This window comes from Blastococcus capsensis, from assembly GCF_030165005.1.
In the GTDB taxonomy this organism is placed as follows: Bacteria; Actinomycetota; Actinomycetes; order Mycobacteriales; family Geodermatophilaceae; genus Blastococcus; species Blastococcus capsensis.
In genome coordinates this window covers 1-199,237 of record NZ_JASNNW010000011.1, presented here as the reverse complement: position 1 = coordinate 199,237, position 199,237 = coordinate 1, and the positions used below count along the sequence as shown (strand labels likewise).

Below are 199,237 nucleotides of genomic sequence, written 5' to 3'. Positions count from 1 at the left end.
TGGAGTCCCACTTCCACTGGCACGGCGACGCCTTCACCGATGGCCAGGTCATCGACACGATCACCCCCAAGACCGGCCGCGCCAAGGGCGGGAAGGTCGGGGAGAACGACACCGCCCGCCGCGCCGAACCTGTCTGGGACCCGGTCCAGCACGACCGGTCGTGGCGGGCGGTGTGGGCATACTCGGCCAGGCGCGCAGCCCGGGACCGCAAGACCCTCGCCCTGCAGGAGGCCCGGGCACGGGAGGTCGTCGCCGGCGAACGCGCGGCCCGCACGCCGCGGTTCGTCAAGACCAGCAACGGCGCCCGATCCCTGGATGAGAAGGCGCTGGCCAGGGCGCAGAGCCTGGTCGGGCTGAAGGGCTACGTCACCAACATCCCCGCCAACCTCATGCCCGCGACCGAGGTGATCGGCAGCTACCACGACCTGTGGCGGGTCGAGCAGTCCTTCCGGATGAGCAAGACCGATCTGCGGGCCAGACCGATGTTCCACCACACCCGCGACGCCATCGAGGCCCACCTCACCGTCGTGTTCACCGCCCTGGCCGTGGCCCGTGAGGTCCAGAACCGCACCGGCCTGGCGATCGGCAACGTGATCCGCCAGCTGCGGCCGCTGCGCTCGGCCACGGTCGCGATCAACGGCGCCACCCAGACGTTCCACCCCGCCGTTCCCGCAGCTCAGCGAGCCATCCTCGATGCGCTACCGCAGGCCGAATTCATGCACTAAGCAAATGATCAAAGTCGGGCGACGTCCGCTTGGACCGTAGCGCTTCGTCTCGGCGTGACTGACTCTCCGATCCGTGCGTCCGTACGATCGACGGCGTGATCGACCTCCGGCTCGTGCGTGAGAACCCCGACGTCGTCCGTGCCAGCCAGCGGGCCCGGGGAGCCGACGAGTCCGTGGTCGACGCGCTGCTCGCCGCCGACGTCGCCCGTCGCGAGGCGGTCAAGCGGGCCGACGACCTGCGCGCAGAGCAGAAGAGTGCGTCGCAGGCGGTGAAGAAGGCCACGCCGGAGGAGCGCCCCGCCGTCCTGGCGCGGGCCAAGGCGCTGGCCGCCGAGGTCCGGGAGGCCGAGGAGGCGCAACGCGCTGCCGACGCCGCCCTGCGCGCGGTGCACACCCGCATCCCGAACGTCGTGGCCAACGAGGTGCCGCCCGGCGGTGAGGACGACGCGGTCCCCATCCGCACGGTCGGCGAAGTGCCCGCCTACGACTTCCCGGTGCGCGACCACATCGAGATCGGCGAGGCCCTCGGCGCCATCGACATGGAGCGCGGCGCCAAGGTGTCGGGCTCGCGCTTCTACTTCCTCACCGGCCCGGGGGCGCTGCTGGAGTTCGCGCTCGCCCAGCTGGCCATCAGCCGTGCCGTCGCCGCCGGGTTCACCCCGGTCATCGCCCCCGCCCTGGTGCGCCCGGAGGCCATGGAGGGCACCGGCTTCCTCGGCGAGCACGACGAGGAGGTCTACCGGATCGAGCGCGACGACCTCTATCTCGTCGGCACCTCCGAGGTCGCGCTGGCCGGCATGCACTCCGGTGAGGTGCTCGACCTGTCGGCCGGGCCCAAGCGCTACGCCGGCTGGTCCTCCTGCTTCCGCCGCGAGGCCGGCTCCTACGGCAAGGACACCCGCGGCATCATCCGCGTGCACTGGTTCGACAAGGTCGAGATGTTCAGCTTCGCCCGGCCGGAGGACACCGCCGCCGAGCACCTGCGCCTGCTGGCCTGGGAGGAGGAGTTCCTCTCCGCCCTCGAGCTGCCCTACCGCGTCGTCGACATCGCCGCCGGCGACCTCGGCACGAGCGCGACCCGCAAGTACGACATCGAGGCCTGGTTCCCCACCCAGGGCACCTACCGCGAGCTGACCTCGACGTCGGACTGCACCACGTTCCAGGCCCGCCGGCTGAACATCCGCTACCGGGACGACGACGGGAAGACCCAGATCGCGGCCACGCTCAACGGCACGCTCTGCGCCATCGCCCGCACCATCGCCTGCCTGCTCGAGGTGCACCAGCGGGCTGACGGCTCGGTGCACGTGCCGGTGGCCCTGCGCCCGTGGCTGGGCGGCGTGGAGTCGCTGACGCCCGGCATGACACTGGCGGCGCCCGTGCCGCCGCCCAGCGCATGAGCCCGACTCCGCGCCCCGGTCCGCTCCTCGCTCGCAGAGCTCGCTGCGATGCTCCCGCAGCTGTCGTCGGGCGTTCCGCATGAGCGCACACCCGCCGGAGGCCCTGCAGGCCTACGGCGTCCTCCCGGGCGCCGACCAGGTGGTCGAGCTCGGGGACCTGGGCACCTGGCGGCCGAAGCTGGTGGCCACCGACCTCGACGGCACACTGCTGGACGCCGCCGGCGAGGTGAGCCCGCGCACCCGGGCGGCGCTGGACACCTGCTGGGACGCCGGCATCCCGGTGGTGGGCGTGACCGGCCGCGGCCCCCGGCTGCTGGACAGCGTGCGTGCCGCCCTCGACGGGCGCGGCATCGCGGTGCTCGCGCAGGGTGGTTTCGTCGTCGACCTGGAACGGGACGAGGTCCTGCGCACCGTCGCCCTGCCGCGCGCGCAGGCGGCCGCGGTCATCGAGCGGATCGAGGCGGTGACCGGGGAGCTGATCCTCGCGGTGGAGGACGCCGCCGAGCAGGGCGAGGTGCACGCCCGGCTGCGCGTGCAGCACGGCTTCGACTGGCCCTACCCGGAGGGGGCGCAGCTGCTGTCCCGGGCGGAGGTGCTGCCGGCCGAGGCCGTGCTCAAGGTCTTCCTCCGCTCGCCGGGCATCGACCAGGACGAGCTCCTCGCCCTGGCGCGCTCTGTCGTCGACCCGGGCGACGCCGAGCTGACCCACGCCGGCCTCGGCTTCATCGAGGTGCTCCCGCCCGGGATCACCAAGGCGACCGGGCTGGCGATCGCGCTGGAGCGCTACGGCGTCGACCTCGGCGACGTGCTGGTGTTCGGTGACATGCCGAACGACCTGCCGATGCTCACCGCCGTCGCCGAGGCGGGCGGCCGGGCGATCGCGGTGGCCAACGCCCACCCGGCCGTGCGGGCCGTCGTGCACGGGACGACCAGCGGCCACCGGGCCGACGGCGTCGCCCGCTACCTGGAAGCCGTGCTCGATGTCTGACCGGATGCACGATGTCTGACTGGCGGCCCCGGCTGATCGCCAGCGACATGGACGGCACCTTGCTGCGCCACGACGAGTCGGTGAGCGCCGCGACGGTCGCCGAGCTGGCGCGGTGGCGGGCCGACGGCGTCCCGCTGGTGCTGGCGACCGGCCGGCCGCCGCGCTGGATGCACGGTGTCCGGGAGGTGCTGCGCTACGGCACCGCGGTCTGCTGCAACGGTGCGGTGCTGCTGGACCTGGAGCCGATGGAGATCCTCGACGAGGCACCGTTGGAGCCCGACGCGCTGCAGGCGATCACCGCGGAGCTACGCGCCCACCACGCCACGATGTGGTTCGCCGTCGAGTACGGGTGGGAGTTCCGGCACGAGCCGATCTACCGGCCGCGGTGGGACGTGGACGCGCCCGGCGTGGCGGTGGCGACGCTGGACGAGATGACCGCCGCCCCGGCGGCGAAGTTGCTGGCCCGCCACGAGTCCATGACCCGCGACGCGTTCGTGCAGCTGGTCGAGGAGGTCGTCGGCGTCCGCGGCACCGTCACGAACTCCTCGACCGACGCGCTGGCCGAGATCTCCGCCCCCGGCATCACCAAGGCCACCGGGCTGGCGAAGGTGGCCGCCGGCCACGGCGTCGGTCCGGAGGACGTCGTGGTCTTCGGCGACATGCCCAACGACATCGCCGCCTTCGAGTGGGTGCGCGACGGCGGCGGCCGCGCCGTGGCGATGGCGCACGCGCACCCCGACCTGCTGGCCGTCGCCACCGACGTCACCGGCGGCAACGACGATGACGGCGTCGCCACGTTCCTGGCGTCGCTCTAGTCACACCTGACGTAGGCCGGTTCCTGGCCAGCTGAAGATCGGCGCAGCACTGTCGTAACCCCTCCACCCGCCGCTTCCGCGTCTGAGCCCCTCAGCCGGGATCAGATCAGCTGATCCCAGCTGGGTGCGCGTCAGAGGTACTGGCCGCCGCCCGGCCGGAAGTCCGGCTGCGCCGGCGCCTGGCCGCCGGGGAGAGCCTTGCGGCGCACCTCCTCCAGCTGGGCCCGAGCCGCCATCTGCTGGGCGAAGATCGCGGTCTGGATGCCGTGGAAGACGCCCTCGAGCCAGCCGACCAGCTGAGCCTGGGCGATCCGCAGCTCGGCGTCGGACGGGGTTTCCCCCTCGCTGAACGGCAGGCTGATCCGCTCCAGCTCCTCGCGCAGCTCCGGCGCCAGCCCGTCCTCCAGCTCCCGGATCGACGCGGCGTGGATGTCGCGGAGCCGGTTGCGGCTGGCCTCGTCGAGGGGCGCGGCTCGTACCTCCTCGAGCAGCTGCTTGATCATCGTGCCGATCCGCATGACCTTGGCGGGCTGCTCGACCATCTCGCCGACGCCGGGCTGGTCACCCCCGTCGTCGCCCTGTGGCATCGGCAGGGTGCCGACCGGATGCCCGTCGGGCCCGACCACCACGACCTGCTGGGAACGTTCGCTGCCGTTCTGCGGTGCCGTCATGCCTCCATCCTGCCCGGTGGCGGGGACAGCCGGCCGGACGGCCTGGAGGGAGCCTGCGGAACACCGGGACGGCGCGTCGCGGGCGGCGGCCAGGAACTAGGGTGCGGCGCATGTCATCGGGGGCGGCACGGCTGGACGTCGCCCGGGTGCGAGGCCTCTTCCCGGCCCTCGCCGACGGCTACGTGCACGCCGACGGGCCGGCCGGATCCCTGGTGCCCGAGAACGTCGCGCACGCGGTCGGGTCCGCGATGCGCATGCCGGTGGCCAACCGGGGCGGGGTCTTCCCGGCCTCCGGGCGGGCGGAGGCGCTCGTCTCCGTAGCGCGCGCCGCCGTGGCCGACCTGGTCGGCGGCCGGCCCGGCGGGGTGGTGCTCGGCGCCAACATGACCACGCTGACCTACGGCCTGGCCCGGGCGCTGGCGCGGACCTGGCGGGCGGGCGACGAGATCGTGCTCAGCCGCCTGGACCACGACGCCAACGTGCGGCCGTGGCTGCAGGTGGCCGACGCCGTCGGCGTGCAGGTGCGCTGGGCGGAGGTGGACATCGAGACCGGCGAGCTGCCCGCCTGGCAGTACGCCGAGCTGCTGGACCGCCGCACCCGGCTGGTGGCGGTCACCGCCGCCAGCAACGCGCTCGGCACCCGCCCCGACGTCGCCGGCATCGCCGCGCAGGCCCGGGCGGTGGGGGCGCTGGTCTACGTGGACGCCGTCCACGCCGCTCCGCACGTGTTCCTCGACAAGGTGTCGCTCGGGGCGGACTTCGTCGCCGTCTCCGCCTACAAGTGGGGCGGGCCGCACGTCGGCGCCGTCGTGGCCGATCCCGACCTGCTGGAGCACCTGCGGCCGGACAAGCTGCTGCCCTCGTCGGACCGGGTGCCCGAACGGTTCGAGACCGGCACCCCGCCGTTCGAGCTGTTCGCGGGGGTGAGCGCCGCCGTCGACCACCTGGCCGGCCTGTGCGCTGAGGCGGTCGGCACCCGGCGGGACCGGCTGCGGGCGTCCATGGCCGCCGTCGCGCGCCACGAAGGCGACCTGTTCGAGTGGCTGGACCAGGCGCTGCGCACGATGCGGCACGTGCAGGTGCTCGGTGAGCCCGAGCGCTGCACCCCGACCCTGTCGTTCACGGTGGCCGGCATGCGCCCCCGCCAGGTGGCCGCAGAGCTGGCCCGGGCCGGGATCTGCGCCTGGGACGGTGACTTCTACGCCCGCGAGCTGTTCGACGCCCTCGGCGTCAACGAGACCGGGGGAGCGGTGCGGCTGGGGCTCATGCACTACAACACGGCCGACGAGGTGGGCCGGATCATCGACGCCGTGGCGGGGCTGCGGCCCCGCTGACTCACTCGCCGGGCAGCAGCAGCACCTTCCCGATGTGCTCGCTGGCCGCGACGACGCGGTGCGCCTCGGCAGCCTGCGACATCGGCAGCCGCCGGTCGACGATCGGCCGGACCACGCCGCGCTCGACATCGGGCCACACGTCGTGGCGCACCGCGGCGACGATCTCGGCCTTGCCCCCCGGGCCGCGGACCGGCCGGGAGCGCAGCGCGGTGGCGTGCACCGAGCCGCGCTTGCGCAGCAGCGCGTTGATGTCCAGCTCCGCCTTGCTGCCGCCCTGCATGCCGATGATCACCAGCCGGCCGCCGTCGGCCAGGGCGTCGACGTTGCGGGACAGGTACTTGGCGCCCATGTTGTCCAGGACGACGTCGGCGCCGCGGCCGTCGGTCGCCTCCCGCACCCGCTCGACGAAGTCCTCGTCGCGGTAGTTGATCGCCACCTCCGCGCCGAGCTCCCGGCAGACGGCGAGCTTGGCGGCGCTGCCCGCGGTGGTGAACACCCGTGCCCCGGCACGGGCGGCCAGCTGGATGGCCATGGTGCCGATGCCGCTGGAGCCGCCGTGCACCAGGAAGTTGTCGCCGCGCTCCAACCCGGCGAGCAGGAAGGCGTTGGACCAGACGGTGCAGGCGACCTCGGGCAGCGCGGCGGCGGTGGCCAGCTCGACGCCGGCCGGCCGGGGGAGCAGCTGCTCGGCGGGGACGGCGACCCGCTCGGCGTAGCCACCGCCGGCCAGGAGCGCGCACACCTCGTCGCCTCTCGCCCACTCCGTCACGCCGTCGCCGACCTCGCTGACGATCCCGCTGCACTCCAGGCCGAGGATCTCGCTGGTACCCCTCGGCGGTGCGTAGAAGCCCTGCCGCTGGAGCAGGTCGGCCCGGTTCACCGCCGTGGCGACGACGTCGACGACCACCTCGCCCGGACCGCACACCGGGTCGGCCACCTCCGTCCACTGCAGCACTTCAGGGCCACCGGGTTCGCTGATCGTCACCGCGAGCATGGCCCGACCCTATGGGAGCCCGCGGGAGCGTGGGCTGCTCGCCGCGAATCGCCGAGCGCGGGTCTCTTCGACACCGGGGACCCGCATCCGATGCCTATTGGCGTGCCCCTGCCCCTGCCCCTGCCCCTGCCCCTGCCCCCGACGCGCGACGGCGCCGCATCCCCGGAGGGATACGGCGCCGCCGGCAGGGGATCGCTCAGGCGCGGGCCTTGAGGTCCTTGCGCAGGATCTTGCCGGCCGCCGACTTCGGCACCTGGTCGATGAACTCGACGAAGCGGATCTTCTTGTGCGGCGCCACCTTCTCGGCCATGTAGGCCATGACGGCGTCCGTGGTGATCACCGAGCCGGGGGCGCGGACGACGAAGGCCTTGGGCAGCTCCTCGCCGCTCTCCTTGTCCGGCACGCCGATGACGGCGGCGTCGGCGATCTCCGGGTGGTTGATGAGCACGGCTTCCAGCTCGGCCGGAGCCACCTGGTAGCCCTTGTACTTGATCAGCTCCTTGACCCGGTCGACGACGGTGTAGCAACCGTTCTCGTCGACGACCGCGACGTCGCCGGTGTGCAGCCAGCCCTCGCTGTCGACCGTCCCGGCCGTGGCATCGGGGTTGTTCAGGTACCCCTTCATCACCTGCGGGCCGCGCACCCACAGCTCGCCGCGCTCGCCCTCGGCGGCGTCCTCACCGGTGGCGGGGTCGATCAGCCGGCACTCGGTGTTGGGGATCGCGTAGCCGACCGAGCCCTTGGGCACCTCGGTGGTGACGCCCGGGGGCTCGGCGCCCGGGTCGGGGGTGGTGTGCGAGACGGGGGAGAGCTCCGTCATGCCGTAGCCCTGGCCCACCGTGACGCCGGTGTCGGCGCCCTTGCGCAGCCGGTCCTGGGCGGCCAGTGCGAGCTGCTCGTCGAGCGGGGCGGCGCCGGAGAGGATCGCGGTGAGCGAGGACAGGTCGTACTGGTCGACCATCGGGTGCTTGGCCATGGCCAGCAGGATGGGCGGCGCCACGAACGCGCGGGTGATCTTGTGGTCCTGGATCGTGCGGAGGAAGTCCTCCAGGTCGAACCGCGGCAGGGTGACGACGGCGCCGCCCCACGCCAGGCCCTGGTTCATCAGCACGGTGAGGCCGTAGATGTGGAAGAACGGCAGGACGGCGATGATCCGCTCGTCCTCGCCCAGCTGGATCAGCGGCCGGCACTGGGCCACGTTGGCCACCAGGTTGCGGTGGGTGAGCATGACGCCCTTGGGCAGGCCCGTGGTGCCGCTGGAGTAGGGCAGCGTGACGAGGTCGTTGGCCGGGTCGATGTCGACCTGCACCGACGGGGCGTCGGCGCCCAGGAGGTCGAAGAGGTTGGCGTGCCCCTCGGCGCCGTCGAGCACGATGATCTCGTCGAGCGGGGACTTCTCCGCGGCCGCGGTGGCGCGATCCAGGAACAGCGAGATCGTGATGAGGATCTTGGCGCCGGAGTCCTTCAGCTGGAAGGCGATCTCGTCGGGCGTGTAGAGCGAGTTGATCGGGCTCATCACGCAACCGGCCGCGGCGATGCCGTGGAACACCACCGGGAACCAGGGGGTGTTCGGGCAGAAGACGGCGACGACGTCGCCCTTGCGCAGGCCGCGGGCGTGCAGGTTGGCGGCGACCCGGTCGACGTACGCGGCCAGCTGACCGTGGGTGATCACGTCACCCTTGAGGCCGTCGATGAGCGCCGGTGCGTCGGGCCGGTCCCGGCCGGCCGCGAGGACGAACTCGGGGACGGAGACGTCCGGGATCTCGACGTCGGGAAAACGGCTGGCCAGCGCCACGGTGGTTCCTCCTCGCACGGTGTTGTGGCGCCAGTCTCACACCTGCGGTGCCCCCGCTCACAAGGGGGTTGCCGAGGGGTTCGCCCGATCAGCGCGGCCAGAGCACCGACTGCGTGCAGCGGAACAGCGCGATCGTCTTCCCCGTCGCGGCGTTGCTCACCACGGCGTCCCACACCTGCGTCGTCCGTCCGGCGTGCACGTTCGTGGCCACCGCCTGGATCCGCCCCTCCCGCGCGGTGCCGAGGTGGTTGCTCTTCAGCTCGATCGTGGTGAAGCCCGTCGAGCCCTCGGGCAGCAGCGCCCGCGTGGGCAGGCCGCAGCTGGTGTCGGCCAGCGTGACCACGGTGCCGGCGTGCAGGTAGCCGTTGGGCGCCAGCAGCTCGGGCCGGATGTCCAGGTGCGCGGTCAGCCGCCCGGGCTCGTGGCTGTCGACGACGATGCCGAGCAGCCCCGGCAGCGTGCCGGGGAGCAGGGTGTTGAGCTCGTCGGCGTTCAGGTACCCGGTGGCGGACATGGGTGCGAACCTAGCGAGCGGTGTGCCGGGCCCCGGCGCGGGACCGTCGGTGGTCCTGCGCCGGCCCGCCGGCCTCACCGTGGGGTTGCCGACCTCACGCTCCAGCACGAGGACGGCGATCCTCCGGTGAGGTCGGTCGCACCGGTTACGCCCTCCGAGGTCGAGTGCTCGCGTCAGGCCAGGCCGCGGACCGTGCGCACCGGCGGGCGGGCGCCCTGGAGCGAGGCGACCATGTCCAGCGTCTGCCGGGTGGGCGCGACGTCGTGGGCGCGGAACACCCGCGCGCCCAGCCAGGCGCTGACCGCCGTCGCGGCCAGCGTGCCGGTGAGGCGCTCGTCGAGGGCGACGTCGAGGGTCTCGCCGACGAAGTCCTTGTTCGACAGCGCCACCAGCACCGGCCAGCCGGTGTCCACCAGCTCGCCCAGCCGGCGGGTGGCCTCCAGCGAGTGCCGGGTGTTCTTGCCGAAGTCGTGCCCGGGGTCGACGAGGATGCGCTCCCGCTCCACCCCGGCGGCGACGGCGGTCTCGGCCAGCGTCGTCGTCCGCGAGACGATGTCGGCGACGACGTCGTCGTAGGTGACCCGGTGCGGGCGGGTGCGCGGCGGCAGCCCGCCGGCGTGCGTGCACACGAGGCCGGCGCCGGCTTCGGCGGCCACGACCGCCAGCTGCGGGTCCACCCCGCCCCAGGCGTCGTTCACGATGTCCGCACCGGCAGCCAGCGCCTCGCGGGCCACCGCGGCCCGCCAGGTGTCGATCGAGATCGGCAGCGTGGGGTGCGCGGCGCGGATCGCCGCCACCAGGTCGACGGTGCGGCGCACCTCCTCGGCGGGGGTGACCTCCTCGCCGGGCGCGGCCTTCACGCCGCCGACGTCCACCATGTCGGCCCCCTCGGCGACCACGCGGTCCACCCGCTCGACGGCGGCGGCCAGCTCGTAGGTGGCGCCGCGGTCGTAGAACGAGTCGGGGGTGCGGTTGACGATCGCCATGACCACGAACCGCCCGTCGGGCACGTCGAGGGCTCCCAGTCGCAGCAACCCGCTCCCCGTCCGATGGTGGTGTGTGGTGGAGTCAGCCAAGCAGACCGTGCACGAGGAGGCAGAGCAGATGGCGCAGACGACGGCCGACGGCATCGAAGGGGTCCAGGGCCTGGTCGGGCAGCACCTGGGCCACAGCGACTGGGTGACGATCACCCAGGAGCAGGTGGACCAGTTCGCCGAGGCGACCGGTGACCACCAGTGGATCCACGTCGACCCGGAGCGGGCGAAGAAGGAGAGCCCCTTCGGCGGGCCGATCGCGCACGGCTACCTGACCCTGTCGCTGCTGCCCTCGCTGATGCCGCAGATCGTGGAGATCACCGGCTTCCGCATGGGCGTCAACTACGGCACGGAGAAGGTGCGCTTCCCCTCCCCGGTGCCGGTGGGCGCGCGGGTGCGGGTCGGGGCCACGCTCGAGGCGGCGACGCCGTTCGAGGGCGGCGTCCAGATGAACCTCGCCGTCACCGTGGAGACCGAGGGCGGCAGCAAGCCGGCGATGGTCGCGACCGTCGTCTACCGCCGCTACCTGTAGCCCGCGGCCCCCAGGCATAGGAGGCTTTGCCTACGGATGTGACCCCGGAACCGTAGGTAAAGCCTCCTTTGCCGGGTCGGGATCAGGTGACGATGGCCTGGTTGACCAGCTGGCGCAGGTAGTTGCGGATCGGCAGGGTGCTCGAGGGCAGCAGCTGGGTGTAGAAGCTGACGGTGACGTCCTCGACCGGGTCGACGTAGAAGGCCGTGGACGCCGCCCCGCCCCAGCTGTAGTCGCCGACGCTGGAGACGACGCCGTAGCGCGCCGGGTCCAGCACCATGGAGAAGCCAAGCCCGAAGCCCACTCCGCGCAGCGGCGTCTCGGCGAACAGCGGCCGGCCGAAGGTCTCCAGGTCCTGGCCGCCGGGGATGTGGTTGCTGACCATGTGCGCGAGCGTGCGCGGGCCGAGCAGCCGGCCACCGTCGTAGGAGCCCCCGCGGCGCAGCACCTCGATGAACCGCAGGTAGTCGCCCGCGGTGGAGACCAGCCCGCCGCCGCCGGAGAGGAACGCGGGCTTGCGGTGCGCCGCCTGCCCCATGGCGTCGAGCGGCGCGAAGCCGGTCGCGGCGCCGCCGGGCTGCCCGGGGACGGCGGAGTAGAGGCGGGCCAGGGAGTCGACGTCGTCGCCGTCCCGCAGGCCGAACGAGGTGTCCCGCATGCCGAGCGGGGTGAATATCCGCTGCTCGAAGAACTCGTCCAGCGGCCGGCCTGACACCACCTCGACCAGGCGGCCCAGCACGTCGGTGGAGACGCCGTAGTTCCACTCGCTGCCCGGCTGGAAGACCAGCGGCACCGACGCCCACTGGCGGCACACCTCGGCCGAGTCCGCACCCGGGGGCGTGCCCCACTCGTGGCCCATCGCGCGGTACATGGCGTCGACGGGGTGCGCGTGGTGGAAGCCGTAGGTGAGCCCCGACATGTGGGTGAGCAGGTGCCACACGCGGATCGGCTCGACCTGCGGGCTGGTGACCGGCTTCATCGCCGACCCGGCCACGTACACCCGGGTCTCGGCGAACTCCGGCAGCCAGCGCGCGATCGGGTCGGTGAGCTGGAAAGCCCCCTCCTCGTACAGCATCATCGCCGCGACCGAGGTGATCGGCTTGGTCATCGAGAAGATCCGCCAGCGGGTGTCCTCCTCGACGGGGAGGCCCTCCTCGACGTTCCGGAAGCCGGAGCGGCCGACGTGCACGACCCTCCCGCGCCGGGCGACCGTGACCAGGAAGCCGGGCAGCTGGCCGTCGTCGACGTAGCGGTTCAGCCGGCCGTCGATGCGTGCCAACCTGGCCGGGTCCATCCCCACTTCGGCCGGGTCCGTCCGCACCTGCAGATCACTGCTCACGCCCACCTCCGGGTCCTGGACGCCGCCCGCCGCCGGGCGACGTCTCGACCGGCATCCTGACTCACGCCGTTGTGAGGCGGGACACACGGGGTCGGGACGTCCGCCCGGCGGCGGACACCGGTTCCCGGAGAGGATCAGACGGGGACGGAGCTCGCGGCCTTCTTGAGGTTCGATCCGGCGGTCACCTTGACGGCGTTGGCCGCCGGGATGTCGATCGACTCCCCGGTCTGCGGGTTGCGGCCGGTGCGGGCGGACCGCTGGGTGCGCTCGACGGTGATCAGGCCCGGGACGGCGACCTTCTCGCCGCGGGTGATGGCGTCGACGAGCTCGTCCTGCAGGCCGGCGAGGACCGAGTCGACGGTCGAGGCCGGGACGTCGGCGCGCTTGGCGATGGCGGAGACCAGTTCGGCCTTGTTCATGGTGCAACCTTTCCGTAGGCGGTGGTGGGTGCCGTGTGCTCGGCACGCAGCCGGGCTCCTCACCCTGGACGCGCGGGGCGCCGGCGGGGTTCCCCGAGATCCGCGCGGGTGGCGCGGCCCACGGGGCGCCCGGTCTCGCGGAAGTCCGGGCCGGGGGGCACGGTGCCATGCCGGCCCGCCGTCCCGCCAGCGGGGGGCCTCCGGAGGCCCCGCAGGAGAACCCTCGGCCACACCCGCACCAGCGCGCGACTCCTGACCCCTGGCCCTCCTGCAGGGTCCCGTCGCGAGCGTGCGAGCGACGGGGGGCAGGAGGGTCCTTCAACTAGCGTGGGTCCATGCCGACGCTGCCAGGGACCGATCTGACCGTGAGCCCGCTCTGCCTGGGCGGCAACGTCTTCGGCTGGACGGCCGACCAGGCGACGTCCTACGCCGTGCTCGACCGCTACCTGGACGCCACCCCCAGCACGGTCCAGCCGTTCGTCGACACCGCCGGGTCCTACGGCGACGGCGAGTCCGAGCGGATCCTCGGCGCCTGGCTGGCCGACCGGGGTGCCCGCGACCGGGTCGTCGTCGCCACCAAGGCCTCGCGCATGCAGAAGGAGCACCCGCTGGCGGCCGGGGAGATCCGGGCGGCGGTGGAGCGGTCGCTGCGCAACCTGCAGACCGACGTGATCGACGTCTACTACGCCCACTACGACGACGAGACGACGTCGCTGGAGGAGACCGTGCGCGCGTTCGACGAGCTCGTGCAGGCCGGCAAGGTGCGGTACGTGGCCGCGTCGAACTACTCCGCGGCGCGGCTGACCGAGGCGCTGGACACCGCCGAGCGGGCGGGAACGGCGCGGTACGCCGCCCTGCAGACCCACTACAACCTCGTGGAGCGGCCGGTCTTCGAGGACGAGTTGCGCGGCGTCGCCCTCGACCGCGGGCTGGGCGTGCTGCCGTACTACGGGCTGGCCAAGGGCTTCCTCACCGGCAAGTACCGGCCGGGGCAGCAGATCGACTCGGTGCGCGCGGAGAAGGCGTCGGCCTACCTGGGGGAGCGCGGCGACCGGGTGCTTGCGGCCCTGGCCGAGGTGGCCGACGGGTACGGCGTGCCGATGCCGGCGGTGGCGCTGCGCTGGCTGGCCGACCAGCCGGCCGTCGTCGCCCCCATCGCCAGCGGGCGCACGGTCGAGCAGCTCGCCGACCTGCTGCCGATGCAGGACCTCGTGCTCGGCGACGACGAGCGGCGGCGGCTCACCGACGCGTCGGCCTGACAGCCCCTCCGGGTCGCCCACGAGGCAACCCGGGGGAGGCGCTGCTCAGACGGTGTGGATGTGCGCGCGCACCGCCGCGGCCAGCTCGGGGGTCACCTCGTCGATGCCGTGCGCGGTGGCGCCGTGCGGCACCGCCTGGGCGAAGATGCCGTCCTCGTCAGCGGCGGTGAACGCTGCGTCGCAGCCGGGGATCACGTCGCCGCAGGTGAAGCGCTTCATGGGGGTTCTCCTCGGGGAGGGGTGCCGGCGTCCGGTCGGCCGCCGGGGTCTGGGGATCAGCGAGCGCTGCGGGCGGCCGTCGCGAGGTCCTCGATCCGCAGCAGCCCCAGCACGTAGCCGGCCGGGTCGGTGCAGACGACGGGATCGAAACGGTGGGCGGGCGGCCGGGTGAGCGCCCGCTGGAGGGCCTCGCCGACATCGGTGGACGGGTGCACCCGCAGCGACACCGGCGCGGTGTGGATCTCCCCGGTCCGGGGATCGGCGAGCAGCAGCGCCGCCGGCTCGCCCTGCGGCCCGACCAGGACGGCCGGGGGGACGCCGGGGGCCTCCTCGCCCAGCACGCACTGCCGGACCGGCCGCAGCAGGCTGGCCACGCTCTCGGTCAGCCGGGCACGGGCGATCTGGGCGCGGACCAGGCGGGCGACCTCGGGGTCCAGCGGCCGGAACTCCGGCGTCGGCCGGCCCAGCAGCCAGCCCTGGGCCAGCGGGGCGCCGAGACGGGCGAAGGCGGCCAGCTCGCCGGGGGTCTCGATGCCCTCGGCGAGCAGCCAGGCGTCGATCCGGCCGGCGAACTCGCCGATCATCTCGGCCAGCGCCATGCGCACGGGGTCGCCGTCGACGTCGGCGACCAGCGCCCGGTCGAGCTTGACCAGCTGCGGCCGGACGGCGGCCAGCTGCTGCAGCCCGGAGTAGCCGCTGCCGGCGTCGTCGAGGGCGATCAGCGCGCCACGTGCCCGCAGGGCGTCGGTCTGCCGGCGCAGGACGGCCAGGTCGTCGACGGGGGTGTGCTCGGTGAGCTCGACGACGACGCGGCGCAGATCGTCCCGGCTGGCCAGCGCCTCCTGGACGACGACGGCGCCCAGCAGGTGCGGGCTGACGTTGACGGTCAGGAAGGTGTTGGGCGGCAGGCTGTCGACGGCGGCCAGCGCCTTGTGGATGGCCAGCGCCTCCAGTTCGGCGGCGACGCCGGCCTCGGCGGCCGCGGCGAACCAGACGTCCGGCCCGGCCGCGCCGGGGAACCGGGCGAGCGCCTCGTAGCCGGCGATCGTGGCGGCGGCGAGGTCGACGATGGGCTGGAAGACCAGCGTGAGGTCGTCGGAGTCGGCGAGCAGCGGCCGGCAATCCGGGAGGCGGACCGTGCGCGTGCCGAACATGGGATGGGCATCGGCCGGTGCGCGCCGTTCCTTGACCGGGCGTGCGGGGGCTCACCCCGCAGGGGGACGCGCCCGGACCCGCGCCGCCGGCATGCCGGTCCCGGTCGGCTCCGCGCTCGTGCCAGCATGTGCTGTCAGGAGCACCCGGCCGGGTGCGGCGAGACCGGGCGGAGGGCTGTGTGGCCGGCGCTCCCTCCACCGTCTCCCCGGGCCTGCCGGGGGGCGATCAGCTGACCGATCCGCTGCGGGTCGCCGCGGCCCGGCGGCTGCTGCTGGAGGTGCCCGGGCCGGCCGCCTTCGACCGGCTCTCCGCGCTCGCTGCGCGGCTGCTGGGCGTCGGTCACGTGAAGGTCACCCTGTTCACCGACCACGACGTCGTCGTCGGCGGTCACGGGCTGCCGGCCGGCGTGGTGGGCGGGCCGGCCCTGCTGACCGGCGCCCTCTCGGCGATCACCGTGCGGCAGGGTTCGTCGCTGCGCATCTGCTCGGCAGCCGAGGACGAGCGGGTCGCCGACCTGCCGGCCGTGACCTCCGGGCAGGTGCGGTCCTACCTCGGGGCGCCGTTGCAGGCCGCCTCCGGCCAGGTGGTCGGCGCCCTGGCGGTCTACGACACCGGTCCCCGCGAGTGGTCCGACGACGCCGAGCAGCTCCTGGAGCAGCTCGCGGCCTCCGTCGTCGCCGAGCTCGAGCTCTCCGCCGCGCAGTCCGCCGTCGGCACCTCCCGCGCATGGCTGGAGGTGGCCCTGGAGGCCAGCTCGGTCGGCATCTGGGAGCGCGACCTGCGCACCGGGACCATCCACTGGGACGAGCGGTGCGCGGCCCTGTTCGGCGTGGACTCCGCGGTCGATCACGAGTCGCTGGACCGGGTGCTGACCCAGCACGTGCACCCGGAGGACCACGCCGCCGTGGACGAGGCGATGCGGGTCGCGATCGAGGAGCGGGGCCACTACACCGTCGAGTTCCGGGTGCGCCGCGAGGACGGCGTCGCCCGCTGGGTGCTCGCCCGCGGCCGCGTGGTGGCCGACGCCTCCGGTGCACCGGCGCGCGTGCTCGGCACCGTCCTCGACGTCACCGAGGCACGGGGCCAGGCCCAGCGCCGGCTCACCGCGGTGGAGCGGGCCGCTGCCATCGCAGAGGTCGCCGCGGAGCTCGCCAACGCCGCCCGCCTCGAGGACCTCGCCGACGTCGTGCTGCGCGGCGCCCACGTGCTGGGGGCCCAGACGGGTGCGCTGGCGATCTTCGACGCACCGGGCGGTCCGCTGCGCCTGCACATGGCCGGGAACCTGGCGGCCACCGTCCGTGAGCACCACCCTGGGATCGGTGTGGCCGACGGTGTCGTCCTGCCGATGGACGACGCGCTGCCGGCCCAGTACGCCGCCCGGCGCGGCCGCCGCCTGATGCTCAGCGATCCCGCCGAGACGATCGCCCGGTTCCCCGCGATGGCGCCGGTCGTCGACCTGGTCGGGCTGCGGGCCGTGGCGGCGATGCCGCTGCGGGTGGAGGGCCGGGTCCTCGGCACGTTCCTCGCGGTCTGGACCGTCGACCACGAGTTCCTCGGTGACGACGTCGAGGTGCTCGAGGCCCTGGCCGCGCAGATCGCGCTGAGCGTCTCGCGGCTGCAGGCCGACGCCGAGCGTGCCGCCGCGGTGGCGGCCATGGCCCAGGCCAACGAGCGGCTCCGGCTGCTCGCCGAGGCAGGCCGGGTGCTGTCGGGAACGCTGGACATCAACCAGCAGATCGGGCAGCTGGCCGCACTCGTCGTTCCGGAGCTCGCCGACTGGTGCTGGATCGTGGTCACCGACGAGCAGGGCCGGCTGCACGACGTCGCCAGCGGTCATCGTGACCGCGCGCGGCGGCCGGAGGTCGAGGACTTCGTCCGCGCGATGGTCGCCACGATGAGCGAGGAGTCCGCCGCGCGGCAGGTCACCGCCTCCGGCCGCCCGGTGGTGCTGCCGGTCATCGAGTGGGAGCACGTGGTCCGGGCGCTGCCCGACCCGGCCGCTCGTGAGCGGTTCGCCCGGCTGGGGGCGGGCTCCGGGGTGGTGGTCCCGCTGGTGGCCCGCGGCCAGGTGCTCGGGGCGCTGGGCCTGATCACCCGGGAGGAGCGCGGCCCGCTGGGCGACGGCGAGGTGGACACCGCCGTGGAGATCGGCCGGCGGGCCGGCCTCGCCCTGCACCAGGCCCGGCTCTACGGGCAGCAGCGCGAGCTGGCCGACGCACTGCAGCGCAGCATGCTCACCGAGCCGCCGCAGCCCGAGCACTGCGAGATCGTCGTCCGGTACGTCCCGGCGGCCGAGGGCGCCGAGATCGGCGGCGACTGGTACGACGCCTTCCTGCAGCGGGGTGGGACCACGGTGCTGGCCATCGGCGACGTCGTCGGGCACGACACCCGCGCGGCCGCGGCGATGGGCCAGGTGCGCGGCCTGCTGCGCGGGATCAGCTACTCCAGCGGCGGCTCGCCTGCGGAGGTGCTCAGCGAGCTCGATCGCGCCGTCCAGGGGCTGGCGCTGGACACGATGGCCACCGCGCTGGTCGCCCACCTCGAGCCCGAGCCCGGCGACGAGGCCGGCCGCCTGCGGCTGCGCTGGGCCAACGCGGGCCATCCGCCGCCGGCGCTGCTGGCCTCGGACGGAACGGTGGTCCTGCTCGACGGCAAGCAGGCCGATCTGCTGCTCGGGGTGGCGCCGGAGACCGACCGCGAGGACCACGCGGCCGTCCTCGCGCCCGGAGCCACGGTGCTGCTCTACACCGACGGGCTGGTCGAGCGGCGCGACCGGGACATCGACGCCGGCACCCAGCAGCTGCTCGAGGTGCTCGGCGAGTGCGCGGGGCTGCCGCTGGGCGAGCTGTGCGACCGGGTGCTCGAGCGGATGTTCCTGCCCGACGCGGAGGACGACGTCGCCGTCCTCGCCGTCCGCCTGCGCCCGGAGGAATGACGCCGGGCGGACGAGTCGCCCCCGCGACCACCTCCCGTGCCAGCGGCGCTCCCGCCCGCCGGAGGACCGATCTCTCCGCACCGGCCGGACTCGGCCCGCGGGAGCGGCCGGAGTCCGACTGCGCGCGGCAGATCCGTGCCACCGGCCGGCAGGTGGTTCCCGGCACCGTCTGACTCTGAGTGCGTGGGCATTCAGAGTCGGACTGTCCGTGGAACACCTCTGCGTCACTGGCCGGGCGGCACGTCCAGGTCGGTCGCGGTGGCTCCGGGACCTCCCACCCACCCGACCGCACCCTGCTCCCGGCGCAGCTCGGCGTCGCGGGCGGCCATGGCCTCCTGCCGGCCGGGCTCCTCCTCGAGGATCGCCGCGGCCTTCCATCCCGCCGGGATGGCGAAGGCGTCGACCAGCGTGGTCATGTGCGGGCGCAGCTGCTTGAGAAGGGCGTTCACGGTGGCGGTCAGCGTCTTGGCGCGTGCGGGGGTGAGCTGCCCGTGCTCGAGGAACCAGGCCTTGTCGGCCTCGATGGTGGACAGCGCGTAGAGGTCGCAGACGGCGTCCAGCAGCGTCCTCGCGGCCGGGTCGGTGGTGCGGTCGACGCCGTCGACGAACGCCTCGAGGACGATCCGGTCGATGTGCGTCTGCGCCGTCTTGAGCACGTGGTCCTGGACGTCGTTGAACATGTCGAAGGGGGCCATGGGACGGGTGGGATGTGACTCCGTGGTCGAGTTCCTCCGCAGCCGCCGGATCGCCCCCTCCAGCGTGTGCTTCTCTCGGAACTCGAGCATCTTCAGCTGCCAGCCGCGGTCGAGCATCGGCGCGTCCTCCAGCCCGGGCACGGCGTCGACGAGGCGGGCGATCAGCGCGCGGGCCGCCGTCCGCTCCAGGACCGTCTCGCGCACCATGTCGGCGACGAAGCCGATCCGGCCCCAGCCGTCGAGCGAGCCGAAGGTGTCGCGGTAGCCGGTGAGCAGCCCCTTCGCCACCAGCTGGAGCAGGACGGTGTTGTCGCCCTCGAAGGTGGTGAAGACGTCGGTGTCGGCCTTGAGGTGCGGCAGCCGGTTCTCCTGCAGGTAGCCGGCCCCGCCGCAGGCCTCGCGGCACATCTGGATGGTCTGCGTCGCATGCCACGTCTGGGCGACCTTCAGCCCGGCGGCGCGGGACTCGAGCTCCCGCTGGGCCTGCTCGTCGATCTCCTGGCCGTGCTCGTGGACCGCCGTCTGGACGTCGTGCATCGTGCTGACCAGCTCACCCTGCGCGAAGTTCAGCGCGTAGGTCTTCGCCAGCGCGGGGAGGAGCTTGCGCTGGTGCACGAGGTAGTCGTTGATGACGATCTCGCGGTCCTCGCCCGGGGCCGCGAACTGGCGGCGGGCGTTGCCGTAGCGCACGGCGATGTCCAGGGCCAGCTTCGTGGCCGACGCGGCCGAGCCCCCGACGCTGACCCGGCCGCGCACGAGCGTGCCCAGCATGGTGAAGAAGCGGCGGGTCTCGTTCTCGATCGACGACGTGTAGGTGCCGTCGGCGGCGACCTGCCCGTAGCGGTCGAGCAGCATGTCGCGCGGCACGCTGACATGGTCGAAGGTCAGCCGGCCGTTGTCGACGCCCAGCAGCCCGGCCTTCGGGCCGTCGTCGCCGATGGTGACGCCGGGCATCGGGTTGCCCTCTTCGTCCCGGATCGGCACCAGCCAGGCGTGCACGCCGTGGTTCTCACCCCGGGCGATCAGCTGGGCGAAGACGACGGCCATGCGCCCGTCCCGGGCCGCGTTGCCGATGTAGTCCTTGCGTGCGGCCTCGTGCGGGGTGTGCAGGTCGAACGTCTGCGTGGCCGGGTCGTAGGTGCAGGTGGTGCGCAGCTGCTGGACGTCGGAGCCGTGCCCGGTCTCGGTCATGGCGAAGCAGCCGGGCAGGTCGAAGCTCATGATCTCGCGCAGGTAGGTCTCGTGGTGCCGGCGCGTGCCCAGCAGCTGGACGGCGCCACCGAACAGCCCCCACTGGACGCCGGCCTTGACCATGAGCGAGAGGTCGGTGAAGGCGAGCATCTCGATGGAGATCACCGAGCCGCCGGAGTCGGCCTCGCCGCCGAACTCCTTGGGGAATCCGAGGATCACCCGGCCGGACTCGGCGAGCGTGCGGGCCATCCGGGTGACCCGCTCGCGGGCCTCGGCCATCGACTCGCCGTAGACCGGGAGCATCTCCGGGTGGTGCAGGTTCTCCCGGGCGTCGCGGCGCACGTGTGCCCAGCGGCCGTCGAGCACCTCCTGGAGGTGGGCCGGGTCGACCGTGGGGTGCAGGGTGCTCGTCACAGGTCCTCCTTGCGGGTTCCGGTGGTCGCGACGCCGGAGAGTCCGGCCCAGGCCAGTTCGGTGAGGTGCGCCGCGAGCTCACGGCGAGCCATGGGGCGGCCGGCGCGCAGCCACCAGTCGGCGGCGGCGCGGACCAGACCGACGACGCCGTGGCCCCAGGGGGCGGCGGCCGCGGGATCACGCCCGGCGCCGGTGAGGGCGGCGGCCAGCAGCGCGGCCGCCTGGTCGCCGACGAGGTCGGCCAGCCCGGTGACCGGGTCGGCGTCGGCCGGCCGGTCACCGCCGGGGGCGGAGACGACGAACCGGTACAGCTCCGGATCGGCCTCGAGGAAGGCGAGGTAGGCCTCGATCGCGGCGCCGAGCATGGCGCGGGGCTCGGCGGTGCTCGCCATCGCCGCGCGCAGCGTGGGCAGCAGCTGCTCGGATACCCGCGCGCAGACGGCGACGTGCAGGTCGGCGCGGTCGGCGAAGTGCCGGTAGACGACGGTCTTGCTGGTGCCGGCCTCGGCCGCGATCTCCTCCATGCCGACGCCCGCGCCGTGCTTGGCCACCGCGGTGAGCGTCGCCTGGACGAGTTGTTCCCGCCGTTCGCGACGGTGCTCGTCCCATCTCGAGTCGCGCCGGTCCCGGCGGTGCGACACCTTCTTCTCCTGCGCGCGGCGCTCAGCCTGCGACGTCTCTCGCACCGCCTCGGCCTTCACGTAACCGACAGTACCTGATACCGTGCGTACCGGCCCGCCCACTCGAATCCCGGAGGTCTCCATGGCGCAGAGCCAGCAGCCCACGACCCGCAAGGCGGCGATCGTCGGCGGGAACCGGATCCCGTTCGCGCGGTCCAACACGGCGTACGCCCAGGCGTCCAACCAGGACATGCTCACCGCGACCCTCGACGGGCTGGTCGCCCGCTTCGGCCTGCAGGGGGAGTCGGTGGGCGAGGTCGTCGCCGGCGCCGTCCTGAAGCACGCCCGCGACTTCAACCTCACCCGCGAGGCGGTGCTCGGCTCGAAGCTGTCGGCCACCACGCCGGCCTACGACGTCCAGCAGGCCTGCGGCACGGGGCTGGAGGCGGCGATCCTCGTCGCCAACAAGATCGCCCTCGGGCAGATCGAGTCGGGCATCGCCGGCGGTGTGGACACCACGTCCGATGCCCCGCTCGCCGTCAGCGACGACCTGCGCCGCGTGCTGATCTCGCTGAACAACGCCAGGACGTGGCAGGACCGGCTCAAGGTCCTCGGCCGGATCCGCCCCGGCATGATCGCGCCGGAGATCCCGCGCAACGCCGAGCCCCGCACCGGCCTGGCGATGGGTGACCACGCGGCGATCACCGCCGAGGAGTGGGAGATCGGCCGGGAGGAGCAGGACGAGCTCGCCGCCCGCTCGCACCAGCTCATGGCCGCCGCCTACGACCGTGGCTTCTTCGACGACCTGGTGACGCCGTTCCTCGGCCTGGCCCGGGACAACAACCTGCGCCCGGATTCGTCGGTGGAGAAACTCGCGAAGCTCAGGCCGGTCTTCGGCACGGGCGAGGGCGCCACGATGACGGCGGGCAACTCGACGCCGCTCACCGACGGCGCGTCGGCGGTCCTGCTGGCGTCGGACGAGTGGGCCGACGCCAAGGGGCTGCCGGTGCTCGCCCACCTGGTCGACGCGCAGACCGCCGCCGTCGACTACGTGCACGGCGGCGAGGGCCTGCTCATGGCGCCGGTGTACGCCGTCCCGGTGCTGCTGGTCCGCAACGGGCTCGCGCTGCAGGACTTCGACTTCTACGAGATCCACGAGGCGTTCGCCTCCACGGTGCTCGCCACGACGAAGGCCTGGGAGGACCCGGGCTACTGCAAGGAGAAGCTCGGCCTCGACGCGCCGCTGGGCTCGATCGACCGCGCGAAGCTCAACGTCAACGGCTCCTCGCTGGCGGCCGGGCACCCGTTCGCCGCGACCGGCGGCCGGATCGTCGCGCAGCTGGCGAAGACGCTGCACGAGGCGGGCCCGGGCAAGCGCGGCCTGATCTCGATCTGCGCGGCCGGCGGCCAGGGCGTCGTCGCCATCCTCGAGTCCTGACCCGCACACCGCCGGTCGTGCTGAGCCGCGGCACCGGATGGGGAGCCGCGCCACGGCGCGGCTCCCCATCCGGCCGGGCGGCTCGACCTCGGCGGCGTGCACCCCGACCACTTTCCTGGAGGTTCTCCCGTGAGCGACTGGTACACCACCTTCGCCAATTCCGGCTTCGGCACCACGATCACCAGGCAGCTGGGACTGCCGCGCCCGGCGGTGCTGCGCCGCTACGAGCCCGGTCAGCCGCTGCTGCCGGGTCCGGCGGTCGTCGGCTCGGCCGGTGAGGGCCGGCTCCGGAACACGGTCACCGCCGTCCTGCGGGACGCCGGGGTGACCGTGCAGTCCCCGGTGACGGCCGACGGCGGCACCGACGGCGAGAAGCTCGCCGCCGTCATCCTCGACGCGACCGGGCTCACCGGCCCGGGCGACCTCGCCGGCGCGCACGGCTTCCTGGCCCCGGCGATCAAGCGACTGCGCCCGTCGGGCCGGGTGCTGATCCTGGCCGAGCCGCCCTCGGACGCCGGCTCCCCGGCGCAGGCCGCGGCCCGGCAGGCGGTGGACGGACTGGTCCGCTCCGTCGCGAAGGAGCTGCTGGACGGGTCGACGGCGAACGCCGTCTACGTCCCCGAAGGGGCCGAGGACTCGCTGGCCGGCCCGCTGCGGTTCTTCCTCTCGGGCCGCTCGGCGTACGTCGACGGGCAGCTGCTCACGCTCTCGCCGGCCGACGTCCCGACCCGTGAGGACGACGAGAAGCCGCTGGCCGGCAAGGTCGCAGTCGTCACCGGTGCCGCTCGCGGGATCGGTGCCTCGATCGCGCAGGTCATGGCGCGGGACGGCGCGCACGTCGTCGCCGTCGACATCCCGGCGGCCGGCGACCTGCTGGCGGAGGTGGCCAACGGCATCGGCGGGACGGCGTTCCAGCTCGACATCACCGCAGACGACGCCCCGCAGCGGCTGGTCGAGCACCTGCGGGAGCGGCGCGCCGCGGACGGACGACAGGGCGTGGACGTCGTCGTGCACAACGCCGGGATCACGCGCGACAAGCTGCTGGTCAACATGGACGCCGTCCGCTGGAACTCGGTGATGGCGGTGAACCTGCAGGCGCAGCTGGACATCACCCAGGCCCTGCTGGACGCCGATGTGCTGGAGGACGACGCCCGCATCGTCTGCGTCTCCTCGCAGTCGGGCATCGCCGGCAACCGGGGGCAGACCAACTACGCGGCGAGCAAGGCCGGCGTCATCGGCATGGTGCGCGCCTGGGCACCGCGGTTCGCCGAGCGCGGCGCCACGATCAACGCCGTCGCGCCGGGGTTCATCGTCACCGAGATGACGGCGAGGATGCCGGTGGGCACCCGCGAGATCGGCTCGCGGATCAACTCGCTGCAGCAGGGCGGGCTGCCGGTCGACGTCGCCGAGACGATCGCCTGGCTGTCGCAGCCGGGCAGCGCCGGGGTCAACGGCCAGACCGTGCGGGTCTGCGGCCAGTCGATGCTGGGGGCCTGAGGTGGCTCCCACGGAGCTGGAGCGGCCGCCGAGCATGGCGGCGTTGTTCGCCCGGGCCGCGCTCACGGCGCGCGGCCGGGGCGGCGACCTGCCCGACACGCACCTGGCCCGCACCGGCGTGACCGTGGACGGCGGGAACCTGGCCGGCTACGCCCGCATCTGCGGGTTCCCCCTCACCGACTCGCTGCCGCCCACCTATCCGCACCTGCTGACCTTCCCCCTGCAGATGGCGCTGATGGGCGACCGCTCGTTCCCGTTGGCCCTGCCCGGCCTGGTGCACGTGCGGAACCGGATCGACGTCGTCCGCCCCATCGGCGCCACCGAGAGCCTCGACCTCGAGGTGTGGGCCGAGCGGTTCGCCACGCACCGCAGCGGGGCGACCGTCGACCTCTGCGCGTCGGTCTCCGCCGGCGGCGCGGAGGTCTGGCGCGCCCGCTCGACGTACCTGGCACGGGGCGCCACGGCGCCCGAGGGCGCGCCGGAGTCCGACGTCACGGTGGCGGTCGGCGACCTGGGGCGGGCGGCGGCCGTCTGGCGGGTCCCCGACGACGCCGGCTGGCGCTACGCCACGGTCTCCGGCGACGTGAACCCGATCCACCTCTCGGGGCTGACGGCGAAGGCGTTCGGCTTCAAACGGGCGATCGCGCACGGCATGTGGGTGAAGGCCCGGGTCCTGGCGGCGCTGGTCAACCGGCTCCCGGAGGCCTTCACCGTCGACGTCGGCTTCCGCAAGCCGCTGTTCCTGCCGTCGACGGTCACCCTCGCCACGGCGCAGGCCGGCGGCGGCTGGGACGTCGCCGTCCGCAACGCCAGGAGCGGCACCGAGCACGTCGTGGGGACGGTCCGCGCCCGAGGACGCGGTTCCCCGAGTTGATCATCGGCGGGTGGTCGTCCGGCACGCCGTCAGTGTCAGCCACCCGCCGATGATCAACAGGGCAGGGGCTCAGCGGTTGCGGCCCAGCTGGTCGTGGCTGGTCACCCAGTCGCCGGCCAGGATCGCCGAGGTGAGCGAGATGTCGCCGGCGAGCACGACGCCGGCGCAGATCTCGGCGAACTTCCGCACCTTGTCCTTGCCGTAGCAGCCGAGCATCTCCAGGCACTCCCGCTGCGTCGGCAGCCCGGTGCCCCCGCCGTAGGTGGCGACGATGAGCGAGGTCAGCGTCGTCGACCAGTAGTAGTCGCCGTTCTCCAGCAGCTGGGTGTAGGTGACGCCGGAGTGCGACTCGGCGACGTTGGCGGCGTCCTGCCCGGTGGCGATGAACATCGCGGTCAGCCCGTTGGCCGCGTGCGCGCCGTTGTAGGCCGCGCCGGACATGAACGCTCCGGCCATGCCGACCTGCCGGTACTCGAACAGCTGCCGGGTGTCGACGCCGGTGACCCGCTTCAGCACCTCGTTCGGGATCGTCACCTCGGCGACGACGCGCTTGCCGCGGGTCATCAGCATGTTGATCTGCGAGTGCTTCTTGTCGGTGTCGATCGCACCGGAGAGCACGTAACGCGGGTGGTCGGGGTGGTCCTCGCGGATCCACTCGCAGGCGGCCAGCGTCGCCTTGCCGGTCATGTTCTGGCCGGCGGCGTCCCCGGTCGTGTAGTTGACCCGCAGGTAGCGCAGCGGGCCGATCTGGTGCTGGCCGATGTAGGTGAGCTTCCCCGAGCGGGTGGTCGACTCCGCCGCCGCCCGGATGCCGTCGAGGTTCTCGTCCACCCAGCGGCCGAACTCCCGGGCCTCCAGCGCGTTGTCGAACATGAAGGCGGGCGCCCGCTGCATGTGGTCGTCGACGACCGTGGTCCGCACGCCGCCGCACTCGCCGATCAGCCGCATGCCGCGGTTGTAGCTGGCCACCAGCGTGCCCTCGGTCGTGGCCAGCGGCACGAGGAAGTCGCCGTGGGCGTGCTCGCCGCGCACCGTCAGCGGCCCGGCCACGCCGATGGGCACCTGGGCGACGCCGGTGAAGTTCTCGACGTTCCCCGGCAGGGCGGCGGGGTCGATGGAGTAGCGGCCGACGTGCTCGAGCCCCGCGCCGGTCTGCTCGGCGACGAAGGCCTGCCGCTTGTGCGCCATCTCGTCCGTGTAGTCGTGCTCCCGGTCGCGGGGGATGCGGGCACGGTGCGAGGAGTGGGCGTCGGTCATGGGGACCTCTCCGGGACGGCGGTGTGGTGGGCTCCAGTGTGAGCTGAGTCACCCGGCGTCGCTCGTTCGCCGACGGATCTCGAACCGGCAACGATCACGCCGGTTCGGGTCGCCAACCTGCGAGGACGGGAGCAAGGTCGGGGTGGACGACCTGCCCCGACCCCGGAGGTTCCCGTGCGCCCGACCCGACTCCTGTCCCTCGCCGCCGTCGGAGCGCTGGGCCTCACCGCGTGCAGCGGAGGTGGGGAGAGCGTCGACACCGGTGGTGGCGGTGGCGGCGGCGACGACGTGCTGGTGGCGGCGGTCAGCGCCCAGCCCGACCAGTTCGACCCGCACGTCACCAGTGCCTATCCCAGTTTCCAGGTGCTCGAGAACGTCTACGACACCCTGGTCGTCCCGAACCCCGACGACCTGACGATGGAGCCGAGCCTGGCCACCGACTGGGAGATCAGCGAGGACGGGCTCACCTGGACGTTCAACCTGCGCGAGGGCGTCACCTTCCACGACGGCACGGAGTTCGACGCCGCCGATGTCGTCTACTCCTTCAACCGGATCATCGACGAGGAGCTGCAGAACGCCTACCGGTTCGAGAACGTCGAGTCGGTCGAGGCGGTCGATCCGCAGACGGTGCAGATCACGCTCTCCCAGCCCACCCCGAACCTGCCTGCGCTGATCGGTGGCTTCAAGGGCACCGCGATCATCCCCGAAGGCGCCGCGGAGGAGTACGACCTCACCACCGAGGCCGTGGGCACCGGGCCGTTCACGCTGGAGAGCTCCGACGCCAGCAGCACCGAGCTGGCCGCCTACGAGGACTACTGGGGTGGTGCGCCGGAGCTCGGCGGCGTCGAGTTCCGCTACATCACCGAGCCGGCCGCGGCGCTCACCGCGCTGGAGAACGGCGAGGTGCAGTGGACCGACAACGTGCCGCCCCAGCAGATCGAAGCCCTGCAGGGCAACGAGGACGTCCAGTTGGAGAGCATCCCGAGCGTCGACTACTGGTACATGTCGATGAACTTCGCCCGCCCGCCGTTCGACAACCCGCTGGTCCGCCAGGCGATCGCGACGGCGATCGACCGGGAGGCGGTCACCGAGGCGGCCCGCTTCGGTGCGGCCCAGGCCAACCAGACGGCCATCCCCGAGGGCAACTTCTTCGCGTCGGACTATGCGCCGTTCGAGGCCGACGCCGAAGCGGCCCGGCAGCTGCTGGAGGAGTCCGGCGTCGAGCTCCCCATCGACATGGGGCTGATGGTCACCGACGAGTTCCCCGAGACGGTGACCGCAGCCCAGGTGATCGCCAGCCAGCTCGAGCCGATCGGGATCGACGTCGACGTCCAGACGGTGGACTTCGCGACCTGGCTGGACCGGCAGGCGCAGGGTGACTTCGACGCCTTCATGCTCGGCTGGCTGGGAAACCTGGATCCGTTCGACTACTACCACTCCCAGCACATCACCGGCGGGGTGAACAACTACCAGGGCTACAGCAACCCGGAGGTCGACCAGCTTCTGCAGGCGGCCTCCAGCGAGACCGACCCCGACACCCGCAAGGACCTCTACGACCAGGCGATCGAGATGATCGTGGACGACGTCTCGTACCTGTACCTCTACAACCCGAACGTCGTGCAGGCCTGGGCGCCCGGGCTCAGCGGCTACACGATCCGGCCGGACCGGGCGATCAACTTCGAGGACGTGGAGCTGCCCTGACCGGTTACCTGGTCCGGCGGGTCGGCCAGTCGCTGGTCGTCCTCGCCGGGGTGAGCGTCATCGTGTTCGGCCTGGTGCACCTCGTACCGGGCGATCCGGTGCGGCTCGCCCTGGGCACGCGGTTCTCCCAGGAGACCTACGACGCCCTCCGCGAGCGGTCGGGGCTCGACCAGCCGCTGGTCGAGCAGTTCTTCACCTGGTTCGGCCGGGCCCTGACCGGAGACCTGGGGGTCAGCTTCCGCAGCGGGGAGACCGTGACCTCGCAGATCGCCGAACGGCTGCCGGCCACCCTGACCCTGGCGTTCGCCTCGATCCTGGTGGCGCTGCTGATCGCGATCCCGCTCGGGACGGTCTCCGCGCTGAGGCCGCGCTCGCTGGTCGACCGGGTGGCCACGGTGATCAGCCAGTTCGGCATCTCGGTGCCCGACTTCTGGATGGGCATCGTGCTCATCCTGGTCTTCGCCGGGACGCTGGGCTGGTTGCCCTCCGGCGGGTACGTGCCGATCAGCGAGGACCCCGGCGCGTGGCTCCAGCGGCTGCTCATGCCGGCGCTGGTCACCGGTGTGGTGTCCGGTTCGGTGATCACCCGGTTCGTGCGCTCCAGCATGCTGGAGGCGCTGGGCTCGGACCACGTCCGGACGGCACAGGCGAAGGGGCTGGGCACCCGGCAGGTGTTCACCTGGCACGTGCTGCGCAACGCGCTGCTGCCGCTGGTCACCGTGACCGGTGTGCAGCTGGCCTACCTGCTGTCCGGCGTCGTCGTCGTGGAGATCGTCTTCTCCTGGCCGGGCCTCGGGCAGCTGGCGCTCCAGGCGGTGGAGGCCCGCGACTACCCGGTCCTGCAGGGGGCGATCCTGCTGTTCGCGGTGGTGTTCCTGGTGATCAATCTGATCGTCGACCTGCTCTACACCGCCATCGACCCGCGGATCAGGCGATGACATCCAGCCGAGTCCTGCTGCCATGAGCATCCAGCCGACACCCGGGCCCCCGCCCTACCAGGAGCCGGACGACGCACGCCGACCGGAGACGCCGGAGGAGCCTCCCGGCGGATCGCCGCAGCGGGAGACGCAGTCCGGGCCGCCGTCGCTGCGCCCGGCCCGCCCCCGGTGGCGGGAGACGCTCAGCCTGCTGGCGCACAACCCGACGGCGGCGATCGCCTCGCTGGTGCTGCTGTTCATCGTGATCGTGGCGGTCTTCGACGACACGTTCGCCTCCGAGGGCGCCAACGACATCTCGGTGGACGAGCGGCTGCAGTCGCCCAGCTGGGCGCACCCCTTCGGCACCGACGACCTCGGCCGCGACATCCTCAGCCGGGTCATCCTCGGCGCCTCGGTGTCGCTCAAGGTCGGCTTCTTCGCCGTCGGCTTCGCGCTGGTCGCCGGCACCTTGATCGGCCTGCTCGCCGGCTACTACGGCAAGTGGGTGGACGACGTCCTCATGCGGTTCATGGACATGCTGTTCGCCTTCCCCGCGGTGCTGCTGGCGATCGCCGTGCTGGCGGTGCGCGGACCGGGGTCGGGCAACACCGCGCTGGCGATCGGCATCGTCTACACGCCGATCTTCGCCCGGGTCACCCGCGCCAGCGTGCTCGGCGTGCGCGAGGAGGTGTACGTGCGGGCGTCCCGGTCGGTGGGGGCCTCGGACTGGCGGCTCCTGACCCGGCACATCCTCCCGAACGCCGCGCCGCCGATCATCGTGCAGACCTCCATCAGCCTGGCCTTCGCGGTGCTCGCCGAGGCGGCGCTGTCGTTCCTCGGCCTCGGCACCCAGCCACCGAACCCGTCGTGGGGGCTGATGCTGGCCGAGGGGCGCGGCTACATCGAGCTGGCCTGGTGGCTGGCCTTCTTCCCCGGGATGGCGATCTTCCTGACCGTGCTCTGCTTCAACCTGCTCGGCGACGGGTTGCGGGACGCGCTGGACCCGCGGCAGCGGACGCTGATGGCCGGGGGCGGGAAGTGACAGCGAGCGGACAGGGGCGTGAGCATCGCAGCGAGGAACGAGCGAGGAGCGGAGCGCCCCGCGGGAGCGAGCCGGTGAATCAGCCGGTGCTGGCGGTCGAGGACCTGCGGGTGCGGCTGCGCACCCCGCGCGGGCCGGCCGACGTCGTCAACGGGCTGAGCTACACCGTGGGCGCGGGGGAGACCGTCGCCGTCGTCGGGGAGTCCGGCAGCGGCAAGAGCGTGTCGGTGCTCGCGCTGCTGGGCCTGCTGCCGGCGCGCGTCGCGACCGTCACCGGGACGGCGCGGCTGCAGGGCGAGGACCTGCTGGCCATGTCGCCCGACCGGCTGCGGGAAGTGCGCGGCCCGGGCGCCGGCATGGTCTTCCAGGACCCGATGACCTCGCTGAACCCGGTGCTCACCATTGGCCGGCAGCTGGTCGAGGGCATCCGCGCGCACGGCGACGTCTCCAAGCCCGCCGCCCGCGCCCGGGCGGCCGACCTGCTGCGCGAGGTGGGGCTGCCCGATCCCGACCGCGCCCTGGACCGCTATCCGCACGAGCTCTCAGGCGGCATGCGCCAGCGGGTCGTCATCGCGATCGCGCTGTCGAACTCGCCGTCGCTGCTCATCGCCGACGAGGCCACCACGGCGCTGGACGTGACGGTGCAGGCGCAGATCATCGACCTGGTCGAGAAGCTTCAGGACGAGCACGGCACCGGCGTCATCTGGATCACCCACGACCTCGGGGTGGTCGCCGGGATCGCCGACCGGGTGCTGGTCATGTACGGCGGCCGGTGCGTGGAGGACGGCACCGTCGACGACGTCCTGGAGCGGCCGGCGCACCCGTACACCCGCGGCCTGCTCGGCTCGTTGCCCGACCTCGCCGCGCCGGTGGGGCCCGACGGCGAGGTGCCCGAGCTCACCGCGGTGCCCGGGCTGCCGCCGCCGCCCACCGACCTGCCGCCGGGGTGCGTGTTCTGGCCGCGCTGCCCGGTGCGCTCGGACCCGCGCTGCGAGGACGAGCAGCCGCCGCTGGCGATCGTCTCCCGGGCCGCGGCTGGCGCCGGTGCGACCGCGTCCGGCACGACCGTGTCTGGCGCGACCCCGTCCGGCGCGCACGAGGGCGACCGCGCCCACCTGCCGCACCGGGCGGCGACCTGGTGCGCCGAGGGGACCTCCGGTACCGGGAGCCCGGCCGTGGCGGGGACCTCCGGTACGGGAAGTCCCTCGGGAGGCGCGCGATGACCGACGACGTCCTGGTCTCCGCGCGTGGGCTCGAGGTGCACTTCCCCGTCGGTGGCGGAGGGCTGCGCGGCAGGGCCGGCGGCCTGCTGCGGGCGGTCGACGGCGTGGACCTCGACATCCTGCGCGGGGAGACCCTCGGCCTGGTGGGGGAATCCGGCTGCGGGAAGTCCACGCTGGGCAACGCGCTGCTGCGGCTGGTCCCGCCCACCGGCGGCACGGTGACCTTCGACGGCACCGACGTCACCTCGCTGGACCGCCGTGGCCTCAAGGAGATGCGCCGCCGGGCCGGGATGGTGTTCCAGGACCCGTTCGCCTCGCTCGACCCGCGGCGCACCGTGGCGCAGACGGTCAGCGAGCCCCTGGAGGTGCACGGGCTGCGGTCGGGCAAGCGGGAGCGGGCGGGCCGGGTGGGCGAGCTGCTGGAGCTGGTGGGGCTGGACCCCGCGGTGGCCGGCCGCTATCCGCACGAGTTCTCCGGCGGGCAGCGGCAGCGGGTCGGCCTCGCCCGTGCGCTCGCGGGGGAGCCGGACCTCCTGGTCTGCGACGAGGCGATCGCCTCTCTCGACGTCAGCGTCCAGGCCCAGGTGCTCAACCTCTTGCGCCGGCTGCAGCGGCAGCTCGGGCTCACGCTGCTGTTCATCTCGCACGACCTGTCCGCCGTCCGGCACATCTCCGACCGGATCGCGGTCATGTACCTGGGCCGGGTGGTGGAGATCGGGCCCGCCGCGGCCGTGGGGAGCGATCCGCAGATGCCCTACACGCAGGCGCTGCTCTCGGCGGTGCCTGTGCCGCACCCGGCACAGGAGCGGGCCCGCCGGCGGATCGTGCTCACCGGCGACGTTCCCTCGCCGTCGGCGGTGCCCAGCGGCTGCCGGTTCCGCACCCGCTGCCCGTACGTGTTCGAGCCGTGCGACGACGTCGACCCGGCGCTCCAGCCGGCCGGGGCGCCCGGCCAGCTGGCGGCGTGCCACCTGCACGGCGTCGTCGGCACCCCGGTGACGAAGACCCCGGAGGGCGTCACCGCCGAGCCTTCCTCCCGTTGATCATCGGCAGATGGCTGGTCGCCACGCCGGCGGCGGCTGCCACCTGCCGATGATCAACCCAGGGTCGGGGCGGCTCAGACCGCGTCGCCCACCAGCCGGGGGCGGGCGGCGGCCAACCCGACGGCGAGCTGCGCGGTGACGACTCCCAGCAGCAGCACGAGACCGGCCGCCCAGCCGCCGGTGGCCTCGTGCAGCAGGCCGAGGGCGAGCGGTCCGCTCGCGGCCAGCAGGTACCCCAGGCTCTGCGCGGACGCCGACAGCCGGCCGGTCTGGCCGACGTCCCGGGTGCGCTGCAGGATCAGCGCCATGGCCAGCGGGAACGCCGTGCCGGTGCCGATCCCGTAGAGCAGCGCCCACAGCAGCGGAGCGACCGCGGGGGCGAGGAGCAGCCCGAGCAGTCCGGCGAGGACCGGCAGGCAGCCGGCGAGCACCCAGCCGCCCTGGCCGGGCCGGCGGGCGGCGAGCGGCGGGACCAGGAGGGACGCCGGGAGGCCCAGCGCGACCGCCAGCGCCAGGATGCCGCCCGCGGCGACGGGGGAGATCCCGGCCTCGGCCTCCAGGATGTCGGCCAGCCAGGTCAGCATCGAGTAGAAGGTCAGCGACTGGAACCCGAAGAACAGGGTGACGGCGAGCGCCACGCGGTCGCGCAGCACGGCCGTGCGGGCACCCTGCGGTGCGGCCGCCGGCCGCGGTACGTCGCGCCGCGCGCGGGTGAGCGCCGCCATGGCGACGAGCGCCGCGAGCACCAGCGCGCCCCAGAGCGCCAGGCCGGTGAGCGCGCTGCCGGCGGCATCGGCCAGCGGCTGGGCGAGGCCGGCACCGATGCTGGCCGAGGCCGCCATCGAGGCGACGATCATGCCGAGGACGAGCGCGCTCCGGTTGCCGTACTCCGCGCGGGCGGCCGCGGGCAGGAGCACGTTGCCGACGGCGATGCCGCCGGTGAGCACCACGGTGCCGACGTAGAGCCCGGGAGCGCCGGCCAGGCGCAGGGCCACGCCGACGGCGATGGCGATGACGCCGAGGAGCACCGCACGGTGCAGACCGAAGCGGGTCGCCAGCGCCGGCGCGAACGGGGAGACCAGCCCGAAGCACACCAGCGGCAGGGCGGTGACGACGGCGAGCGCGCCGGTGGAGAGCGACAGCTCCTCGCCGAGCTCCCCGAGCAGCGGGCCGACGGCGGCGAACGGGGCGCGCAGGCACAGCGCCACGAGCACGAGTGCGACGGCCGGGAGCGCCAGTACCCACCCTGAGCGACGGGTGCCCGGAACCTGGTGCGCCTCGGTGCCCGGTGCCATGGCTCCATGCTGGCCCTCCGCCTCCCGCTCGCCGGCATCGGGTGCGGCGACGTCCGGGACGACGCCCCTCGCGCCCGGCGCCCGGCGACGCACTAGCCTCGACGACGCCAGGAGGGCTCGCCTAGTGGCCGATGGCGGCGGTCTTGAAAACCGCTATGGGGTCAAACCCATCGTGGGTTCGAATCCCACGCCCTCCGCGTCGACCGATCCCTGCGCCACGTAACCGCCGCCGCCATCGTCGTCGTCAGGGTCGCCGCATCCGGCGAGCAGCCAGCTCAGCACCGCCAACAGGCCGACCAGCGTGGCGCGGAGACGGGCGGGACGGCGTCCGGTGGTGCCGGGGGTCGACGGTTGCAGTGTCATGAGTTCCTCATTCCTCGAGGTTCCGTCAGGCCGGCGGACGCTGGCGGCTCCACCGCGAGTGTGGTGGATGGCGTCGCCCCCGGCAGGGTGAGCGAGCCGGTCGACGCGATGGTCCGCAGGTGCGTGCCCAGGAGACGTACCCGGGGCCGGTCGGGCATAGGAAGCTATGCATACGGATCCTGCTCCGAAACCGCATGCATAGCTTCCTATGCCTGGAGGGCACTCCTGGGCCCGTGGCGCCTCGGCGGAGGGCAGCCCCGCGACATGCCGGGCGGGCGTGCCGCCCCGGCGTGACCGGCACGCGGGAACCCCGTTTCCGCAGGTGGGCGCGGTGCATGTCGACAAGGCGGCGCGCCGGAGTGCGGGTCACCGCCCGCCCGCCGGGCCTGGGACAACGATCCGGTGACGGGCGGTCAGCGGCGGGTCCGGAACTGCCGAGGAGGAGTCCGGAGGCCCCTAGCGTCTGCCCTGTCCGCGGCACTTCCCAGCCGCGGCAGTACGTGCTGAGGAGTGGCCCCGTGGTCGTGGGTTCGATGCTGGTGTGGCCGGTCGTGACGCTGGTGGGCTTCCTCTCGTGCATCGCCGTGGTGGTCGCGCTCGGGGCCACGTCGACGGCTCGGTACGAGTTCGCCCGCAACGCCGCGCAGCAGCCGCGGCCGGTGGTCGCCCCGCGGGCGGACAACCACCCCGCGGGCCGCCGCGCCGCCACCCGGCCCGGTGCCGCCGCCGCCGACGGGCAGGGGCAGGGGCAGGCGATCGCGGTCGCCGTCCGTCCCGCTCCCGCGCCGCAGGCCCCGACCGGCCCGGCCTGGTGGCTCGTCGACGACGCGGCGCAGGTGCTGGCCGGACCGTTCGACGACCAGGTCGACGCGGAGTGGGCCGCCCTCGCCGGCGAGCTGGCAGCCATCGCCGTCCACGGCGTCCGGCGCGCTGATGCGACGATCGCGCCCCGGCCCTCCCCGGTGGACCGGTCCTGGCTGGCCGAGCTCGGCGATCAGCTGGACCGGCTGCCCGAGGACTGGGACGCGCTGCTCAGCGACACCGACCCGCTGACCACCCTGGTGGTCGAGGTGGCCGCGGCGCTGGTCGAGGCGGGGCTGCCGCTGCACGACGCAGCCGGCGGGCGCCCGGCCGGCGGGGTGTGCCTGGTGCCCGACGTCGCATCCGGGGGCGTCCTGGTCGGCTGGCGCACGCACGACCGGATGAGCGTGCAGGGTGTGCGGGGCACGGCGGCCGACGCCGCGGTGCAGCAGCTGATGAACGACGCGGTCGCCTGCACGCTGGCCCAGCTGGGCTTCGTCGTCCAGACGTTCGGGGAGGTGGGCTGTTCCCTGGTGACGGCGCTGCGCTGAGTTCCGCACGGATCTCCGCCGGACTGGCCGACAGCACCTGCAGCTACCGGCCGCTCGTGCCGACGGGCGGGCCGGGTCGAGGCCGCGGTCGGCTGACCGCAGGCCTCCGGGTCAGCGCAGGGATCGCGCGGCCGCGGCGAGGGTGGTCACGCCCAGCCGCCCGTCGGCGAGACCGAGCGCGACGACGTCGTCGAACACCCGCTGCTCGGCCGCGGCGGCGCGGAAGACGGCGTCCATGAGCACCGGCCAGCGACTGAGCCGCGAGGCGACGGACGAGTGCCCGAGGTGCCGGCCCAGACGGTGGCCCAGCGCCCGCCGGTAGCCTGCGCCGGCGTCCGCGCCGGAGGCGGCCGCCGCTCCGGCCAGGGCGCCGGAGAGGACGGCGTAGAAGATGCCCTCGCCGGTGAGCGGGTTGATCAGCGCGGCGGCGTCGCCGGCGAGCAGCACCCGCCCGTCGGGCTGGCGCGGCCGGCCGGTGCTCAGCGGCAGCCGGTGGGCCTTCAGCCCGTCGGGCTCGACCCCGGGCAGCAGGCGGTGCAGGCCGTCGACGAGGCCGGCCCGGGTGGCGCCGCCGGAGACCAGCTCGCCGTACCCCACGTTGGCCCGTCCGTCGCCGAGGGGGAAGGACCAGGCGTAGGCCGGCCAGCGCTGCTCGGTGGTGGTGATGACCTGGACGCCGCGCTGCCCGGGCGGCTCCGGTGCGTAGCCGCGCAGGGCGATCGCCAGCTGGGAGGGGAGGTTGGGCCGGACGCCGACGGCGCGACGGACCACCGATTCGGCGCCGTCGGCCCCGATGAGGACGTCGGCAGTGAGCGCCCGGTCCAGCTGCACGTGCCCGTCCCGCACCTGCACGTCGCGCACCTGCCACCGGCGCAGCACCGCGCCGGCCTCCTGGGCCGCCGCGATGAGCCGGGCGTCGAGGACCGCGCGGGGGACCACGTACGAGGGGCGGGCGGTGGCGCGCTCCACCGTCGTCCCGCCGGGCGAGCGCAGCCGCAGCCGGGGCACGGCCGGGTAGCCCTCGGTGACCGCCGCCGGGGGGATGCCCAGCCCGGCGAGGACGTCGAGGGCCTCGGCGGCGATGCCGTCGCCGCACACCTTGTCCCGGGGGAAGTCGGCCCGGTCCAGGACCAGGACGCGCGCGGAGGGACGGCTGCGGCGGGCCGCCAGCGCGGCGGCGGCACCGGCCGGGCCTCCGCCGACGACCACCACGTCCCAGTGCTCCACGGACCCGACGCTAGGCAGCGCCGTCCCCGGGCGCGCGCCGGAGCCCCTCCGCGGCCGGTCCTGCGCCGGGCCTTCCGCACCGGATGTCCGGCCGCGGGGGGACTTCCCGTACCGGACGTCCCCCCTGCCGGTCAGGGGGCGGGGGGTGCGGTCCACTTCCGCGGCGGGTGCTCGTAGGTCTCGACGAACCGCAGCAGCGCCCCGGCGTCGCCGACCGCGCCGAGGGCATCCAGCCGCCGGGCGTCGAGGTAGCCGTCGTCGACCATCCGCCGCAGCTGGGCCAGCAGCGGCTGCCAGAAGCCGTCGACGTCGAGCAGTGCCGCGGGCTTGGCGTGCAACCCGAGCATTCCCCAGGTCCAGGCCTCGAACAGCTCCTCGAGGGTGCCGGCGGCGCCGGGCAGGGCGACGAAGGCGTCGGCCAGCTCGGCCATCCGGGCCTTGCGCTCGTGCATCGAGCCGACGACGTCCAGGCGCGGCAGCCCCCGGTGGGCCACCTCGTCGTCGACGAGATGCTGCGGCATGACGCCGATGACCTCGCCGCCTGCGGCCAGCGCGGCGTCGGCGACGGTGCCCATCATCCCGACGTGCCCGCCGCCGTAGACGATGCCGACGCCGGCCTCCGCCAGCGCGGTGGCGAAGGCCGTGGCCGCCGCGGTGTGCGACGCGGGGCCGGCGTGGGACCCGGTGAAGACGGCGATCCGCACCAGAGGAGGCTATGCCGGGCACCGGCGCAGGCCGCACTCGGCCCCGTCCGGAGGCTCGCCGCGAGCCTGCGAGAGGTCGAGCGGCCGCGTCCAGGGCACCGCCGCGAGCCTGCGAGCGGTGGGGAGGACGGGGCCCTTCAGGGGGTCCTTCTGGGGGTCCTTTCTCAGCCGCCGTAGTAGCGGTAGACCGGCTCGGCGATGCAGACCGGCTTGTCACCGCCCTCGCGCTCGACGACGCAGGAGAAGGTCAGCTGCTTGCCGCCGGCGACGTCCTCGACCTTCGCCAGCGTGGCGGTCAGCCGCACCCGCGAGCCGACCGGCACGGGGGAGGGGAAGCGGACCTTGTTCAGGCCGTAGTTCACGCCCATGACCGTGTCGGACACGGTGATCACCTGGCCGAGCAGCGGCACCAGCAGCGACAGGGTGAGGTAGCCGTGGGCGATGGGGCCGCCGAACGGGCTCTCCTTCGTCGCCCGCTCCACGTCGATGTGGATCCACTGGTGGTCGCCGGTGGCGTCGGCGAAGAGGTTCACGTGCTCCTGGGTGACCTCGTACCAGTCGCTGGTGCCCATCTCGGTGCCGGTCAGGCCGCTCAGCTCGGCCATGGTCGTCGTGGTGCTCATCGCGGTCCTCCGGAAGCGGTCGGCGCCGGGCTTCGGTCCGGCGCGGGTGTCCCCGTCGAACCTAGTGCTCTGAGTGCACGTGCACTCAGAGCCCGAGCTCCGGCAGGACACCTACGGTCGCGGCCGGATGCCGGCAGCGGGTTGACTGGCTGCGTGCTGAGCTCGACCGACGGCTGGACCACGTGCGCCCAGGGGCACCGGCACTGGGGCCGGGCCGGCGCCGCCGGCCTGCTGATCCACCGCGACGGCCCCGGCGGGGCCGAGGTGCTGCTGCAGCACCGCGCGCTGTGGTCGCACCACGGCGGGACCTGGGGCACCCCGGGCGGCGCCCTGCACGCCGGCGAGTCACCGGCCACCGGAGCGCTGCGGGAGGTGGGGGAGGAGCTCGGCCTGCAGCCCGGCGACGTCGTGCTCGGGGTCTCCTCGGTCGACGACCACGGCGGGTGGGCGTACACGACGGTCCTGGCCCGCCCGGCGCACCCGTTCGAGGCGGCGGAGCTGCGGCTGGACGGCGAGAGCGACGGGGTGGCGTGGGTGCCGCTCGTCTCCCTGCACGAGGTGCCGCTGCATCCCGGGCTCGCCGCCTCGCTGGACCGGCTCCGGCCACTCCTGGACGGCGCCGGCGAGTAGATTGCGCGGGAGTGGGCAGTCCCGGCCCCACGTCCCCGATCGGCCGCGCCCCATCGGGGACAACCTCCGCACGACGAAGGAGCCGGCCCTGTCCCGCCCCCGCCACCGCTCGTCCCAGACCGCGCGCCGCGGCGCATCGTCCTCCGGCGCAGGCCGCCACGAGCGCCGGTCCGGCCGCGCCGGGCTGCTGCTGGCCCTGGCGCTCGCCTGTGCCGGCGTGCTCATCGCCGTGCCGCTGGTGCTCCTCGTCGGCTGGGGCTCCGGCAGCGACAGCTCGTCGTCCTCGCGCGACGCCGAGGGCGTGTTCACCGGTGGAGGGAACGACGGCAGCACCGGTGGCGGCAGCGTCGGTGGCACGGGCACCGGAGGCGGTGGTTCCGACGGCGGGGCCGATCCCGGCGCCACGACGGGTACGGCCCGGACTCCTGCGATCGCGGGGACGCTGGTGAACCCTGCGGGCAACACGTCCGGCGCCGCCGGTGGTGGCGCCGCGACCGGCGGCTCGACGGGCGGGACCGGCGCATCGGCGAGCGGAACCGGCGGTTCGGCGGCCGCCGGCGCGGGATCCCCGGCCACCGGCGGATCGACCGGTGGCTGGGCGGGCGGCGCGACCGGGGCCACCAACGGCGGCCGGGCACCGGCTGCGGCGCTCGACGGCGGGACGGCCGCCGGGGCCCCGGCACCCCAGCCGGCACAGCGGCCGCAGCCTGCTCCCCAGCCGGCCCAGCAGCCCGCTCCGGCGCCGCAGCCCGCGCCCCAGCAGCCCGCCCCGGTGCCGCAGCCGGCTCCTCAGCAGCCACCCGCGCAGCAGCCGCCCCCGCCCCCGCCGCCGTCCCCCGAGCCCGAACCGGAGACCGACGCCGACGGCATCCCCTGCCCGTGCCAGGTGGTGAACGGCGTCCTGGTCAGTCTCTCCAGGCAGACCGACGACGTCACCGGTGACCTGCTCGGCTGAGGACGGCGCCGCCGTCATCGTCATCCCAGCCTCCTGGTCGCGACCCCCAGCGGTGCCGCACGGGGGCGGCGACCACGGGCCTGGGGTCGCGGTCGGGCCCCGTCTCGCTAGGTTCGACGCATGAGCGCCCGCGACGACGTCTCCGAGATCTTCGACAGCTCCGCCTGGCGGCAGGTCGAGGGATTCGACTTCGCCGACATCACCTACCACCGGGCCGTCGACGCCGGTGTCGTCCGGATCGCCTTCGACCGGCCGGAGGTGCGCAACGCCTTCCGGCCGCAGACGGTCGACGAGCTGATCTCCGCGCTCGAGCACGCGCGGCTGTCCACCGACGTCGGCTGCGTGATCCTCACCGGCAACGGCCCGAGCCCGAAGGACGGCGGCTGGGCGTTCTGCTCCGGCGGCGACCAGCGGGTGCGCGGGAAGTACGGCTACGAGCACGACAAGGGTCGCTCGAGCGGCCGGCTGCACATCCTCGAGGCGCAGCGGCTGATCCGGTTCATGCCGAAGGTGGTCATCTGCGTCGTCCCCGGGTGGGCGGCCGGCGGCGGGCACAGCCTGCACGTCGTCGCCGACCTGACCCTGGCCAGTGCCGAGCACGCCCGGTTCAAGCAGACCGACGCCGACGTCGGCAGCTTCGACGGCGGCTTCGGCTCGGCCTACCTGGCCCGCCAGGTCGGGCAGAAGTTCGCCCGCGAGATCTTCTTCCTCGGCGACGAGTACACCGCGGCCGACGCCCACGCGATGGGCATGGTCAACCGCGTCGTCCCCCATGCCGAACTGGAGCGCACGGCGCTGGAGTGGGGGACGAAGATCGTGGCCAAGAGCCCCACGGCGCAGCGGATGCTCAAGTACTCGTTCAACCTCATCGACGACGGGCTGGTCGGCCAGCAGCTGTTCGCCGGCGAGACCACCCGGCTGGCCTACATGGCCGAGGAGGCCGTCGAGGGCCGGGACGCGTTCCTGGAGAAGCGCGATCCCGACTTCGCCCGGTTCCCCTGGCACGTCTGAGGGACCTTCGGTACAGAAGGTCCCAACCCGAGAAGGAGGACACTGTGATCGTCGAGGTGGTGACGGGCGCCGACGAGCGTCCGGAGGCGCGGGTGGTCGACGTCGACGACCTGGGGCGGCTGCACCTGGCCCTGGGCGTGGTCACCGACGAGGAGGCCGCCGAGGCGCTGGAGCGCTCGGGGCTCGGCCGGCTGCAGGACGCGCAGACGGCGTTCCTCGACGTGGCGGCCCTGCGGGCCGCCGCCGAGCCGCGCGCCGGAGGAGCCGGCTGGTCGGGGCAGTGGGACCGGATGATCACCGCGGCCCGCGGCAAGGGGTGGCTCTCCGAGGACGGCGCAAGCCTCCAGGTGCACGTGGAGAGCGCCGCCGGCGCCTGAGGGCGAGCTTCCCGGCGCACGGCTGTGACCTGCGGGAAGTCGGCGCCCCCCCCGAAAACAACGAGATCATTGTGGTCCTCCCGCCGAGACGCCAGGATGACCCCGTGCATACGACCAGCCGTGACGGAACGGCGTCATGACGGGCGCTCCTGGACGGCCGCTGAGCGCGGAACTGTCCGAACAGTTGCTCGCCGTCTCCGTCGACATCCTGGCCGACGAGGGGTGGGGGAGGCTCAACAGCGACCGCATCGCGGCCCGCGCCCGGGCCGGCAAGGCGGGCATCTACCGCCGGTGGCCGACCATGGCGGCGCTCGCCCGCGCGGCCGTGAGCCGGTTCGAGCTGGTGGTGCTGCCCGACGACGGCGGCTCGGTGCGGGAAGACGTGCTCGGTCTGCTGAACGCGCGGTGGACGCAGCCGTTGAGCCGTGAGGAGCGGGCTGTGGCCAGCCTCGTGGGTGCCGCGCGGCACGACGAGGAGCTGCACGCCGGGCTCGACGAGGCCCTGGTGCAGCCGCTGGCGGCCGCCGTCGAGAAGATCTGCGCCCGCGCCGACGAGCGGGGAGAACCGGTCCGTCACGAACGGGCGCTGCTGCTGACCTCGGTCCTGGAGGCGTTCTGGTGGCAGCGCTACCGGATGGCCGAGCCGTTCACCGCCGACCAGGTCGAGGTGGTCGTCGACGAGGTGCTGATGCCGTTGGTGCGCCCGCTGGACGAGCGCGTTCCCGCCTGAGCATCCTCGGCGGTCAGCACGCACGGCACTGCGCCTGAGGGGGTCGGTGTCGGGGGCGGGTTGGGGAGTGCGCCGAGTGGGCAGCCCCGGCGGATGAGTGAGCTCCGCATCGCCGTTCTCGACGTCGACGGCACCCTGGTCGACACGAACTACCAGCACGCGCTGGCCTGGTACCGGGCGCTCCGGTCGCTGGGGGAGACCTACCCGGTGTGGCGGATCCACCGGCTGATCGGGATGGGCGGCGACCGGCTGCCGGCCGCGCTGGGTGGCGACGACGTCGAGGCGCGGATCGGCGACGACGCCCGCGAACGGTGGACGGCGGAGTTCGACCGGCTGATCGACGAGGTGGCGCCGCTGCCGGGTGCCCGCGAGCTGATCGAGGGCCTGCGCGAGCGCGGCCACCGGGTGGTGCTGGCCAGCTCGGGCAAGGCCAAGCACGTCGACCACTTCCTCGACCTGCTCGGCGTCCGGGACCTGGCGGAGGCGTGGACGACCAACGACGACGTCGAGTCGAGCAAGCCCGCCCCCGACCTGCTCCAGGTGGCCCTGGAGAAGCTCGGCGAGCCGGCGGACGCGCCGAGCGTCCTGATCGGCGACTCGGTCTTCGACGTCGAGGCGGGGAAGAGGGCCGGGATGCCGACGATCGTGGTGCGTTCCGGCGGCTTCGGGGACGACGAGCTGCGCGAGGCCGGGGCCCTGGACGTCTTCGACACGCCCGGCGACCTCGCCGCGGCGCTGGACCGGCTCGACCTCGCCTGAGCTGCTGATCGCCGGAGGGTCTTCCCGCACGGTCTGCCTCTGAGTGCACCCGCACTCAGAGGCAGAGCGTGCGGCGGAAGGCCCGACGAGGCGGTGGTGGGGCGGCGACGGTGGCGGACCGGTGGATGAGGACCGTCAGGAGGCGCTGGTGGAGCGGTCGCGGCGGCGCAGCGCCTCGTCGGGGCGGTCGGTGATGACCGCGTCGACGCCGAGGGAGAGCAGGAAGTCGATGTCGGCGGGGCGGTTCGCCGTCCACACGTGCACCTCCTTGCCGGCGGCGTGCGCCTGGGCGACGTAGCCGGGGTCGGCGCGTACCAGCGACACCCCGGGGCCGACCGCGTCCATCGACCCGGACAGCAGGTCGGTGCGCAGCGGGCGCAGCCGCTTGCCGATCAGCTGCACCGTCGGCACGCCCGGCGCCAGCGCGGTCACCCGGCGCACCGCCAGCTGGGAGAAGCTCATCACCCGGAACGCCGGCTTCCCGCCCCACTCGGCCGGCCGGTCGCCCTGCAGCACCCCGAACCGGCGCAGCGTCCGCAGGACCTCTGCCTCCACGCGGAACGCGTGCCGGGTGGGGTGCTTGGTCTCGATGGCCAGCCGCACGGTGCCGGGCGTGGCGGTCACGTACTCGAGCAGCCGGTCGAGGGTGAGCACGAGGCCGTTCTCGACGTCGGGCTCGTCGGTGACGGCGATGATCTCGTCGTCCTTCCACCGGTCGAACCGGCTCCGGCGGGCGCCGAACCGGAACTGCTCGAGCTCGGCCAGGTGCAGCGCGGAGACGACGCCGCGGCCGTTGGAGGTGCGCTGGATCCTCCGGTCGTGGACGCAGACGAGCACGCCGTCGCGGGTCATCCGGACGTCGCACTCGACGGCGTCGGCGCCGAGCACGGCCGCGTTCCGGAAGGCGGCCAGCGTGTGCTCCGGCGCCTCCGCGGTGGCCCCGCGGTGGGCGACGATCTCGGGGGCGCTCACCTGCGCGAGGGGGACAGGACGGGAAGACCTACCGGCACGCGGCGATCCTGCCCTCCCGCGGTGGAGCCTGCGACCGTGGGGGTGGCCTCAGCCGGCCAGCCGGGCGCGGTACTCCGGAACGGTGGCCATGGGCGGCCGCTCGTCGACGGCGACGGTGCTGGTGCGGGGCACGAAACCGGCGCCGTCGTGCCGGAACTGGGTGAGCAGCCCGCTGGGGTCCGGCGCGGACGCGGCCCGGGCCAGCACGGTGGCGACCACCTGCCCGGCCATCTCGCCGAGCGCCTCGACGTCCTGCGAGGTGTGCCGCCGCTCGCCGAGGTCCACCTGGGCCAGCGAGGCCAGCCCGCCTCGCCGCAGCAGGTCGACCAGCAGACCCACCTCCACGCCGTAGGAGGAGACGAACGGCACCTGCTCCAGGGCGCTGCGGCGGCCGGCGTACTCGCCGCCGAGGGGCTGGACGAACCCGGCGAGCTCCGGCCACAGCGCGTTGAGCAGCGGGCGGGCGGTCAGCTCGGTCACCCGTCCCCCGCCGGTGGGCACGACCGCATCCCCGACCTGGAGCGGCCGGGTGTAGCAGCCCTTCACGTAGTCGACCTGCGGGTCGGTGAGCAGCGGGCCGAGCAGCCCGGGCACGTAGTGGGCGACATCGCCCAGCAGGTCGGCGTCGAGGAAGACGACGAGGTCGCCGGTCGTGGCGGCCAGCGACTTCCACAGCGCCTCGCCCTTGCCGCGGCGGGTGCCGTGGGCGGGCAGCACGTCGGTGGTGGCGACGACGGAGGCCCCGGCGGCGCGGGCGACGGCGGCGGTGGCGTCGGTGCTGTCGGAGTCGACGACGAGGAGCTCGTCGACCAGCGGCGTCCGGCGCACCCACTGCTCGCGCAGGTCGGCGACCAGCCGGCCCACCGTCGCCTCCTCGTTGCGGGCGGGCAGGACGACGCTGATCCGGTGGCCCCCGCGGCGCTTGGCGTGCAGCAGGGCCGCGACGTCGATCCGGTCGAGCGAGGTCGCGGTGGTGGTGCGGTCGGCGAACCAGGCGCGGGCGTCGGGTCTCACCTCCCCACTGTCGACCAGGCCGGCTGTGGGCACCAGGGCGGGTCCGGGCTGTTCACCTCCGCGTCATGGGAACTCTCCGTGCAGAACGTCCCCAGGAGGGGGCGGCGGTTCGTGCACGAACCGCCGGGAGGGCAGCGTCAGACGAGTGGCGCGCCGGAGCGGGCCCACGTCGGCCGAGTCGCGGCGCGCCCGGGCAGCCCCCACGATGACCGGCATGACCACTGGGCAGTTGCCCCGACGAGTTCCCGCCCCGCGGCCGACGGCCGATCAGCGGCGGCGGGTGGCGCTGCTGCTGGAGACCGCCGATGTCCTGGCCGAGCGGGCCCGGCGCACCGACGACAGGGTCCAGGCGCAGGTGCTGCTGCGCCGCTCGGCGCAGCGCCGGGCGCAGGCGGCCACCCTCGCGACCGGCCGCCCCGCGCCCGCGCCGGACTCCCGCCGGCAGGTCGCCCCGGGGTAGGCGGGTGGCGGCGCGGCACCGGCCTGCCCAGGCCACCGGGCGCCGGGCACCCTTGCGGTTCTTTTGCGGATCGCTGGGCGGAACCGTGCGGTCGGTCGCGCAGGCTCCTCCCTGCCGCCCGGTGGATCGGCCACCCGGTCAGCAGCAGGGGGACTGCACCGTGATCAGCCGTATCAGCACCGCCGTCGCCGAACGCGGCACCGCCGCGAAGCTCGTGGGCACCCTGGGTGTCCTCGCCGCGGCGGCCACCGTCGCCGGGCTGGGCACCTACGGCGACTTCACCACCACCGAGCCCGTGGACGCCCGGGTGGACGCCGGCGGGCTGTCCATCGAACTGGACGTGACGGCCGGGGGGACGACCGTGCCCTTCTCCAGCGCGTCGATGCTGCCCGGCGACGCCGAGCGCGTGCCCCTGGACCTGGCGAACGACGGCGAGGCCCCGCTGTCCTCGGTGACGTTCTCGTCCGTGGCCGCGACCCTCGCGCCCGGCGGCGTCGACCACCTGCCGGCCACCATCTCGTTCCCCGGGACCGCGGACGAGGACCTGGTCGGCCAGGCCAGCCGGATCGCCTTCACCTTCGCCGCCACGCAGCGGGACGGCGTCGCCCGCTGAGGCGGGCGCGGTAGGCGGCGGGTACCGGGCCCACGGGGGGCCCGGTCCCCGCCGCGCCGGCTCTTCCGATGGAGGACGATGGTCCGTCGCGGACGACGACCGGCACGACATGTGGGGTCCGCCCCGTGGTCTCCTGCGGGATGCGGCTGCGCTGGCTGGAGCGAGGGAAGCCGATCGTGTGTCCCGGCATCGGCCGAACACGCTTGGGCACCTCGGTTCACACGCGCCCCTTCTGACACGGCCGGCTCAATCCCCTCACGGAGTGGAGTCCGACCGTTACAGTTTTTCCATGCGTGGATTGCGGCTCGAGCGTCCACCGGGGTGGGGAACCTTGGCCCTGGTTCTCCTCGTCCTCGGCAACGCGGCGTTGTTCACGTTCCTGGGCACCCGCTCAGCGCCGGCCGACACGTACGAGAGCAGAACGGAGACCGCGGGAGCCGAGTACCCGCTCGCGCAGGAGCCGGTGCCGGCCGTTCCGACCACGGATGCGCCGGCCGACGAGCCCCCCGTGCTGGCTGTCTACGGCGACGGGTACGCCGCCGGCAACGAGATGGGCGGCCAGGGCGCCACCGGCTGGCCCGCGCTCGTCGCCGAGCAGGCGGGGACCGCGCTGTCGCTCAACGCCGTTCCGCAGGCCGGCTACGCCTCGATCGGCGTCACCGGGCAGGATTACCCGGCGCTCCTCGCCGCGAGCCCTGCGCCGGACGCCGACGTCATCATCCTCTTCGGCAGTCGCAACGACGCCGATGAGGACCTGCCCCAGGTGGAGCAGCAGGCCGCCACGGCTCTGGCGGCGGCGAAGCAGAATTCTCCCGAAGCCACCCTCGTCGTGATCGGGCCCGTCTGGGACGACGGCAACCCGCCTGCCAGTGCGCTCGCCGTCCGCGACGTGGTTCAGGCCGCGGCGCAGGAGGTCGGCGCCGTCTTCGTGGACCCGCTGACCGACGGCTGGTTCAGCCAGGGAACCGGCCTCATCGCAACCGACGGCATCTCCCCGACGGACGCCGGGCACGCCCACCTGGCCGAGTTGATCGCTCCGGTGGTCACCGCCGCCCTGCGGTAGGCACTCGTCCTTCGTGGGCTACGGGACCGCCGCGCGACGTGGCTCGTGGCTCCGGGTGTTCGCCGCTGCTCGAAGTCCCACGCCGGCCCGACGTCCCGCCGGCCCGACGTCCCGCTGGCCCGCTGGCCCGCCGGGCCGGCGGTCTCCTGGCTAGAACCCGACGGCCTGCGGCAGGACGCGCGGTGGGACGGGCGGCAGGTTCTTCGCCGTCCCGACGAAGGTGTCGGACAGGCTGGTGACCGGCGACTTCCGCGCCGCCGGGACGTCGCACAACGCCTCCAGCAGCGGGACGAGCGCGCCGAGGATCTGCTCCCCGACCTGCTGGTGAACGGCTGAGCTCTGTCCGATCGGATCGGCGACGTCGTCGTCGTGTTCCGCGCTGCGCCGGGTCGCCCGCTGCGCGCCCAGGGCGGCCACCAGGGTCCGCGCCCGCTCGTCGAGGGAGCCGATCGGGGGCAGGCCGCGGAGGTCGGCCCCGGTCAGCAGGTCCGCGGCCTCGCGCAGGGTGTAGGTCCGGAACATCGCGCGCGGCGCGAGCTTGAGGGCGGCGCGCCGGTGGCGCCGGGTCATGGTCAGCGTGAGATCGGCCGCGTCGATGAGCTCGCCGGTGAGCTGCTGGGCCTGGAACCCCGCCGGATCACCACCGAGACCGGACAGCGCGAGGGCCGACGAGGGCTCCATGCCGCTGCCGACGACCGCGTGCGTACCGGCGCTGGCCGTACCCACAGCAGCGGCCGAGGCGCCGAGAGCCTCATCCAGGAAGGTGCGGGTCAGCCGCTCTCCCATGGGTGAGCGGCAGATGTTCCCGGTGCAGACGAAGAGGATGCGCACGCCCCGGATCCAACCTGCCCGAAGCGGTGACACCAGCACTCCGGCGGAGGAAGGGCCGCCGTGTCGGTGCGACAGCGACTCCCCTGCCACATTCGTAACACGCTGTCCCACCGTGCACACGAATAGCGAGATATCGACATCCGGACAGTTATGTTCCAACGGTCAACCGGTTCGACGTCTCACATGAGCGGACTCGCCGTTGGCCGGACTGGAGAGCGGGGGGTCCGTGGACCTGAAGGATGTCGCACAGGCCCTGCGAGCGGGATGGTGGCTGGTCGTGGCCGCCGTCCTCGTGGGAGTGGCTACCGGTGGTGCGCTGACCTGGTCGGCGACGCCGATGTACGCGTCCACCACAAAGCTGTTCGTGTCCACGTCGACCACGACGGACACCTCCTCGGCCTACCAGGGGAACCTGTTCTCCCAGCAGCGGGTGGCCTCGTACGCCGAGTTGCTCAGCGGCGTCCAGCTGGCCGCCCGGGTCATCGAGGAACTACAGCTCGACATGACGCCGGACGAGCTGGCCGCCAAGGTGTCGGCCACCGCGGTTCCGGAGACCGTCATCCTGACCGTCACGGTCACCGATACCTCGGCGCTGCGGGCGCAGGACATCGCGGCCTCGCTGGGCCGGCAGTTCGCCGCCCAGGTGACCGAGCTCGAGACGCCGGCCGGCAGCGACGCCTCCACGGTGAAGGTCGCCACCGTCCAGCCGGCCGCGCTCGACGAGACGCCGGTCAGCCCGGACGCGGTCCGCAACGTCGCCCTCGGCGCGGTGCTGGGGATCCTTGCGGGCCTTGGGCTGGCGTTGCTGCGCAGCCGCATGGACGACACCGTGAAGACCAGTGAGGACGTCACCTGCCTGACGGGCGTCGGTCTCATCGGGACCGTCCTGGAGGACCCGCGGGTCGCCGAGGACCACGTGGTCACCGACCAGAACCAGCACTCGATCGCGGCCGAGGCCTACCGGTCGATCCGGACGAACCTGCAGTTCCTCAACGTCGACAACCCGCCGCGGGTCATCGTCATCTCCAGCGCGACCCCCGGCGAGGGCAAGTCCACGCTCGCGATCAACCTGGCCACGGTGCTGGCCCAGTCCGGCAGCCGGGTCATGCTCGTCGAGGCCGACCTGCGCCGCCCCCGCGTCACGCGGTACATGGGCCTGATCAGCGGAGCGGGGCTCACCAACGTGCTCGGCGGCACGGCGATGCTGCACGAGGTCGCGCAACCGTGGGGCGACGGGCGGCTCAGCGTGCTGGCGGCCGGCCCCATGCCGCCGAACCCCAGTGAGATGCTCGGCTCCCGGCACATGAAGATGCTGCTCGACGACCTGTGCGAGCGCTACGACTACGTCCTCATCGACGCCCCGCCGCTGCTGGCGGTCACCGACGCTGCCGTGCTGACCGCCCTCTCCGACGGCTGCCTCCTGACCTCCCGGTACGGCAAGACCCGGCAGGAGGAGCTGGCGGAGGCAGCCTCATCCCTCGAGCGGATCGACGCGACCCTGCTCGGCGTCGTCCTCAACCGGGTGCCGCAGTCGGCGGGCGCCGCGCGGGGCTACGGCTACGCCTACAGCTACGAGGCCGACCCCGACCGGGACACCACCGGGGTCGTCCGTTCCATGACCAGTGCCCGGTCGGAGCGTGGCCGACGTCGTCAGCCGGTCGATGACACCGGTCCCGTGGCCGCCGTGCGGTCCCGTCGCTGAGCCGGCCAGAGCCTCCCATGACGACGAAGGGACGTGCCGATCGGGACGACCTGGCCGCGGTCCCGCAGGGCATCCAGGCAGCATCCGCCGGCGGGAGCGGGGCGGTGCACCGACGTGCGACGTGGCGCTGGCGGTTGCGGCGCTGGGGCCTGCTGACGGTCGACGTCCTGCTCATCGCCGGGGGCCTCGTCCTGGCCAGCATCGCCCGATATGACGGCGACGTCACCCGGATCGACCTTTCCGGGCTGGTGTGGGCGGCAGGCATCGCCGTATCGGTCTATCCGCTGGTTTCGGCCGCACTCCGGCTGCATCAGGGACGGCATCCGGTCGGCAGTGCCGACGAGCTCACGGCGATGGGCCTGGCCGTCACCGCAGCACTCGTCACCGTCGTCGTGGCCGACGTCACCGCCGGCGCGCCGAGCATGGTGCCCCGATCGGTGCCGCTGATCGCCGCCCCCATGGCCTTCGTCTTCATGCTGGCCATCCGGCTCACCGTGCGACGCCTTCGGGAGCTGTCGGTGCGCCCGCAGCAGGGCCGGCGCACGCTGGTGTTCGGCGCCGGGGACGCGGGTCACCAACTGGTCCGCTCCATGCTGGGCCGGCCGGACAGCCCGTTCCTCCCCGTGGCTCTGCTGGACGACGACCCGAAGAAGCGGTACGCCCAGATCGGCAAGGTCCGCATGCTCGGTGGTCGCCGGGACATCGCGGACGTCGCCCGGGCGACGAGGGCGGAGATCCTCGTCATCGCCCTGCCGTCGGCCGAGTCGGCGCTCGTCCGGGAGCTCTCCCGTCTGGCCATCGCCGCGGGTCTGTCCGTCAAGGTTCTTCCTGGGCTGGCGGATCTCGCGGGGAACGGCGTCGGGATCCGCGACGTCCGGGACATCGACATCGCCGACCTGCTGGGCCGGCGTCAGATCGACACCAACGTCGACGCGATCGCGGGTTACCTGACCGGCAAGCGGGTGCTGGTCACGGGCGCGGGTGGGTCCATCGGATCGGAGCTGTGCCGGCAGATCTCCAAGTACGAACCGGCCGAGCTGATCATGCTGGACCGTGACGAGTCGGCGCTGCACGCCGTCCAGCTCGGTATCCACGGCGAGGCCCGTCTCGACCTGCCCGATGTCGTGCTGGCGGACATCCGCGATTCGGAGACGCTGCTGACGATCTTCGAGGCTCGCCGGCCCGAGGTGGTCTTCCACGCCGCCGCGCTCAAGCACGTCACGATGCTCGAGCAGTACCCGGACGAGGGCTGGAAGACCAACGTGCTCGGCACGCGGAACGTCCTCGAGGCGGCGACCGCGGTGGGGGTCGGCCACTTCATCAACGTCTCCACGGACAAGGCCGCGGATCCGGTGAACGTGCTCGGCCGGACCAAGCGCACGGCCGAGCAGCTCACCGCCACCTATGCGCAGCGCAACGCCGGCGCCTTCCTCTCCGTCCGGTTCGGCAACGTGCTCGGGAGCCGTGGATCGGTGCTGACGACCTTCGCCGCCCAGATCGCCCGGGGCGGGCCGCTCACGGTGACCGATCCGGAGGTGACCCGCTTCTTCATGACGATCCCCGAGGCGGTCCAGCTGGTCATCCAGGCCGGCGCGATCGGCCGCGACGGCGAAGCGCTCGTCCTCGACATGGGAGAGCCGGTCCGCATCGTCGAGGTGGCCCGCCAGCTCGTCGCGCTCTCCGGGCAGGACGTCGAGATCGTCTTCACCGGCCTGCGGTCGGGCGAGAAGCTGCACGAGGAGCTCTTCGGCGTCGGCGAGCAGGCGTCCCGGGACGCGCACCCGCTGATCAGCCATGTCCCCGTCGCGCCTCTCGACGAGTGGGCGCTCCATCGACTCGGCCGCCGGGGCAGCGACATCTGGTCGGTCTCGACGACGCGGGAGAGCACTGAGTGGCTCGGCCAGGCGGTCGCCCGGTGACCGCCACCTCGTCGGGCACCCTTGAGCGGATCCTCCTGTCCCCACCGGACGTGGGGGACCGGGAGGAGCAACTGGTCGTCGAGGCGCTCCGATCCGGCTGGATCGCTCCCCTCGGTCCCATGGTGGACGCCTTCGAGGAGGGCGTGGCGGCACGGTGCGGGCGCACCCACGCGGTGGCGTTGTCCTCGGGAACCGCGGCGTTGCACCTGGGCCTGCTCGAGCTCGGTGCCGGCCCGGGGACCGTGGTCATCGTGCCCACGATGACCTTCGCGGCCACCGCGAACGCTGTCGTGTACACCGGCGCGGAGCCGGTCTTCGTCGACTGCGAGGGTACGACCGGCAACCTGGACCCCGGACTGCTGGAGCGCTGTCTGGGCCGCCTGCGAGCCGAAGGCGTGACGGTGGCGGCGGTGGTTCCCGTGGATCTCCTCGGCCGCTGCGCCGACTACACCAGCCTGCTGGCGATCTGCGAACGGTTCGAGGTCCCTGTGCTCGCTGATGCGGCGGAGTCGGTCGGCTCGTGGCATGCGGAGCGTCCGGCGGGATCGTTCGGCCGGATGGCGGCCCTCTCGTTCAACGGCAACAAGATCATGACGACGAGCGGTGGCGGGATGCTACTGACCGACAGCGCCGTCCAGGCCGACCGGATCCGGTACCTCAGCAGCCAGGCGCGGCAGCCAGCGGAGCACTACGAGCACACCGAGGTGGGCTACAACTACCGGTTGAGCAACCTCCTGGCGGCCGTGGGGCTGGGGCAGCTGGAGCGGCTGGACTCGATGATCGGCCGCAGGCGGGCCGTGCGGGAACGCTACGTCGAGTGCTTCGCCGGGCTGCCGGGCGTCCGGGTCTTCCAGCGGGATGGGGACGAGGCCGACAACTGCTGGTTGACGTCGGTGCTCGTCGACGAGGCCCGCGCCGGCTGGTCGGCCGGCGAGCTCAGGCGCGCGCTCGCGGAGGCGGACATCGAGTCGCGCCCCTTGTGGAAGCCCATGCACCTGCAGCCGCTGCACGCAGGAGCCCGCACGTGGCTGTCCGGCGCGTCGGAGGGGCTGTTCGCCACGGGTGTGACGCTGCCCAGCGGCTCGGCGCTGCGGCCGGAGGAGGTCGACCGGGTGATCGGGACGGTCACCGATTTCGTCCGGGGCGGCCGGTGAGCGGCTACCCGGCCGTCAAGCGAGGCGTGGACATCGCGGTCTCGGCGGCCGTCCTGGTGGTGACCGGCCCGTTGCAGGCGGTCCTCGCGATGGCGGTCCGGAGGGACCTCGGATCACCCGTCCTCTTCCGCCAGCAGCGGCCGGGCCGGCACGGTGAGCTCTTCGAGCTGGTGAAGTTCCGGACCATGCGCGACGACCCGACAGCGCGGGATGCGCAGCGGCTCACCAGGTTCGGGTGCTTCCTGCGCAGCACGAGCCTGGACGAACTCCCCACGATGTGGAACGTCCTCCGGGGGGACATGAGCCTGGTGGGCCCGCGTCCACTGCTGCCGGCCTACCTGTCCCGCTACACGCCCGAGCAGGCACGCCGGCACGACGTACGGCCTGGGGTCACCGGCCTGGCCCAGGTCCGGGGCCGCAACGCGGTGTCCTGGGAGGACCGGTTCCGGGCCGACGTCGAGTACGTCGAGCGGCTCAGCGCCCGCCTCGACGTGTCCATCCTGCTGAAGACCGTGGCGCTCGTCCTGCGGCGGACGGGCATCGCGGCCGATGGGGCCGCCACCATGTCGGAGTTCCTCGGGACCGGCACGCCGGGGCCGGCATCCGTCGGTGCGGTCAGCGCAGGCCGGCAGGGAGGGCCGCGATGAGCCGCACGCCTCTGGTGATCATCGGCGCGGGCGGCTTCGGGCGTGAGGTCCACGACGTGGTGGAGGCGGTCAACGACGACCTCGGCACCCACGCGGGCTTCGACGTCATCGGCTTCCTCGACGACACGGCATGCACCGACGATCTGGTGTCCGACCGGGGCCTGTCGGTCCTCGGACCCGCACACCGGCTCGAGGACCTGCCCGGGGACGTCCAGTACGTCATCGGGATCGGCAGCGGCGCCGTCCGACGCGGCATCGACGTCCGGGCCTCGGCCGGAGGGCGCGTCGCGGCGCAGCTGGTCCACCCGGCCGCCGTGCTCGGCCGGCACCGGGTGACCCTGGCTCCGGGGTCGATCGTCTGCGCATCCGCCGTCATCACGACCAACGTGCGACTGGGGCGGCACGTGCACGTCAACATCGGTGCCACGGTCGGGCACGACGCCGTCCTCGAGAACTACGTGACGCTCAATCCGAACGTGTCCGTCTCCGGTGGGGCAGTCCTCGGCGAGGCGGTGTCCATGGGCACCGGTTCCAGCGTCCTGCAGTACCGCCGCGTGGGCGCCGGGACCACGGTCGGGGCGGGCGCGGTCGTCGCCCGCGACCTGCCGGCCGACGTGGTCGCCGTAGGCGTCCCTGCTCGCGTGCGCGAGGCATGAGCACGCAGTCGGTGCGGGGGCCGAAGAGCGGTGCACCCCCGCTGCGGATCGTCATGTACACGCAGTGGTTCCCTCCGGAGAAGGCGGCGATCCCGGCGGACATCGCCGCTGGCCTGGCCGCGCAGGGGCACGACGTCACGGTCGTGACCGGGTTCCCGAACTACCCCCTGGGACGGACCTACGAGGGCTGGCGGCAGCGGCCCTGGGCCGATTCGGCCGTCGACGGTTACCGCATCAGGCGCGTCGTCCAGTACCCCAGCCATGACGCGTCCGCGATCCGGCGGGCCCTCAGCTACCTCAGCTTCGCGGTCGCCGCCACGGTGTTCGGCTGGCGGCGGCTCAGAGCCGCTGATGTCGTGTACGTGTACCACCCCCCGCTGACCACGGCTCTCGGACCGTGGCTCAACCGGGCGACCGGAGGCGCGCCCTACGTCCTGCACGTGCAGGACCTGTGGCCGGACTCGGTGGTGGCCGCGGACCTGCTGGCCGACCGGGTGCTCTCGGTGACCGCCCGGGTTCTCGACCGGATGTGCCGGGCGGTGTACGGGCGGGCGCACGCCGTCGTCTGCCTCGCGCCCGGGATGGCGGGGCTGCTGGCGGACCGGGGCCTGCCACGCCGGCAGCTCCAGGTCGTGGCCAACTGGACCGACGAGTCGGTCTTCCGGCCTCTCGAGCGGGATCCGGACGTGGCGAGGTCCCTGGGAGCGGACGGTCACACCACGGTCATGTTCGCCGGCAACATGGGCCCCGCCCAGGGACTCGAGACCGCCGTACACGCGGCCGCGGCCGTGGCGGACCTGCCGGACTTCCGGCTCCTGCTGGTGGGTGACGGGCTCGGCCGCGCGGCTCTCGAGTCGTTGGCCGAGGAGCTGGGGGCGGACAACGTGAGGTTCTGCGGATCCCGCCCGTTCGCGGAGATGGCCGCCGTCACGGCGGCGGCCGATGCCCAGCTGGTGACCCTGCGGGGCCTGCCGTTCCTCCGCGGCACCGTGCCGAGCAAGGTGGGCAGCGTGATGGCGTCCGGACTGCCGGTCGTCGTCTCGGCGGACGGCGATGCCGCCGCCCTCGTCGAGCAGGCCGGCGCGGGATGGACCTGCCCTGCCGAGGACGTCGCTGCGCTCGCGGAGGCGTTCCGACGCGTCGCCGGGTCCTCCGAGGAGGAGCGCCGCAGACGTGGCGAGGCCGGACGCGCGTACTACGAGAAGAACATGACCCGCGCAGCCGGGGTCCGCAGAATCGGCCGGATGCTCGAAGCGGCGGCTGGGATCGAGAGCACGGAGAAAAGGTGAGTCGCATGCACGAGATGACCGGCGCAACAGTGCTGATCACCGGAGGGACGGGATCCTTCGGATCAACCATGACCCGGGCCCTACTGGGCGAGGGTGTCGGGCAGGTCCGGGTGCTGAGCCGGGACGAGGCCAAGCAGGACGAGCTGCGCCGTCAGCTCGGTGACGAGCGGATGCGCTTCTACGTCGGCGACGTGCGCGATGCGGCGAGCGTCAGCGATGCCGCCCGTGGTGTGGACTTCGTCTTCCACGCCGCGGCGCTCAAGCAGGTGCCCTCGTGCGAGTTCTTCCCCGCCCAGGCGGTGCTCACCAACGTCACGGGCAGCCAGAACGTGGTGAACGCCGCCGCGGCGCACGGGGTCCGCTCGGTGGTCCTGCTCAGCACCGACAAGGCCGTCTACCCGATCAACGCCATGGGCATGACGAAGGCACTGATGGAGAAGACCGCGCAGGCCTTCGCCCGCAACAACCCGGACTCGCCGACCACGGTCTCCGTCGTCCGCTACGGCAACGTGCTGCATTCCCGGGGGAGCGTCGTGCCTCTCTTCCTCAAGCAGCTCGGGGAGGGCACGCCCATGACGCTGACCGACCCCGCGATGACCCGCTTCCTGATGTCGCTGCAGCAGTCGGTGGACCTCGTCCGCTACGCCATGCTGCACGCCGAGCCCGGGGACATCTTCGTGCGGAAGGCGCCGGCCGCCACCGTCGCCGACCTGGCCCGTGGTGTGGCGGAGCTGGTCGGCGCCGAGAGCCGGACGACCGTCATCGGCACCCGGCACGGCGAGAAGCTGTTCGAGACACTGCTCAGCCGGGAAGAGGTCCTGCGCGCCGAGGACCACGGGGACTACTTCCGGGTGCCGCTGGACGCGCGGTCGCTGAACTACGAGCTCTTCTTCGAAGACGGCAGCCGTGACGAGTCCCGGCTCGACGACTACACCTCGCACAACACGGAACGGCTCGACGGTGGCGGAGTGGCCCGGCTGCTGCGGACCGTCCCCGAGGTGATGCGGCAGCTGGAGATGGCCGCGTGAGGATCGCCGTCACCGGCTCGGACGGCTTCCTCGGCTGGCACCTGCGCGCCGCCCTGCTGGCGGATGACCGGCATGCCGTCGTCCCGATCGGGCGGCCCGGCTTCGCCGACGAGGCCACCCTTGCCGGTCTGGTCCGCGACTGCGACGCCGTGGTCCACCTGGCCGGGGTCAACCGGGGCAGCGAGACGGAGGTGGAGGACGGTAACCGGCTCCTCGCCGACGCCCTGGCCGTCGCGCTCGAGGGCTCTCAGGTGCGGCAGGTCGTCCACGGCAACTCGATCCATGCCGGGACGGACTCGGCGTTCGGCCGCAGCAAGGCGTACGCCCAGGAGCGCCTGGCCGGCGCTTGCGCCCGGGCGGGCGCCGCCTACACCGACGTGGTCCTCCCCAACATCTTCGGCCAGGGAGGCCGCCCCCACTACAACTCCTTCGTCGCCACGTTCTGCGCCGAGCTCGCGGCCGGGCGTGCTCCGGTCGTCCACCAGGACCGGGAGCTGGACCTGCTGCATGCGCAGGACGCCGCTGACGTCCTGGTCGGCGCAGCCCAGGCCATCGGCGGGGGCGAGCTGCGGCCCACCGGTCGGACCACCTCGGTGGGCGCCGTCCTGGAACTCCTCACCGGAATGGTCGACTACCCGGAGACCGGCGACTTCCCGGACCTGTCCGATCCGTTCCGGGTCGCGCTGTTCACCACGTTCCAGGCCGCCTGCTTCCCCCGGCGCTTCCCGATCGTCCGCACGGTGCACTCCGACGAGCGCGGAACCCTGGTCGAGGCGTCCCGAGCCCGGAGCACGGACACCCTGACGTTCCTGTCGACGACGGTCCCCGGGGCGGTTCGTGGTCAGCACTACCACCGACGCAAGCTGGAACGCTTCGTCGTGCTGGACGGCGAGGTCGAGATCCGCCTCCGCCGGCTGATCACCGGCGAGGAGGTGGCCTTCCCGGTGTCCGGCGACGCGCCGGTGGCGGTGGACATGCCGCCGCTGTGGGCGCACTCGCTGAGGAACGTCGGTGACCGGCCGGCCACCACGGTGTTCTGGACCAACGAGCTGCTCGACCCGTCGTCGCCGGACACCTACCGTTTCGACGTGTACACGCGGACGGGGGTGGGGTCGTGAAGCTGATGACGGTGGTGGGCACGCGCCCGGAGATCATCCGGCTCTCCCGCGTCCTCGACCGGGCCGACGGCGCCTTCGACCACGTCCTCGTGCACACCGGGCAGAACTGGGACCGCGCGCTGTCCTCGGTGTTCTTCGAGGAGCTCGGGCTGCGCGACCCCGACGTCATGCTGACGACGGACACGTCGTCGCTGGGCGCCTTCCTCGGCAGCAGCATCACCCGGATCGACGAGTGCCTGCAGCGGGTGCGGCCGGACGCCTTCCTGGTGCTGGGCGACACCAACAGCGCGCTGACCTCGATCATGGCCAAGCGGCACCGGATCCCCGTCTACCACATGGAAGCCGGCAACCGGTCCTTCGACGCCAACGTGCCCGAGGAGATCAACCGCAAGATCGTCGACCACACCGCGGACTTCAACCTCGCCTACACCGAGCACGCGCGACGCAACCTGCTCGCGGAGGGGTTGCACCCGCGGCGGGTGTACGTGACCGGCTCGCCGATGCGCGAGGTGCTGGACCACTACCGCCCCAGGATCGAGGCGTCGACGGCGCTGTCCGAGCTGGGCTGCGAGCGCGGCACCTACTACGTCGTCAGCGTCCACCGGGAGGAGAACGTGGACAACCCTCGCCGGCTGAGCGGCCTGCTCGACGGGCTCGACGCCCTGGCCGCGAGCACCGGCAAGCGGGTCCTCGTCTCGACGCATCCCCGGACGCGGCTGCAGATGGAGAAGCTCGCCCGGTCGCCGCACCCAGGGGTGACGTTCGCGCCGCCCTTCGGCTTCCTCGACTACGTGCACCTGCAGATGCACGCCGACCGCGTGCTGTCCGACAGCGGCACGATCAGCGAGGAGGCCGCAATGCTGGGCTTCCCCGGGTTGACGCTGCGCCCGGCGATCGAGCGGCCCGAAGCCCTCGACACCGGGTCCGTGCGCACCGTCGCGCCGACGGCCGAGGCGATCCTGGCGGCCGTGCAGGCTCCGGCGTTCGTCCCGGCGGCACCGGCCGACTACTGCATCCCCGACACCAGCGCGCGGGTGGTGAACCTCATCGCCTCGACCGCGCCCTTCCACCGGGAGTGGTCGGGGCTGCGGCCGGTCGAGGCGACCGGCGCCGCGGCGGACGAGGATTCGTGAACGGTCGAACCGGTGCTGTCACGACGATGCCGACCCGGCGGACCGTGACCCGGGCCGGCGGAGGACAGCACCAGTTGCGGCGCTCGGGTGCGCCCGTCCCGGCCGTGGAGGGTCCCGCGCCCGACCGCAGCGCCCGCCTGCCGTTGAAGGCGACGGTGGCCTGGCTCGTCGGCACCTACGTCCTCTTCCTCGTCGGCCAGTACGCGCCGCTGGCGAAGAACCTCGGCCAGACGACGCTGTTCGCCGCGGCCGCCGTCACCGCGTTCGCCGTCGGATATCTCGCCTCCCTGCGGCTCTCGCCGTCGCCACCGCTACCGGACCGAGCCGTCGGTGCCCCGTCCCAGCTGGTGCGGCTCGTCATCGCTGCGTCGGCGCTGTGGTTCCTCGCCTACGGCGCCTTCTCGCTGATCGAGTACGGCGCGCTCTCGTGGCGGGACATCTGGGCCTCGCTGCTGGACCCTGCCTCGGGATATTTCGACAAGTTCGAGGTGTACCGCCGGCAGGAGGCCACCGGCGCGGTCAACCGGCCCCTCCAGGTGACAGTTCTCTCCGGCGCTCTGTACGCGGCGCTGCTGCCGCTGACCATCCGGTACTGGCGCCACCTGGGCCCGTGGCTACGTGCCTGGATCCTGCTCGGGGTCTCGGTCTATGCCCTGTACTTCGTCTACATCGGAACGCTCAAGGGCCTCGGCGATCTGCTGATCCTCGGTGCGGCCGCGGGCGCGGTCGTCCTGGCACCGATGCGGTCGAACACCGGCGACGACGCCGTCCGCGGTCGCCGACGCCGATACCTGGGCGATCGGTCCGGCCGGCCAGGAGTGCAGCGGCGCAGGGCGAGCACACGGGGAAGAGCCCAGCGCAGCGCCTTCGCCCGCGCCGGGGTCGCTACCACAGCCGCGACGCTCGTCTTCGTCCTCTACATGGCCTTCAACCAGAGCGCGCGCGTGGATCACGTGGGCGTCGCCGACCGCTACCAGGGGTCGGGCGTGGCCGCCGCGGTGTTGGGCCCCCGCCTGGCGACCGGCCTCAACGTGGTGATCGCCTACCCGACGCATGGTTATCTCGGGCTGTCGAAGAACCTGGCGCAACCATTCGAGTTCGGCGGCGGGCTGAGTGGTTTCCCATCCATCGCCGGCTACAAGGTCCAGTATCTGGGGGGCCCCGACCCGATGCTGCGCTCTTATCCGCTCCGGACCGAGAGGGCGACCGGCTGGCCGGCCCGCCAGTACTGGGGGACGGTCTACCCCTGGTTGGCCTCGGTCGTGTCGTTCCCGGGGGTGCTGGGCGTCATGGCGGTCATCGGCTGGGCGGCGGCGCGGCTGTGGCGGGCGGCGCGGAGCCGAGCCGACGACCTGGCGTTGATCCTCTTCTGTCAGCTGTCAGTCCTGCTGGCCTACGTGCCGGCGAACAACCAGCTCTTCGAGAACCGTTACGCGACGATCGCCGTGGTGACCCTGGTGGGCATCTACCTCCTGCGGCCGGTGTTCCGACGCCGTCCGACCGGCCGCGCACGGTCGGTCCGGGCAGCCGCATGAACCGCCCGGTCGTCGTCCAGCACGTGGCAGGCGCTCTCCATGGCGGAGGACCGCAGATGGCGCTCGACCGGCTGCTCCGGTCCCCGCTGGCCGAGCGCTTCGATTTCCGGATCCTGCATCAGGAATCCGCCGCCGGCGGTCTCGACGTCGCGCTGCTGCGGCGCTTCGTGGGCGAGATACGCGGCCACGCCCCGGCGATGGTGCACGTCCGAGGGCTCGGCAACGAGGGGTTCCACGGGGTGCTGGCCGCGCGGCTGGCGGGGGTCCGGCGGGTCCTGGTGTCCGTGCACGGCACGCAGCGCGACCTCGTCGCGGTGCCGTCCCCGGCGCGCCGGGCGGTGGTCACGCGGGTGCTGGAGCCGGCGACCCTCCGCATGGCGGGTTCGGTCACCACCGTCTGCGCGGCGGCGGCGCGGCGGCCCTTCCTCGATCCGGTGCGGGGCAAGGTCCTGGGCGTCGTCCCCAACGGGGTGCCGCTGCCGGACCTGCGCGACCGCGCACGGGTGCGTGCGGACGTCCGTGCCGAGCTCGGTATCCCGGCCGGTGACGTCGTCGTGCTCAGTGCCGCACGACTGGCCGAGGACAAGGGCCTGGGCGATCTCGCCCGGGCCGCGGCGCTGCTCGGGCCGGAGCCCGCCTGGCGGCTCGTCGTCGCCGGCTCGGGCCCCGACGAGGCACGGCTGCGGGCAGCCTTCGAGGCGGCGCCATACGTGCCGGTGCACTGGCTGGGCACCCGCTCGGACGTCGACCGGCTCATGCTGGCCGCCGACGTCTTCGTGTTGCCGAGCTGGTCGGAGAACATGTCCAACGCGCTGCTCGAAGCCATGGCGGCGGGGCTGCCCGTGCTGGCCAGCAGCGTGGGGGGCAGCCCGGAGGCCGTGGGATCGGCCGGCGTGCTCGTCGCGCCACAGGACCCGGCGGCGTTGGCGACCCAGCTCGCCCGGCTCCTGGCCGCCGACGGCGAGCGGCAGCGGGTGGGGGCGGCGGCACGGGCGCGCGCCGAGCAGCACTACACCGTCGACCACATGAGCCGGCGCCTCGGGGAGATCTACGACGAGATCCTGGAACGGACGTGAGGCGGGCGAGGACGGGGGCCGGCGGATGAGCGGTGCGGCACCCCGGGTCGTCATCCTGGGATTCACCGTTCCCCCGGACGTGGCCGTCGCCATCGATGCGGCCAGCGCCGTCCCCGCGACCCAGACGCACAACTTCGCCCGCAGCCTGGTGACCGCGGTGCGGAGCGCCGGTGCGACCGTGGGCCTGGTGTCGACGCATCCGGTTCCCGACTACCCGGCGTTCCCGCAGCTGGTGTTCCGGGGCGGGTCCTTCCACGACGACGGCTGCTCGGGCCGGTTCCTGTCCTTCGTGAACCTCCCGGTCCTCAAGCACCTGACGCGCACGGTCTCCCTCCTGCTCGGCGGGCTCGGCGAACTGCGGCGGCAGCGGCCGGACCATGTGCTCATCCACGGTGTCCACCTGCCGTTCCTCGCGGTGGGCGCGGCGCTCGCCTCGCGCGGCAGGGCTGCCCGGGCGGCAGGTCGCTCGGCGCCGCGCATCGTGGCCGTGCTCACCGACCCGCCCGGAGTGGACCGGCCGACGGACGGTCCGCTGCTGACCTGGCTCCGGGCGTGGGACCGTCGACTGGTCCGGGCCGTCACGGACCGGCTCGACGGCGTCGTCTGCCTGACCGACGCGCTCGGCGCCGACCTCGCCCCTCACCGACCGCGCCTGGTCATGGAGGGGATCGTGGGTGGAGCAGCCGCGGCGGCGGCGGCGCGCCGGCCGGACCGCGGACCGGGGCAGGGCAACGCGCCGTTCCGCGTCGCGTACGCCGGCGGCCTGACGCGGGACTACGGCGTCGACCGTCTCGTCGCCGCCGTCGAGGCCATTCCCGGCACCGACGTCCGGCTGGACCTCTACGGCGCCGGAGAGCTGGCCGACTGGCTGCGCGAGCGGAGCGGCGACCGGGTCGTCCACCACGGGAAGGTGCCGCACGCCGAGCTCCTGGAGCGCCTCCTCGCGTCGGACCTGCTGGTCAATCCGCGTCCGGTGTCCTCGGGCTTCGTGCGCTACAGCTTCCCCTCGAAGCTGCTGGAGTACATGGCGCTGTCGGTGCCGGTGCTCACGACACCCCTCCCCACGCTGCCGGCCGACTACGTCGAGCACCTGCGGATCACCGACGACGACAGCGTCGAGGCCCTGGCGGCCGGGATCGTCCGGGCCGCTGCCGACCGGGTCGGGTCGGCAGCGCAGGCCGGGCGCGCACGTGCCTTCATCCTGTCGACGCGGTCGGCGGAGAACCAGGGGCGGCGCATGCTCACCTTCCTGGCCCGGCTGCCCTGACGGGAGGCGCTCAGGTCCTCCCCGGCCGGGCCGCCGCGACGGCGTCCACGAGGAAGTCGCGGAGCCGATCGGCGTGCGAGGCCGGGGAGTAGAGCCGCTCGGCGCTGCGGAGGACCGCGGCCCGGTCGACGGCCGGTCGTGGCGCCGCGAGGAGGTCGCGGACGGCCTCGACCAGCGCGTCCAGCGACTCGTCGCGGAGCAGCCAGGCGTCGCGTCCGTGGGTGAGGTCGGTGCCCAGGTCGCTGGTGGGATTGGTCATGACCGGGGTTCCGAGGCTGAGGCTCTCGGCGACCTTCGACGGGTAGCCGGCGAGGTTCGACCGGATGGCGGAACGCTGGAGCACCACGAAGTCCGCCGAGCCGATGAGGGCCCGGGCGGCCGCGTTGTCCACGCGCCCGCGCCAACGGAACACCGGCGAGTCCCAGGCCACCGCGGCGGCGTCGGGGCCGAGCGCCCGCCGTGCCTCGGTGGCGTCCGAGCCCACGAGATCGATCCGCAGCCGGTCACCGGCGTCCGGGACGAGGGTGGGCAACCGCAGCAGGTTGAGGACGGTGGGCCGGTCCTTCTCCGCGAAGTTCCCGGCGTAGGCGAGGGTCAACCTCCCGTCGGCCGACGGCGGCCGGTGGGTCGGGGTGACGGGGAACAGCGGCGGCACGCGCAGCACCCGGCTGCCGTGCCGCGCGAACCACCGCTCGAGGTAGGAGCTGATCACGATGACGTCCCGCGACCTGGGCGCCACCACCCGCATGGCGAGCTCGTTGGCCAGCGCGAACGGGCCGAACCGCCCCAGCGGCAGGTGCCCGGCGTCGTACCACTCGACCACGTCGGGAACCAGCGCGAAGCCGTGCCGCCGGGCCTCGGGCCGCAGCCGGACCAGGTAGCCGAGATGGGTGCCGTAGACGACGACCACGTCGGGTCGCGGCTGCAGGTCCCGCACCCATGCCCGCGTGGCCGCTCCCCACGTCAGACCGCGGGCCACCCGCCGGGCGCGAGGGGTCGAGGGAAGCGGGATCTCCCCGAGGCCCTCGAACCGTGCGGCGCCGTCCGCCAACTCGCCGCGGACCCCGACCGGGTCGCCCGAGCCGATGCGGACCGGCGGCAGGCCGGCTGCGGCCACCGCTCGGCACATGTTCTCGATGCGCAGCTTCGAGGCGTTGTCCGGGGCCATGGGAACCGGTGCGACGTACACGACCTGGAGGGAGGACGGATCAGGCGACATGGCTCGTTCTCGGCCGCTCGGATGGTGTCTCGACACTGTTGTGCAGCGCGGTGCGCGCCCCGCGCACCGCGGCGGGCAGGAGCGTGCACAGGTAGGCCACGCAGGCAGCCGCGGGGATGCCGGGGATGCCGACCGCGTGGACGAGGACGACCTTCAGCGGGATCGACAGCCCCAGGAAGGCCGCCCACCCCGTGTACTGGGACCGCAGCGCACCGATGCTGTTCTGCACCGAGAAGAACGGGGCGGCGCCTGCGAGCAGCGCCGACCACGCGACGAGTCCGGCCCCCAGGGCCACCGGGATGACGACGGCGCCGTCGAGCCACAGCTCGAGCACCGCGGACCGGGCCGTGAGCAGGACGGCGCCGGCAGCGAGGACCAGCACCACCGAGGCAGCGCACGCGCGGCGGACGAGAGGAACCACCCACGCCACGTCGTGACGGGCGAGTGCTTCGGCGCAGGCCGGCCACAGGGCCAGCCCGACCATCGTCGCCACCAGGGTAAGGACCGAGAACAGCCGGGTCGCGATGGAGAAGGACGTGACCGCCTCGACGCCCAGCGCCCCGGCGACGAGGAGGTTGTCGACGTTGAGGGCGATGCTCGTCAGCACACCCAGCGCCAGGAACCGCGAGCTCAGGCCGAGCAGGTCCGTGGTGAAGCGGTCCCTGACCGCCGACGGGAGGATCGGGCGGTGGTCCCGGCCTGCGCCGCGGAAGTAGGTGAGGGTGTTCACCAGTGCCGCGACGGGGACCCCCGCCACCGAGGCGAGGACGACGGCGGGCTCGGAGACGTCGACGGTCACGGCAGCCCAGGTCAGCAGCACACCGAGGAACGCGCCCGCCACCTGCCAGGCGTTCGCCGCCCATGCGCGCTGCGCCGCGTACTGCAGCCGCTGCACCACGACGAGCGGCAAGGACAGGCAGAACACCGCCAGCGTCGTCGCCACGACCTGGCGGGCCACCGGATCGGCCAGCGTCGTGCCGGGAGGCGCGAACCGGCCCAGGAGGAACAGCGTCGTCCCGGACACGAGGAGCAACGCCGTCCCGACGCCGGTCAGCACCACGTACGCCGCACCGACGTAACGACGGACGTCGTCGATCTCGTCGCGCGCCAGGCAGGCGGACAGCCTGGTCAGCAACCCGTTCCCGAGGCCGAGGTCGGCGAAGGCGGCCAGCGCCGTGAGGGAGACCGCCGTGGCCCACACGCCGAAGAGGGTGGGGCCGAGGTCCTCCAGCACCAGCGGGATGACCAGCAGCGGGGCCAGCAGGCCCACCAGCCGGGCTCCCAGCCCGGAACCGACGGCCACGAGGAGCCCGCGGTGCCGGCGGGCACGCGCACGCGCTCGCGCCCCGTTGTTCTCCGACATCTGCCCGTCCCCCGCTCGCGCGTCTGCGCCCACGCTAACCGCAGCGCGACGGCCCGCGGCGTTGCTCCGCGGAAGTCGGTCGAACCGTTCCGTCCGATCCGCGAATGCGCGGCGCAGGGGCCACATCGGCAGCAGGGGTCCCAGGCGGCCCGGCGTCACCGCTGCATGCGCCGGTCGGCGTCGCGGCGCCCGTAGCCTGCACCGGTTGGCCGGCGAGGAGCGGGGTAGCAGTGTCGAGGCACCGAGCCGTGGAAGACCTGGACGAGTGGGGCGCGTCGATCGACGAGCACGTCGACGAACCACCTCGCCGCGCAGGCCGTCGTCGCCGGATCCTGGCCGTGGTGGGTCTGGGACTGGTGGCCGTCCTGCTCCTGGTCGCCGGCGGTGCCTGGTGGATGACCCACCGGTACGCGGGCAACCTGGACCGCCTCGACGGTGTCTTCGCCGGGTTGGACGAGGCTCAGCGACCGCCGGCTCCGAGCGGGCCGGCGACGACCACGCCGCTGACGTTCCTGGTCGTGGGCTCGGACACCACCGAGGACGTGCCGGCGGGCGAGACCCCCGACGGTCGTTCCGACGTCATGATGGTCGTCCGGTTCGAGGGTGACCGGCAGCGGGCGCAGGTGATCTCCCTGCCGCGGGACAGCTGGGTGTCCATCCCCGGCGTCGGGATGGCCAAGCTGAACGCCGCCTACGCCTACGGAGGTCCGACCCTGCTCGTCCAGACCGTCGAGCAGTTGACCGGCACGCGCATCGACCACTACGCGGCCGTGGACTTCGCCGGGTTCGTCGAGATGACCGATGCCCTCGGCGGCGTCGAGGTCCACGTCGCCCAGACGACGTCGAACGGGCCGTACACCTACCAGGCCGGGGTGAACCACCTCGACGGCCGCGAGGCGCTCTACTACGTGCGGCAGCGTTACGGCCTGCCCGGCGGGGACTTCGACCGCGTCAAGCGCCAGCAGCAGTACCTGCGTTCGGTGTACAGCGGCCTGGCCCAGAAGAACGTCCTCAGCGACGTCGGCGCCCTCGACGAGTTCCTGGTCGCACTCACCGACACCGTCGCCGTCGACGAGGGGCTGTCCAACTCCGAGTTGCTCTCGGTGGCCTACGACCTGCGGTCGCTGCGGCCCGACGCCGTCACGTTCCTCACCGCACCGGTCACCGGAACGGGCCGCGAGGGCAGCCAGAGCGTCGTCTACCTGGACCCGGTGCGCGCCGAGCAGATGTGGACCCACCTGCGGAGCGACACGCTCGGCGACCACACGGCCGAGTTCGCGGTCGACACGCTCCAGGCCGTCCCCAACTGATACCGGGGCCCTCGACGTCCGCCTTGTACGAGCAGCGCGGACGGGTGGGCTGCATGTCCCCGAGCGGCCGACTGGTCAGGCCCGGTGGCGTGCATCGCGCGGCAGCTGTTCCGGCGGCCGAGCAGTGTGCGCGCAGGACCAGTTCCTCGCCCGAGAACTGGTCCGCAGCGCACATCGTCCCCGGGACGATGTGTCCCACAGACCGCCTGCTGGGCGAACGCTGTCGGACGCGGCACCCGCCGGCCCGGCTACCGCGGGAACGGCCGCGGGACCGGTGGCAGCCGGGGCATGCGGATCGTGTCGTCGCCGGGGGCGCCCGATCCCACCAGCAGCGGGACGACGATCTCGAGCGCTGCGGCGATCTGGTCGACGGCCTCCGCATGCACCCGGGAGGAGCCCTCGATGGGGTCGGCCACGTCGAACTCCGTTCCGCGGGCCCGTGCGAAACGCGCGCGGGCGTCCCGAAGGGTCTGGGCGAGCGCAGCTCCAGCGGGGGAGGCGTGGTTGCGGGACCAGTCGGGGCCGAGCGTCTGCCCGAGCGCAGCGGCCTCCATGACGGTGAAGACCTTCTGCAGGCCACGGGGACTGATCCCCGCCACCTCGTCACGATGCTCGCCGGTCATCGTCAGCACGAGGTCGGCCCAGTCGACGTCGGCGTCGGACAGGCGCCGGGAGGTGAAGCCGCCGGCCTCGACGCCGTGTCGCGCCAACGCGCGTTCGGTGCGTGGATGCATCGGCCGACCTGGACGGGCCTGGGTGCCGGCACTGCGCACCTCCACACGCTCATTGCTGTCGGCCGTCCAGGCGGACAGGAGTCGTTCGGCTGCTGCAGAGCGGCAGACGTTGCCGGTGCAGACGAACAGCAGCCGCGCGGTCGCCTGCTGCGGATTCGTGGACACCGCGCCGAAGCCTATGTCCAGGCGCGCCCCTTCCGGAGCAGGGGACGGCCTTGCGCGTCGCTCCGACGTCCGCGTCCCCCGTCGGACGGACACGATCGACTGGGAAGACCCGCTGACGCGCCACCGCGCGAGCCGGATGGCAGAGTGACCGCCGTGAAGACCTGGCTCGAGAGCTGGCCGGTGTACCGGCAGCTCACCGGTTCGGACCCGTTCGGTCGCGGCAAGGCCGCGCGCAGCATGGCGACCGAGGCGGTGGTGTCGCGCACCGCGACCGCCGACCGCGTGGTGAAGAGCGTCTGCCCGTTCTGCGCCGTCGGCTGCGCGCAGAACGTCTACGTGAAGGACGAGAAGGTCGTCCAGATCGAGGGCGACCCGGACTCGCCGATCAGCCGCGGCCGGCTCTGCCCGAAGGGCTCGGCGAGCAAGCAGCTGGTCACCAGCCCGACGCGGGTCACCACGGTCAAGTACCGCCGTCCGTACGGGACGGAGTGGGAGGACCTCGAGCTCGACACGGCGATGGAGATGATCGCCGACCGCGTGCTGGAGGCCCGGCGCAAGGGCTGGCAGGACACCGACGACGAGGGCCGGCGGCTCCGCCGGACCATGGGGATAGCGAGCCTCGGAGGGGCGACCCTCGACAACGAGGAGAACTACCTCATGAAGAAGCTCTACAGCGCCCTGGGCGCGATCCAGATCGAGAACCAGGCGCGCATATAGCACTCCGCGACGGTGCCCGGTCTGGGTGCCTCGTTCGGTCGTGGCGGTGCCACGAACTACCTGGAAGACCTCGCGAACTCCGACTGCATCGTCATCGAGGGTTCGAACATGGCCGAGTGCCACCCGGTGGGCTTCCAGTGGGTCGGTGAGGCCAAGGCGCGCGGCGCCAAGATCATCCACATCGATCCGCGCTTCACCCGCACCAGCGCGATCGCCGACCTGCACGTGCCGCTGCGCATGGGCACCGACATCGCGTTCCTCGGCGGGCTCATCAACCACGTGCTGAGCAACGACCTGTACTTCAAGGAGTACGTGGTCGCCTACACCAACGCCGCGGCGCTGGTGAGCGAGGACTTCGTCGACTCCGAGGACCTCGACGGCATGTTCTCCGGCTTCGACCCGGAGAGCCGGACCTACGACGACACGTCCTGGCAGTACCAACCGGAGGAGCCGCGTCACTCGGGGTCGGACGACCCCGCCGAGGCGGCCGAGCTGGATCGCACCGGTGAGGACCCGAGCGTCAAGCACGCCGACCGGGCCCAGGCCTCCGGCAGCGGCGGGCCGCCGATCCCGGCCAAGCCCCAGCGCGATGACACCCTGCAGGACCCGCGCACGGTGTTCCAGATCCTCAAGCGGCACTACGCCCGGTACACGCCGGAGATGGTGGCCGAGGTCTGCGGCATCGAGCCCGAGGTGTTCGCGCAGGTCGCCGACTGGGTGACGTCGAACAGCAACCGCGAGCGGACGACGGCGTGGGTGTACTCGGTCGGCTGGACGCAGCACAGCGTCGGCGCCCAGTACATCCGCACCTGCTCGATCCTGCAGACGCTGCTGGGCAACATCGGTCGTCCCGGCGGCGGGATCATGGCGCTGCGCGGGCACGCCAGCATCCAGGGGTCCACCGACATCCCGACGCTGTTCAACATCCTCCCGGGCTACCTCCCGATGCCGCACGCGCTGCAGCACTCCACGCTCGAGGAGTACGTGGCCGACGCCGCCGGCAAGGCCGGGTTCTGGGGCAACAAGCGCTCGTACATGGTGAGCCTGCTCAAGGCCTGGTGGGGCGACTCGGCGACGGCGGAGAACGACTTCGCCTTCGACTACCTGCCGAAGATCAACGGCGACCACAGCTCCTACCGGACGATCGCCGACATGATCGAGGGGAAGGTTTCCGGCTACTTCCTGGTCGGCGAGAACCCGACGGTCGGGCACCCCAACGGCCGGATGAACCGGTTCGGCCTGGCCAACCTCGACTGGCTGGTCGTCCGGGACCTGCAGATGATCGAGTCGGCGACCTTCTGGAAGGAGTCGCCGGAGATCGAGACCGGCGAGCTCGCCCCGGAGACCATCGCCACCGAAATCTTCTTCATGCCGGCGGCTACGCACGTGGAGAAGGAAGGCACCTTCACCCAGACCCAGCGGATGCTGCAGTGGCGGGACAAGGCGGTCGAGCCGCCGAACGACGCCCGCAGCGACCTGTGGTTCTTCTACCACCTCGGCCGGATCCTGCGGGAGCGGCTGGCGGGCTCCGACGACCCCCGCGACCGTCCGCTGCTGGATCTCACCTGGGACTACCCGACCCACGGCGAGACCCAGGACCCGAGCGCCGATGCGGTGCTGCGGGAGATCAACGGCACCGGCCCCGACGGCCGGGCGCTGTCGACCTACATGCAGATGAAGGACGACGGCTCGACCACCGGTGGCTGCTGGATCTACTGCGGCGTCTACGCCGACGAGGTCAACCAGGCCGCCCGGCGCAAGCCCGCCACGGAGCAGGGCGTCGTGGCCTCGGAGTGGGGCTGGGCCTGGCCGCTGAACCGCCGGATGCTCTACAACCGCGCCTCGGCCGACCCCGACGGGAAGCCGTGGAGCGAGCGCAAGAAGTACGTGTACTGGGACGAGGCCGCCGGCGAGTGGACCGGGGCGGACGTCCCCGACTTCGAGAAGAACAAGCGGCCGGACTACGTGCCGCCCGACGGCGCCAGGGCGCAGGACGCGCTGGCCGGCACCGACGCGTTCGTCATGCAGGGCGACGGCAAGGCGTGGCTGTACGCGCCGGCGGGTGTGGTCGACGGCCCGCTTCCGACGCACTACGAGCCGGTGGAGTCGGTGGTCGAGAACGCCCTGTACAAGGTGCAGGCGAACCCGACGGTCGAGCGCATCCCCGGCCCGTGGAACCGGGAGAACCCCTCGCGCAGCGAGGTCTTCCCGTTCCAGGTGACCACCTACCGGCTGACCGAGCACCACACCGCCGGCGGGATGAGCCGCACGCTGCCCTACCTGGCCGAGCTCCAGCCGGAGTTCTTCGTCGAGGTGAGCCCAGAGCTCGCGAAGCTGCGCGGGCTGACCCACGGGGACTACGCCACGCTGGTCAGCGCCCGCACGGCGATCGAGGCGAAGGTGCTGGTGACCGAGCGGGTGCGGCCGATCAGGCTGCGCGACGGGCAGGTGGTGCACCAGATCGGCATGCCCTACCACTGGTCCTACAGCGGCATCTCCACCGGAGACTCCGCCAACGACCTGCTGGGCATCTCGCTGGACCCGAACACGCACATCCAGGAGGACAAGGTCAGCACCGCCGACATCGTCCCGGGGCGGCGCCCGCGGGGGCCGGAGCTCATCGACTTCGTGGAGGAATACCGGCGGCGGGCCGGGGTGGCGTCCGGGCGGGTGGGCCTCAACGGCCGCGACCCGGTCGCCGCCGACGCGGGGGAGGGCTCGACGCTGTGATGACCGCCGACGCAGACAAGCTCGTGAGCCCCGCTGGGATCAGGGTCCCTGATCGTGGTGCGTCCTCGCTCACGGTGTGCGGTGAGGGAGGACGCCTCCCGGTGAGGGAGGACGGCGACGTGAACCCAGCGAAGGGCGCGGCATGACGATCAGTTCGGCGAGCGCGGCCTTCACCGGCAACGACCCCGGCAACCGGCTCTACGGCCCGGTCCCCGACGTCACCGGGCAGTCCGGGTACGAGGCGGACCACCCCAAGCGGGTCGGCTTCTTCACCGACACCTCGGTGTGCATCGGCTGCAAGGCCTGCGAGGTGGCCTGCAAGGAGTGGAACACCCTCCCGATGGACGACTCGCACGGCGTGCGGGACGTCATCGGGATGTCGGGGATGTCCTACGACAACACCGGCCAGCTGGGCGCGAACTCGTGGCGGCACGTCGCGTTCATCGAGCAGAGCCGCGCTGTCGACCTGCCGATGCCGACGTTCGGGCGGCCGGGTGACGACCGGCAGGGCAGCGGCCCGTCGCCGGCGGGAGCCGGGGACTCCGTGAGCCTGGCGAACGCCCAGCAGAGCGTGCTCAACGCCGAGGCGCTCAGCGAGTTCGACCCGCAGACCGGGCAGACCGGGGCGGACAAGCAGATCCGCTGGCTGATGAGCTCCGACGTCTGCAAGCACTGCACGCACGCGGGCTGCCTGGACGTCTGCCCGACCGGTGCGCTGTTCCGCACCGAGTACGGCACCGTGGTCGTGCAGGACGACATCTGCAACGGCTGCGGCTACTGCGTGGCGGCGTGCCCCTACGGCGTCATCGACCAGCGCAAGGACGACGGCCGGGTCTTCAAGTGCACGATGTGCTACGACCGGCTGACCGACGGGTTGCAGCCGGCGTGCGCCACGGCGTGCCCGACGCAGTCGATCCAGTTCGGCGACCTGGACGAGCTGCAGGAGCGGGCGGACGCGCGGCTGGTGACGCTCAAGGCGCAGGGCGTGGAGACCGCGCGGCTGTACGGGCGGGACGAGGACGACGGCGTCGGGGGAGACGGGGCGTTCTTCCTGCTGCTCGACGAGCCGGAGGTCTACGGCCTGCCGCCGGACCCGATCGTCACGACGCGGGACCTGCCGGCGATGTGGAAGGCGGCCGGCAAGGCCGCGGCGATGATGGTCGGGGTCGCCGTCGCGGCGATCGCCGGCTCGCGGCGGAGGTGACATGACCGGCGGGATCACCAGTCCGGGTTCGGGGTGGCGTCAGGCCGACTCCGGCCCGGCGACGCAGCGCCGCGGCGGCGGCGGCAAGAAGCGCCGTCGGGGCGGCGGATGGCGGGGTCGCGGCGAGGTCGCGATGGTCGAGGACGTCGAGTTCACGTCGTACTACGGCCGGCAGATCGTGAAGACGCCGGTGTGGAAGAGCCCGGACGTGCCGCTGTACCTGTTCCTGGGTGGGGCGGCCGGCTCGTCGGCGATCCTGGCAGCGCTGGCCGACGTGACCGACCGGCCGGCGCTGACGAGGGTGGGCCGGCTGACCGCCGGTGGCGGCTCGATCCTGTCGGTGGTGTTCCTGATCCACGACCTGGGGCGGCCGGAGCGGTTCCTGCACATGCTGCGGGTGCTCAAGGTGACCTCGCCGCTGTCGGTGGGCACCTACATCCTGGCACCGTTCAGCGCGGCGGCCGGTGCGACGGCGGCGGTGGAGCTGCTGGGCTGGTTCCCGCGGCTGAAGCGCTTCGGCGGGGTGGTGGCGGCGCTGTTCGGTGGGCCGCTGGCCACCTACACCGGGGTGCTGCTGGCCAACACCGCGGTGCCGTCGTGGCACGCGGCGCACACGCAGCTGCCGTTCGTGTTCGGCGGCTCGGCGATGGCCGCAGGTGGTGGCATCACGATGATGTTCACGCCGGTGGCCGAGGCCGGGCCGGCGCGGAAGATGGCGATCACCGGTGCCGTGGTCGAGCTGGCCGCGATGCACAAGGTGGAGAACGACCACGGCATCGAGAGCGAGCCCTACCACGAGGGCCGGCCCGGGAAGCTGATGCAGGCGGCCAAGACGTGCACCGCCGCAGGCGCCGGGCTGACCGCGATCGCCGGGCGGACGCGGCTGGGGGCCGTCGCGTCGGGGACGTTGCTGGCTGCCGGGTCGCTGCTCACCCGGTTCGGCGTCTTCGAGGCCGGCATCGCCAGCACGAAGGACCCGAAGTACGTCGTCGTCCCGCAGCGCGAGCGGCTGGCGGCCCGCGAGAACGAGCACGCCTCGACGATCACCCGCTGACCCGGCGGCGCTTCCGGGCGTCGTCGGTTCAGCTCGGGCCGATGATCTCGACGCCGTGGGCTGCGTGCGTGCCAGAGCCTTCGGGACGACGATGCGGCCGGGGCCGTCGATGGTGGTCGTCACCGGCAGAACGCGACCGGCCGACATCGACTCTGCTGCGACCGACGGCCGCAGGCCGGTGGACCATCAGTCGCCACCGTCGAGGAGCATCGCCACGTCGTCGTGGAGGGCTGCGAGGGCGCGGTCGAAGGTGGCCAGTCGACCGTTTCGCGAGCGGGTCAGCCCGGCCAGGTAGGCGTCGGTCACCTGCCTGTGCCCGACGACCCCGCGCATGTCGATGACGTCGTAGCCGAGTTCGTCGGGCCAGAACTCGTGTCCATCCGCCGCTCGGAGGGCGCGCACCAGATCCAGGGCCTGCCGCGCGGTCGCGCCGCCGCGGAGGAGGAATCGGACGAGTGCCCCTTGGGTGACGGGGCAGGTCGCGAAGGGTTCCGAGCGCTGCGTGAACCACGCCTCCGTGAGGTCGTGGTGGACGTGGTCGGTGACGGTGAGCGCGATCAGTGCATTGGCGTCGAGCAGGACCGTCATCCGTCGTCGTCCAGCGAGCGCACCTCGTCGCTGGTGACCACTCGGCCGAGCGAGGCGACCTGCAAGCCGGTGCGGCGGCTCGTGCTGACCCTTACCGGTCCGGGTGCAGCCAGGGCGGCGCGGAGCAGCCGGGTGACCGTGTCGCTCAACGAGCTGTTGGAGTCGCGGGCGATGGCGGCTGCCACCCGGTGGATGTCCTCGGGGAGGTCGATGGTGGTGCGCACCGACACAGCCTAGCGTCGTGATGCGACGTGCGACCTTCTCGCATCACAGTGACGGACGAAGGCAAGGGCTGAGCGCCGGCGAGCGGGTGATGGAGGGCCGGTGCCCCGGTTCCCGGTTGCCGGTCACCGACGTGCGCACTGTGCGGTAGCGGAGTGTGGCGGCGTGCGTCCGGCTGCCGACTCCACCGTCTCAGCTCGCAGGCGCCAGCACGTCGATCCCCTCGTCGCGGGCCGCGGCCGCCAACCGTTCGTCGAAGGTGACCAGCTGCGTGGCACGGATGCCGATGGCGGAAGCCAGATGGATGGCGTCCAGGGATCGCAGCGTGGCCGGGCCGATGGTCCTGGCCTGGTCGAGGACGACGGGTCGCAGCGGGAACTCGTCGATACCGGAGAGAGCGGCTTCGGTCAGCCGGCCGAGGTCGGGAACGTCGGCGCGGCGCAGAGCGCGTTCGACCTCCATCCAGGTGAGCGCCGAGGAGGTGAGCAGATCGCCGGCTGCCGACAACCGGCTGAGCAGTGCCCGTACAGCTGCCGACTCTGGCTCGACGATGACCCGCTTGAGCAGGGCGCTGGTGTCGAGGTAGACGATCACCGGGGGTCGGCGTCGGGCTCGAGCAGGTCTCGGGTGGTCGCGCCCGGTGGCAGGTGCACCGTGGGCGCCACGTCACGGAACGGCGTGCCGGGTCGGACCGATCCGGCCGCACGGGCGCGTGCACGATCCGATTCGCCGGGCTCCAGGCCGAGGTACCGGTCGAGGGCCTCGCGGATGAGTTGCTGCTGCGGCCGCCCAGTGGCCGCCGCGGCCTGGCGCAGGGCCTTCGCTGCCGCGTCGCTCAACCGCAGGTTGGTGGCCATGGAAGCGATGGTACCGCTCCAGCGCAGTTCGGTACCAGATCAGAAGTTCCTCCGGTAACTGGGCGACGGCGAGGTCGACGTTGGCGGCGACCGCCCGCCACACGGCATCCCGTGATGTCGCCGGCGGCCTGCTCAGGCAGGATCCACCGGATCGAGGGCCGGGGTGACATCGGTCGCCGAGAAGCCGGTGCCCTTGAAGAGCAGTGGTTCACCGGTGGCGCGGGCCAGCGCATAGGTGAAGCAGTCACCGAAGTTCAAGCGGGCGGGATGGCCGCTGCCCTTGCCGAAGTCGCGGTAGGCCCGGCGGGCGATGTCCGCCTGCGACCGCGTGACCGGTTCGACGGTAACGGGCACCGCGGCCAGGAGGTCGTCGAAGCGGCCGCTGAGCACCGGGTCACGGTTGGCGTCCACCACGACGGCGGTCTCCAGGTAGGTCGCGGCCGAGGTGCGAGCCTCGTCTGCGGTGGCCAGCGCCTGGATGTAGCGATCGGCGTCCGGTTCTCCGCGCAGGATCGCGATGAGAGCAGACGTGTCGACGATCATCGGGGCAGGCCTGTCTCGTCGTAGAGGAGGTCGCCGTGGTCGCTACTGCGATAGGGCTCGACCCACCGATCGGCTGCGTCCCCGGCGATCCTCTGGAGCAGGGCGGTGCGATCGGATGCCGCGGCGGAGCCCCGGCGCCGAACCCGATCGAGACGTTCGCGCACCGCCACGGTGATGGCCCGCGTGAGGTTCTCGCCGGTTGCGTCGGCGAGTTGGCGGGCGAGCTCCTCGGTTTCCGGGTTCTTGATGTTGAGACCCATGGTGGAAGTCTGCCCGGTGCATCTACCCTTCCACCTACCGCTGGGCCGCCGGCCCGCGGCGGCGACGCGTTCGCCGCCTGCTCCCGCACGCTGGTCCTGCTCACCCGGTACTCGGGCGAGGAAGCCGAAGGCGTGCCGGTCGGCGGCCGGATGTCGGCGCCGGCCGGAACTTCCGTCTCCCGGTCGGCCCGCGCGGCCTGCGCTCCGCCACTGCGGGCAGCGATTGCTCAGGGCTACGCGACGGGCGGGTTCGCGGACGCGCTCTCGCGGCGGGACGCCGGCGGTCGCCACCCCGTGGTGTCGCGGCGGGGTGGCAGCGGCCGGTCGGCCGGTGCGGCCTGCTGTACGACGGCGCCGCGGCTCGGCGCCAGGTCGGCCGGGTCGACGGTGATCGACCGGAACCGCCCGTGGACCAGGGCCGGCGCGAGGTCCGGGCGTGCCCGGGACATCTTCTCCTCCGCCGTCTGCGCGACGAGGACGCACGGGGTGCTGGCGGGCGAGCCCAGGTACGGCCGGGACGCCGCCCCCGTCATCGGGTACCAGGGCACGCCCATCGCGCGCAGCAACCGGCGCACCCGGTCGTCGACGATGGTGACCAGGCCGGGGACGTCGCAGTTGCGGGCGTACCGCCAGAGGCCGTGGCACAGGGCCACGCTGAGCTCGGCACCCGCTGCGCCGGCGCGGTAGCGGGGGTCCACGGCCAGGCTCGCCACGTCCCACACGTCCCAGGGGGCGAGGCCGGCCGCTCCCAGGCGGTCGGCCACCTGCAGGTGCCACGGCTCACCCGCCACGTCGACCAGGGTCTTCACCGGGGTCCCGGCGGCGACGATCAGCCGTGCGGTGCCCAGGGCGGCTCCGCTCCCGTCGTCGATCACCACCACGAACCGCGACCGTGCCTCGTACGGCCCGTACTCCTGCTCCATGACCTCGGGCGTGTTGCCGAACGCCTGCAGGAAGACCCGAGCCTCGACCCGTCGTGCGGCGTCCCGCTCCTCGGGGGAGTGCGCCACGAGCAGCCGGAGAGCCATGTCAGAAGGATTTCGCGACGACGGTGCGGGCGGTGAAGAAGTCGACGGTGAACGCCACGGCGACGTCCGGGTCGAACGCCTTGCAGGTGTAGATGTCCACCGAGAAGAACAGCCGCGGCTGCTCCCAGGCGTAGAAGTGCGCCCCCGACGTCTCCCAGTGGATCCAGCCGGCCCAGCCGTACAGGTCGGAGCGGTGGGTCACCGGCTCGAGGAGCTGCACCATGTCCACCTCGCCCGAGAGCGCCGAGAGGTACGCCCGGATCTGCGCGTCGTCCACGGGCCGGGCCGGCACACCCTCGATCACCAGTCGCTGCCGGACGATCTCCGGCGCGAGGTCGCGCCAGGCGACGGGGCGGTGAACCAGTTCCCGGGAGGGTGAGGACGGCGTCACTCGCCCATGGTCCCCAGTCGACTGCACACCGTGCTGACCGGTGCCGGCGTGTCGCGCCGGACACGCGGGTCACATCTCAGTCGGCGACCGGGCGCTGGCTCAACTGGGGGATCAACGATTCATCGACCAGCCCCGAGTCCCAGGCAGCCAGCCAGCGCAGGAAGTCGTCGACCGGCATGGGGCGGGCGATGGCGTACCCCTGGGCGACGTCGCAGCCGAGGCGGGCGAGCGTGGTGCTGGTCGCCAGGGTCTCGACCCCTTCGGCCACCAGGCTCAGGCCCAGGGCGTGGGCGAGCGCGACGGTGCTCTGCACGATGGCGGCCGCCCGGGGATCGCGGTCGACGTCGGCGGTCAGGCTGCGATCGAGCTTCAGCTCGTCGGCCGGCAGGTGCCGCAGGTAGGCCAGCGAGCTGTACCCCGTGCCGTAGTCGTCGATCGACGTGCGGACGCCGGAGGCGCGCAGGTCGGCGAGCACCGTGCGGCCGCGCTCGGGATCGGCCATGAGGGTGTCCTCGACGACCTCCAGCGTGAGCGCCCGCGCGGGTAGGCCGTGCCGGTGCAGCGCGGCGGCCACCTTGCCGGCGAGGTCGAGATCGGTGACGTTCGCCGCCGACAGGTTGACCGACACCGGCACCTCGCGCTCGGGCCACCAGCGGGCGGCCGCCGCGAGCGCCAGTTCGAGCACCCGGTCGGTCAGCGGCCGCAGCAACCCGGCCTGCTCGGCCGCGGGGAGCAGGGAGCCGGGCATGAGCAGGCCCCGGGTGGGGTGGTCCCACCGGACCAGCGCCTCGGCGCCCACGATGCGGCCGTCGTGCATGTCCACCTGGGGCTGGAGGTAGACCCGCAGCTCGTCCCCGTCCAGCGCCGTCCGCAGCTCCTCCATGGTGCGCAGCCGGTCGCTGCCGGAGGTGCCGGTGACGGGGTCGGGCACGTAGACGTGCACGCCTTCGCGGGCGCGTTTGGCGCTGTACATGGCGACGTCGGAGCAGTGCAGCAGCTCCTCGACGGTCGTCGCCGGTGCCGGCGTGGTGGCGACGCCGATGCTGACGCCGACGTGCAGCCGGACGCCGGCCACCGTGAACGGCGCGAGCAGCAGGTCGCACAGCCGCCCGGCGAGCGCGCGTGCCTCGGCCGGCTCCGCGGCCGGCATCAGGACGGCGAACTCGTCGCCGCCGAGCCGGGCCAGGACGTCCCCGGCTCGCAGCGAGCTGCGCAGCCGCGGGCCGATCTGGCGCAGCAGGTCGTCGCCGGCGGAGTGGCCGAGGCTGTCGTTGATCTCCTTGAACCCGTCGAGGTCGAGGATCAGGAGAGCGGCGGGCCGCTCCGGGGTCGCCGAGGTGACGACGCGCTGGGCCTGCTCGAGCAGCGCGCGGCGGTTGGCGAGCCGGGTCAGCTCGTCGGTCCGCGACTCGAGCTTGACCTGGTTGTAGCCGCGGACCTCGCGGAAGGTCACGGCGATGCGGACGACGCCGGCCAGGACGCAGCCGAGGGCGAGCCAGCGCGCGATGTCGGGCACCGGCTCGGACCACGCCGGGCTCAGCACCACGAGGCTGGCCACGAGGCAGGCGAGCGGCACGGCGAGCAGCCGCCAGCCGATGCGGGAATCGGTGTCGTCGACGGGGGCCGGCCGCTCGACCGCGCCGTCGGCGGCCGCGGCGGTCAGGACGACGCAGAGCAGCCAGCCGAGTTCGAGCGGGCCGCCGTCGACGTAGGTGCCCTGCACCTTGAGGGCGAACAGGACGATGTCCGAGGCACAGAGGGCGGCCAGCCCCGCGCCGAGGAGCACGAAGGTGCGGTCGAGGCGCACGCCGAGGATGCCGCCGACGGCCATGAGCACGGCGATGAGCAGCACCGTCGTGATCGGTGCCACGAGATCGACCGCGGCCACCGGTGTCCCGCCGGGGTCGGTGCGGAGATGGGGGCCGAGCAGGAAGGCGACCCCGGCGGACAGGCTGCCGAGGGCGGCCACGACGCCGTCGAGCCACATGCTGGGGTGGAAGCGCGGCACCCGGGCGCGGATCAGCACGACGAGGGGCACGTACACGAGCAGGTAGGCCGCGAAGGAGACGACGTGCGAGAGCGCGGAGGACGGCTCGTTGCCCTGCAGGCCGGCGGAGAGCACGCGCAGCACGTTGCCTATCGCGCCGAGGGTCAGTGCGGCGGCGAGCGCGGCCCAGAGGAGTCGCTCGGTGCGCACCCGGCGCGTCGCGAGCACGCACGCCGCCGCGGCGGCGAGGTAGGGCAGGTTGTAGAGGACGACGTCGTACGTCCGGTCCCACGCCGCGCCGGCCGGGCGCGGCCCGATGCCGGTGGCGAACAGCGCGACCAGGCCGATGGTCACGAACAGTGCGAGGCCGGGGCGCCGCCGCGTGACGGCGTCCTGATCTCGCTGGTCCACGTCGGGGACAACGGCGGCGGAGCGCGGCAGGTGCACCGATGCGGGCTCCGGATCACCCGGAGGGGGGAGGCGCGCCGCTCGAGCGATCTCGGCGGTGCCGGCCGGCGCGCACGGTCACGGATGCCGCCTCGACTGCCGATGACGGACGTGTGGAGACTGCGCACGGGTACGGAGGACTGCCGCCGCGGATCGCCGGCCATGGTGCCGATCCGGGACCGCTGACGAGCGCGACCGTCGTCCTCCGCACTGTGGGAGCGGCGGGATACGGCCGCCACGCCGCACCGCCGTCCGCCTACGGGCCGTCCGACGTCCATCGCCTGCTCCCCGTGCCGCCCATCGCTTCTGCTGCGCCGGAGCACGCCGACTCCGGGGGCGAGCGGGGAGAGGCCATCGACCATGCAGTCCACGTCGAGGTCGTCGGTACCGGTGGCGGCTCGCCGGGCGAGGAGTCGATGAAGACCACCGGTTTCTGGGCACGTCTTCGCCTGCTGCCCAGGGCGGCGTAGCGCACGGGCCTGGATGGCCCGGCCGCGGCTGGTACGGCCTTCAGACCAGACCGTTGTCGACCGACTGCTGCCAGGCCATCTCGTCGATGACGGCGCGCTTCTCGACGTCGTCGAAGCGCACCTTCTTCCACCGGTGCCCCTGATCCGTTCCGGCGGAGGCGCTGCGGTGCCACTCGCCCTTGCGGGTCAGGAGCCACGAGCGGCCGTGGAAGTCGGGCCCGGTGAACAGCCAGCCCGAGAGCCGGCTGAGGCCGTTGCGCTGCGTCCGGGGGGCGCCGGCGTAGGGGAGGACGTAGAGGCAGGCGTCGGTGAACTCGGCGGCGGTCAGCCGGCGCAGTACGTGGACCGCCGAGCGGATCTCCTGCTCGGTCCGCGGCTCGGAGCGGACGTAGAGGTTCCAGACCGCGTCCTCGTCGGCCAGCTCGAGCAGCGTGCTCCGCTGTCGCAGGCGCTCGGCCTCCGCGGCTGCCGCGGCCTCGCGGGCCTGGCGCTCCTCGGCGACCGCGGCGTTGCGCGCCCGGAGCCGGGCGTTGGCCAGATCGCGGTCGCACACCCGCCAGCCCTGCCAGAGGCCCGAGTGGTCGCCGCACACCATGCGGGTGCACTCGGAGCACTCGCCCACGGCCGGGGTGCCACATCGGCACACCGCCGCGCCGGCGTCGTCGCTGCGGGTCTGGAGGTACGCGGTGCCGCAGCGGGCTGACTCGCCCGGCTCGGCCACGCCCGATGTTCCCGCGCCGACGGTGACGGGCTGGGCGGCCGGGACGACGGCGTCGCAGCGCCAGTAACCGGGGAGGATCTGCGTGCGGGTGTCCGTCGCCCCACAAGCGGGACAAGGCATGACCGCAGCGTAGGACCGGGTGGGGGTCTTGGAAGGCCAGCACCGTCACGTGTCGGAGCCGCTCTGTACGTCCGTCACAGGCGCCACGCACGTGGGGCGGGGAGCGCTCGGCCTGGCCACTACGTGGGCCGCGGACCGAAAGTGACGGAATGGGTGCAGATCCCCGTTTCGGGTGGACGCCACCAACGGGGGCGAGACAGCCGGATCCCATTCCATCCTCCGGTGGTCCCTGACGTCGGGGTCACGCCGCGTTCGGAGCGGCGGTCCTGACCCGGCGAATCCGTCCTGGATCCCGCCAGCGGGATCGGTGGTGCGCGGGCAATCCCAAGCGACGCAGTATTACGCCAAGGCTCAATCCGAGCGGTCCACTTCGGTAATCGCGAGCTAACGGAATTGAGGAGGCTGCACCGCGCCCGCAGCCGGGGTGCGCGCCTCCAGACCACGATCCTCGTCGGCCACTGCAACGCGGTCGCCGCTCTGGACGAGCAGATGGAGCGCCAGGCGTACCCCGGTTATCGCGTCATCGGCTGTTGCCTGCCGGCCGACCAGTACCGCCCCGCTGCCGACGCCTTCAACGGGCTGCCCGTCCTTGGAAATCTGAGACAGGTGGCCAAGGTCGTCAGCAAGTACGAGGTCGACAGCGTCGCCGTCCTGCCCTGCCCCGAGCTCGACGGGCCGGCGCTCCGCAGGCTGGGCTGGGATCTCGAGAAGACGCAGGCTGAGTTGCTGCTCGCCCCGGCGGTCACCGAGATCGTCGGGCCCCGCGTACGGATTCGCCCGGTGTCTGGTCTTCCCCTGATGCACATGGAGCGTCCGGAGCTCAAGGGCGTCCGGCGGCTCACCAAGCACCTGTTCGACAAGACGTCGGCCGGCGTCGGTGTGTTCGTCCTGCTCCCCGTCCTTCTGGGCATCGCGCTCGCCGTCAAGACGACCAGCCGCGGTCCGCTCTTCTTCCGACAGGAGCGCGTCGGCCGCGACGGTCGGTCCTTCTCCATGCTGAAGTTCCGCAGCATGGTGGTCGGCGCCGACCGGATGGTCGACAGCCTCGCCGCGGAGAACCAGGGCAACAGCGTGCTGTTCAAGCACAAGGCCGATCCGCGGATGACGCGCGTGGGCAAGCTGCTCCGCCGGTACTCCCTGGACGAGCTGCCGCAGTTGTTCAACGTGCTGCGCGGCGAGATGTCACTCGTCGGTCCCCGCCCACCGTTGCCCACGGAGGTGGAGCGGTACGGGTTCGACATGCACCGCCGGTTCCTGGTCAAGCCCGGGCTCACCGGCCTGTGGCAGGTCAGCGGGCGGTCGGACCTGTCGTGGGACGACTCGGTGCGGATCGACGTGCGCTACGTCGAGAACTGGTCGCTGACGTACGACTTCATGATCCTCTGGGAGACCGTCGGAGCAGTGCTGCGCGGCTCAGGGGCGTACTGACCGCAGACGCGGAAGCCTCTCACTCCTCGGCCGGCTCGCCGAAGTCCGCGGGCTGGACAGCATGTCCCGCTAGGCCGGGCGGCATCGCCCCTGTGCGCCCTGTGTTGGGGGAGAAGTGAGCCGGATCTCGTCCCGATCGGGTTGGTCATGCCTACCGGGGTGGCATCGGGCGCGGGCCACGCTCTACCGTCCGGAGTGATCAGCGGGGGCCGTCCGACGTGCCGTCCTCCTGCATGGGCGTGGAACAGGAGCAGGACGTGAAGATCTCGGTCATCGGCTGTGGCTACCTCGGGGCGGTGCACGCCGCTTCCATGGCGGAGCTCGGCCACGACGTCGTGGGCATCGACGTGGACGAGGCCAAGATCGAGTCCCTGTCCCAGGCGAAGGCGCCGTTCTACGAGCCCGGGTTCGAGGAGCTGCTGGCGCGCACCCTGGAGACCGGGCGGCTGCGCTTCTCCACCGACTTCGCGGACGCGGCCGGCTCCGCCGTCCACTTCGTCTGCGTCGGGACCCCGCAGAAGCGGGGCGAGTACGCCGCCGACATGCGTTACGTGCAGGGTGCGGTCGAGTCGCTGCTGGGAGTGCTCGAGGCCGGGGAGCTGGTGGTCGGGAAGTCGACCGTGCCGGTCGGCACCGCGGCAGCTCTGGCGGAGCTGGTGGAGGCCAAGGTGCCGGGTGCGCTGCTCGCCTGGAACCCGGAGTTCCTCCGGGAGGGCTTCGCCGTCGAGGACACGCTGCACCCCGACCGGCTGGTCTACGGCCTCCCGGCCGGCGCCGACGGCGACACGGCCCGCGCGCTGCTCGACGAGGTGTACGCGACGATCGTCGAGCGCGGCACCCCCAAGGTGGAGAGCGACTACGCCACCGCCGAGATGGTGAAGACGGCCGCGAACTCCTTCCTCGCCACGAAGATCTCGTTCATCAACGCCATGGCCGAGTTGTGCGAGGCCACCGGCGCCGACGTGAAGCTCCTGGCCGACGCGATCGGCTACGACGACCGGATCGGCCGCAAGTTCCTCAACGCCGGCCTCGGATTCGGCGGCGGCTGCCTTCCCAAGGACATCCGCGCCTTCATGGCCCGCGCGGGGGAGCTGGGAGCCGACCAGGCGCTCACCTTCCTGCGCGAGGTGGACAACATCAACATGCGGCGGCGCCTCCGCATGGTGGAGCTCGCCCGCGAGGTCTGCGACGGCTCGCTGCTCGGCAAGCGGGTCGCCGTCCTCGGCGCGGCCTTCAAGCCCGACAGCGACGACATCCGTGACTCCCCGGCGCTCAACGTCGCCGCCCAGCTGCAGCTGCAGGGTGCCGTCGTCCGGGTGACCGACCCGGCCGCGGTCGAGAACAGCCGGCGGCTGTGGCCGCAGCTCGACTACGCCGACACCGCGGAGGAGGCCGCCGAGCGCGCCGACGCCGTCCTGGTGCTCACCGAGTGGAAGCAGTACCGGCAGCTCGACCCGGTGGCCTTCGGCCGGATCGTGAAGCAGAAGCGGGTCCTCGACGGCCGCAACGCCCTCGACCGCGAAGCGTGGACCGCGGCCGGGTGGTCCTACCGCGCCCTCGGCCGCCGGGCCGGCTGAGTCGCCGGTCCTCCTACCGCGGCACCTCGGGCAGCGCGTCCTCGGCGAACTCGTCGGCGTTCTGCCCGAGGGAGTCGTTCCGCAGATACTCCCACATGCGCTCGCCGGCCGTCTGGTCCAGGTAGACGACGCTGGCCGGTCCCTCCATCCCGGTGCCGAGCACCGGGGCGGTGAAGAACTCGACGTGATCCGGCGTCAGGCTGCGCAGCGAGTAGGCGAGAGACAGCAACTCGCCGTTGCCCAGCGTGTCGTCGAGCTTCACCGCGCTGGTGACCGCGAGCAGTGCGGCGTCCAGCCGAGCAGGGTCGGTGAACGTGTCGGAGCTGAAGAGCTTGCCGAACATCGCCTGCAGGTACTGCTGCTGCCGGCGCACCCGGTCGAAGTCGCCGCCGGCCAGTCCGTAGCGCTGCCCCAGGTAGTAGCGGGCCTGCTTCCCGTTCAGGTGGTTCTCGCCCGCGGGGAACGTGTACGGGCCGTTCGACGTGGTCTCGGCGACCACCACGTCGACGCCACCCAGGTCGTCGGTCACCTGGATCAGCCCGTCGAAGTCGATCGCCGCGTAGTGGTCGATGCGCACACCGGTGAGCTCCTCCGCCGTCTGGATGAGCAGGGAGGGCCCACCGAAGGCGTACGCGGCATTGATCTTGTTCGTGCCGTGCCCGGGGATGTCCACCCAGCTGTCGCGGGGAATCGAGACGACCTGCGCGTGCTGACGGTCGGCGGAGAACCTGGCCAGCATGATGGCGTCGGACCGGCCGTCGGGAGTCTCCCCGGGCTCGAGCTCTGCCCGGGTGTCCGAACCGACCAGCAGGAAGGTGACCGGGTCCTCGGCGGCCGGCTGCACCGGCGTGGCCGGTGCCGGGCGGGCTTCCGCATCGATGTCTGCGAAGACGTCGCTGACGCGGTCGATGTTGCCGGCGTAGCGCTCGGTGAGGTACCAGAAGCCGCCACCGACCACGAGCAGCAGAACGGCCAGGAGGACGCCGAGGCTGACCAGCACGGTGCGCAGCCGGCGTCGCCGAGGGGCGGCCTCCTGCTCGTCGTCCGTGCCTCGGTCCGGCCGGGGGTCGTCCTGGGAGCCGGGTCCGGCTTCCGCCGTGACGTTCGGCCGAACGCGCGCGGCGGACGAGGAGTCCGCGGGCGGCGTCGCGCCTGGTTCGTCGGTGCTCATCTCTCCCCCGTCCGGCCTGCTCGCGACCGAGGGTACGGCGCGCCAGGCGGCTTTCCGACGGTTCTGCTCACGTCGGGTGACCACCGCCGGGGAGAGGGGGAGGTCAGCCCCCGTCGACGGGGCGGCGCGTGAACGGGATCGTCCCGGCCAGCGGTGCCCTTGCCGTCGCGAACACCGGTGCAGCCGGCAGAGGCGCATCGAACGGATCGCCGTCGACGACGAAGTTCAGCCGGCCCGACGTCCTCGACTCCTTGGCGTCGGCCAGGCGGATCGCTCCGCTGAGCAGGAGCCCGAACACCAGGGCGAGCCCCATCCACACCGCTGCAACGACCCACACTGCGCTCATGTGTTCTTCCTAGGGGAGAGCACTTCGGTTGCTCGACTCAAGATCACGGCGTGGCTTGCCGAAACCCGATGGGTACTTCTGTGTTTCGCTGGTGTGCCCGATGCAGATGTGATCCATGCATGCTGCCGAGGCTGGTGAGGCGCTACCAGTCGCTCCGGTAGCCCTCGAGCCGGTGGTCACGGGGCGATGTGTTCCACCTCCGGGTGCCGGCGTGCAGGGAATCCGCAACGATCCGACGTCCCGCTCCTGCAGCCGCCCGGGAGGGCGGGACGGCCGAGACGAGTTGCCGGCGCATCACCCGGCTCCGCAGGTACCGGTCCACCTCGACGTGCAGCCTGCTGGCCCGGTCCCGCTCGTCTGCCAGCCTGATGCTGCGACCGATCCCCACCGCGATGGTGAGGGCCACGACGAACCACGCGAATCCACCGATCACCAACCAGGTCATGATCGTCACCTCCCGGCGTGGAGCCGGCGTTCACGAGGATCCCGACGCGGGAAGCGCGACTCTCGAGGTGTTCGTCGCCTTCCCGTTGGTTCCCTGCTCGCAAGGGAGGAAACCGGGGGTTCCTGGATCGTCATCGCTGGGTCTGCTGTCTCGGCGCGGTACACGCCGCCTCGATGGCCGCACTCGGACCGCGATGCGCGGACCGCCGCCGGCGGGGACCTACCGGGCAGATCACCAACGTGCTCTCCGGGCTGCGCACCGAGCTCTACGGCAAGGGGGAGATGCGCGACCGGACCCACGTCGACGACCACGCTCCGCCGTGCACGCCGTCCTCGGCCGTGGCCGCTCCGGCGAGACGTACCTGATCGGCGCGGACGGCGAGAAGAACGACCGCGAGGTGCTCGAGCTGATCCTCGGCCCCCCGGGAGTGGCGGGAGGCCCTCCGGGCCTACCTCAGCGAACTCAGCTGACCCACCCGTCACGACGCGCGCCGAAAAGGGGACGGAACGGTCAGGTTCCGGGCCGCACCTGCCGATGATCTCGTCGTGCTGTGGCTCTGGATCGTCGGTGGACTGGTCGTCTGGCTGGTCCTCGCGACCCTGCTCGCCGTCGTCATCGGCCGCGGCATCCGGTTGGGCGAACGCGGCACCGCCGCCAGCTATCCCACGCTGACCACCGCGGACCTGCCGCCCACCTTCGTCGCCGCCGCCCCGCCCGCTGCCCGCCGCGCCCGGCGGCGCGCCGTGCCGCTGCCCCCGGTCGGCATCGTCCTCGCCGGGCTCGCCGTCGGCCTCATGACCACCGGCTACGCCCTCCGGCTGGCCGGCGCCACCGGTCCGGCCGCCCAGCTGCTGTCGATGGACGCCGCCTCATCCCTGCCCCGGCTCTTCGTGGCCGGGCTCTTCGCCGCGGCAGCGCTCGCCGCGGTCGCCGGAGCCGGGCGCATCCCCGGTCGACGCACCTGGTGGCTCGCCGTCGCCCTCATCGCCGGTGGCATCGCGGCCGTCAAGGCCGGGGGAAGCGTGCACAACCGGGCGTTGAACGCCCTGGAGGGTGCCGTCGGCTACCCGGTCGCCACTGTGGCCAGCGCACTGGCCGCCATCGCCGTCGTCGGCAGCCTGTGGTTCCTCAGCCGGCACGAGCGCCGCGACCGGCGCCGCGTGGTCGGCACGCTCGCGCTCTACGCCGGAGCCTCCGTGGCGCTGTCGGCGGTCTCCTCCGTAGCCGGCGACTGGCGCGTGACGGCCACCTTCCTCGAGGAGTCCGGCGAAGCACTGGCCGGTGTCGCGTTCCTGATGGCGGTCCTGGTCGGCGTTGCGCCACGCCTGGTGCTCCCGGCCGACTGGGCGATGCGCCGATCCGGCGATGCGCACACCCTCGACCTGCCCGAGCTGCTGCCCGGGCGCGGCGTCGACGGCACGACCCAGGCCTGACCCCCATCCCAGGCACCACCTGACCGGGGGACGTCGGCCGGCGCCTGATCGCCGGACTCCTCGGCCGACCGGATGGCGCCGCCGAGGGCCAGCGCGATCACGGCGCCGGCGAGCAGATAGGCAGTTCCCAGTGTGAGAGACCAGGTCATGGATGCTGTCTAGCGCTCCGGGGCCACCGGATCCCCGCATCCAGGGCAACTCTGACTGAACAAGCGCTGACGATTCGGGTCGTGTCGAGCAGCGGCCGGCGCCCGTACTCGGCGCACGCCGCCCTGCTCCAGAACTGCCGTGCTTCCCGGAGGATGGGCGCAGACGGGTGAAACCGGGGCCGATCTCGGCTCACGGGGTCGCGTTCGCAGCGCCGGTTGCGCACACTGCGATATCGACACGCGTTCCCAGCCCTGACCGCACGCCTCCGGCGGCACGGGCGCTCGTCCTGGAGGCGGTGCCCGTCAGCGGTCCGCCTCCGGTGAACGGCACCGACGACCGAACGGAAGAGGATGACCACGGGGAACGATCACGCCATCGCCGCCGACCTGGCGACGTCGGCCGGAGAGCTCTTGCTGCAGGTCCGGAGCAGGCAGGTGCCGGACGCCGCTGCCCGCAAGGCCGCCGGCGACGCCGAGTCCCACCGCTTCCTGCTGGACAGGCTGCGGGAGCTGTGCCCCGGGGACGCCGTCCTCTCCGAGGAGGGCGCCGACGATGCCGCCCGCCTGAGCGCCGACCGGGTGTGGATCGTCGACCCGCTCGACGGAACCCGTGAGTTCTCCGAGCTCGACCGCAGCGACTGGGCGGTGCACGTGGCGCTGTGGGAGCGCGGCGACCTGACCGCCGGCGCTGTCGCGATCCCCGCCGAGGGGCTCACCCTGAGCACGGAGGTGCGCCCGCCCCGCCCCGAGGCGGTCGACGGACCCATCCGGCTCGCCGTCAGCCGCAGCCGTCCTCCTGCTCTCGTGCAGGATCTGGCCGCCGGGCTCGGGGGCGAGCTAGTCCCGATGGGGTCGGCGGGGGTGAAGGCCATGGCGGTCGTCCGCGGTCAGGCCGACGCCTACGTGCACGGCGGCGGTCAGTACGAGTGGGATTCCGCTGCGCCCGTCGCCGTCGCGCGGGCCGCGGGCCTGAACACCAGCCGCCTCGACGGCTCACCGCTGCGCTACAACCAGCCCGATCCGTGGCTGCCCGACCTGCTGGTCTGCCGCCCCGAGGTAGCCGACCGGCTCCTGGCCGCGCTGGCCGAGCTGCCCTCGGCCGCAGCGCCGTCCCGACCGAACCACGGGGGAGTCCACGCATGACCACCGCGCACTACGAGCTGACCCACCTCGACGCCCTCGAGGCCGAGGCGGTGCACATCTTCCGGGAGGTGGCCGCGGAGTTCGAGCGTCCCGTGCTGCTGTTCTCCGGCGGCAAGGACTCCATCGTCATGCTGCACCTGGCCACCAAGGCCTTCTGGCCGGCGAAGGTGCCGTTCCCGGTGATGCACGTCGACACCGGGCACAACTTCCCCGAGGTGATGGAGTACCGCGACCGCCGCGTCGCCGAGACCGGCGTCAAGCTGCTGGTCGCCTCCGTGCAGGAGGCCATCGACAAGGGTCGGGTCAGGGAGCAGACCGGCCCGCGGGCCAGCCGGAACCCGCTGCAGACCGTCGCCCTGCTCGACGGCATCGAGGAGCACGACTTCGACGCCGCGTTCGGTGGCGCCCGGCGCGACGAGGAGAAGGCCCGCGCCAAGGAGCGGGTGTTCTCCTTCCGCGACGAGTTCGGCCAGTGGGACCCGAAGAACCAGCGGCCGGAGCTGTGGTCGCTCTACAACGGCCGCCGGCACCGCGGTGAGCACATCCGCGTGTTCCCGCTGTCCAACTGGACCGAGCTCGACATCTGGCAGTACATCGAGCGCGAGGGCATCGAGCTGCCGTCGATCTACTTCAGCCACGAGCGGACCGTCGTCGAGCGCGACGGCATGCTGCTGTGGCCCAACGAGCACGTACCGCTGCTCGAGGGCGAGCAGCCGTTCGAGGCGACCGTGCGCTACCGCACGGTCGGCGACGTCACCTGCACCGGTGCGGTGGAGTCCGCCGCGAGCACGGTCGACGACATCATCGAGGAGGTCGCCGCCACGCGGCTCACCGAGCGCGGCGCCACCCGCGCCGACGACCGGGCCAGCGAGGCCGCGATGGAAGACCGCAAGCGTGAGGGGTACTTCTGATGGAGATGCTGCGGGTCGCCACCGCCGGGTCGGTGGACGACGGGAAGTCGACGCTCATCGGCCGGCTCCTCTACGACACCAAGTCGATCTTCTCCGACCAGCTCCAGGCGGTGGAGCGCACCAGCCAGCAGCGCGGTGACGAGTACACCAACCTGGCGCTGCTCACCGACGGCCTGCGCGCCGAGCGCGAGCAGGGCATCACCATCGACGTCGCCTACCGGTACTTCGCCACACCCCGGCGGAAGTTCATCGTCGCCGACACCCCGGGGCACATCCAGTACACCCGGAACATGGTCACCGGCGCTTCCACGGCGAACGCCGCGCTGATCCTGGTCGACGCCCGCAAGGGTCTGCTGGAGCAGAGCCGCCGGCACGCGTTCCTGGCCAGCCTCCTGCGGGTTCCGCACCTGGTGCTCTGCGTCAACAAGATGGATCTCGTCGACTACGACGAGGGCGTCTTCGACGCGATCGCCGACGAGTTCCGCAACTTCGCCGCGAAGCTGGACGTCGGCGACCTCGCCGTCATCCCGGTGTCCGCGCTCGCCGGCGACAACATCGTCAGCCGCTCGGCGAACATGCCCTGGTACGAGGGTGCCTCGCTGCTCCACCACCTGGAGGAGCTGCACATCGCCTCCGACCGCAATCTCATCGACGCGCGCTTCCCCGTCCAGTACGTGATCCGCCCGTTCTCCAGCGACCATCCCGACTACCGGGGCTACGCCGGCCAGGTGGCCGGCGGCATCCTCAAGCCGGGGGACGACGTCGTCGTCCTGCCCTCGGGGCTGCCCTCGCGCATCGCCGCCATCGAGACCATGGACGGGCCGGTGGCCGAGGCGTTCCCGCCGATGTCGGTGACGATCCGCCTCGAGGACGACATCGACATCTCCCGTGGGGACATGATCTGCCGGCCGCACAACCAGCCGACGGTCTCCCAGGACCTCGAGGCGATGGTCTGCTGGATGGGCGACGAGCCGATGCGGCCCGGCGGCAAGTACGCGATCAAGCACACCACCCGGCCGGCCCGGACGATGGTCAAGGACCTGCGCTACCGGCTCGACATCAACACGCTGCACCGCGACGAGTCGGCCCCGACCCTGGCCCTCAACGAGATCGGCCGACTGCAACTGCGGGTCACCGCACCGCTGTTCACCGACCCGTACCGAGTCAACCGCACGACCGGCAGCTTCATCCTCGTCGACGAGTCCACCAATGCCACGGTCGGCGCCGGGATGGTGCTCTAGTCGCGATCACTCTCGTTGCTGGTCTTCCGCGCCGCGCAGGTCCCGATGCATCATCGCGCGGTCGACGGACGGCTCCACCCCCTCGAACAAGGAGACGCCTGTGTCCCCGCCGGTCTCTCGGGCGTGCCGATGGACGAGCTGAGCGGCCCGTCGTCGGGGTGGCCTACGGACGCCGGATACGTCCGTCGGGTCACGACCCCGCACATCGTGGTGCGGTCCCCCGCCGGGCTGCCGGTACACCTGCTCCTGGTGACCGAGTGGCTGGAGAGCGTGAGCTTCCACCTCTCGTGGCCATGGCTGACCGGGGACGTCCACGCGGGCGTCCGCCAGGCTTACCGCCTCGAGGCCGCGGACGGCAGCCCGCTCCCGTTGATCGACTCACGCGTGATGCCGCTGGCAGATCGCATGATGGAGATCAGCTTCTTCGACACCCGGGCGCTCGACCGTGCCCAGAACCTCGCGCTCCGGTTGCGGTGCCGGTTGGCTGAACCGCTGGCCGTGCCGTTCGCGGACTGAACCGCCGCGCCCGCCGGTCCGGTGGAGGACCGGACGAGCCGGCCCTGCCGGTCACCCGCCGCCGCTGGTGCCGGGCGGGTCGGGCCGGTCCGCGCCGGAAGGGGCCAGGGCGGCGCTCTGGAGTGCCCGGCGGCGCTGCTGCCAGACAAGGGGCGCCTCGCCGTGACGGACCCGCAACCATGCCCACGTCCCCGCGCCGACGACGAGTGCGGCGGCGGTGATGATCAACACCAGAGCGGTCGACGCGCCGAGCAGCTTGGCGCCCGAGGCCAGCATGATCACTGCCAGCGCCCGGCGGACGAGGCTACCCGGGGAGCGGGAGGACACCCGCGCGCCGATCCACACTCCCGGGATCGCGCCCACGAGGATGCTGCCGGTGAGCCCGAGGGCGAAGTCACCGAAGAGCAGGTGCCCGAGTGAGGCCGAGGCGACCAGGGGAACGGCCTGGACGAGGTCGGTTCCCACGAGCTGACCGACCCGGATCGTCGGGTAGAGCAGCAGCAGGAAGACGATCATGAGCGAGCCCGCGCCCACGGAGGTCATCCCGACCACCATGCCGCCTCCGGCCCCGACCAGTGCGGTGGCCAGGCGGCGCGGCGGGATCGACGACAACGAAGGCTCCGGCTCATCCGCGTCGCCCCGGCGGCGTCGCCGCTCGCGTTCCCTCAGCTTCAGGTAGGCCTTGGCACCCATGGCGAGCGAGGCCAGCACGAGGATGAAGCCGAGCGTGAACAGCAGGGTGCGTTGCAGGTCGGCGCCGTCCCCGATCTGCCGCAGGAGCAGCACCCCGGAGAACGCGCCGGGCACCGATCCCACGCACAACCACTTGACCAGGCCGAGGTGCACGGTGCCCCGCCGGAGGTGCACCAGCCCTCCGATGGGCTTCATGAAGAAGCTCGCGACGACGTCGCTGGAGACGGCGGCCAGGGGAGGGACCCCGAAGAAGAAGACGAGGATCGGCGTCATCAGTGCGCCGCCGCCCATGCCCGTCAGGCCGACGACGAGGCCGACCAGCAGGCCGGCCACGGCGATCGCCGGATCCCACCACTCCATGAAGCCTCCCGCCCGATCTACGATTCGCCACCGGCGCCGCACCGGCGCCGACGTGGTCGCCTCCGCGACCGCGCCGGGACCAGGCCGCGCTGTGACGATAGGGCCCGTCCGGTCCGGTCCGGGCGTGGTGCGCGTCCGGCGAAGACCGGCCACCTTCGCAAAGTGTCGCGCAGAACCCGGTCAGCGAGCGATCGGGTTGCACATCACTCATCCTTCCGGTGGTTTCTCAACGCTCTGCTCGTGGTGACTCAACGGAGTCGTTCATGGCCTCCGCAGTGTGGACACGCCGGAGTTCTGCCATCCGTGAGCCGCTGACCAGCACCTTCGACGCTTCCGCGGTGCTCACGGTGAGTTGCGACGCAGGGTCGCCTGGGTCGACTCCCTAGGAGCGGTGTGGTTACCTGCATTGGGCCGATCAGTGGCTGAACGACACGGGGATCAGCGGCAACGCGAGGGGAATTCATGAAGTGCGTGGTGACCGGTGCCGCCGGCTTCGTCGGATCACATCTGTCGGAGTTGCTCCTCGCGCACGGTGACGAGGTGGTCGGCATCGATTCGTTCACCGACTACTACGACACGGGGCTCAAGGAGAGCAATCTGCGGAGCGCCCTGGAGCACGATCGCTTCACCCTGCGCCGTGAGGACCTCCTCGGAACCCGGCTGCCCGACCTGTTCGAGGGCGCCGACGTGGTGTTCCACCTCGCCGGTCAGCCAGGTGTGCGCCCGTCCTGGGGCGCGGAGTTCGCGACGTACACCTCGCGGAACGTGCTGGCGACGCAGGCGGTCCTCGAGGCCGCCCGGGAGCTGCCGCTGACCAAGCTCGTCTACGCCTCGAGCTCCAGCGTCTACGGGGACGCCGAGTCCTACCCGACCGCGGAGACGCTGCGGCCCCAGCCCGTCTCGCCCTACGGCGTCACCAAGCTCGCCGCCGAGCACCTCTGCGAGCTGTACCGGAAGGGCTTCGGGGTGCCGGCCGTGTCGCTGCGGCTCTTCACCGTCTACGGCCCGCGTCAGCGCCCCGACATGGCGTTCTCGCGACTCGTCACCTCGGCGCTGCACGGCGACGTGTTCGAGCTGTACGGCGACGGTGGGCAGACCCGGGACTTCACCTACGTCGGTGACGTGGTGAGCGCGATGCGGGCCGCGGCGCTGTCGGACTTCACCGGCGTCGCGAACATCGGCGGCGGCAGCCGGACCTCGATGAACGAGGTGATCGACATCATCACGGGGCTCGCCGGTGAACCGAACGTCCACCGGCTTCCGAAGATGCGAGGGGACGTGCGCGACACGGCCGCCGACACGCAGACGGCGTCCGAGGGCTTCGGCTACGTCCCGAAGGTGGGTCTGAGCGATGGACTGGCACGGATGGTGGAGGCGGGGCGCCCTGCGATCTCGGTGTGACATGGATGACCAGCGCGGAAGGGTGGGGAGCCTGAGATGAGGTGTTCCGAGGAGTCGGAGGGAGCGGTCGCGTCACAGGTGACCGGCCGGGCCGAGCAGGCCGGTGGCCGGGCCCGGTGGGCGCCCGTGCACGTGGCGGGCACCCGATGACCGCCGACCTGGGCAGCGACGTCACGCCCGTCACCGTGCAGCCGGCCACGCTTCCCCCGTCGCGGACGCGGTCCGGTGCGCTGGACGACGCGCCTGCCTCCCCGGCCGGCGCAGCCGAGCCGACGGCCTCTGGGCAGCGGCGGCACGCCCGGAGCGCCGTGCCCCGCAAGACGTTCACGGAGCGGCGCCGCACCCCCTCTGCCGTGCTCGTGGCGTGCGACGTCACGGCGTTCGCGGTCGCCGCGCTCCTGACCCGCAACGCAGACCTCAAGTCGCTGCTCGTGCTGGCCTTCGTCCTCGTGCTGTTCCACCAGGGAGACCTCTACCGGTCGCGGCTGTCCCTGTCGGTCCTCGATGACGTGCCCACCATCGTCGGGCGGTCACTGGCGGTCGGTGCGCTCGCCATGGTCCTGGGCGGGCTGCCCGACGGGGTGGCCGGGACGACCCGCCTCGTCATGGCGATCGTCTTCGCCGGCCTGTCCCTCGCCCTGCGGACGGTCGCGTACGGCGTCTTCCGGGCGGCGCGCCGCCGTCATCGGTTGCGCCAGCGCGCACTCGTGCTCGGCGCCGGGACGCTCGCCGGCTCGCTGACGGCCAACCTGCTGGCGCACCCGGAGTACGGGCTGCAGCCCGAGGGCATGCTCGACGACGACCCCATGCTCCCCGACGACGAGCGGCCGGTGCCCGTGCTGGGCGGCTACGACGACCTCAGTCGGGTGATCGTCCAGCACCAGATCGACATGGTCATCGTCACCTACGGATCGCTGCGCGAGCCCTCCATGGTCAGCGTCCTGCGGGCCTGCGACCGGCTGGCCTGCGAGATCTACTTCGTGCCCCGGCTCTACGAGCTGCACTCGGTGACGCGGGAGACCGAGGTCCTCTGGGGCGTCCCCCTGGTGCGCCTGCGCCGCGCCCCGTTCCGGACCCGCGCCTGGACGGGTAAGCGGGTCTTCGACGCGGTGGTCTCCGGCGTCGCGCTGCTGATGGTGGCACCGGTTCTCGCCGTCTGCGCGGCGCTCGCCCGCTGGGAGACCGGCTCGGCCCTCTTCCGCCAGGAGCGGATCGGTCTCGACGGCCGGCCCTTCAATCTCTACAAGTTCTGCTCCCTCCGGCCTGCGGTCACCAGCGAGTCCGCCGTCCGGTGGAACATCGCCGAGGACGGCCGGCTCCGCCCGGTGGGGAGGTTCCTGCGGCGCACCTCGCTGGACGAGCTGCCCCAGCTGTGGAACGTGCTGCGCGGCGACATGAGCCTGGTGGGGCCGCGTCCCGAGCGGCCGTTCTTCGTCGACGAGTTCACCCGGCAGATCCCCTGGTACACCGCTCGGCACCGGGTCCCGGCCGGCCTGACCGGCTGGGCCCAGGTCCACGGGTTGCGGGGCGACACCTCGATCGCCGATCGCGCACGCTTCGACAACGCCTACATCGAGAACTGGTCGATGTGGGGCGACGTCAAGATCCTGCTGAGGACCGTCGGGCAGGTGCTCGGAGCGGCAGGCCGGTAGACCGGTCCGGCTCAACACGTGGAGGAACGCACGCCGGGAGCTGACCCAGGCGGGTGAGCGCCGTCGACGGGACGCGCCCTCCCCATGGACAATGCAATGCCCGGCTCCGAACGGCAGGGCTCTACGTGACAGGAATGACGACAGTGGATCTGAACGAAGCGGCCCAGCGCATTTTCAAGTACCACTGGGTGCTGATCCTCGTGACGGTCATCGTCGGCATCAGCATCCCCCTGCTGCTGTCGCGGTTGGACGACGACGCGTACGCCGCCAGCGCGCGCCTGGTGATCGGGTCCGCGGACGCCCGGGACGGTCAGGAGGCGAACGCGCTGGCCGACACGGCCCTCGCCGTGGCCACGAGCCCGGAGGCGATCGCCGAGGCGCTCCAGCAGGCCGGCGTGGACCGGGAGCCGTCCGCGGTCGCCGGCAACGTCCGCGTCGACCCGGTCGGCAGCTCCGGCGTGCTCGAGCTCTCGGTGACCGATGCGGACCCGCAGGCTTCGGCGGAGATCGCGAACGCGCTCGCCACCGAGATCGTCGAGCGGCGTGAGGACGCCGTCTTCGGCAACACGCAGGCGCTGCTCGCGGAGACCGATGAGCGGATCGCGGCCCTCACCGAGACCGTGCGGGCCATCGAGGCCGAGGCCGACGCGGCCGCGCGGGCCGAGGCGGCGGCACGTGCCGTCGGAGCGCCGCTCGGCACCGGCCTCGCGGCGATCGCCCTCCGGCACGACCAGGCGGTCACGGAGCTGGGGCGCGCGCAGGCCCAGCGGCAGGACCTCGCGCAGAGCCTCGCCGAGTCGGTCCGGCCGCAGGTCGTCGACGCCTCTGCCGGGGAGGGCTCGCTCGTCGCGACCGGCCTGCCCGCCCGGCTGGCGGTGGGTGGTCTGCTCGGTCTGATCCTCGGCGTGGCACTGGCGGCGACCCTCGAGGCGTTCCGCCCCACGCTGAGCCCCGCGGCGCTCGCCCGGCACCTCGACGTCCAGCTGCTCGGGAACGTCCGGCGCCTGCCACGGGGCCCCGAGGAGTTGACCGACAAGTGGCTCGCCAGCTACGTCAACCTGGCGGCGGACGGCGCCGGGGTGCGCTCCTTCGAGCTCGTCCCCGTCGGTCCGCAGATCGACGTCAGGGGCCTGGCGCGCGGCCTGGCCGCCGACAGCGAGCAGCTGGGCAGCGGGAAGGAGATCGTTCCCGTGGTGCTCGACGGCCCGCACGACTCCCACCTGCCGGCGCGGCTCACCCAGCCGGGCACCGGCATCGTCGTCGTGGCGCCGCGGAAGGTGCAGGCTCCCGCCCTGGCGAGCCTCGAGCGGCACGTGGCCCTCACCCGGCAGCCCGTGATCGGGGTCATCGGCTACGGCAGTCCGGCGGGCGCAGCGCCGCAGCAGCGCGACAGCGTCCCGGGCGACTCCGCCCGGCGGCCGGTCGAGCAGGATCCTGCGCCGACCGCCGCCGCCTCCTCCTCCTAGCGGCGATGATGGACCAGCGATCGGGGGCCTCTGGCCTGCTGTCCGGTGCGCCCCGGCACGCCGCGAGCAGTTCCGCGCCCCGGCACGCCGCGGGCAGTTCCGCGTCCGCGTCGTCCGGCGCGGGCCGGCGCCTCCCGGCGTCCGCGGGTGAGCCGGGCCGGTTCGCGCTCGGCGCGGTGGCGGTCGCGGTCGCCCTGACCCCGCTGGTCGCCCCGAAGGGACCCGGGCACGGGGCGCCGATCGACGCGCTCATGGCCTTCGGCATCTTCGCCGTCGTCCTCTGGGCACTGCGCAGCAAGGCGACCCTGCGCATCCCCTACGTCATCCCGATGACCGCGCTCATCGTGGTCGGCCTCGCCTCGGCCATGGTGAGTTCCGGCCCCGGCAGCGGGGTGGTCGCGGGCATCCAGGAGGTGTTCCTCCTGGTCTGGGCCGCAGCGCTGGCGACGATGTGCCGAACGCCGCGCGCGCTCGGCGTGGTGCTGCGCACGTGGGCCCTGTCGGCCACGGCGTGGGCGGTGCTGCTCATCGCCGCCGTCGTCACCGGGACGACGGCCGTCTCGGGGGCCACCGGGGACGGCGGTACGAGGGCGCGGCTGCTGTTCGACCACCCCAACATGGCCGGCAACTACTTCATGATCTCCGTCTTCGTGGTCGTGGCCTCCGGCGTCCCACGCCGGTGGTGGCTGCGGGTCGGCGCATGCCTGCTCCTCGTCCTGGCGATGCTCTCCAGCGGTTCCAACGCCGCCCTGCTCTCGCTCATCGGTGGCAGCGTCGTCGCGCTGTTCCTCCACCTCCGCGCGCGCCGGGGGATCGTCACCGCGACGGCGGTCGTCGCCATGGTGATCGCCGTCCTCGGCATCGGCTGGGTGGAGGTGGCTCAGCCGCTGATCACGGCTGCGCAGCAGAGCGACAACCCTCTGCTCCGCTACTCGGTGGGGCGCGGCGCCCGGAGCGCGGAGGCACGGACCAACCTCTTCCAGTCGCAGTTCGAGCTGTTCCAGCAGGGGCACCTCCTCGGCATCGGCCCGGCCAACACCCGTGCCGCGCTGGGCGACGCGGCTGCCACGACGGTCAAGGAAGCGCACAACGACTACCTGGCCACCCTCGTCGAGCGGGGGCCGCTGGGCGTGCTGGCGCTCATGGGGCTGATCGGCGCGGTCGGCGCCCGTGCCGTACGGATCACCCGCCGGCCCCTGCCTCGGGCCGTGGCGGCCGCCGTTCCGGTCCCCGCGGCGCTGGTCGGGGCCTGTGCTGCCTTCGCGCTCACCGCGGTGACGCACGAGGTGCTGCACTACCGGTGGCTGTGGACCCTGTTCGCGCTCTTGGCCGCCGTCCACCTGCTGGCGCGGTCCCGGTCGGACCCCGGCCCGGCCGGGGACGCGGCGACGACCACGCCGGCCGGCGCAGAGCTGGTCCGGGTCCAGCGGCGTGTCCGCTGAGCTGCTGGACGACGGGCCCAGGAACAGCCGCCCCGCGGCGAAGGGTGTCGTCTCGAACTCGCAGTGGCAGCTGCTCAGTTTCGTCTTCCGCGCGGTCGCCGGGGTGGGCGTCGTCGTCCTGCTCGCCCGCGCCGGTGGCCCGCGGGCCCTGGGTGTCGTCCAGTTCGCGCTCACGCTGACGTCCCTGCTGCCGTTCTACTACGGGGTGCCGAGCCTGCTGGCCCGGGAGGTCGCCCGCCGGGCCGAGGACGGGCGGCGCTGGGTCGAGGCCGGCACCCTGCTCGCGGTCCTGTTCGGCGGGGCGTTCGCCGTCCTCCTGCCGGCCGGGGCATGGGCGGTGGGGACCAGCGGGACCATCGTCGTCTCGATCGCGATCGCGGCGGCCGGAATGACGTTGGACGGGATCGCACGGGTCCAGTTCGCTGCCTTCTGGGCCTGGGAGCGAATGGACGTCGAAGCCAAGATCACCGGGCTGCAGGAGACGGCCTACCTCGCCGGCGCCGCCGCCGCCCTTGCGCTGGGGGGCGGCCCGCTGTGGGTTCTAGGCGTCTTCGCCGGCTCCCGCGCGGTGGGTGCCCTGGTCGGCTGGCTCCTGGTCGGGCGCCACCTGGGTGGCCTGCCGCTGCCCCGCGTGGCGCGCGGTGGCCTGCGGCCGATGGTCCGGCAGTGCACCCCCTTCGCGATCAGCGACACCCTGACGCTGACCTACGCGCGGTTCGACGCGGTGATGCTCGGGGTGTTCAAGGGGCCGGTGGCGGTCGGCCTGTACCAGGCGGCGACGAACCTGGTCCTGTACTTCAACGTCCTCGCCCGCAGCATCAATCGCGCGCTCTACCCGCGCATGGGCCGGGCCTGGCCGGGCGACAAGGACGGGTTCCGCCGGCTACGGGACGTCTCCCTGCGGGCGATCGCCTTCATCGGCATCCCGATCGCCGCGGCCTCTCTGCTGCTCGCGCCCCGGACGATCGACTTCCTGTACGGGCCCGAGTTCCTGCCCGCCGTGCTGACCTACCAGCTGCTCGTGACCGTGATTCCGGTACGGATGCTCGGCAACACCTTCAGCCTCTCCCTCGCCGCCACCGACAACCAGACCCCCCGGACCATCGCGGTGGCCGTGGCGGCCGGGCTCAACGTCGCGCTCAACCTCTACTTCATCCCCCGTTTCTCCTACCTTGGAGCTGCCATGACCACAGTGATCTGCGAGACGGGGCTCCTCGTCGCCTACGCCGTCCTCCTCCGCCGGGCCGCCGGCCGCTCGGAGCTGCTGCGTTCCCAGCTCTGGCCCGTGGTGGGAACCCTGCCGATGGCTGCGGTGATCCTCCTGACCCGGGAGCAGCACGTGCTGGTCTCCGCGGCGGCCGGCATCGTCGCCTACGCCCTGGCGGTGGCCGCCGTCGCTCTGGTCAAGGCGTCCGGTGACCGGCGCCGTCCGGCCCGGGTGCTCGCAGCGCTCGTGCGGCCGGCCCGATGAGGCCCGGCGACGCGGCGGACGTGACTCCGCGGGACCTGCCGACGTTCATCGTCATCGGTGCGATGAAGGCAGGCACCACCAGCCTCTACCACTACCTGCGCAACCACGAGCAGATCTTCATGCCGAAGATCAAGGAGCTGGACTTCTTCGCGGAGGGCGGCAACTGGTCGCGCGGGATGGACTGGTACCGGCAGCAGTTCCACGGCGCCGGTGACGCCGTCGCCCGTGGCGAGGCCTCGACCCTGTACACGAAGTACCCGCAGTACGACGGCGTCCCCGAGCGGATCGCCGCTGCGCTGCCCGACGTGCGGCTGGTCTACCTCGTCCGCGACCCCATCGTGCGGATGCGCTCGCACTACGAGCACCGGGTGGCACTGGGCGCCGAGACCGCGCCGCCGGAGATCGCGCTGCTGGAGAACCCGATCTACCTGGCCTACAGCCAGTACGCGATGCAGCTCGAGCGGTACGCGGCCCACTTCCCGCGCGAGCAGCTGCTCGTGGTCACCTCCGAAGGCCTCCGCCACGACCGCGCGGTGACGGTCCGGGAGGTCTACGAGTTCCTGGGCGTCGACCCGTCGCTGAGCCCGCCGGCTCTCGAGACGGAGTTCTACAAGACCTCGCAGCGCCGGTCCTACCCGCCGATCGTCTGGTCGGCCCGCCGCTTCCTCAAGCGGCACGTGCCCCAGGCCAAGCGCGCCAAGGAGGTCGTGGACTCGATGTTGGAGCGCCGCGCAGCATCATCGGGGGCCGGCTCGGCCGCGTCGGGCACGGCGTCCGCGGACACGGTGATCACGCCGGAGCTGCGGGCCCGGCTCGCCGAGCTGCTGCGGGACGATGTCGCGCGGCTGCGCCCGTACATGTCCCCGGGCTTCGACGGGTGGGGCATCGGCTGAGCGGCCATCGCCCTCGCCGCGCTCACATCCCTTCCGGTCGCCGTGCACGTCCGGCGACCGGAAGGGATCAGCCGCGGCGCCGGCCGCCGGCCGTGACGAGCACCCGCTGGAGGACGTCCCGGTAGCCGCTGGTGATCGCGTGCGCCGACCAGCTGGACAGGTCCGCGGACGGTTCCTCGGCGGCGCCGCCGGCCAACACCTCGGCCAGGGCCTCGGCGACCTCGTCCAAGCGGCCGAGTGGCACGGCGACGCCTGCCGCGCCGAGGGAGACGAGCTCGCGCACGCCTTCGACGTCGAAGGCCACGAACGGCGTGCCGCAGGCCGCCGCCTGCACGAGCACCTGCGGCAGCCCCTCCGCCTCGCTGAGCAGGACGACGGCGTCCGCGCCGCGGATGGCGTCGTGCACCTGCCCCGGGTCGGTCAGGTGACCGGTGAGAACGGCGTGCTCCTCCAGGCCGAGTTGCCGGAGCTCGTCGAGCAGCGGCTGCCGCTGCGGCCCATCGCCGAGTACGAGCAGGTCCGGCGGGTCGGCCAGGTCGTCGTGCAGCCGGCGCAGCAACCGGGCCAGCAGCAGTGGGTTCTTCCGGGGCTCCAGGCTGCCGACGTAGCAGATCAGCGGTCTGCCGGGCACCGTGCCGTGGCGCTGGTCGAGCAGCGCCCGCGCCTCCTGCCGGGGGCGGAGGCTCTCGGGCAGGGGCACGCCCGATCGCACCGTGTGCAGCCGGCCGGCAGGGACGCCCAGGGCCGCGAAGCGCTGCGCCAGATCGTCGCCGACCACGCAGAAGGCGGCGGTCCGTCTGCCGAGCAGGCGCTCGATCCGGGTGAAGAGGGTGTTCTCGAGCCGGCCGTACCCGGGGCCGAAGCTGGCCATGGACAGCGAGTGGACGGACGGCCGGCCTGCCGCGGCCGCGGCCGCGCGGGCGAGCACGCCCGCCTTGGACTGGTGGGTGACGACGGCCGCGTACCGGCCGCTGCGCAGCCGGCGCCACAGCGTGACGAGCGCCCGGACGTCGTCCAGCGGCGACACCTGGCGCACCAGGTGGGGCAGCGTCTCGACCCCGTCGGCGCCCGTCTGTCGGAGTGCGAGATCGACGTCGGAGTCGGCACCGACGAGCAACTCGTGCCGTGCCTCCGGCAGCGCCCGGACGATGTCCTGCACCCGGCGTTCGGATCCGCCGCGCTGGTACCGCGTGACCACGTGCAGGATTCGCGGCGCCGCGCCGTCCTCGCCGGATACGGGTGCTGCCTGGTCCACGGGTGTGCCTTCCTGCGGGACGGTGGTGCCCCGTCTGCTCGGTGCGGAGACCGACGGCGAGGATCCGCCGTCCGTTGCGTCGTACGGCGGCCCATTCTGCGGGACGGCGACCGGTGGACGTCGGTCGCGCAGCCACGACTGGCCCGAGCGGGTGACAGCTGCCCGGCGCGGGAAGCTGCCGTGTGCGCTACGTCTCAGGGCGGAAAGCATTCCGGCGTGGTGCGCGCGTCACGCACGTTGCCCACTACGCAGGGTGAGCAAGCGGCCTGTGACGGCGGGAAAAAACCCATGATGGGTTGACTCGAGGCCGCTCGGTCGTGACCCTGAGCGAGCCTGTCCGCCCGATCGAAGGTGTTTCCTTGACGTTATCCGGCCTGTTCCGCCCTGCTCTCGTGACGGTTCTCGTAGGCGGAGTCGCAGCGGCGCTCCCCGGCTCCGTGGCCCAGGCGGCGTCGGTGGACGCCGTCCTCGTGGCCGAGCACTCGACCGCCTCGGACGCGTGGGGAGTGCCCAGCCCCGACCCGTCCGGCATCGCGTACGACTCGATCCACAACCGGCTGATCATCACCGACGGCGAGGTCGAGGAGACGCCGCTGTACCAGGGGGTCAACCTGTTCGTCGCGAGCCTGGACGGCACGCAGGACCCCGCCCTCGTCGGCGGCACCAGCCTGCCCTGGTCCGACGAGCCGGTCGGCGCAGCCTTCCGGCCCAGCGACGGCCACCTCTTCGTCTCCGACGACGACGCCGACCTCATCTTCGAGGTCCCGCCCGGCCCGGACGGCGTCCACGGCACGGCCGACGACGGGGAGGTCACCTCCTTCTCCACGCAGGGGATGACGGGGACCACGGGCACGGACAAGAACGGCGACGCCGAGGGCGTCGCCCTGGACCTGGAGGCCACCGGCGACGGCCACCTCTTCGTCGTCGACGGGCTCTCCCAGGAGGTCTACGAGTACGGGCCCGGACCGAACGGCGTGTTCGACGGGGTGGCGCCGGAGGGCGACGACACCGTGACGTCCTTCGACGTCGAGCGACACGGTGCCGGGGATCCCGAGGGGATCGAGATCCACCCGAGCCGCGGAACGCTTCTCGTGCTCGACAGCGGGACCAAGAAGATCTACGAGCTCAATCGGCAGGGTGCTCTGCTCAACGTCATCAACATCCCGGTGGACCTGCCGAAGAGCGCGGCGGGCATGACGTTCGCGCCGGCGAGCGACGGCTCCGGAGCGGAGCACCTCTACATCGTCGACCGCGGCGTCGACAACAACTTCAACCCCGACGAGAACGACGGCCGGCTCTACGAGCTGGCGGTGGCCCTCCCGCCGCTGGAGGAGGCGCCGCCGAACAGCCCGCCGACGGCGGACGCGGGCGCCGACGCAACGGTGCTCGTGTCGGACGCCGCCCAGCTGACCGGCTCGGTGACCGATGACGGTCTGCCCAACCCGCCCGGCGCGGTGGCGGTGACGTGGTCGGAGGTGAGCGGCCAGGGGGACGTCGTCTTCACGGACGCGAACGCGATGCAGACGACCGCGACCTTCTCGGCGGCCGGCAACTACGTGCTCCGGCTGACCGCCGACGACGGTGCCCTCCTCGCCACCGACGAGGTGACCGTCGTGGTGCGCGACGGCGACGGGTCCGGCGTGCTGGACCTGCCGATCCAGGCGAGCTCGGACGACGCGGAGGAGCGCTCCAACCGCACCATCCTCGGCGGTACCGACCTCGAACTGGTCGAGGACGGCACGGCGCTGCAGAAGGTCGGACTGCGCTTCACCGGGGTCGCCGTGCCGCAGGGCACGACCATCACCAACGCCTACGTGCAGTTCGGGGCCGACCCCGATCTCGCGGACCAGCCGAACGGGCCGACGAGCCTGACGGTCGCGGCCCAGGCAGCCGACGACCCCGCGACCTTCACCGAGGCAGCGGGCAGTGTCTCCGCCCCCGAGCGGACGGCGGCCACCGTCGCGTGGCAGCCGCCGGCCTGGACGCCCGGTGACCGCGGCGTCGACCAGCAGACCCCGGACCTCTCGTCCGTGCTGCAGGAGATCGTGTCCCGCCCGGGGTGGACGAGCGGCAACGCGCTCGCGCTCGTGGTCACCGGCTCGGGTACCCGCACCGCCGACGCGTTCGAGGCCGGCTTCGGCCGGTCCCCGGTGCTGCACGTCGAGTACGGGCCCACGCCTGGGCAGGAGGCGCCGACCAACGCCGCGCCGACCGTGTCCGCCGGTCCCGACCTCGCGGTGACGCAGCCGGATGCGGCCACGCTGGCGGGCTCGGTGACCGACGACGGCCAGCCCGCCGGCTCGACGGTGACGGCGGCCTGGACCCAGCTCAGCGGGCCGGGCACCACGACCTTCGCCGACCGGGCCGCGGCGTCCACGACCGCGACCTTCGACCAGCCCGGGGACTACGTGCTGCGGCTCACCGGGTCCGACGGCTCCCTGGAGTCCACTGATGACGTGACCGTCGCGGTGGCGGCGGAGACCGTGACCGAGCCGGAGCCCGCCCCGGAGCCCGAGGGTGTGGTGGACGTGCCGGTGCAGGCCGGAGTGGACGACGCGGAGGAGCGGTCCCCCAGCAACACCGCGGTCGGCAGCAGCGACCTGGAGCTGGTCCAGGACGGTTCCCGGCAGCAGACCGTCGGGGTGCGGTTCGCCGGCGTGGCGGTGCCCCAGGGGGCGACCGTGACCAACGCGTACGTGCAGTTCCAGGCCGACGAGGTGGACACCGGGGCGGCCAGCCTCACCATCGCCGGACAGGCCGCGGACGACCCGCTGTCCTTCACGTCGGCGGGCGGGGACATCTCGTCCCGCCCGAGGACGGCGGCGACCGTGGGCTGGGAGCCGGCGGCCTGGTCGGACCGGGGCCTGCGCGGTCCCGAGCAGCGGACGCCGGACCTGACGTCGGTGGTCCAGGAGATCGTGTCCCGCGACGGCTGGGTGAGCGGCAATGCGCTGGTCCTGGTCGTCACGGGCACCGGGACGCGCACCGCGGAGGCGTACGAGGGCGGCGCCGCCAAGGCGCCGGTCCTGCACGTCGAGTTCGGTGGTGCCGGAACCGGCGACGGTGGTGGCGACACCGGTGGCGGTGGCACCGGTGGTGAGGTCCTCACGCTCAGCGTGCCGGTGCAGAACGGCGTCGACGACGGCGAGGAGCGGCCGGACGGCGACGCCGGGACCGTCAGCGGCGACCTCGAGCTGGGCCAGGACGGATCGTCGGCGAACCTCGTCGGGTTGCGGTTCGCCGGGGTCGACCTGCCGGCGGGCGCGACGATCACCAACGCCTACGTGCAGTTCACGGTCGACGAGGCGAGCACGGGTGCGGCGAGCCTGTCGGTCGCCGGGCAGGCCGCGGACAGCGCGCTGTCCTTCAGCTCGACGGACGGCGACATCTCGTCCCGGCAGCTGACGGGTGCCACCGTGGTCTGGAACGCGCCGGACTGGACGGACCGGGGCCTGCGCGGTCCGGAGCAGCGGACGCCGGACCTGTCGTCGGTGGTCCAGGAGATCGTCTCCCGAGCTGGGTGGACGAACGGCAATGCGCTGGGGCTCGTCCTCAGCGGCACCGGGACGCGGACGGCGGAGTCCTACAACGGTGCTGCGGCGAAGGCCCCCGTGCTGCACATCCAGTACACCCTCTGACCGGGCCCGTGGCGGCATCGCCCCAGTGGTTCGACGACACTGGGGCGATGCCCACACGGACGTCCGGCGCCACGGCCGGCCGGGCGGGGACGTCTCCCGCCACTGTCGGCCGGGTGGGGACGTCCCCCGCCATGGCCGGCCGGGCGGGGACGCAGCGCTCGGCGCCGTCCGGTGCCCGAGGTCGCGGACGGAGAGCGGCGGCGGCCGGTCTCGGCGGGGTCGCCGCGGTGCTCCTCGTGGCCGGCTGCACCGGGCCGAGCGGTCCACCGGCCGGCGAGCCGCCCGACGCGGCGCCGGAATCTTCTGCTCGAGCGCCCGGCACGACCGCCACGCCCGGTCTCCCGGGCTTGCTGACCGGGATCATGCCGGAGGCGCACGGCCACCTCGGGCCCTCCATCGACGGCAACGGCAACCTCTACACCGTCGTCGAGGACTTCCCGGACGACGGGGACAACGAGCCGAAGGCGATGCGCTCGACCGACGGGGGAGCCACCTGGTCCGAGATCGACCGGGAGGGCCGCCCGTCGGCCGGTGACCTGGAGGCCGACTGGCTCGTCCAGGTCGGCACACGGATCTGGTTCGGCTACCAGAAGAGCAACGGCAGCGTCTTCGTGAGCGCCTTCGGCACCAGTGACGATCGGATCGACCCGGACACGTGGTCGGTCGCCGAGAAGGTGCACGAGACGGAGATCGAGCCCGAGGACCAGTGGGTCAGCCTCGCCGCGCGCGGCGACGGCGACCTCTGGGTGCTCTACGCCACGGACCCGACCAGCCGGCAGCCCTACCGCATCGGGGTCCGCCCGTTCTCCGCCGCCACCGGCGACGCCGGGGACGAGTTCCTCCTCGACCCCGACCGCACCGTCTCGCAGGCCGTCGCCGTCGCCGGAGCCGGCGGCGTGACGCACGTCTTCTACAAGGACCACGCCGAGCGGCAGGTCTTCTACCGCTCCCTGGCGGCCGACGGCACGCTCGGCCCGTCCGTACGGGTCGACACCGACGGCGCCCACCGGGTGCGCGCGCCGCTGACCAACCCGGTGGTCCACCGGGTCGACGGCGCCGAAGTGGTGACCGTCGCCTGGGCCGACGAATCCGGTGTGCTCCAGGCCGCCAGCGTCGAGGACGGGCGGGTGACGGGGGCCCCGCGGCAGGTCTCCGACGTGCCGATCGTCATCGACCCCGCGGACACCACCAACCGGGGGGCGGTGGCCCACCTCGCCGCCGACGGTTCGACCGTCCACGCGGTCTACGCCGACGAGGCCGCCCAGGACGTCTGGTACGACGTGCTGACCGACGAGGCCGGCTGGGGCACCGACGCCGAGGTCGCCGACGGCCTGGAGACGCAGTGGCTGCCGGGGCTGCTCGTGCTGCCCGACCGCGGTGGGGCGCCGGTGCTGGGCTACCTGTACGACACGGGCCCGCACGGTGACGACAGCGGCATCATCCGCTACGACGAGCACCTGCCCGGCCGCTGAACGGAGAGAAACCGCCCGCGCCGAGCGGTCGTCCGCACCAGTTGCTTCCCGTTCCTCAGCCGCCCACTACGGCTGAGTTCAGTCGCGCAATGAATTTGCCCGGTGACACAGAGGCAATTTTTGTCACCCCTGAGTGCCGCCGGTTGACACGAAGTCGTGGACCACGAAGGCTTCGCCAGGCTCATTGCTCGATGCACGGGGGAATCCTTGAAACTGACTGGCGCTACGCGCGTGCTCCTCGTGACCGCACTGGTCGGGGGCGGGGTGGCGGCGCTGCCGCCGGCCGTCGCCTCCGCGGCGGTCGGCACCGTGGATGCCACGCTGGTGAAGACCACGTGGACCGGTGGCCCGGACTCGACCTGGGCGCATCCGAGCCCGGACCCGTCCGGGATCACCTACAACTCGGTGACCGGCAAGCTGATCATCAGCGACGGTGAGGTCGAGGAGACCAACCTGTCCTACCACGTGTACGAGGGGACGAACCTCTTCGTCGCGGGCCTGGACGGGCGGCTGCTGGAGACGGGTGCGAACACGCTGGCGTACTCGAAGGAGCCGACGGGTGTCGGTTTCCGGCCCCAGCTCTCGGCCGGCTTGCCGGAGCGGTTGTTCATCTCCGATGACGACCAGGCGCGCATCTTCGAGGTGAACCGGGGCGGCGACGGCCGGTACGGGACGGGCGATGACACGCAGACGTCGTCGTCGGTGTCCTTCCTCGACTTCGGTGCGCGCAACGACGCGGAGGACGTGGCCGTCGACCTGGAGCAGACCTCGGGCGGCAGGCTGCTGCTCGTCGACGGCAAGGGCAGGCGGGTCTTCCTGTACAACCCCGGTCCGGATCTGACGTTCGACGGCCAGGGCGACTTCGTCGAGAAGGTCATCAACGTCGGGAACATGGGCGCGGGCGACCCCGAGGGCATCGCCTACAACAAGGCGCGCAAGACGATGTTCGTGCTGGACGACCCGAGCAACACGATCTACGAGGTCGCTCTGGACGGCACGCTGCTGAACCGGGTGACGCTGCCGTTCAAGATGAAGAGCGGGGCGGGCATCGCCCTCGCTCCGCCGAGCAACGGCTCGGGTGGTGCGCCGAACGCGTACATCGTCGACCGCGGCGTGGACAACGACACCAACGGTGACACGTTCAACGACGGCCGGCTCTACGAGGTGGCGATCCCCGGTCTCACCGGGAGCGGTGACGGGACGACGAACACGGCACCCACCGTGGACGCCGGCCCCGACCAGTCCGTCGTGCTGTCGAACCCGGCCACCCTCGACGGCACGGTGAGCGACTCCACGTCCACCGGCAGCCTGACCCAGACCTGGCGCAAGGCCAGCGGTCCGGGGGACGTCTCCTTCGGTGACGCCTCCGCCGTTGACACGACCGCGACCTTCTCCGCAACCGGGGAATACATGCTCGAGCTGAGCGCCACCGACGGGTCGCTCTCCGCTTCCGACACGATGACGGTCACGGTGAGCGAAGAGACCACGTCGGGCAGCGGCGTGCTGGACATCCCGGTCGGGGCGAGCACGGACGACGCCGAGGAGAAGCCCAGCGGCAGCATGGCGTTGGCCAGCGGCGACCTCAATCTCGGGCAGGACGGCTCGGCGGCGAGGACGGTCGGTATGCGCTTCACCGGCGTGACCGTCCCCAAGGGCGCGATCATCACGAACGCCTACGTGCAGTTCCGCGCCGACGAGTCGCACTCGGTGGCCACCACCCTGACGTTCCGGGCGGAGAGCGTGGCCGACGCGGCGGCGTTCACGTCGACGTCGGGCGACATCACGGGCCGGCCCCTGACGTCGGAGAGCGTCTCCTGGCAGCCGACGGCCTGGACGGCGGGCGACCGGGCCACGGCCCAGCGGACGCCCGACCTCGCCGCCGTCCTGCAGCCGGTGGTCAACGGCTCCGGCTGGGCGAGCGGCAACGCGCTGGCCCTCGTGGTCACCGGTTCCGGCGAGCGCACCGCCGAGTCCTACGACGGTGGGGCGGCCAAGGCCCCGGTGCTGCACATCGAGTACGGCTCGGGCTCGGGGGACGACACGACGAACACCGCTCCGACGGTCGACGCGGGCAACGACAGCAGCGTCACGCTGCCGGACGCGGCTCTGCTCGACGGCACGGTGTCCGACGCCACCTCGACCGGGACCCTGACGTCGACCTGGACCGAGGCCAGCGGCCCCGGTGCGGTGACCTTCGGCAACGACTCGGCCGTCGACACGACCGCCAGCTTCTCGGAGCCCGGTACGTACGTGCTGCGGCTGACGGCCGGCGACGGTGAGCTGAGCAGCCACGACGACGTGACCGTCACCGTCTCCGACGCCGTGACGGAGCCGCCGTCGGGCAGCGGGGTCCTCGACATCCCCGTCCGGGTCGGCTCGGACGACGCCGAGGAGCGCACCAACTCGGGGAAGATCCTGCTGGGAAGCGGTGACCTCAACCTGGCGCAGGAGGACTCGTACCCGACGGCGGTGGGGATGCGCTTCACCGACGTCACCATCCCGGCGGGGGCGACGATCACCAAGGCCTACGTGCAGTTCCAGGCCGACGAGGTGAAGACCGCCACGTCGAGCCTGACGATCGTGGCCGAGGTGGGCGACGCGCCGCTGACCTTCACCACGGCAGCCGGAAGCATCTCCGCACGGCTGGCAGCGGCGACGGCGGCGGAGGTGCTGTGGAACGTGGCCAGCTGGCCGACGGCCGGCGAGCGAACCGCTGACCACCGGACGCCGGACCTCAGCCCGGTGCTGCAGGAGCTCGTGACCTCCGGGAACTGGGACAGTGGCGACCCCGTCGTCCTGCTCGTCACCGGCACCGGGGAGCGGGCGGCGGAGTCCTACGAGGGCGGCGCGGCCAAGGCGCCGGTGCTGCACATCGAGTACACGCTGTGACGCGACGGGCCTGAGCCCTACTGGCGCACCCGGGAGCCCGGCGCGAATTCGTTCGTGCCGGGCTTCCGGTCCGTCCAGACCGGGACGAGCACGTACTGAGGAAGCAAGCCTGGGGCCCACGTGACTGATCGTGCGTCCGTATGCGCGGACGATGACCATGACGGAAAGCGCGAGTACCATCACTGTGCGCCATTCTTTTCCCTAAACATTGCGATCTGTTGACTTTCCGCAGAGCGCCACGAAAGCTTCGTGGAGCCTGATCGCCTGTTTGCACGGGGAGACACCGATGAATTCGACCGGCGCTACGCGCATGCTTCTCGTGGCCGCACTGGTCGGTGGTGGCGTGGCCGTGCTCCCGCCGGCCGTCGCCCAGGCCGGCACCGTGGACGCCACGCTGGTGAAGACCACGTGGACCGGTGGCTCGAACTCCGACTGGGCGCATCCGAGCCCCGACCCGTCCGGCATCACCTACAACTCGGTGACCGGCAAGCTGATCATCAGCGACGGCGAGGTCGAGGAGACCAACCTCTCCTACCACGTCTACGAGGGGACGAACCTCTTCGTCGCGAGCCTGGACGGCAAGCTCCTGGAGACCGGCGCGAACACGCTGGCCTACTCGAACGAGCCGGTGGGGGTCGGCTTCCGCCCCGCCCTCTCTGCCGACTTCCCCGAGCGGCTGTTCGTCTCCGACGACGACAAGGACCGCGTCTTCGAGGTGAACCGCGGTTCTGATGGCCGCTACGGGACCAGTGACGACACCCAGACGTCGTTCTCCACCAAATTCATGGGGACGAAGGACGACGCGGAGGACGTCGCGGTCGACCTCGAGCTGAGCCGGAACGGCCAGCTGCTCATCATCGACGGTTACCACAAGGAGGTCTACGTCTACGGGCCCGGGCCGAACAAGAAGTTCGACGGGCTGCCCTCGGTCGGCGGCGACGACACGGTGTCCTCCTTCGACGTCTACGCCCACGGGGCGCGGGACCCCGAGGGGATCGCCTACAACCCGTACCGGAACACGATGTTCGTGCTCGATGACCCCAGCAACCAGATCCTCGAGTTCGGCCTGGACGGCAAGCTGCAGAACATCGTCAAGCTGCCCTTCACGATGAAGAGCGGCGCCGGCATCGCCCTCGCCCCGCCGAGCAACGGTTCGGGGGCGCCCAACGCGTACATCGTCGACCGCGGCGTGGACAACGACACCAACGGGGACACCTTCAACGACGGCCGGCTCTACGAGGTCGCCATCCCCGGCCTCACCGGTGACAGCAGCGGGACGAACACTGCGCCGACCGTGGACGCCGGCCCGAGCCTGTCGGTCGTGCAGCCGAACGCGGCGTCGCTGGACGGGACGGTGAGCGACTCCACGCCCTCCGGAACCCTCACCCAGACGTGGACCAAGGACAGCGGTCCGGGCACCGTGACCTTCACCGACGCGTCCGCCGTCGACACGACCGCCACCTTCTCGGCGACCGGTGACTACGTCCTGCGGCTGACCGCCAGCGACGGATCGCTCTCGGCCTCGGACACGACGGCGGTGACGGTCACCGATGGGAACGGGGGAGGCGGCGCCCTCGACATCGCGGTCGCGACCGGCTCCGACGACGCCGAGGAGCGGCCCGCGGGCAAGGTGCTGCTCGGCAGCGGTGACCTGAACCTCGGCCAGGAGGACTCGGCGCTGCAGACGGTCGGCATGCGTTTCACGAACGTCACCATCCCGGCGGGGGCGACGATCACCAAGGCCTACGTCCAGTTCCAGGCCGACGAGGTCAAGACCGCAGCGTCGAGCCTGACGATCACCGCCGAGGTGGGCGACGCACCGCCGACCTTCACCACGGCGTCGAAGAGTGTCTCCGCCCGGCTGGGTCGTGACACGGTGGCGAGCGTGCCGTGGAGCCCGGTCGGCTGGCCGACGGTCGGCGAGCGGAAGGCCGCTCAGCAGACGGCCGACCTGAGCCCCGTGCTGCAGGAGCTGGTGAACAACTCCACCACCTGGGACAGCGGCGACCCCGTCGTCCTGCTCGTGACCGGCACGGGCGAGCGCGCGGCCGAGTCGTACAACGGCGGCGCGGCCAAGGCGCCGGTGCTGCACATCGAGTACACGCAGTGACCCGCGGCGGGCCGTCTCAGCCCTGAGCGGCCGACACGTCCGGAGGCTGGGGTGCGAGGTCTCCTCGCACCCCAGCCTCCGTCATGTACGCGGACGGTGGCCGTCCAGTACCGCCCGCGGTGTCCGAGCCCCCGTCCGCTCCGGTCTCCTCCCAGCCGTGGACGTACCGCGGCGGCAGGGGAAGTGGACGACGCGGAGGAGTGCGCCGGCGGGACGGCGGTGGGCGGCTGTGGCACCGGACTGGATCAGGACGGATCGAGGACGCAGATCGTCGGGCTGCGGATCGCCGGGGTGGCGGGACCGCCGGTGTCACCATCACGCGGGCATACGTGCAGCCGCAGAACGATGAGATGCACACGGGCCCTCGAATCCGGACATCGTCGGCAAGGCAGCCGGCGCCGGTCTCACGACGGTCGTGCAGGAGATCGTGGCCAGGCCCGACCGGCGGGCGGGAATGCAGTGGTCCTGGTCGGCAGCGGAACCGGCACCCGCATCGCGCCGTGGCCTACGACATCGACCCACCGAAGCCCCGGGGAGCATCTCGTCCCGGCCGCTGACCTGCGCGGCGGGCTGGGAGTGCGAAGGCGCGGTCGTCCTCGTGGTCACCGGCACCGGGTCGAGGGCGGCCGGGGTCCACGACGGGGTCGAACCAAGGCCGCCGTACTGCACATCCGGTGCACGATGCCGTAAGAGCCCTCCGCCGCCACGGCTGCTGAGGGCGTGCGTCAGGGAGTGGCGGGGTCCGGTGTCGGGTCGGGCGTGGGGCTCGGTGTCGGGTCCGGTGTCGGCTCCGGTGTCGGGTCGGGCGTGGGATCCGGTGTGGGGTCGGGCGTGGGGTCGGGCGTGGGCTCCGGTGCCGGTGCCGGTGCCGGTGTGGGGTCGGGCGTGGGCTCGGGCGTGGGGTCCGCTGTGGGCTGGGGCATCGGGTCGGGCGTGGGGTCCGGCGTCGGGTCGGGCGTCGGGTCGGGCGTGGGGTCCGGCGTCGGGTCGGGCGTCGGGTCCGGTGTGGGCTGGGGCGTCGGGTCCGGTGTCGGTTCCGGCGTGGGGTCCGGCGTCGGGTCGGGCGTCGGGTCCGGTGTGGGGTCGGGCGTGGGGTCGGGCGTGGGGTCCGGTGTTGGCTGGGGCGTGGGCTCCGGTGTCGGGTCTGGCGTGGGGTCCGGTGTTGGCTGGGGCGTGGGATCCGGTGTGGAGTCCGGCGTGGGCTCCGGTGTCGGGTCGGGCGTGGGCTCCGGCGTCGGCTGCCTCCCGCCGGTGGGGGTGGGCGGCGAGGACGTGCTCGGCCCCTTGGCCACGCCGGTCGGCCGGTCGGCCGTCACCAGAGCGGCCGGGATCCTGTCCACGGACGTCTGCGTGGACGTGTCGGGCGGGGGAGCGGCGTACCGGACCACCACCGTGGACCCCACCTCGGAGACGCTGGTGACCTGGCCGGCGGGAACGTCCCCGCGGACCTCGGGTTCCCGCTCGACCGAGAGCCCCCCGGCCGCGAGGCCCTGGGCCACCGCGGCGACCGGCTGCCCCACGAGGTCGTCCCTCGGGGTGAATTCCGACAGAGGTGGAGGGCTGAACGGGCGCCCTGCCAGGCCTCCCACGAGAGACTCCCCGGCTCGGCCGATGGGGACGGCGTTGCCGTGCTCCACGAGGGCCGTGACGCCGCCCGCGCACAGTGCCACGGCGACCGGCAGGAGCACCGCGGCGGCCCATCTGACGACCCTGTCAGGGACCCCGGGGACGCTGTCCCCATCGTCCTCGGCGGCGTGGTCCTCGACGCTCTCCCCCGCCGATTCGTCCACTTCACCGGGGGCGGGGGTGGCAGCGTGCTTCGCATGGCGGCCCTGCTGCGGGGTCTGCGAGGGATCTCCGCCGTCGTCCGGTACCAACGGATGACCACCGTGCCACGGCGTCCGGCCGTTTCCCCCGTCACCGGGCGGCGGTGACGGTCGGTACAAGCCACCGATCCAGCCGCTGGAGCCCACCGGCACCCCCTCCCGGCTCGGCCGTCCGACGGCCGGCGCTGCGCCCGGGTGCATTACCGCAGACGGGCTGCCGTGCGTGGGGGCCGCCGGGCGGAGGTGGCGCTCCCCGATCCGTCCGCCTCGCGCGGCGACTCCAGCGCGTGCTCGGAACGTGCCGCTTCCGTGCCGGTCATCGCGTCGGCGGCGCCCCTCCCCGGCAGGGTCTTGCGGGGAGGGGCCTCAGGCGAGCGCCGTGCGGATCCGTTCCAGGACGCGCTCGTGCTCGTCGGCGCCGGAGACGGTCAGCACCGGTGCCGGTCGGGGTCCGTCGGTCGCCCACCAGTCCACCAGTCGGCCGAGCAGTCGGTCCCCGCGCTCGAGCTCGGCCAGCCGGTCCGATTCGGGCAGCGACTGGGTGCGGCTGTGCTGGGACAGGCGTCCGGCCAGGCGCTCCAGAGCGACCTCCGGGGCCACCCGGACCACGACCAGCACGTCGGGTGCGCTCACCCGCGGAGCGGCCGCCACCGCGGCGAGGACCGGTGTCACGTCACCGCGCAGGCCGATCGACCACAGGCACTGGACGAGTCCCTCGTCCAGGATGCTCGCCCCCTCCCGGCGCAGCGCCCGGTCCGTGACGTGCTGCGCCACCAGCCACTGCACGACGCGGCCGGCGACGTCACCGGGGCCCGGCTGGCCCGAGGCGTGGATCGCCGGCACGATCCGTGCCGTGGTGGCCGGGTCGCGCGCGGTCGTCCCGGCACACGCCCACGCCTTGCGCCCCAGGCGCAGCCCGATCGGGACCGACGGCCCCAGCGGGGCCTGCGGCTGGGTGACAGTGATCCCCTGACCGGCGAGCTCGTCGGCCAGCACCCGGGCGAGCCGGCTCTTGCCGGCACCCGGGATCCCGGCCAGTTCGACCGCGACGCCTCGCCGTCGCCCCTCCGAGGACCGACGGGCGGCGCCTGGGCTCACAGGCTGGCCCAGACCGCGGCACGTGCCTCCGCGAGGACCTCCTGCGCCGGTCGCGACGCGTCCAGGACGACGGCGTCGGTCTGGCTCCAGTCGGCGGCGAAGACCTCGGCCGACCGCGGCCGCACGAAGTCCGCCGGGTCGACCCCCTCCTTGCGTGCCACCGCGATGTCCGGGTCGACCCGCAGGACCAGCAGCACGTCGGGGTCGCTGATCCCGTCGTAGCAGCGCTGCTCCGCCGCGACCAACCGCCGGGCGAAGGGCGAGAGACCCTCGGTCGGGATCCACCGGGTGCGCGAGCCGTCCATGAGGGTGACCTGCGGGAGAGGGAAGCGGTCGCACACGACCAGGTGTCCCTGACCGGCGAGGCTCCGGGCCCGGCGCTGCTGCCGCCGGCGGTCGGACGCGGTCACGAGCTGCCACAGCAGCCAGCTGTTGCCCGGGAACCTGCCCTGGTGCTCGGACTCGTCCGGGTAGTTCGGTAGCCAGCCCCGCACCAGGCCCGCACGGCGCGCGAGGTACAGCCCGCCCTTGACGGCCACGTTCGCGGGTGTCCGCGGCGGCTTGCCCATGTGCATCACGCGCGTGTCGAGGGGGCCGTTGAGCCAGCCGGCCAACGCGTTCACCAGGGTGGACTTCCCTGCACCGTCACCGCCGACGACGGCGATGACTCGGCCGCCGGCCATGAGCCGCTTGGTGTTGCGCTGCCCGAGCACGTAGTGCCGGACGCCCCACTCGACGCGCCGCCGGACCCGCACGGCGGTGTCCAGGCGGCGGGGGCGGCGCATCAGGTCGGCAGCCCCGGCGACGACGCGGCCACCGGCGGCCAGGCGGGCGGGGAGCGGCCGGTCGTCGAGCAGCGCCCGGAAGTACGCCTCCCAGTCGGCCCAGCCGATCTGCGGTAGGTACGTCTCCACGACCCGGCGCAGTTCGTCCGCGTCGGCCCGCGCGTGCAGGTACTCCAGCTCCCGGCGCTCGGTGCCCTTGAGCGGGGCCAGGCCGAAAGCGGCCGCGTCCCAGGTCCCGTGCTTGAGGGCGAGCCGCAGGACGAGCACGGCCAGCTCGAACTCCGCGGCGGGGACGGGGAACAGCGGCCCCTGGGTGCAGGAGGCCAGGTAGGCCTTCTCGATGGGGAGGTGCACGTTCTTGGTGGTGTCGTCGCCCAGCACCAGCTGTGCCTGGGCGTCGACGTGGACGAACCGGCCGGTCGCCTCGTCGACGCCGTAGAAGTGCAGCACTCCCGGGACGAAGCGGCGCCGTTGCGGCCGGGCCTGCTTGAACCCGCAGGCGGCGAGGACCTCGGTGAAGCCCTGCATGTGCCGCCGGTCGACCAGCAGGTCGAGGTCGTTGTCGCCCGATGCGGAGAGATGCAGCGCATCGTTGCTCTTCCAGTGGCAGTACGACACGCCTGCCTCGCGGAGGCGCCCGCAAAGGGTGACCACGAGGTCGAGCGCGGCCGGCAGGGTGTCGCCGTCGACGACCGGCGGGGTCGCTTCCGAGGCACCCGGATGGCGAGTTGCCCGACCGAACCGCTCGAACGGCCGCTTCGAAACCGCCAAGGGAGTTCCTCCTCGTTCTCGCCCGCGGGGGTGCGGACCTGTTCGTCAGCATTCCGCAGACCGATCCACGGTCGCACAGGCGGTGCGTCGTCCACCTCCCGCTATGGGGTTGAGTCGCCCTCCCGGGGTATCTTTGCGCTGGTGACGGGAGCCCAGGACAGATCCGGGCCGGAACAGACCACGCCACACGGCCAACACGGCTCCGCCACGCCGCCCGGGCGGGGCCGCCGTTTCGTGCGCGTGGCCCTCGCGGTCGGCCTCATCCTCTGCCTCGCTGTCGCGGCGGCCGTCTACCTCGGGATGCGTGGGGACGGCGACGACGCCGCCAGCGGCATCTCGACCTGGCGACCGCCGGCTTGTGACACCGAAGGGCGGACGGTGGTGCGGCCCGCCGAACCGGGAACGGTGCTCGACACCCAGTGGGAAGTGCCCGCCCCACCGGACGACGTCACCTACGACCTGTCGTGGATCGTCTCGACCGCCTACCCGGCGTCCCGCTCGGTCTTCGCGGTGGGGGTGGCAGACGCCGCCCTTCGGACCTGCGTGGTGGGGGGCTCGATCTTCGGCACCGCGGACGACCACCGGACGTGGGACTACTACCACGACGAGTTCAACGCGGCCTGCGTGAAGATCCTGGCTCGGGAGTGGATGCAGGTGCACGACGTGCGCTGCGACAACGTCGAGGACGGCATCAAGCCGCAGGAGTCCGACGTGAACGCCAACAACGCCGAGTTCTTCGTCTCCGGCACCTACCTGTCCCGGATCCGGGACGACTGCATGGAGAACGACTACACCGTCGGCGGGGTGCTCTACGACAACCTGTGGGAGCAGTGCAACACCGGTATCTCCGAGCGCCCCTGGCGGGACCGGTCCTGGTCGACGCCCGAGTCGGAGACGCTGGTCCTCGATCGCATGCTGATCGGCCTCTACGAGACCCCGCACGTGGAGGACGGGAAGACCGTGATGGGCGAGAACGCGATCTTCAAGTGGTCGGACGCGGGCAACCGCGTGGTCATCAAGTGCTCGATCTTCAAGGTGAACTCGGTCTCGCTGAACGGAGCGGACGCGATGGCCATGCCGCCGGGCACCGTCGTCGACGACTCCGAGTGCCCGGACAACCCCTCCACGATCGTCTGGTTGGGACCAGGGGACTACCCGGCGTGGACGGCCGGGCTCCGGGTGGTCGAGGACGAGGGCGTGTGGACCGACGCCGTGCGCGACTGGAAGGTCCGGCACGGGTATGCGCCCGACGAAGCCGGCGGCGCCTGACCCGGACGCGCCTGACCCGGCCACGCCCGGACTCCCGCAGCCGCACCTCCCCGACGGCGGCCACTCGATGGCGTCGCAACGTGGTCGGACCCGCACGGAGAGCTCGTCGAGCGGGTGATTTTCGCGGCCAGGGTGGCCGCTGTGACAGCTGGGATTCCTGGGGCGGTGTAACGGGGCCGGACCTGGCCTACCTCCGAGACTCACCCTTAGTCTCGATGCGATAACGATCCGTAGTTTCGGCTCAATCGCGAGGTCTCCGTGAAGCTTCCCCCTTCCGTCATGTCTGCTCGACCGAGCGACGTGCCCCTGCGCCAGGTCGCGCGGCGAACGAGGCGGCGGGGTGGTCGCGTCGCGCTCGGTGCGCTCCTCGGTGCGGCGGTGTCGACGGCCGTCCTGGCCGCGCCCGTGGTGTCCGGCGCGGACGAGGACGTCGCTCCACCGGCAGCGGCCGCATTCCGCGCCGGAGGGACCGCGGCGCCCGCGGCCCCGGCGACGCGAGCGGCCCGGGCGAACGAGCGTCGGGCCCAGCCGCCCGTCGCTCGAGGTGCCGACGTCGCCGCCGCGCCCGCCCCGGCACCGGATGGCGCGGACGCGCCCCCACCGCCCGTGCCCGTTCCCGCTCCGGCGCCCGTTCCGGCTCCGGCGCCCGCTCCCGCTCCGGCGCCTGTCGTCGCGGCCGGCGCGCCCTCGTCCGCGGTCCGGACCGCACCGGTCCATGCGGGCCCGGCGTGCGACGGTGCCGGGCGCACGATCGTCCGGCCGGTGGCCGCAGGCACCGCACTGTCCGAGCAGTGGGAAGCGGACACGACGCCTGACGACGTCACCTACGACCTGTCGGGGGTCACGTCGTCGGCCTACCCGGCGACCAAGTCGCCGTTCGCGGCGGGCACGGGCTCGGCCGGGTACCGCACCTGCGTGGTGGGGGGCTCGATCTTCGGCTCCGCGGACGACGCCAAGACGTGGGAGTACTACCACGACGAGTTCAACGCGGCCTGCGTGAAGATCATCGCCCGCGAGTGGATGCAGGTGCGCGACGTGCGCTGCGACAACGTCGAGGACGGCATCAAGCCGCAGGAGTCCGACGTGAACGCCAACAACGCCGAGTTCTTCGTCTCCGGCACCTACCTGTCCCGGATCCGGGACGACTGCATGGAGAACGACTACACCGTCGGCGGGGTGCTCTACGACAACTTGTGGGAGCAGTGCAACACCGGCATCTCCGAGCGTCCCTCCAGCGACCGGTCGTGGCCGACGCCGGAGTCGGAGACGCTGGTCCTCGATCGCATGCTGATCGGCCTCTACAAGACGCCGCACGTGGAGGACGGGAAGACCGTGATGGGCGAGAACGCGATCTTCAAGTGGTCGGACTCGGGCAACCGGGTGGTCATCAAGTGCTCGATCTTCAAGGTCGACGAGGAGTCGTTGAACGGAACGGACACCATGGCCATGCCGCCGGGGACCGTCGTCGACGACTCCGAGTGCCCGGACAACCCGTCCACGATCGTCTGGCTGGGCGGCGGGGAGTACCCGGCGTGGACGGCCGGGATGCGGGTGACCGCGGACGAGGGTGTGTGGACCGACGCCGTGCGCGACTGGAAGGTCCGGCACGGGTACGCCCCCTGACGAGGACGGCGGCGACACCTGAGCGGGCCACCGGGGAGGTACCGGGCCGGGGCCGGCGGTCCGCCCTGCGTGCGCTCGCCGCCTCCGGGTACGTGCGGGGAGGTGGACGTCCGCCAGGGCCGACCGCCGCGGGGCCGCTGTGCATCGGTGTGTCGGGACGACGTCCCCGGTGGTAGCGGTCCCGGACCGATTCCTGGTCGCCCCACCCGGGGGTGGCGGATGGCGCCGGACTCCTTCCCGGATGGGGCACGCGATGCATCCCCATCCCGGCCCAGCGGGATCGCCGGCGCCCGACGGCGCCGCCCGGGCCTTCGCCTCCACCGGCAACCGTGCCGCAGGCCCTGGGCGGCGCGGCCGCGCCGTGCGCCGTGGGCATCCCCGCCGCGTACGACACCACCGTGATCGTCCCGACGTCCGACGAGGGGGCCCAACGTCGGCCCGCTGGTCGACCGGGTGTCCGCGGTTCTCCGCGGGCACAGCGCCGGGATCCTGATCGTCGACGGCAGCACCGACGTCACCCCGGCGCAGGTCGCGCGCGTGGCCGCGCAGGCCGCCCTGCCCGGTGCGGCTGATCCACCGGGGGGCGAGAACCGGGTCGGCGGGCTTGCCGGTGCGGTGACAGCGGGCATCCACGCCCCGGACGACGACTGCGCTGAAGCGATGTCGCGGGCAGCAGGCGATGTCGCCCGGCCACCGGGATCCGGCCCGCCGGCGTCTGCGCTTTCTCCAGGTGCTGCGAACCGGCCGGGTGTGCAGGCGCATCCGGGAGCCGCTCGATGCAGGGCGATATCTCCACCGCCCTCGTTCGCGGCCGAGGAGCCGTCGGCAGACCGGGACGTGCGGGGCGGTCTGTCCCGCTGGCGGCGATCGCCGAACCCCGGTCATGACGCCGGCACCGAGCCAAGCTCCTTGCCCACGTGATCACACAGCGTGCCCTCCGGTGGCGGGCGCGGTGCTCACCGTCCGTGTCGAATCGACCATGGCTGATCGCCGCAGTCGCGCCCATCATCCCGAGCCGCAGCAGTCCGACCACTGCATCGCACCTGCTCAGTGGCTTCGAGCGTCCTCCCTCGGACGGGTGAACGCGTGTCCGCACCGCAGCGCATCGGTATACGCAGAGTAGTGACACCGCGGCGCGTCCCCACCCTCACTCGTTCGCGCTTTGACTCTGGGTAATCGTCCGCTGAGGGTTGTTCCGTCGACCGAGCATCGGTCGGCGGTACGTACCCGGCGGCTCTGCCGCCGGTGGACGTGGCACGACGACACGGGGGGAACGTGTTGAGCGGGAGCAATGGAGCAGGGGGGCGGTCGGGCATCCCGACCCCGCACCCAGCGATCTTCATGGACCCGTCGGGTCGCCGGTGGAAGCGCCTGCGCATCGCCGCCACCGTCATCGGCGGCGTGCTGCTCATCGTGCTGGCGGTCGCCGTGCCCGCGGTCACGTCGTCGCCGGCCCTGGCCGGCGCCACGACACCCGAGGGACCGACCGTCGCCGAGGTGGGCGACGCGCCCCCGGTCATCGGCGAGGGGGTCCTCGTCCGCGTGGTCAAGCTGCTGCGGGACGGCGCCTCGGTCTACGGGCAGGATCCGTTCGACGGCCAGGTGGTGACCGAGCTCTCCGCCCTGGAGATCGACCGTGCGGGCGATGCCGAGTACGCCCTCCAGTGGTACGGCTACGACCAGGCCGCGGGGCGGACGATCTCCCTCACGTTCGACGACGGGCCCGACCCGGTGTACACGCCCGAACTCCTGGACCTCCTCGCCGAGCACGACGTCACGGCCACGTTCTTCGTCACGGGCGAGCAGGTGGCCAAGAACCCCGACGTCATGCGGCGGATCGTGCGGGAGGGTCACGCGCTGGGCAACCACTCGCTCACCCACGTCGACGTCGGCGAGGCCACCCCGTTCCGTTCGGGCCTGGAGCTGGTGCTCAGCGACCGGATCATGCGTGCCCAGACGGGGTGGTACGCCTCCTTCTTCCGCATGCCGTACGAGAGCTTCGCGTCCTCCTCCATGCAGGCGGACGTGCGCGGCATCCTGCGGGCCCAGCAGCTGGGGTACGTGGTGACCTCCCACGACTTCGACCCCAAGGACTGGGCGTACGCCTCGGGCGAGCTCACCGGCGACATCCCGATGCCTCCACTGGGCGTGCAGGACCACGTCACCCTGCTCCTGCACGACGCCGGCGGTGGCGACCGCAGCCGCACCCTCGAGTACGTCGAGGAGCTCATCCCTCTGGCCCGCGACGCCGGCTACACGTTCACCACCATGCCGCAGGTGCACCCCCAGCTCGCCGAGCGCACCGGTCCGGCGGAGGTCACCGGCTGGGACAGGGCCACCCTGGCGCTGGCGCAGCTGGTCTTCGTCGTCCCCCCGGTCCTGCTCCAGGGTCTGCTCGTCCTGGCTCTGGTGACGATGGGTGGCCTCGGCGTCCTCTACACGGTGCTCGCGCTCCTCCGTGCGCGGCGCAGCCCGCGGCGCACGGCCACCGAGCCACTTCCGGCCTCCGTGCTGGTCGCCGCCTACAACGAAGAGCTGGTCATCCGCCGGACGCTGCAGCACGTGCTCGCCTCCGCCCACGCCGTGGCGGAGATCGTCGTGGTGGACGACGGCAGCACCGACGGCACCGCCGCCGTCGTCCGGGACATGGCGGCGAGCGAGCCACGCATCCGCCTGCTGCAGCAGGTCAACCGGGGGAAGTGGGCGGCGCTGAACCTCGGTTTCGAGCAGGCCCGCCAGCCGGTCGTGGTCACCCTCGACGCGGACACGCTCATCACGCCGGAGACCATCGGCGCACTGCTGGCGCGGTTCCACTCGCCCCGGGTCGGCGCGGTCGCCGGAGTGATCAAGGTCGGTAACCGCTCGCGCAACGTGCTCACCCGGTGGCAGGCGCTCGAGTACGTCACCCAGATCGGTGTGGAGCGCGCCGCTGCCGCCTACCTCGACGCCATCGCCATCGTCCCCGGGGCCTGCGCGGCCTGGCGCCGGACCGCCGTGCTGGAGGCGGGCGGCTACAGCGAAGCGACGCTGGCAGAGGACTGCGACCTCACCCTGACGCTGCACCAGCACGGCTGGCAGATCGAGCAGGCAGAGGACGCCGTCGCCTACACCGAGGCGCCGGAGACGGCGGACGCGCTGGTGCGGCAGCGGGTCCGCTGGATGTTCGGGACGCTGCAGGCGGTGTGGCGGCACCGCAGCATGATCCTGCGACCGCGATACGGCTGGCTGGGCATGCTGGTGCTGCCGATGTCGGCCCTGGCCGTGCTCGTCCCGCTCCTGTTCACCCCGTTCGTCACCGTGGTGCTCCTGCTCATGGTGGTGTCCGGCGGCCTGGTGCCCGTGCTCGGTTACTTCGCGCTGTTCTCGATCTTCTACGGACTCCTCGCCGTGGTGGCGGTGCGGCTGCTGGACGAACGGGCCGCTCACCTGCTCATGGTGCCGCTCTACCGGGTCATCTTCGAGCCGCTGCGGGCCTACCTCATCTACAGCTGTCTCGGTTCCGCGCTGCGGGGAGTGCGCCTGGGCTGGAACAAGCTGGCGCGCACCGCACACATGGACGCGACCCCTGCCGAGCCGCTACCGGCACCGGCGGTTCCCACCGTCGCCGCACGGCAGCCGGTGAGCCGGCCCACGGCGGTGCCGGCATGACCGGCCCCCGCTCGCGGACGGTGCTGACCGCCGCGATTGCCGCGGTCATGGCCGCGGTGGCCGGCCTGGTGCTGCTCCACCCGGGGCTCGCGTCGGAACCGCGCCTCACCGTCGCCGCCGCGCTGCCGTGGTGGGACCCGCGCGGGGCGGCGTCCCTCCAGGCGGCGGTCGCGATGGGCCCGGTGACGGAGGTCAGCCCCGTGTGGGCCAACCCTACCGCCGGCGGCGGGCTCGACACCGTCGCGCTGAGCCCGGCGGTCGGCCTGGTCGACAGCAACGGCGCGCGGCTGCTGCCCACTGTCCAGAACTACGTCGACCGTCGGTGGCAGGGCGACCTGGTGGCCGGCATCCTCGCCGATCCGTCCGCGGCCGAACGGCACCGCCGGATCATCGTCGCGGCGGTCGTCGACAACGACTGGGCCGGCGTCGACGTCGACTACGGCGAGCTGCCGCCCACGTCGGGGGAAGCGCTGATCGCATTCCTCACCGCGCTCCGCGACGATCTGCACGCACACGACAAGGTGCTGTCGGTGACCGTGCCGGCGCGGACCGCCGACGAGGCGCGCAGCGAGGTGCTCGCGTACAGCTATCGGCTGCTCGGCGCGGTCGCCGACCAGCTTCGGGTGCGCGCCCACTACCACGCCTGGGACACCAGCGAGCCGGGCCCGGTGGCACCCCTGGCGTGGGTGCAGGACATCGTCCGGTACGCCGTCGAACGCGTGCCTCGCGAGAAGCTGATGCTGGGGCTGGCCACCTACGGATACGACTGGGCCGGTGGCCGGGGTGTCGAGCTGCAGACGGCGGACGCCGTGGCCCTGGCCCGCCGGGTCGGCGCGGCACCCCGCTGGGACGCCGATGCGGCAGCGCACACCTTCCGCTACGAGCAGGGCGGCGAGCAGCACACCGTCTGGTACGAGGACGCCCGGTCGGCGGAGGCCAAGTGGGCGGTGGCCGTCGCTGCGGGGCTGCGCGGGGTCGCGGTCTGGCGGCTGGGCGGCGAAGACCGCGGACTGTGGGATCTGGCGGAGACGGCGGGGGAGCAGGCGTGACGGCCACGGGAACGCGGGACCGGTACATCGACGCCCTCCGGGCAGCAGCGCTGGTCCGGGTGGTGACCTTCCACGCCGTCGGCTGGACATGGCTGCCGCTGCTGTTCCCGTCCATGGGGATCATGTTCGCCCTCGGTGGCGCAATGGTGGCCGGCTCCCTCGACCGGGCCACCTCCATCGCCGCCTTCTACCGCGCGCGGCTGCGGCGTCTGCTGCCGCCGCTGTGGGTGTTCGGCGCCGTCCTGGTCCCGGTCATGATCGCCCTGGGCTGGCAGGTGTCGCCCGACGACGGCTCCAGCCCCCTGACGTGGGACACGCTCTGGTTCTGGGTGTTCCCGCTGTCGGACCCGCCGGCGTCCTCGCAGGGCTATCTGTGGGTCGTGCCGCTCTGGTACATCCGCACCTACCTGTGGTTCCTGCTGCTCAGCCCTGGGCTGCTCTGGCTCTTCCGCCGGTGGCCGCTGCGGCTGACGGCCGTTCCGGTCGTCACGATGCTGCTGCTGGCCGCCGGGCTGCTCATGATGGAGGGCCGCAGCTACGAGGTGGTCCTGCAGCTGTGCGTGTACGCGTGCTGCTGGCTGCTCGGTTTCGCCCACCACGACGGCATGCTGCGGCGGCTGCCGCTGGGCCCCACGCTGGCCGGCGGAGTCGCGCTCATGGCGGCCGGCGCCTGGTACGCGTCGTCGTACCAGCAGGAGTACGGCGCCACGAGCATCGACAACATCCCACTGGCCAACATGCTGTACGCCACCGGCGCGGTGGTGGTCCTGCTCCGCCTCTACCCGCGGTGGGACCGGGTCCGCCCGATCCCGGTCCTCGACCGGATGCTCACCCTGGTCAACAGCCGGGCCATGACCATCTACCTGTGGGGCAACGTCGCCATCGCCCTCGCGCCTCTGGTGCTCGACCACACCGGGCTGGCGCAGGGGGACGCCGGCGACACCGTCGGGGTCTGGCTGCGCTACGGGACGGCGTGGGCGCTGATCTTCGTGGCGGTCCTGCTCGTCGGCTGGGTCGAGGACGTCGCGGCCCGCCGTCGGCCCCGTGTCCTGCCGTGGGGTTCGTGCGACGGGCTCCCGCCGGGTTCGGCCGGCGCCGGTCGCACGGTTCCCATGGCCGGGGACGTGGTCGCCGGCGACGCGGTCTCCGCGAACCTCTTCCCCGGCGGCGCGTCGCCGGCCGTGCCGGCTCCCCGGAGCACGCGGGTGACCGTGTTCGCCGGCAACGTCGTGCAGACGGTGGGGCCGGTTTCGCAGCCACCGGCCGAGCCGGAGCCGGCGGTCCACGGCCCAGCGGGTGACCACGGGCGGGAACGGTGATCCGACCCGGCGTGCCGGGATCCCTCGCGGTGTGCTCACGTGATGGTCTGCCCGGCATGCGTGTCCTGGACTCGTCGGGTCGTGGGCGGGCCGGGCTCACCGGTGGCGGCCGGACGGGCCGTCGACCGGCGCTCGCCGCTGCGCTCGTGCTCGGCGTGGTCGTGGTCCTCGCCGGGGCCTGGCTGGGCCGGTCGCACCTGCAGCCCGCGGAGCCGGTGGTGGTGGCCGGCTATCTCCCGGTCGACTCGGGCAGCGGGTACGCCCTCGACGCCGCGCTGGACGAGGGACTCACCGAGGTGAGCCCGGTCTGGGCGACCGTCCGTGCGGACGGGGCGCTGGAGACGGTGGCGTTTCCGGCTGCGGTCCGGGAGGGCCTGGAGAGGCCGGGGGTCCGGGTGCTGCCCACCGTGCAGAACTACGCGGACGGCCAGTGGCAGGGGGAGCGGGTGGCCGACCTGCTGGCCGACCCACGGCGGGCCGAGGCCCACCGCAGACACCTGGTCGAGGAGGTGCTGGCGAACGGCTGGGACGGCATCGACGTCGACTACGAGTCCCTGCCCCCCGCGGCGGGGGAGTCGTTCACCGACTTCATCGCAGCGCTGGCGGACGACCTGCACGCCCAGGGCCTGGAGGTCTCCGTGGCCGTGCCCGCGCGGGCCTCGGACGAGGACACCTGGACGCTCGCCTACAGCTACCAGCGGCTGGGGGAGGTCGCCGACCAGGTGCGGGTGATGGCCTACGACCACGCCTGGGGCGGGAGCACCGCCGGCCCGGTGGCCCCGATGCCGTGGGTGGAGGACGTCGTGGCGTACGCCCTGGAACGCATCCCGCGGGACAAGCTGATGCTCGGCATCGCGACCTACGGCTACGACTGGGTGGGCGCGACCGGCACCTACCTGCCCACCACAGCCGTCTTCGAGCTGGCCAGCGAGAACGGAGCCGTGCCGCGGTGGGACCACACGGCGGCATCAACCACCTTCCGCTACGCCGTCGACGGGGAGGAGCACACGGTCTGGTACGAGGATGCGCGGTCGCTGGACGCGAAGCTCGCGGTCGCCGTCCGGGAAGGTCTGCGCGGAGTCGCCCTCTGGCAGGTCGGCGGGGAGGACCCGGGCGTGTGGGGAGCGGTCGCCGACGTCACCGCGGACTGACCAGGGAGCTGGCGCTCAGCGCGCCCGGGTCCAGGCCAGCAGCTCGTCGGCGGGCCGAGTGTTGATCACCCGCTCGACCGGGACGCCGCACTCGATCGCCCGCTCGCAGCCGTTGTACTGCCAGTCGAGCTGGCCGGGGGCGTGCGCGTCGGTGTCGACGGCGAACTCGCAGCCGAGCTCGACGGCCAGGCTGAGCAGCCGCCGCGGTGGGTCGAGGCGTTCCGGGCGGGAGTTGATCTCCACCGCGGTGCCGTGCTCGACGCAGGCGGAGAAGACGGCCTCGGCGTCGAACTGGCTCTCCGGCCGCGGCCGCTGGGTGCCGTTGCGCTGCTTCCGGCCGATCACCAGCCGGCCGGTGCAGTGCCCCAGGACGTCGGTGTGCGGGTTGGCGACGGCGGCGAGCATGCGGGCCGTCATCGCGGTGGAGTCCGCCCGCAGGTCGGAGTGCACGCTGGCGACCACGACGTCGAGCCGGCCGAGCAGCTCGCCGGTCTGGTCGAGGCTGCCGTCGACGTTGATGTCGACCTCGATGCCGGTGAGGATCCGGAAGGGCGCGAGCTCCTCGTTCAGCGCGGCGACGACGTCGAGCTGCTGCTCCAGCCGCTCGGGGGTCAGACCGTTGGCGACCGTGAGCCGGGGGGAGTGGTCGGTGAGCGCCAGGTACTCGTGGCCCAGCGCCATCGCGGCCTCGGCCATCTCGCGGATCGGGCTGCCGCCGTCGGACCAGTCCGAGTGCGCGTGCAGGTCACCGCGCAGGGCGGCCCGGAAGGCGGCGACGTCGTCGGCGGCCGGCAGCTGCTCGGCGTAGGCCTGCTCGAGCGTCGTCAGGTACTCCGGCACCTCGCCGCGGTGGGCCTGGGCGATCGCCGTCGCCGTCTTCGGGCCGATGCCCTTGAGGTCCTTCAGCGTGTTGGTGCGGATCCGGCGGTCGAGCTCGGCGGTGTCCAGGCCGTCGACCACCGCCGCGGCGGTGCGGTAGGCCCCGACGCGGTAGCTGGCCTCGCGGGCGCGCTCCAGGAGGAAGGCGATCCTCCGGAGCGCGACCGCGGGCGGAAGGGGGGTGCTCAGCTGAGCACCTTCAGGGCTCCCTTGCCGGACTTCTTGCCGGCCTTGCGGGAGGCCTTCTTCTGCGCCTTGATCCCCCGCTTGGACGCCTTCTCGTAGTTCTTCTCGGTGACGTCGGCGGCCCGCTTGGCCGCCCGCTTCGCGCGGTAGCCCACCGACGGCTTGCCCTCGGTGTCGACGGCGGCGAGCAGTAGCCCGCCCAGCAAGCCGGTGTTCTTGAGGAAGTTCGACAGCTGCCCGAACTTCTCCGTCGGGTCGTCGTGCTCCCAGAACCGATGGCCGGCCAGGGTGGTCGGCACCACCGAAGCCGAGAGTGCGATGGCGGTCAGCCGCGGGAACTTGTTCAGCGCGAACAGCGATCCGGCGGCGACCTTGATCGCGGCGTCGGCCTTCACCCACTGCTCGACGTCCCGGGGCACCTCGACCGGGAGCTGCTTGTCGGCGGTGTCGGCGATCTTCTCCACCACGGGGCGGGCACCCGGCACGCGGCCCTGCGGCTCGCGCAGCGTGCTGATCCCTCCGTAGATGAAAGGTGCGGCGAGCAGGGGCCGGGCGATCCGGCGAACGAGCATGGTGACCTCTTTCCTCGATGCCTCAGGACAGTCGCGTCGTGGACTGCCCGGAAGATCCATCGGGCAACCACGGTTCGCAACTCGGGGCGTCGCGGGAACCGTCAGCGGCCGCCTCCACGAGTCGATGGGCGTCGCCGCGTCGGTGTCCGTGGAGGCGGCTCAGTTGCTGCTGCCGGGCGGCAACCGGTCCCCTCACCCGGGCGGCCCCCGGTCGATCATCGGACGCCTGCCCGGACGGAGCGCCCCGCGGGCGCGGCAGGCCGCGGAGGGTGCACGCCGCCGATGATCGACTACCGAGGCGCCCGGTCCGCCGGTCAGGACTTCCGGCGGGCCCGGTAGGCGGCCACCGTGGAGCGGCTCGCGCAGGTGTTGGAGCAGTAGCGGCGACTGGCGTTGCGCGACGTGTCCACGTAGACGTCGTCGCAGCCCTCGGCCGAGCAGACGCCCAGGCGCTGCCAGCCGTGCTGCACCACCACCTGCGACAGCCCCATCGCCACCGTCGTCGTCAGCTGCTCGAGGACGGGGGCGTCGGGGCGGGCGTAGTGCAGGTGCAGCTCGCCGTCGTGGTCGGTGGCGTAGGGCCGCGGGCGGGCGAGCGCCAGCAGCTCGTTGAGCCGGGTGAGGACGTCGGGCTGCGACTCGGCCAGCGCGACGGCGCGCACCAACCGCGCGGTGGCGGCCGCCTTGTGGGCGTCGGAAGCCGTGAGCTCCAGCGAGGTCCCGGCCGTGAACCACTCGTCGTGCGCCGCCAGGAAACGCGACACGCCGTCGTCGGGTTCGAGGTCGGCGTTGGCCAGGGCGATGGCCAGCTCGACCGCGGTTGACCCGTAGGTGTCGTAGTCCAATTGACTCCCTACTGTCGAGTCCCTACTCTCGGGACTGCGTAGGCGGTCAACGGTCCTTGACCACCTACTGTTCCTTTCCCTGCAGTGTGAAACGAGTGCAAGCGTGCGTGCCTATCTCACCGTCTGGCGGCTTCCCTCCGCCCCGGTACTCCTCCTCGCCGGGTTCGCCGGCCGCCTCCCGTCCGCCATGGTGCCGCTCGCGCTGCTGCTCATGGTGCAGCAGCAGACGGGTTCGTATGCGGTCGCCGGTCTCGCCGCGGCCTCCCTCGGGGTCGCCTCGGCCGCGATGGCACCGGTCCTGGGGCGGCTCGCCGACCGGAGGGGCCCGCGGCCGATCCTGCTCGCCCAGGCGGCGCTCTACCCGCTGCTGCTCACCCTGCTGGTCGCCGTCGTCCTCGGGGGAGCACCGGACGCCGCCGTCGTCGCCGCCTCGGGCCTGGCCGGCGCCAGCACGCCGCTGGTCTCCGGCACCGTCCGCGCCCTGTGGTCGCGGACCGACCAGCGCAGCCGCTCCACCGCCTACGCCCTCGACGCCACGGCGACCGAGCTGGTCTTCGTCGTCGGCCCCACGCTGGTCGCCACGCTCTCGGTGCTCGCGGCGCCGGCGTGGGCGGTCGCCGTGGCCGGCACGCTGGCCGTCGGCGGGGCCCTGGGCATCGCCGGTGCGGCCCGGTCCTGGGTGCCCGCGCCCGCCGCGGCGGCGAGCCTGTTCTCGACCGTGCTGACCCCCGGCATGCCGCGCGTGCTGCTCAGCGGCTCGGCCGTGATGCTGGGCTTCGGCGGGCTCGAGGTGGCCATCCCCGCGTTCGCCGACTCCACCGGCACGCCGGGCCTCTCCGGCCTGCTGCTCGCGGTGTGGTCGCTGGGCTCGGTCACCGGCGGGCTGTGGTTCGGCGCCCGCGTGATGAGCGCGTCGCTCCCCCGGCAGTACCGCTGGCTGCTGTTCGGCGTCACGATCGGCCTCGCGCCGCTGGCCTGGGTCTCCAGCCCCTGGGCGCTCGGCGTCCTGCTGTTCCTCGGAGGGACGGCGATCGCGCCGACCCTCACCGTGCAGAGCTCGCTGGTCGGGTCCATCGCCCCGGTGCACGCCACCACCGAGGCCTTCACCTGGCTGTCCACCATCACGGTCGGCGCCTCCGCCGTGGGCGCGGCGCTCGGCGGTGTGCTGATCGAGGGGCGGTTCGGCGTACCCGGGGCGCTGGTGCTCGCCTGCGCCGGTGCCGCGGCGGCCGTCGTCGTCACGCTGGTGCCCGGGCGGGACATGGCGCCGGTCGCCGCCGTCCGGGAGTCGGTGCCGGCCTGACCCTCACCCGGTCCGGGCCGCGGACCCGGGCTGGGAGCCCCCGGGAGGGCGCTGGTAGTCTCTCTCCTCGGTGGTTACGAGGTGACTCGAGCCCCGGGAGGCTTCGCCTAGTCCGGTCTATGGCGCCGCACTGCTAATGCGGTTTGGGTTAATCCCCATCCCGGGTTCAAATCCCGGAGCCTCCGCGCACGACAACTGAACACACGCACCCGTAGCTCAACGGATAGAGCATCTGACTACGGATCAGAAGGTTAGGGGTTCGAATCCCTTCGGGTGCACGTCTGGTTGAGACACCGATCTGCCGCGCAGCCCCGACGGGGGCGGCGCGGCAGATTCGTTTCCGGGGTCCGCCGCCGCGTCCTCGCCTACCGGCCGGCTGCCCCGCTCGTGCGGCGCTGCTCGCGTGCTGGCAGCCCCGGCGCCTCTGCTGAAGTCGCGCCTTCGGAGCGAAGGGGGTCGCTGCCTCGTCGAGTCATGCGAATTCGGGGCCATCAGGCGCTGATCGCCACGAGTTCGTATGACTCGACCGCACGAGGACGACGGACCCCGCAGTGTCCCGGACGGCGAGAGCGCGCTCCGGAGCGACGTCGATCGCGCACTTTGCGATCGCGTGACAGACACCGCCGACCGGTGGCGAGCTCGGTGGACGGGGGTATCGAGGGGCCAGGGCCCGCCGCGCGGGCCCTGCTCTTGCCGCCTGCGCCGAGGAGACCCGTGTCGCCCCGTCCCTCCATCGACGGACTGCCGCTCCCGGGGGTCGAGGAGGCGCCGCGCAGGCCGGTGCGCCGCGGTGGCGCGGTGCTGGAGCTGGCCCTGGCCGTGGTGCTCGCCGGTGCGCTGCTCGCGGGGCTGGCCCTGCCGCTCGTGGGCGGCGCATCGATGGCGACCAACGCCGGCGCCGGTCTGCTGCGCCCGGTCAGCGCCGACCTGCTCGACCTCACGCCGGCCGGCAACACCCGCATCCTCGCCGCCGACGGTTCACTGATCGCCGAGCTCTACCGGCGCAACCGCACCCCGGTGCCCGGCGAGGCCATCGCGCCGGTGGTGAAGGACGCCCTCATCGCCATCGAGGACAGCCGCTTCTTCGACCACAGCGGGGTCGACGGCAGGGGGCTGGCCCGCGCGTTCCTGACCAACCTCTCGGCCGGCGAGGTGGTGCAGGGCGGCTCCACGATCACCCAGCAGCTCATCAAGCAGATCCGGCTGCAGACGGCCACCGATCCCGACGCCCGCGAGGCCGCCACCGACGAGAGCCTCGGCCGCAAACTCCGCGAGGCACAGCTGGCTCTCGCCCTGGAGCAGCAGTACTCCAAGGACGAGATCCTCACCCGCTACCTCAACCGGGTGTACTTCGGCGCCGGCGCGTACGGGGTGGCCGCCGCGGCCTCCACCTACTTCGGGACGACGCCGGACGCCCTCACCCTCGCGCAGGCCGCCACGCTCGCCGGCCTCGTGCAGAGCCCCACCCGGTACGACCCGTTCGTCAACGCCGAACGCGCCACCGAGCGGCGCGACGTCGTCCTGGCGCGGATGGCGGAGCTGGGCATGGTGGACCAGGCCGCGGCCGATGCGGCCCGCGCCACCCCGGTCGTGGTCACCCCCGGCCAGCCCCCGCCGCGCGGCTGCCGGGAGGCGCTGATCGGCGGCTTCTTCTGCGACTACGCCCTGGACCACCTCACCGGCACCCTCGGCCTGAGCGAGGCGGAGCTCGAGACGGGTGGGCTGACCATCGAGACGACGCTGGACCCGGCCATCCAACGGGCCGGGGACGCCGCGGTGGTGAAGACGCTGGGCCTCCAGGATCCGCGCGCCGGCATCTACACCGTCGTCGAGCCGGGCACCGGCCGCGTGCTGGCCATGTCGGTCAACCGGAAGTTCGGCGTCGTCCCGGGCGATCCGGCCTACACGACGGTCAACCTCAACGTCGCCGCCGGCCAGGGTTCCGGCTCCACGTACAAGGTGTTCACCGCCGCCGCGGCGATGGAGCAGGGCTTCGGGCTGGACCACCGCATCACCACCTCCGATCCCTACGTGTCGACGGTCTACCGCGACGGCGACGGCCCCTACGACGTGGAGAACGCCAGCCGCTACCCGCGCACGCTGGACATGGAGCGCGCGCTGTACATGTCCTCGAACACCTACTTCCTGGCGCTCCAGGACCAGCTGGGCAGCGTGGAGGCGCCGGTGCGCATGGCCCAGCGGCTGGGGCTGCGTTCCCTGGACCCGATCGCGGACGAGGTCGTCGCCCAGAACCGCGGCTCGTTCTCCTTCGGGTCCGAGGCCACCAGCCCGCTGCACCTGGCCAACGCCTACGCGACGCTGGCCGCCGGCGGCACGCGGTGTGCGCCGACCCCGATCGTCCGGGTGCTCGACCGCGACGGGCAGCCGCTGCTCGGCGAGAACGGCCAGCCGCTGGGTGGCCCGCAGTGCGAGGCCGACGTCGTGGACCCCGCGCTGGCGCACACCCTCACCCGAGCACTGCGCAAGGACGTCGAGCCCGGGTTCCCCGGCCAGACCGGTGAGCGTGCCTACGTGCCCGGGCACCAGATCGCCGGCAAGACCGGGACGACGCAGATGAACTATTCGGTCACGTTCGTCGGCTACACGCCGCAGCTCGCGGCCAGCGTGATGGTCTACGACCCGGTCGAGAACCGGGACGTCGGCGGCTTCGGCGGCGGCATGCCCGCGCAGATCTGGCACGACGCGATGCAGCCGATCCTGAGCGCCCGCGCTCCGGTGCTCTTCCCGCCGGCCGACGTCCGGTACGTGGACGGCACGCGGGCGACCGTGCCCGCGGGCTGCGCCGGGCAGGACGCCGACCGGTGCCGCGGGATCCTCGGTGCCCGGAATCTCACCGCCACGCTCGCCCGCGTCGACAGCGGCCGCCCGCCGGGCGTCGTCCTCGGGGTCCAGCCGGGGCCCGGCAGCCTCGTGCAGCAGAGCGATCCCGTCACGGTGCTGGTCAGCAACGGTGCGCGTTGGGCGCCGCCGCCGCCTCCGCCGCCTCCGCCGCCTCCGCCGCCTCCGCCGCCTCCGCCGCCTCCGCCGCCTCCGCCGCCTCCGCCGCCTCCGCCGCCTCCGCCGCCTGCGGAGCCGGCACCGGAGCCGTCGCCCGGGCCTCCGCCGCCTGCGGAGCCGACCCCGGAGCCGTCGCCTGAGCCTCCGCCGCCTGCGGAGCCGACCCCGGGGCCGGCACCGGAGCCGTCGCCTGAGCCTCCGCCGCCTGCGGAGCCCACTCCGGGGCCGGCACCGGAGCCGTCGCCCGGGCCTCCGCCGCCTGCGGAGCCGACCCCGGCGACCCCGGGGCCGACCCCGGGGCCGACCCCGGGGCCGACCCCGGAGCCGTCGCCTGAGCCTCCGCCGCCTGCGGAGCCGACCCCGGGGCCGGCACCGGAGCCGTCGCCCGGGCCTCCGCCGCCTGCGGAGCCCGCTCCGGAGCCGTCGCCCGGGCCTCCGCCACCTGCGGAGCCCACTCCGGAGCCCCCGGCGGAACTGACGCCGGAACCGCCGCCGGCCGGGGAGCCCACGCAGGAACCCCCGCCGCCGACGGGGAACGCGCCGGGCACGGGGGAGTAGGAGTGGGGGCGGGGGGCCGGTCCTGACGGTCTGGCCGCGTTGGTCGGTCTACCCAGCAGTGGGTAGCCATTCGTTGCCGGCTACCCCCGCCCGGATCCCACTGTGGCCTACGTCACACGGCGTCGTCAAGGCCGCCCCGGAGTGTCGTCCGCACACCGCAGGAGAGAGGAACTCCCTGTACCGAGAGGTCCTCAGCCGACGCGGCGGAGGATGTCCGGGCTGAGCTGGTCGACGGCGGTGTGCCCGGTCAGGCCCAGGGTGAGGTCGAACTCGCCCAGCACGTCGGAGATCACCTGGCGGACGCCCTCCTCGCCGGCCAGTGCCAACCCCCAGGCGAACGGACGGCCCAGCAGCACCGCCCGGGCGCCCAGGGCGACGGCGGTGAAGACGTCGGCGCCGCTGCGGATCCCGCTGTCCAGCAGTACCGGTGCCCGGTCGCCGATCGCGGCGACGACGTCGGGCAGCGCGTCCAGCGCGGCGATCGAGCGGTCCACCTGCCGGCCGCCGTGGGTGCTGACGACGACGCCGTCCATCCCCTCGTCCAGGGCGCGGCGGGCGTCGTCGGGGTGCAGCACGCCCTTGAGCAGGATCGGCAGCGTCGTGCGCTCGCGCAGCCAGGCGAGGTCGGTCCAGCTGATCGAGGGCCGGGAGTAGATGGAGAGGAAGGTCTCGACGGCGGCGCGGGGCAGCGGTGAGCGCAGGTTGTCGCGGAACGAGCCCGGCCAGGCCTTCGCCATCGTCACCAGCGCCTTGACGGCGGCGGGGGTCGGGCGCGGCTGTGGTTCCTTGGGGCCCGTGACGGCCGCGCGCTCCTCGACCAGGCGGCGGAAGACGGGGTCGGAGGTGTACTGCGCGATGCCCTTGCCCAGCGCGAAGGGCAGGTGCCCGAGGTCGAGGTCGCGCGGGCGCCAGCCGAGCATCGTCGTGTCGAGAGTGACCACCAGGGCGTCGCAGCCCGCGGCCTCCGCCCGGCCGATCAGGCTCTCGACCAGTTCGTCGGAGGTCGACCAGTACAGCTGGAACCAGCGGGGCGCGTCGCCCATCGCGCCCGCGCACTCCTCCATCGACCGGGAGCCCTGGTTGGAGAAGACCATCGGGACGCCGGTGGCGGCGGCCGCGCGAGCGACGGCGAGGTCGGCCTCCGGGTGCACCAGCTCGAGCGCGCCGACCGGCCCCAGCAGCAGTGGTGCAGGCAGGCGGCGTCCGAACAGCTCCACCGAGGTGTCGCGCGCGCCGGCGTCGCGCAGCACCCGGGGGACGACGGCCCACTTGTCGAACGCGGCGCGATTGGCCCGCTGCGTCGTCTCGTCGCCCGCACCACCGGCCACGTAGGCGTAGGCCCGGGCGTCGAGCACCCGCTTGGCCCGCTCCTGCAACCGCCGGATGCCGACCGGCACCCGCGGGAAGTGGCCGTAGACCCCGGCCCGGTACACCTCGTTCTGCCGCCGCCGACCCACACCCACCTCGTTCACGCGGCCACCGTAGTGACCGTGCCCTCACCCGGTACCGCGGGGACGTCGGCGGGCACACGGACGGGCTCGCGCAGGCTGTGCGGGGCACGAATTGCCGACACGCCGCGCGACACGCGGGTAACGGGCTAGCAACGAAGTGTCACGTCCTGCATCATCTGGAACTCCAGCGCATCGCAAAGGGGAGATCGGGCTGACCAGCAGGTGGGAGCGGTTCGCCGCGCCGACGCGGACCACGTCGGCGCGGATGGCGCGGGGCGCCCGCTCGGCCGGCATGGTGGCCGGGCTCCTCGTCCCGCTGCTCGCCGCCGCCGTCGCCGGCGCCGGCAGCGCACTGGCCATCGACGACCCGACCCGTCCCGACGCTCGGGTGACCCACGGGCCCAGCTGCCACCCGGGCGGGATCGTGGTCGAGGTCGTCGCCGGCAGCGTCCCGTACACCGTCCGGCTGGCCACGACGCGGCAGGCGGCGGGCGAAGACGAGGTCGTGCTCGTCGCGCAGGAGCGCACGGTCCTGCGCACCGGCGACGTCGCACCCGGGGAGACCATCGACCCACGGTTGGAGTTCACCGCCCGGGACGGCTCCGGCGTCGCGTACGTCGACGAGCTCGAGGACTACACGCTCACCCGGCCCACGGTCGAGGACTGCGAGCTCGCCCTCTCCCCGCCACCGCCCCCGCCCGCGCCGCCGACGGCCAGTGTGGAAGCCGGTGCCACGGCCCCCGCACCCGGCACCGGCTCGGCCGCCGGCTCCGGTTCCGAGCCGGGGGTCGCGGTGGCCACCAGCCGGTCACCCCGAACCACCACCACGAGCAGCGGGACCGGCACGACGGGCACCGGCACCCCGTCGGTCACCTCCGTTCCGGCGAGCACCCCGCCGGCGGTCCCGGCGCTCGCGGCCGCGCGTGCTCCGCAGGTCGCGTCCGGGGGCACGGTCAGCCTGCGCGGAGCGGGCTTCATCCCCGGTGAGCGGGTGGACATCCAGCTCCGCGGCAGCGACACGGTCCTCGCCACGGCGACCGCCGACCCCGACGGCGCGGTACGCGTGGACGTCCGCATCCCCGGGGACGTGACGGCGGGCCCCGCCATCCTCGACCTCGTCGGCGTCGACTCCGCCGTCAGCACCGGTGTGGATCTGCAGGTCGCCGCCGCGCTGGAGCCGGCCGGCCGGACGCGCGGTGCCGTCTCGCTCGCCTCCCTGATCGCGGCGGCGGTGGCGCTCGTCGGCACGGTCGGCGCGCTGGTCTCGGTCGCGGGTCAGCAGCGCGCCGACCGCCGGCGCGGCCCGATCCGTACCGCCTGACCGGTTTCGCCGTTCCCGGTTCCGGGGACGATGGGCAGGTGTCACTGTCCGAGGACGCGCTCGCGCGCGAAGTCCCCCGGGACGCCGCCGCTCTTCCAGGAGTCGCTCCCCGCCCCGCCGAGACGTGGTTGCGCATCGTCCAGGCGCACGACCGGATCACCCGACGGGTCGACTCGGCGCTCCACCGCCACCACGACCTGTCCCTCACCGGCTTCGAGGCGCTCCGCCGGATCGCCGACTCGTCGGGCGGGCGGGCCTCGATGGGGGAGGTCGCCGAGGCCGTCGGGCTCTCGCGGCCCGGCGTCACCAGCACGATCAACCGGCTGGTCGCCGAAGGCCTGGTCATCCGGGAACGGGTGCAGATAGACAAGCGCCTGCTGCACGCCCGGCTGACCCCGGCCGGCCGGGAACGGGTGGAGGCGGCCCGCGTCACCCACGACGAGCTCGTCGCCCACCTGCTCGCCCTGGTCGGGGACGACGCGGCCGTCGTCACCGACGCCCTGGCCCGGGTCTCGGCCGCCGCCCGCAGCCGCCGCTGACCTCGGCCGGGTGGACCGGGCGCGGCGCGCGTACGGTCTCCGGCGTGACAGCCTTCCGTGACCGGCATCACCCGGCGCGTCTCCCCTCCGGGGTGCGCGCGTGAACGGCGCCCAGGCGCTCATCCGCACGCTGGTGGACGGCGGGGTCGACGTCTGCTTCAGCAACCCCGGCACGTCGGAGATGCACTTCGTCGCCGCGCTCGACAAGGTGCCGGAGATGCGCGGCGTCCTCTGCCTGTTCGAAGGCGTGGCCACCGGTGCCGCCGACGGCTACGGACGGATGACCGGCCGCCCCGCGTCCGTCCTGCTGCACCTGGGGCCGGGGCTCGCCAACGGGCTGGCCAACCTGCACAACGCCCGTCGTGCGCGGACGCCGATCGTGACGGTCGTGGGCGACCACGCCGGCTACCACAAGGCCTACGACTCGCCTCTCGAGTCGGACATCGACGCGCTCGCCGGCACCGTGTCGGGCTGGCTGCGCCGCTCCGCGAGCTCGGCCGACGTCGGTGACGACGCCGCGGCCGCCGTGGCCGCGGCGCGCAGCGCTCCCGGTCAGATCGCCACGCTGGTCCTGCCCGCGGACACCTCCTGGTCGGCCGGTGCCGCGATCGCCGCGCCGCTACCGGTCGAGGCGCCGGCGGCGGTGCCGGACGACGCCGTCGCCGCCGTGGCCGCGGTGTTGACCTCCGGCGAGCCGTGCGCCCTGCTGGTCGGCGCGGGAGCGACCCGGACGCCGGGCCTCGTGGCCGCGAGCCGGGTGGCGGCCGCCGTGGGCGCGCCGCTGTTCTGCGAGACGTTCCCCGCCCGGCTGGAGCGCGGCGCGGGCCGGCCGGTGGTCGAGCGCCTCCCGCGCGCGGCCGGCCAGGTCACCCGGCGGCTGGCCGGCGTCCGCCACCTGGTGCTGGTCGGTGCCCGGCCCCCGGTGTCGTTCTTCGCCTATCCCGACCAGCCCAGCGACCTCGTGCCCGAGGGCTGCGAGGTGCACCAGCTGGGTGTGGTCGCCGACGACCTGCCCGGTGCGCTGGAGCGGCTCGCCGACCTCGTGGGCGCCCCCGCGGAGGCGGTGCTGCAGCCGGCCGGGCGGCCGGAGCTGCCCACCGGCGAGCTGAGCCTGGACTCGATCGGCCGGATCCTGGGTGCGCTGCTCCCCGAGGGCGCCATCGTGGTCGACGAAGGGGTCACCTCCACCCGGCAGATGCCCGGCCCGACCGCGGGTGCGCCGCCGCACGACTGGCTCACGCTCACCGGGGGAGCGATCGGCCAGGGGCTGCCGGTGGCGACCGGGGCCGCGGTCGCGGCGCCGGGGCGCCCGGTGATCTGCCTCGAGGGCGACGGCAGTGCCATGTACACGGTCTCGGCCCTGTGGACCCAGGCCCGCGAGGGGCTCGACGTCACCACCCTGGTGTTCAGCAACCGCTCCTACCGGATCCTCGAGGGGGAGCTCGCCAACGTGGGAGCGTCGGCCTCCGGGCCGCGGGCGAGGGACCTGCTGGAGCTCGGGCGGCCGGAGCTGGACTTCGCGGCCATGGGGACGGGCATGGGCGTCCCGGCGACCAGGGCGCGGACCGCCGAGGACCTGATCCAGCAGTTCCGCCGTGCGCTGGCCGAGCCCGGCCCGCACCTGATCGATGTGGTCCTGCCCGGTCCGTGATCGAGTCCGGATCGTTGCCGACCACCGGGCGCCACCGTCCTCCGCCTGTGCTTACATCGTCGTGACCCGGGCCACTGCGAGACCCGCGGTGGCCGTGACCACCCCCCCGGAGGAACCATGCGGATCCACTCAGCCCTCGGTGGCCTCGTCCTGCTGGGCCTCGTGGCGGCGTGCGGTGAGAACGCCGAGGAGGCCGCCCCCGCCGGGGAGGCCGCCGCCTCGTACCCGACCGAGTCGATCCGGATGCTGGTGCCCTACGGCGCCGGTGGCCCCACCGACCTCACCACCCGCACCGTCGGCGCCTGCCTCGAGGAGGAGCTGGGGCAGACGGTCGTGGTCGAGAACATGGAGGGCGGATCCGGTGCGCTGGCCATGACCGAGCTGGCCGGCGCCGAGCCCGACGGGTACACCCTGTCGCTGGTCACCGCCGGCACCACGGTCCTGACCCCCCTGGCCAACGACCTCGACTACACCAAGGACGACTTCACCCCGATCGGCGTCATGTCGGAGGTGCCCTCGGTCGTCGCGGTCGGTGAGAACTCGCGGTTCGCCTCCGCCGAGGACTTCTTCGCCGCGGCCGAGGCCGAACCGGGCACGGTCACCGTCGGGGTCCCCGGCGCCTCGACGCCGCAGGCCATCGAGCTCCAGCGGCTCGCCGACGAGCACGACGTCCAGGTCACCGCGGTGCCCTTCAACGGCAACGCCGAGATGACCACCGCCCTGCTCGGCGGCAACGTCGACGCGGTGCTGATCAACGCGTCCTCGGACGTCGTGGAGAACATCGAGGCGGGGGCGTTCCAGCCGCTGGTGGCGTCGTCGGAGGAGCGGCTGTCCTGGCTGCCCGACACCCCGACCTTCACCGAGCTGGGCTACGAAGGGCTGACCCTCTCGGGCTCGACCTTCGGCCTCGCCGGCCCCGCCGGCCTGCCCGACGACGTCGTGACGACGCTCGAGGACACGCTGCAGACCTGCCTGGACAGCGACGAGGTCCGCCAGACGATCGGCGAGCAGTACGTCCCCGAGGAGTTCGCCGGCGCCGAGGAGCTGGGCTCGATCCTCGACGAGACACAGCAGGCGTACGAGCCGATCCTCGGCTGACCTGCGCACCACCCAGTACCGACCCCGCACTACCGGAGGAACCACACCATGCGACGTTTCCGCGCCACCGCCCCAGCCCTGCTGGCGGCGTCCGTCCTGGTCCTCACCGCGTGCGGTGACGACGCGGCCGAGCCCGAGACCGACGCCGGGGGCGGCGGCGACGCGGCCGCCGCCGACTACCCGACCGAGAGCATCACCCTGATCGTCCCCTACGCCGCCGGTGGCCCCACCGACCTGGCGGGGCGCACGATCGGGTCCTGCATCGAGGAAGAGCTCGGGCAGACCGTGGTCGTGGAGAACCGGGAGGGTGCCTCCGGCTCGGTCGGCATGCAGGCCATGCTCGCCGGCGGCAACGACGGCTACACCCTGTCGCTGATCGCGGTGCCCGCCTCGGCGACCAACCCGCTGCAGGACGACGTGGGCTACACGAACGAGGACTACGTTCCGATCGCCGTGGTCACCGAGATCCCGTCGGCGCTGATCGTCGGGGCGGACTCGCAGTTCAGCACCGCCGAGGAGTTCTTCCAGTACGCCGAGGAGAACCCGGGCGAGCTCAACGTCGGGGTCCCCGGCACGACGACGTCGCAGGCGATGGAACTCCGGCGGCTGGCCGAGGAGTACGGCGTCGAGGTGACGGCGGTGCCGTTCACCGGCAACGCCGAGATGACCACGGCCATCCTGGGTGGCAACGTCGACGCCGTCTTCATCAACTCTTCCCAGGACGTCCTGGAGAACATCGAGGCCGGCAGCTTCCTCCCGCTGGCGGTCAGCCCGGCGGAGCCGGTGGACTACATCGACGCGCCGACCCTCGCGGAGTCCGGCTTCCCCGAGCTGACCAACAGCGTGTCGGTCTTCGGTCTCGCGGCGCCGGCCGGCGTTCCGGACAACGTCGTCTCCACGCTCGAGGAGACGGTGGACACGTGCCTGCAGAAGGACGACGTCCGCGAGCAGTTGGGTGAGCAGTACGTGCCCGACGAGTTCATCGACTCCGATGCCTTCTCGTCGCGGATCGACAGCATCATCGAGGCCTACGGCCCGATCCTGCAGGAGTGACGCCCCGCCGTGGGGGGGGCCCCGGCCCGCCGGGGCCCCCCCCGCCCGGGGCCCGCCCGGCCCCCCCCCCGGTGGGGCGGGCCGCCGCCCGGGGGGGGGGCCCCCCCCGCCCCCCCCCCCCCCCCCCGCCGCCGGTCCGCTCCCGGTCCCCGCGTCCCCTGGAGTTCCCGATGTCCAAGCACCTGCACCGGCTGGCCCCCGCGGTCCTGCTGGTGTTCGGCCTCGCCGCGATGTACGGCGCGTACCAGCTGGGGCTCGGAGAGCTGAGTGCTCCCGGGTCGGGGCTCTGGCCGTTCATCGTGGCGTCGCTGATGGCGCTGACCGCGCTGCTGCTCCTGTTCATCGACGACCCCGACGACTACGAGCAGTGGAACCGGAACGCACTGCGCATCCTGGGCGGGCTGCTGAGCCTCGCGGTGTTCATCGTGCTCTTCGAGATCCTCGGCTTCGTCATCCCGGCCATCCTCATGCTGCTCCTCTGGCTGCGGCTGTTCGCCAAGGAGCCGTGGCGCTGGGCCGTCCCGCTGGCGGTCGGCGGCGCGCTGGTGTTCTACCTGCTGTTCGAGGTGGCACTGGCCGTGCCCTTCCCCGACGGCATCCTCTTAGCGGGAACGGGGCGCTGACGTGGGCATTCTCGACGGGATCGGCCAGGGCTTCGCCGTCGCCCTCGACCCGATCAACCTGCTCTACGTCTTCCTCGGCGTGCTCATCGGCACGGTCATCGGTGTGCTCCCCGGCCTGGGGCCGACGGCGACCATCGCCCTGCTGCTGCCGCTGACCTACGAGGTCGAGCCCGTCACCGCCGTCATCCTGCTGGCGGGCATCTACTACGGGTCGATGTACGGCGGCACGATCACCTCGGTGCTGCTGCAACTGCCCGGCGAGGCGGCCTCGGTCGTCACCACGTTCGACGGCTACCAGATGGCCAAGCAGGGCCGGGCCGGCCCCGCCCTGGGCATCGCGGCGGTCGGCTCGTTCATCGGGGGCACGGTCGCCGTTATCGGGCTGACCCTGCTGGCGCCGCCGCTGGCCGACCTGGCCGTCGAGTTCGGCTCGCAGGAGTACGTGGCGCTCACTGCTCTCGGCATCCTGCTCGTCACCTACCTGGGCACCCGGCACCCGGTGAAGAGCCTCTGCATGGCGGCCCTGGGACTGCTGCTGGCCACCATCGGCCAGGATGACATCACCGGGACCACCCGCTTCACCTTCGGGCAGATCGCGCTGTTCGACGGGTTCGACTTCGTCGCGGTGGCCATGGGCCTGTTCGGCGTCGGCGAGATCCTCTACAACGTCGAGAAGACCGAGAAGGCCCAGGCGATCAAGACCAAGCTCAAGAACGTCTGGCCGAGCCGCAAGGACTTCCGCGACTCCTCGGGTGCGATCGCCCGAGGCTCGGTGATGGGCTTCTTCATCGGCGTCCTGCCCGGTGGCGGCGGGGTCATCTCCTCGCTGGCCTCCTACGCCACCGAGAAGCGGCGCGCCAAGGACCCGAGCCGGTTCGGCAAGGGCGCCATCGAGGGCGTCGCGGGGCCGGAGACGGCCAACAACGCCTCGTCGACCTCGGCCTTCATCCCGCTGCTCACCCTCGGCATCCCGGCGAACGTGGTCCTCGCGCTGATCTTCGGCGCGCTGCTGGTCCAGGGCATCACACCCGGCCCCCAGCTGATCTCCCAGGAGCCCGAGATCTTCTGGGGCGTCATCGCGTCGATGTACATCGGCAACCTCATGCTGCTGGCGCTGAACATCCCGCTGGTGGGGGTGTTCGTGCAGCTGCTGCGGGTGCGGTCCGGGATTCTCGCCGCCTTCGCGCTGCTGGTCACGATGGCCGGCGTCTTCTCGGTCAACAACGACTCGTTCGACATGTGGGTCGTGCTGCTCTTCGGCCTCGTCGGCTGGCTGATGAAGAAGACCGGGTTCGAGCCGGGCCCGCTGGTGCTCGCCTTCGTGCTCGGCTCGATCCTCGAGACCAATTTCCGCCGATCGATGCTGCTCTCCGGCGGCGAGTTCTCGACCTTCATCACCCGGCCCATGTCCGGAACCATCTTCGCCCTCATGGCGCTGGTGATCATCATCAGCGTGATCTCGGGGATCCGGAAGCGTCGCCGTCGCAGCCGGCCGGCGACCCCGGGGGAGGAGGACCTCGCCGCGACGGGGACCACCGCCGAGCCCGAGGGCACCCCCGGCAACGAGACCACCGACGAGCAGGCGCCTCCGGCCGAGAGCGGGGTGCCGCGCGATCGCTCCTGACCGACCGGATTCCATCGAACGTGAGGGGCGGCAGTGATCGACAAACGGGTGGCGTCCCTCGCCGAGGCGGTCCAGGGGCTGGCAGACGGCTCGACCGTCCTCGTCGGCGGCTTCGGTGCCGCCGGCGTCCCGGTGGAGCTGGTGCACGCGGTCCTCGACCAGGGGGCCCGGGACCTCACGATCGTCACGAACAACGCCGGGAGCGGGGAGACCGACGTCGCCGCGCTCATCCGGGAAGGGCGGGTGCGGAAGATCATCTGCTCGTACCCGCGGTCGATGGGCTCGATCTGGTTCGAGGAGTTCTACCGGGCCGGCACCATCGAGCTGGAGCTCGTTCCCCAGGGGACGCTCAGCGAGCGCATGCGCGCGGCGGGCGCCGGCCTGGGCGGCTTCTTCACCCCCGCCGGTGCCGACTCGCTGCTGGCCCGCGGCAAGGAGGTTCGCATGATCGGCGGACGGCGGCACGTCTTCGAGGAGCCGCTGGGCGGCGACGTCGCGCTGGTCAAGGCGTTGCGGGGGGACCGCTGGGGGAACCTGGTCTACAACAAGGCGGCGAGGAACTTCGGCCCGACGATGGCCACCGCCGCCACGCTCACCGTGGTGCAGGTGCGCGAGTTCGTCGAGCTCGGCGACCTCGACCCGGAGAGCGTGGTGACCCCGGGCATCTTCGTCGACCGGGTCGTCCAGGTGGAGGAGGAAGCGTGACCGTCCCGCAGCTCTCGCACACCGAGATGGCCGCACGGGTCGCCCGCGACATCCCCGACGGCTCCTACGTCAACCTCGGCATCGGCATGCCCACCCTCGTCGGGGACGTGATCTCCGCCGGCAAGGAGATCATCTTCCACAGCGAGAACGGCATCCTCGGCATGGGGCCCGCGCCGGCGCCCGGCGAGGTGGACTGGGAGCTGATCAACGCGGGCAAGTCCCCGGTCACGCTGGTTCCCGGCGGCTCCTACTTCCACCACACCGACTCGTTCATGATGATGCGCGGCGGCCACATCGACGTCACGGTCCTCGGCGCCTTCCAGGTGTCCGAGCAGGGCGACCTGGCCAACTGGGCGACCGACGACGCGCACCTGCCCCCGGCCGTCGGCGGAGCCATGGACCTGGCCGTCGGCGCCAAGCGGGTGCTGGTGCTGATGATGCACACCACGCCGGACGGCCGACCCAAGCTCCTGCCCGAGTGTACCTACCCGCTGACCGCCGCCCAGGTCGTGCACCGGATCTACACCGAGCTGGCGGTCATCGACGTCGGCCCCGCCGGCTTCGTGGTCCGCGACATGGTCGCCGGCCTCTCCCGGGAGGACCTGCAGCGGCGCACCGGCGCCCCGTTGACCTTCGCCGACGAGGTCGCCGTCCTGGTTCCCGCCGGCGGCTGAGCTGCTCCGCCGCGGCCGGCCTGGGGAGGAGGAGGTGCGCCGGCAGCTCGGCGAGCACCACGTGCTCGAGCAGTTCGCCGGCGCGGACGAGCTGGCCGAGGTCCTCGACGAGACCCAGCAGGTCTACGAGCCGATCCTCGGCCGACAGCCACCGCACTGTCCGACTCGAACCATCCGGAGGAAAGATCATGCGACGCTTCCGTGCCACCGCCCCCGCCGCTCTCGCGGCGTCAGTGCTCGTCCTCGCCGCCTGCGGTGAGGACGCGGCCGAGCCCCAGGCCGAGGGCGGTGGGGAGCCGGCCGCCGCCGAGTACCCCACCGAGCGGATCACCCTCATCGTGCCCTACGCCGCCGGTGGTCCGATCACTCTCATGGGGCAGACCGTCGGCACCTGCCTGGAGGAGGAGTTCGGCCAGACCGTGGTGGTGGAGAACCGGGAGGGCGCGTCCGGCTCGGTCGGCATGCAGGCGATGCTCGCCGGCGGGAACGACGGCCACACCATCGGCATCATCGCGGTCCCGGCATCGGCCACCAACCCGCTCCAGGACGATGTCGGCTACACCAACGAGGACTACGTGCCGATCGCGGTCGGCGAGGTGATCCCCTCCGTGCTGGCCGTGGGTGCGGACTCGCAGTTCGCCGACGCGGAGGCGTTCTTCCAGTACGCCAAGGAGAACCCGGGTGAGCTCAACGTCGGCGTTCCGGGTGCGACCACCTCGCAGGCCATGGAGCTGCGGCGCATGGCCGAGCTGTACGACGTGGAGGTGACGGCGGTGCCCTTCAACGGCAACGCCGAGATGACCACCGCGCTGCTCGGTGGCAACGTCGACGCCGTCTTCATCAACTCCACGGAGGACGTCCTGCAGAACATCGAGGCCGGCAGCTTCACGCCGCTCGCCGTCAGCCCGGAGGAGCCGATCGAGTACATCGACGCCCCGACGCTGGCCCAGGTCGGGTTCCCCGAGCTGGTCTACAGCACGTCGGTCTGGGGGTTCGCCGCGCCGGCGGGTGTCCCCGACGACGTCGTCTCCACGCTCGAGAGCGCCATCGAGAACTGCCTCAGCAAGGAGGAGACGATCGAGACCCTCGGCGAGCAGTACGTGCCCGACGAGTTCATCGGCTCCGAGGAGTTCGCGGCGCGGATCGACGACATCGTCGAGGTCTACGGCCCGATCCTCCAGGACTGAGCGCCCCGTCGGGAAGCCGGCCGGCCGGTGGCGGCCGGCCCCGTGCCGTCGGTACGTTCCCCTTCCTCGCGGGGCAACCGCAGCTACACCGAGCTGGCGGTCGTCGACGTCGGCCCACCGGTTCCGTGGCCCGCGAGATGGTCGCCGGGCTGAGCCGCGAGGAGCTGCAGCGGCGCACCGGCGTACCCAGACCGGGTCTGGGCAGAGCCCGACCTGCCGGGACGCTCCCTGCTCGACATGACGGGTCGGCTCGATCGGCTGGGCCGCGGAACACTTCAAGCCCGTAGTGTTTCGGTTGCTGGAGAACGGGCAGGTGGGTGATCATGCTCGCGCAGTGCACCGTCGTCGTGCCGACGATCGGGCGACCCTCGCTCGACGTCCTCCTCGACGCGCTCGCCGCTGCCCCGGGTCCCCGGCCGGCCGTGCTGGTCCTGGTCGACGACCGGCCCACCGGTGACCCGCTGCGCCCCGACCGCCCGGGTCTGCCGCCGGTGCGCGTGGTGCGGACCGGCGGCGGCGGCCCGGCGCGCGCGCGGAACCTGGGCTGGCGCACGGCCCGGACGGAGTGGATCGCCTTCCTGGACGACGACGTCGTCCCCGACCCCGACTGGTACCAGCGGCTGGAGCAGGACCTCGCGGATCTGCCCGACGAGGTCGCCGGCAGCCAGGGCCGCGTCCGGGTGCCGCTGCCGCCCGACCGGAAGCCGACCGACTGGGAGCGCGGCACCGCCGGACTGGCCACCTCCAGCTGGATCACCGCCGACCTCGCCTACCGCCGCAGGGCGCTGGCCGCGGTCGGCGGCTTCGACGAGCGCTTCCCCCGGGCCTTCCGCGAGGACTCCGACCTGGCGCTGCGGGTCATGGACACCGGCGCGCACCTGGTGCGCGGCGAACGCTGGATCACCCACCCGGTCCGGCCCACCGACCGCTGGGTCAGCGCGCGGGTGCAGGCCGGCAACGCCGACGACGTGCTGATGCGCCGGCTGCACGGGCCCGACTGGCGCGACCGGGCCGACGCTGCGCTCGGCCGCCGTCCCCAGCACATGGCGGTCACCGCCACCGCGCTGGCCGCGGTCGGTCTGGCCGTGGCGCGGAAGCCGGGTGCCGCGGCTGCCGCGGCCGCCGTCTGGGCGGCCGGTACGGCGGAGTTCGCGTGGCGGCGCATCGCGTCCGGTCCCCGTGACCGCGCCGAGGTGGGCACGATGCTGACCACCAGTGCGCTGATCCCGCCGCTGGCCACCTGGCACTGGCTGCGCGGGGTGGTGCGGCACGTGGGTGTCCGCCGCTGGAAGGGCCTGCCCGACCTGGTGCTCTTCGACCGCGACGGCACGCTGGTGCACGACTTCCCGTACAACGGCGACCCCGAGTGGGTCCGCCCGGTGGACGGCGCCAAGGAGGCGCTGGACGCGCTGCGCGCCCGCGGCGTGCGGGTCGGCGTGGTGAGCAACCAGTCCGGCGTCGCCCGCGGGCTGATCACCGGCGACCAGGTGGACGCCTGCATGAAGCGGCTCGACGACCTGCTCGGCCCGTTCGACACCGTCCAGTTCTGCCCGCACGGCCCCGACGACGGCTGCAGCTGCCGCAAGCCCGCGCCCGGCATGGTCACCGCGGCCTGCGCCGGGCTCGGCGTCGACCCCGTGCGCTGCGTGGTGATCGGGGACATCGGCGCCGACGTCGAGGCGGCGACCGCCGCGGGAGCCGTCGGGATGCTGGTTCCGACCCCCGTGACCCGCGACGAGGAGATCGCGGCCGCCGACTGGGCCCTCGGGACCCTGACCGAGGCGGTGGACGTGGTCCTGGGCGGCCACTGGTGACCCGCACCGTGCTGGTGGCCCGGCTCGACAACGCCGGGGACGTCCTCCTGCAGGGCCCGATGGTGCGCGCCGTCGCACACGGCGCCGACCGGGTGGTCTTCCTCGCCGGCCCGGCCGGAGCGGCCGCCGCGGAGCTGCTTCCGGGCGTCGACGAGATCTGGACGTGGGCCTGTCCCTGGATCCTCGGGAACCCGCCGGCGGTGGACGCCGCCGACGTCGCCACCCTGACCGGGCGCGTCCGGGCCCTGGCGCCCGACGAGGCAGTCCTGTCCACGTCGTTCCACCAGTCGCCCCTGCCCCTGGCCCTGGTGCTGCGCCTGGCCGGCGTGCCCCGCATCTCGGCGATCAGCGTGGACTACCCCGGCTCGCTGCTCGACGTGCGCCACCGCGTCGACGACGACCTCCCGGAGCCCGAGCGGGCGCTGTCGCTCGCCCGGGCCGCCGGGTTCGAGCTGCCGGACGGCGACGGCGGCCGGCTCGCCGTGCGACGACCCCTGCCCCCGGTCGCGCACGAGCCCGGCTACATCGTCCTGCACCCCGGGGCGTCCGTGCCCGCCCGCGCCTGGCCGGTCGAGCGCTGCGCCGAAGCCGTCCAGGCGCTGTCCGATGCCGGTCACCGGGTGCTGGTCACCGGCGGGCCGGGGGAGAAGGCCCTGACCGCGACCGTCGCCGGTACCCGCGGCGTCGACCTGGGCGGGGGGACGTCGCTGGCGGAGATGGCCGCACTGCTCGAGGGCGCGGCCGCGGTCGTCGTCGGCAACACCGGTCCGGCGCACCTGGCCGCCGCGGTGGGCACGCCGGTCGTCTCGCTGTTCTCGCCGGTGGTCCCGGCCGCCCGCTGGGCGCCCTACGGCGTGCCGACGGTGCTGCTCGGCGACCAGTCGGCTCCCTGCCGTGACACGCGGGCCCGCGAGTGCCCCGTGCCCGGCCACCCCTGCCTGACCTCGGTGACGGCGCAGGACGTCGTCGCCGCCGTCGACGAGCTCACCGCCACGGTCCAGCAGCCGGCCGGTCCCCGACACCCCGCCGCAGCCCGCGAGGCGGCGACGAACCTCCAGGGGAGAACGTGAAGATCCTGATCTGGCACGTGCACGGGTCCTGGACGACGTCGTTCGTCCAGGGCGGCCACGACTACCTGCTGCCCGTGACGCCTGATCGCGGCCCGGACGGCCTCGGTCGGGCCCGCACCTGGGACTGGCCGGCGTCGGCCCGCGAGGTGACGCCCGGGCAGCTGCGCGACGAGCAGGTCGACGTCGTGGTGCTGCAGCGCGCCCGCGACCTGGAGCTGGTGCGCGAGTGGCTCGGCCGCGAGCCCGGCCGCGACCTGCCCGCCGTCTTCCTCGAGCACAACGCGCCGGGGCTCGAGCCCGGTGACGGGCCGGTCCCGCACACGGTGCACCCGATGGCCGACCGCGACGACATCCCGATCGCGCACGTCACCTCCTTCAACGAGCTGTTCTACGACAACGGCCGCGCCCCGACGACCGTCATCGAGCACGGCATCGTCGACCCGGGCGAGCGGTACACCGGCGAGCTGGCCCGTGCCGCCGTCGTCACCAACGAGCCGGTGCGCCGCGGCCGCACCGTCGGTGCCGACCTGCTGCCCGGCCTCGCGCAGGCCGCGCCGGTCGACGTCTTCGGCATGGGCCTCGCGGGGCTGCACTCGACGTACGGCCTCGACCCCGACCGGGTCGCGTTGTTCGAGGATCCGCCCCAGGCCGCGATGCACGTCGAGCTGGCCCGCCGCCGGGTCTACGTGCACCCGGTGCGCTGGACCTCGCTGGGGCTCTCGCTGCTGGAGGCCATGCACCTGGGGATGCCGGTCGTCGGGCTGGCCACCACCGAGGTCGTGGAGGCGGTGCCCGGCGACGCCGGCGTGCTCGCCACCCGGCCGGACCGGCTGTGGGCCGCCGTCCGCGAGTTCGTGCACGACGAGGACGCCGCCCGGCTCGCCGGCAAGGCCGCCCGCGCGGCGGCGCTGGAGCGCTACGGGCTGGACCGCTTCCTGCGGGACTGGGACGGGCTCTTGGAGGAGGTGACCAGGTGATGTGCCTGGTAGTACGGGGCAGCCGTTTCGTTCCGACACCGGAGGTGGGTCGATGAGGATGGACCTGGTCAGCGAGCACGCCAGCCCGCTCGCCGCGATCGGTGGCGTCGACGCCGGCGGGCAGAACGTGCACGTCGCCGCCCTGGCCGCCGGGCTCGCGCAGCGCGGCCACGAGGTCACCGTGCACACCCGCCGCGACGACGCCGGTCTGCCGGAGCGGGTGACCACCCCGGACGGGTACGACGTCGTGCACGTCACCGCCGGGCCGGCCGAGGCGCTGCCCAAGGACGAGCTGCTCCAGCACATGCCCGCGTTCGCGCGGGTGCTGCGGCACCGCTGGGCCGCTCAGGCCCCGGACGTGGTGCACGCGCACTTCTGGATGAGCGGCCTCGCGTCGGTCGAGGCGTCGGCGAGCCTGATTGCGCCGGTGCCGGTGCTGCAGACCTTCCACGCCCTCGGCTCGGTCAAGCGCCGGCACCAGGGGGACGCCGACACCTCGCCCGCCGAGCGGATCGACCTCGAGCGCGGGTTGTGCCGCGACGTCAGCCACGTCGTCGCCACCTGCTCCGACGAGGTCTTCGAGCTCCGCCGCCTCGGGCTGACCAGCGACCGGGTCTCGATCGTCCCCTGCGGCGTGGACACCTCGGTGTTCACCCCGCGCGGCCCGGTCGCGCCCCGGACCGAGCGCAAGCGGCTGCTCGTCCTCGGCCGGCTGGTCGAGCGGAAGGGTCAGGACGACGCCGTCCGGGCCCTGCGCGCGGTACCGGACGCCGAGCTGGTGGTCGTGGGCGGTCCCCCGACCGATGTGCTCGACGCGGACCCGGAGGTGCGGCGGCTGCGCGGCATCGCCGCCGAGGCGGGCGTGGCCGACCGGCTGGTCTTCGCCGGATCGGTGGCCCGCGCCGACGTGCCGGCGTGGGTGCGCTCGGCCGACGTCGTCCTCGCCGTCCCCTGGTACGAGCCGTTCGGCATCACCCCGTTGGAGGCCATGGCCTGCGGGCGCCCCGTCGTCGCCACCGCCGTCGGCGGGCTGCAGGACACCGTCGCCGACGGGGTCACCGGTGACCTGGTGCCGCCCCGGGACCCCGAGCGGCTCGGCGAGGTGCTCGCCGCGCTGCTCGCCGACGACGAGCGGCGCGCCGCCTACGGCGCTGCCGGAGTGAAGCGGGCCCGCGCCCGCTACCGCTGGGCCCGCGTCGTCGCCGACACCGAAACCGTCTACCGGCAGGTGCTCGCCCGCCGCCGTCCCGTGGAGGTCGCCAGGTGATGCTCGACAGCACGGCACAGCCGTTCCGTCCCGACACCGGAGGTGGGTCGACGAGTGCGGCCCCGAACACCGCCGCTCCGTCATCCAATGCAGAGGCCGTCTCGCCCGACACCTGCACCCACCTGACCGGGGCCGACCACGTCGCCTCGCTGACCGCCGCGCTCGGCTCGCTGGACGGCCAGCTGGACGTGCTCGACCGCTGGGGCCGGCAGCTGGCCGACGTGCTGTGCGGCGAGTCGCGCGGCCGGCTGCTCGCCGCCGGCAACGGGGGCAGCGCCGCCCAGGCCCAGCACCTCACCGCCGAGCTGGTGGGCCGCTACCGCGCCGACCGGCCACCGTTCTCCGCCATCTGCCTCACCGCGGAGACCTCGTCGCTGACCGCCATCGCCAACGACTACCCGGCCGACGAGCTGTTCGCCCGGCAGGTCGAGGCGCACGGGCGGGCCGGCGACGTGCTCATGCTGCTGTCCACGTCGGGCCGCTCGCCCAACGCCGTCGCTGCCGCCCGCCGGGCCCGCGAGTGCGGCATCACCACGCTGGCCCTCACCGGGCCGGCGCCCAACCCGCTGGCCGCTGCCGCCGACGAGGCGGTCTGCATCGATTCCCCGTGGACGGCGACCGTGCAGGAGTGCCACCTGGTCGCGCTGCACCTGGTCTGCGCCGCCTTCGACGCGGCCGTGCTGAGCGAGCCCTCGCGGGTCCCGTCCGGGCCGTCGTTCGACGCCGCGGGAGTGAGCGAGCTCGCGAGCTCACCAGTGAACGGAGCAGCTCCGCGAACGCGGCTGACGGGCGCCAGCGAGGAGGACTCGTGAGCCGGCCGCTGGTCGTCGTCGGCGACGCGCTGCTCGACGTCGACCTGGTGGGGACGGCGTCGCGGCTGACTCCTGATGCGCCGGTGCCGGTGGTCGAGGACATCGAGCGGCGCGAACGTCCCGGCGGTGCGGCGCTGGCCGCGGTCATCGCCGCCGCGGCCGGGCGCCGTGAGGTCGTGCTCATCGCCCCGATCGACTCCGACGAGGGTGCCGACCGGCTGCGCGCCCTGCTGGCCGGCCGGGTCCGGCTTATCGAGATCCCCGCCACCGGCGGAACCGCGGTCAAGCAGCGGGTGCGGGTGGGCGACCACTCCGTCGCCCGGCTCGACAGCGGTGCGCCGGTGGCGGTGCTCGGCGAGCTACCGGCCGATGCCGCCGCCGCCATCGGGAACGCGGACGCGGTGCTGGTCGCCGACTACGGCCGCGGGACGACGGCCGACCCCGCCGTGCGCGCCGCCCTGACCGCCGCCCGCGGGCCGGTGGTCTGGGACCCGCACCCGCGCGGCGCCGAGCCGGTGCGCAGTGCGCGGCTGGTCACGCCGAACGGCGCGGAGGCCGCCCGGGTGGCGGCCGCGGCCGGCGTCGAGGCCGAGGGCGGCGGACTGGCCGCCGTCGGCGCCCGCGCGGAGGCGCTCATCCGGACCTGGGGGGTCGGGGCGGTGGCGGTGACGCTCGGCTCGCGCGGCGCGCTGCTGTCCTACGGCTCCGGGGCGCCGATGGTCGTCCCCGCGGTCGCGGTCACCGGGGGGGACCCCTGCGGGGCCGGCGACTCCTTCGCCGCAGCCGCCGCGCTCGCCCTCGCCGACGGCGCGGTCACCGGTGAGGCGGTGGCCGCCGCGGTCGCGTTCGCGTCGGCGTTCGTCGCCCGCGGCGGGGCGTCGGCCTGGGACGCGACCGAACCGGCCGAACGGAACGTCGTCGCCGAGCCGGGCGTGGATGCGGTGATCTCCCGCGTCCGGGCGGCCGGCGGCACCGTCGTCGCCACCGGGGGGTGCTTCGACCTGCTGCACCCCGGCCACGTGGCCACTCTGCGCGCGGCCCGCGGCCTGGGCGACTGCCTGATCGTGTGCATCAACTCCGACGACTCGGTGCGCCGGCTCAAGGGCCCGTCGCGTCCGCTGGTCACCGCGACCGACCGCGCCCGCGTGCTGGAGGCGCTGGAGTTCGTCGACGCCGTCGTCGTCTTCGGCGAGGCCACCCCCGCCGAGGTGCTCGACCGGCTGCGCCCCGACGTCTGGGCCAAGGGTGGCGACTACGCCGGCGCCGACCTGCCGGAGGCCGAGGTGCTCCGCGGCTGGGGCGGCCAGGCCGTCGTCCTGCCCTACCTCGACGGTCACTCGACCACGGCCCTGGTCGAGCGATCCCGCGTCTGATGCCCGCCCCCGGAGTGTCAGGCATAGGAACCTATGCCTATGGATTCGGACCCCATTCCATAGGCATAGGTTCCTATGCCTCGGTCGCGTGAGGGGCGGGCAGCCGGTGGCCGTGGTGCTGCGGCCGCTGGGGCTCGGCGACCTGCTCACCGGGGTGCCGGCGATCCGGGCGATCCGCGCCGCGGTCCCCGACCACCGGCTGTTCCTCGCGACGACCGAGCCGCTGCGGCCGCTGGCCGAGCTGATCGACGCGGTCGACGAGGTGCTGCCCGCCCGCGAACTCGAGCCGCTGCACTGGCCGGGCCGGCCGCCGGAGCTCGCCGTGGACCTGCACGGCAAGGGCCCGGCCTCGCACGTCATCGTGGCCGACCTGCACCCGCAGCGCCTGCTCACCTTCGACAGCCCCGGCTACCCCGGCCCGGTCTGGTATCCCGACGAGCACGAGGTGCGGCGGTGGTGCCGGCTGGTCTCCGAGGGGCTGGGCGTTCCCGCCGATCCCGACGCGCTCGATCTCGCCCTGCCGGCCGTGCCGCCGCCGGTGCGCGGCGTCGCCGTCGTGCACCCGGGGGCCGCCTACCCCGGGCGGCGCTGGCCGGCCGACCGGTTCGCCGCGGTCGCCCGCCACCTCGCTGACGCCGGCCACGACGTGCGGATCACCGGTGGCCCGGCCGAGGTGGAACTGGCGCGGTCGGTGGCCTCGGCCGCGGGCCTGGGGGAGGGGTGCGTGCTCGCCGGGCGGACGACGTCGATGGAGCTGGCCGCCGTCGTCGCCGCGGCCCGGCTGGTCGTCTGCGGTGACACCGGCGTCGCGCACCTGGCGACGGCCTACCGGCGGCCGTCGGTGGTGCTGTTCGGCCCGGTGTCCCCGGCGCTGTGGGGCCCGCCGCTACGGACCGGGGAACCGGGGCCCCTGCACGTCGTCCTCTGGCACGGCGACGGCACCGGCGAGCCCTGGGGCGCCGAGCTCGACCCCGCCCTGGCGAGGATCACCGTCGACGAGGTGCTGGAAGCCCTCCCGCCGCTGGGGGCCTGCCGGGATCAGGGAACCTGATCATGGAGTGTCCTCCCTCGTGGTGCACCGTGCGGGAGGACGCTCTGCGTCGAGGGAGGACGGCGACTATGCGCGCTGGCGGAGGGCGTCGAAGAGGACGGTCTGCAGGTCGCTCTCGTCGACGGCGGAGTACGCCGCGCCGCCGGTGGCCTCGGCGATCTGCTCCAGGGCGCTGATGTCGGCGTCCGGGCCGAGGGCCACCCCGATGACCTTGATCGGCCGCTCGGGATCGGCCTCGGCGGCCAGCGTGATGAGCAGGTTCTCCAGGGTGATGCCGTTCTGGTCGTCCTCGTTGGTGCCGTCGGTGAGGACCAGGACGCTGTTGACCGCCGTCGGGTCGTAGTCCTCCCGGGCGGCCCGCACCGCGGCCAACGTCGTGTCGTACAGGCCCGTGCCACCGGGAGTCAGCAGCTCCGGGATGGTGTCGAGCTGGTCGCTGTAGAGGTCGCGCTGGGTCCGGTCGCCGACGACGGTGTCCAGCTTCCGGGTGGGCAGCAGCTGCGTCCAGTCCTGCCCGCCCTCGAGCTGGTAGGCGAACGCCCAGAGGCCGAGCGCGAACTCACCGGGCACCAGCGACAGGGTCGCCTTCGCGGTGTCCCGCGCCAGGGTGGCGCGCGTCCCCTCGCCGACCGGCGCCTCCATGGACTTCGAGACGTCGAAGACCGTGAGAATCCGAGAGGGGGCGGCGAGGCTGCGGAGCTGTGCGACGAGCGCCTGGACGGCGGCGGGTTCCAGCTCGAGAGCGGTGGGTGCCTCGGGCCGGATCCCGGCCTCGGCGGCGTTCGGCGGGACGGCGCCGGTCCCGTCGCGGAATCCGGCCGCCACGGCCGCGGTCCGGGCCGTGTCGGAGGTCAGCGCCCGGACGACCGCTTCGACGGCGAGAGCCCGGTTCCCGTCCGGTGACCCCACCCGCACGACCGGGTAGTCCAGCACCGGGCCGGCCTCGCCCGGGTAGACGGCGACGAGCTCGGACTCCTCGGCGGCGGTGTTGATCTCGTAGACCTCCTGCTCGCTGACCGGGACCAGCGGCGCATCTGCGCGGCCCTCCCGGCCCGCGGCCAGGCCCTCCGCTGCGGACAGCGCGGGCCCGCGCTGAGCGGCAAGCACGGCCTGCACGACGGCGTTGCCGGCTTCCTCGCCGCCGCCGAGCGCGGTGCGGACGGCGGTGAGCGCGGCCAGCCCCTCGGCGCTGGTGGCGAGGTCGGGAACGGCGACCGGGTGGGCACCGGCCAGGGCAGCGCCCCAACCGGGTGGCTGGCCGGTCCAGCCGAGGGCGTCGACGGCGGTACGGCTGGTGGCCAGCACCACCGGCGACGTGGCCAGCGAGCCCACCACCTCCAGCGGCGCCTCGGCCGCGCGGGCGGCCCACAGCGACGAGTCCGGGATCCACACGTCGGGCAGCGCGTCGGCCTCGAGGGCCGACAGGTCGCCGACGGTCTGCAGCGGCTGCTGGGTGGCCACGGTCGGGTCGACGCAGAGGCGCTCGTCGACGACGATCTCCGCGGGCAGGACCCGCTCGGTCAGCTCGCCCAGTTCGGGGGCGACGGTCACCGCGACGGTCGTGCGCTCGTCACACCCGCCGGTGCCGGCCAGCCACCAGACGAGGCCACCGCCGACCAGCACCACCGCCAGCGCTGCGGCGATGAGGACCGGCGGCACCGGACGGCGCCGTGCGGTGGGATCGGCGTGGCGGCCCATGCTCGCTCTCTGAGGTCGACTCGGGTGGGTGCGGCTCCCCTCGGGCCCGCGGACACAGAGTAGGTGTGCCGCCCGAGAGCTTGTCGACGGCCGCCCTCCAGGGGCCCGTGCCGAGCTTGCGAGGCGTGGGGGGAAGGGGGGTCCTCTTTCAGACGGCCTGCGCCCGCGCGGCCTGTCGCTGGGCGGCGAACCAGTCGACGGTGCGGCGCAGCCCCTCCTCCGACGGCATCCGCGGCCGCCAGCCCAGCAGCTGCTCGGCGCGCGTGGTGTCCGGGCGGCGCACCTTGGGGTCGTCGACCGGGAGATCGATGTAGTCGACGGGGGAGTCCGAGCCGGTGAGCTCGACGATCCACTCGGCCAGCCGCAGCATCGACAGCTCGTCGGGGTTGCCGATGTTGACCGGTCCCGTGTGGGCGGAGAACGCCATCGCGAGGATGCCGGCGACGGTGTCGTCGACGTAGCAGATGGAGCGCGTCTGCGACCCGTCCCCGGCCACCGTCAACGGGCGGCCCTCGAGCGCCTGGTTCACGAACGCCGGGATGGCGCGGCCGTCGTCGGCCCGCATCCGCGGCCCGTAGGTGTTGAAGATCCGCACGATGCCGGTGTCGGTGCCCTTCGACGTCCGGTAGGCGGTGGTCATGGCCTCGCTGAACCGCTTGGCCTCGTCGTAGACGCCGCGCGGGCCGACCGGGTTGACGTTGCCCCAGTACTCCTCGGTCTGCGGGTGCTGCAGCGGGTCGCCGTAGACCTCCGACGTCGACGCCAGCACGTACCGGGCGCCCTTGTCGTGGGCCAGGCCGAGGGTGTGCAAGGTGCCGAGGCTGCCGACCTTCAGCGTCTCGATCGGCATCTTCAGGTAGTCGATCGGGCTGGCCGGCGAGGCGAAGTGCAGCACGAGGTCGACCGGGCCGGGGACGTGCACGTAGTCGGTGACGTCGCAGCGGACCAGGCGGAACCCCGGGTGCTCCATGAGCTGGAGGACGTTCTCCGGGGAGCCGGTGAGGAAGTTGTCGAGGCACACCACCTCGACGCCGCGCTCGAGCAGCTGCTCGCAGAGGTGCGAGCCCAGGAAGCCCGCGCCTCCCGTGACGACCGCCCGGCGGATCGTCCGTGTCTCGCGTACCGGCCCGCTGACCATCGCTGCCCTCCTCGACCGCGCGCGGGAGCGCGCTGCACGGGCCCCTACCCGGAGTTCAACTGCGCACACACTTCGGTCCCGAAGTGTCCGAGGCGCCGGTCCAGCCGAAAGCGGACGGGCCGCCGGCCTCCCGGAGGAGACCGGCGGCCCGCCGTGTCAGCTGACCCCCGCGAGGGGTGCTCACTCAGCCCTCGTAGGGCTCCTCGTCCGGGATCGCGTTCGCCGGCGGGGTGGCCGGCTCCTTGTCGAACTCCTCGATCGGGGCGTCGCCGATGTCGGTCACCCGGACGTCCTGGACCACCTCCGAGCCGTTGCCGACGATGCGCTCGATGGACATGCCGCTCGTGCCCATGTGGCTGTCCTCGGAGTAGCGGAACGGCGCGAACACCGGCCCCTCCCACTCGCTGCCGACGGCCTCGATGGCCTCGACCAGACCGTCACGGGTGGGGTTCTGGCCCGCTGCCTGCAGCGCCTGGGTCGTGGTGTAGGCCTGCGCCATGCCGTAGACGCGGTAGTTGGTCAGCTCGCCCTCGCCACCGCACTCGTCCCAGATCCGCTGGAACTCCTGGATCCACGGGTTGTCGGTCTGGTCCACCGTGGGCAGGTAGCCGGTGGTCAGCGCGCCGTCCAGCAGGGCGGCGTCGGCGACCTTGCCCTCGCTGAAGCGGTTCAGCAGACCGCCGACCAGCGTCGGGTCCGAACCCACGTTGGAGTAGAACCACTGCGGCTGGTAGCCGAGCTGCAGGGCCGTCAGCTGCGACAGGGCCGTGTAGCTGGGCACGTTGAAGCCGACGACGAAGTCGGCGCCCGCCGCCTGCAGCGCCGCGATCTGCGGGCCGACGCTGGTGTTGCCCGGCGTGTACCGCTCGGCCGCGACGATCTGGTCGTCGATGTACTGGCGGATGCCGGCCTCGCCGTCCTCGCCGAAGTCGTCGTCCTGGAGGAAGAGACCGACCTTCGCTTCGGGGAAGTTCTCGGCGATGTACTCGCCGATGATCTTGCCCTCGCTCATGTAGTCGGTCTGCCAGCCGAACGTGTACGGGTAGGTCTCCGGGTCGTCGCCCCACGTGAGCGAACCGGAGGCGACGAAGAGGTCCGGGACGCCTTCGGCGTTGAGGAAGTCGACGACGGCGCTGTGCGTGGGGGTGCCCAGGCCGCCCATCATCGCGAAGATCTCGTCCTCGAGGACGAGCTCGTTGGTGACCTGGCTGGTCTGGGTCGGGTTGTAGGCGTCGTCCTTGTAGACGAACTCGACGTCGCGCCCGTAGACCCCGCCCTCCTGGTTCAGGCAGTCGAAGTAGGCCTGCACGCCGGTCGGGATCTCGCTGTAGCCGGGAGCGGCCACACCGGTCAGCGGGTAGTGGGCCCCGAGCGTGATCGTGTCCTCGGTGACACCGATGTCGGAGGCCTCGTTCTCGCCGCCCTCGGCCGCGGTGCCGCCGCCGCCCTCGTCACCGCCGCCGCAGGCGGCGAGGGTGGAGGCGACGGTGGCCGCGGCGAACGCGGTCATCAGACGACGGGAGGATCTGGACAACAGTTCTCCTCTGGTGCGGCCCGGGCGTGGGTGCCCGGGAGTCGGGGTGGGGTGGAGCGGTCGGAGTCGGTGGTACGAGGGGGCGGAGTTCACCCCCCGTTCGCGCCGGCGGCTCGGGCCGAGGCCCGCTTGGCCTTGGCGGTCATCCACCGCAGGCGGATGGTGCCGACGAAGCCGGCCGGGGCGAAGATCATCGCCACGATGAGCACGACGCCGTAGACGAACGGGGCGAGCTGGGCGGCCTCGGTCTGGTCGAGACCGAGGTCGCCGCCGAGGTCGGTCACGAACGGCGGGAGGAAGACCAGCAGCGCCGACCCGAGCAGGGCGCCGAGCAGGCTGCCCAGGCCGCCGATGACGATGGCGGTGAGCAGGGCCAGCGAGAGCACCAGGGTGAAGCCGCTGGGCGCGGCGAGCCGGACCACGATGGCGAGCACGCCCCCGGCGAGACCGGCCGCGGCCGCGCTGACGACGAAGGCCAGCACCCGCCAGGCGCCGAGGTTGATCCCGGCCAGCTCGGCGGCGACCTCCTGGTCGCGCACCGCACGCCAGGTGCGGCCGATCCGGCTGCGGACCAGGTTGGCCAGGAAGAAGTAGGTGATCAGCAGGCAGATCGTCCCGACGTAGGCCAGCCACTTGGTGTTGGACGCCGAGTTGCCCGACACCGCCTCGATGAAGCTGCCGAAGGCCTCCGGGGCGCGCGGAGCCCGCACGCGCAGGCCCTGCTCGCCGCCGAAGATGTCGTGGAAGTAGATCGCCAGACCCGGCAGCCCGACGGCGAGGGCCAGCGTGGCGCCGGCGAGGTAGGGCCCGTGCAGCCGCGCCGCGGCCACCCCCACGAGGGCGCCGATGGCCGTGGCGACCACCACCGCGACCACCAGGATCAGCGGGAGGGGGAGCGGCTCCTCGGCGTCGAGGAAGAGGGCCGTGGTGTAGGCGCCGGCGGCCATGAGGGCGCCGTGCCCGAGCGAGATCTGGCCGTTCATGCCGGTGAGGACGGTCAGCCCGCCGGCGGCGATCGCGTAGTAGGTGAGCGTGGCCAGCTGCGAGTTCTGGTACGGGCTGCTCAGCTCCAGCAGCGCGACCGCGAGCACGGCCGAGGCCGCCAGCACGAGCAGGTGGCGCAGCAGGGTCGACTGCGGCAGGAAGGAACGGCGCGTCTCGGCCGGTGCCGAGGGCGCGTCGGCCCCGGCGGTGGCCAGGACGGGCGCCTCGTCGGTGGCCTTGCCGGCCGTGCCCGTGGATGCGGGGCTGTGCAGGTCGCTCATCGTCATGCCCTCCGAGCCGTGGTGCTGCTGAACAGGCCGCCGGGACGCACCAGCAGCACGACGATGAGGATGACCAGGGCGGAGATGTTGACCAGAGCACTGCCGCGCGGGGCGTAGCCGCTGACGTAGCTCAGCGCGAGGCCGAGGATCAGCCCGCCGACGATCGCGCCGACCGGCGAGTCGAGCCCGCCGATGATCGCGGCGACGAAGCCGAAGACGATCAGCGCGTCCATGTACGCCGGCCAGACGAACGTGCCGCCGGCGATCAGCAGGCCCGACAGCGAGCCGACGACGGCGGCCAGCCCCCAGCCGAGGGTCAGCATGCCGCCGACCTTGACGCCGAGGAGCCGGGCGACCTCCTGGCTGAACGCCGAGGCGCGCATGGCGAGGCCGATCCGGGTGAACCGGAACAGGGCCACCAGCAGCGCCATCACCAGCAGCACCGAGCCGATGACGTAGAGGCTGGTCGGGGTCAGCGGGATCGTCGTGCCACCGACCTCGAAGCCCCGGACGCCGAACGGCGTGGGGAACGACTGGAACGACGAGCCGAAGACGATCGCGATGCCGGCCTGGATGGCGACGAAGAGGCCGAGGGTGACGATGACCGCGTTGAGCTCGGGCCCACCTTCGACCGGGCGGATGATGACCCGCTCCACGATCGCGCCGAGCACGAAGCCGGAGGCGAGGGCGACGACCAGGGCGACCCAGTAGGACTGGCCGGCCTGGATCAGGGCCAGGGCGATGAAGGTGGTGGCGGCGGCCATCGAGCCCTGCGCGAAGTTGACGATGCGGGTCGATCGCCAGATGAGCACCAGGGCCAGGGCGAAGGCCGAGTAGATCATGCCCTGGGTCAACCCGGTGAGGGTCACGTTGACGAAGTAGTCCACGGAGGAGGAAGCCTTCCTGGCTGTGCGGGGAGGGTCAGAAACCGAGGTAGGCGTGCCGGAGGTCCTCGTCGGCCATCAGCGTGCGGGCGGAGTCGGTGACCACCACCCGGCCGATGTTGAGGACGACACCGACATCGGCGACCGACAGGGCGCTGCGCGCGTTCTGCTCGACCAGGAGGACCGACAGGCCTTCGGTGTCGACCAGCTGCCGGAGCAGGCCGAAGATCTGCGCGACGATCCGCGGGGCCAGGCCCAGCGACGGCTCGTCGAGGAGCAGGATCCGCGGCTTCGCCAGCAGGGCGCGGCCGATGACGAGCATCTGCCGCTCACCGCCGGAGAGCGTGTGCGCCGCGTTGTTCTTGCGCTCGGCGATCCGCGGGAAGAGGTCGTACACCCGGTCGAACTCGTCCTTGCCGACCTTGCCGCGGAACAGCGAGCCGACCCGCAGGTTCTCGTCCACGGTGAGCTCGGCGATGACGCCGCGGCCCTCGGGCACGTGCGCCATGCCCTTGCTCACCATGGATTCGACGGGGGCCTTGGTGATGTCCTCGCCGTCGAGCACGACCCGGCCGGAGACGGGGCGGACCAGGCCGCTGATCGTGCGCAGCAGCGTCGTCTTCCCGGCACCGTTCGCGCCGAGGACGGCGGTGATCTTCCCCGTCTCGGCGGACAGCGAGACGCCGTCCAGCGCGCGGACCGGCCCGTAGGCGGAGGTGAGACCCTCCACCTCCAGCAGGCGGGTGCTGGTGGCGGTGCCGCCGGTGGCGGACACCGCCGTGCTGCCGTGGGCCTCAGCCATGGGTGCGTCCTCCGTCGGCGTGGGTGAGCTCCGCGGCGTCGGCGCCGGGGTCGACGGCGTCGCCGAGGTAGGCCTCGGTGACGGCGGGGTCGGCCTGGACCTCCGCCGGGGTGCCGGCGGCGATCTGCTTGCCCGAGTCCAGCACGGTGATCTGGTCGCAGACCCGCATGACCAGGTCCATGTGGTGCTCGACCAGGAGGACGCTCATGCGGCCGACGACCGAGCGGATGAGCTCGCCCAGCTCGTGCATCTCGTCCTCGGCCAGGCCACTGGCCGGCTCGTCGAGCAGCAGTAGGTCGGGCTCGGCGACCAGGGCCCGGGCCAGGGCGACCCGCTTCTGCACGGGGTAGGGCAGCGAGCCGGGGTAGCGGCCCGCGTACTGCTCGGCACCCAGCTCGGTGAGGGCGCGCATCGCCCGCTCGCGCAGCTGCCGATCGTCCTTGTCGGAGGTGGGCAGCGCCAGCAGTGCCGACAGGAACCCGGCACGGGCGTGGCGGTGCGCGCCCACCATGACGTTCTCCAGCACGGTCATGCCGGGGAACAGGCCCACCCCCTGGAGGGTGCGGGCGATGCCGAGCTTGGTGAGCTGGCTGGGGCGCAGCCGGCGCATCTCCTGGCCGCGCCACGAGATCCGCCCCGACGTCGGGCGGACCAGGCCGCAGGCGACGTTGAACAGCGTCGTCTTGCCGGCGCCGTTCGGGCCGATCAGGCCGTGCACCTGGCCGGGCTCGACGGTCAGCGAGACGTCGGTCAGGGCGAGGACGCCACCGAAGGCGACGTTGATCCCGGTCATCTCCAGCCGGGACGTGGGCATCGAGTCGGGTGTTCGCTGGCTGCCGGGCGGCTGCGCCAAGGGGCCCACTGCTCCTCTTCGTCGGCGAGGCCGCCGTCCGCGCTGCTGGACGGCGGCCATCTGGGTTCCGAGTACGTCCCGATGAGCCTGCCCGGCGGTGTTCGCGGTCACAATGGGCGCACCGCACAGCGATCCCGAGGTCGGGTTGTGCTGTCCGTCGGCGGCCGTGGGCGCCGGTTCCCGGCCCGCTGCGGGCGTCGATCGGGTCACGCTTCGGTGGCGCCGACCCTCTCGTGCTGTGGGCGCACTCACAATGGGCTGAACGCACAGTCATGGGCTCGCCGTGTTGTGCTGTCAGCGGTGTCTTCGAGGGGGGTGATCGAGTGCCGGCCTTCCGACCGGAGGTGGCGACGAGGCTCGCGGAGCTGGCGCCGAGGCTGCTCGACCAGCTCGATGCCATGACCGATCGCATGGTGGACGTGCTCGCTCGCACGGAGCCGGTCTACCGGGAGCTCATCGAGCAGTCCGAGCAGGACCTGCGGCTGTCGACACGCTCCAACCTGGAGAACGGGCTCCGGTCGCTGATGGCCGCGGCCAGCGGCGGGGGAGCGCCGCACCTGGCGTCGGCGCGGGCGGTGGGGCGACGCCGGGCCGCACAGGGCATGCCGCTGGAAGCGGTGCTGCGCGCCTACCGGCTGGGCGGCCAGGTCACCTGGGAGACGCTGGTGGCGGTTTCCCGGGACGGCAGCGGGCACCACGACACGCTCCTGCTCGAGGTGGCCGGCCCGGTGTGGCGCACCAACGACGCGGAGTGCGGCGCGGTCGCCGAGGGCTACCGGCAGGAGCAGCGGCGGCTCGACGGCGTGGACGAGCAGGAGCGGCAGCAGGTGCTGGACGGTCTGCTGGACGGTCGGGGCAGCGACCCGGCGTTCGTGCGCAGCGCCACCGAGCTGCTGGCCATGCCGCTCGAGGGGCGGCTGATGGCGGTCGTCGCGTTCCCGGGTCCGGACGGGGAGGCGGGGCTGCAGACGCCCGCGGAGACCCTGCTCAAGCGTGGGCTGCGGTCGGTGTGGGGCGCCCGCAGCGAGGCGCAGGTCGGCGTGGTGGTGCTGGGCGCGAGCCGGCCGGCCGACCTGCTGGTGCTGCTGCGCACCGCGGCGCGCGGACCGGTCGGGGTGTCCGGCGTCGTCGACGGCGCTGCCGCGGCCGGTGCCGCCTACCGGCTGGCCGAGACGGCGGTGCGCACGCTGCCTGCCGGGGCCAGCCGGGTGGTGAGCATCGACGACCGACTGCCCGAGGCGCTGCTCAGCAACTCGCCGGAGATCAGCTCGCGGCTGGTCGGGCAGTCCCTCGGTGGACTGCTCGAGCTGCCCGAGGACGAGCGCGAGGTGCTGCTGGACACGCTGGCGGCCTTCCTCGCCTCCGACGGGTCACCGACCCGCGCCGCCGACGCCCTGTACTGCCACCGGAACACGGTGATGCACCGACTGCGGCGCATCGAGTCGGTGACCGGCCGGAAGCTGACCGACGCCCGGTCCCGGCTGCTCTGGCAGCTGGCCCTGCTGGGCACCGAGCGCGGGCAGCCGGCCAGGCGCTCGGCGTGAGGACGGGCTGCCTTCCGGTGTGCTCCTCCGGCCTCCTCCCGGGCACCGCCCCGAGCATGCGAGGGGTGGGAAGGAGGGGGTCCTCTTACTGGAGGTAGCTCTTCACCTGCTGCTCGGGCCGGGCCTGCGCGTCGTCGGGGTTCTCGTCGTACTGCCGCTTGGCGCGGCGCTGCCGCAGCAGGTCCCAGCACTGGTCCAGGTCGGCCTCGACCTTGCTCATGCGGGCCCTGGTCTCGTCGGTGTGCTCGCTGCTGTCGCGCAGCGCGTGCTCCTCGTCCACCAGGGTGTGGATGCGCTTCAGGATGTCGTCCTCGTCCATGCCCCCGAACCTGCCCGGGGACGCCGACGTGAAACCGGAACCCGCGCCGGGCGCCCGGGCGGTCAGCCCGACCCGGGCACCCAGCCCTCGACGAAGGCCGCCAGCCGACGGTGCACGGCCCCGCCGGCGCGGCCCAGGGCCAGGAGCGCGGCACGCTCGAGGGGCACCCGGACGGTGCGGCGGCCGGATGCAGCGGTCACGACGGCGTGCCCGGCGGCCACCAGCTCCGGCCAGGGGCGGGCGAGCTGGTCGCGCACCCGGTCCAGGGCCGCCGCGGTGGGACCCGCGTTGCCCTCGACCATCGCGGTCACGAAGCCCGGGTCGCTCCCGGCCACCCGGGTGCCACCACGGAAGCTGCCGGCGGCCAGCGCGAGCGCCAGCGGCCCGGCCTCGGCCGCCCCGGCGGCGAGCGCGGCGGCGACCAGGTGCGGGACGTGGCTGATCGCCGCGACGGCGTCGTCGTGCTCCGCGGCGGTGACCGGTACGACCTCGGCGCCGACGGCCAGCGCCACCTCCGCGACGCGCAGCCACCGGGGCAGCTCGGTGTCGGTCTCCAGGCACAACGCCCAGCGGGCGCCGCTGAACAGCGCCGGGTCGGTGGCCCCGTGCCCCGACCGCTCGGTGCCGCACATGGGGTGCCCGCCGACGAACCGGCGTCCCAGCGTGGCGCCGACCGACGCGAGCACCGGCACCTTCACCGATCCCAGGTCGGTGACCGTGGCGTCGGGGTCGACCGCCAGCCCGTCCAGGGCCGCCGCCATGGCCGGCAGCGGCACGGCGAGGACGACGACCCCCGCGAGCTCCCGGGTGATCCGCACCCCTCGTGCGGCGGCGGCGTCCCGGGCGGCCGGGTCGACGTCCCAGCCGGACACCGGACGCCCGGCGGCCGCGAGGGCGGCGGCCAGCGAGCCGCCGAGCTGGCCGAGGCCGACCACCGCGACCGGGGGCGCGGGCATGGTCGGTACCGGGAACGACGGGCCTCCACAGGCGGGGGCGCCCACGGGGCGTGCGGCATCGGCCATGATCAGAGGCTATGACGCCTCCGCCGACCGACGCGCTGCTCCACCCCGTCGCGCCATGACACCCCGGTCGTTCCTCCTCAGCCCGGAGCTCGCCGACTACGTCCGCGCGTCCTCCGATCCGGTCGACGACGTGATGGCCGACCTGATCCGGGAGACCGCCGAGATGGCTGCCCGCGGAGAGGCCTCGGCGACGATGCAGATCGCCCCCGAGCAGGGGGTGCTGATGCGGCTGCTCACCACGGCGCTGGGCGTGCGGCGGGCGATCGAGATCGGCACGTTCACCGGCTTCTCCGCGCTGTGCATCGCCCGGGGGCTGCCCGAGGACGGCTCGCTGGTCTGCCTGGACCGCAGCGAGGAGTGGACGGCGGTCGCCCGGCGGTACTGGGAACGGGCGGGGGTGGCCGGGCGGATCGAGCTGCGGCTCGGCGACGCGCTGACCACGCTGCGGGGCATCCCCGTCGAGGAGACGTTCGACCTGGCTTTCGTCGACGCCGACAAGCCCGGGTACGCCGCCTACGTCGAGGAGCTGCACCCGCGCCTGACGGCCAACGGTGTGGTGCTGCTGGACAACACCCTCCGAGGCGGCCAGGTGCTCGAGCCGCGCGACGGGTCCGACCGGGCGCTGGCCGAGCTGAACGCCGCACTGGCCTGCGATCCGCGGTGGGAGACGGCGCTGCTGCCTCTCGCCGACGGCCTGACCGTGCTGCGCAAGCGATGACCGGCAGCGCGGCCGAGGGGCCGGCCAGCTACGCGGTGCGGGTCAGCCGCGGCGAGGGACGGTGGCGGGTGGAGCTGCTGGCCGCCGACGCCGGTGACGAGCTGCCGGTGCTCGAGCGGGCGCTGGGCGACCCGGCCGCCGGGGACTGGCCACCACCGGTCGTGCTCGTCGTCGACTCCCGGCTGTACTTCGTCGCGCTGCGGCACGGCCCCGGTGGCATGGTGCGGGCGCTGATCTCCGACGCCACGATGCTGGAGTGGGTGCTCGCCGCCGAGGTGGTGGAGCGCTACGGGATCGGCGTCGACACCGACGGCGCCTTCGACGACGACGAGACCGGCTGGCCCGGCGGCGACCTGGACCTGTTCGCCGACGACGGGTTGCCCGCAGAGGAGCTACGCCCGATCGTGACCGCTGACGACCTGTGGGCCGACGAGATGGTCGCCCGGATCGCCACCCGGCTGGGCTTCGCCGACGAGCTGGCCGCCGCGGTGACATCGTGACCGTCACCGCGGTGGTGTTCGACCTGGGCGGGGTCATCACCGAGAGCCCGATGACCGCCTTCGCCGCGTACGAGCGCGAGGCCGGGCTGCCCGACGGCCTGATCCGCCGGCTCAACTCGACCGATCCCGACACGAACGCCTGGGCCCGGTACGAGCGCAACGAGCTCGACGTCGCCGGCTTCTCCGCCGCCTTCGAAGCCGAGGCCGCGGCGCGGGGCCACCGGCTCGATGCCGCACGGGTGCTTGCCGCCCTGCAGGGGGACGTGCGGCCGGCGATGGTCGCCGCGGTGCGGCGGCTGCGCGAGGCCGGGCTCCCGCTGGCGATCCTGTCGAACAACGTCGCGCCGATGGAGCGCTTCGGGCGGCTCGGGGAGCTGCTGGGCCTGTTCGACGCGATCGTGGAGTCGTCGGTCGAGGGCGCGCGCAAGCCCGAGCCGGAGATCTACCGGCGGGCGCTGGACCGGCTCTCCGACGCGGCGGGCCGGCGGATCGAGGCGACCGACTGCGCCTACCTGGACGACCTCGGCATCAACCTCAAGCCCGCGCGTGCGCTCGGGTTCTCGACGATCAAGGTGGTGGACCCGTCCGTCGCCCTCGCCGAGCTGTCCGAGCTCGTCGGCTTCCCGCTGGACGGCGCGGCGTCGTGAGTGCCGGGCACCAGAGGTGGTCTCTGGGAAGCTCTGCCTGTGAGTGCAGTGGCACTCAGAGGCAGAGCTTCCGGAGTGCTACCCGGTGACCCCCGACCTCGATGCGGCGATGGGTCGCGCCCTGGAACTGGCGGCCGCCGCCGAGGAGTGGGGCGACACCCCGATCGGCGCCGTCGTCCTGGGGCCGGACGGGGCGGTGCTGGCCGAGGCGGCCAACGAGCGGGAGAAGCGGGGCGACCCGACGGCGCACGCGGAGGTCCTGGCGCTGCGGGCCGCCGCGGAGGTGCACGGGGACGGCTGGCGGCTGTCCGGCTGCACGCTGGTGGTCACGCTGGAGCCCTGCACGATGTGCGCCGGTGCCAGTGTGCTGTCCCGGCTGGACCACGTCGTCTACGGCGCCGAGGACCCGAAGGCCGGGGCGGCGGGATCGCTGTGGGACGTGGTCCGCGACCGCCGGCTCAACCACCGCCCCCAGGTGACCGGCGGGCTCCGCGCGGAGGAGTGCGGTGCGCTGCTACGTGCTTTCTTCAGGCGTCAGCGCGGCCTGTAGTCTTTTCGGCGGTGGCGTGTCCGAGCGGCCGAAGGAGCACGCCTCGAAAGCGTGTGAGGTGCAAGCCTCCGTGGGTTCAAATCCCACCGCCACCGCCAGATGACGACGGCGGCGTCCGCCCGGGTCGAGAACCCGGCGGGCGCCGCCGTCGTCGTTCCGACGAGGTCAGTCGACCGGGAAGTCGCTGTCCAGGATCAGCCGGCTGTCCCGGACCAGGAACGTGAACACGTGCGGCCCGGTCTCGCGGCGGCCGTCGGTGAAGCGCAGCTCCATGGTGGCCGTGGCCGTGTTCTGCCCGTCCTGGGCCTCGATGTCGCTGATCCGCACGTCCGAGAACTGGTTCCAGTACCGGATGTAGTTCTCCCGGCTGATGTTGGCGCGCAGCGTCGGGCCGGTGAGTTCCCAGGCCCGGGCCGGGTCGTCGAGCACGAGCTCGTGGTAGTCCCGCGTGAAGGCGCGGATGTTCCGCTCGTCCAGCGAGGCGCCGTCCCCCTCGCCGTCCCCCTCGCCGTCGCCCTCCCCGTCCCCCTCGCCGTCACCCTCCCCGTCCCCCTCGCCGTCCTCGGGTTCCGCTGCGGGCGGCGGCGCGGCCGGCTCCTCCGGCACTTCGGGCTGCTCGGGCTGTACCGGGAGAGGGGCCGGCTGCTCGCTCGTCGGCGGCGCTTCGGACGACGTCGACGTGGTCGGGGCGGCGGCCGATCCACCGGGATCCGCGTCGCCGAGCGTGCTCAGCAGCAGCGCGAGCGCGCCGGCCAGGAACACCGCGACGACGGCGACGGCCGCCCACGCGCCGCGCCGCCGGCCGGAGGCCGCCGGCGCGGGTCGGGCTGCCGGAGGTGCCGGCGGTGGTGCCGCCGAGGAGTGCGGAGGCGGGACCCGCCCGGGGGCGGCCTGCGCGGGTGGTGCCGCCAAGGCGGGGGTCGTCCGCGGGTCGGGGGTGCGGGCGGCCGGGGAGACGGGCGTGGGTGCGGCTGGAGAGACGGGGGTGGGTGCGTCCGGAGGGACGGGCGTGTGCCCCGGTCCGGATCCGGGGGTGGACGCGAGGACCGCGGTCCCGGCCGGCCCCGGCGACGGCCGCAGGTCGGTCCGGGCGAGCAGGACCGTCGTCGTGTCGCCGTCCCGCCCGGCCGCCGACCGGGCCAGCTCGTCGCGCACCTCTGTCATCACCGGCCGGGCGGTGGGGTCGGCGGCCAGCATCCGCAGCAGCGGATCGGTGAGCACGCCGGCGCGGCGCGGGGGCGTGACCTGCCCACCGGCGACCCGGTGCAGCATCCCGAGCGCGTTGTCGTCCATGCCGAACGGCGGCATGCCCTCCAGGCAGGTGTACAGCGTGGCCCCGAGGGAGAAGACGTCGCTGGCCTCGGTCATCTCGTGGCCCTGCGCCACCTCGGGCGCGAGGAACGCGGGGGTGCCGGTGATCTGGCCGGTCTGGGTGAGCGTGACGTCGCCGCGGGCGTGCGAGATGCCGAAGTCGGTGATCTTCACCAGCCCGGTGACCCGGCCGCCCCGGCCGATCAGGATGTTGGCCGGCTTCACGTCGCGGTGCACGATGCCTGCCGCGTGCGTGGCAGCCAGCGCGTCGGCGACCTGGGCACCGACCTGCGCCACCAGGTCCACGCGCAGCACGCCGTCCTCGGCGAGGACCTCCGCGAGGCTGCGCGAGGGCAGGTACTCCATGACCAGCCAGGGAGCCCCGCCCTCGAGCGCGACGTCGTAGACCGAGATCGCGTGCGGGTGGCTCAGCCGCGCCGCGATGCGCCCCTCGCGCAGGGCGCGCTGGCGCTGCTCGTCGATCTGCTGCTGGTCGGCACCGAGCGGGGAGAGCACCTGCTTCACCGCGACCTGCCGGCCGAGCCGCTCGTCGCGGGCGAGCCAGACGGTGCCCATCCCGCCGCCGCCGATCTGCGACTCCAGCCGGTATCGCCCCGCGATCAACCGGCCGGGCGCGGTGACGGGACGGGTCATCGGCGATAGGTGGCAACGGGTCAGACGGTGGAGGGCACGCCGTACCGGCGTGCGTACTCCTCCTGAGCACCCACCGGCAGGGCGTCGTAGAGCTCACCGAGCTCCGTGTGCACCTCGGGGTCGAGGTCGTCGAAGATCCGCTGCCAGGTGGGCGGCTCGTCGTAGCTGCGGGTGAGCAGCAGCTCCCACGCCTGCGCCTGGCGGTCGCGCTTGCTGCGCTCGGCGACGAACTCCGAGAGGTAGCGGTCCTTCGCCGCGGTCTTCTCCTCGGCCGTCGCGCCGGCCGGCAGTTCACTGGCGTCACCGCCCTTGAGCACGCCGACGATCGCCTCCACGACGTCCGGCCGCACCTCGCTGTGCTGGCTCATGTCCCGCGCCTCCTCGTCCGTGCCCCGCGACTCGGGGCCCTTCCCCGCCGACCACACGGTCAACCGCTCTGCGGTGCAGGATGCCGCACCGTTGCCCGGAAGGCCCGCGCGGCGGTGTCGCGGCTGACCGCCGGGAGGCGACCGGTAGCATTCCCTCCGTACCTGGAGGATTCGCCTAGTGGCCTATGGCGCTCGCTTGGAAAGCGGGTTGGGGGCAACCCCTCGGGAGTTCGAATCTCCCATCCTCCGCAGTACGCGACAGGCCCCGGTGCGCGAGCCGGGGCCTGTCGCGTCCACGTCCGGGGTCGCCGGCCCGCCGGGTCAGGCACCAGCAGCCGGCGGGACCGGCGCCGGCCGCTGCAGGCGGCGCAGGTACAGCCCCGCGACGGCGGCCAGGACGAGCAGCCCGCCGGCCAGTGCCGCCGGCGCCAGGCGCTCGCCGAGGAGGAGGGCGGCCAGTGCGGTCGCCGTCAGCGGTTCGAGCAGGGTGACGATGGACGCCACCGCGCCCGGCACCGTGCGCAGCCCGGTGAAGAACATCGCATAGGCGACCGCGCTGGGGACGATCCCCAGGTACAGCAGCACGGCCAGGGCGACCGGGTCGGCGGTGAACCGGAGGCCGGCGGCCAGCGCCACGGGGGTGAGCAGCAGCGCCCCGAGGGCGAAGCCCACAAGGGTCACCGGCACCCCGGCGGGCACGCCGGCGCCGGCCAGGGTGACGACGGTGTAGCCGAGGGCCGACCCGACCGCCAGGAGCGCACCGAGCACCACGGCCGTCCCGGTGTCGGCGCCGGCCGAGACCCCGACGAGCAGCACCAACCCGACGAGGGCCACGACCAGCGCGACGGCGGTGGTCCGGTCGGGTCGGCCGTGACCCAGCAGCGCGGCGCCGACGGCGATCAGCAGCGGCGCCAGGCCCAGTGCCACGAGGGTGGCGATGCTGACCCCGCTCGCGGCGACCGCGGCGAAGTAGGCCAGCTGGTAAGCGGCCAGCCCGGCGCCCACCAGGAGCAGGCGCACGACGGTGCCGCGGGTCACCGCCGGTACGGGTCGGGACCGGCGCCGGGTTGCCGCCCAGAGGGCGAGGAGGACCACCGCGCCGATGGCCATCCGGTGCCAGGCGATGTCGAGCGGGCCCAGATCGCTGCGCCGGGCGACCACCGCGCCGCTGAGACCGGAGGTGCCCCAGCAGAGGGCGGCGAGCACGACGAGGGGGAAACCGCGGCGGGCGGCGGCGGGGACGGCGAGCGGGCGCTCGCCGTCGGCGGTGAGGTCCGGGGTGGACATGACGCTCCAGGTGCCGGTTCCGGTGGGGGGACTCGTCTCCGGAGCGCGACGCGCGGGTGCGCGGATGGCTCCGGATCAGGACCGGGGCGGCGGGAGCACGAGGCGGAGCCGGGGCGTCACGGGAAGCAGCGTAGCGGGGCGTGCGGCACCGGCCGGGCCGATTCCTCTACAGTGGTGCGCGACCCCTCGTGTGGCGTCACCCTGTGAACCTCCCCAGGGCCGGAAGGCAGCAAGGATAAGCGGGCTCTGGCGGGTGCGCGGGGGGTCCCTGTCTTCTGTCGGCCTCCGGCCGACACCGCGGCCAGGTGCCGTTCCCCCTGGTGCGTCGAGCCGCTGCCCGTGTCCCGGTCGGGAACCCTCCGGGCCCCGCGACCGGTCCACCCGGCTCCGCCGGACCTGTCGCTGCTGCCACGTAACCTGCCCACGTGGCTCTGGCGCTCTATCGCAAGTACCGCCCGGCGACCTTCGCCGAGGTGGTCGGGCAGGAGCACGTCACCACGCCGCTGATGAACGCGGTCGACTCCGGGCGGATCAACCACGCGTACCTGTTCAGCGGCCCCCGGGGCTGCGGCAAGACGTCGTCGGCCCGCATCCTGGCGCGCTCGCTGAACTGCGAGCAGGGCCCGACGTCCACGCCGTGCGGGGTGTGCGGGTCCTGCGTCGCGCTGGCCCCCGACGGCCCCGGCTCGCTGGACGTCATGGAGATCGACGCGGCGAGCCACGGTGGCGTCGACGACGCCCGTGACCTGCGCGAGCGGGCGTTCTTCGCGCCGGTGAACAGCCGCTACAAGGTCTACATCGTCGACGAGGCGCACATGGTCACCACGCAGGGCTTCAACGCCCTGCTCAAGGTGGTCGAGGAGCCGCCGGACTTCCTCGTCTTCGTCTTCGCGACGACGGAGCCGGAGAAGGTCCTCCCGACCATCCGCTCGCGTACCCACCACTACCCGTTCCGCCTGGTGCCGCCGACGACGCTGCGCACCCTGCTGGAGAAGACCTGCGCGGCCGAGGGCGTGCAGGTGGAGCCGACGGTGTTCCCGCTGGTCGTGCGGGCCGGAGGTGGCTCGGTGCGCGACTCGCTGTCCATCCTCGACCAGTTGCTGGCCGGCGCCGGCCCCGAGGGCGTCACGTACCGCAGCGCGGTCGGGCTGCTCGGCGTCACCGACGACGCGCTGCTCGACGAGACGATCGACGCGCTGGCCGCCCAGGACGCGCCCGGGGTCTTCCGCGCCGTCGACCGCGTGGTCGAGGCCGGCCACGATCCCCGGCGCTTCGCCACCGATCTGCTCGACCGGCTGCGCGACCTCATCGTCCTCGATGCCGTCCCCGAGGCCGGTGGCAACGGGTTGCTGGACTGCCCGCCGGACCGGCTGGACCTGATGAACTCGCAGGCCCGTGCGCTGGGGTCCGCGACGCTGTCGCGCATGGCCGACACCGTGCACGAAGGCCTGGGCGAGATGCGCGGCACCACCGCGCCGCGGCTGCTCCTGGAGCTGGTCTGCGCTCGCATGCTGCTGCCGGCCACCGACGGCTCGGCCGCAGCCACCCTCCAGCGGCTGGAGCGGCTCGAGCGGCGCATGTCGATCGCCGGGGAGCACGCCGGCCGCCCCGGCGCCGAGGTGGCGCACGCGGCGGCCCCGGTCCGGGAGGCACCGACCCGCGAGACCCCGACCCGCGAGACCCCGACCCGCGAGACCCCGGTCCGCGAGGCGCCGACCCGCGAGGCGCCGATCCGCGAGGTGGCGCCCGCGTCCGATCCCACCGGCCCGCGCCGAGAGTTCGTCCGGAGGTCGCAGGCGCAACCGGCCGCGCCGGCGACCCCGGCGAGCCCGGCGAGCCCGGCGGCCGCGGCACCCCCGGCCGCACCGGCGAGCCCGGCTCCCGCCGCGGCCGGTGACCGGCCCGAGGCTGCTGGCCCCGGGGAGAAGCCGCAGCAGCCCGTCCCGGCGCCCGCACCCGCGGCGGTCGACGACTGGCCGGAGACCGCCCAGCCGGGCAGCCGCCCGCGTCCGGCGGCGCCCTCGCAGCCCGCACCGGCACCGGCCGCCGCCGCCGGCCGACACCCCGGGGACGTCGTGGGAGAGCCCGACATCCCGTTGCCACCGGAGCCCACCGACGACGAGGAGTGGCCGCACCCCGCGCAGCCGGGCGCCGTCCGCGCCGCCGAGTCGCGGCTCGAGCAGCCGCGCCCGCCGGCCTCCCCGCCGCGCGCGGCCGCGGAGTCCGCGCCCGCCCCCCGTGGTGGCGAGCCCACGCCGGTGGTCTCGGCCAACCCACCGGAGGCGGCTTCCGACGGCGAGCTGACCACCACCGACGTCCGCCGGGTGTGGCCGGAGCTGCGCGCCGTGGTGAAGAAGCACAAGCGCACCACCGAGGCGCTGCTGCAGAACGCCCAGGTGCACCAGCTGGCGAACGGCGTCCTCACGCTCTCGACCTCCTCCCCGGCCCTGGCCCGGCGGCTCGGCGACGACCTGAACAAGGACGTTGTGCGCGAGGCGCTCAACGAGCTGCTCGGGGTCCGCTGGCGGGTGGAGGTCGTGGTGGAGGGGGCCGGTTCCGCGGTCGGCGCGCCGAAGGTGGCACCGGAGGTGGCCCGTGAGGCGGCGCGCGTTGCGGAGGCGGCCGAGGCGCGGGAGCTCATGGCCGAGCGCGCGGCGGAGGGCTCCCCGGGCGGCGACCGGGAGCCGGAGCCCGCCGTCGACCAGGAGCAGGCGGCGCTGCAGCTGCTGCGCGCCCAGCTCGGCGCCCGGCCGGTCGACGGCTGAGACGCCGGGGCGGCGCGCCGTCGCCTCGTCGTACCGGCGGCCTACTCTCGTGGCATGTTCCCCGGAGGCCAGCAGCCCGACCTGTCGCAGCTCATGAAGCAGGCGCAGCAGATGCAGCAGCAGCTCGCCGCCGCCCAGCAGGAGCTGGCGGCCACCGAGGTCACCGGGAGCGCCGGCGGCAACCTGGTCACGGCCACGATGACCGGCGACGGCGACCTCACCGCGCTCACCATCGCGCCGGCCGCGGTCGACCCCGACGACCTGGAGACGCTGCAGGACCTCGTGGTCGCCGCCGTCCGGGACGCCAAGCGCGCCGCGGACGAGCTGACCGCCAGCCGGATGGGCCCGCTGGCCGGCGGCCTCGGCGGCGGCCTGGGGCTGCCCGGCCTCTGATCGGGCGCGCCCGCTCGATCCACATCGCAACCCGAGGAGCACCGTGTACGAGGGTGCCGTCCAGGACCTGATCGACGAGCTCGGTCGCCTGCCCGGCGTCGGGCCGAAGAGTGCCCAGCGCATCGCCTTCCACCTGTTGTCGGCCGAGTCCGCCGACGTCACCCGGCTGGTCGCTGCCCTCACCCGGGTGCAGGAGTCGGTCCGGTTCTGCGTGACCTGCTACAACGTCGCCGAGGCCGAGCAGTGCCGCATCTGCCGCGACCCGCGCCGCGCCGAGGACGTGCTCTGCGTCGTCGAGGAGCCCAAGGACGTCGTGGCCATCGAGCGCACCCGTGAGTTCCGCGGTCGCTACCACGTGCTCGGGGGCGCCATCAGTCCCATCGACGGCGTCGGCCCGGACGACCTGCGGGTCAAGGAGCTGATGACCCGGCTGATGAACGGCGCCGTCACCGAGCTGATCATCGCCACCGACCCGAACCTGGAGGGCGAGGCGACGGCGGCCTACCTGGCGCGGCTGGTCGGCCCCATGGGGCTCACCGTCTCCCGCCTGGCCAGCGGGCTGCCCGTGGGTGGCGACCTGGAGTACGCCGACGAGGTGACCCTGGGCCGGGCGTTCGAGGGCCGCCGCCGGATCGAGGCCTGACGACAGGGGCGTGAGCATCGCAGCGAGCGAGGAGCGGAGCGAGCCGCGGATGGGGGCGCCTCCCGCTTGCCGGGGACGGGTGGGGATCGAGGCGTAGCAGCCGCCGGTGCTCCGCTCGGGCACGGAGGGTGGCGAAAGGTCACGAGATGATGTCGATCATCACTTCGCCTTCCCCAGCAGCACCGCGGCAGTCCTAGTGTCGCGGAACGCGCCGGTGGACGTTCGTTCGTCGCCGGCCGTCCGCTCCGGAGCTCGTCCGGCCCTCGAGGGTCGAGAAGGCAGGTCTTCCGCGATGTCCCGTCGTGCCACTCGTGCGCTCGCAGCCACTGCGGCCGCACTCACAGCAGTCACCCTGTCGGCCTGCGCCTCCAGCGACCGGGACTCCGAGGGCGGCGGTGACCCCGCCGCCGAGGAGTCCGGCGGCACGCTGGTGTTCGGCGCCGCCGGCGACCCGGCGATGTTCGACCCGGCGTTCGCCAGCGACGGCGAGACCTTCCGGATCGCCCGCCAGATCCACGAGGGCCTGCTGACCAACGAGCCGGGCACCACCGAGCTGGTGCCGGCGCTGGCCGAGGACTGGGAGGTGAGCGAGGACGGCCTCGAGTACACCTTCAACCTGCGTGAGGGCGTGACCTTCCACGACGGCACCGAGTTCAACGCCGAGGCGGTCTGCTTCAACTTCGACCGTTGGCACAACTTCGAGGGCCTGGCCCAGAGCCCGAGTGCCTCGTACTACTACCAGGCGGTCTTCGGCGGGTTCGCCGGCAGCGACAACCCCGGCATCTACGTGGGCTGCGAGGCCGTCGACGAGAACACCGCCGTCGTCACGCTCAACCAGGTGACCAGCAAGATCCCCGCGGCCCTGTCCCTGCCGGCGTTCTCGATCCAGAGCCCGACGGCTCTGCAGGAATGGGAAGCCGACGATCTGGGAGGCAGCGAGGACGCGCTGACGTACACGGAGTACGCCCTCGAGCACCCGACCGGCACCGGCCCGTTCAGGTTCGACAGCTGGGACCGCGGCAACGGCGAGGTCACCATCGTCCGCAACGAGGACTACTGGGGCGAGCCGGCCAAGCTCGACGAGATCATCTTCCGCACCATCCCAGAGGGGAACACCCGCCGGCAGGAGCTCCAGGCCGGCACGATCGACGGCTACGACTTCGTCTCGCCGGCCGATTACCAGACCCTCGAGGGCGAGGGTTTCCAGGTCCTGGTGCGGGACCCGTTCAACATCCTGTACCTGGGGATCAACGGCGGGAACGTGGAGGGCACCAACGCCAACCCGGCGCTGCAGGACATCCGGGTCCGCCAGGCGATCGCCCACGCGATCAACCGCGAGGAGATCGTGACCTCGCTGCTCCCCGAGGGCGCCGAGGTGGCGACGAACTTCATGCCGCCGACCGTCGACGGCTGGGCCGAGGACGTGCAGACCTACGAGTACGACCCCGAGCGGGCCCGCCAGCTGCTGGAGGAGGCCGGCGCGGCCGGCACCACGCTGCGCTTCTACTACCCGACCGACGTCAGCCGGCCGTACCTGCCGGACCCGGTCGCGATGTTCCAGGTCATCGCCGAGGACCTGCGCGAGGTCGGTCTGACCATCGAGCCGGTCGCACTGCAGTGGAACCCGGACTACCTGCAGGCGGTGCAGTCGGGCCAGGCCGACATCCACCTGCTCGGCTGGACCGGTGACTACAACGACGCCTACAACTTCATCGGCACGTTCTTCGCCGAGGACCAGAACAACCAGGCGTCCGCGGAGTTCGGCGCGTTCAGCGCCCCGGAGATCTTCGCGGCGCTGGCCGAGGCCGACGCCGCACCGGACCCGGCCGACCGGACCGAGCTCTACCAGGCGGCCAACCGGCTGATCAAGGAATTCCTGCCGGCGGTGCCGATCTCGCACTCGCCCCCGGCGCTGGTCGTGGCCGAGGACGTCCAGGGCCTGGAGCCCAGCCCGCTGACGGCCGAGGACTTCTCGACGGTCACCCTGGCGGACTGAGTCCGTTCCGAATCGACCGCGCCGGCGGTGGCACGATCGCCGGCGCGGTCGCCGGTTCGCGGTAGGACAGTGGTGTCCGGAAAGGCTGGACCGAGCAGGTGCTCCGCTTCATCGTCCGGCGGCTGTTCCAGCTGATCCCGATCCTGCTGGGGCTCTCCGTCCTCCTCTTCGCCTGGTTGCGCGCGCTGCCCGGCGGCCCCGCGCAGGCGGCTCTCGGCGAGCGAGCCACGCCCGAGGCGATCGCGCAGTACAACGAGCTGTTCGGCCTCGACGAGCCGCTCTACGTGCAGTACTTCCGCTTCCTGGGCCGTGCGGTCACGCTCGACTTCGGCAACTCGACGCAGTACGGGCGGCCGGTCACCGAGGTCTTCCTCGAGCGGTTCCCCGGCACGATCGAGCTGACCGTCCTCGCGATGATCTTCGCGATCGGCGTCGGCATCCCGCTGGGCTACCTGGCCGCCCGCCGGCACGGCAGCTTCCTCGACTCCGCCTCGGTGGTCGGGTCGCTGCTCGGGGTGGCGATCCCGGTCTTCTTCCTCGCCTACCTGCTCCGCCTGCTGTTCGCCGTCGAGCTCGGCTGGTTACCGGGCTCCGGCCGGCAGGACGTGCGGATCGACGCCACCCGCATCACCAACTTCTACGTCCTGGACGGGCTGATGACCCGGGAGTGGGACGCGGCCTGGGACGCGTTCCTGCACCTGATCCTGCCGGCCATCGCGCTGGGCACGATCCCGCTGGCCATCATCGTGCGGATCACCCGCGCATCGGTCCTCGACGTCGTCAACGAGGACTACGTGCGGACGGCGAACGCGAAGGGTCTGGCGACGGCGACGGTGCGCCGCCGGCACGTCGTCCGCAACGCCCTCCTGCCGGTGTCGACGACGATCGGCCTGCAGACCGGCCTGCTGCTGTCCGGCGCAGTGCTCACCGAGACCGTCTTCGCCTTCGGTGGGGTGGGGCTCACCCTGCGAGATGCGATCACCTACCGGGACTTCGCCGTCCTGCAGGGCTTCATCCTCATGCTCGCGGTGGTCTACGTGCTGGTGAACCTGCTGGTCGACATCTCCTACGGCCTGCTGGACCCGAGGGTGCGCGTCCGATGACGCCTGCGGGATCGGGCCGGTGGGTGGAGCCGATGAGGGACGCGGGTCCGGGCCGGGAGGGAACGCGATGACCGCGCTGGGCGACGTGAAGCGGCAGCGGATCGACGAGCTCGCGGCCCGCGCGGGCCAGCTGCCCGCGGGCGAGGGCGGGCTGTCGCTGACCCGCAGCGCGTTCCGCCGGCTGCGCCGCGACCCCGTGGCGATCACCGGCGCCGTCATCGTGCTGGTGTTCCTGTTCGTCGCGGCGTTCGCGCCGCTGCTGGCCCCCAGGGACCCGGTCAGCCAGTACCTGCTGTCGGAGATCCGGCCCGGGCTGATCCCCGGCGCCCGCGAGGGCTTCCCCCTCGGCGTCGACAACCTCGGCCGTGACCTGCTGTCCCGGCTGATCTACGGCGCGCGGCAGTCGCTGCTCATCGGCGTGGTCTCGACCGTGCTCGGGCTGGTGGTGGGCATGACGCTGGGCGTGCTGGCCGGCGCCTTCGGCGGCTGGGTCGACACCGTGGTGATGCGGTTCGTCGACATCATCCTGTCCATCCCCGGCCTGCTGATGGCGATCACCATCTCGGTGCTGCTGGGGCAGAACCAGTACGCGCTGATGATCGCCATCGCCGTCGTCCAGGTGCCGGTGTTCGCCCGGCTGCTGCGCGGGTCGATGCTGGCGCAGCGGGGCAGCGACTACGCCGTCGCCGCCCAGGCGCTGGGGGTGAAGAAGCGGCGGATCGTCTTCGGGCACGTGCTGCCCAACTCGCTGTCCCCGGTCATCGTCCAGGCGACGCTGTCGCTGGCGACCGCGATCATCGAGGCGGCCGCCCTGTCCTACCTGGGCCTGGGCGACCCGGACATCGCCCGCCCCGAGTGGGGGGCGATGCTCGCCAACGCCCAGGACTTCCTGTCCATCCGCCCGGCCCTGGCCGTGTGGCCGGCGATGTGCATCATCGTCGTCGCGCTCGGCTTCACGCTCCTCGGTGAGCGCCTGCGCGAGGCCCTCGACCCGAAGTTCCGGAGGTGAGCCGGGTGGTCCAGACGGGCAGTGCGGCCGCGGGCGGCCTGGCCACCCCGGTCCTCGAGGTGGAGGACCTCGCCGTCACCTTCGCCCGCCGCGGCGAGCAGCCGACCCGTGCCGTCGACGGGGTGAGCTTCTCCGTCGCCCCCGGGGAGACCATCGGCCTGGTGGGCGAGTCCGGCTGCGGCAAGTCGGTCACCTCGCTGGCGGTCATGGGCCTGCTGCCGCGCCGCGGCGTCCAGGTGACCGGGTCGGTGCGCCTGGACGGGCAGGAGCTGATCGGCGCTCCCGACCGGGTGCTGCGCAGCCTGCGCGGCGCGGACATGGGGATGGTCTTCCAGGACCCGCTGTCCTCGCTGAACCCGACCGTCCCGATCGGCACGCAGGTGGCCGAGGTGCTGCTGGAGCACCGGGAGATGACCAAGGCCGAGGCGCGGGACGAGGCCACCCGGCTGCTGGACCGGGTGGGCATCCCCGATCCCGCCCGCCGGCTGAAGGAGTACCCCCACCAGCTGTCCGGCGGGATGCGCCAGCGGGCGCTCATCGCCATGTCGCTGGCCTGCTCGCCCCGGCTGCTGATCGCAGACGAGCCGACGACGGCGCTGGACGTCACCATCCAGGCGCAGATCCTGGAGCTGCTCCGGGAGCTCGTCGTCGACTCCGGCACGGCGCTGGTCATGATCACGCACGACCTGGGCGTGGTCGCCGGGCTCTGCGACCGGGTGCACGTCATGTACGCGGGCAAGGTCATCGAGACCGCCGACCGGCACGACCTGTTCGCTCGTCCCCGCCAGCCCTACACCGGGGGGCTGCTGGCCTCGGTGCCCCGGCTCGACTCCGGCCGCGGCACCCCGCTCACCCCCATCCGCGGCTCGGCTGCCGACGCCATCCCGTGGGCGGAGGGCTGCGCCTTCGCGCCGCGCTGCGACAACGCCCAGGACGACTGCCTGACCGAGGTGTCGGGCAGCACCGTGCCGCTGGAGCCCGACGGCCCCGGCCGGGAGCTGCGCTGCCGCCACCCGCTGGAGCACCCCTCCGCGCCGGCCGGCGCCTCCGCGTTCGGCACCGACGCCCCAGGAGCCGCCCGATGACCGCCGCCCCGACGTCTCCCGGCAAGGACGAGCTGCTGCGGGTCGAAGGGCTCAAGGTCCACTTCCCGATCAAGCGCGGGATCTTCTTCGACCACACCGTCGGGCACGTCCAGGCGGTCGACGGCGTCGACCTCGTCGTCAGCCGCGGAGCCACCTACGGGCTGGTGGGGGAGTCCGGCTGCGGCAAGTCCACGCTGGGCCGGGCCATCCTGCGGCTGGTCGAGCCCACCGCCGGGCGGGTGCTGTTCGACGGCACCGACGTCGCCGCGCTCAAGGGTGAGCCGCTGCGGCACATGCGCCAGCGCATGCAGATGGTGTTCCAGGACCCTCTGGGCAGCCTCGACCCGCGGCAGAACGTCGAGTCGCTGCTGTCCGAGCCGCTGCACGCGCACGGTCTCGGCGGCGGCAAGGCCGGGATCGCCGAGAAGATCCGGACCCTGCTCGACGCCGTCGGGCTGCCGTCGGCGGCGCTGCGCCGCTATCCGCACGAGTTCTCCGGCGGCCAGCGGCAGCGCATCGGCATCGCCCGCGCCGTCGCGCTGGAGCCGGACCTGCTGATCGCCGACGAGCCGGTGTCCGCGCTCGACGTGTCGGTGCAGGCCCAGGTGCTGAACCTGCTCGAGGAGCTGCAGGAGCGGCTGGGCATGACCTACCTGGTCATCGCGCACGACCTGGCGGTGGTGCGGCACATCAGCGACGTCGTCGGCGTCATGTACCTGGGCTCGCTGGTGGAGCAGGCCCCGGCCGACGACCTCTACGAGCAGCCGCTGCACCCCTACACGCGGTCGCTGATGAGCGCCGTCCCGGTGCCCGACCCGGGAGTCGAGGAGCGGCGCGAGCGGATCCTGCTGGCCGGCGACCTGCCGTCGCCGGCCGACCCGCCCAGCGGCTGCCGCTTCCACACCCGCTGCCCCTGGCGGCAGAAGACCCGGTGCGACGACGAGGTGCCGGTGCTGCGCGAGCTGGGCCCGGGGCGGCTGGTCAGCTGCCACTGGGCCGAGGAGATCCGCGACGGCGTCCTCCACCCGCGGTCCCCCGAGGAGGCGCTGCACGCCGGTGCCGCCGCCCGGCCGGCACCGGAAACGCAGCCGGGGGACGACGACCCGAGCCCCTTCCTCGGCCGGGACCAGCCCCTGCCGCGGGCCGAGCAGGGCTGACCGCGGGCGCCCCTCCCGGGCATAGGAAGCCATCCATGCGTCTTCGCGCCAGAAAACGCACGTATAGCTTCCTATGCCTCAATCGGTGACGACGACGACGTCGTTCCCACGGCGGACCGCCCGGCGCACCCGTAGCCTCACCAGCCGGCCCAGCACCCGGACCAGCGTGCTGTAGACCGGCGTGGGCCCGTGGTAGCCCAGGAAGCCGCGGGGGCCCTCGACCATCTCCCCGGTGCGCACGTCGTACCGGCTCTGGTGCCAGGGGCAGACCAGGCACCCGTCGGCGTCGACCGTGCCCTCGGACAGGTCGGCCAGCTGGTGCCGGCAGATCCGCGACACCGCGAAGTACCGGTCGGCGCCGTCCGGGCCGGGGCCGCGGTTGCCCACGGCCCAGTCGCCGGCGCGGCGGACCGTCCGCGGCGGCAGCTCGGCGGCGGGAACGGATTCGGGCTCGGGCACGGAGGCTCCTTCGACGCGGGTGGTGGCGGAACCGCCCTACCCAGCGCGGCCGGGCCGGACCCGTCCGCCGTCGGTAGGGTCGGCCGGGTTCGACGTCGCCCGTCCTGGAGGTACCCCGTGCGCCGGCTGTGCGTCGTCCTGGGAGTGCTCGCCGTCCTCCTGCTGGCCGGTGGGCCGGCGTACGCGGTGCCGCCGTTCCGGCTGGCCGAGCAGGTCGTCGACGAGGTGGGCGCGCTCGGTGGCCGGACCGCGGAGGTCGAGTCGGCCATCGAGGACCTGCGCGCGGACACCGGCACGCAGCTGTTCGTGGTGTTCGTCCCCAGCTTCGACGAGGCCGACGGCGACGAGTGGGCCGCCGCCACCGCGGAGCTCAGCCAGCTCGGCCGCAACGACGCCCTGCTGGCGGTGGCCGTGGCGGACCGGGCGTACGGCTTCCTCCGCCCGGGGAACTCGGCGCTCTCCCGGGAGGAGCTGGGGGACCTCGCGGCCACGGAGGTCGAGCCGGAGTTCGCCGAGGAGGACTGGGCCGCCGGCGTGGTCGCCTTCGCCGGTCTGCTGCGGCAGGCGGACACGGCCGCCGGGGACGCCGGCGAGGTGGCCTCGGACGGTGGCTCCGGTGGCGTCGGCCCCCTGCTGGTGCTCGGCGGGATCGCCGTCGTCGGCGGCGGCGCGTACCTGGTGAGCCGCTCGCGCCGGAACCGCGGGGACGCGACCCCCGCACCCGGCCGACAGCCGGAGCGCGACCCCTACGAGGGCACGCCGACCGACGAGTTGCAGGGCCGCGCCAGCGAGGCGCTGCTGGAGCTGGACGAGGCGGTGAAGACCTCACAGCTGGACCTCGACTTCGCCCGGTCGCAGTACGGCGAGGACGCCGTGGCGGGCTTCGACACCGCGCTCGCGCAGGCCAGGGCCGACGTCGGCCGCGCGTTCGCCGTGCGCCAGCAGCTGGACGACGACTCGGGTGGGCGGGGGACCGGCACGGACGAGCCGGCGGCGCGGCGCATGCTCGCCGAGATCCTGTCGCTGACCCAGGCCGCCGACGCCCGGCTCGACGAGCAGAGCGCCGCCTTCCAGCAGCTGCGCGACCTGGAGCGGACCGCCCCCGAGGTGCTGGACGGCCTGGAGCCGCGGATCGCGGCACTGCGCGGTCGGCTGCCGCAGGAGGAGCAGCGGCTGGCCGGGCTGCGCTCGCAGTTCGCGGGGCAGGCGGTGTCCGCGGTCGCCGACAACGGAACCCAGGCGGCGGCCCGGCTCGACGCCGCCGAGCAGGAGGTGCGGGAGGCCCGCGAGGCGCTCGCGGCCGGCCGGTCGGGGGACGCCGTCGGTGACATCCGCGCCGCCGAGGACGCGGTGGCGCAGACCGGGACGCTGCTCGACGCGGTGGCCCGGCTGGACGCCGACCTGGAGGCCGCGGCCGGACGGGTGGCCGCGGCGCGAGCGGAGACCGAGAAGGACCTGGCCGAGGCCCGGGCGCGGGTGGCCGGGGGTGACCGCAGCGGGCTCGAGCCGCAGATCGCCCGCGCCGAGGCGGCCCTGGCCGGGGCCGACGCGGCGCTGCGGCCGGCCGACGGCACGCCGGGAGACCCACTGGCGGCACTGCGCCAGCTGGAGGACGCCGACACCGCCCTGGAGCAGGCCCTGTCGGCGGCCCGCGACGTGCAGACCCGGGCCCGCCGGGCAGCGGCCGCACTGGACCAGGCGCTGCTGACCGCGCGCTCGACCGTGGCCGCCGCCGCGGACTTCGTCGACACCCGGCGGGGAGCGGTGGGGCCGGACGCCCGGACACGGCTGGCCGAGGCGCAGCGGCACCTGGCGGCCGCCGTCGAACTCGGTGCCACCGACCCGGTGAGCGCCTTGCGGGAGGCGCAGCAGGCGGGGCTGCTGGCCCAGCACGCGCTCGACCTGGCGCAGGACGACGTCGACCGGTGGAACTCCGGCTACGGGCCCGGTGGTCCCGGCGGCTTCGGAGGTGGTTACGGCGGCGGGTACCGGCGCGGCGGGGTGGACCTCGGCAGCCTGGTGCTCGGCGGCATCCTGCTGGGCGGCGGCCGCTCGGGCGGCGGGTTCGGAGGCGGTTTCGGCGGTGGGTTCGGAGGAAGGTCCGGCGGGGGGTCCTTCGGCGGCCGCGCCGGTGGCGGCTCCTTCGGTGGCCGGGCGGGCGGCGGGCGGTTCTGAGCGGTCGCGCCGCAGGCTCAGCCGGTCAGCTGGCCGTAGGCGCAGCGCGTACTCGAAGTCCGGCTCCAGCGGGATCTCGACGTCCGCGCCAGCAGCCCGGTGTGCGGGTGCGGCGCCACCTGCATGCCGGGGGCGGTGGCGATGTCGTCGGGGCCGTAGTGGTCGACGAACACCCACGCGCCCACCATCCGCCGGCCGAGGGTGGGCAGCAGCCGGCGCACGTGCGTGCTCTCCCCGAGGAGCACCTCCTTGCCCGGGAGCAGTTGAAGGCCCCGCTGCCCCCACCGTTCGCGAGCTCACGGCGGGACCCTGCAGCGGGGCCGAGAAGCGGTCGAGGGTGGTCATCGCAGCTCCTACCGCAGATCGATAGGAGCAGTCTCGTACCGGACGTCGGCGTGGGGGACGGCGGGCGGGCGAAGGGATGGAACCGGCCCGGACACCCGCTGGGCCGGGATCGCGCCGAGCCGGCCGGCGGAGAAGTCGGCGAACGCGTCCCTGACCTCGTCCGCGGTGTTCATGACGAACGGCCCGTACATGGCGATCGGCTCGTTGATCGGCCGCCCGCCCAGGATGACGACGTCCAGCGCCGGCGTGCGCGACTCCTGGTGCACCGCGCCGCGGACGGTGACCGTGTCGCCGGGGCCGAGCACCGCCAGCTGGCCGGTGCGCACCGGCGCACCGTCGATGCCCACCGATCCCGCCCCCGAGAGCACGTACACCAGCGCGTTGAAGTCTGGCCGCCACGGCAGGTCCAGCGTCGCGCCGGGGGAGACGGTCGCGTGCACCATCGCCATGGGCGTGCAGGTCGACCCCGGCCCGCGCTGCCCGGCCACGTCTCCGGCGATGACCCGTAGGAAGGCGCCGGCGTCCGGGCTGGCCATCAACACGGAGGATTCGGCCCGCAGGTCCTGGTAGCGCGGCTCCACCCACTTCTGCGCCCGCGGGAGGTTGACCCACAGCTGCAGGCCGTGGAACAGGCCGCCGCTCACCACGAGGTGCTCCGGCGGCCGCTCGACGTGCAGGACGCCGCCACCTGCGGTCATCCACTGGGTGTCGCCGTCGCTGATCGTGCCGCCGCCACCGTGGGAGTCGGCGTGCTCGAAGGTGCCGTCGAGGAGGTAGGTGACGGTCTCGAAGCCGCGGTGCGGGTGCCAGCTGGTGCCCTTGGGCTCGCCGGGCGCGTACTCGACCTCGCCCATCTGGTCCATGTGGAGGAAGGGGTCCAGGGCGCGCAGGTCGACCCCGGCGAAGGCCCGGCGGACCGGGAAGCCCTCGCCCTCGAAGCCCGAGGGCGCCGTGGTCACCGAACGGGTGCGGCGGCGCACCGTGCGGGGCGCGGGCAGCGGGACCCGCGGCAGGATGGTGGCGTCCTCGACGGTCACGGCAGGCATGCCGGCCTCCTCGGTTGAGGTCTCAACTATCACCGACTGCAGCGTCACGGGACCACGATGTCTTCCCGGGCAGTTCCACTTCGCATGCAGGCGTTGCGCCGGCCACACGGCTGCGCCAAGGTGGTCCTGGGAGCCGAGAGGCGCGGCGTCGACGCCCGGGGGCTCCGGTCGCCGTCACGGGAGCGTCGGACGGCACCGGCCGGGCAGTCCCCGGCGGCCGCTCCCCGGGGGACGCGGCTGGTGGGTGGGCCGCGTCGCGACGTCGACGTCGAGAGGGGGGCACCGTGGACCGTGGGATCACCCGGCCGATGGCGCGGCAGGCACACGGCGCCGAGCTCGAGCAGGCCGGCGAGGAGCACAGCCAGCAGCATGGCGAGGACGGCGGCATGCCCAGCCGGATGGACCGGCTGCGCGCCCAGCAACGGCAGGTTCTCTGGATCCCGTGGACGCTGGTCCTGCTCGGCTTCTGGCAACTGCTCGCCCCGCTCACCCTCGGCTACGGCAACGAGGCGCTGTGGGCGCAGCCCAGCGGCGGGCGGGGTGTCTGGTTCTCCGACGAGACCATGGCTGCCCTGCGTGCGTCGCTGATGACCTGGTCGGACGTCGTCAGCGGGGTCGCGTTGATCGTGCTCGGCTGGCGGGCCCTCAAGCCCGACCGGCCGATCGCCTGGTGGGGTGCCTGCTTCGTCGGCATCTGGCTGGTCTTCGCACCCATCGTGCTGTGGTCGCCGACCGCCTCGGGTTTCGTGAACGACAGCATCGTCGGGCTCCTGGTGATCGCCCTGACGATCCTGATCCCGGGCATGCCGAACATGACGGCGTTCATGACGATGGGCCCGCCGACCCCGCCGGGATGGAGCTACAACCCGTCGAGTTGGCCGCAGCGGGCCATCCTGGTTGCGCTGGCCTTCGTCGGCCTGGTCGTGTCGCGCTACCTGGCCGCGTTCCAGCTCGGCTACCTGGAATCGGTGTGGGACCCGTTCTTCGGGTCGGCCAGCACCGAGTCGGTGCTGAACTCGGACATCTCGCACATGATGCCCATCTCCGACGCCGGGCTGGGCGGCATCGCCTACACCTTCGAGTTCCTCATGGCGTTCATGGGCGGCGTGGCGCGCTGGCGCACGATGCCGTGGATGGTGGCCATGTTCGGCGTCCTGGTCATCCCGCTCGGACTGGCGCACGTCGCGCTGGTCATGTCGATGCCGGTCGCCGTGCATGCCTGGTGCACCTTCTGCATCCTCGCGGGCCTGGTGATGCTGCCGATGGTCGCGCTCACCGTCGACGAGGTCGTCGCCATGGGCCAGCACGTCAAGCAGTCCCGTCGCCGGGGAGACCGGGACGGATCGACCTGGAAGGTCTTCTGGCAGGGCGGCGAGGCGGAGGGCTGCACCCCCGACGAGCGGACGCCGGACATGCTCGAGTTGCCCGACCGCCCGCTGACCTTGCTCCGGTCGTCGCTGTGGGGCACCGGCGCACCGCTCCCGCTGCTGGCCGTCGCCGCGCTCGGCGTGCTGCTGTACGCAGTGCCGGGTGTGCTGGCTATCGACATCCGCAGCGGCACCGCCGACGTCGCCCACCTCGGCGGTGCCTTCATCGTCGTGGTCGCCGTCGTGGCCATGGCCGAGGTGCTGCGGCCGGCGCGGCTGCTCAACGTGGCGGGCGGCCTGGGGGTCGCCTCACTGGTCCTGCTGACCGGTCCGGGCGTCGTCCCCGCGGTGGTCATCGTGCTGACGGGCCTCGCCGTCGCCGCTCTGTCGGTGCCGCGCGGCCCCCTGCACGACCACTACGGCGAGTGGGACCGGCCGGCCCGCTGGCCGGAGCGGCGGGCGGCCTGATCCCGGACGGCCGGGCACGTCCCTGCATCAGCGGGGGGATACTGGGCGGCGATGAGCGCACCCCTGAACCTGGTCAACCTCGAGCGGGTGCACAAGGCGCACGGCACGACGGTGATCCTGGACGACGTCTCGCTCGGGATCGCCGCCGGTGAACGCATCGGCGTGGTCGGCCGGAACGGCGGCGGCAAGAGCACGCTGCTGTCGCTGCTCACCGGCGCCGACGAGCCCGACTCCGGCCGGGTCACCCGCCGCGGCGACATCGCCATGGGCGTGCTCGACCAGTCCGGCACCCTGCCGCCCGGGACGACGGTGCGCGACGTCGTCCTGCCGCCGTCGATGTTCGCCGCCGAGCACGAGTGGGCCGGTGACCCGGCGGTCCGCTCCGTCCTCACCGGCCTCGAGCTCGACCGGCTGGGCCTCGACGCCCCGGTGGCGCCGATGTCCGGCGGTGAGCGCCGCCGGGTCGCGCTGGCCGCCCAGCTGATCCGCCCGCTGGACCTGCTGGTGCTCGACGAGCCCACCAACCACCTCGACGTGGAGGGGGTGGCCTGGCTGGCCGAGTACGTGAAGCAGCGGACCGGCGGGATGGTCGTCGTCACCCACGACCGGTGGTTCCTCGACGAGGTCTGCACCACCACGTGGGAGGTCGCCGACGGCAGCGTGCACGCCTACGACGGCGGCTATTCGGCGTACACGCTGGCCCGGGCGGAGCGGGCGCGGATCTCGGCGGTGACCGAGGAGCGCCGGCTCAACCTGGTCCGCAAGGAGCTGGCCTGGCTGCGCCGGGGTCCCCCGGCACGCACCAGCAAGCCGAAGTTCCGCATCGAGGCCGCGCAGGCGCTGATCGCCGACGAGCCGCCCGCCCGCGACGCGATGGCGCTGAAGGGCTTCGCCGCCCGGCGGCTCGGCAAGACGGTCTACGACGTCGAGGACCTCGACTACGCCGTTCCCACCGACGACGGCCCGCGCACCCTGTTCGAGGACCTCACCTGGCATGTCGGCCCGGGCGACCGGATCGGCATCGTCGGGGTCAACGGCGCCGGGAAGACGTCGCTGCTCAAGCTCCTGGTCGGGGAGACGACGCCGGACGCCGGGAAGGTCGTCGTCGGCCAGACGGTGGCGCCGGCCTACCTGTCGCAGCACGTCACCGAACTGCCGCCGCGGGCCCGCGTGCTGGAGGCGGTTCAGGACGTCGCCCGCATCGCCCGGATCGGGAACCAGGAGATCTCGGCGTCGTCCCTGGCCGAGCGGTTCGGCTTCGCCGCGAACCGGCAGTGGACGCCGGTCGGCGACCTCTCCGGCGGCGAGCGCCGCCGGCTGCAGCTGCTGCGCCTCCTCATGGCCGAGCCGAACGTGCTGGTGCTCGACGAGCCGACCAACGACCTGGACATCGACACGCTCACCGCCCTGGAAGACCTGCTCGACGGCTTCCCCGGCACGGTGCTCGTGGTCAGCCACGACCGGTACTTCGTCGACCGGGTGTGCGACAAGGTCGTGGCGCTGCTCGGTGACGGCACCCTCGCCGAGCTGCCCGGCGGGGTGGACGAGTACCTGCGCCGCCGTGCGGCCGGCGGGGCCCCGCTGACGACGGCGGCCGGCAGCGACGGCCCGCGGCCGGTGGGTGCGCCCTCGACGTCGGCCCCGGCCGTCTCCGCGGCCGACGCGCGGGCGGCGAAGAAGGAGGCCAGCCGCCTGGAGCGGCGGATGCTCAAGCTGGACGCCGACGAGAAGAAGCTGCACGAGCAGCTCGCCGCGGCCGCCACCGACTACGCCCGTGCCGCCGAGCTCGACACCCAGCTCCAGGCGCTCCAGGCCGAGAAGGAGCAGCTCGAAGAGCAGTGGCTCGCGGCGGCAGAGCTCGCCGAGGGCTGACCGGGCCGGGTCGCCCGGGGACATCTGCCGGCGGATCGGACGAGGCACCTGCGGCGATACCTCACCGGGTCCTCACCAGGTCCTGACCGGGTACCTGACGGAGCTCGTGCTCTGAGTGCAGCTGCACTCAGAGCACGAGCTTCCGTGGGGATGCCGGTCGACCTCGAGGTCACCGGCGAGCCGGCCGAGTTCCCGCAGCCGGTCGACGTGAGTGCGGTGCGCGTCGTCCGGGAGGCGCGGTCCGACGTCGTCCGGCACGCCGGGGCGGCCGCCCCTGCGTGCAGGTGGACCGGGCGAGCGACCGGGTCGTCGTCACCGTCACCGACGACGGGCGGCCGGTGACCCCCCACCGGTAATCTGCAGTCACCGCCCGCCGGCTGTCCCCTGACGTCTGTGGTCGTCCCCGAGCCCTTCGAGACTCCCGGAGACCCGTGCTCGCCGTCCTGCTGCTCCACCTGCTGGCCGCGGGGTCGGCACCGCTGCTCGTGCGCTGGTGGGGCCGGCAGGCGTTCCTCGTCCTGGCTCTGGTGCCGGCCGCAGGCTTGGCCTGGCTGCTGTCCCGGCTGACGACGGTGACCGGCGGTGGCGACGTGGTCGAGCGCGTGCCGTGGGTGCCCACCCTGGAGCTGGACGTCGTGCTCCGGCTGGACCCGCTCGCGCTCCTGTTCGCGCTGCTGGTCACCGGGGTGGGCGTACTCGTCCTGCTGTACTGCGCCCGGTACTTCGAGCCGGGAGAGGACGGCACCGGCCGGTTCGCCGGCACGTTCACCGCCTTCGCCGGCTCCATGCTGGGGCTCGTCCTCGCCGACCACCTGCTCCTGCTCTACGTCTTCTGGGAGCTCACCACCGTCTTCTCCTACCTGTTGATCGGCGGTTCGGGCGGGCGGCTGGCGGCGCGGCGGGCGGCCGGCCAAGCGCTGATCCTCACCACGGCCGGTGGGCTGGCCATGCTGGTCGGGCTGATCATGCTGGGCGAGGCGAGCGGCAGCTACCTGCTCTCCGAGGTGGTCGCCGACCCGGGCGGCGGCCCGCTGCTGGTCGCCGGCACGATGCTCGTCCTCGCCGGGGCGGTGACCAAGTCCGCCATGGTGCCGTTCCACTTCTGGCTGCCCGCCGCCATGGAGGCCCCCACACCGGTCAGCGCCTACCTGCACGCCGCCGCGATGGTGAAGGCCGGCATCTACCTGGTCGCGCGGCTCGCGCCCGGATTCGCCGACGTGCCGGGCTGGCGGCCGGTGGTCCTCGGCCTCGGTCTGGCCACGATGCTGGTCGGCGGCTACCGGGCGCTCCGGCAGAACGACCTCAAACTCCTCCTCGCGTTCGGCACGGTCAGCCAGCTGGGCTTCCTGATGGTGCTGGTCGGGGCCGGCAGCCGGGAGCTGGCCGCCGCCGGGCTGGCGATGACGCTGGCGCACGCGCTGTTCAAGTCCACCCTGTTCCTCACCGTCGGGGTGATCGACCACGCCACCGGCGTCCGCGACCTGCGCCGGCTCTCCGGACTGGGCCGGCGGCTCCCGGTGGTCGCCGTGATCGGCACGCTGGCCGCGGCCTCCATGGCCGGGTTGCCGCCGCTGCTCGGCTTCGTCGGCAAGGAGGCCGCCTTCACCGCGCTGCTGGACGGCGGCCTGCCCGATCGCACCGCCGCCGTCGTGGTGCTCGCCGGCCTGGTGCTCGGCTCCGCGCTGACCGTCGCGTACACGGCGCGCTTCCTGTGGGGCGCGTTCGCCCGCAAGCCCGGGCTCCCGGCGACCGAGCCCGCCGACCTGGTGCACCCGCCGGGTGCACTCTTCCTGGCCGCTCCCGCTGTGCTCGCGCTCACCGGCCTGGTCGCGGGGCCGCTCAGCCCACTGCTCGAGCCGCTGGCCGCCGGGTACGCCGACGCGCTGCCGCTGCTGGCGCCGGAGGCCGAGAAGCTCGCCCTGTGGCACGGGTGGCAGCCGGCGCTGCTGCTCTCGGCGCTCACGCTCGCCGGCGGCGCGGCCCTGTTCGCCGGGCGCGCCGCGATCTACCGGGCGCAGCGCCGGTTCGCCGTCGGCGCCTCGGCCGACGAGGGCTACTGGAACACCATGCAGACGCTGGACCGGCTGGCCGTGCTGGTCACGGGCACCACCCAGCGCGGGTCGCTGCCCGCCTACCTCGGCACGATCCTGGTCGTCGTCCTGGCCCTGCCGGGGGCGGTGCTGCTGGCTCGGGCGCCGTGGCCGGGGGAGTGGCGGGCGTGGGACAGCCCGGTGCAGGCGCTGGTCGGCACGGTGGTGCTCATCGCCGCCGTGCTGGCCCTGCGGATCCGGCAGCGGCTGTCCGCGGTGCTGGTCGTCGGCGTCACCGGCTACGGCCTGGCGGTGCTGTTCGCGCTGCAGGGCGCGCCGGACCTGGCGCTGACCCAGTTCCTGGTCGAGACGCTCACCCTGGTCGTGTTCGTGCTGGTGCTGCGAAAGCTGCCCAAGGACATCACCGAGCGGCACCGCCCCCGCGAGCGGCTGGTCCGCGCGGTCGTCGCCGTCGCCGTCGGGACGTTCATGGCCGCCGCCGGTGCGGTGGCGCTGAGCGCGCGGACGGCGACGCCGGTCTCGGTGGCCTTCCCCGAGGAGGCGTACGAGTTCGGTGGCGGGCAGAACATCGTCAACGTGACCCTGGTCGACATCCGGGCCTGGGACACCCTCGGCGAGATCGCGCTGCTCGTCGTCGCCGCCACCGGGGTGGCCAGCCTGGTCTTCCTGCGGCGGCGCACCGGCGGCGTCGACCGGCTCGACCCGGGGCGGACCCCGCCTCCGGCCCGCCCCGCCCGGCGGGCCCCCCGCGCGCAGTGGCTGGCCGCGTCCGTCGCGCTGGCGCCCGAGCGGCGGTCGGTGATCCTCGAGGTGGTCACCCGGATCCTGTTCCACACCATCGTGGTGTTCTCGCTCTACCTGCTGTTCAGCGGTCACAATCAGCCCGGCGGCGGGTTCGCCGGCGGGCTGGTCGCCGGCCTGGCGCTCGTGCTGCGCTACCTCGCCGGAGGCCGCTACGAGCTCGGCGAGGCGGCACCGGTCGACCCGGGCCTGCTGCTGGGGCTCGGGCTGCTCCTCGCCGGCGGCACCGGCATCGTCGGGCTGGTCCTGGGCGCCGACGTGCTGCAGACGGCCATCCTGGAGACGACGCTGCCGGTGCTCGGCGACGTCAAGCTCGTCACCTCGCTGTTCTTCGACATCGGCGTCTACCTGATCGTGGTGGGGCTGGTGCTGGACATCCTGCGCAGCCTCGGCGCGGAGCTGGACCGCCAGGTCGACGAGCACGACGCCATCGATTCCGTGCCCGGGGAGGTGATCCTCCGATGACCCCGACCGTCGTCCTGCCGGTGATCATCGGTGGCCTCTACGCCGCCGGGGTGTACCTGCTGCTCGACCGCAGCCTCACCCGGGTGCTGCTGGGCTTCCTGCTGCTCGGGAACGCGACCAACCTGCTGCTGCTCTCGGCCGGTGGGCCCGCCGGGCTCGCGCCGATCCTCGGGTACGCCGAGCCGGAGGAGATCAGCGACCCGCTGCCGCAGGCCCTGATCCTCACCGCGATCGTCATCACCTTCGGCATCGCCGCCTTCCTGCTGGCGATCATCTACCGCTCCTGGCGGCTGGTCCGGCAGGAGGTCGTCGAGATCGACGAGGAGGACCGCCGCGTAGCCCTCCGCTCCGGCACCGACGCCGACGAGATGGATCCGGACGACCTGGCCCTCGAGGACCGGCCGGCCGCGCACGCCGACAGCCTGGGCGGCGACGCGGGTGGCGACCTCGCCGTCGAGGGCACGTTGGCCCGCCGCTACGGCGGGATCGCCTCCGACGACGTCGACCTGCCGCCGACCGAGCGGAGACGACGGTGATCCGGGTCCTCATGCCGCTGCCGGTGCTGCTGCCGCTGCTCGGGGCGGCGGTCGCGCTCCTGGTCGGCGGCCGGCACCCGCGGGTGCAGCGGACGCTGAGCATCCTCGTGCTCGGCACGGTGCTCGCCGTCTCGATCGCGCTGCTGCTCCTGGCCGACGCCGACGGGGCGGAATCGCTCTCCATCGGCGGCTGGCCGGTGCCGCTCGGCATCGTGCTCGTCGTCGACCGGCTGTCGGCGCTGATGCTCGTCGTCGCGTCGACGGTCGCGCTGGGGGTGCTCGTGTTCGCCGTCGGGCAGGGCGCGGCCGACGGCGACGAGGAGACGCCGATCTCGATCTTCCACCCGACGTTCCTGGTCCTGATCGCCGGCGTGGCCAACGCGTTCCTGGCCGGCGACCTGTTCAACCTCTACGTCGGCTTCGAGATCCTGCTGACCGCCAGCTACGTGCTGCTGACCCTCGGCGGCTCGGCGCCGCGGATCCGCGCCGGCATCACCTACATCGTGGTGAGCCTGCTCAGCTCGCTGCTGTTCCTCGCCGCCATCGCGCTGGTGTACGCCGCCACCGGCACGGTGAACATGGCGCAGCTGGCCGGCCGCCTGAGCGAGCTGCCCGAGGGCACCCAGCTGCTGCTGCAGTCGATGCTGCTGATCGCGTTCTCGATCAAGGCGGCGGTGTTCCCGCTCTCGGCCTGGCTCCCGGACAGCTACCCGACCGCCCCGGCGCCGGTCACCGCGGTGTTCGCCGGGCTGCTCACCAAGGTCGGCGTCTACGCGATCATCCGCACCCAGACGCTGCTGTTCCCCGGTGGTGCGCTGGACACGGTGCTGATGGTGGCGGCCCTGGCCACCATGCTGATCGGGATCCTCGGCGCGGTGGCCCAGACCGACATCCGTCGGATCCTGTCGTTCACCCTGGTCAGCCACATCGGTTACATGGTCTTCGGGATCGCGCTCAGCTCCGCCGCGGGGCTGGCGGGTGCGGTGTTCTACGTCGTCCACCACATCGCCATCCAGACCACGCTGTTCCTCGTGGCCGGGTTGATCGAGCGGCAGGGCGGCTCCACCGGCGTGGACCGGCTCGGCGGCCTGGCGAAGGCCTCGCCGTTCCTGGCGGTGCTCTTCTTCGTCCCGGCGATGAACATCGCCGGCATCCCGCCGCTGTCGGGGTTCATCGGCAAGCTCGGGCTGCTGGAGGCGGGGATCGCCGACGGCGGGTGGCTGCCGATCGTGGTCGTGGCGGCCGGCGCGGTCACCAGCCTGCTGACCCTGGTGGCGATCTCGCGGGTGTGGAGTCGCGCCTTCTGGCGCCCGCCGGCGCAGTCGCCGGCGGCCGACACCGACGAGGCGGCCGCCCGGGACGCCGGACCGGAGCTGGTCGCCGCCCCGCTGGAGGAGCTGGCTTCCGACGACGGCTCTGGCAGCACCGCCACCCGTGTCCGGCGGCGCGCGGCCTGGCGCCGGCACACCGCCGTCGCCACGGCCAGCACCCCGGCCATGGACGGGCTGGGCGACGGCGCCGAGTCGGCGCGGCCGCTGCGGCCCCTGCCGCAGGTGATGATCGGGTCGACCACGGTCATGGTCGCGGTGACGGTCGCGCTGACTGCGCTGGCCGGCCCGCTGTACGCGATCGCCGGGCGCGCGGCCGTCGATCTCCTGGACCGCGGGCCGTACGTGAACGCGGTCATCGACGAGGAGGACGCACCGTGACCGCGGAGGCCGCCGCTCCAGGGCGGCTGGGCCACCGGCTGCGCCACCAGCTGCCGCTGCTGGCCTGGCTGGTGCTCGTCTGGATGCTGCTCTGGGGCACGTGGTCGTGGGCGAACCTGCTCGGCGGTGCGGTGATCGCGCTGGTGGTGACCTCGCTGCTGCCGCTGCCTCCGGTGGTCGGCGGGACGCGGCTGCGGCCTGGACCGCTCCTGCGGTTCGTGGGCGCCTTCGTCGCCGACCTGATCAGCTCCGGGGCGCTGGTCGCCTGGCAGACGCTGCGGCCGAGCGGCATCGAGCGGAGCGCGATCATCCGGGTCCAGACGCGCACCGACTCCGATCTGCTGCTGACCATCCTCGCCGAGTCGCTCACGCTGGTGCCCGGGTCGATGGTGCTGGACCTCGACCGTGAGCGTCGCGTGCTCACCCTGCACGTCCTCCACGTGCGGGGCCCGGACGACGTCGAGCGCCAGCGGACTTCGGTGCTCGCCCAGGAGGAGCGGGTGGTCCGGGCGTTCGGGACGGCGGCGGACGTCGCGGCGCTCGGCCCGCCGGCGGGCGAACCGGCGCGGGGAGGGACGTCGTGACCGTCGTCTACTGGCTGGCCTACGGCATGCTCGGCGGGGGCGCGATGCTGGCCCTGGTCCGGCTGGGCCGCGGCCCGTCGCTGCTGGACCGGGTGGTCGCCACCGACACCCTGCTGGTGATCATCGCGGCGGGCCTGGCCGTGCACGCCGCGCTGGAGCGGGACCCCACCGTCGTCCCCGTGCTGGTGGTCGTGTCGCTGCTGGCGTTCGTCGGCTCGGTGTCGGTGGCCCGGTACATCGGCGGCATGCTGCTGAGCTCGGCCGACGACGGCCAGGACGTCGGGTTGCCGGAGGCGGCCGAGGAGGCCCGGGCTGCGGAGGTGGACCGGTGAGCGTGCTGGAGGTCGTGGGGGACGTCGTCGCGGTCGTCCTGCTCCTGCTGGGCGCGCTGCTGTGCCTGACCGCCGGCATCGGCCTGGTGCGGTTCCCCGACGTGCTGACCCGGATGCACGCGGGCACCAAGCCGCAGGTCCTGGGGGTCCTGCTGATCATGGTTGCCGGCGCGATCCGGCTGCAGGGCTGGTCGGCCACCTGGATGCTGCTGCTCGTGGCGGTGTTCCAGCTGCTCACCGCGCCGGTGAGCGCGCACATGATCAGCCGGGTGGCCTACCGCCGCCGGCACGTGCGCCGCGATCTGCTGCTGGTCGACGAGCTGCGCGCCGACGACGAGCTGCGGGACCGGGTGTACCGCGGCGACGAGCCCGCGGACGCGCCACCCGGGGAGCCCGGCCAGACCCTGGCGGAGCGCTCCGGAGAGAACCGGAACCCCCGGGACGAACGCGGCTGACCGCGCCCGTCCCGGGAGGCGCCGCTAGCGCTGGGCCCGGTTCACCGCGGAGACGACGGCGCGCAGGGAGGCGGTGACGATGTTGGGGTCGATGCCCACGCCCCACAGCACCCGCTCGCCGACGGCGCACTCGACGTAGGCCGCCGCACGGGCATCGCCGCCGGCGGACATGGCGTGCTCGGCGTAGTCGAGCACCCGGACGTCGACGTCGAGGGTCCTCAGCGCGTCGACGAACGCCGCGATCGGGCCGTTGCCGCGCCCCTCGACCGTCACCGGAACGCCCTGGTCGACCAGCTCCACGACCATCTCGTCGAGGGAGTCGCCGTGCGCGGTGTGCCGGTGTCCGCTCAACGAGAACCGGCCCCACGGCGCCTCGGGGTCGGGCAGGTACTCGTTGGTGAACGCCGTCCACATCTGCTGGGCGGTCACCTCGCCGCCCTCGTCGTCGGTGTGCCGCTGGATGACCGCGCTGAACTCGATCTGCAGCCGGCGCGGCAGGTCGAGGTGGTTCTCGGTCTTCATGATGTAGGCGACGCCGCCCTTGCCGGACTGGCTGTTCACCCGGATCACGGCCTCGTAGCTGCGGCCGACGTCCTTGGGATCGATGGGCAGGTACGGGACCGCCCACGCCTGCTGCTCGACCGGCACGCCGGCGGCCTGCGCGTCTGCCTCCAGCGCCTTGAAGCCCTTGTTGATCGCGTCCTGGTGGGAGCCCGAGAACGCGGTGTAGACGAGGTCGCCGCCGTAGGGGTGCCGCTCGTGCACGCCGAGCTGGTTGCAGTACTCGACCGTGCGGCGGATGTCGTCGATGTCGGAGAAGTCGATCTGCGGGTCGATGCCCTGGCTGAACAGGTTCAGGCCCAGGGTCACCAGGTCGACGTTGCCGGTGCGCTCGCCGTTGCCGAACAGGCAGCCCTCGATGCGGTCGGCGCCGGCGCGGTAGCCCAGCTCGGCGGCGGCGACGGCGGTGCCGCGGTCGTTGTGCGGGTGCAGGCTGAGCACCACGGCGTCGCGGTGGGCCAGGTTGCGGTGCATCCACTCGACCTGGTCGGCGTAGACGGTGGGCTCGGCCATCTCCACGGTCGCCGGCAGGTTGAGGATCGTCGGCCGCTCGGGGGTGGGCTCCCACACGTCGGTGACGGCGTTGCAGATCTCGACGGCGAAGTCGAGCTCGGTGCCGGTGAACGACTCGGGGGAGTACTCGAAGCGGATGTCGGTCTCGCCCATCTGTTCGGCGAGCTTGCGCACCACCTGGGCGCCGTGGACGGCGATGTCCACGATGCCGGCCCGGTCGGAGTCGAACACGACGCGCCGCTGCAGCGTGCTGGTGGAGTTGTAGAGGTGGACGATCGCCTGCTTGGCGCCGTGCAGTGACTCGAAGGTGCGCTCGATCAGCTCGTCCCGCGCCTGGGTCAGCACCTGGATCGTCACGTCATCGGGGACCAGGCCCTCGTCGATCAGCTGCCGGACGAAGTCGTAGTCGGTCTGGCTGGCCGCCGGGAAGCCGACCTCGATCTCCTTGTAGCCCATCCGGACCAGCAGCTCGAACATGCGGCGCTTGCGGTCGGGCGTCATCGGGTCGATCAGCGCCTGGTTGCCGTCGCGCAGGTCGACCGCGCACCAGCGCGGGGCCTTCGTCGTCACGGTGTCCGGCCAGGTGCGGTCGGGCAGCACCACGGGAACGAAGGGGGCGTAGCGGTCCACCGGCATGCCGGAGGGCTGCTGGGGATGGCGCGCGTGCGGGTGGGTGTCGCTCATGGGGGAGGCTCCTGGTGCGGGCTGCCGTGCGCGGAGTACGCACAGCTCCGGGGGACGGTCAGCGGACGCCGGGAGCGCCTGAACCCCGCGGCGAGGAAGCCGACCTAGGAGAGGGCCTCGCCGCGGCGGGTAAGCAGGAGGCTGCCGCGCACGCCGCCCACGGTAGCAGCGGCTCAGCCCAGATCGCAGCCACACGCGCAGTCGCCGGCGTGGACGGGGCGCCGGGAGAAGTCGTCCAGCTCGTCGCAGGAGGGCAGGCAGGTGCAGCTGAACGCCTCGGGCAGGCCGGTCAGCTCCCCGGCCAGGAAGCGGCGTTCGCGTTCCGCCGCCCTCGCGTGAGCTGCGTCGACCCGGCGGGCGGCTCGGCGGCCCGCGGGAGAGTCGCCCGGCAGCACGGGGTGGTGGTCCGTCGGCGTCCCCGCCGTCCCCCGGCGCGCGTCGCGGTCGCCCCGGTCCCTCCGGTAGGTGAACGACGTCTCGGGCCGGTCCCGGCGCGGCTGGTACAGCCGCTGCCCCTCGTCATTGCGGCGGGTGTCGAGATGCGCGGGAAAGCGGCGGCCTCCCAGGTCGCGGACGGTGTCCGCCGCCATCGGTCCGACCTCGCGCTCCTCCCCGTCGAGCAGCGCCAGTCGAAGCCCGGCGAGCGCCGCCGCCCGGGCCAGCGCGGTCACCGGCAGATCCCGCCGCCCGGTCTCCGCCTGGGCCACCGCGGACTGGGAGAGCCGGCAGCCCTCGGCCAGTTCCCGCTGGGAGAGGTCCCCCAGGCGGCGGATGCGACGCAGGACGCCGGGCAGGTCGAACAGGGACACCGCACCACGGTCCACCCCGTGCGGGCCGATCACCGGTCCGGGCGCGGACATGTGGAGGACCGAGCCTCCTGTGGACGCCGGCCGGCGGGGCCTGCGGCATGAGGTCCGCGGAAGCTCTGCCTGTGAGTGCAGGTGTACTCACAGGCAGAGCTTCCCAGGAGTGGCGGCGGAGTCTCCGCGGAGTGGTGGCCGCGCTTCCCTGTAGCGGTGGCGGCGCTCCCGTGTAGTGGTGGCGGCCCTTCCGCGGAGTGGTGGCGAAATTCCCGGGAGTGGTGGGAAGCAGGGGCGGTGACCGGTCCCGCGCAGGCCACCGAGATCTGCGTCGCCTGACGGTGGCCTCTAGTACTACAGCCGCAAGGTTTTGAGTGGCCGCGGCGTGTCTGCCGGACTGCGGCGATCGGGCCGGTGACCTTGGCTGGATGGTCGAAGATGTCAGTGTGGCCGAGGTCGAGGGCTGGGCAGTCGGCCTGGAAGAGGTGACCTGGCGGATCGGGCCGCGGTTTTCTCGGCCGCAGCCGCGTGCGCAGGCCGGCGCCTATCTGCGGGGTCTGTTGTCGGGGGTGGAGCGCAAGAACGGGTGGACGCTGGCCGAGCAGGCCGGTGATCAGACCCCGGATGCGACCCAGCGGTTGCTCAACCACGCCGAGTGGGACGCCGACGGGGTCCGCGATGACCTGCGCGAATACGTCGTGGAGTACCTCGCCGATGACGACGCGGTGCTGGTGATCGATGAGACCGGCTTCCTGAAGAAGGGCAGCAAGTCCGCCGGGGTGGCCCGGCAGTACTCCGGTACGGCGGGGCGGATCGAGAACTCCCAGATCGGGGTGTTCCTGGTCTACGCCGCTGCGGCCGGGCGGACGTTCATCGACCGGGAGCTGTATCTGCCCAAGGCCTGGACCGATGATCGTGCCCGCTGTGCTGAGGCTGGTATCGGCCCGGAGGTGGAGTTCGCGACCAAGCCGGAGCTGGCTCTGCGAATGCTCATCCGGGCCCTGGACGCCGAGGTGCCGGCCGGCTGGGTCGCCGGTGATGAGGTCTACGGGCAGAACGGCGCCCTGCGGCTGGCGCTGGAGGAACGTCGCATGGCCTACGTGCTCGCCGTCCCGGTGAACCAGCACGTCATCGCCACCATCGACGACCGGCCGGCCGGCACCCGGGTCGATGCGCTTTCGGCCGCCGTGCCCGAGGCGGACTGGCAGCGACTGTCGGCCGGTGTCGGCGCCAAGGGCCACCGGCTCTACGACTGGGCGCGCATCCCGATCCGGTCATTGGATGAGCCCGGCCGGTACTGGCTGCTGGTCCGTCGCCGCCTCACCGATGGCGAACTGGCCCACTATCTGTGCTTCTGCCCGGCGCAGGCGTCGCTGGCCGACCTGGTCGGCGTCGCCGGCCGTCGCTGGGCGATCGAGGAATCCTTCGAGACCGGCAAGGGCGAAGTCGGCCTGGACCAGTACCAGGTCCGCCGCTACGACGCCTGGTACCGACACATCACCCTCGCTTGCTGGGCACACGCCTTCCTCACCGTCACCCGCGCCGCCACCAGCGGCGAAAAAGGGGGGTCCCGAACCTGCACGGCGAGCTGACCGAGCTCTCACTGCCCGAGATCCGCCACCTGATCACCTGCCTGGTTTGGGCACCGCAGCACCCACCCCAGCAAGTCCTGGACTGGTCGCACTGGCGCCGCAGACACCAGGCCCGCGCCCGCCGCTGCCACTACGCCCGACGCGGCTCCGCCAGTGAAATGCGGCTGTAGTACTAG

Annotated in this window: 172 protein-coding genes, 5 tRNA genes and 1 other RNA gene; 118 read left to right on the top strand and 60 right to left on the bottom strand. The window is 73.2% G+C overall.

Annotation, left to right across the window (positions count from 1 at the left end; genetic code table 11):
• The 4 genes from QOZ86_RS11820 to QOZ86_RS11805 form a co-directional block, all read left to right on the top strand.
• Positions 1 to 725, top strand: a 725-nt coding sequence (locus QOZ86_RS11820; RefSeq protein WP_284492159.1) for an IS1634 family transposase, incomplete at its 5' end; no start/stop codon positions are given.
• Between the two features lie 95 nt (positions 726 to 820).
• Complete coding sequence (serS, locus tag QOZ86_RS11815; RefSeq protein WP_284492158.1) at positions 821 to 2,122, top strand: serine--tRNA ligase; 1,302 nt, start codon at positions 821 to 823, stop codon at positions 2,120 to 2,122.
• A 79-nt stretch (positions 2,123 to 2,201) separates the two neighbouring features.
• Positions 2,202 to 3,110 carry an HAD family hydrolase gene (locus QOZ86_RS11810; RefSeq protein WP_284492157.1) on the top strand — a complete coding sequence of 303 codons (909 nt, stop codon included), beginning with the start codon at positions 2,202 to 2,204 and terminating at the stop codon, positions 3,108 to 3,110.
• Between the two features lie 11 nt (positions 3,111 to 3,121).
• Positions 3,122 to 3,925, top strand: coding sequence for an HAD family hydrolase (locus tag QOZ86_RS11805; RefSeq protein WP_284492156.1), 804 nt, complete (start codon positions 3,122 to 3,124; stop codon positions 3,923 to 3,925).
• 131 nt (positions 3,926 to 4,056) lie between these two features.
• Here the strand turns inward: QOZ86_RS11805 and QOZ86_RS11800 are convergent, their stop codons facing one another.
• Entirely contained in the window at positions 4,057 to 4,596 is a 540-nt protein-coding gene (locus tag QOZ86_RS11800) for a bacterial proteasome activator family protein (protein ID WP_284492155.1), read from the bottom strand.
• A gap of 110 nt (positions 4,597 to 4,706) precedes the next feature.
• On the opposite strand from QOZ86_RS11800, the gene QOZ86_RS11795 reads away from it, so the two are divergent.
• Positions 4,707 to 5,930 carry a cysteine desulfurase-like protein gene (locus QOZ86_RS11795; RefSeq protein ID WP_284492154.1) on the top strand — a complete coding sequence of 408 codons (1,224 nt, stop codon included), beginning with the start codon at positions 4,707 to 4,709 and terminating at the stop codon, positions 5,928 to 5,930.
• 1 nt (position 5,931) lies between these two features.
• Here the strand turns inward: QOZ86_RS11795 and QOZ86_RS11790 are convergent, their stop codons facing one another.
• The 4 genes from QOZ86_RS11790 to folP form a co-directional block, all read right to left on the bottom strand.
• Complete coding sequence (locus QOZ86_RS11790) at positions 5,932 to 6,924, bottom strand: NAD(P)H-quinone oxidoreductase (RefSeq protein WP_284492153.1); 993 nt, start codon at positions 6,922 to 6,924, stop codon at positions 5,932 to 5,934.
• A gap of 196 nt (positions 6,925 to 7,120) precedes the next feature.
• Positions 7,121 to 8,719 carry a 4-coumarate--CoA ligase family protein gene (locus QOZ86_RS11785; protein WP_284492152.1) on the bottom strand — a complete coding sequence of 533 codons (1,599 nt, stop codon included), beginning with the start codon at positions 8,717 to 8,719 and terminating at the stop codon, positions 7,121 to 7,123.
• 88 nt (positions 8,720 to 8,807) lie between these two features.
• Positions 8,808 to 9,233 carry a PaaI family thioesterase gene (locus tag QOZ86_RS11780; RefSeq protein ID WP_284492151.1) on the bottom strand — a complete coding sequence of 142 codons (426 nt, stop codon included), beginning with the start codon at positions 9,231 to 9,233 and terminating at the stop codon, positions 8,808 to 8,810.
• A 173-nt stretch (positions 9,234 to 9,406) separates the two neighbouring features.
• On the bottom strand, positions 9,407 to 10,267 hold the full coding sequence (gene folP, locus QOZ86_RS11775; RefSeq protein WP_284492150.1) for a dihydropteroate synthase: 861 nt from the start codon (positions 10,265 to 10,267) through the stop codon (positions 9,407 to 9,409).
• A gap of 28 nt (positions 10,268 to 10,295) precedes the next feature.
• Here folP and QOZ86_RS11770 point away from each other — a divergent pair, with 28 nt between their 5' ends.
• Entirely contained in the window at positions 10,296 to 10,799 is a 504-nt protein-coding gene (locus QOZ86_RS11770) for a MaoC family dehydratase (protein WP_431521215.1), read from the top strand.
• Positions 10,800 to 10,881: 82 nt separating this feature from the next.
• On the opposite strand, the gene QOZ86_RS11765 is transcribed toward QOZ86_RS11770, so the two are convergent.
• Positions 10,882 to 12,138: a serine hydrolase domain-containing protein gene (locus QOZ86_RS11765; protein WP_284492149.1), complete on the bottom strand. Its 1,257-nt coding sequence runs from the start codon at positions 12,136 to 12,138 to the stop codon at positions 10,882 to 10,884.
• A 134-nt stretch (positions 12,139 to 12,272) separates the two neighbouring features.
• A complete protein-coding gene (locus QOZ86_RS11760) occupies positions 12,273 to 12,620 on the bottom strand; it encodes an HU family DNA-binding protein (protein ID WP_284492148.1) in 348 nt (115 codons plus the stop codon).
• 272 nt (positions 12,621 to 12,892) lie between these two features.
• Here QOZ86_RS11760 and QOZ86_RS11755 point away from each other — a divergent pair, with 272 nt between their 5' ends.
• Positions 12,893 to 13,816 (top strand): aldo/keto reductase, encoded by a 924-nt coding sequence (locus QOZ86_RS11755; protein WP_284492147.1) that lies wholly within the window; start codon positions 12,893 to 12,895, stop codon positions 13,814 to 13,816.
• A gap of 45 nt (positions 13,817 to 13,861) precedes the next feature.
• On the opposite strand, the gene QOZ86_RS11750 is transcribed toward QOZ86_RS11755, so the two are convergent.
• Together QOZ86_RS11750 and QOZ86_RS11745 are read right to left on the bottom strand one after the other, a co-directional pair.
• Positions 13,862 to 14,035: a DUF1059 domain-containing protein gene (locus QOZ86_RS11750; protein WP_284492146.1), complete on the bottom strand. Its 174-nt coding sequence runs from the start codon at positions 14,033 to 14,035 to the stop codon at positions 13,862 to 13,864.
• A 56-nt stretch (positions 14,036 to 14,091) separates the two neighbouring features.
• Complete coding sequence (locus tag QOZ86_RS11745; RefSeq protein ID WP_284492145.1) at positions 14,092 to 15,189, bottom strand: EAL domain-containing protein; 1,098 nt, start codon at positions 15,187 to 15,189, stop codon at positions 14,092 to 14,094.
• A 179-nt stretch (positions 15,190 to 15,368) separates the two neighbouring features.
• Here QOZ86_RS11745 and QOZ86_RS11740 point away from each other — a divergent pair, with 179 nt between their 5' ends.
• Positions 15,369 to 18,125, top strand: a complete 2,757-nt coding sequence (locus tag QOZ86_RS11740; protein WP_284492144.1) for a SpoIIE family protein phosphatase — start codon at positions 15,369 to 15,371, stop codon at positions 18,123 to 18,125.
• A gap of 224 nt (positions 18,126 to 18,349) precedes the next feature.
• Here QOZ86_RS11740 and QOZ86_RS11735 read toward each other — a convergent pair whose 3' ends face one another.
• Positions 18,350 to 20,425, bottom strand: coding sequence for an acyl-CoA dehydrogenase family protein (locus QOZ86_RS11735; RefSeq protein WP_284492143.1), 2,076 nt, complete (start codon positions 20,423 to 20,425; stop codon positions 18,350 to 18,352).
• Positions 20,422 to 21,126 carry a TetR family transcriptional regulator gene (locus tag QOZ86_RS11730; RefSeq protein WP_284492142.1) on the bottom strand — a complete coding sequence of 235 codons (705 nt, stop codon included), beginning with the start codon at positions 21,124 to 21,126 and terminating at the stop codon, positions 20,422 to 20,424. The genes QOZ86_RS11735 and QOZ86_RS11730 overlap by 4 nt, the downstream gene beginning before the upstream one ends.
• Before the next feature lie 61 nt (positions 21,127 to 21,187).
• Between QOZ86_RS11730 and QOZ86_RS11725 the strand changes: the two genes are divergently transcribed.
• The 3 genes from QOZ86_RS11725 to QOZ86_RS11715 all read left to right on the top strand — a co-directional run bounded on the left by QOZ86_RS11725 (position 21,188) and on the right by QOZ86_RS11715 (position 24,854).
• Positions 21,188 to 22,483, top strand: coding sequence for an acetyl-CoA C-acetyltransferase (locus QOZ86_RS11725; protein ID WP_284492141.1), 1,296 nt, complete (start codon positions 21,188 to 21,190; stop codon positions 22,481 to 22,483).
• 129 nt (positions 22,484 to 22,612) lie between these two features.
• Positions 22,613 to 23,980: a 3-oxoacyl-ACP reductase gene (locus QOZ86_RS11720; protein ID WP_284492140.1), complete on the top strand. Its 1,368-nt coding sequence runs from the start codon at positions 22,613 to 22,615 to the stop codon at positions 23,978 to 23,980.
• 1 nt (position 23,981) lies between these two features.
• Positions 23,982 to 24,854: a MaoC family dehydratase gene (locus QOZ86_RS11715; RefSeq protein WP_284492139.1), complete on the top strand. Its 873-nt coding sequence runs from the start codon at positions 23,982 to 23,984 to the stop codon at positions 24,852 to 24,854.
• Positions 24,855 to 24,923: 69 nt separating this feature from the next.
• Here the strand turns inward: QOZ86_RS11715 and QOZ86_RS11710 are convergent, their stop codons facing one another.
• A complete protein-coding gene (locus QOZ86_RS11710; RefSeq protein ID WP_284492138.1) occupies positions 24,924 to 26,111 on the bottom strand; it encodes a hydroxymethylglutaryl-CoA reductase in 1,188 nt (395 codons plus the stop codon).
• Between the two features lie 174 nt (positions 26,112 to 26,285).
• Here QOZ86_RS11710 and QOZ86_RS11705 point away from each other — a divergent pair, with 174 nt between their 5' ends.
• The 5 genes from QOZ86_RS11705 (at position 26,286) to QOZ86_RS11685 (ending at position 32,037) form a co-directional block, all read left to right on the top strand.
• Positions 26,286 to 27,812 (top strand): ABC transporter substrate-binding protein, encoded by a 1,527-nt coding sequence (locus tag QOZ86_RS11705; protein WP_284492137.1) that lies wholly within the window; start codon positions 26,286 to 26,288, stop codon positions 27,810 to 27,812.
• Positions 27,809 to 28,750, top strand: coding sequence for an ABC transporter permease (locus tag QOZ86_RS11700; RefSeq protein WP_284492164.1), 942 nt, complete (start codon positions 27,809 to 27,811; stop codon positions 28,748 to 28,750). Before QOZ86_RS11705 ends, QOZ86_RS11700 begins: the two co-directional genes overlap by 4 nt.
• A 22-nt stretch (positions 28,751 to 28,772) precedes the next feature.
• The gene (locus QOZ86_RS11695) at positions 28,773 to 29,771 is read left to right on the top strand and encodes an ABC transporter permease (RefSeq protein WP_284492136.1); all 999 of its coding nucleotides are present in this window, start codon (positions 28,773 to 28,775) and stop codon (positions 29,769 to 29,771) included.
• 74 nt (positions 29,772 to 29,845) lie between these two features.
• Positions 29,846 to 30,994: an ABC transporter ATP-binding protein gene (locus QOZ86_RS11690; RefSeq protein WP_284492135.1), complete on the top strand. Its 1,149-nt coding sequence runs from the start codon at positions 29,846 to 29,848 to the stop codon at positions 30,992 to 30,994.
• Positions 30,991 to 32,037, top strand: a complete 1,047-nt coding sequence (locus QOZ86_RS11685; protein WP_284492134.1) for an ABC transporter ATP-binding protein — start codon at positions 30,991 to 30,993, stop codon at positions 32,035 to 32,037. The genes QOZ86_RS11690 and QOZ86_RS11685 overlap by 4 nt, the downstream gene beginning before the upstream one ends.
• A 74-nt stretch (positions 32,038 to 32,111) precedes the next feature.
• Here QOZ86_RS11685 and QOZ86_RS11680 read toward each other — a convergent pair whose 3' ends face one another.
• Positions 32,112 to 33,332, bottom strand: coding sequence for an MFS transporter (locus QOZ86_RS11680; RefSeq protein WP_284492133.1), 1,221 nt, complete (start codon positions 33,330 to 33,332; stop codon positions 32,112 to 32,114).
• 110 nt (positions 33,333 to 33,442) lie between these two features.
• On the opposite strand from QOZ86_RS11680, the gene QOZ86_RS11675 reads away from it, so the two are divergent.
• Positions 33,443 to 33,529, top strand: a tRNA-Ser gene (locus QOZ86_RS11675).
• Between the two features lie 684 nt (positions 33,530 to 34,213).
• Positions 34,214 to 35,047: a hypothetical protein gene (locus tag QOZ86_RS11670; RefSeq protein ID WP_284492132.1), complete on the top strand. Its 834-nt coding sequence runs from the start codon at positions 34,214 to 34,216 to the stop codon at positions 35,045 to 35,047.
• 111 nt (positions 35,048 to 35,158) lie between these two features.
• On the opposite strand, the gene QOZ86_RS11665 is transcribed toward QOZ86_RS11670, so the two are convergent.
• The 3 genes from QOZ86_RS11665 to QOZ86_RS11655 all read right to left on the bottom strand — a co-directional run bounded on the left by QOZ86_RS11665 (position 35,159) and on the right by QOZ86_RS11655 (position 37,601).
• Positions 35,159 to 36,274 carry an NAD(P)/FAD-dependent oxidoreductase gene (locus QOZ86_RS11665; protein ID WP_284492131.1) on the bottom strand — a complete coding sequence of 372 codons (1,116 nt, stop codon included), beginning with the start codon at positions 36,272 to 36,274 and terminating at the stop codon, positions 35,159 to 35,161.
• A 131-nt stretch (positions 36,275 to 36,405) separates the two neighbouring features.
• Complete coding sequence (locus tag QOZ86_RS11660) at positions 36,406 to 36,978, bottom strand: LOG family protein (RefSeq protein WP_284492130.1); 573 nt, start codon at positions 36,976 to 36,978, stop codon at positions 36,406 to 36,408.
• A 164-nt stretch (positions 36,979 to 37,142) separates the two neighbouring features.
• On the bottom strand, positions 37,143 to 37,601 hold the full coding sequence (locus QOZ86_RS11655) for a MaoC family dehydratase (protein WP_284492129.1): 459 nt from the start codon (positions 37,599 to 37,601) through the stop codon (positions 37,143 to 37,145).
• 153 nt (positions 37,602 to 37,754) lie between these two features.
• On the opposite strand from QOZ86_RS11655, the gene QOZ86_RS11650 reads away from it, so the two are divergent.
• From QOZ86_RS11650 to QOZ86_RS11625, 6 genes are all read left to right on the top strand, one after another.
• Complete coding sequence (locus QOZ86_RS11650) at positions 37,755 to 38,231, top strand: NUDIX domain-containing protein (protein WP_284492128.1); 477 nt, start codon at positions 37,755 to 37,757, stop codon at positions 38,229 to 38,231.
• 217 nt (positions 38,232 to 38,448) lie between these two features.
• Positions 38,449 to 39,186, top strand: coding sequence for a hypothetical protein (locus tag QOZ86_RS11645; RefSeq protein WP_284492127.1), 738 nt, complete (start codon positions 38,449 to 38,451; stop codon positions 39,184 to 39,186).
• Between the two features lie 120 nt (positions 39,187 to 39,306).
• Positions 39,307 to 40,197 (top strand): 1,4-dihydroxy-2-naphthoyl-CoA synthase, encoded by an 891-nt coding sequence (locus QOZ86_RS11640; protein WP_284492126.1) that lies wholly within the window; start codon positions 39,307 to 39,309, stop codon positions 40,195 to 40,197.
• Between the two features lie 44 nt (positions 40,198 to 40,241).
• On the top strand, positions 40,242 to 40,574 hold the full coding sequence (locus tag QOZ86_RS11635) for a hypothetical protein (RefSeq protein WP_284492125.1): 333 nt from the start codon (positions 40,242 to 40,244) through the stop codon (positions 40,572 to 40,574).
• A gap of 136 nt (positions 40,575 to 40,710) precedes the next feature.
• Positions 40,711 to 41,304 carry a TetR-like C-terminal domain-containing protein gene (locus QOZ86_RS11630; protein WP_284492124.1) on the top strand — a complete coding sequence of 198 codons (594 nt, stop codon included), beginning with the start codon at positions 40,711 to 40,713 and terminating at the stop codon, positions 41,302 to 41,304.
• Positions 41,305 to 41,397: 93 nt separating this feature from the next.
• Positions 41,398 to 42,063, top strand: a complete 666-nt coding sequence (locus QOZ86_RS11625; RefSeq protein WP_284492123.1) for an HAD family hydrolase — start codon at positions 41,398 to 41,400, stop codon at positions 42,061 to 42,063.
• Between the two features lie 135 nt (positions 42,064 to 42,198).
• Here QOZ86_RS11625 and QOZ86_RS11620 read toward each other — a convergent pair whose 3' ends face one another.
• Positions 42,199 to 43,035: a glycerophosphodiester phosphodiesterase gene (locus QOZ86_RS11620; RefSeq protein ID WP_284492122.1), complete on the bottom strand. Its 837-nt coding sequence runs from the start codon at positions 43,033 to 43,035 to the stop codon at positions 42,199 to 42,201.
• A gap of 87 nt (positions 43,036 to 43,122) precedes the next feature.
• Positions 43,123 to 44,088, bottom strand: coding sequence for a glucosyl-3-phosphoglycerate synthase (locus QOZ86_RS11615; RefSeq protein ID WP_284492121.1), 966 nt, complete (start codon positions 44,086 to 44,088; stop codon positions 43,123 to 43,125).
• A 214-nt stretch (positions 44,089 to 44,302) separates the two neighbouring features.
• Here QOZ86_RS11615 and QOZ86_RS11610 point away from each other — a divergent pair, with 214 nt between their 5' ends.
• The 3 genes from QOZ86_RS11610 to QOZ86_RS11600 all read left to right on the top strand — a co-directional run bounded on the left by QOZ86_RS11610 (position 44,303) and on the right by QOZ86_RS11600 (position 46,224).
• Entirely contained in the window at positions 44,303 to 44,548 is a 246-nt protein-coding gene (locus QOZ86_RS11610) for a hypothetical protein (RefSeq protein ID WP_284492120.1), read from the top strand.
• A gap of 160 nt (positions 44,549 to 44,708) precedes the next feature.
• The gene (locus tag QOZ86_RS11605; RefSeq protein ID WP_284492119.1) at positions 44,709 to 45,161 is read left to right on the top strand and encodes a hypothetical protein; all 453 of its coding nucleotides are present in this window, start codon (positions 44,709 to 44,711) and stop codon (positions 45,159 to 45,161) included.
• A gap of 331 nt (positions 45,162 to 45,492) precedes the next feature.
• On the top strand, positions 45,493 to 46,224 hold the full coding sequence (locus QOZ86_RS11600) for an SGNH/GDSL hydrolase family protein (RefSeq protein ID WP_284492118.1): 732 nt from the start codon (positions 45,493 to 45,495) through the stop codon (positions 46,222 to 46,224).
• A 150-nt stretch (positions 46,225 to 46,374) separates the two neighbouring features.
• Here the strand turns inward: QOZ86_RS11600 and QOZ86_RS11595 are convergent, their stop codons facing one another.
• The gene (locus tag QOZ86_RS11595) at positions 46,375 to 47,055 is read right to left on the bottom strand and encodes an arsenate reductase/protein-tyrosine-phosphatase family protein (protein ID WP_284492117.1); all 681 of its coding nucleotides are present in this window, start codon (positions 47,053 to 47,055) and stop codon (positions 46,375 to 46,377) included.
• Positions 47,056 to 47,281: 226 nt separating this feature from the next.
• On the opposite strand from QOZ86_RS11595, the gene QOZ86_RS11590 reads away from it, so the two are divergent.
• The 12 genes from QOZ86_RS11590 to QOZ86_RS11535 all read left to right on the top strand — a co-directional run bounded on the left by QOZ86_RS11590 (position 47,282) and on the right by QOZ86_RS11535 (position 61,579).
• Entirely contained in the window at positions 47,282 to 48,757 is a 1,476-nt protein-coding gene (locus QOZ86_RS11590) for a tyrosine-protein kinase domain-containing protein (protein WP_284492116.1), read from the top strand.
• 17 nt (positions 48,758 to 48,774) lie between these two features.
• Positions 48,775 to 50,676 carry a polysaccharide biosynthesis protein gene (locus QOZ86_RS11585; protein WP_284492115.1) on the top strand — a complete coding sequence of 634 codons (1,902 nt, stop codon included), beginning with the start codon at positions 48,775 to 48,777 and terminating at the stop codon, positions 50,674 to 50,676.
• Positions 50,673 to 51,830: a DegT/DnrJ/EryC1/StrS family aminotransferase gene (locus QOZ86_RS11580; protein WP_284492114.1), complete on the top strand. Its 1,158-nt coding sequence runs from the start codon at positions 50,673 to 50,675 to the stop codon at positions 51,828 to 51,830. The genes QOZ86_RS11585 and QOZ86_RS11580 overlap by 4 nt, the downstream gene beginning before the upstream one ends.
• The gene (locus tag QOZ86_RS11575) at positions 51,827 to 52,477 is read left to right on the top strand and encodes a sugar transferase (protein WP_284492113.1); all 651 of its coding nucleotides are present in this window, start codon (positions 51,827 to 51,829) and stop codon (positions 52,475 to 52,477) included. Before QOZ86_RS11580 ends, QOZ86_RS11575 begins: the two co-directional genes overlap by 4 nt.
• Positions 52,474 to 53,133, top strand: coding sequence for an acetyltransferase (locus QOZ86_RS11570; RefSeq protein WP_284492112.1), 660 nt, complete (start codon positions 52,474 to 52,476; stop codon positions 53,131 to 53,133). The genes QOZ86_RS11575 and QOZ86_RS11570 overlap by 4 nt, the downstream gene beginning before the upstream one ends.
• Positions 53,130 to 54,422, top strand: coding sequence for a glycosyltransferase family 4 protein (locus QOZ86_RS11565; protein ID WP_284492111.1), 1,293 nt, complete (start codon positions 53,130 to 53,132; stop codon positions 54,420 to 54,422). Before QOZ86_RS11570 ends, QOZ86_RS11565 begins: the two co-directional genes overlap by 4 nt.
• A gap of 5 nt (positions 54,423 to 54,427) precedes the next feature.
• A complete protein-coding gene (locus QOZ86_RS11560) occupies positions 54,428 to 55,450 on the top strand; it encodes an SDR family NAD(P)-dependent oxidoreductase (RefSeq protein ID WP_348637967.1) in 1,023 nt (340 codons plus the stop codon).
• The gene (locus QOZ86_RS11555; RefSeq protein ID WP_284492110.1) at positions 55,447 to 56,568 is read left to right on the top strand and encodes a polysaccharide biosynthesis C-terminal domain-containing protein; all 1,122 of its coding nucleotides are present in this window, start codon (positions 55,447 to 55,449) and stop codon (positions 56,566 to 56,568) included. The genes QOZ86_RS11560 and QOZ86_RS11555 overlap by 4 nt, the downstream gene beginning before the upstream one ends.
• A gap of 5 nt (positions 56,569 to 56,573) precedes the next feature.
• Positions 56,574 to 57,701 (top strand): UDP-N-acetyl glucosamine 2-epimerase, encoded by a 1,128-nt coding sequence (locus QOZ86_RS11550; protein WP_284492162.1) that lies wholly within the window; start codon positions 56,574 to 56,576, stop codon positions 57,699 to 57,701.
• Between the two features lie 104 nt (positions 57,702 to 57,805).
• A complete protein-coding gene (locus QOZ86_RS11545; protein WP_284492109.1) occupies positions 57,806 to 59,236 on the top strand; it encodes a hypothetical protein in 1,431 nt (476 codons plus the stop codon).
• Between the two features lie 56 nt (positions 59,237 to 59,292).
• Entirely contained in the window at positions 59,293 to 60,312 is a 1,020-nt protein-coding gene (locus QOZ86_RS11540) for a glycosyltransferase (protein WP_284492108.1), read from the top strand.
• A gap of 25 nt (positions 60,313 to 60,337) precedes the next feature.
• Positions 60,338 to 61,579: a glycosyltransferase gene (locus QOZ86_RS11535; protein WP_284492107.1), complete on the top strand. Its 1,242-nt coding sequence runs from the start codon at positions 60,338 to 60,340 to the stop codon at positions 61,577 to 61,579.
• A gap of 10 nt (positions 61,580 to 61,589) precedes the next feature.
• On the opposite strand, the gene QOZ86_RS11530 is transcribed toward QOZ86_RS11535, so the two are convergent.
• Both QOZ86_RS11530 and QOZ86_RS11525 read right to left on the bottom strand, forming a co-directional pair.
• Entirely contained in the window at positions 61,590 to 62,798 is a 1,209-nt protein-coding gene (locus QOZ86_RS11530; RefSeq protein ID WP_284492106.1) for a glycosyltransferase, read from the bottom strand.
• Positions 62,788 to 64,161 carry a lipopolysaccharide biosynthesis protein gene (locus QOZ86_RS11525; RefSeq protein ID WP_284492105.1) on the bottom strand — a complete coding sequence of 458 codons (1,374 nt, stop codon included), beginning with the start codon at positions 64,159 to 64,161 and terminating at the stop codon, positions 62,788 to 62,790. The genes QOZ86_RS11530 and QOZ86_RS11525 overlap by 11 nt, the downstream gene beginning before the upstream one ends.
• A gap of 230 nt (positions 64,162 to 64,391) precedes the next feature.
• Between QOZ86_RS11525 and QOZ86_RS11520 the strand changes: the two genes are divergently transcribed.
• A complete protein-coding gene (locus tag QOZ86_RS11520) occupies positions 64,392 to 65,471 on the top strand; it encodes an LCP family protein (RefSeq protein ID WP_284492104.1) in 1,080 nt (359 codons plus the stop codon).
• 248 nt (positions 65,472 to 65,719) lie between these two features.
• On the opposite strand, the gene QOZ86_RS11515 is transcribed toward QOZ86_RS11520, so the two are convergent.
• On the bottom strand, positions 65,720 to 66,370 hold the full coding sequence (locus tag QOZ86_RS11515) for an arsenate reductase/protein-tyrosine-phosphatase family protein (RefSeq protein ID WP_284492103.1): 651 nt from the start codon (positions 66,368 to 66,370) through the stop codon (positions 65,720 to 65,722).
• 153 nt (positions 66,371 to 66,523) lie between these two features.
• Here QOZ86_RS11515 and QOZ86_RS21330 point away from each other — a divergent pair, with 153 nt between their 5' ends.
• The 4 genes from QOZ86_RS21330 (at position 66,524) to nrfD (ending at position 72,075) form a co-directional block, all read left to right on the top strand.
• Positions 66,524 to 67,087, top strand: coding sequence for a hypothetical protein (locus QOZ86_RS21330; RefSeq protein ID WP_489433517.1), 564 nt, complete (start codon positions 66,524 to 66,526; stop codon positions 67,085 to 67,087).
• 12 nt (positions 67,088 to 67,099) lie between these two features.
• Positions 67,100 to 69,817 (top strand): formate dehydrogenase, encoded by a 2,718-nt coding sequence (gene fdh, locus QOZ86_RS11510; protein ID WP_489433516.1) that lies wholly within the window; start codon positions 67,100 to 67,102, stop codon positions 69,815 to 69,817.
• Positions 69,818 to 69,959: 142 nt separating this feature from the next.
• Positions 69,960 to 71,021 carry a 4Fe-4S dicluster domain-containing protein gene (locus QOZ86_RS11505; RefSeq protein ID WP_284492102.1) on the top strand — a complete coding sequence of 354 codons (1,062 nt, stop codon included), beginning with the start codon at positions 69,960 to 69,962 and terminating at the stop codon, positions 71,019 to 71,021.
• A 1-nt stretch (position 71,022) separates the two neighbouring features.
• Positions 71,023 to 72,075, top strand: a complete 1,053-nt coding sequence (gene nrfD, locus QOZ86_RS11500; RefSeq protein WP_284492101.1) for an NrfD/PsrC family molybdoenzyme membrane anchor subunit — start codon at positions 71,023 to 71,025, stop codon at positions 72,073 to 72,075.
• Between the two features lie 186 nt (positions 72,076 to 72,261).
• Here the strand turns inward: nrfD and QOZ86_RS11495 are convergent, their stop codons facing one another.
• The 9 genes from QOZ86_RS11495 to QOZ86_RS11455 all read right to left on the bottom strand — a co-directional run bounded on the left by QOZ86_RS11495 (position 72,262) and on the right by QOZ86_RS11455 (position 78,362).
• A complete protein-coding gene (locus QOZ86_RS11495; RefSeq protein WP_284492100.1) occupies positions 72,262 to 72,663 on the bottom strand; it encodes a TA system VapC family ribonuclease toxin in 402 nt (133 codons plus the stop codon).
• The gene (locus QOZ86_RS11490) at positions 72,660 to 72,887 is read right to left on the bottom strand and encodes an antitoxin (protein WP_284492099.1); all 228 of its coding nucleotides are present in this window, start codon (positions 72,885 to 72,887) and stop codon (positions 72,660 to 72,662) included. Before QOZ86_RS11490 ends, QOZ86_RS11495 begins: the two co-directional genes overlap by 4 nt.
• A 190-nt stretch (positions 72,888 to 73,077) precedes the next feature.
• Positions 73,078 to 73,479: a type II toxin-antitoxin system VapC family toxin gene (locus tag QOZ86_RS11485; protein ID WP_284492098.1), complete on the bottom strand. Its 402-nt coding sequence runs from the start codon at positions 73,477 to 73,479 to the stop codon at positions 73,078 to 73,080.
• Entirely contained in the window at positions 73,476 to 73,742 is a 267-nt protein-coding gene (locus QOZ86_RS11480; RefSeq protein ID WP_284492097.1) for a ribbon-helix-helix protein, CopG family, read from the bottom strand. The genes QOZ86_RS11485 and QOZ86_RS11480 overlap by 4 nt, the downstream gene beginning before the upstream one ends.
• A gap of 132 nt (positions 73,743 to 73,874) precedes the next feature.
• Positions 73,875 to 74,285, bottom strand: a complete 411-nt coding sequence (locus QOZ86_RS11475) for a type II toxin-antitoxin system VapC family toxin (protein WP_284492096.1) — start codon at positions 74,283 to 74,285, stop codon at positions 73,875 to 73,877.
• Complete coding sequence (locus tag QOZ86_RS11470) at positions 74,282 to 74,545, bottom strand: type II toxin-antitoxin system VapB family antitoxin (protein ID WP_284492095.1); 264 nt, start codon at positions 74,543 to 74,545, stop codon at positions 74,282 to 74,284. Before QOZ86_RS11470 ends, QOZ86_RS11475 begins: the two co-directional genes overlap by 4 nt.
• 233 nt (positions 74,546 to 74,778) lie before the next feature.
• The gene (locus tag QOZ86_RS11465) at positions 74,779 to 75,573 is read right to left on the bottom strand and encodes a hypothetical protein (RefSeq protein WP_284492094.1); all 795 of its coding nucleotides are present in this window, start codon (positions 75,571 to 75,573) and stop codon (positions 74,779 to 74,781) included.
• Between the two features lies 1 nt (position 75,574).
• Positions 75,575 to 75,964, bottom strand: coding sequence for an S-adenosylmethionine decarboxylase (locus QOZ86_RS11460; protein ID WP_284492093.1), 390 nt, complete (start codon positions 75,962 to 75,964; stop codon positions 75,575 to 75,577).
• Between the two features lie 76 nt (positions 75,965 to 76,040).
• Positions 76,041 to 78,362 carry a putative bifunctional diguanylate cyclase/phosphodiesterase gene (locus QOZ86_RS11455; protein ID WP_284492092.1) on the bottom strand — a complete coding sequence of 774 codons (2,322 nt, stop codon included), beginning with the start codon at positions 78,360 to 78,362 and terminating at the stop codon, positions 76,041 to 76,043.
• 326 nt (positions 78,363 to 78,688) lie between these two features.
• Here QOZ86_RS11455 and QOZ86_RS11450 point away from each other — a divergent pair, with 326 nt between their 5' ends.
• Complete coding sequence (locus QOZ86_RS11450) at positions 78,689 to 78,868, top strand: hypothetical protein (RefSeq protein ID WP_284492091.1); 180 nt, start codon at positions 78,689 to 78,691, stop codon at positions 78,866 to 78,868.
• A 40-nt stretch (positions 78,869 to 78,908) separates the two neighbouring features.
• On the opposite strand, the gene QOZ86_RS11445 is transcribed toward QOZ86_RS11450, so the two are convergent.
• Positions 78,909 to 79,709, bottom strand: coding sequence for a hypothetical protein (locus tag QOZ86_RS11445; RefSeq protein WP_284492090.1), 801 nt, complete (start codon positions 79,707 to 79,709; stop codon positions 78,909 to 78,911).
• A 393-nt stretch (positions 79,710 to 80,102) separates the two neighbouring features.
• Between QOZ86_RS11445 and QOZ86_RS11440 the strand changes: the two genes are divergently transcribed.
• Together QOZ86_RS11440 and QOZ86_RS11435 are read left to right on the top strand one after the other, a co-directional pair.
• Positions 80,103 to 81,137, top strand: coding sequence for a sugar transferase (locus tag QOZ86_RS11440; RefSeq protein WP_284492089.1), 1,035 nt, complete (start codon positions 80,103 to 80,105; stop codon positions 81,135 to 81,137).
• A gap of 257 nt (positions 81,138 to 81,394) precedes the next feature.
• Positions 81,395 to 82,714, top strand: coding sequence for a UDP-glucose dehydrogenase family protein (locus QOZ86_RS11435; protein ID WP_284492088.1), 1,320 nt, complete (start codon positions 81,395 to 81,397; stop codon positions 82,712 to 82,714).
• A gap of 13 nt (positions 82,715 to 82,727) precedes the next feature.
• On the opposite strand, the gene QOZ86_RS11430 is transcribed toward QOZ86_RS11435, so the two are convergent.
• The 3 genes from QOZ86_RS11430 to QOZ86_RS11420 form a co-directional block, all read right to left on the bottom strand.
• Positions 82,728 to 83,885, bottom strand: a complete 1,158-nt coding sequence (locus QOZ86_RS11430; protein WP_284492087.1) for an LCP family protein — start codon at positions 83,883 to 83,885, stop codon at positions 82,728 to 82,730.
• 103 nt (positions 83,886 to 83,988) lie between these two features.
• Positions 83,989 to 84,231, bottom strand: a complete 243-nt coding sequence (locus tag QOZ86_RS11425) for a hypothetical protein (protein WP_284492086.1) — start codon at positions 84,229 to 84,231, stop codon at positions 83,989 to 83,991.
• 142 nt (positions 84,232 to 84,373) lie between these two features.
• Positions 84,374 to 84,676, bottom strand: a complete 303-nt coding sequence (locus QOZ86_RS11420) for a hypothetical protein (RefSeq protein WP_284492085.1) — start codon at positions 84,674 to 84,676, stop codon at positions 84,374 to 84,376.
• 173 nt (positions 84,677 to 84,849) lie between these two features.
• Here QOZ86_RS11420 and QOZ86_RS11415 point away from each other — a divergent pair, with 173 nt between their 5' ends.
• From QOZ86_RS11415 to QOZ86_RS11390, 6 genes are all read left to right on the top strand, one after another.
• Positions 84,850 to 85,041: a hypothetical protein gene (locus QOZ86_RS11415; protein ID WP_284492084.1), complete on the top strand. Its 192-nt coding sequence runs from the start codon at positions 84,850 to 84,852 to the stop codon at positions 85,039 to 85,041.
• A 180-nt stretch (positions 85,042 to 85,221) separates the two neighbouring features.
• Positions 85,222 to 86,109 carry a hypothetical protein gene (locus QOZ86_RS11410; RefSeq protein WP_284492083.1) on the top strand — a complete coding sequence of 296 codons (888 nt, stop codon included), beginning with the start codon at positions 85,222 to 85,224 and terminating at the stop codon, positions 86,107 to 86,109.
• Between the two features lie 500 nt (positions 86,110 to 86,609).
• On the top strand, positions 86,610 to 87,401 hold the full coding sequence (locus QOZ86_RS11405; RefSeq protein WP_284492082.1) for a 3'(2'),5'-bisphosphate nucleotidase CysQ: 792 nt from the start codon (positions 86,610 to 86,612) through the stop codon (positions 87,399 to 87,401).
• Positions 87,398 to 88,312, top strand: a complete 915-nt coding sequence (gene cysD / locus QOZ86_RS11400; protein WP_284492081.1) for a sulfate adenylyltransferase subunit CysD — start codon at positions 87,398 to 87,400, stop codon at positions 88,310 to 88,312. The genes QOZ86_RS11405 and cysD overlap by 4 nt, the downstream gene beginning before the upstream one ends.
• Entirely contained in the window at positions 88,312 to 89,553 is a 1,242-nt protein-coding gene (locus QOZ86_RS11395; protein WP_284492080.1) for a sulfate adenylyltransferase subunit 1, read from the top strand. The genes cysD and QOZ86_RS11395 overlap by 1 nt, the downstream gene beginning before the upstream one ends.
• A gap of 207 nt (positions 89,554 to 89,760) precedes the next feature.
• The gene (locus QOZ86_RS11390; protein ID WP_284492079.1) at positions 89,761 to 90,069 is read left to right on the top strand and encodes a hypothetical protein; all 309 of its coding nucleotides are present in this window, start codon (positions 89,761 to 89,763) and stop codon (positions 90,067 to 90,069) included.
• 51 nt (positions 90,070 to 90,120) lie between these two features.
• On the opposite strand, the gene QOZ86_RS11385 is transcribed toward QOZ86_RS11390, so the two are convergent.
• On the bottom strand, positions 90,121 to 91,122 hold the full coding sequence (locus tag QOZ86_RS11385; protein ID WP_284492078.1) for a sulfite exporter TauE/SafE family protein: 1,002 nt from the start codon (positions 91,120 to 91,122) through the stop codon (positions 90,121 to 90,123).
• A 462-nt stretch (positions 91,123 to 91,584) separates the two neighbouring features.
• On the opposite strand from QOZ86_RS11385, the gene QOZ86_RS11380 reads away from it, so the two are divergent.
• The 6 genes from QOZ86_RS11380 to QOZ86_RS11355 all read left to right on the top strand — a co-directional run bounded on the left by QOZ86_RS11380 (position 91,585) and on the right by QOZ86_RS11355 (position 99,447).
• Entirely contained in the window at positions 91,585 to 92,523 is a 939-nt protein-coding gene (locus QOZ86_RS11380; protein WP_284492077.1) for an NAD-dependent epimerase/dehydratase family protein, read from the top strand.
• Positions 92,524 to 92,669: 146 nt separating this feature from the next.
• Positions 92,670 to 94,175: a sugar transferase gene (locus QOZ86_RS11375; protein ID WP_284492076.1), complete on the top strand. Its 1,506-nt coding sequence runs from the start codon at positions 92,670 to 92,672 to the stop codon at positions 94,173 to 94,175.
• Positions 94,176 to 94,318: 143 nt separating this feature from the next.
• Entirely contained in the window at positions 94,319 to 95,641 is a 1,323-nt protein-coding gene (locus QOZ86_RS11370; protein WP_284492075.1) for a hypothetical protein, read from the top strand.
• A gap of 176 nt (positions 95,642 to 95,817) precedes the next feature.
• A complete protein-coding gene (locus QOZ86_RS11365) occupies positions 95,818 to 97,083 on the top strand; it encodes an O-antigen ligase family protein (RefSeq protein ID WP_284492074.1) in 1,266 nt (421 codons plus the stop codon).
• On the top strand, positions 97,073 to 98,554 hold the full coding sequence (locus QOZ86_RS11360; protein ID WP_284492073.1) for a flippase: 1,482 nt from the start codon (positions 97,073 to 97,075) through the stop codon (positions 98,552 to 98,554). Before QOZ86_RS11365 ends, QOZ86_RS11360 begins: the two co-directional genes overlap by 11 nt.
• A gap of 20 nt (positions 98,555 to 98,574) precedes the next feature.
• On the top strand, positions 98,575 to 99,447 hold the full coding sequence (locus QOZ86_RS11355) for a sulfotransferase family protein (protein WP_284492072.1): 873 nt from the start codon (positions 98,575 to 98,577) through the stop codon (positions 99,445 to 99,447).
• Positions 99,448 to 99,514: 67 nt separating this feature from the next.
• Here the strand turns inward: QOZ86_RS11355 and QOZ86_RS11350 are convergent, their stop codons facing one another.
• Positions 99,515 to 100,702 (bottom strand): glycosyltransferase, encoded by a 1,188-nt coding sequence (locus tag QOZ86_RS11350; protein ID WP_284492071.1) that lies wholly within the window; start codon positions 100,700 to 100,702, stop codon positions 99,515 to 99,517.
• 392 nt (positions 100,703 to 101,094) lie between these two features.
• On the opposite strand from QOZ86_RS11350, the gene QOZ86_RS11345 reads away from it, so the two are divergent.
• From QOZ86_RS11345 to QOZ86_RS21325, 5 genes are all read left to right on the top strand, one after another.
• On the top strand, positions 101,095 to 104,340 hold the full coding sequence (locus QOZ86_RS11345; protein ID WP_284492070.1) for a PKD domain-containing protein: 3,246 nt from the start codon (positions 101,095 to 101,097) through the stop codon (positions 104,338 to 104,340).
• A 113-nt stretch (positions 104,341 to 104,453) separates the two neighbouring features.
• Entirely contained in the window at positions 104,454 to 105,812 is a 1,359-nt protein-coding gene (locus QOZ86_RS11340; RefSeq protein WP_284492069.1) for a hypothetical protein, read from the top strand.
• Positions 105,813 to 106,043: 231 nt separating this feature from the next.
• A complete protein-coding gene (locus QOZ86_RS11335) occupies positions 106,044 to 108,701 on the top strand; it encodes a PKD domain-containing protein (protein WP_284492068.1) in 2,658 nt (885 codons plus the stop codon).
• Between the two features lie 286 nt (positions 108,702 to 108,987).
• Entirely contained in the window at positions 108,988 to 110,811 is a 1,824-nt protein-coding gene (locus QOZ86_RS11330) for a PKD domain-containing protein (protein WP_284492067.1), read from the top strand.
• Between the two features lie 720 nt (positions 110,812 to 111,531).
• Positions 111,532 to 112,695, top strand: a complete 1,164-nt coding sequence (locus tag QOZ86_RS21325; RefSeq protein ID WP_489433515.1) for a hypothetical protein — start codon at positions 111,532 to 111,534, stop codon at positions 112,693 to 112,695.
• Positions 112,696 to 113,003: 308 nt separating this feature from the next.
• Here the strand turns inward: QOZ86_RS21325 and QOZ86_RS11325 are convergent, their stop codons facing one another.
• Together QOZ86_RS11325 and QOZ86_RS11320 are read right to left on the bottom strand one after the other, a co-directional pair.
• Positions 113,004 to 113,735, bottom strand: coding sequence for an AAA family ATPase (locus QOZ86_RS11325; RefSeq protein WP_284492066.1), 732 nt, complete (start codon positions 113,733 to 113,735; stop codon positions 113,004 to 113,006).
• Positions 113,732 to 115,291: a nucleoside/nucleotide kinase family protein gene (locus QOZ86_RS11320; protein WP_284492065.1), complete on the bottom strand. Its 1,560-nt coding sequence runs from the start codon at positions 115,289 to 115,291 to the stop codon at positions 113,732 to 113,734. Before QOZ86_RS11320 ends, QOZ86_RS11325 begins: the two co-directional genes overlap by 4 nt.
• Before the next feature lie 240 nt (positions 115,292 to 115,531).
• Between QOZ86_RS11320 and QOZ86_RS11315 the strand changes: the two genes are divergently transcribed.
• From QOZ86_RS11315 to QOZ86_RS11290, 6 genes are all read left to right on the top strand, one after another.
• Positions 115,532 to 116,560 (top strand): hypothetical protein, encoded by a 1,029-nt coding sequence (locus QOZ86_RS11315; protein WP_284492064.1) that lies wholly within the window; start codon positions 115,532 to 115,534, stop codon positions 116,558 to 116,560.
• Positions 116,561 to 117,322: 762 nt separating this feature from the next.
• Positions 117,323 to 118,183, top strand: a complete 861-nt coding sequence (locus tag QOZ86_RS11310) for a hypothetical protein (RefSeq protein WP_284492063.1) — start codon at positions 117,323 to 117,325, stop codon at positions 118,181 to 118,183.
• A 1,341-nt stretch (positions 118,184 to 119,524) separates the two neighbouring features.
• Entirely contained in the window at positions 119,525 to 121,831 is a 2,307-nt protein-coding gene (locus QOZ86_RS11305) for a bifunctional polysaccharide deacetylase/glycosyltransferase family 2 protein (RefSeq protein ID WP_284492062.1), read from the top strand.
• Positions 121,828 to 122,880 (top strand): glycosyl hydrolase family 18 protein, encoded by a 1,053-nt coding sequence (locus tag QOZ86_RS11300; RefSeq protein WP_284492061.1) that lies wholly within the window; start codon positions 121,828 to 121,830, stop codon positions 122,878 to 122,880. Before QOZ86_RS11305 ends, QOZ86_RS11300 begins: the two co-directional genes overlap by 4 nt.
• Positions 122,877 to 124,199: an acyltransferase family protein gene (locus QOZ86_RS11295; RefSeq protein WP_284492060.1), complete on the top strand. Its 1,323-nt coding sequence runs from the start codon at positions 122,877 to 122,879 to the stop codon at positions 124,197 to 124,199. The genes QOZ86_RS11300 and QOZ86_RS11295 overlap by 4 nt, the downstream gene beginning before the upstream one ends.
• 56 nt (positions 124,200 to 124,255) lie before the next feature.
• Complete coding sequence (locus QOZ86_RS11290) at positions 124,256 to 125,350, top strand: glycosyl hydrolase family 18 protein (protein ID WP_284492059.1); 1,095 nt, start codon at positions 124,256 to 124,258, stop codon at positions 125,348 to 125,350.
• Positions 125,351 to 125,365: 15 nt separating this feature from the next.
• On the opposite strand, the gene QOZ86_RS11285 is transcribed toward QOZ86_RS11290, so the two are convergent.
• From QOZ86_RS11285 to QOZ86_RS11275, 3 genes are all read right to left on the bottom strand, one after another.
• Positions 125,366 to 126,418: a PHP domain-containing protein gene (locus QOZ86_RS11285; protein WP_284492161.1), complete on the bottom strand. Its 1,053-nt coding sequence runs from the start codon at positions 126,416 to 126,418 to the stop codon at positions 125,366 to 125,368.
• A complete protein-coding gene (locus QOZ86_RS11280; protein ID WP_284492058.1) occupies positions 126,415 to 126,987 on the bottom strand; it encodes a DoxX family protein in 573 nt (190 codons plus the stop codon). Before QOZ86_RS11280 ends, QOZ86_RS11285 begins: the two co-directional genes overlap by 4 nt.
• Positions 126,988 to 127,301: 314 nt before the next feature.
• On the bottom strand, positions 127,302 to 127,832 hold the full coding sequence (locus QOZ86_RS11275) for a CGNR zinc finger domain-containing protein (RefSeq protein ID WP_284492057.1): 531 nt from the start codon (positions 127,830 to 127,832) through the stop codon (positions 127,302 to 127,304).
• Between the two features lie 103 nt (positions 127,833 to 127,935).
• Here QOZ86_RS11275 and QOZ86_RS11270 point away from each other — a divergent pair, with 103 nt between their 5' ends.
• The 4 genes from QOZ86_RS11270 to QOZ86_RS11255 all read left to right on the top strand — a co-directional run bounded on the left by QOZ86_RS11270 (position 127,936) and on the right by QOZ86_RS11255 (position 132,711).
• Positions 127,936 to 129,135 carry an MFS transporter gene (locus QOZ86_RS11270; protein WP_284492056.1) on the top strand — a complete coding sequence of 400 codons (1,200 nt, stop codon included), beginning with the start codon at positions 127,936 to 127,938 and terminating at the stop codon, positions 129,133 to 129,135.
• A 96-nt stretch (positions 129,136 to 129,231) separates the two neighbouring features.
• Positions 129,232 to 129,320: transfer RNA gene (locus tag QOZ86_RS11265), tRNA-Ser, on the top strand.
• A 20-nt stretch (positions 129,321 to 129,340) separates the two neighbouring features.
• Positions 129,341 to 129,413: transfer RNA gene (locus tag QOZ86_RS11260), tRNA-Arg, on the top strand.
• A gap of 436 nt (positions 129,414 to 129,849) precedes the next feature.
• The gene (locus QOZ86_RS11255) at positions 129,850 to 132,711 is read left to right on the top strand and encodes a penicillin-binding protein (RefSeq protein WP_284492055.1); all 2,862 of its coding nucleotides are present in this window, start codon (positions 129,850 to 129,852) and stop codon (positions 132,709 to 132,711) included.
• A gap of 191 nt (positions 132,712 to 132,902) precedes the next feature.
• Here QOZ86_RS11255 and QOZ86_RS11250 read toward each other — a convergent pair whose 3' ends face one another.
• Positions 132,903 to 134,183, bottom strand: a complete 1,281-nt coding sequence (locus tag QOZ86_RS11250; protein ID WP_284492054.1) for a lactate 2-monooxygenase — start codon at positions 134,181 to 134,183, stop codon at positions 132,903 to 132,905.
• Positions 134,184 to 134,427: 244 nt separating this feature from the next.
• Here QOZ86_RS11250 and QOZ86_RS11245 point away from each other — a divergent pair, with 244 nt between their 5' ends.
• From QOZ86_RS11245 to QOZ86_RS11165, 17 genes are all read left to right on the top strand, one after another.
• Positions 134,428 to 135,483 (top strand): hypothetical protein, encoded by a 1,056-nt coding sequence (locus QOZ86_RS11245; RefSeq protein ID WP_284492053.1) that lies wholly within the window; start codon positions 134,428 to 134,430, stop codon positions 135,481 to 135,483.
• A 38-nt stretch (positions 135,484 to 135,521) separates the two neighbouring features.
• Positions 135,522 to 136,022 carry a MarR family winged helix-turn-helix transcriptional regulator gene (locus QOZ86_RS11240; RefSeq protein ID WP_284492052.1) on the top strand — a complete coding sequence of 167 codons (501 nt, stop codon included), beginning with the start codon at positions 135,522 to 135,524 and terminating at the stop codon, positions 136,020 to 136,022.
• A gap of 100 nt (positions 136,023 to 136,122) precedes the next feature.
• Positions 136,123 to 137,673: an acetolactate synthase large subunit gene (locus QOZ86_RS11235; protein WP_284492051.1), complete on the top strand. Its 1,551-nt coding sequence runs from the start codon at positions 136,123 to 136,125 to the stop codon at positions 137,671 to 137,673.
• Positions 137,674 to 137,790: 117 nt separating this feature from the next.
• Positions 137,791 to 138,771, top strand: a complete 981-nt coding sequence (locus tag QOZ86_RS11230; RefSeq protein WP_284492050.1) for a tripartite tricarboxylate transporter substrate binding protein — start codon at positions 137,791 to 137,793, stop codon at positions 138,769 to 138,771.
• A gap of 48 nt (positions 138,772 to 138,819) precedes the next feature.
• Positions 138,820 to 139,824, top strand: coding sequence for a Bug family tripartite tricarboxylate transporter substrate binding protein (locus tag QOZ86_RS11225; protein ID WP_284492049.1), 1,005 nt, complete (start codon positions 138,820 to 138,822; stop codon positions 139,822 to 139,824).
• Positions 139,825 to 139,994: 170 nt separating this feature from the next.
• The gene (locus tag QOZ86_RS11220; protein WP_284492048.1) at positions 139,995 to 140,447 is read left to right on the top strand and encodes a tripartite tricarboxylate transporter TctB family protein; all 453 of its coding nucleotides are present in this window, start codon (positions 139,995 to 139,997) and stop codon (positions 140,445 to 140,447) included.
• Position 140,448: 1 nt separating this feature from the next.
• Positions 140,449 to 142,071, top strand: a complete 1,623-nt coding sequence (locus QOZ86_RS11215; protein ID WP_284492047.1) for a tripartite tricarboxylate transporter permease — start codon at positions 140,449 to 140,451, stop codon at positions 142,069 to 142,071.
• 33 nt (positions 142,072 to 142,104) lie between these two features.
• The gene (locus QOZ86_RS11210) at positions 142,105 to 142,776 is read left to right on the top strand and encodes a 3-oxoacid CoA-transferase subunit A (RefSeq protein WP_284492046.1); all 672 of its coding nucleotides are present in this window, start codon (positions 142,105 to 142,107) and stop codon (positions 142,774 to 142,776) included.
• The gene (locus QOZ86_RS11205; RefSeq protein ID WP_431521214.1) at positions 142,773 to 143,450 is read left to right on the top strand and encodes a 3-oxoacid CoA-transferase subunit B; all 678 of its coding nucleotides are present in this window, start codon (positions 142,773 to 142,775) and stop codon (positions 143,448 to 143,450) included. The genes QOZ86_RS11210 and QOZ86_RS11205 overlap by 4 nt, the downstream gene beginning before the upstream one ends.
• 188 nt (positions 143,451 to 143,638) lie before the next feature.
• Complete coding sequence (locus tag QOZ86_RS11200; protein WP_284492045.1) at positions 143,639 to 144,637, top strand: tripartite tricarboxylate transporter substrate binding protein; 999 nt, start codon at positions 143,639 to 143,641, stop codon at positions 144,635 to 144,637.
• 323 nt (positions 144,638 to 144,960) lie between these two features.
• The gene (locus QOZ86_RS11195) at positions 144,961 to 146,451 is read left to right on the top strand and encodes an HAD-IIIA family hydrolase (protein WP_284492044.1); all 1,491 of its coding nucleotides are present in this window, start codon (positions 144,961 to 144,963) and stop codon (positions 146,449 to 146,451) included.
• Positions 146,448 to 147,521 (top strand): glycosyltransferase family 9 protein, encoded by a 1,074-nt coding sequence (locus QOZ86_RS11190; RefSeq protein ID WP_284492043.1) that lies wholly within the window; start codon positions 146,448 to 146,450, stop codon positions 147,519 to 147,521. Before QOZ86_RS11195 ends, QOZ86_RS11190 begins: the two co-directional genes overlap by 4 nt.
• Positions 147,518 to 148,498, top strand: coding sequence for a glycosyltransferase (locus QOZ86_RS11185; protein ID WP_284492042.1), 981 nt, complete (start codon positions 147,518 to 147,520; stop codon positions 148,496 to 148,498). The genes QOZ86_RS11190 and QOZ86_RS11185 overlap by 4 nt, the downstream gene beginning before the upstream one ends.
• A 52-nt stretch (positions 148,499 to 148,550) precedes the next feature.
• Positions 148,551 to 149,765 (top strand): glycosyltransferase, encoded by a 1,215-nt coding sequence (locus tag QOZ86_RS11180; protein ID WP_284492041.1) that lies wholly within the window; start codon positions 148,551 to 148,553, stop codon positions 149,763 to 149,765.
• Positions 149,765 to 150,577: a D-sedoheptulose-7-phosphate isomerase gene (locus tag QOZ86_RS11175; RefSeq protein WP_284492040.1), complete on the top strand. Its 813-nt coding sequence runs from the start codon at positions 149,765 to 149,767 to the stop codon at positions 150,575 to 150,577. Before QOZ86_RS11180 ends, QOZ86_RS11175 begins: the two co-directional genes overlap by 1 nt.
• Positions 150,574 to 151,950, top strand: a complete 1,377-nt coding sequence (locus QOZ86_RS11170; protein ID WP_284492039.1) for a PfkB family carbohydrate kinase — start codon at positions 150,574 to 150,576, stop codon at positions 151,948 to 151,950. Before QOZ86_RS11175 ends, QOZ86_RS11170 begins: the two co-directional genes overlap by 4 nt.
• Positions 151,951 to 152,038: 88 nt before the next feature.
• Positions 152,039 to 153,001, top strand: coding sequence for a glycosyltransferase family 9 protein (locus QOZ86_RS11165; RefSeq protein ID WP_284492038.1), 963 nt, complete (start codon positions 152,039 to 152,041; stop codon positions 152,999 to 153,001).
• Between the two features lie 66 nt (positions 153,002 to 153,067).
• Here the strand turns inward: QOZ86_RS11165 and QOZ86_RS11160 are convergent, their stop codons facing one another.
• From QOZ86_RS11160 to QOZ86_RS11130, 7 genes are all read right to left on the bottom strand, one after another.
• Complete coding sequence (locus QOZ86_RS11160; RefSeq protein ID WP_284492037.1) at positions 153,068 to 154,699, bottom strand: substrate-binding domain-containing protein; 1,632 nt, start codon at positions 154,697 to 154,699, stop codon at positions 153,068 to 153,070.
• Positions 154,700 to 154,847: 148 nt separating this feature from the next.
• Positions 154,848 to 155,837, bottom strand: a complete 990-nt coding sequence (locus QOZ86_RS11155; RefSeq protein WP_284492036.1) for a UDP-glucuronic acid decarboxylase family protein — start codon at positions 155,835 to 155,837, stop codon at positions 154,848 to 154,850.
• Between the two features lie 184 nt (positions 155,838 to 156,021).
• A complete protein-coding gene (locus tag QOZ86_RS11150; RefSeq protein WP_284492035.1) occupies positions 156,022 to 157,347 on the bottom strand; it encodes an ABC transporter substrate-binding protein in 1,326 nt (441 codons plus the stop codon).
• A gap of 113 nt (positions 157,348 to 157,460) precedes the next feature.
• Positions 157,461 to 158,636 (bottom strand): branched-chain amino acid ABC transporter permease, encoded by a 1,176-nt coding sequence (locus QOZ86_RS11145; RefSeq protein WP_284492034.1) that lies wholly within the window; start codon positions 158,634 to 158,636, stop codon positions 157,461 to 157,463.
• Positions 158,637 to 158,638: 2 nt separating this feature from the next.
• The gene (locus tag QOZ86_RS11140) at positions 158,639 to 159,523 is read right to left on the bottom strand and encodes a branched-chain amino acid ABC transporter permease (RefSeq protein WP_284492033.1); all 885 of its coding nucleotides are present in this window, start codon (positions 159,521 to 159,523) and stop codon (positions 158,639 to 158,641) included.
• A gap of 34 nt (positions 159,524 to 159,557) precedes the next feature.
• Positions 159,558 to 160,322: an ABC transporter ATP-binding protein gene (locus QOZ86_RS11135; protein ID WP_284492032.1), complete on the bottom strand. Its 765-nt coding sequence runs from the start codon at positions 160,320 to 160,322 to the stop codon at positions 159,558 to 159,560.
• On the bottom strand, positions 160,315 to 161,184 hold the full coding sequence (locus tag QOZ86_RS11130) for an ABC transporter ATP-binding protein (RefSeq protein ID WP_284492031.1): 870 nt from the start codon (positions 161,182 to 161,184) through the stop codon (positions 160,315 to 160,317). Before QOZ86_RS11130 ends, QOZ86_RS11135 begins: the two co-directional genes overlap by 8 nt.
• A gap of 314 nt (positions 161,185 to 161,498) precedes the next feature.
• On the opposite strand from QOZ86_RS11130, the gene QOZ86_RS11125 reads away from it, so the two are divergent.
• On the top strand, positions 161,499 to 162,719 hold the full coding sequence (locus QOZ86_RS11125) for a PucR family transcriptional regulator (protein ID WP_284492030.1): 1,221 nt from the start codon (positions 161,499 to 161,501) through the stop codon (positions 162,717 to 162,719).
• 85 nt (positions 162,720 to 162,804) lie between these two features.
• Here QOZ86_RS11125 and QOZ86_RS11120 read toward each other — a convergent pair whose 3' ends face one another.
• Both QOZ86_RS11120 and QOZ86_RS11115 read right to left on the bottom strand, forming a co-directional pair.
• A complete protein-coding gene (locus QOZ86_RS11120) occupies positions 162,805 to 163,038 on the bottom strand; it encodes a DUF2630 family protein (RefSeq protein ID WP_284492029.1) in 234 nt (77 codons plus the stop codon).
• Positions 163,039 to 163,100: 62 nt separating this feature from the next.
• Positions 163,101 to 164,060: a prephenate dehydrogenase gene (locus tag QOZ86_RS11115; protein ID WP_284492028.1), complete on the bottom strand. Its 960-nt coding sequence runs from the start codon at positions 164,058 to 164,060 to the stop codon at positions 163,101 to 163,103.
• A gap of 55 nt (positions 164,061 to 164,115) precedes the next feature.
• On the opposite strand from QOZ86_RS11115, the gene QOZ86_RS11110 reads away from it, so the two are divergent.
• The 5 genes from QOZ86_RS11110 to QOZ86_RS11090 all read left to right on the top strand — a co-directional run bounded on the left by QOZ86_RS11110 (position 164,116) and on the right by QOZ86_RS11090 (position 166,573).
• On the top strand, positions 164,116 to 164,778 hold the full coding sequence (locus tag QOZ86_RS11110) for an O-methyltransferase (RefSeq protein ID WP_284492027.1): 663 nt from the start codon (positions 164,116 to 164,118) through the stop codon (positions 164,776 to 164,778).
• Positions 164,775 to 165,278: a tRNA adenosine deaminase-associated protein gene (locus QOZ86_RS11105; RefSeq protein ID WP_284492026.1), complete on the top strand. Its 504-nt coding sequence runs from the start codon at positions 164,775 to 164,777 to the stop codon at positions 165,276 to 165,278. The genes QOZ86_RS11110 and QOZ86_RS11105 overlap by 4 nt, the downstream gene beginning before the upstream one ends.
• Complete coding sequence (locus tag QOZ86_RS11100; RefSeq protein ID WP_284492025.1) at positions 165,275 to 165,925, top strand: HAD-IA family hydrolase; 651 nt, start codon at positions 165,275 to 165,277, stop codon at positions 165,923 to 165,925. The genes QOZ86_RS11105 and QOZ86_RS11100 overlap by 4 nt, the downstream gene beginning before the upstream one ends.
• Positions 165,926 to 166,010: 85 nt before the next feature.
• Positions 166,011 to 166,475 (top strand): nucleoside deaminase, encoded by a 465-nt coding sequence (locus QOZ86_RS11095; protein WP_284492024.1) that lies wholly within the window; start codon positions 166,011 to 166,013, stop codon positions 166,473 to 166,475.
• A 10-nt stretch (positions 166,476 to 166,485) separates the two neighbouring features.
• Positions 166,486 to 166,573: transfer RNA gene (locus tag QOZ86_RS11090), tRNA-Ser, on the top strand.
• Positions 166,574 to 166,640: 67 nt separating this feature from the next.
• On the opposite strand, the gene QOZ86_RS11085 is transcribed toward QOZ86_RS11090, so the two are convergent.
• Both QOZ86_RS11085 and QOZ86_RS11080 read right to left on the bottom strand, forming a co-directional pair.
• Entirely contained in the window at positions 166,641 to 168,440 is a 1,800-nt protein-coding gene (locus QOZ86_RS11085; protein ID WP_284492023.1) for a serine/threonine-protein kinase, read from the bottom strand.
• 20 nt (positions 168,441 to 168,460) lie between these two features.
• Positions 168,461 to 168,808, bottom strand: coding sequence for a hypothetical protein (locus tag QOZ86_RS11080; protein ID WP_284492022.1), 348 nt, complete (start codon positions 168,806 to 168,808; stop codon positions 168,461 to 168,463).
• A 164-nt stretch (positions 168,809 to 168,972) separates the two neighbouring features.
• On the opposite strand from QOZ86_RS11080, the gene QOZ86_RS11075 reads away from it, so the two are divergent.
• Positions 168,973 to 169,057: transfer RNA gene (locus QOZ86_RS11075), tRNA-Ser, on the top strand.
• A gap of 72 nt (positions 169,058 to 169,129) precedes the next feature.
• On the opposite strand, the gene QOZ86_RS11070 is transcribed toward QOZ86_RS11075, so the two are convergent.
• Positions 169,130 to 170,095, bottom strand: coding sequence for a DMT family transporter (locus QOZ86_RS11070; protein ID WP_284492021.1), 966 nt, complete (start codon positions 170,093 to 170,095; stop codon positions 169,130 to 169,132).
• A 177-nt stretch (positions 170,096 to 170,272) separates the two neighbouring features.
• Here QOZ86_RS11070 and ffs point away from each other — a divergent pair.
• From ffs to QOZ86_RS11025, 9 genes are all read left to right on the top strand, one after another.
• Positions 170,273 to 170,368, top strand: an RNA gene (ffs, locus tag QOZ86_RS11065) — signal recognition particle sRNA small type.
• Positions 170,369 to 170,520: 152 nt separating this feature from the next.
• Positions 170,521 to 172,860, top strand: a complete 2,340-nt coding sequence (locus tag QOZ86_RS11060) for a DNA polymerase III subunit gamma and tau (RefSeq protein WP_284492020.1) — start codon at positions 170,521 to 170,523, stop codon at positions 172,858 to 172,860.
• A 54-nt stretch (positions 172,861 to 172,914) separates the two neighbouring features.
• Positions 172,915 to 173,253 (top strand): YbaB/EbfC family nucleoid-associated protein, encoded by a 339-nt coding sequence (locus QOZ86_RS11055; RefSeq protein ID WP_284492019.1) that lies wholly within the window; start codon positions 172,915 to 172,917, stop codon positions 173,251 to 173,253.
• Between the two features lie 43 nt (positions 173,254 to 173,296).
• The gene (gene recR / locus QOZ86_RS11050; RefSeq protein WP_284492018.1) at positions 173,297 to 173,896 is read left to right on the top strand and encodes a recombination mediator RecR; all 600 of its coding nucleotides are present in this window, start codon (positions 173,297 to 173,299) and stop codon (positions 173,894 to 173,896) included.
• 292 nt (positions 173,897 to 174,188) lie between these two features.
• Positions 174,189 to 175,892, top strand: coding sequence for an ABC transporter substrate-binding protein (locus QOZ86_RS11045; protein ID WP_284492017.1), 1,704 nt, complete (start codon positions 174,189 to 174,191; stop codon positions 175,890 to 175,892).
• A 98-nt stretch (positions 175,893 to 175,990) separates the two neighbouring features.
• Positions 175,991 to 176,995: an ABC transporter permease gene (locus QOZ86_RS11040; RefSeq protein WP_284492016.1), complete on the top strand. Its 1,005-nt coding sequence runs from the start codon at positions 175,991 to 175,993 to the stop codon at positions 176,993 to 176,995.
• A 67-nt stretch (positions 176,996 to 177,062) separates the two neighbouring features.
• On the top strand, positions 177,063 to 178,004 hold the full coding sequence (locus QOZ86_RS11035; protein ID WP_284492015.1) for an ABC transporter permease: 942 nt from the start codon (positions 177,063 to 177,065) through the stop codon (positions 178,002 to 178,004).
• Positions 178,001 to 179,089: an ABC transporter ATP-binding protein gene (locus QOZ86_RS11030; RefSeq protein WP_284492014.1), complete on the top strand. Its 1,089-nt coding sequence runs from the start codon at positions 178,001 to 178,003 to the stop codon at positions 179,087 to 179,089. The genes QOZ86_RS11035 and QOZ86_RS11030 overlap by 4 nt, the downstream gene beginning before the upstream one ends.
• Positions 179,086 to 180,246, top strand: a complete 1,161-nt coding sequence (locus QOZ86_RS11025; RefSeq protein ID WP_284492013.1) for an ABC transporter ATP-binding protein — start codon at positions 179,086 to 179,088, stop codon at positions 180,244 to 180,246. The genes QOZ86_RS11030 and QOZ86_RS11025 overlap by 4 nt, the downstream gene beginning before the upstream one ends.
• Before the next feature lie 78 nt (positions 180,247 to 180,324).
• Here QOZ86_RS11025 and QOZ86_RS11020 read toward each other — a convergent pair whose 3' ends face one another.
• The gene (locus tag QOZ86_RS11020) at positions 180,325 to 180,705 is read right to left on the bottom strand and encodes a Rieske (2Fe-2S) protein (protein ID WP_284492012.1); all 381 of its coding nucleotides are present in this window, start codon (positions 180,703 to 180,705) and stop codon (positions 180,325 to 180,327) included.
• 117 nt (positions 180,706 to 180,822) lie between these two features.
• Here QOZ86_RS11020 and QOZ86_RS11015 point away from each other — a divergent pair, with 117 nt between their 5' ends.
• Positions 180,823 to 182,880, top strand: coding sequence for a TPM domain-containing protein (locus QOZ86_RS11015; RefSeq protein WP_284492011.1), 2,058 nt, complete (start codon positions 180,823 to 180,825; stop codon positions 182,878 to 182,880).
• A 17-nt stretch (positions 182,881 to 182,897) separates the two neighbouring features.
• Here QOZ86_RS11015 and QOZ86_RS11010 read toward each other — a convergent pair whose 3' ends face one another.
• Together QOZ86_RS11010 and QOZ86_RS11005 are read right to left on the bottom strand one after the other, a co-directional pair.
• Entirely contained in the window at positions 182,898 to 183,125 is a 228-nt protein-coding gene (locus QOZ86_RS11010) for a hypothetical protein (protein ID WP_284492010.1), read from the bottom strand.
• 108 nt (positions 183,126 to 183,233) lie between these two features.
• A complete protein-coding gene (locus QOZ86_RS11005; RefSeq protein WP_284492009.1) occupies positions 183,234 to 184,271 on the bottom strand; it encodes a pirin family protein in 1,038 nt (345 codons plus the stop codon).
• Positions 184,272 to 184,555: 284 nt separating this feature from the next.
• On the opposite strand from QOZ86_RS11005, the gene QOZ86_RS11000 reads away from it, so the two are divergent.
• The 9 genes from QOZ86_RS11000 (at position 184,556) to mnhG (ending at position 194,911) form a co-directional block, all read left to right on the top strand.
• Positions 184,556 to 186,106, top strand: coding sequence for a vitamin K epoxide reductase family protein (locus QOZ86_RS11000; protein WP_284492008.1), 1,551 nt, complete (start codon positions 184,556 to 184,558; stop codon positions 186,104 to 186,106).
• Positions 186,107 to 186,157: 51 nt separating this feature from the next.
• Positions 186,158 to 187,978, top strand: coding sequence for an ABC-F family ATP-binding cassette domain-containing protein (locus tag QOZ86_RS10995; protein WP_284492007.1), 1,821 nt, complete (start codon positions 186,158 to 186,160; stop codon positions 187,976 to 187,978).
• Between the two features lie 144 nt (positions 187,979 to 188,122).
• Entirely contained in the window at positions 188,123 to 188,320 is a 198-nt protein-coding gene (locus QOZ86_RS10990) for a hypothetical protein (protein WP_284492006.1), read from the top strand.
• A gap of 89 nt (positions 188,321 to 188,409) precedes the next feature.
• Positions 188,410 to 191,295 carry a Na+/H+ antiporter subunit A gene (locus QOZ86_RS10985; protein WP_284492005.1) on the top strand — a complete coding sequence of 962 codons (2,886 nt, stop codon included), beginning with the start codon at positions 188,410 to 188,412 and terminating at the stop codon, positions 191,293 to 191,295.
• Complete coding sequence (locus tag QOZ86_RS10980) at positions 191,292 to 191,831, top strand: Na(+)/H(+) antiporter subunit C (RefSeq protein ID WP_284492004.1); 540 nt, start codon at positions 191,292 to 191,294, stop codon at positions 191,829 to 191,831. The genes QOZ86_RS10985 and QOZ86_RS10980 overlap by 4 nt, the downstream gene beginning before the upstream one ends.
• Complete coding sequence (locus QOZ86_RS10975; protein WP_284492003.1) at positions 191,828 to 193,540, top strand: Na+/H+ antiporter subunit D; 1,713 nt, start codon at positions 191,828 to 191,830, stop codon at positions 193,538 to 193,540. The genes QOZ86_RS10980 and QOZ86_RS10975 overlap by 4 nt, the downstream gene beginning before the upstream one ends.
• Positions 193,537 to 194,124, top strand: coding sequence for a Na+/H+ antiporter subunit E (locus tag QOZ86_RS10970; protein WP_284492002.1), 588 nt, complete (start codon positions 193,537 to 193,539; stop codon positions 194,122 to 194,124). The genes QOZ86_RS10975 and QOZ86_RS10970 overlap by 4 nt, the downstream gene beginning before the upstream one ends.
• Positions 194,121 to 194,456: an MrpF/PhaF family protein gene (locus QOZ86_RS10965; protein WP_284492001.1), complete on the top strand. Its 336-nt coding sequence runs from the start codon at positions 194,121 to 194,123 to the stop codon at positions 194,454 to 194,456. Before QOZ86_RS10970 ends, QOZ86_RS10965 begins: the two co-directional genes overlap by 4 nt.
• Positions 194,453 to 194,911: a monovalent cation/H(+) antiporter subunit G gene (mnhG, locus tag QOZ86_RS10960; protein WP_284492000.1), complete on the top strand. Its 459-nt coding sequence runs from the start codon at positions 194,453 to 194,455 to the stop codon at positions 194,909 to 194,911. The genes QOZ86_RS10965 and mnhG overlap by 4 nt, the downstream gene beginning before the upstream one ends.
• A 24-nt stretch (positions 194,912 to 194,935) precedes the next feature.
• Here mnhG and leuA read toward each other — a convergent pair whose 3' ends face one another.
• The gene (gene leuA, locus QOZ86_RS10955) at positions 194,936 to 196,669 is read right to left on the bottom strand and encodes a 2-isopropylmalate synthase (RefSeq protein WP_284491999.1); all 1,734 of its coding nucleotides are present in this window, start codon (positions 196,667 to 196,669) and stop codon (positions 194,936 to 194,938) included.
• Positions 196,670 to 196,842: 173 nt separating this feature from the next.
• Positions 196,843 to 197,529 (bottom strand): helix-turn-helix domain-containing protein, encoded by a 687-nt coding sequence (locus tag QOZ86_RS10950; protein ID WP_284491998.1) that lies wholly within the window; start codon positions 197,527 to 197,529, stop codon positions 196,843 to 196,845.
• 368 nt (positions 197,530 to 197,897) lie between these two features.
• Between QOZ86_RS10950 and QOZ86_RS10945 the strand changes: the two genes are divergently transcribed.
• Positions 197,898 to 199,061, top strand: a complete 1,164-nt coding sequence (locus QOZ86_RS10945) for an IS701 family transposase (protein WP_284493342.1) — start codon at positions 197,898 to 197,900, stop codon at positions 199,059 to 199,061.
• Positions 199,062 to 199,237 lie beyond the last annotated feature (176 nt).

What these genes read in the sequence shown, in the direction of transcription:
- QOZ86_RS11810 (WP_284492157.1), top strand. Translation starts at nt 2,202, where the DNA reads ATGAGCGCACACCCGCCGGAGGCCCTGCAGGCCTACGGCGTCCTCCCG.
- QOZ86_RS11805 (WP_284492156.1), top strand. Translation starts at nt 3,122, where the DNA reads ATGTCTGACTGGCGGCCCCGGCTGATCGCCAGCGACATGGACGGCACC.
- QOZ86_RS11800 (WP_284492155.1), bottom strand. Translation starts at nt 4,596, where the DNA reads ATGACGGCACCGCAGAACGGCAGCGAACGTTCCCAGCAGGTCGTGGTG.
- QOZ86_RS11795 (WP_284492154.1), top strand. Translation starts at nt 4,707, where the DNA reads ATGTCATCGGGGGCGGCACGGCTGGACGTCGCCCGGGTGCGAGGCCTC.
- QOZ86_RS11790 (WP_284492153.1), bottom strand. Translation starts at nt 6,924, where the DNA reads ATGCTCGCGGTGACGATCAGCGAACCCGGTGGCCCTGAAGTGCTGCAG.
- QOZ86_RS11780 (WP_284492151.1), bottom strand. Translation starts at nt 9,233, where the DNA reads ATGTCCGCCACCGGGTACCTGAACGCCGACGAGCTCAACACCCTGCTC.
- QOZ86_RS11755 (WP_284492147.1), top strand. Translation starts at nt 12,893, where the DNA reads ATGCCGACGCTGCCAGGGACCGATCTGACCGTGAGCCCGCTCTGCCTG.
- QOZ86_RS11750 (WP_284492146.1), bottom strand. Translation starts at nt 14,035, where the DNA reads ATGAAGCGCTTCACCTGCGGCGACGTGATCCCCGGCTGCGACGCAGCG.
- QOZ86_RS11745 (WP_284492145.1), bottom strand. Translation starts at nt 15,189, where the DNA reads ATGTTCGGCACGCGCACGGTCCGCCTCCCGGATTGCCGGCCGCTGCTC.
- QOZ86_RS11725 (WP_284492141.1), top strand. Translation starts at nt 21,188, where the DNA reads ATGGCGCAGAGCCAGCAGCCCACGACCCGCAAGGCGGCGATCGTCGGC.
- QOZ86_RS11710 (WP_284492138.1), bottom strand. Translation starts at nt 26,111, where the DNA reads ATGACCGACGCCCACTCCTCGCACCGTGCCCGCATCCCCCGCGACCGG.
- QOZ86_RS11695 (WP_284492136.1), top strand. Translation starts at nt 28,773, where the DNA reads ATGAGCATCCAGCCGACACCCGGGCCCCCGCCCTACCAGGAGCCGGAC.
- QOZ86_RS11685 (WP_284492134.1), top strand. Translation starts at nt 30,991, where the DNA reads ATGACCGACGACGTCCTGGTCTCCGCGCGTGGGCTCGAGGTGCACTTC.
- QOZ86_RS11680 (WP_284492133.1), bottom strand. Translation starts at nt 33,332, where the DNA reads ATGGCACCGGGCACCGAGGCGCACCAGGTTCCGGGCACCCGTCGCTCA.
- QOZ86_RS11655 (WP_284492129.1), bottom strand. Translation starts at nt 37,601, where the DNA reads ATGAGCACCACGACGACCATGGCCGAGCTGAGCGGCCTGACCGGCACC.
- QOZ86_RS11640 (WP_284492126.1), top strand. Translation starts at nt 39,307, where the DNA reads ATGAGCGCCCGCGACGACGTCTCCGAGATCTTCGACAGCTCCGCCTGG.
- QOZ86_RS11630 (WP_284492124.1), top strand. Translation starts at nt 40,711, where the DNA reads ATGACGGGCGCTCCTGGACGGCCGCTGAGCGCGGAACTGTCCGAACAG.
- QOZ86_RS11625 (WP_284492123.1), top strand. Translation starts at nt 41,398, where the DNA reads ATGAGTGAGCTCCGCATCGCCGTTCTCGACGTCGACGGCACCCTGGTC.
- QOZ86_RS11610 (WP_284492120.1), top strand. Translation starts at nt 44,303, where the DNA reads ATGACCACTGGGCAGTTGCCCCGACGAGTTCCCGCCCCGCGGCCGACG.
- QOZ86_RS11585 (WP_284492115.1), top strand. Translation starts at nt 48,775, where the DNA reads ATGACGACGAAGGGACGTGCCGATCGGGACGACCTGGCCGCGGTCCCG.
- QOZ86_RS11570 (WP_284492112.1), top strand. Translation starts at nt 52,474, where the DNA reads ATGAGCCGCACGCCTCTGGTGATCATCGGCGCGGGCGGCTTCGGGCGT.
- QOZ86_RS11565 (WP_284492111.1), top strand. Translation starts at nt 53,130, where the DNA reads ATGAGCACGCAGTCGGTGCGGGGGCCGAAGAGCGGTGCACCCCCGCTG.
- QOZ86_RS11560 (WP_348637967.1), top strand. Translation starts at nt 54,428, where the DNA reads ATGCACGAGATGACCGGCGCAACAGTGCTGATCACCGGAGGGACGGGA.
- QOZ86_RS11550 (WP_284492162.1), top strand. Translation starts at nt 56,574, where the DNA reads ATGACGGTGGTGGGCACGCGCCCGGAGATCATCCGGCTCTCCCGCGTC.
- QOZ86_RS11540 (WP_284492108.1), top strand. Translation starts at nt 59,293, where the DNA reads ATGGCGCTCGACCGGCTGCTCCGGTCCCCGCTGGCCGAGCGCTTCGAT.
- QOZ86_RS11535 (WP_284492107.1), top strand. Translation starts at nt 60,338, where the DNA reads ATGAGCGGTGCGGCACCCCGGGTCGTCATCCTGGGATTCACCGTTCCC.
- QOZ86_RS11530 (WP_284492106.1), bottom strand. Translation starts at nt 62,798, where the DNA reads ATGTCGCCTGATCCGTCCTCCCTCCAGGTCGTGTACGTCGCACCGGTT.
- QOZ86_RS11525 (WP_284492105.1), bottom strand. Translation starts at nt 64,161, where the DNA reads ATGTCGGAGAACAACGGGGCGCGAGCGCGTGCGCGTGCCCGCCGGCAC.
- QOZ86_RS11505 (WP_284492102.1), top strand. Translation starts at nt 69,960, where the DNA reads ATGACGATCAGTTCGGCGAGCGCGGCCTTCACCGGCAACGACCCCGGC.
- nrfD (WP_284492101.1), top strand. Translation starts at nt 71,023, where the DNA reads ATGACCGGCGGGATCACCAGTCCGGGTTCGGGGTGGCGTCAGGCCGAC.
- QOZ86_RS11495 (WP_284492100.1), bottom strand. Translation starts at nt 72,663, where the DNA reads ATGACGGTCCTGCTCGACGCCAATGCACTGATCGCGCTCACCGTCACC.
- QOZ86_RS11480 (WP_284492097.1), bottom strand. Translation starts at nt 73,742, where the DNA reads ATGGCCACCAACCTGCGGTTGAGCGACGCGGCAGCGAAGGCCCTGCGC.
- QOZ86_RS11475 (WP_284492096.1), bottom strand. Translation starts at nt 74,285, where the DNA reads ATGATCGTCGACACGTCTGCTCTCATCGCGATCCTGCGCGGAGAACCG.
- QOZ86_RS11470 (WP_284492095.1), bottom strand. Translation starts at nt 74,545, where the DNA reads ATGGGTCTCAACATCAAGAACCCGGAAACCGAGGAGCTCGCCCGCCAA.
- QOZ86_RS11465 (WP_284492094.1), bottom strand. Translation starts at nt 75,573, where the DNA reads ATGGCTCTCCGGCTGCTCGTGGCGCACTCCCCCGAGGAGCGGGACGCC.
- QOZ86_RS11445 (WP_284492090.1), bottom strand. Translation starts at nt 79,709, where the DNA reads ATGCCTTGTCCCGCTTGTGGGGCGACGGACACCCGCACGCAGATCCTC.
- QOZ86_RS11430 (WP_284492087.1), bottom strand. Translation starts at nt 83,885, where the DNA reads ATGAGCACCGACGAACCAGGCGCGACGCCGCCCGCGGACTCCTCGTCC.
- QOZ86_RS11425 (WP_284492086.1), bottom strand. Translation starts at nt 84,231, where the DNA reads ATGAGCGCAGTGTGGGTCGTTGCAGCGGTGTGGATGGGGCTCGCCCTG.
- QOZ86_RS11420 (WP_284492085.1), bottom strand. Translation starts at nt 84,676, where the DNA reads ATGACCTGGTTGGTGATCGGTGGATTCGCGTGGTTCGTCGTGGCCCTC.
- QOZ86_RS11415 (WP_284492084.1), top strand. Translation starts at nt 84,850, where the DNA reads ATGGCCGCACTCGGACCGCGATGCGCGGACCGCCGCCGGCGGGGACCT.
- QOZ86_RS11405 (WP_284492082.1), top strand. Translation starts at nt 86,610, where the DNA reads ATGACCACGGGGAACGATCACGCCATCGCCGCCGACCTGGCGACGTCG.
- cysD (WP_284492081.1), top strand. Translation starts at nt 87,398, where the DNA reads ATGACCACCGCGCACTACGAGCTGACCCACCTCGACGCCCTCGAGGCC.
- QOZ86_RS11395 (WP_284492080.1), top strand. Translation starts at nt 88,312, where the DNA reads ATGGAGATGCTGCGGGTCGCCACCGCCGGGTCGGTGGACGACGGGAAG.
- QOZ86_RS11385 (WP_284492078.1), bottom strand. Translation starts at nt 91,122, where the DNA reads ATGGAGTGGTGGGATCCGGCGATCGCCGTGGCCGGCCTGCTGGTCGGC.
- QOZ86_RS11380 (WP_284492077.1), top strand. Translation starts at nt 91,585, where the DNA reads ATGAAGTGCGTGGTGACCGGTGCCGCCGGCTTCGTCGGATCACATCTG.
- QOZ86_RS11375 (WP_284492076.1), top strand. Translation starts at nt 92,670, where the DNA reads ATGACCGCCGACCTGGGCAGCGACGTCACGCCCGTCACCGTGCAGCCG.
- QOZ86_RS11330 (WP_284492067.1), top strand. Translation starts at nt 108,988, where the DNA reads ATGAATTCGACCGGCGCTACGCGCATGCTTCTCGTGGCCGCACTGGTC.
- QOZ86_RS11305 (WP_284492062.1), top strand. Translation starts at nt 119,525, where the DNA reads ATGGACCCGTCGGGTCGCCGGTGGAAGCGCCTGCGCATCGCCGCCACC.
- QOZ86_RS11300 (WP_284492061.1), top strand. Translation starts at nt 121,828, where the DNA reads ATGACCGGCCCCCGCTCGCGGACGGTGCTGACCGCCGCGATTGCCGCG.
- QOZ86_RS11290 (WP_284492059.1), top strand. Translation starts at nt 124,256, where the DNA reads ATGCGTGTCCTGGACTCGTCGGGTCGTGGGCGGGCCGGGCTCACCGGT.
- QOZ86_RS11280 (WP_284492058.1), bottom strand. Translation starts at nt 126,987, where the DNA reads ATGCTCGTTCGCCGGATCGCCCGGCCCCTGCTCGCCGCACCTTTCATC.
- QOZ86_RS11245 (WP_284492053.1), top strand. Translation starts at nt 134,428, where the DNA reads ATGGCGCGGGGCGCCCGCTCGGCCGGCATGGTGGCCGGGCTCCTCGTC.
- QOZ86_RS11230 (WP_284492050.1), top strand. Translation starts at nt 137,791, where the DNA reads ATGCGGATCCACTCAGCCCTCGGTGGCCTCGTCCTGCTGGGCCTCGTG.
- QOZ86_RS11225 (WP_284492049.1), top strand. Translation starts at nt 138,820, where the DNA reads ATGCGACGTTTCCGCGCCACCGCCCCAGCCCTGCTGGCGGCGTCCGTC.
- QOZ86_RS11220 (WP_284492048.1), top strand. Translation starts at nt 139,995, where the DNA reads ATGTCCAAGCACCTGCACCGGCTGGCCCCCGCGGTCCTGCTGGTGTTC.
- QOZ86_RS11200 (WP_284492045.1), top strand. Translation starts at nt 143,639, where the DNA reads ATGCGACGCTTCCGTGCCACCGCCCCCGCCGCTCTCGCGGCGTCAGTG.
- QOZ86_RS11195 (WP_284492044.1), top strand. Translation starts at nt 144,961, where the DNA reads ATGCTCGCGCAGTGCACCGTCGTCGTGCCGACGATCGGGCGACCCTCG.
- QOZ86_RS11180 (WP_284492041.1), top strand. Translation starts at nt 148,551, where the DNA reads ATGAGGATGGACCTGGTCAGCGAGCACGCCAGCCCGCTCGCCGCGATC.
- QOZ86_RS11175 (WP_284492040.1), top strand. Translation starts at nt 149,765, where the DNA reads ATGCTCGACAGCACGGCACAGCCGTTCCGTCCCGACACCGGAGGTGGG.
- QOZ86_RS11160 (WP_284492037.1), bottom strand. Translation starts at nt 154,699, where the DNA reads ATGGGCCGCCACGCCGATCCCACCGCACGGCGCCGTCCGGTGCCGCCG.
- QOZ86_RS11155 (WP_284492036.1), bottom strand. Translation starts at nt 155,837, where the DNA reads ATGGTCAGCGGGCCGGTACGCGAGACACGGACGATCCGCCGGGCGGTC.
- QOZ86_RS11150 (WP_284492035.1), bottom strand. Translation starts at nt 157,347, where the DNA reads ATGACCGCGTTCGCCGCGGCCACCGTCGCCTCCACCCTCGCCGCCTGC.
- QOZ86_RS11145 (WP_284492034.1), bottom strand. Translation starts at nt 158,636, where the DNA reads ATGAGCGACCTGCACAGCCCCGCATCCACGGGCACGGCCGGCAAGGCC.
- QOZ86_RS11135 (WP_284492032.1), bottom strand. Translation starts at nt 160,322, where the DNA reads ATGGCTGAGGCCCACGGCAGCACGGCGGTGTCCGCCACCGGCGGCACC.
- QOZ86_RS11120 (WP_284492029.1), bottom strand. Translation starts at nt 163,038, where the DNA reads ATGGACGAGGACGACATCCTGAAGCGCATCCACACCCTGGTGGACGAG.
- QOZ86_RS11115 (WP_284492028.1), bottom strand. Translation starts at nt 164,060, where the DNA reads ATGGCCGATGCCGCACGCCCCGTGGGCGCCCCCGCCTGTGGAGGCCCG.
- QOZ86_RS11110 (WP_284492027.1), top strand. Translation starts at nt 164,116, where the DNA reads ATGACACCCCGGTCGTTCCTCCTCAGCCCGGAGCTCGCCGACTACGTC.
- QOZ86_RS11105 (WP_284492026.1), top strand. Translation starts at nt 164,775, where the DNA reads ATGACCGGCAGCGCGGCCGAGGGGCCGGCCAGCTACGCGGTGCGGGTC.
- QOZ86_RS11085 (WP_284492023.1), bottom strand. Translation starts at nt 168,440, where the DNA reads ATGACCCGTCCCGTCACCGCGCCCGGCCGGTTGATCGCGGGGCGATAC.
- QOZ86_RS11080 (WP_284492022.1), bottom strand. Translation starts at nt 168,808, where the DNA reads ATGAGCCAGCACAGCGAGGTGCGGCCGGACGTCGTGGAGGCGATCGTC.
- QOZ86_RS11070 (WP_284492021.1), bottom strand. Translation starts at nt 170,095, where the DNA reads ATGTCCACCCCGGACCTCACCGCCGACGGCGAGCGCCCGCTCGCCGTC.
- QOZ86_RS11055 (WP_284492019.1), top strand. Translation starts at nt 172,915, where the DNA reads ATGTTCCCCGGAGGCCAGCAGCCCGACCTGTCGCAGCTCATGAAGCAG.
- QOZ86_RS11045 (WP_284492017.1), top strand. Translation starts at nt 174,189, where the DNA reads ATGTCCCGTCGTGCCACTCGTGCGCTCGCAGCCACTGCGGCCGCACTC.
- QOZ86_RS11035 (WP_284492015.1), top strand. Translation starts at nt 177,063, where the DNA reads ATGACCGCGCTGGGCGACGTGAAGCGGCAGCGGATCGACGAGCTCGCG.
- QOZ86_RS11025 (WP_284492013.1), top strand. Translation starts at nt 179,086, where the DNA reads ATGACCGCCGCCCCGACGTCTCCCGGCAAGGACGAGCTGCTGCGGGTC.
- QOZ86_RS11005 (WP_284492009.1), bottom strand. Translation starts at nt 184,271, where the DNA reads ATGCCTGCCGTGACCGTCGAGGACGCCACCATCCTGCCGCGGGTCCCG.
- QOZ86_RS10995 (WP_284492007.1), top strand. Translation starts at nt 186,158, where the DNA reads ATGAGCGCACCCCTGAACCTGGTCAACCTCGAGCGGGTGCACAAGGCG.
- QOZ86_RS10980 (WP_284492004.1), top strand. Translation starts at nt 191,292, where the DNA reads ATGACCCCGACCGTCGTCCTGCCGGTGATCATCGGTGGCCTCTACGCC.
- leuA (WP_284491999.1), bottom strand. Translation starts at nt 196,669, where the DNA reads ATGAGCGACACCCACCCGCACGCGCGCCATCCCCAGCAGCCCTCCGGC.
- QOZ86_RS10950 (WP_284491998.1), bottom strand. Translation starts at nt 197,529, where the DNA reads ATGTCCGCGCCCGGACCGGTGATCGGCCCGCACGGGGTGGACCGTGGT.
- QOZ86_RS10945 (WP_284493342.1), top strand. Translation starts at nt 197,898, where the DNA reads ATGGTCGAAGATGTCAGTGTGGCCGAGGTCGAGGGCTGGGCAGTCGGC.